Raw genomic sequence first — 228,503 nt, 5'->3', positions numbered from 1 at the left:
GAGCCAGTAGTTGTACAGCCGCGCCGAATGCGGCACGGTCCCATCCACTCCCGTGTGCGGCTGCTGGCTGGGCGGCAACGCCGATTCACCCATCCTGGCTCTCCTTCCCCGCGGCACGACAACACGCGATGCGAGCAAGATCGTACTCGCTCGGCGGTGTGGTGTCGCGGGGCTGATGCAGGGTTCGGTGACAGCTACTTACGCCGCCGGGCCGGCATAGGCGGCCAAGTGCCCGGCGGAGGCGAACCAGCTCGGATCTCCGGTGGCGGCGAGGAATTCGGCGCCGGGGCGGAAGCCTATGCCGGGCATGGTGGTGATCACTTCGGCCAGTCGGTGGCGGCGAAATCGGCTCTCGATGGCGATATCCAGTTCGGCGATGCGGTCATCGAGGCGCAGCATGTCCTCGGCCAGCCCCGCTACCAGCTGTGCGGTGACCTCCTCGCCGGACATCGTGGTGGTCTGTGTTTTTGCCGCTTCCACCGCGGCCTCGGCGATGGTCGTAGCGGTGGCCTCGCGGATTCCGCCCGTCCCGACTGCCTTGCGGCTCAGGCGCAGCCGCGATGACGGCTGGCTGCGCGCGTGGCAGTTCCGAGTTCTGCGCGGTTTCTGGTGTTGCCGCAGAACCGGCGACGGTGCTGCGGCGCTGTGGGCAGTGGGCCGCCGAGCCGGAAGAAACCACCGGCCCCGGCCCGCCGCCGACGGCTGCAGCAGCACTCGGCCGTGCTGGATGCCTTGTGGGAAGCCGCCGCGCAGCACGGCGACCAGGTGCATCCGTGCGCACGGTCGCCGCCTGCGCACGAGTCTCGGTGCCGACGCACCGAGGGCAGCGGTGGAAACAGCGCCGGAACCCGTGCCGGGTCAGTTGAGGCCGGCCTTGCCTGGTAGTGCGCGCCGCGGTGGGCAGACGTGCTCGGTGCCGCAGACGTCGAGGCAGTCCACGTGCACCCCGCTGTGCCAGGCCCCGGGTGGGCACGCCGCGCCGTGGCCGAGGCATTCCTCGGCGCCGGTGCGGTGTTCGATGACGTTGTGCTCGCAGCGCAGCGCGAGGCAGTAGCGGCACTGCTCGGGAGCGAAGACGCATTCCTCGGCCCGGGCGTGGTACCCACCGGTGCAGGTGGTTCCGCGGGAGCAGGGCCCTTCGGTGCCGTCGACGTGCTCGGTCACCGTGCCGGAACATTCCGGCGGCAACGCCGTGCCGAACGGGACGCGGGAGAGGCTGTTGACCTTCATAGCGGCATCCTGCCGGGATCGTGCCACCTCCGCACGCCGCTTCGGGGCTGCCGTGCCGCCGCCGCGGCACTCTCCTTCCATCGGATGATCGTCCTTTGCGACCGTCGGTGATCGGCGTGGCCGAGGAGATGCGTCGGTCTCGCCGAGGGCGGATACTTTTCCCGGGTGAAAGGAGTGCTGGGATGGCCGAGCGCCGTGACCGCGACCGCACCATCGAGGTGAACACCGCGGCCTACCTGCTCGAGCGGGGCGAGCTCGACGACGACGTGCCCGACTCCGGTCCCTCCGACTTCGCGGAGGGTCCACGGGGCCGGGGCTGTTCGCGGCCGGATTCCGGCGCGGCCGGAGACGGCACCGCGGCGGACTCCCGCGCCGGTGATCGGTGACCGAGTTCCGCCTTGCCACCCGTCATGCGACGACGCGGCGCGCGCCGGTCGCCGCGGAGCGGCACGCGTCCTACCAACGCATGATCACCCGGTGATGCGCATCAGCGCATCGGGCATGCGCATCACCGCGCATCCGCTTCAGTGGGGTCGGGTTTCCAGCGATGGTCAGGAACGCGTTCACCTCGTGGTTCTCGCAGTTCAGGACAGTCAGCGTTTTCGACCTGGCCCGGATCGCTGATCATGCTCAGGGCGATCGGGGCGTGATCGAGGTCGAAGGCGCGCGCAGCTGTGGCGTCTGTCTCACCTCGAGCCCGGTGCCTGGTTCACGTGTTCGTCGTGTCGGTGTGACGAGTGCGCCACTGCGGACGTGTCGACACCGTCCCGTGCGCCTGAATCGACGTGCTCTCCTCCGCCACGGAGCCACCGGTCTTGGCCTGGCCGCCACTGGTCTGGCCGTGTCCCCGACCGCCACTGCAGCTCCCGGGTTCGTCCGCGCCGATCGTCCGGTGCTCACGCACGGCGCGCAGCTCGGTGATCCCCGACAGGACGGCGCCGTGGTGTGGACCCGAGCGGACCGTCCGTCCCGGATGTTCGTCGAGGTCGCCCGCAACTCGGAGTTTCGCGCCGCCGTGCGGATTCCCGGCCCGATGCTCACCCCGAGGCCGACGGCACCGGCGAGCTGCTGCTGACCGGCCTGCCACCGGGACAGGAGATGCACTACCGCGTCATCGCCCAGGATGTCGAGGGTCGCGCCGACAGCGAACCACTGACCGGCAGGTTCCGCACCGCGGCCGTGGACCGGCGGGACGTACGTTTCCCGTGGTCGGGCGACGTCGCCGGACAGGGCTGGGGGATCAACCCGGATATCGGGGCATGCCGATCTACTCGGCGATGACCGCCCGCGATCCCGACTTCTTCCCGCACAGCGGCGACACCGTGTACGCGGGCGGACCGGTTTCGGAGTCCGTGACGCTGCCGGACGGCCGGGAGTGGCGCAACATCGTCACCCCGGGGAAGTCCAAGGTGGCGGAAACGCTAGCCGAGTTCCGCGGCCAGTTCGCCTCCAACCCACCCAGGACGGTTCAGTTGCAGCAGTACTGCTGCTGGTGTTCTTCGTCGGCCAAATTCTCCGCGCCGGGACTCGGCCGTGCTCGACTGCCCCGCGGAGTCCCCTTCTGGGGCGCCCGTTCCGAGCGCGGAGGATTCACGTTTCCTGGTCGTTTTGACCGCTTGAGGGTTGATCGCCCGCGGTGAGCTTCAAGAGGATCCACAGCGCTGCGAGGAGCCCGCCGAGCAGCGTCACGGGGTTGGCAAGAGTGTCGATATAGGCGTTTTCGTCGATTCTTCGGAATCCGGTGAGCGTCGATCGGCCGACCAGGACCAGCAGTGGGAGAAAGAACAGGAGAGTGAACAGCCCGAGGAGATTGGTGTATGTGTTGCGCATGATCCCTCAGTGCATTCTGTTGACGGTGCCGGGGCCTTTTCAGGGGCCGGTGTCACCGTAGCGGTGAATAGGCAGCGATGCGAATGCGACTGCACGCACCACGCCGCGCGGCCCCCGCGGCGGTTGGAGCTTCGCCGGCAGGCTCTGCTACCTCGTCGTCCGGCGGGCTGGTCATGAGTTGCGGGGATGTCCGAACTGCGGGAGCGGGGGCCAGGGAAGTCGGGCCCGTCCGGTGAGGGCGCGGCTGCCGGGGAGGTGGCGCAGGAGTTCGGTCAGCAGCACGGTGCCGGCGATGGTGGCCAGGTACAGCAGGGCGAGGCTGGCCAGGGGGCCGATCGTGGCGGCGAGGGCGCGGAAGGGGGCGAGCAAGGCATCGAGGACGAGCGGGTGGGCCAAGAAGATCCCGAAGGAGCGCTCGGAAGCGTAGGTGATCACGCGGGAGGCCCGGTCGCCCGGTCGCCGGTGCACGGCCCACCAGCTGCCGACGGCGTACAACGTGGCCAGCACGGTGAGGAAGTACGGCACCAGCCAGGGCTGGAACACGGTGCCGGCGCGCAGCGGCGACATGCCGTGGGCCACGACGGTCCAGTAGCAGGCCTGCGCCAGCAGTGCGGTACCGGCGAGCGCGGCCAGGACGATCCGGCCGTGCCGGCGCACCCAGGCGTGGATCGCGTCGAAGTGCCACGCGGTGAGCATGCCGACGAGGGCGTAGAGCTGGTAGGCCGGCAGCATCACGTCGATGTGCTCATCCAGTACGGGCGTCCACAGGCCTGTCCGCGGGGCGTAGCTGGCCAGTCCGGCCAGGGCCAGCTGTGCGGCGATGCTGGCCGCGAGCAACCATCGGTGCTGGCCGGCGGTGGCGCGCACCAGCCGCAGCAGTGCGGGGAAGACGAGGTACATCTGCAGGGTGACCAGCAGGAAGTACAGGTGGTACCAGTGTCCGCCGGTGACCAGGCCCAGCAGGAGGCCGTCGAGGGCGTCCTCGAGGGTGGTCTGCGGCCAGGCGCCCCAGGTGAACCGGATCCAGTACACCACGCTCCAGGTCAGGTAGGGCGCGGCAACCCAGGGGAAGCGTTTGCGCCAGAACTGCCGCGCCGGGAGGGGACGGCGCAGGGCCTGGTAGGTCAGGACGAACCCGGTCAGCGCGAAGAACGCCTCGCGGGTGAAGTGCAACAGCATCTGCACCGCGTGCGAGGGCATGCTCGGCAGCAGCGCCGCCCCGCTGAGCACGTGGATCAGGATCACGCTGGCGAAGCTGAGTACCCGGAACAGGTTGATCTGGTACAGATGCCCACCCTCGGATCGCGCCCGCTGAGCGGTCGACGGGTGGTGCGTGCTGGGTGTGTGGTGCGGTTCGTGCGAGGGCATGGGGCTACTCAGCGTCGTCTCACGAAAGTGACCAGGATGTTGACGAACCGGATCGAGTACTCGTCGGGCACCGGCAACGAACCTTTCTTCCCCGCCAGCGCGGCAGCCGGGGCTTGCTGGTTCCTGGACCGGCCGCGCCGTGATCGGACACGTGTGCGGAACAACTACAGCACACGCATGTCCGACACGAGGAACCGCCTGAGCAGGAAAGGGGGCGGTATTTCAGCCGACGTGCTCGGCGCGAGGCCCGGATCGTCACATTGGGCATTGAGTCATCACGAGCCGTGATATGTGAAACACCACTGCGCCCCTCCGTTGACGACAGACGCCGTTTCTGTGCCGCAATGCGCCCCACACAGGAGCGTGAACCTCTCGGTCAGCCATCAAGTGTCAGCCCACGACTATGCTCGGTGACATGGGGACCGGTGATCGGACTCGTTCGTCGGAGCGGTCGTGGTGGCGGAAGCTGTGGCCGTTGACTCTCGTGTGCGCAGGTATTGCGGTGGTCATGCTGCTGGTGTTTCTCGCCAGCTGAACGTTGCGCGCCAACGTTGTGCGTGAGAACGCGTCAGCCCCGGTGGGGCGTCCCGAAGGGGGGTGCCTTCGGGGCGCGGCAAGCGCCCAGCCAGGATGTTGGGCGCGATCAGCGTACTCGCTGGCCGGGACTTCCGGGTCATCGAGTCGTGACAGCGGCGTCGTGGTCTTGGGTGCGGTGGCGGCGACGTGTGACGACGACGGTGCCGAGTACCGCGAGAACCACGGCTCCGAGAACGAGCCAGCTGGCCTGGCCGAGGATGTCTTCGAGGTAGCGCACGGCGGCGCCGAGGGGCACGCTGGCGGTCAGCAGTGCGAACATGTCCGGCGTGGTCACTGTTGCCGCGGTCAGCAGTAGGCCGCTTTCGCCGGGGACGGCGAAGCCGAGGCCGAGGGTGCATTCGGCCAGGGCCAGGGCGGCGGTGGCGGCGATGAGCGCGGGCCGCGGCAGCGTGCCGAGCGCGGCGAGCAGGTCGCTGATGCCGGGCACGGGCCCTCCTCCGGTTCAGAGGTGTCGGCACATCGGGGGTAGCTGGCTTCGCCCAGACGGGTCTGACCCTACCGACATGTGGCCCCTCGTGGCACAGACTGGCTGAACGTGTGGACCATGGAACGAGGCCGACCGGGGGCAGCGGCGACCTGATGCAGCACGCGCGCCAGTGCACGGGAGGTGGATGTTGGCAGGCGCCGACGGCCCGCGCAGACGACCCCCGCAGGGGCGGGAGCCGCGCGGAGGCCACTCCCAACCCGGCCCGCCGGCGCAGCAACCTCCTCAGAGGCCGGCACAGCGGCCTTCCCAGGGACCGGCGCAGCAGCCTCCCCGGGAACAGGCACAGCGTCCTGGCCACGGTTCGCCGCAGAACCCCGCGTCCCGGCACGGTCCCGGCGCGCCCCCTCCGGATCAACGCGGTGGCAGGCCGCAGCGAGCTGCGCCACCCGCCCCGCCCCCGCGGCCGGCACGGCCTGACACCGCCCGGGGACGGCGTGAGCAGGAACCGGGCCCGGCGTTTCAGGGCTCGCTGACCGGGCCGGTGCAGCCACCACCCCACTCGGAGACGTCCGCCCGCGCTCGGAGCGGTGCGGAAGCACCACGGCGTGCGCCCCAGCGAGACCAACCGGTCGACGGTACGGGCTCTGGCCGACCGGCTGCTGGCACGGCCGGCGCCGAGCCCACGGTCCGGGTGCCGTCGTCCTCGGGCAGTGGCCGCTGGTTGTCGCCGCGGTGGCGTGCGGGGTTGCGCAGCGCGCTGGCGGTGGTCTCGGCCGTGGTGCTCGTGGTCACCGGATACGGCTGGGTGGCATTGCGGGATCTCGGGGCGGGGATGAACACCAGCGAGGTCACGGCTGGCGCCGGTGCGGACGGGGCGACCGACATCTTGTTGGTCGGCAAGGACAGCCGCACCGATGCGCAGGGCAACCCGTTGCCGCAGGAGGTGCTGGACAAGCTGCAGGCCGGTGACAATGACGCGAGCCTGACCGACACGTTGATCCTGCTGCACATTCCCAACGACCGCTCCCGTGCGGTGGCGTATTCGATTCCGCGGGACACGTACATGTCGTTGCCCGACGGCTACGGCGAACACAAGATCAACTCGGTCTACGGTCGAGCCAAGAGTGAGGCCGAGCAAGACCTGCAGCAGCAGGGTATGAGCAACCCCTCCGAGCTGCGCCGCCGGTCCGCGGAACAGGGGCGCGAGTTGTTGGTGGATTCGGTCGAAAAGCTCACCGGGGTGGGAGTGGATCACTACGCCGAAGTGAACCTGCTGGGCTTCTACCGGTTGACCCAGGCCGTCGGCGGGGTGCAGGTGTGCCTGAACGAGCCGGTCGACGACCCGTACTCGGGTGCGGACTTCTCCGCAGGGGTGCAGACGGTGTCCGGCTCGCAGGCGTTGGCGTTCGTGCGCCAACGGCACGGCCTGCCGATGGGGGATTTGGACCGGGTGCAGCGCCAGCAGGCGTTCCTGGCCGGGCTGGCCCGGTCGATGCTTTCCAGCGGCACGCTGGCCAACCCGGGCCGGTTGGGCGAGATCTTCGACTCGGTGCAGGACTCGCTCGTGCTCGACGACGGGTGGGACGTGCTCTCCTTCGCCCAGCAGATGCAGGGCCTGGCCGGCGGTGACCTCACCTTCGACACGATCCCGGTGGAAAACCCCGCCTACGACACACCCGAGGGCGAGGCCGTGAAAGTCGACCCGGACGAGGTGGCCGAGACGATCCAACGCGTCAACGACGGTCGCCCGCCCGAGCCACGGCCACCCCGGCAGTTGGCCCAGGCCACGGTGGACGTGCGCAACACCACCGACATCACCGGACTGGCCGGACGCGTCTCCGAGGACCTCGCCGCCGACGACGTGCCCGTCGGCGATACCGGCAACGCCGATCCGCGCGAGACCTCACAGGTGCGCTACGCGCCGGGCGAGAAGCAGGCGGCCGGGTTCGTCGCCGATCGCCTCGACGGGATCCCCACGCGAGAAGACCCCACCCTGACTCGGGGAGAGGTCCGCGTGCTGCTGGCCGATGACTACGACGGCCCCGCGCTGCAAACCAACGTCGCCGCACAAGGCCCGGTGCAGCTGGACGGCTCCGCCCACCAAGCCCCCGCCGCCCCTGCGGCGCCACCGGAGCCGAGCGACGACGCCATCACCGCCGACGACATCCCCTGCGTCAACTAGCACCCGTGGCAAGGCCACCGTGCGGCAGGCGCGACAGGTACGCGTGCGGGCGTGACCACCTTCTCCGCGGCCGACCGCACCGCCCCGCTCCCGCAACGCGCCGAGCGTGGCCCGACCACCTCCAGGCCAGCGGCGATGACGAGGCGGTGCACCCGCGAGGGTGGCGATCTCGCCGTCGTCTCGGGCGCACCAGTTCGCCGCCGGAATCGAGGTTGAGGCGGCCGCGGCCGCACGGGGGTTCCTGGGCTCCGGCTTCCAACGAAGCTGATTACCGTGCAAGCCCCTACCCTTGCCCATGTGGCCACAACACCTGTTCCTGCGTCGTCGAGGGTCCGCCGGGGGCGGCGTGCCGTGATCAGCTGGGCCTTGTGGGACTGGGGCTCGGCGGCGTTCAACACCATCATCGTGACCTTCGTCTTCACGGTCTACCTGACCGATACCGTGGCCCCGGACCCGGACAGCGGCTCGCAGGGCCTCGGCGCCGCCCTGGCCGTCGCGGGATTGCTCATCGCGGTACTCGCGCCGATCACCGGACAACGCAGCGACGCCGGCGGCCGACGCAAGCTGTGGCTCGGCATCCACACTGGCCTGGTCGTTGCGAGCATGGGCGGGCTGTTCTTCGTCCGGGACGAGCCTTCCTACTTGTTGCTGGGGCTGGTGCTCCTCGCGGTCGGCAGCGTCTTCTTCGAGTTCGCCCAGGTCAACTACAACGCGATGCTCGTGCAGATCTCCCGACGGGAAACTGTCGGGCGGGTCTCGGGTTTCGGCTGGGGGATGGGCTACTGCGGTGGCCTCATCGCGCTGGTGATCGTGCTGTTCGCCTTCATCCGACCTGAGGTCGGCCTGTTCGGCGTGACCAGCGAGGACGGTCTGAACATCCGGGCGGTCGCGGTGTTTTCGGCGCTGTGGTTCGCGATGTTCGCGCTGCCGGTCTTGCTCTTCGTACCGGAGAACCCGCCGTCGCAGGACGCGCGGCGGCTCAGCTTCCTCGCCAGCTACGTCGCGCTCGGCAAACGGCTCAGGGACATGTGGCGCACCGAACGCCGCACCCTGTGGTTCCTCGGAGCCAGTGCCCTCTACCGCGACGGACTGGCCGCCGTGTTCACCTTCGGCGGCGTGCTCGCCGCGGGGACCTTCGGTTTCAGCGCCGCAGAGGTGGTGCTCTTCGCGATCGCGGCCAACCTCGCTGCCGGTCTCGGTGCGATCACCGGCGGGTGGCTGGACGATCTGCTCGGGCCGAAACGACTGATCGTCAGTGGCTTGCTCGCGCTGATACTGATGGGCATCGTTCTGATGGTCCTCGAAGGAAAAACGGTGTTCTGGGTGTGCGGGCTGGCACTGGCCATCTTCGTGGGACCGACCCAGTCGGCCAGTCGCACCTTCCTGGCCCGGATCAGCACCTCGGCCCGTCAAGGAGAAGCGTTCGGCCTCTACGCGACGACCGGGCGGGCGGTGAGCTTTCTGGGGCCGTTGGCCTTCAGCGGTTTCATCGCCGTGTTCGGCGTCCAACGGGCGGGCATAGCTGGAATCGTGCTCGTCCTCGCACTCGGCCTCATCGCGCTCCTCCCCGTCCGCGCTCCGGAACACCAACGGGAGAGCTGACGAACGCGGCGGCGGAGACCCAGGTCGCGGCCGTCAACGGCGGCTCGGAGGACAAGGGCGGCATCGCGATGCGCAACGTCCAGTTCACCTTCCCGCAGGCCGGCGAGGTCCACCCGGAGGGATCCTCCGCCCCGGTGCAGGGCATGGTCATCAATTCGGGGGAGACCGCTGACCGCCTCGTCGGGGCCTCCAGTTCGTACGCGGCCTCGGTCGAGGTCAGCGGTGCGACCGAGCTGCCCGGTGACAGCGCCCTGCACGCCTACGGCGCGCCTGACCCTCCGTCGCGGTGCTCTTCCTGCGGTTACACCGATCGGCGATGGGCGGTGTCGCGGATTTCGCCGACGAGTTCTTCGAGCACGTCTTCCAGGGCGACGACGCCGAGGACGGTGCCGTGGGTGCCGGTGACTCGTGCCAGGTGGGTGCCTTGGCGGCGCATGGTGTGCAGGGCTTCGTGCAGCGGGGTGCGCGCCGGTACTGTGGGCAACGCGCGCAGTGCCCCGGCCAGTGGCGGCTGTCCCGGTTGCGGTGCGGTTCGGGCGGCGGAGAGCACGTCGCGCAGATGCACGTAGCCGGTCAGTTCACCCGCGGCGTCGGTGATGGGAAACCGCGAGAATCCGGTGCGCGTGGCCGTGGCCTGCACCGTCTGCGGGCTGGCCGCGGCCGGCAGGGTCACCAGTTCCCGCAGGGGCAGCAGCACCGAGCCCACCGTGTGCTGCGGGAACTGCAGTGCTCGTTCCAGCAGCTCGTGTTCTGCGCTGGGCAGCATGCCGTGTTGGTGGGACTCGTCGATCAACGCTGCCATGTCGTCGCGGCTGTAGCTGGCGGCGACCTCCTCGCGCGGGGTCACCCGCAGCAGCCGCACCAGACCGTTGGCCAGGGCGTTGAGCACGACCACGGCGGGTTTGACCACCCGCACGAGGCCGTACAGCGGCGGTCCGAGCAGCAACGCGGCTCGTTCCGGCGCGGCCAGGGCGAGGTTTTTCGGCACCATTTCGCCGAAGACCATGTGGAAGTAGGTCACCACCGCGAGGGCCAGCACGAACGCCGTCGGGTGCAGCAACCAGTCCGGCAGGCCCGCGGCGGTGAACGGGGCCTCGAGCCAGTGCGCCACGACCGGCTCGGCCACCGCACCCAGGCCCAGTGAGCACGCGGTGATGCCGAGCTGGGCGGCGGCCATCATCAGCGACACGCGTTCCATCGCGTGCAGCGTCACTCGCGCCATCCGTCCCCCGGAGGCGACGCGCGGCTCGATCTGACTGCGCCGCGCCGAGATCAGGGCGAACTCGGCACCGACGAAGAAGGCGTTGCCCCCCAACAGCACGACGGCCAGCAGGATCGATCCCATCAGGCGTGCTCCTCCTGCCCGGTATCGTTCGCCGGGTCCGCCGGTTGCCACTGCAGGTCGACGCGGTCGACGCGGAATCCGTCCATCCGCCGCACCGTGATCACCACGCTGCCGTCCGGCAGGGCAAGGGTGAGCACGTCCCCCGCGGTCGGGATCCGTCCCAGCGAGTACTGCACCAGGCCGCCGATCGTGTCGTACTCGCCGTGTTCCGGCAGCGCGACCCCGGTCAGCTCAGCGACTTCGTCGGGTCGGGCCAGCCCCGAAATCGTCCACACCCCGTCCGATCGTTGCCGGATCGGCGCGCCGCCCGGGTCGTGTTCGTCACTGATCTCGCCGACCAGTTCTTCGAGCAGATCCTCCAACGTGACGACCCCGGACGTGCCGCCGTATTCGTCGACCACGACGGCCAACTGCATGCCTTGGCGGCGCAGCAGTGACAGCAATCCGTCGAGGTCCTTGCTTTCGGGCACCAGTACTGGAGGGGACATGACCGTGTTCACCGGCTGGTGAGGCTGCTCGTGCTCCGGCACGGCGACGGCCTGTTTGAGGTGCACCACTCCGACCGGATCATCCGCGCTGTGCCCGACAACGGGGAACCGGGAATGCCCCGTGGTCTCGGACAATGCGACGACCTCGCCCACCGGCGCTGTTGCCGCCACGGTGCGCACCCGCCGCCGCGGCGTCATCACCTCGGCGGCGGTCTTCGCGCCCAGCGCCAGCGAGCGCGACACCAGCCGCACGGTTTCGGCGTCCAACGTGCCCTGCTCGCCGGAATGACGGGCCGTCCAGGCCAGTTCCTGCGGTGACCGGGCCGAGGCCAGCTCTTCCTGCGGGGAGACCCCCACCATCCGCAACGTCGCGTTGGCCGAGCCGTTCAACACGCGGATCAACGGCCCCGCCGCGGTCGTGAACCCCCGTTGCAGCGGCGCGGCCACGCGGGCGATGGGCCACGGACGCGCGATCGCGAGATTCTTCGGCACCAACTCGCCGAACACCATCTGCACGCCGGTCGCGACCACGAAAGCGAGGGTGAACGCCACCGGCGTGGCGGCCTCTCCCAGCCCCACCGCCTGCAGCGGGCCGCGCAGCAGCCTCCCCAGGGAGGGTTCGGCGACGTAGCCCACGACCAGGCTCGTGACCGTGATGCCCAACTGGGCACCCGACAACTGCGTCGACAACGACCGCAACGCGGACGCCACGCCTCGTGCGCGTCGATCGCCCGCTTCGGCAGCACGATCCACTCGCGCCCGGTCGACCGTGACCAACCCGAACTCGGCGGCCACGAACACCGCGTTCGCCCCGACCAACACCACCGCCAGCCCGAGCAAGACCCACTCAACGGCCACAGGCCCCACCCCGGTCACGAGCGCACATCCACATCACGGCCACACAACTCACCCTAAAAGGTCGAACACGCCGCAACGCGGGCAGGCGCACGACTGCCCGACGCGCGGGAACGGTCCAGGTGCATGGCACAGCTGCGCGAGCCGCAGTCTGATCAGGAACGGAGTCCGCCGGACGACGAGGGCGCGTGCAATGCTGTGGACGATCATCGGCGCCGCCACCCTTCGTGTGATCTGCGACAAGGTCACCGGGCGCAAGCGCCTCCGCGAGTGGCCGCACAGCAGTGTCTCCCCGTAGGACGGGGTCGGTTCCGCGACCCTCCGATGCGGCGAGTCCCGGGGACGCGTCCACTGGCTCGCCGTTCGATCGAACAAGCAGGCGGGCCCAGGTTCGTCGACGGTGCAAGCCGGTCGCGACCAAGCGTGCCACGTACACCGCACAGATGGGGCCGTCCTGCGTGACACGTCCGTCACGCGACCAGCGATTCCGAGCGGGCTCGAAGTGTCGCCGCAGCCGCGAAATGCGACAATTCAATTCCGGCGATCATGTCAAATCGTTCTTTTTCGTCCCGATGCGGGGTGCAATCCGAGCCTCTTTAGAATGCTTGCTCGTCCAGCGGGCCGCCGACATGCGCGCCCGAGTGCCGAGCAGGGGAGCAACCACCGCATGAGCGCTGAGACGACGCGCGAACGAAGTCCCCACCTGCCGCCGTCTGCGCCGCTCGATGAGCACGCAGCCGACACGGCCGCCCGGCCTGCGGACCACCCGGCAGCAGCGGGCCGGCGCCGGTGGTTCGCTGGTCGGTTCGACCCGGCCTACTGGGCGGTCGGGGCGTTGTCGGCGCTGCTGTCGACGTGCTTCATCCTGATCAGCCTCTCCTACAACGACTGGACGTTCGTCCCGCCGCTGGATGACGTCTACATCCACCTGCAGTACGCCGCGCAGTTCGGCTCCGGCCACCCGTTCGAGTACAACACCGGTGATCCGGTCAGCAAGGGCGCGAGCAGCCTGCTCTACGTGGTCGTGCTCGGAGGCTTCGCCGCGCTCGGAGTGCAGGGCCACGCCCTGCTGGCCACGGCCATGATCTTCGGGGCCGTGTGCATGGCGCTCACGGCGGTGTGCGTCTGCGCGATCGGCGGCCGGCTCGCGGGCCGCGCGGTCGGCATCTGGGCCGGCCTGCTCGTCGCGGTGAACGGAGCGCTGGTCTGGGGCGGTGCCAGCGGCATGGAGATCGGTGTCGTCGCCGTCCTGCTGGCGGCGACGACGTGGGCCGTGGTCGTCGAAGCGCCGCGCGGGCGGTTCGTCCTCGCCCCGGTCCTCGGGTTCGTCACCTCGCTGGCCCGCCCGGAGGCCTTCCTCTTCGTCGTCGTGCTGACGGTCGCGATGTCCTGGATCGCCCTGCGCCGCGCCCGCGCAGCGGGCGAGCGGTTCCGCGGGCTCGTGCGCCTGGCGCTGCTGCCGCTTCCGGTGCTCGCCTACGGCGGCCAGTCGCTGTTCTACCTCGCGGCGACCGGGAGTTCCTCGGCCAACGGGATGCTGGCGAAGTCCCTGCTGCACGAGCCGATCTTCTACCCGACGGAATTCGCCGGCGCCGCGCTGGCCCACTTCACCGAGTTCGTGCGGGTGTTCACCGGTCTGGAAGGCTTCGACTTCCTCTTTCCCGCGGCCCTGATCGCCGCGCTGGCGGGCGTGGTGCGGCTCGCCCGGCGGCAATCGGACCACTTCCCGATCGCGCTGGCCCTGTTCGCGGGTTTCCTGCTGGTGCTGTTGGCGATTTCGACGATGAGCACGCCCACGGTGCACCACCTGCGCTACGTCCAGCCGTTCCTGCCGATCCTGGTGCTGCTGGCCGCGGTCGGCCTGCACGGCCTCGCCTCCGCGCTCGACTCGCAGCGCGGCCGCGGGCGAGCGGGAGCGTTCGTGTTCACCGGCGCGCTGCTGTTCACCGTGGTGCACACGCCGGGATGGGGCATTCGACTCGGTCAGCAGGCGGCCGGCATCCGCGACCAGCAGGTCTCCATCACCACCTGGGCGAATCGCCACCTGCCCGCCGACGCCGTCGTGGCGGTCAACGACGTCGGCGCGCCGGCGTTCCTCGGCGAGCACCGGATCGTCGACCTGATCGGCCTGGCCACGAACGAGCTCACCGTGCCCAGCACCCACGGCGCCGGGAGCTTGTACGAGGCGCTGCACGACATGCCGGAGCAGCAGCGCCCGGACTACTTCGTGGTCTTTCCCAACTGGTCGGTCCACGACCTCGTCCACGGCGGCGTGTTCGCCGGCAAGCCGCTGGCGACCTTCCGGCTCGACTCGCCGACCTACTCCCACACCGCCCCCGGCGGGAGCAGCACCTGCCAGGCGGCCCGCTACTGCAACGTCGTGCACATCCACCGCGCCGACTGGGACGCGGCCGAACCCGACACCACCCCGCTCAAGGCGATGCGAGCCGGCACGGTCCGCGACCACGTCAACGTCGCCGACCTCGACGACGAACGGGCCCACGACTACCAGGTCGACCCGGCGCACACGGGATTCCAACCCACCACCGACCTGGACACCGAGCGCACACGACGGGGGCAGGTCGTCGACAGCGGTCGGAAAGTCCTCGGCGGGGAAACGATGACGGTCCGCCACCTCACCCCGGGGCTGCCGTTGACGATCACCGGGCGCATCGAGGCCGTCGACGACGAGACCTCGCCATACGGCATCGAGGTCTCCGTCGACGGACGCCGCGTCGGCTCCTGGCACCGCGCGGACGCCCGCGCCGGCTGGGCCGAACCCACCTTCACCATCCCCGCCCGGTTCGTCACCGACGAGAGCCTGCGCCTCCGGTTCGGCTCGCACGATGCGTTCCTCAGCCCCCTGCCCGACTACGTCTCCTACGGCTACTGGTTCAGCCAACACCCCGCCGACAGCGGAAACCGCGATGGGCGCACCGCCCAGGCCTCCGCACGAACCGCAGACCAGCCTGCCGCGCACACCAGTTGAGCACCCGTTCGGGTGTCTCACCGTTGCCGAGCGAGCCATCCGAACGTGATGGCGCTGCAAGTGGTGGGTGGTGTCGGGATCATCCCACGATGGGCCTTTCCTCCGGTCGTTCGTAGCGCCTGGGACGGGTCCGCAGTGCCAGGGCAGCGCCGAGTGTGATCGGTCCGAGGCGACCGATGAACATCAGCGCCGACATCAACATGTGCGCCGCTGGCGGCAGGTCCGGGGTGATACCGGTGGACAACCCCACGGTTGCGGCCGCGGAGATCGCTTCGAACAGCACCGCGTCCATGGCGAAGTCGGTCAGGGCCAACAACGTGGTGGTCGTCAGCACGACCAGGCCCACGGTCAGCAGGACGATGGTCAACGCCTGACGCTGCACGTCAACGGGCAGTTTGCGGCCCATGACGTGCACGCTCGGCTCCCCGCGCAGTTCCGCCGCGATGGCGAAGGCCAGCAGCGCGAACGTGGTGACCTTGATGCCGCCTGCGGTGCCACCGCTGCCGCCACCGATGAACATCAGTATGTCTTGCACCAGCAGGCTCACCGAGTTCATCTCGCCGATGTCGACGGTGTTCAATCCACCCGAGCGGGGCATCACCGCCGCGAAGAAGCCGGCGAGGAACTTCGTGGGAACGGTGAGGGGGCCGAAGGTGGCGTCGTTGCTCCATTCGCTGGCCGTGATGGCCACGAAGCCCACCAGTACCAGCATTCCGGTGGCCAGCAGTGTGATCTTGGTGTGGATCGTCCATCCCCGGTGGCCCTTCCGGAGCCTGCGGCCGAGTTCGAACCACACCGGAAATCCAAGACCCCCTGCGATGACCGCGAATGACACCGTCACCGAAATCCACGGATCCGCGACGAAGCGGGTCATTCCGTCGTCGTAGAGGGAGAATCCGGCGTTGTTGAACGCGGATATCCCGTGGAAGATCCCTGAGTGCAGCGCCTCCGTGAACGCGTAGCCGTGGCCGAGCAGGAGACGCAGGGTCAGCGCCAGCGAGATCATGACTTCGAAGACGAGACTGAGCTTGACCACCCCGACCACCACGGACCGCACTTCGCCCAGCGCGAGGCTTTTGGTCTCGCGTTGGGCGGAAAGTTCCATCTGCATCCCGAACCGTCGCGACACCAGCAGACCCAGCAGGGACGCCAGGGTCATGACACCGAGTCCGCCGGCCTGAATCAGCCCGAGGATGACGAGTTCTCCGAAGATCGACCAGGTGGTGCCGGTGTCGACGACCGCGAGGCCGGTGATGCACACCGCCGAGGTGGCCGTGAACAGCGCGCGCACGACATCGATGCGCGCACCGGGTTCCGTGGCCACCGGCAGCATCAACAAGACCGTGCCGAGCAGAGCTGCCAGGCCGAATCCGAAAAGCACCGTCCGGGCCGGTCGCGCAGCCGACGGCCGTGCCGTTCGGGGAACTGCCGTCATCTCGACATCGCTTTCGCCGTTCCGTCCGTCATCGGGGCAGGCGCAGCCTAACGCCCCGGCTGTCACCGCCGACGGTGTTGGTGACCGGCTCGCCTGACACCCTCCCCCTCGGCGGCCGCGAGGGTCTCCGGTCCGGTCATGTTCGGTTCAGGTCCGGCGGGCACCGGCCGGCGGGGACGAGGGTCCCCCGCATTTCACCGTGTGCGCTCCGGTCGGCCCCGCGCTGCGGCTCATCGCCGACCGTGCGACCGCTACCTGGACGAGCTTCGGCGCCGGCGTGGGGCTGCTCGTCCTCTGCTGGGCTCCCGGGGTGCCGACGGTGGGCAACGTCCACGAAGTCACCCACGCCCACAACGCCCAGGCGCGGGTGGCCTACGTGGGCTGGGAGGCCATCGCGCGTCACCACGCGCGGCACATCCTCGGCGACGAGGCTCGCGTGTGCGAGCCCGGGGCGGACGTGTGCGAGCCCGGGGCGGTGTTGGCCGCGCCGGGGTGGCGGGGCTGTGGGATTTCACGCGTCCGGTGGCGGTGATCGCCTTCGGCATCCTCGACATCAACCCGCTCCTCGACGAGCGCCTCGAAGACTGGCACGCCACGCTCGCGGTCAACACCACCGGTCCGCTGCTCGGCATCCAAGCGGCCGTGCCCCTGATGCGCCAGCACGGAGGCGGTTCCATCATCAACACCTCCTCGATCTTCGGCATGGCCGGCGCCGCCGGCCATGCCGCCTACACCGCCAGCAAGGGCGCGCTGATCGCGCTCACCAAGACCGCCGCGCTCGAACTCGCCGCCGCCGACATCCGGGTCAACGCCCTCTGCCCGGGCGGAGTCAGCACTCCCATGAACGAGAACGAGACCGAAGGCGGGGTCATCCCCCAGACCCCCATGGGCCGTCGAGCCGGGGTCGACGAAATCGCAGCAGCCGTGGCCTTCCTCGCCTCCGACGACTCCAGCTTCACCACCGGAACGGAGATGATCATCGATGGTGGCTTCCTCGCCCACTGACCCCGCACCGTCCCCTGACTCCGCTCGGCGAACGGTCGTCGTGACCGGCGCGGCCAGCGGCATGGGCCTGGCCGCGGCCGAACGCTTCCTCGCCGAAGGGTGGACCGTCCTCGGCGTCGACCAGGACGGAGACGCCCTGAACAAGGCGGCGACCTCGAAGGGCGCGGCATTCTCCCCGGTCGCCGCGGACATCACCGACCGCACGGCACTGTCAGCAGCGCTGGGCACTCTGCCGCCAGGGCTCGGCGCCGTGGTCAACGCCGCCGGGATCTACCCAACCACGACGTTGGCCGATTACGACGAGTCCGACTACCGCCGCATCTTCGACGTCAACGTACTCGGCACCGTCAACGTCATCGCCGAAACCGTACCTGCCCTGCGCGTCTCCGGTGGCGGTGCCGTCGTCAACTTCGCCTCCATCGACGCCTTCGCCGTTTCTCGGGGACAACTGCTCTACAGCGCCTCCAAAGCCGCCGTCGTGTCCCTGACCCGCTCGCTGGCCACCGAGCTCAGCGAGGACAACATCACCGTCAACGGCGTCGCCCCCGGCTGGGTCGACACGCCCGGCACCCGAGCGGGAGGACGCCTCGAACAGGCAGTGCAGACCATCCCACTGGGGCGCGCCGCACAACCCGAAGAGATCGCCGACTGGGTCTGGAAACTCAGCCACGGTACCTACATGACCGGCGAAACACTCGTACTCAGCGGCGGCCTCACGGTTCGCTGACCGAAGGAGCTGCCGTGACCTTTGGCGCCCGCGATGCGGGGGACGAAGATTCCACGCGGTGCCTAGCGCCGGTCCGCCGTCGGTTCCGAGATCAGCGGGAAGCCGTTCAGGATCTGCTGCAGGTGCATCACCTGGCGGGGGAGGAACTCCGCGATCGCGGATCCGACGACGTCTGCGGCTCCGGCGATGTCGGCCACGACGCGCCGCACCTCGGTGCTGGTGAGTCCGCCGGGTTCGGGGCCGAGGCCGAGCGTGATCTCGTTGCTGTCGACCGCGTCGACGTCGAAGTGCACGGCGACGCGTGAGCAGCAGGTACCCGCGATCCAGTCGAGCAGCGGTTGCGTGGTTTCGCGGAGGGCGCCGGGGCTGAACGGCGGGATGCCCCACTCGGCGATGTTGCCGACATCGTCGTCGGTCCACGAGTGCAGCCCTATCAGGGCGACCCGGTTCGGGGGGACGGTCGCCGGCAGCAAATCCTGCGCCTCGGGATGGCCGTGGCCGGTCAGCGCGGCCACGGCCATCGCGTGATAACCCGGGTACTCGCTGCGCGGGGTGCCGATGTCGGGGTGCGAATCGATCCAGACGACCGCCAGGTCGTCGCCGTAGCGGCGGGCGAGTTCGGCGAACGGGGCCACGCTCACGGAGCACTCGCCGCCGAGGGTCGTGATGCGTGCCGGGTCGTGGTGGCGCACGATCTCCACAGCACGTGCGAGCTGCTCGACGACGACCGTTTTGGCCTCGACGCCGTCGCGTTGCTCGAGACCGCGGTCGGACATCGTGACCGGCACGGTCGCGGTGGGGCCGTCGTGCGGCGGCAGCACCGCTTCGAGCACGGCCGTGCCCACGGCATAACCGCGGTGAGCGACGTCGGGGGAGAACTCGGAGGCGAAGGATTCGACGCTGGAGCTGCCAGCACCCTGCCACTGCGGCCAGACCAGGCGCAGGTGAACGTCGTCGTGCTCGGAACCGCCCGTGGGTGACGCGTTGGGACGTGCCGTGGAACGTTCCGCACCAGAGCCGTCGTTGTCGGACCAGTCAGTACCAGCGGGACAGCCCTGTTCCCACGAGGTGTTCGGCGTTGCTGCTGAGCAACTCGTAGGGGTCGACGTTGGTGGTGTCGATTTCGGCCACGTGCCAGTCAGCGTTTTCCGCACTTTTGAGGGCTGCCGGGATGTCGACGGTGCCGGTTCCGATGGGGGTTTGCGGTGCTCCGGGTTCGGCGGGTCCGTCTTTGACGTGCACCGAGACGGCTCGGGTGCCGAGCATCTCGAGGACTCCGGCGGGATCGACGCCGGCTGCTGCGGCCCAGTAGATGTCGAGCTCGGCGAGGAGGTCCTCGCTGGCGCGGGAGAAGAACCGTTCGTAGCCGCTCGTGCCATCGGGAAGTGCAGCCCATTCGAACCAGTGGTTGTGGTAGCCGACGTTGAGGCCGTGTGCGGCGGCTTCCTGCGCGAGGGCGCTGAGTGCGTCGGCGAAGGCGTCCACCCGGGCGACGTCGGCGAATGCCTGTTCATCGAATCCCGGAACCAGTTTCGGGTGCGGGACGAAGACAGTATCGGCCCCGATGTTCGCGCATTCCTCGGCCAGTTCCGTGATGCTGGGTGGTACGGCGGCGTGCACGGCCGAAACGGTCAGGCCGGTGGCGTCGAGTCCTGCGCGGAGGGAGCGGGCGGCGGCGAGGCGTTCGGTGAAGGGCCGGTCCGGTGAGCCGAGGCCGAAGGGTTCGACGTAGCGGAAACCGAGTCGTGCCAGGCGTTCCAACGTGGAGTGCTGGTCAGCGGCGAGCTGGTCTCGGAGGCTGTAGAGCTGGGCGGACAAGGTGCCTGTGCGGGTCATGCAGATCTCCTCGTTTCAGCCGATGATGAGCGGGCGCAGCGTGCGGTGGGCGATGCTCAAGCCTTGAGTGACGCGGTGGGCATCGCCGCTCCAGACGGGGTCTTCGTGCTCGACGGAGAGGGTTCCGGTGAAGCCGTGTTCGTAGAGCCGGTCGACCACGCGGGGCCAGTCGACCTGGCCCAGTCCGGGAACGCGGTAGCGCCACCAGCCCATGTCCCACGGGTCGTCGCCTTTGTTGACCTTGCCGAAGAATCCGTAGCGCTGCCGCGCACTCGGGTCGAGTTCGACGTCTTTCGCTTGGGCGTGCACGATCCGGTCGGCGTACGGGGCGATGGTCTCGACGGGATCGATGCCGATCCACGTGAGATGCGAGGGGTCCCAGTTCAGGTACAGGCCCAGCGAGAACATCCACTCCCACAGCTCCGGGGAATAGGCGAGGTTTCCCGGGTAGCCGTCGGGGTGCCAGCCCTCCATGACGCAGTTCTCGATGATGATCGCGACGTCGCGTTGCCCGGCGTAGTCCACCAGTTCCCGGAACACCGCCTCGGCCTCGGCGAGGTTGTCCGCAACCGGTTTGGTCCAGTCGCGGCCGATGAACGTGCCGACGTAGCCCACGCCGAGGGCGTGTGCGGCGTCGATGGTGTGGCGCAGGTGGGTGTGGATTTCCCCGCGCCGACCGGGGTCCGGGTGCAGGTTGTTCTCGTAGTAGGCCAGTGCGGACAGTTTCAACGAGTGCCGTTCGAACAGGGTGAGCGTGTCGTCGACGTGTTGCGGGCGGAAATCGGTGACCGGGAGATGGTTGGCTTCGAAGTCGCGGCTGCCGGTGCTGGGCCAGCAGGCGACTTCCAGCGCTTCGTATCCCGCGCTTTCGGCCCACTCCGCGATGCGGGGAAGTGGCCATTGGGGCAGGCAGGCGGTGAGCATTCCGAGTTGCATGGTTACACCTTCGTCCACGAGCCGGTGCGGGAGGAGTTCAGGACGGCCTCGACCAGGCGGGCCGAGCGGAGTCCGTCGGCAAAGGTGGGAAGCCCTTCCGGGGTCTCGCCGTCGATCGCGGCGTAGGTGTCGGCCACGAACGCCTCGAAGCACTGCGCATACCCCTGGGCGTGCCCGCCGGGCAGATGCGACAAGCGCCGCTGTTCGTCCGAGCCGGTGTCGATGTCGCGCACGAGGACGCGCGCTCCGCCCGGAGTTCCCAGCCACGCCCGTTCCGGGTCTTCCTGGTCGAAGACGGCGCTGGCACGGGAGCCGTCCAGTTCGAACCACAAGCGGTTCTTCCGCCCCGCCGCGACCTGCGAGATCGTGGTGGAAGCCAGGACGCCACCGCTGGTGCGCAACACCAGAGCCGCCGAGTCTTCCGTGGACACCGCCACGCGGTGGCCACTGGTCGCCTCCTGGTCAGGTGAGGTGAACGACGGTCCTCCGGTGGCGGGGCGGTGCGGCACGGCCACCGAGGTCGCGGCCAGCAATTCCGCGAACGGTTCGCCGGCGACCCATTCGACGAGGTCGCACCAGTGCGAGCCGATGTCGGCGAAGGCCCGCGACGGTCCACCGAGCTCGGGGTCCACGCGCCACCCCGACGCATCGGGCGAGAGCATCCAATCCTGCAAGTAGCTGCCGTGGATCAAGTTCCAGGACCCGAACTCCCCCGCCAGCCGTCGGGAGCGGAGCTCGCGCACGATCGGGTGGTAGCGGTAGACGAACGGCACGGTGGCCACGAGCCCGCTCTCCGCTGCGAGCCCGGCCATGCGCTCGGCTTCCTCGGCGGAAACGCCGAGCGGTTTCTCGCAGATGACGTGCTTTCCGGCCCGCAGCGCGGCTTCGGCGTACGGCGCGTGGGTCCTGTTGGGCGTGCAGATGTGGACGACATCAATGCGGTCATCGGCGAGCACGTCGTCGAGATCGTGGTAGGCGGTCGGCACCCGCCACTGCTCGGCGACCTGCCGCGACCGGTGCGGCGACGAGGCCAGCACACCGGTGACTTCAGCCCCGGCCAGCAGGGCGGCCCGCCGGTGCACCCCGGCGATCATGCCGGCACCGAGGACGGCGACTCGGCGACGCTCACCGCAGCGGCCGCCGCGTTCGGGGGGTTCGACAGCGGGTTCCGGGCTCACGGAGAGCCTCCTTCCGCAGGAATCGACAGGAGTACGGGTGTCTCACGCCCGATTTTCGTCGCGAATAAAGGTAGATCGCATTGTTTGCGACCACAAGAGACATCATTTATGTTCTTTTCAGTCATTAATCCGCTGCAAACGAACCAGGGGGACGGATGGTGAGCTGGGAGCCGATCAGGCTGGCAGTGCCGACGACGTCCGGACGAGCCCACGGCAGCCTGGTGCACAGCTCGTTGGCCCGTCTGATCGCCTCGGGCGCCGCCGTCAGCAGGGCGGAGCTCGTGCGGGCCACGGGCCTGGCGCGCTCGACGGTGAACACGCATCTCGAGGCGCTGCTCACCGCAGGGGCCGTGGTCGAATCCGGGATCGCGGGCAACGGTGGAAAGGGCCGCCCCGCTCACCGGCTGGGCCTCGCGCCCCGCGCAGGGGTGGTCCTGGTGGCCGACGTCGGTGTGCACACCACCCGGCTGGCCATCGTCGATCTCGCGCAGACCGTGCTGGCCGAACAGCAGGTGGCTCTCGACATCGCCGAGGGACCCGAATCGGGCCTGGACGTGCTGACCGAGCACTTCCACAACCTGCTCACCTCGTCCGAGGTGGCGCAGGCCGAAGTGCAGGCGCTGGTGATGGGCCTGCCCGGTCCGGTCGACTCGCAGGTGGGCACGCCCGTGCGCCCACCGATCATGCCCGGCTGGGACGGCTTCCCGGTCGGCCAGGTGATGGGCGAACGGTTCGGCTGCACCGCGCTCGTGGACAACGACGTCAACCTCATGGCCCTCGGCGAGGCCCGTGCCCTCCCGGCAGAGGCGGCTCCCCTGCTGTTCCTCAAGACCGGCACCGGCATCGGCGGTGGCGTCGTCTCCGCCGACGGCGAATTGCACCGCGGCAGCGACGGCTCTGCCGGCGACATCGGCCACATCCGCGTGGCCGGCGCCGATCACGTCGTCTGCCAGTGCGGCAACGTCGGGTGCGTCGAAGCCGTCGCCTCCGCCGGTGCTGTGCTGCGCCGCCTGCACGCGGAGCAGGGCGGCGAGGAGTCGTCCGTCGCGGATCTCGCACGGCTTCTGCGCGATGGTGATCCCGCGGCGGTGCACCTCGTCCGTTCCGCGGCCGAAACCCTCGGCGAGGTCGTGGCGATGCTGGTGCACTTCTACAACCCGAAAACGATCGTCCTCGGTGGACTCATCACCGTCGCCAGCGACGACGTGCTCGCCGGCATCCGCAGCGTCGTCTACCGAAGAGCACTACCGCTGGCCACCCGCCACCTCGCCCTGCAGCACAGCCTGCTCGGCCGCTCCGCCGGACTCGCCGGAGGCGCGGTCGCCGGGATCGAGAACGTCCTGTCCCCCTCGGGCATCTCCCGCCTGATGACCACGCCGGCACTTGACACGACCGCACCGCGGCGCTAATCATGTGCTCCGTCTCACAGCCCGGTTTTGTCGCCGCCGCAAGCAGCGACGTCCGCAGGGAGCTGCACCCCCTGCGCTGCCCGACAAACCGAGACGTGGAGACACCATGATCGACGCTCGTCAGTCCCTGCGCACAGGAATCCTCGGCACCGGCACCATCTTCCGGGCGTACGCCCGCGGACTCTCCCTGCACGAGAACCTGCCCCTCGTGCGCGTCGCCGACCTGGACCAAGACCGTGCCCGCGCAGCAGCCGAGGAATGGGGCATCCCGGCCTGGGGCACCACCGACGACCTCCTCGCCGACCCCGAGGTGGACCTCGTCGTCAACATCACCCCACCCGCAGCCCACGCCGCGCTGACCAACGCGGCGCTGCGCGCGGGCAAGCACGTCTACGTCGAAAAGCCGCTCGCCGCCACCGCGGACGAAGCGCGGGAGAACCTCGTCGTGGCGAAAGAAACCGGCAGGATCCTGGGCGGAGCGCCCGAGACGTTCCTCGGCACGGCCGGTCAAACCGCTCGCGCCGCCGTTGACGGTGGCCTCATCGGACGGCCCTTCGCCGCCACCTCGTTCGTCCGGTCCTCCCGGGCCGAAACCTGGCACCCCGACCCGTCGTTCCTGTACCAGGAAGGAGGCGGCCCGGTCATGGACTTCGGGCCGTATCACGTCGCGGCCCTGGTGAACCTGCTCGGGCCGGTGACGCAGGTCGTTGGGGCCACGAGCCGGGCACAGGACGAACTCGCGGTCACCGCCGCCAACCGGCGCGTGGAGCGCATCGACGTGTCCGTCGACACCCACGCCGCCGCCGTCTTGCAGTTCGCCTCCGGCGCGCTGGCCACCGCGATGTACAGCTTCGACGTCTGGGACACGACCCTGCCGCACCTGGAAATCTACGGCACCGACGGCACGCTGCAAGTCCCCGACCCCAACCGCTTCGACGAACCCGTGCTGCTCCGCCGACGCACCGACGACGATTGGTCCGAAGTTCCCCCGGTCATCGCACGGACCACCCCGGACCCACCACGTCCCTTCCGGGGCCTCGGTGTCGTCGACCTGGCCGCACACCTCGCCGGTGACGACCACCGCGCCACCGGCACCTTCGCCTACCACGTCCTCGACGTGCTCTCCGCGCTGCAAAGTCGCGCCATGTCCACCGGCGCCACGCCCATCACCAGCACCGTCGAACGCCCCGCCCCCGTGCGTGGCGCCCGCACGTCCGCCTGACACCGCTGACGGCGGCGAACCCCCTCCCCTCCACCGGCCGGCACCGGCTCCTCGACGGCTCTGCGCAGCTGGCGCCGGCTGGCAACTCCGCCGGTACTGACGAAGGAGTCACCCGTGGCCACGACTGCGCACCCACCCCTGCCGGAAAGTCCCGAACACAGACCCGACGCCTCGGAATCCCAGCCCGAACGCCTCATCCGCCTGACCGGTCAACCGGTGGGCATCGGATTCGTCGCCCTGTACATCCTGGCCATGTTCGGGCTGTGGGTGGCGCTGATGACCCCCGCTTCGGTCACGCTCTCGCTGCGAGTCGCCGCGCTCGACCCGGAGGGCAAGACCACCTCGCTGGCGTTGGTCACCGGCATCGGCGCGATCTTCGCCATGGTGACCAATCCCGTCTTCGGGCACCTGTCCGACCGGTCGACGTCGCGCTGGGGGCAGCGACGGCCCTTCATGCTCGGCGGAACCCTGTTCGGCACCGTCGCTCTGTTCGTGATCGGCGTGGCGCCGAACATCCTCGTCGTGACCATCGGGTGGTGTCTGACCCAGATCTGCCTCAACGCCGCCCTGGCCGCCATGATCGCCCTGCTGCCCGAACGGGTTCCGGACGAACGGCGCGGCAAGGTGTCCGGATTGATGGGTATGACTAGCCAGGTCGCCCAAGTTGTGGGGACGTTCCTCGTCCAGTTCACCGGCACCTCCGGCATCGGGATGTTCCTCGTGCCCGCCGCCATCGGACTGGTGTCGATGCTGGCCTTTACCTTCTACCTCAAGGAGATGCCGAAGAGCCGCGAAGAACTGCCGCGCAAGTCCTGGATGGACATTCCGCGCAGCCTGTGGATCAACCCCGTCAAACACCCGGACTTCGCCTGGGCCTTCCTCAGCCGGTTCCTGGTCTGGATCGCCGTCGCCCTGCTGACCACCTACAAGACCTACTTCCTCATGGACCGGCTCGGCCACACCAGCGCTGAAGCCGCCGAAATCCTGGTCTGGACGATGCTCACCCTCGCGATCACCGTCGTCCTCGCCAGCAGCGTCAGCGGCTGGTGGTCCGACCGAGCACAGCGCCGGAAAGCCTTCGTCGCGGTCGCCTCAGCGCTGTTCGGAGTCGGCATGATCGTGATCGCCTTCTCGCACTCGGTGGCGGGATTCATCCTCGGTGTGGCGATCGCCGGTATCGGCCAAGGAGTCTACGTGGGCGTGGACTACGCGCTCGTCGCCAGCGTGCTGCCCAACAGTGACACCGAAGCAGCCAAGGGCATGGGGGTGTTCAACATCGCCAACGCGCTCCCTCAGACGATCGGCCCCATGATCGCACCGATCTTCCTCGCCATCGGCGGAGGCGAGAACTACACCGCCCTCTACCTCGGCGCCGCCACATTCGCCGCCGTGGGGGCCACCGTGCTCCGGTTCATCAAGATCGCGCGATAGTGCCCGGATCAGAGCCGTGCAGCAGCAGGTCGCTGGCAGTTGTAGGTCTTCGCGCTCCGCGGGCACTTCATCGGAAGGGTCCTTTCGCGGTTGGGACGCTGTGACCAGCTACGTTGTTGATCGTCGGGCGTGGCGTCGGTACGCGCGGAACCGCCTGCGCCCGATTCCGGCGGAGAGACCGACGTGGCCGAGCCGGCGGTCTGCGCAACAGCCGCTTCACCCACCCGTGCTTCGCCGGGGTCAGACCGCGGCCACCTCGGCCCGCTGGGCTCCGGCTCCAGGCCGGGCGGTGGGAATTGTGCCCGTCTTCCTGGTGAACACGATGAGCAGCACGTCTCGCAACCGCCCACGACGAGGTCCTGAGCCAGAGCTCGGGGCCTGCACGAGCGTGGGGAGTCGGTTCGGCTCACCCTCCGACACGATCGTTGACCACACGCGTCGTGATAGGGCTTCCACGGTCCTCGCGTGTGGTTCGTGCTTGAGGCCCAGCTGGAGGCCCTCGAGGAGTGCGCGTCACGAAAGCTCCCAAGTTTCCCGGGGTAGTTCGGCGAGGTGATCGATCAGGTGGCGCAGGGCGGTTTCGCTCGATTCGGCGGTGGGTGCAGGTGGGCCGGAGGGGAGGCCTCCCAGGGAGGTGGGAAAGGGATCGGCGTTGTCGTAGGCGGCCATGAGGTCGGCGGCGCGCTGGATGACGCTGGGCGCCGCGGAGCTGGAGGAGCGTGAGAGGACGCTGGCGATGACCGTGGCGGCGACGGCCGGATCGATGAGACGGGTGTGGAAGACCGTCTGGTCGATGTCGCGCAGATCTTCGTCGTACTGGGCGCGGGCGACCGAGGCGTCGCTGGCGACGTCGATGATGCGTTCCATCGGCAGGGCGGCCGGGCCGGCGGTGACCCAGTGCTCGCCGTGCGCGTCGTGGTCGCGGGCGAGAGCGGCCAGCGCGGCCGCGACGGCGTCCCGGGGGACGAGGTCGATGCGTGTGCCGGGCGTGCAGGGCAGGAAGGGGAGCTGGCCGGACAGTGCGAACCCGAGCAGGTAGTGGAACGCCTGGAGCCGCGGGATGTCGCCGGTGCGGGAGTCGCCGATCACGGTGGAGATGCGGGCGATGCAGGTGGGCAGACCGGATTCGCGGACCAGGGTCTCACCGGCGGTCTTGGTGGCGGCGTACGCATCGAAGGGCGTGCCGTTGCCCGCTCGGGTGACGAACGCCGTGGAACCGTGCACGAGGCGGGCGCCCGCGTCCTCGGCGAACTGCAGCACGTGGCCGGTGCCGACGACGTTGACCCGGTGCAGGTGCTCGTGCGAGGCCGAGAAGTTCACGGCCGCCGCGCAGTGCACGACCACGTCGACCTCGGCCGCGAGCTCGCGGTACTCGGCCGGGTGGAGGCCGAGCCAGGGGCGGGTCACGTCGCCGCGCACGGACGTGGTCTCGACCGGTTTGTGGTGGGTGAGCGCGATGACCTCCTCGGTGCCGTCCAGCTCGCGCAGCAGGGCGGAGCCGACGGCCCCGGAGGCTCCGGTGATCAGAATCATGGGGTCCTCACGGTGGCGGAGTTCTCGTCCCAGCTGACGTCGTCGAGGGTGGTCACCTCGGCCGTGCTCGGGTGGACGCCGGTGGTTCGGGCGAGGTGGTCCTTGACGGCGATGTGGGCCAGCCAGTCGGCGGCGCGGGTGTCCGCGGGCAGGCCGTAGAGGGCGTTGACGGTGCCCGGCACCGTGTCGGCCCGCTCCACGTCGCGCCTGCGCAGCACTCCGTCCGAGCCGGTCAGCAGGAGGCGGGAGTCGGGTGCGGCGTCGCGCAGGTAGGCGCGCCGCTCCGGACCTGACACCGCGGTCAGGGCTCCGATCGGGATGTGCATGACCACGGTTTGGAAGGCGACCAGCACGTGCTGTCCGCGGCACATCTGGATGTCGATCGCGACGAGGTCGTCGGGCAGCGTGCCGGCGAAACGGGCCTCGACCTCGATCTGGCCGTGGTCGGGCAGGGGCTCGTACACGGTGAGGTGGTTGAGTCGGTGCGGGAACGCCAGCCGGTCGGAGCCGATCGCCGGGTCCCACCGGTGCAGCGCGTCGTGCGGGATGGTGTGCAGCGCGGCGTCCAGCAGCCCTTGGTGCAGCGCGCCGCGGGGCACCGACCCGCGTTCGGCCTCGAGGACGCCGCTGGCCCCGGTGGAGCCCATCCGCAGCCTCGTCACGTACTGGAAGCTCGGCCCGTGGAAGAGGTTCGCGTTCTCGTAGGGGTCCGGCGCGTCCGCGAGGTCCTCCAGCGGGGCGAAGCGAGTCGGCCGGGGTGGTGCTTCGAAGCCGACCGTCGCGGTGGCCACCGGGACGAAGCGGGAGAGTGCGCCGGCCTCGTGCCACACCGCGAGCCGGACTTGTTCGTCGGTGCAGGTGGCGCGGAGCCGGGTCGGGTTGGCCACGGGCAGCCAGCGCTGCACGTTCAGGTCGCGCAGCACCCGCACCGGGCGTCCGGCGCGGTCCCCGGCGGACCGGGCGAGGAGCTCGGCGGTCGACATCAGCGGCACGGCGGGGACCGTCCAGGTGGGGCAGTGGTCCGCCAGCCACGTGTCCGCCCGGGGGTCGAGCACGGTGTCGACCGTGGAGGGCGAGTCCGGCGCGCCGGGCACCACGCGCACCTGCAGGCGGGGCACGTGGTAGATCTTGCGGCCGTCCACCCACAGCCAGGCCTCGGCCGCTGCGTGCCCGCCGCCGGGGCCCAGTTCGACGTCCAGCACGTCCAGTTCGACGGTGACGAGCGCGTCGGAGGGTAGGACCTGGCCGCGGTACTTCCACGAGTCGGGCACGACGGGGTCGAAGCGGAAGCCGTCGTCGACGCCGCGCTGGATCAGGTAGCAGGACAGGAGCTGGCACATCGCTTCGACGCCGAGCGAGCCGGGTTGGACCGGGTCGTTGAAGAAGTGCGCTTTGAAGTACCAGGCATCTGCCCGCACGTCGCACTCGGCCCGCAGCCGTCCGAGACCGGCGGGGCCGCCGTCCGGCCAGTACCCTGTGAGCCGGTCGAGCATCAGCAGCATCGGGCCGGGCAGGCGGGCGGAGCGCCCGAAGAAGTGCGCGGGGCGGGATCGCAGGTCGACAACGGGGTGTTCGCAGGGCTGGGCGAGGCGGGAGCGGTCGTGGTCGGTCACCGGCAGACCGGTCTGGGCCACCAGCTGGTCCGCGGGCGCCATGGCGAAGACCGCCGTGCCCTCGAGCACGACGGCGCCGTCGGCTTCGCAGTGGATCCGGAACGTTTCGATCGTCGTGCCGTCCCAGTGCTCGACGTCGGTGAGCTCGACCGCGGTGCGCAACGAGCTGACCTCGGGGGGCACGTCGCGGACCGTCGAGAGTCGACCGTCGAGGTTGCGGATCCGCAGCTGCTCGTCGGCCGTGCCGCCGTTCATCAGGGCGGTCAGGAAGCCGCAGGGCTGCAGCGCGATCTCCATCAGTACGGCGACCGGCACCGTCCCGCTCTGCTCGCGGAACCACACGTGCCGGGGCACGTCGTACTCGGCGACCAGGCTGCTGCCAGGGCGGAAGTTCCCTTGGGTGGCGGACAGCTCGGTGACCCGGGTGAGGAACAGGTACGGCGGCCCCGGCAACCGCAACGCGTCGTCGCTGGCGCCGGGGAGGATCTCGGCGCGCGGCCCCCAGGCGGCGGTGAGCATCGTGGCGTGGTCGTAGCGGATTCGGCCCGTGCTCGCTGCGGCCGGATCCTCGTGACCGCGCAGGCCTGCCAGCGCGCTGAGGGGGACCGGATCGCCGGTGCGCTGGACCGCGGGTGGACCGAGGAGCTTCCAGTGCGGCAGGGGGGTGTCGGCGACGAGGTGAACGGCGAGCCCTTCGGCGCGCAGCACCACCTGCTGGTCGATCGTGACGACTACGTCGGCGTGCGCGGTCGTGCCGGTGAGCGAACGCAGGGTGAGGTGGTACCGGGGTGTGCCGCTCGGCGCGTTGAGCAGGATCCGCAGGCGGGTGGGCGACTCCGGCAGCGGTTCGAAGCGCCAGCCGTCGTGGTGGATCGTGCTCCCGGTCGCGGCGAGGTGGAACGCCATCGCTTGGAGCCCGCCTTCGAGCAGCGCGGCGGGCGAGTGCCACATGGTCGGCGGGGTGCGGCCGATCGCGGTGAGCCCGCGTTCGGGATCGAACGCAGTGACCTCGCGCAGCAGAAGGATGCGTCGCGACCCGATTCCGGGGGTTCGGACGTGGGCGCGCGTGAGTTCCCACTCGGGGCCGGCCCAGCAGTCGGCCGGGCGGCCCTCGGCGAACGCCGTGACCGCATCGGTGTCGAACGCGGCCCCGGGGTGCTCGGTCGGTGCGGGCAGGTCCAGGTGGTCCGCCAGGCTGCCGCGCAACGACAGGTGGCCGTCGACCTCGCCTCGCAGCGCCGCTTCGGTGACTGTCAGCGAGCTGAGCAGCTGATCGCCCGGTGCGGGCAGGGCGTGGTGGAAGGTGAGTTCGCCGTCGAGCGCGCCGTCGCGCTGCGGCCACAGCGCCAGCAGCTCGTCCAGCACGGCCCCGCCCGTCATGCGACCGGCGCGGTCGAGGTACCAGCCGTCCAGCTCCACGGTGGCCCGGGCCGTGCGGGCCGGTTCGGTGGCGGGCTCGGCGGCCGTTCCGGTGGCCGCCCCGGTGGTGGGCGGGTGAACGCTTGCCTGCGTGGCCAGGAAGCGTTCGTGGAGCTGGGTGGCCTGCCGCAACTGTTCGGAGATCGCCGCCGCGGCGCTGATCGGGGCCGGTGCCGGCTGGTGGGACCGCGGAGCGCGGGGCATGACCTCGAAGTCCTGGTCATCCATTGGTGGCCTCCCCGAGTCGCGTCAGCGCGCGGCCGGCGGTGATCAGCACGCGCGGGTCGTCGGCAGGGGCGGTCAGTTCCCGGGCGAAGACGCGCGCTCCGTCCTGCAGGGGGATCAGGTCGACGCCGCCGAGGCGGAACACCTCGGCCAGCTCGGGGGTGACCATGCCGCCTTCCCACGGTCCCCACAGCAGCGAGCGGACCACCGCGTTCGGCCGAGCATGCTGCTCGGTGGCGAGCACGTGGTTGAGGGTTTCGTTGGCCATCGCGTAGTCGCACTGCTCGGCGTTGCCGGTCGCGGCGACGACCGAGGAGAACACGCACAGCAGTCGCAGCGGGTCCTCACGGGTGGCGTCCAGCAGTGCCCGCAGCCCGTCGACCTTGGTGCTGAACACGGCCTCGAACTGGTCCTCGGTCTTGTCCTCCACCCGCTGGTCGTTCAGCACCCCGGCCGCGTGGATGAGGCCGGTGATCGGTCCCCACTGCTGCCGGACGTCGGCGAGCGCCGTCCGCACGGCTTCGCTGTCCCGGACGTCGACGCGCATGTAGCGGATCTGGTCCAGCCCGTCCACCTCGCGGTCGGAGCCGCGGCCGAGCAGGACGAAGCGTGCGCGGTGCCGGGAGCTGAGCTCGCGCAGGGCGGCGGCGGTGACGGCCCCGGTCCCGCCGGACACCACGATCACCGGGTCGGCTTCCCAGGCACCGTCCGCGGCCGGTTCCGGGGCCTCGGTGGTGTCGAGCGTCCACCGGGTGCCGTCCGCGGCGAGCGCGACGTCGAGGTCCGGGCCTCCGGTGAGCAGCTCGTCGACGAGGGCGGTGGCGGTCTCGGTCGCCGAGCGGTCCGCGCGGTGGCAGTCGATGGCCTTGACCGCGGCCAGTGGCCACTCCCAGCGGACGGTGCGGGCGAGTGCGGCCAGGCCGCCGAGCCAGGGCCGTTGCGCGTCGCGGTGGCCGAATCCGCCGCCGGTGTCCTGCACGGTGACGAAGACACCGCCCGCGGTGCGCAGCCGGGGCGCGATCGCCTGTGCGGCTCGGAAGGCGTCCCGTTGGGTGTCCAGGGCCTCGCCCGCGGACGCGGTCTCGGCCAGTCCGCCGAGCAGCACCAGGCCGTCGGCCTCCAGCGTGGTGATCTCGGCCGCGGTGCCGACCTGCGCGTGGACGCCGCGCTCGGTGAGCAGCCGTGCGGTCTCCTCGGCGACCCCGGTTCCGTCGTCGGTGACCAGGACGGTTCCGAGCCCTTGCATGGCGCTGCCCGGTGCGGGCGCGCGCCGCAGCGTCGGCACGTGCCGGTGGATCGTCTGGTCGGGGGTGGATGTGACGGGCTGGGCGGGTGCGTTCAGCAGCTCGCGCAAGCGGTCGGCGATCTCGCCGAGGGTGCGCAGCGTCAGCAGCGGGGTGAGCCGTTCCCGGTCCATTCCCTCCAGCTGCGGGAACATCGGGCGCAGGGCCGAGAGGACCTGGGCGCGGGTGATCGAGTCCAGGCCGAGGTCGGCCTCCAGCTCCATGTGCGGTTCCAGGATCTCCACCGGGTAGCCGGTCTTCTCGGCCACGGCGGCCAGCACCTGGGGTTCCAGTTCGTCGACGCTGCGTGACGGCACGGGTTCCGGGGCCGCGGCGGTCGCTGGGGCAGTGGGGGCCACCGGGGTGGCGGAGGCGGCGGGCGGTTCGGAGGTCACAGGGGGTTCGGGAGACGCGGGTGGCCCGGCCGGTGCGGGTGGTGGGGTGGTGGTCCGGAAGGTCGGCGAGGGGGTGGCGGTCTGCCCGAGGCCGTGGTCTGCGGCCGGGTCCAGCGAGGTCAGCGCGTCGATCGACTTCTCGGCCATGCTCAGGTACGCCGCGTGGGCGCGGGCGACCTCCTGCTGGGCTTCGGCGACCGCGCGCAGCGTGTCGCCGTCCTGGGGGACGTCCTCCTGGGCTGCGGAGCCGGACAGGACCGGTGCTGGCGCGGTCGGCTCGTACTGCGGGTTCGGCGGGTAGCGCCTGCCGTGGTTGCCTCCGTTGATCAGGACGGGCATCGCCGGGCGTGCGGGCTCGGGCTCCTCCGGGCCGTGCCACAGCCCGGCGAAGTCGAGCGGGACGCCGAGCGTGGCGAGCTGTCCGAGCGCGTCGAGCAGCCCGGTCACCCCGTTGGAGCTCGCGCGGTCCAGGGCGATCGCGTGGCCGTCGGAGAGGTTCTCCTTGACCAGGCTGGTCAACGCGCTTCCCGGGCCCACTTCCAGGAAGATCCGCACCCCGTCGGCGTGCATCGCCCGCACCATGTCGGCGAACCGGACCGGTGAGGCGACGTGGTCGGCGATCGCCTGCCGGATCTCGGCCGGCTGCACCGGGTGCACGGCTGCCGCGGCGTTGCCGTACACGTTCAGCAGCGGCGCGCGCACCGTCTCCGCGGACAGGAAGTCCCGCAGCGGTTCGGTCGCGGGGGCGACGAGGGGGCTGTGGAAGGCGGCCGCGGTGTCGAGCGTCCGTGCGGTCATCCCCGCCGCGGTGGCGTGCTTGCGCACCAGCGCGCCCGCCTCGGCGGTCGCGGCCACCACGACCTGGCGCGGACCGTTGTGGTTGGCGATCCAGGACTGACCGGGGTCGTGCTGCTCGAGGAGGTTGGTCACCTCGTCCACGCCCGCGTCCAGGGCGATCATGACGCCGGAGCCCTCCCGCATCAGCTCGCCCCGCCGGGCGGCCAGCCGCATCAACGTGTCCTCGTCGAACGCGCGTGCCGCGTGCAGCCCCACCAGCTCGCCGAAGCTGTGCCCGGCCACGCAGTCCGGCCGCACCCCCGCGGTCTCCAGCACGTTCAGCAGCGCGAGGCTGTGCGCGGCGATGGCGGGCTGGGCGACGCCGGTGTCGGTGACCGCGTGCTGCTGCGCCTGCCGCTCGGCCTCGGTGAACACCGGTGGGGGGAAGACCAGCGGCGAGATCTCGTGCCGGTCCCACACCGCGTGGGCCTGGGGGAAGTGCATCGCCAGGTCGGCCCCCATGTCGACGTACTGGGAGCCCTGGCCGGGGAAGAGGAACGCGATCCGGCCCGGAGTGCGGCCGACACCGTAGTGCAGGCCGGAGGGCGTCGAGAACGGCTTCGTGCCGACCAGCCCCCGGGCCTGCTCCAGCTTCTGCTCGAGGTCCTCCGTGGACGAGGCGACCACCGCCAGCCGGTGCTCCTGCGTGTGCTGGAAGGCGTTCTGGGAGCGCCGCGCGACCGCCGTGAGGCTTCCCGACAGGTCGAGCGAGAACAGCTCCTGCGGCGTCGCGGCGGACAGCACCACCAGTTCTCCGGGCCGTGCTTCGCAGCGCACCGCGGGGCGGGCTCCCGCCGTTTCGTCGGTGTACTCCTCCAGTGTGACGTGGAAGTTCGAGCCGCCGAAGCCGAAGCTGGACACCGAGGCCCGCCTGGGGTGCTCGGCCGTGTGGATCCACGGCCGTGCCTGCGTGTTGAGGTAGAGGGGGCTGTCCTCCAGGTTCAGCGCGGGGTTCGGGCGGCCGACCTTGATCGTCGGCGGCAGCACCTTGTGCCGCAGCGCCAGGGCGGTCTTGAGCAGGCCCGCGGCGCCGGCGGCGGCCTTGGTGTGTCCGATCTGGGATTTGACGGACCCGAGCGCGCACCACTGGCGGTCCGTCCGCCCGCTCGCCTCGAACACCGAGTGCAGGGCGGCTGTTTCGGTGGCGTCGCCGGGAGCGGTGCCGGTGCCGTGCGCCTCGACCAGACCGACCGTGTCCGGTCCGTAGCCGGCGGTCTCGTACGCCCGGCGCAGCGCCCGTGCCTGCCCGGTGTCCAGCGGCGCGTACACCGAGGTGCCGCTGCCGTCCGAGGAGGAGCCGATGCCGCGGATGACGGCGTGCACCCGGTCGCCGTCGCGTTCGGCGTCGGCGAGCCGTTTCAGGGCGAACAGGCCGAGGCCCTCGCCCAGCATGGTGCCGTCCGCGCGCTCGTCGAACGGGCGGCAGTCGCCGGTGGGAGACAGGGCCGGGGTCTTGCTGAAGCACTGGAAGGTCATCGCGTCGTTGAGCGTGTCGACCCCGCCGGTGATCACCATGTCGGAGCGGCCGAGCAGCAGGTCGTCGACCGAGACCGACAGGGCGGCCAGCGAGCTCGCGCAGGCGGAGTCGACGGTGAAGTTGGTGCCGTGCAGGTCGAAGCGGTTCGCGATCCGCCCGGCGACCACGTTGCTCAGCATGCCGGGGAACGTCGCTTCCTGCCACGGTGCCGAGTACTCGAGGATCCGGTCGCAGACGGCGTCGGCGTCGGCTTCGGACAGTCCGCTGTCCAGCAGCGTCCGGCGCCACTGCGGGCGTCCGGACCGCGTCGCCATCTCGCCGAGCAGCTGCAGGGAGGCGCAGCCGAGGAACACGCCGACCCGTTCGCCGTCGATCTGGCCGAGCCCGGCGTCGGAGAGCCCGGTCAACAGGCGTTCCGCGGCGACCAGTGCCAGCAGTTGGGCGGTGTCGGTGGCTGGCAGGTTGCGGGGCGGCACCCCCAGGGCCATGGGGTCGAACTCGACCTCGGGCAGGAAGGCCCCGCGGCGGGCGTAGGTCTTGTCCTGCGCGTCCGGGTCGGGGTCGTAGAAGTCCTCGATCAGCCAGCGGTCGGCCGGCACGTCGGTCATGAGGTCGCGTCCTTCGACGACGTTGCGCCAGAAGGCGTCCACGTCCGGCGCGCCCGGCATGATCGCGCTGACGCCGACGATCGCGATCCGGTGGTCCATGTTCGTTCTGCCGTTTCTCAAACCAGTGGGCGGGGGCGGAAGTCGAAGGCATCGGAGGGGAGGCGGGCCCCGAGCGCGCGCAGCTGGTGCACGCGGGTGAGCACGGCGGCTCCCTGGAGCAGGTTGCGGGCGATCTGCGTGACCGCGCGTCCGCCGGGTTCGGCCAGGAAGCTGCCCGCGGTCCAGGTGTTGAACGTTCCCGCGGCGGGGCCGCACCACAACTGGTAGTCGTTGCGGCGGCCGGGCGTGCCGTCGACCGCCCAGGTGACCGAATTGCCCAGGTACCAGCGGAAGATCAGCGCCATCTTGTGCCTGGGGTCCGCCTGGGCCCGGGTGAGCTCGCTCGGGCGGCGCTGCGCCCAGTACTCCTCGGTGCGTTGCCACACCTCGTCCAGACCGGCCCCGAGGACCTCGCGCTCCAACGAGTCCCTGGTCTCGGCGGGGAGCGATTCCAGCGACGGGTGTTCGAGGTACAGCTGGTGCAGCCGGGCCGCCCGACCGGCGAACATGGTGCCGCGGCGCAGCACCTGGACCTTGGCGCCGAGTTCGAACATGTCCGCCGCTGGCGCCATCGCCACGTCGGCCACCCCGGCCTGCGCGAGCATGGCCTTCGCCTCGTCGCCGACCGCGGCCTCGAGCGACATCTGGTTCACCGAGCCGGTGAGCACGTAGGCCGCGCCGAGGGCGAACGCCGCGGACACCGCGGCCGGATCGCCGAGTCCGCCGGCCGCACCCACCCGCACTCCCGGGCTCTTCCGCCGCGCCAGGGAAAGGACAGCGGGCAGGACCGACACCAGCGGTCGGCCGTCGGTGTGCCCACCGCTGTCCGCCTCGACGGTGATGTCGTCCGCCACCGGTATCCGGCTGACCAGGCGGCCCTCCTCCTCGGTGATCTCACCGGTGTCCACGAGCCGACGGACCAGCCCGGGAGGGGGTGGCGACATGAACAGCTCGGCCGTCTCAGGGCGTGAGACCTTGGCGAACAGCGCGGTCTTCCGAATGACCCGCCCCGTCGCGTCGGTCCGCAGTCCGGAGGCCGCGCAGCGCACCACCGCTGGGGTGATGTCCAGGAACGCCGACAGGGAGATCTTCGGTACTCCGGCGCGTAACAGACGCGTGGCGACCTCGTCCTCCATGGCCGCGTCGTCGGGGTGGTGGATGAGGTTTACTCCCCAGTTCCGCCGCTCGGCGAGACGTGTCCGCAGTCGTTCCAGTTCCCGGTCGAGCCGTTCAATACTGAGCCCAGCCGTCCCGAAGAACGCCAGCATCTCCGCCCGCGCCATCGCCTCGACCAGTTCGACCCCGGCGATGCCGTGCGCCATCTCGCCCGCGACGTAGGGAAACCGCACGTCGTGTGCCTCGGTGAAGCTCTGGTCGCCCAGCCACTCCGGGTACAAGGCCGGCACCGTGCCGACGCCCCCGGGTACCGGCCGCTCCGAGAGTCCCAGCGCGCCGTCCCGCTCGTGCGCCACCAGATGCGCCGGCTTCGTCACCCGCTGGGCGAGTTCGACGAGACCGGCGCCGTCGAACACTCCTGTCACGGCGTCAGATGCGTCCGAGCGCCAGGTTGCCCGGTGCCTGCGGATCGGTGCTGATGATGAAGTCGGTGACCGCCATCAGGATCTCGGGGTAGCCGAGGTAACCGTTCCCGTCGGAGTCCATCACCGACCACGCGTGCTCGGCGTGCTGCCGCTCCACGCGCAGCACCTCCGTGACGAGCCGGAGCCCGTCGTCCCGGGTGACCCGCCCGTCGTTGTCCTCGTCGGCCATCGCGAACGCCAGGTTCGTGACCACGCCGATGTACTGCAGCGTCTTGTCCGGCGTCTCCGCCACGCTGTTGGCCATGACCGTGACGAACTGCTCCCGGTCCAGCCGTTCCGGGTCCGGCACCCACGCGGGTTTGACCACCAGCGCGTGCCAGATCCGGTTCACCGTCGCTTCCAGCTGCTGGGCCCGTGGCGAGTCCTCGGCGTGACCGGTCAGCCGTGCGAGGCGGTGCGCGAACTGCAGCGTGTCGGCGGGCGTCACCGCGCCGTCGCCGTCGTCGTCCAGCACGTCGAACATCCACAGCTGCTTGCGCCGCAGGTACGGATCCTGGGACGCCGCCAGCCGCTCCGCCGCCGCGATGGTGGTCTCCGCGTCCGGTTTGGACGCGGCCGCGGCCTCACCCGCTAGCGCCGCAGCGGACACGGCCCCCGCTGCCAGGCCCGCAGTTCCACGCAGCACCGACCTGCGGGGAACATCCGTCGTTTCGTCGTCCTTCGGTGATTCAGCCACCACGAGCCCTTCGATTTCACAGCACGATCGCTGTTGAAACGGCGTTAACGATCTTGCGCCCGGAAGAGTAGCAGCGTTCCGCGTCATCAAAACCAAATAACACCCGATCCAGCTATTTTCAGAGCAACGAACCAGGATCATCGAGGCATTGGAGCCCCTCATGCATTCGGCTGGGGAGTCGGCGCCAGCGAATGGGGCCGGTGCCGCCGATGGGGGTCGCGGAATGTCGGTGCGAGTCCCCCTCGGGTGGTCAGGCGGAGGAACTGGTGCAGCAGCGCCGGAGTTCATCCGACTCCCCAGCGCGCGGGCTGGTTGTCGTTCCGGGTGCCGAGCCGGTTGATTAACGGATCTCGCGCTGACGCGGGAGATTCCGGTGACGATCGTCGTCGCGACCGCGGTCGACAACCAGCACATCGAAACTGGGTCCGGCAGGGGAGGCCGACTGAGGTGAGCGTTCGGACCGCCCGCCTGGGACGTGTTTTCGAAGGGCGGTTGCTCGTGTGATGCGATCACGGTGTGGTCCGTCGGCACGAGTTGAGCGATGAGCAGCGGCAGGACATCAAGCTGTTGTTGCCGGCTTCCGGAGCCCCCGGGCGGCCGCGCGTGGACGATCGTCGGGTGCTCAACGGGATGTTGTTCAAGGCGCATGCGGGAATTGCGTGACGGGACCTTCCCGAGCGGTGCGGCCCGTGGCGAACCGTCTGCACTCGGTTTTGGCGCTGGGGCGGGATGGCACCTTGGCCGATCTGGTCAACCGGGTGCAGGTCATCGCCGAGGCCTCTGGGGCGTTGGACTGGCAGGGCGCGGTGGATTCCACGATCGTGCGCGTCCGCCAGCACGCGGCCGGCGCACACCAGCACACAGGGGTCGCGGCGACGGCACCGGCAGAACACACCGAACCAGCTGATCAGGCTGTCGGCCGCTCCCGGCGGTCCCACCACCAAAACCATCCCGAACGCGGCGACCAGCAACGCCACCGACGTCGCCGAGGCTCTGCAGGCGGACGCCCACCGGCCTTCGCCCCCGCTGGCGAAGTGGCTGGCGGTTTTCGCCGAGCGCTCGGCCGGTGCGTCGCCGATACTCCAACGAGTGATTTCGGTGCGGCGTCGACGGGTTTCCCTGCTGGGACGCGTCTACACGGTCGTGGTGGTCCTCGTCCTGCTGCTGGGCGTGATGGCGGTGGGCACGGTCGTGCTCCAGCGGCGAGGTGAGAAGGCGACCACCGAACTGACTACCGAGGTGGTGCCCGCGCAGGTGGCGACCAGCGAGTTGGCCGCAGCCTACGTGGGGCAGGAAAGCGCGCTGCGCGGATTCGTGAACACCGGTGATCCCACCCACCTGGGGGTGTACCAGAACTACACGGGTGAGGCCGCGCAGTTGCAGGTCGGCATCGGTCGGCAGCTGGGCGATCATTCGGAGGTGACGGGGCTGCTGGGAAATGTTGACCAGTCCGCCCGGGTCTGGCGCGAGCAATCCGTCGAACCCGCGATCGCACGAACCCGAGCCCAGGGCCCGGACATGCTCTCACCAGCGGAGACGGTGGCCGAACGGCAGCGCTTCGGCGCCTTGCGGGCCGAGCTGACCGGGCTGCAGCATCGCGTCAACGCGATCGCCGGGGCGCAACGCGCCGACGCGGAGGCGGCGCGCTCCACGGCGAACGGGCTCGTCGTCGCCGTCGGGCTGAGCAGTCTCGTCCTCGCGGCCGCTGCTCTGTTCTTCCTGCGCAGGTCGCTGAACCGACCGCTGCGTACGCTCGTTTCCCAGGTCGACCAGGTGGCCACGGGCGATCTCGACCGCCCCGTGCATGACGTGCAGCCGCGCGAGTTGAGCTCGGTCGCGCAGGCGGTGGAGACCATGCGCCAGCGCGTCCTGGAGGAGACGCAGCGCAGGGAGCAGGTGCAGCAGAACTTGGCTCGCCACGAGGCGGCCGAGCGCAGGCGGACCGAACAGGACTTCGCCACTGTGGTCACTGCGCTCGACGAGGGCGTCATCGTGGTCAACCCCGCGGGGATGATCACCGCGGCCAATCCCTCCGCCCAGCGCATCTTCGGCGTGGCCGAGAGCGAGCTCGTCGGCTCCGCCATCGAAGGGTGGGCGGTGTTCGACGAGTCCGGCCAAGCCCTGCCGCCGGAGTCCCACCTGGCGACCCAGCACACCGGCCAGCCGCAGAACACCCGCGTGCTGCAGCTGGAGCGCCGCGACGGACAGACCGTGTGGTTGTCGGTCAGTTCCCGGGCGCTGGCCCAGCAGGAGCAGCCACCGCATACCGTGGTCCTCTCGTTCACCGACATCACCGAGAGCCGGGCCGCCCGGCAGCGTCTGGAGCACGAAGCCACCCACGACCCGCTGACCGGGTTGGCCAACCGGGCCCTCGTGCTGCGGCACTGCGACGAGCGTTCTCCCGAGCAGCCGTTGGCCGTGCTGTACCTGGACCTGGACAACTTCAAGCGCATCAACGACTCGCTGGGCCACGCCGCCGGCGACGAAGTGCTGCGCCTCATCGGCCGTCGCCTGGTCGAGGTGGTCTCCGCTGACACCGTGGTGGGTCGGCTCGGCGGCGACGAGTTCGTCCTGCTGGCGGCTGAAACCGCGCACGCGCGGCTGGCCGAGCTCAGCAGGCACCTGCTCGATGCCATCACCCGGCCGCTGCAGCTGCGGGACCGGCAGCTGCACGTCACGGCAAACCTCGGGATCGCGGTGTGCGAACTCGGAGATCCCCGCACGGGCGAGGACTTGCTGCGCGATGCCGACCTGGCCATGTACCGGGCCAAGAGCCGCAACAGCCGCTACGAGCTGTTCGACGTACCCCTGCGCGAACACGTGCAGCGGCACGTGGACCTGGAACAGGACCTGCGCCAAGCCGTGGACCGCGGCCAGCTCTGGGTGGCCTACCAACCCCTCGTGGATCTGGACAGCGGCCGCACCGTCGGCGTGGAAGGGCTGCTGCGATGGAGGCACCCGGAACACGGCACGGTCTCACCCGCCGAGTTCATCCCCATCGCCGAGGAAAGCGATCTGATCAACATCATCGGCGCGCACATGCTCCGCACCGCCACACGCGATCTCGCCGACCTGCGCCAGCGGCACGACCCGTCCCTCAGCCTCAACACCAACCTCTCACCGCGCCAACTCGACGACCCCGACTGGCAGGAGGAAATCCACCGCGCACTGCACGCCTCCGGACTGCCCGCCACGGCCCTGTGCCTGGAGATCACCGAAGAAGCCATCATGCACGACCCCGCCCAAGCAGCCCGCGCGCTGCGCAACCTGCGAGCGCTCGGGATCCGGCTGGCCCTCGACGACTTCGGCACCGGCTATTCCTCGTTGTCGCAGCTGCGGCACCTGCCCCTGGACATCCTCAAAATCGACCGCTCCTTCGTCACCGACCTCGGCACATCGGCCGATCTGCAGGCGCTCGTCACCAGCATCGTGACCATGGCCCACGCCCTCGGCCTCACCGTCATCGCCGAAGGCGTGGAAACGTCTTCCCAACGAGCTCTGCTCACCCAGCTCGGCTGCGACCAAGCCCAGGGCTACCACCTCGGCGAACCCGCCCCCTGCCACGAACTCGACGTCTAGCACCACAGGCCTCACCGCGGAGTGGACCATCCCAGGCACCGGCCGGTGCGGGTCCGTTCGCTCGGGGTGTTCGGGTGGGTGCTCTTGAGGCCACCGGCGTGCCGTTAGACTGAGCGTGCGGCATACGCACGCTGCGATGGGAGGTGCGAGCGTGGCTGATCCGGCGCCGGAGGCACGCGCTGGTGACGGGTACTTCGTGCAGTCCGTGGCGCGGGCTCTGTCCGTCATCCGGTCGTTCACCGCTGAGCGTCGGAGGCAGACGCTGGCCGAGGTGGCCCGGGAGACGGGGTTGGATCGAGCGACGGCCCGCCGGCTTCTGCTCACCCTGGTGCGGCTCGGCTACGTCACTTCGGAGGGCGGCCACTTCGAGCTCACGCCGCGGGTGCTGGAGCTGGGGTACGCCTACCTGGCCGGGATGTCGCTGCCGGAGATCGCCCAGCCGCACTTGCAGGCCTTGGCGCGCGAGCTCAACGAGACCGCTGCGCTGGCCGTCCTCGACGGCGATGAGATCGTCTACCTCGCGCTGGTGCCCAGCAGGCGGCTGGCCACGGTGAAGATCAACATCGGCACCCGGTTCGATGCGTGCACGACCTCGATGGGGCGCGTCCTGCTGGCCGGGCTCGCGGAAGCGGAGCTGGCGGAACGGCTCGAGTCTTCGCAGCTGCCGCGTCGGACCGAGCACACGGTGCGGGACGTGCAGAGCCTGCGCCCGGAGATCGACAAGGTCCGTGCTCAGGGGTGGGCCTTGGTCGACTCCGAACTGGAAGAAGGTCTGCGCGGCGCGGCCGTACCGGTGCGCGACCGCGCCGGTCGGGTGGTGGCTGCGGCCAACGTCTCGGTGCACGCCGGGCGCACCACGCCGGAACTGGTCGAGCGCGACTACGTCCCGGTGATCCTGCGAACCGCCCGCCTGATCGAGGCGGACCTCATCGGTGCAGGCAGTTGAGACCGGGACGGCCCGCTACGCCGCGCCGTTGTCGATGCTGATCCAGCACTTGCCCGGTGTTGCGGCTACTGCGGTGAACGCATCGGCGGCTGAGTCGAGTGAGAACCGGGCCTGCAGCACGTGGTGCGGCGCGAGGGCGCCCTCCTCCACCGCTGCGATCGTCTCGGCGAAATCTGCCGGGTGGTCGTAGATCAGCGAACCCGTGAGCGACCACTGCTGCGTGACGATCCTGTGCGAGGACAGCGCGATCGCATCCGGATTCATGCCGACGAGCGCGGCCCGGCCGCCCGGGGCCAGATGTCGCACAGCCGACTCCAGCGCTCCAGGGGCCCCGGAGGTTTCGAAGACGTGGTCCACGACCCGGCCCGGTTGCGCGGACGCGGCACCGAGGGAGAGCGCCAACTCGCGGCGCCCCTCATGGGGTTCCCGCACCGCCGGGGTGGTGCCGATTTCCAGCAGCGCCTGGCAGAGGAAAAGGCCCTGCGATCCCGTCCCGACGACGAGGCAGCGATCTCCAGGTCCCACCCCGGAGCGGCGTACGGCTGCACGCGCCACCGTCAGCGGTTCCACGCACACCGCGTCCGCGATGTTCACGTCATCGGCGATCGGGTGCGTGAAGTCCGCCGGAACCGCGACCCGTTCGGCGAGCACGCCCGCTGCGTCGAGTCCGACGGCGATGCGGTCCCCGCAACCGGAGGTGAAACCGGATCGGCACTGCTCGCAGCGCCGGCAGCAGTAGTTCGGCTCGATGACCACCCGCTGGCCCACGGCCCGGTCGTCGACGGCTTCGCCCGCAGCGATGATCTCGCCAACGCCTTCGTGCCCCAGCACCCACGGCAGTGCGGGGACCTTCCTACTGCCGCGCACGACGGCGGAATCCGTGCCGCACAGACCTGCTCCCAGCACGCGTACGAGGACGTCGCGCGGGCCGCAGGTCGGCTCCGGGGCGTCGATGATCTCGATGCGTTCTGGTGCGGTCAGGGCTGCTGCTTTCATCGAGCCTCCTGTGTGCGCTATACGCTCAACTGTGCGGATAGCGACCATATTCGCCTCCATGGGGATCTTCAAGGCCCTGCGTCCGAAGTGGCAGGGCGCGCGTGTGTTGGCCTGGGCGATCTTCCTGGGGATCGCGAGGGGCGCGGGCCCTGCGCGAGGGGGAGGCGTGGCGGGTGAGTGCATCCGGGTCTTGACGCTCTGTGGGTCACGTCGCACGATAGCGTGCAATTAGCGCACGATAGTTCGTACAACGCACAAGGAGGTGTCGAATGGCGGACGCAGAACCCAGACCCGTTCGGACCGCGGCTGCGAGTTTCATCGGTGCGGTCGTTGAGTGGTACGACTTCCTGCTGTACGGGATCGTCGCCGCGCTCGTCTTCAACAGCGCGTTCTTCCCCTCGTTCAGCCCCCTCGCCGGTACGCTGGCCGCCTTCGCCACGTTCGGTGTCGGCTTCGTCTTCCGCCCGCTCGGCGGGTTGGTCTTCGGGCACTTCGGCGACAAGCTCGGCCGGAAGACCATGCTCGTGTGGACGGTGTCCCTCATGGGTGTGGCGACGGCGTTGATCGGTCTGCTGCCCACCTACGCCAGCATCGGTTGGTGGGCGCCCTTGTTGCTCGTGGTGCTGCGCGCGGTGGAGGGCTTCGCCGTCGGCGGGGAGTGGGGTGGCGCTGCCCTGATGGCCGTCGAAAGCGCTCCGCCGAAGCTCAAGGCGCTGTTCAGCAGCGGCGTCCAGGTCGGCTACTCCGTCGGGCTGCTGCTGGCCACCGGCGCCGTGGGCGTGATGCAGGCCCTCACGAGCGATGCCGCGTTCCAGGCTTGGGGTTGGCGCATCCCCTTCCTCCTCAGCGTCGTGTTCGTGGCCGTCGCGCTGTGGATCCGCGCGGGCGTCCCGGAAAGCGACGTGTTCCGCAAGCAGGTCGCCGAACAGGCGCCGAAGCAGCGCAAGCTTCCGGTGCTCGATGCGCTCCGGCAGCACCCCGCAGCGTTCTTCCAGATCATCGGCCTGCGGTTGGGTGAACTGCTGACGATGTACATCGTCACGACCTTCGCCCTGTCCTACGCGACCGACCAGTACGACTTCAGCTCCGGCTTCATGCTCAACGTCGCCCTCCTGGTCGGCGGTCTCGGGATCGTGACGATCCCGTTCTTCGCCTGGCTGTCCGACCGCTACGGGCGCAAGACCGTGTTCACCGCCGGTGCCGTCGTCGGGGTCATCGGTACGGTGCCCTATTTCCTGTCCATGCAGGCGGGTTCGCAGATCATGATCGTGGTGACCTCGGTCGTGCTGGTCAACATCGCCCACGACATGATCGTCAGCGTCCAGCAGCCGCTGCTCACCGAGCTGTTCGGCGCCGAGTACCGCTACAGCGGGGCCGGGCTCGGCTACCAGGTCGCCGCGGCCGTCGGCGGTGGGTTCACCCCGGCCATCGCCACCGCGCTCGTCATGTTCGGCGACGGCGCCTGGCACTGGGTGGCGGCCTACCTCGGCCTCGGCTGCCTCGTCTCGGCTCTGGTCGCCCTGACCCTGCGTCCCGCGGTCGAACCCAGTGCCGTCCCCGAACCGGCGCGCGCATGACGGAACGGTTCATCGGGTGCTCTTCGTAGGACTCCTCCGGAGTGGAACAGTCCCGGTCAGAGCTCAGCGGCCTGCACGAGCCTCGCGATTCGGTTCGACTCCTCTTCGGCTCGAGTGCGCATCCGACTGAGCGCGCAGCGGTGCGGGGACCGCGGCCGGTCGACCGCCGGAGCGCGGCAGGGGGTGCGAAACGTTCGACCCGGCGCGGTGTTCAGACGGTCCCCGTCGTTCCGGCCGAAGGGGCGCGTGACCCGTCTGCCGCGGCGGACGGGCGATGGGCGCCCGACATCATCGCGGATGTTCGCGCGCTCGCCCCGTTCGGTGCTGGCGTGCCGACCTGCGCTCCGGTGACGTGTTGGGTCTGGTCCTCGGAGGAGTGGTCCTCGGCGGTGCTCAGGTGCGCGCTGACGGTGCGCTGCAATTGCCGGTGGGCGCTGCCCAGCTCTTGCTGGAGCTTGAAGACTTGCTGGGCCAGCGCGGTGTCGCCGGCCAAGGTGCCGGTCTCGGCGGCGCGCAACACCACTTCGATCTGACCGTGCAGGCGGTGGTGCACGTCCGCGAAGGTGATGATCTGGCTTTGCTGTTCCAGCGGTGGTGATGCCCGGGCCACGGCTTTGAAGGCCGTGTCCTGCCAGCGTTGGCACGCTTGCCGGTAGTGGCGGTCGGTGGACAACCGGTAGTGCGGCGCCACGTGCGGATCGAAGGCGATGCGGAGCAGCTCCTGGCTCGCCTCCACCAGCTCACCGCTCGCCTTCGTCAGGGCGTAGGCCCACTCCCACAGCTCCGCCCGGGCGCTCGCGCGGTGTTCCTGACGTGCCTGCTCGAGCTGCTCGTTGGCGAACTTGACCTGTTCCCAGGCCCGTTCCGCCTGGCTTTGCGCGCGTTGGACCGCCTTCGAGGACTGCTCGGCGTGGTCTTCCGCCGCTGTGGTCAACTGGGACACCCGACTTGCTTGCTGCGCCACCTGCTGGGCCTGCTTGTGCGCACGCCGCACGTGCCACCAGGCCAGGGTCACGGCAATGATCGCCACGCCGGCAGCACACCAAGTAATCAGATCCAGCGTTCGCATTGAGCTCAGAGTGGCACATGTGCGCGGCTCAGACACAGCGGGTGAACAAACTCTCGTCGGAAAGCCGCGCTTCGGGTGCGGACTGAGATCGTGCTGCTACGCAGCGCATCGCTCGTACGTCCGCGCACCGGGCGGATCGCAGCGAAGGCGACAAACCTCCGGTAGCCGGATGTTGGGCCGGCGCGGCTCGCTGGAGCCCTCGCGCCCTCGCGCCCGGGTGGCTGCCGGTTCGAACGGCCCCTCCGGGGCCGCTCGTGCCGTGCCGGTGATCACCGCGCTCGACGCGGTGGTTTTCGGTGCGGTCGGCCGGGACGCGCCGAGGCGACGGGGAAGCCGGGCGCGGACCTCGGCGAGGTCGGCAGCCGGTCGACTACACTTGGTCGCCGGCCTGCTCGGGATCACCTCGCTGCGCGGGGTGGTGGTAGATGGTGATCGGTGGGATGGTGCGGACTCTGGAAACCGTTGATCGGGCTCTGCAGTTGTTGCAGCTGTTCGATCGTCCTGATCAGCAGATGAGCGTGAGTGCGCTGGCGACGGGCCTGGGCATCCACCGCAGCAGCGCCTCCCGCTTCGCGGCGACCCTGGCCGAGCGGGGGTTCCTGGAGCGCTCCGAGAACGGGGAGGCGTTCCGGCTGGGCCCGGAGGTCGCGCGGTTGGGCATGTTGGTGATGCCGGGCCGGGACCTCCTCCGCGATGCGCACCCCGTGATGCAGTCGCTGACTGAGCAAACCGGGGAAACGGTGGTGCTTTCGGTGTACGATCGGGGCGAGTCGCTGGACGTGGCCCAGGCCGGCGGCGCCTACCTGGTCGGGGCCCGCCAGTGGTTGGGGCGTCGTTCTCCGCTGCACGCCTCCTCGGACGGGAAGGTGTTCCTGGCCTTCGCGGAACTCGATGTCGACGACGCGCTCGGACCACCGGCCACCGGCACCACCATCACCGATGCGGCGGCACTGCGTGCGGAGGTCGAGCAGGTGCGCCAACAGGGGTGGGCCGCGGCGCGAGGCGAGTTGGAACAGGGTCTCCACGGGGTCGCCGTGCCGGTGCGCGATCACCGCGGGCTGTGCGTGGCTGCGTTGAGCGTCTCCGGCCCCGAATACCGGATTCCCGAAAGCCGGCTGGCGGGCATGGCCGCGGAGGTGCAGGAGGCCGCCAGGCAGCTGAGCGCACGACTGGGATACGCGTCCACACCTGTCGATCGATAGACAGCGGCCCCGGGACCTGTGGTGGCGCGATCAATGGGGTGTTTCCTCCTCGAGGAAGATGGCGCCGGTGGGGCACGATCGTTCGGCCTGCCGCAGCTGTTCGCGGTCGACGGCGGAGAGGTCGCCCAGCTCGGCGACTTCCCGGGACGAATCGATCTGGAAGGCCCCCGGGGCCAGTCGCGTGCAGCTGCCCGCGCCGATGCAGATCGACTCGTCGATGCTGACCCGGACCGGGACGTCGGTGTGCTCAGAGGTGCTCATGCGGCTTCCTCCTGTTGGAGTGAGGCGAGTTCGGTGCGGGCGGCGGCGACGGCGCGTGGGTCGTTGGCGGCCAGAGCGGCGACGAATCGCCCTCCGTGGTGGTAGCGGGCCACGAAGCTGCCCGGCGCGGTACCGGGTTCGAGGTTCACGCTGTCCCACACCGGGGCGTGGCCGACCCACTGCAGTCGGGTGCCGTACTGGTGCGACCAGAAGAACGGGATCGGGGCGAAGGGCTCGTTCGCACCAAGAATCGTCCCCGCGGCCGCGGCTCCGTGCCGGCGCGCGGTGTCCCAGTGCTCGACCCGGAGGTAGTCGCGGTATCCGGGGTGGAACCAGCGGGCGCAGTCCCCGGCGGCAAGCACGTTCGGGGCGGCGGTGCGGCACCGGGCGTCGGTCGGGATTCCCGCTGTGCCCGAGTTCGGGCCGAGCCCGGCGATCGGAGTGCTGCCCGCGCCGAGCACGACGGTGTCGCCCGCGACCTCACTGCCGTCGGCCAGCGACACCGTCAGCTGGCCGCCCCGGTCTGCCCGGACCCCGACGGCGGCCCGCCCCGTGCGCAGGTGCACGCCGCGGGCGGTGTGCAGTTCGCCGATCAGTTGCGCGACCTGGGGGCCGACGAGCCGGGCCAGAGGCGCCTCGTCGGCCTCGACCAGCACCGTGTTGATCCCCGAGCTGCTGGCGGTGGCGGCGAGTTCGCAGCCGATGAACCCACCTCCGACGATCACGATTCGCCGGCAGGTCGCCAGCTGGCGTCGGATCCGCGCGGCGTCCTCCAGATCGCGGAGCACGTGCACGCCCGGGTGGTCCAACGCGGCCGGACGTGCTGCGCGGGACCCGGTGGCCAGCACCAGCCGGTCGTAGTCCAGTGCGGTGCCGTTGGTGAGCACGACCCGTTGGTGGCGCGGCTCAAGACTCGTCACCTCGGTGCCGATGCGTTGGTCGATGTCGTGGGCTGCGTAATCGGCTGGCGCGTGCAGCGCCAGCTGCTCGTGGGCGATTTCACCGCCGAGGAAGTCCTTGGACAACAAGGTGCGGTCGTAGGCGCTTCGCGGTTCAGCACCGAGCAGGGTGATCGAGCCGGTGTAGCCGCGCTCGCGAAGCGCGAAGGCGCACCGAGTACCCGAAACCCCAGCACCGACGATCACGACGCGGGACGGAGTCGGCAGCGGCGGCAGCGCGGGTGATCTGGACAAAGGACTGTGCCCTTCCTCGGGAGCGGTCAGGTGAACACCACGACGTGGCCGTCCTCGACGGTGGTGGGGTAGGTGCGCGCGCGCACCCGCGGATCGGCCAGGGCTCGACCGGTGGTGATGTCGAATTCCCAGCCGTGCCAGGCGCAACGCACGATCTGCCCGTCGCGGCCGTAGGTGAACTCTCGATCCTCGGTGGGGAGGGTCGTGCCGCAGATCGGGCCTTCGCACAGAGCTCCGCCTTTGTGCGGACAGCCGTTGTGCAGCGCGTAGTACCGGCCGTCGACGTTGAACACGCCGACGCTGCGTCCGCCGAGCTCGACGATGAGCCGCTGCCCGGGAGGGAGTTCCTCGACCGAGCAGACGACGTGTCGTCGCGACGGGCGCGCGGTGGAAGTCGTTCCCGACCGCATCACGCCACCGCCTCTCCGGTGCTTCCGGGACCCTGCTCGACCCGCCGGGGGAGTCGGTACACGTTCCGGGCGTTCTCGGTGAGCACACGATCGCGCCAGTTCTCCGGTATCCGCAGGAAGTTGGGGTCGTCGAAATCCCAGTGCGGGTAGTCCGAGGCGAACATCAGCATGTCCTCGGCACCGATGTCCTCCAGCGCTGGCCACAAGGCGCCCTTCGTGCGGGGCTGTTCCAACGGTTGCGTCGTGATCCGCACGTGGTCGTGGGCGTACTCGCTGGGAAGCCGCTTGACCCAGGGAGTTTCCTTGCGCAGCGCGCGGTAGTCCTCGTCCAGCCGCCACAGGATGCTCGGCACCCATGCGACACCGCATTCGATCATCACCATCCGGGCGGTGGGCCACTTTTCGAACACCCCGTGCGCGATCGTGCTCGCCAGGTGCGCCATGCCCGTCTCGCACAGCAGTGCGTGGGTCTCCCAGAAGAACGTGGTCGGGCCGCAGCCGATCGGGTTGGCGTTCAACCCGCCTTGTCCGCCCAGGTGCACTGCGAACGGGAGATCCAGCTCAGCGCAGGCCTGCCAGATGGGGTGGAAGAACGGGTCACCGTAGGGGCGCTGCGATCCGCTGGAGACCAGGACCTGCACGATGTCGGGGTGTTCGCCGACGCGCCGGATTTCGGCAGCGGCCTGGGCCGGGTCCTGCGGGGCGACCACGAGTGAACCCTTCAACCGCGCGTCCTGCGGCAGCCACTGCTCGATCAGCCAGTCGTTGTAGGCGCTGGCCAGCGCTTGCGCGTAGTACGGGTTGGCCAGCGTGGAAACCTCGATCGCTTCGTCTCCGGTGAGGATCGCGTACTCCAGGTCGTAGTGGTCGACGAGCTGCTCCCGCATCAGCTCGTAGCTCGACCCCGGCGCGGTCCCGTCGGCGGGGATGGCGTCGTACCGCATGAATCCCTCCGGATGCAGCCACGGCCGGTGCGCGTGCGGGAACGCCCCCGCCGGACCCGGTTTCTCCCCGCGCACCAGGTATTCCCGAAACGTCGGCGACAGGTGCGGCAACAACACCTCCGCAGAGGTCCAGGCGTTGTGCACATCGCAATCGATCACAGCCAGCTCCCAGCTTGTAGCCATATCGTCAACAGTGATGTCAAATGGCAACACAAGGATGATGCAGCGCCCGCGCGCCGTCAATGGCTCGGCACGACCCCGACGATCAGAGTGCGCCGCTGCCCGCGCACGGGGGCGCGCATCGATAGCGATGACACCGTGCTTGAACGCGTGGTGGCAGGCCCCGGCCTCGATGGCGTCCTGAAGTCGCCGCAGTTGCGCCCGGGCTTTCGGCGACCGACCTCATCCGCACGTTCCAGCGCTGCACCCGCACGTTGCGGGCGGAGACGAGACACGCGGGACAACAACGCCGGCAAGCGCGCACGCGGTATTGCGAAAGACGCCCCGTGGCGCACATATCCCCACCCCGAGGTCGACACTGGACGACGCGTCCCGCTGAATCCCCGATGCCGTGTCCACTGCGGACCGCCTGCGGAGCCCGCTGCTTCTGGCGCGGATTCGTGCCGGGCGCCCGGAGCGGATCACCCGCGTCGATGTCGCGCACCGGTGGTCGGTGTGGACGCCGTCAGGTCGTGCGGCTCACGCCAGGCCGGTCAGGTCGCGCAGGAACAGGCCGGGTGCGGGTTTCGGGGCGAACCACGTCGACTTCGGCGGCATCACGAGACCGGCGTCCGAGACCGCCATGATCTGCTCGATGCTCGGGGGGTGGGCGACGAACCGCACCGCCTCGTCGGCGGGGTGCCGGCAGTTCTCGGGCGCGCCGTTGCCGCACGAGATCGGCGTGATCCCGAGCTCGGGCAGCACTTCCTCGTCGAGGGTGACGACGTCCAGCGACGCGCGCACGTGCCCGTTCGCGCCGGACGGCCGCAGGACCATCCGGTAGCACTCGTCGGCGAAGCGCACCACCACGACACCCGGCTCCGGGGTCGTGACCGAGCAGTCCTCCCACCGCGCGATCACGGGTAGCGACACCAGCTTCTCGAACACCCCGGCCGCCGCCCCGCCGGGAACGGGGAGGCAGCGGTGGTAGCCGAAGACCCGCATCTCGTCGGCGGGGAACAGCGCGGCGAGCGTGAACGCGGCCGGGTGGTCCGAACCGAGGTGGTGGCGTCGCGCGGCGTAGTGCTCGGCCGCGGCCATCCGGTGGTGGCCGTCGGCGATGTAGAGGGCGTCCACCCCGCTGACGCCCAGCTCGACCGCCCGCGCGAGCCCGGGGTCCCGCTGGACCCACACGGTGTGCCGGGTTCCGTCCCCGGCCGCGAGGTCCACCTCGGGTTCGGTCGAGGTGATCCGCTCGGTCACCGACCGCAGCGCCTCGTCGGGGGAGTGGGCGAGCGTCACGGGCATCTGCTCGATCCCGGACAGCTCGGTGAACTCGTCGAGCAGCCGCTCCCGCTCGAGCTGCGTGGCCTCGTGCCGCCGGACCCGCCCGGCCCGGTAGTCGTCGACGGAGACCTCCACGACGACGCCGGTCTGCTCGTGCTCCCCTTCCGCGATGCGGTACACGACGACCGCCGGTTCGGGCAGGCGCGGGTACCGGCCCGAGTCGAAGGACTCCCGGATCCGCGCCGCGTCGCCCGGGTTCGCGTCCCACCGGTGGTCCAGCACCAGGCTGCGCGGCAACCGCGCGGTGACCCCCGCGGTCGGGGCCTCGGTGCGGGGGGCGCTCATGACGCCTCGCTCACGGACAGCGACGGCACGAACGAGCGGGCCGCCTCCGGGTTGACGCAGTGCAGCACTGTCCCCGCCGCGAACTCCTCGACCATGCGCACGATCTCGGCGGCCACCGCCTCCTGCGCCTGTTCGGTCGACGCTCCGATGTGGTGGGTGCCGTAGGTGTTGGGGTGCGCGGCCAGCCGGGAGTCGATGGTGCCGGTGCCGGTTCCGGGCTCGTCGGCGAAGACGTCGATCCCGGCCCGCACGCCCTTGGTGTCCATCGCCTCGATCAGCGCGTCCTCGTCGACCAGCTCGCTGCGCGCGGTGTTGAGGATGATCGCACCGGGGCCCACCTGCGCCAGCAGGTCCCGGTCGACGAGGTGCCGGGTGGCGTCAGCGGCGGGCACGTGCAGCGACAACACGTCGCACGTGCGTGCGAGCTCGGGGAGGTCGTCGACGAAGGTGATCCCGATGGCCTGGGCGCGCTCCAGCGTTTCGCGGTCGCGGCCGGGCTTGGTCACGGCATGCACGTGCGTGCCGAAGGCCGCTGCCCGTTCGGCGAACGCGAGTCCGATCTGGCCCAGGCCGATGACGCCGACGTTGCGGCCGAAGAGCCCGCGCGTCCGGGAGTAGCGCTTCTTGTCCCACCGCCCGGCGCGCAGGTCGGCGACGTTGTCGGGAACGTTGCGGTCGAGGGCCAGCAACAGCGCGAAGGCCAGCTCGGCGACCGCGATCGCGTTGCGTCCGGGCACGTTGGAAACGTGGACCCCCAGGCGGGAAGCGGCGTCGCGGTCGATGGTGTTGGTTCCCGATCCCGCCCGGATCACCAGGCGCAGGGAATCGGCGGACTCCAGGGCCTCGGCGGTGACGCGGGTGCTGCGCACGACCAGCACCTCGCACCCGGCGAGCCGGGCGGGCAACTCGTCCGCGGTCGTGTCCGGCTCGTAGGCGCAGTCGTGCGCCTCGGCGAGCCGGTTCCGGTACTGCTCGGGGAAGGCGTCGGCGACCAGGATCCTCATCAACCCTCCAGTGTCCTGCGAGTCCCCGCACCCGGTCGGACGAACGAGTGCCGGGTGATCCTCTTGAAACGATCAGCGCACCCTGCAGCCCGAGGTCGACGCCACACACGGGACCGGTGTTGCTCATTGTGCACCCGATTGCTGATGGCGCAATCGTGCGGGTGGCGCTCCGAGCGCGTCAACACCCCGTTCGGGGCGTGACGGGAGCGCCGCCTCGCGCTCCCGACCTGCGTTCGCCGCCGTTCGCCTCGGTGGGGGACTCGAACTGGAGCTCCTCCTGGGGCGCGCGGAGGCGGTGGAACAGGCCGGCCGGGTCGAGGGCCTCATGTCGAGCCTCGCCTCCCCGAAGGCGGCCTTCGCCGGTCGGGATGCGGAACTCGAATCACTGGTCGGGCAGATCTTCCTGGTCGCCCTCGTCGCGTGGCTGGTCTCGGCTTTCCGGAGACGGGGCAGCGATCCGGCAGCGCCGAGCAGTCCCACCACGGCGCGGTTCTCGACCGCGCGCATCGTGCTCGCGTGGCGGTCCGATCGGTAGGGGAACGCTTCGTGCCCGGGGCCGCCACCTCGGGAGACGCCACCGGCCGCTCTCGGGATCGGAGCGAACGGCCGGGCGTCCACCATCACGCCGAAGGCCACGAGCGGACCGGTCATACCACCACCTCGGTGCGGATGGCGTTGGCGACCGCCTCGGCGAACGCGGCGGTTCCGGTGGAGCCGCCCATGGCCGGTGTGCAGGTTCCGGTCGCGACCGTGCGCGCGACGCCCGAGTCCAGCAGCGCTGCCGCTCGGTGCAGGTCCTCGTCTTCGCGGCGGCCGGCCAGCCATTCCAGCAGCATGCCGCTGGAGAGCATCATCGCGATGGGATTGGCGACGTCCTGGCCGGCGATGTCGGGCGCGGACCTCGGTCCGGGACAGCACGGTGCGTACTGCTGCGCGTACCTCGTCGGCGGCTTCGGGGTGTTCCTCGGTGCGGTCGCGGCCCACGTTCCGCCTCCGGAGTACCACCGCAGTGGAAGGTGCGGTCCGCGGTGGTTCAGGAGAACTGGATGCCGCCGTCGATCATCACGGACTGGCCGGTCATGTAATCGGAGTCCGCGGAGGCGAGGTAGGAGACGAACTTGGCCACGTCTTCGGGCACTGAGACCCGGCCGAGATGGATCAGTTCCGAGTACTTCTCGATCGCCGCGCCCTTGCGCAGCCCTTCGTTCTCCGCCAGCTTCTCGTCGATGTGGTCCCACATCGCCGTGCCGACGATGCCCGGGCAATAGGCGTTCACGGTGATGCCGTGCTGCGCCCATTCCATCGCGGCCGCTTGGGTGAGGCCGCGAACACCCCACTTGGAGGCCGAGTAGGTCCCGAGCAGGGGGAACGGCCGGTAGGCCACGATCGAGGCCGCACCGATGATCTTGCCGCCGGTGCCTTGGCTGATCATCTGCCTCGCTGCCGCCGTGTAGCACAGGTACACCCCGCGGAGGTTGATCGACATCAGGTGGTCGAACTCCTCGGGGGTGATCTCCAGCAGCGGTTTCACGTTGGCGATGCCCGCGTTGGCCACCATGACGTTGAGCGGGCCCAGGTCGGTGGCCACGCGCTCGACCATGTTCCGGACCGCTTCCCGGTCGGAGACGTCGGCTGTCACCGTCATCGACCGCCTGCCCGTGGACGCGATCTCGTCCGCGACGCCCTGGAGCTGCTCCTCGTTGGCCTCGACGTCGTTGAGGGCCACGTCGAGACCGTCGGCGGCCAGTCGCAGGGCGATGCTCCGACCGATGCCCCTGGCAGCCCCCGTGACGAGCGCGGTCCGCGGGGGTCCTTCTTGGACGGCCATGATTCCTCCGAATTCGTTGAACGTGGTCATGCGTGGTCCTGCACGGACATCTCGCCCAGCGGGGGCCAGTCGTCCTGGTCGACCGCCGTGTTCACCACCCGCGGGGTCTCGGCCAGGTACGGCGGCAACGCCCGCTGGGCAGCCCTGAAGTGCGCGGACTGCACGTGTTCAACTCCGGCCTGCTGGTCGCGGTAGGACTCGAGCAGCGCGTACTCGGTGGGATCCTCGATGCTGCGGGACCAAGTGAACCACAGGAAGCCGGGTTCGGCACGGACGCTGACCCGGATCGGAACCGTCGAACGCGACGAGATCGCTCGCTGCCCCGCCACTCCGGGAACCACTGTCACCCGCGCCGCCGACGTCCTCGGCACGAGCCGAGCGACCATCTACCGCAAGATCGCGCGGTACGGCATCCACCCTCCTTCCTGAGAGCACCTCCCACGGGGCGCGATGTCATCGGGGGGCCTCGCCACCCGCGGCGACGTCGAGGGCCGTCCACGCGAGCGCGGTGGCGGCGTCCAGAAGGGCTTTCTCGGCGCCACCTCCGACGCAGTGGGCGGCGAACTCGGGTTGGTGGTTCAACGCCGGGAGCGAGCCGATCCCGACGTAGGGGTGGATCGCGGGCACCACCTGGGAGACGTTGCCCATGTCGGTGGATGCGCGGTTCATCCGCCCTCCCGGGGAGTTGCGGTCGGAAGTGCGGCCGAGCCGCCCGGCGTTGCGGATGTAGGCGTCGAGCGCCGGCCGGTAGTTGCTGAACTCGGCGTAGGGCTTGCTTTCCGGCGTGAACTCGAGGGAACTCCCGGTGGCCAGGGCGCCCGCCTCGAAGCAGCGCCGAACCTTCTGCTCGGTGGCGTCCAGCTGCTCCAGGCTCCCGGCCCGGACGTACCACCGGCCGTCGGTGCGGGCGGGGATCGCGTTCGGCGCCTCCCCGCCGTTGGTCATCACGCCGTGGACCCGGACCGAGGGTGGCAACTGCTGCCTCAGCAACCCGATCGCGACCTGGGCGATGGTGAAGGCGTCGGCGGCGTTCACGCCGTGCTCGGGGTAGGCCGCGGCGTGGGCCGCCCTGCCCTGGAAGGAAACGTGGGAGTGCGATACCGCGAACGGCTCCGCCTCCGCGACGTCGACGGGGGCGGGGTGCGCCATCATGGCCAGGTCCAGCCCGGCGAACGCCCCGCGCTCCAGCAGCTCGATCTTGCCGCCCCCGCCCTCCTCGGCGGGGGTGCCGTACACCTCGATCGTGAGCCCCGCGGTGTCCGCCAGCGGGGCCAGGGCCCGTGCCGCGCCCACGGCGATCGCCGCGATCAGGTTGTGCCCGCAGGCGTGCCCGAGGCCGGGCAGGGCGTCGTACTCCGCGCAGAGCCCGAGGCGGAAGGGACCGCTGCCGCAGGTCGCGAGGAACGCGGTGTCGAGCCCGAGGTAGGCCGGTGTGACCGCGAACCCGGCCTCCTCGAGGCCCTCCGCCACCCAGCGTGCCGAGCGGTGCTCCTGCCACGCCGTCTCCGGGTGGGCGTGGAGCTGCTCGGAGAGCCCGATGAGCCGTTCGGCGTCCGCGGCCACGGTGCGGGCCGCACGTTCCTTCGCCGCATCGAGGTGCTGCTCAGCCACGTCGTCGCCCATCACTCGTCCCCGGGGACGCCGTACGCCGGTGCGGAGGCGGGGTTGAGCGCGCGAGTCACGTAGTCGTCGCGCTGGGGCAGCCAGATGTCGAGGAGGGACCGCAGGTCGGCGATGGGCGCCTCGCCCCAGTCGATCCGCAGGTCGGTCTCGCACCACGGCACCTCGCGGGTGACGGCGAGCCCGGCGGAGTGCACCGGGCCGGCCTCCCCTCCGGCGGACAGCCCGGCGGAGAGGCCGGAGAGCAACCGTTCCTCGAGCTCGCCCGTCGAATCCTCGAAGGACTCCACGATCGCGTCGACGACCCCGGGCGAGGAGAGCATGTTCCCGGCGGCGACGACGCGCGTGCCGACGCGGTCGTGGTGCACGCCGAGGGACTCGGCTCCGGAGTACGCGGCGCCCTCGCCGCTCAGCCCGAGGGCGGTGAGCTGGCGGTGCTCGATCAGGTCGCGGTCCTGGACCACTGCGTCCAGCGCGCTGCGCGCGTCGCTGCCGCTCTCCAGCTCGTCCAGGAGCGCGGTGCCGAGTCGCGGATCGGTGACGTTCTGCGACGCCACGCCGCCCACCCCGGCGCGCAGGTGGATGCACCGGGCGGCCACGGCCGGGCTGGAGGAGGTCACGGCCATTCCCACGGCACCGTGGCCGTCGGTGGCCAGTACGGAGAAAGTCACTGCTCACCCTCCGGAACAACGGCGACGGCATCGATCTCGACGAGCCACTCGGGCCTGGCGAGCGCGGAGACCACGAGCCCGGTGGAAACGGGGTGCACTCCTCGGGTCCAGCGCCCGATGGTGCGGTATACGGTCTCGCGGTAACGCGGGTCGACGAGGTAAGTGGTCAGCTTGACCAGGTGCTCCATGCGAGCGCCTGCTTCTCCCAGCAGCAGGTCGATGTTCGCCATCGCCCGTTCCGCCTGGGCGCCTACGTCGCCGATGCCGACGGACTCGCTGGTGTCGAGGTCCTGCCCGATCTGGCCCCGCACGTAGACGGTGTTGCCCGCGACGACGGCCTGGCACAGGTCGTTGTCGAGGTTCTGCTCCGGGTAGGTGTCGCTGGTGTTGAAAGGCCTGATCCGCGTGTGCCCACCGGCGGTGATGGGTGCTTTCGCCTGGCGGCCCTCACTCGTGGAGGTCATCGTCTGCTCCTCAACTCCTCAGTTCTCGCGGGTGGCCGACCCGACGACGGCCCGCTCGGCGGCGTCGTGGGCGAGGTAGGCGCGCTGGGTCGAGATGTGGTCGGCGATGTGCCGCGCGTCGTGCCAGACGCCCCAGATGAAGCTCGATCCGCGGCGGGACAGCCAAGGCAGTCCCAGGAAGTAGACGCCGGGCTCGGAGGACACGCCGCGGCGGTGGTTCGGCTTGCCGTCCTCGTCGAACGCGTCGACCTGCAGCCAGCTGTAGTCGTTGGCGAAACCTGTCGCCCAGACGATCGAGGTGACGCCGGCCTCGGCCAGGTCGAGCTCGAGCAGGGGGTCGGTCACGCACTCCGGGTTCGGACCGAGCACGTGCGCTTCCGGCTCTTCGGGGAGGTCGAGTCCGTTGCGTTCGACGTATTCGTCCGCCGCCCGCAGGAGCTCGAGGTACTTGGCGTCCCCGAGCGCGATGTTCGTGCCGAGGTCCGGCGCGAAGCGCAGCGTGCCGTTGTCGTAGGACGCCGTCATGCCGACGAGTTCGATGCCCGCGTCGGCCAGGGCGCGGAAGTCCACGGTCTGTCCACCGCGGGCACCGCTGACGGCGATGGTCACGTGTTCGGCGCCCTGGGGAGGCGTTTCCGCGTCCCAGAGGCCGAGCACGCCGAGCCACCAGCAGAAGTCGCGTCCGCGGTACTCGCGCGGAGGGCGCTCGTGGGGGCCGACCGAGAGGAAGACGCGGCGACCGGACCGGCGCAGCTCGTCGGCTATCTGGACCCCCGAGGAGCCGGCACCGACGACGAGGACCGCGCCCTCCGGCAGCTGCTCGGGGTTGCGGTACCCGCTGGAGTGGATCTGCACGGCGGCGTCGCTGTCCGGGACGATCGGCGGGATCACCGGTCGCTGGAACGGTCCGGTCGCTGTCACGACGAAGCGCGCGTCGATGCTCCCCTCCGACGTTTCGACCCGGAATCCGGGACGACCGGCGTTCTTCCGCACCGAAGTCACCTCGACACCGCACCGGACGGGGGCGTCGATCTTCTCCGCGTACGCGGCGAAGTAGTCCGCGATCTCGTCCTTCGACGCGAAGGCGTCGGCTGCGACGCCGGAGAACTCCAGGCCGGGGAAGCGGTCGTGCCACGCGGGGCCGTTCGCGACCAGGGAGTCCCACCGCTCCGAACGCCACCGCTCGGCGATGCGGTGCCGCTCCAGGACGATGTGCGGTACGCCGCAGGATCCCAGGTGCTCGCTCATCGCCACCCCGGCCTGGCCGGCCCCGACGACGACCACTTCGGTCTCTTCGCTCGACATTCCAACCTCCACTCGTGCGGTAGCCCGTCTCGGTGCCGAGTCGGCTGTGCTTCCGCACTGGAAATCCTCGGGCACAGCTGCTTTTCCGTCCAACAGATGTTGTTGCTATTCCGGTTCGATTTTTTCGATGACCCCTCGCCTTCAGCGGGGAGGCGCGTCGGCGACGTCCTCGGGGTGCAGCAGGGCGCAGCCGGCGGTCTCCCGGAGCGACAGGGCGGCGACGAGGCCCACCGCGGCGAACACCATCACGTACGGGCCGGGCACCAACGTGCTTCCGGTCGCGGCGATGAGCACGGTCATCGCGTACAGGACCGTGCCGGCGAACAGGGCAGCGGTGAGGTTGTAGCCGAGGGACAGGCCGCTCTGGCGGGTGCGGGTGGGGAAGGCCTCCGCCGACCACACCGCGTGGGTGCCGAGGATCGCCGCGAGGAGCACGCCGAGCAGCAAGCTGGCGACCCAGGTTCCGAGCAGTCCGGTCCGCATGAGGAGGAACGCCGGAGTGGCGAGCACCAGCAGGGCCGCGTTGGTGCCGACGAAGACGGGTTTGCGCCCCACGCGGTCGGACAGGAGGCCGAAGACCGGAACCAGCACCAGTCCCAGCAGCGAGATCACAGTGGACAGAAGCGCTGCGTTGTCGGCCGAGTGCCCCAGGTGGTCGGTCTGGTAGGTGACCAGGTACGTCAGCACCATGTAGAAGGGCACGTGCATGGCCACCATGAGGCCCGAAGCCTGGAGCAGTTGCCGCTTGTTGGAGCGGAGCATGTCCCGCACGGGACTGCGCGGGACGGTGTCGTTGACTTCGAGCGCCCGGTACTCCGGCGTGTCCTCGATCTTGTTGCGGATCACGACGCCGATGACGCCGAGCGGTGCGGAGATGAGGAAGGGGATGCGCCAGCCCCAGGAGGTGAGCTGGCCGTCGTCGAGTCCCGCGGACAGCAGGAAGAAGACGAAGGAACCGGTGAGGAAGCCCAGCAGGGAGCCGACTTCCAGCCAGCTGACGCCGAATCCGCGACGGCGCCGCGGGGCGCTCTCGGCGAGGAAGCTCGCCGCACTGCCGAACTCGCCGCCCGCGGCGAAGCCCTGCACCAGCCGCAGGAGCACCAGGAGCGCAGGGGCGGCGACCCCGATCGACGCGTAGCCGGGAAGCAGGCCGATCGTGAGGGTCGCCCCGGACATCATGAAGATGACCAGCGAGAGGGTCCGCTTGCGGCCGATCCTGTCGCCGAGCGGTCCGAACACCATCGCACCGATCGGCCGGATGCCGAACGACACGGCGAAGACGCCGAACACGGCGAGCAATCCGGTCGTGCTGTTCCCGGCCGGGAAGAAGACGGTCGCGACGGTGCTGGCGAGGTAGGCGTACGCGGCCCAGTCGAACCAGTGGACGAACACGCCGACGGCTCCCGCAACGACGCTTCGGCGCAGTGCGACGACGTCGCTGGTCCGCTCGCCCCGCGTCGTCGTGACGCCGCTGTTGGTGGTGAGCATGCGCACCTCCTCGTGCGGATGGGTGGAGAAGCCGGGGTCTGCGGGAGCCCCGGCACCCGTGCCTCAGGGCGAGGACAGGCCGGTCAGGGCGGCGGGGCTGGTGAGCGTGCGGAGTTCCGCCTCGGTCAGCAGCTCGCGCTCGCGTATCAGGTCGAGCGCGCTCCTGCCGGTGTGATGCGCCTCCAGCGCGAGGGCGCAGGCCGTCTCGTGGCCGAGCGCGGGGCCGAGCGCGGTGACCAGCCCGGTGGAGGCGGCCACGGTCTCCGCGAGCCGGTGCCGGTTGGCGGTGATGCCGCGCACGCAGTGTTCGGTGAGGACGCCGATTCCGGCGGTGAGGTGGTCGAGGCCGGCGCCCAGGCTCCGGTAGATGATCGGTTCGAAGGCGTTGAGCTGGAGCTGGCCGCCTTCAGCGGCGAGCGTGACGGTCACGTCGTTGCCGATGACCTCGAAGGCGATCTGGTTGACCGCTTCGGGGATCACCGGGTTGACCTTGCCGGGCATGATGGACGATCCGGCCTGCCGCGCAGGCAGGTCGATCTCGCCCAGACCGGCCTGCGGGCCGGAGGACAGCAGACGCAGGTCGTTGCAGATCTTGGACAGTTTCACGGCGGCCCGCTTGAGCGCGCCGGACAGCTGCACGAAGACCCCGGCGTCCTGCGTGGACTCGACGAGGTCGGGTGCGGACACGAGCGTCGGAACGCCCGTCAGGAGCCGCAGGTGCTCCACCGCCCGTTCCCGGTAGCCCGCGCGGGCGTTGAGGCCGGTGCCGATCGCCGTGCCGCCGAGGTTGAGCTCGTGCAGCAGCGATCGGGCCTCGGCCAGCCGCTGCTCCTCCTCGGCGGTGGTGGCGGCGAACGCGCCGAACTCCTGCCCCAGCGTCACGGGGACGGCATCCTGCAACTGGGTGCGGCCCATCTTCAGCACGTCGGCGAAATCGGCGGATTTGGCCTCGAAGGCCGCGCGCAGACCGGCCAGGGCGGCGAGCAGTTCCGCGATGTGCGCGTCCAGTGCCAGCTTCACCGCGGTCGGGTAGACGTCGTTGGTGCTCTGGCCGAGGTTGACGTGGTCGAGGGGGTGCAGAGCGGAGTGTTCCCCGCGGGCGTGTCCGAGCAGCTCCAGCGCGCGGTTGGCGATCACCTCGTTGGCGTTCATGTTGGTCGACGTGCCGGCCCCGCCCTGGACGAGGTCGACCACGAACTGGTCGCGGAGCGCGCCGTCCTGGATTTCGGCGCAGGCGTCCGCGATCGCCCGGGCGAGCGCCTCGTCCAAGGCGCCGACTTCGGAATTGGCGCTGGCCGCGGCGCGCTTCACCGCCGCCAGGGCGCTGATGAGGTGGGGACGCGCGGCGAGCGTCTCCCCGGTGAGGGGGAAGTTGGCCAGCGCGCGAGCGGTGTGCGCCCCGTAGTAGGCGTCCGCCGGCACGTCGATGTCGCCGAGCATGTCGTGCTCCGTGCGGTGCCCGGCGTCGCTCGGAGCGGTGTGCCGGGGGCGGGAACTCAGGGGCATCGGCGTCCTCCGCGTTCATCGGGGCTCGGGGGAGCGGTGCACACCGGTTCGCGGGAGGGTTCTTCGGCGTTGCCGCGGGGTGGGGCGCCGCGGGGTGCGGCGCGGTGGTGTCGCTTCGCTGCGCTCGCGACTTCGACTCGGGCGGCGGGATCCATGCAGGTCAGCCTGTCCCGGGAGCCGGGGATTCGTCCAACAGATGTTTTCGTTGCGGCGGATCGGGAAAACTGATGAATTGTCGGCGCCCCCGTGCGGCCCGGTGCTCGTGAGCGGGCGAGCAGCGGACAGCTCAGCGGTTCCGGGACAGGGGCTGCCTCCGCGCGGGGCGGCGTCACGATCCGCGACGACGGGACGGGGAGTCAGCAGGAGCGCCCACCGGCCGGGAGCTCGTCCCCGCCGGCTCCGCCGCTGAGGCCTGCCGTGCGTCGCCTCAGCCCCGGAACCTCCCGCGCAGGAGCTCCATGACGGCCTGAGCGCGCGCGGTCTGGCGCACACCGTCCACGACGGTGATCGTCACCTCCAGCGGAGGGTGCTCGCCGTGCAGGTCGAGCGCCACGACCTCCCCGCCGCCGTAGGTCTGGCTGGTCCGCGGCCGCTGGTTGAGGACGGAGTAGCCGAGCCCCCGGGCGACCAGGGAGCGCACGGTCTCGTAGCTCTGGCTGCGGTAGCGCACGTCGGGGGCGGTGCCCGAGGCCGCCACGAGCGCGCGGAAGTAGTCCCGGCTGTGGGGAAGGTCGAGCAGCACCATCGGATCCGGCGCCAGGTCGGCGAGATCGACCGCGGTGCGGTCCGCCAGGCGGTGGTCTGCCGGGACGATGACGTGCGCCGGGGCGTGGTCGATCGCCTCGCGGTGCAGATCGGTGTCCGTTGACGTGCTCAGGTCGTAGGTGAGCGCGAAGTCGATGCCGCCGGTGCGCAGCGATTGGTGCAGGTGCTCGGCCTCGGCTTCCACCACGTCCAGCTCGATGTCCGGGTAGTGGTTGTTGCAGGCGGAGAACAGGGCGGGCAGGTAGTACGGCGCGAGCGTCACGAAGCACCCGAGCGTCACCGGTCCCGTCAGCGAACCGCCGCTGCCGCGGGCTTCTGCTTCAACGTCGCGAGCGCGGGTCAGGAGGTCGCGGGCCTGGTGCAGCAGGCGCTCACCGGCTGACGTGAGGGTCAAGCCCCGGGCCCGGTGCCGGATGAACAGTTGGACGCGCAGTTCGTGCTCGAGGTTGGTGGTGGCCGAGGAGACTGCCGACTGGGCGATGCGCAGCTTGTCCGCGGCCGCCGTCATCGAGCCGCACTCAGCGGCGACGACGAAGTAGCGCAGCTGGACGAGGGTGAAGTCGACGGACATGGTTGGAGCGACCTCCGCATCTGGATTCGAGTGGGGGAGTCCGCGGACGTGCTCGGTCAGTCCTCCACGAGCCGATCGCCGGTTGCTCCCGCGGGCAGCGCGCAACCGGTGGCCTGTCCGGCGTAGGCGGTCAGCAAGCCCCTAGCGTGCTCCAGGTCGACCGACGTGTTGTTGCTCAACAGGTGCAGCCCGAGCCCGTCCTCCAGCGCGACCAGGGTGTGCACCACCTCGCGCAGCGGTCGGGTGAGGACGAACTCCCCGCTGGCCCGCCCCGTTTCCAGCACCGTGGAGTACAGGGCCACCTCCCGGTCGTAGAGGCTGGTCATCAGCGCCGCGTGCGTCGAGCTGCGGTCGGCCAGGTCGTGCATCTCGTAGAGCACGCGGGTCACCTCGTCATCACGTCCGGCCGGCAGCCCCGAGTCGATGCTCGCCACCAGCTTGTGCCCCGCCGACTCCACCGATTCCACGATGGCCAGTCGCCGTTGGTAGAAGCGCTCGACCACGCTGCGGTGGACGTCGAACATGAGCTCGTCCAGCTCGGGGTAGTGGTAGAGCACCGAGCCCGGCGACACCCCCGCCTGCGCCGCGATGTCCCGGATGCGCAGGTTGTCCCGACCCCGCTCGGTGATGGCCCGCGAGGTGGCGCCGATGAGCTGCTCGCGACGCGTCCGGTGCTTCTTCGACCGTGTCATGCCCAACATTATTGATGCGCTGATTCAATTTTGGCAATCTCAATTCGCTCCGTTGACATGCGCGGGAGCTCAGGAGTTGAATCGCTGTTCAAACACGGCAAGTGATGCGGAGCACACTTGATCCGTCGTCAGGCGATCTTCACAAGGAGACCGATGTCCGCGCTGACTCATGAGCATTGGGTCGGGCTGGCCGCCCGGATACGCCCTCGCACCGACGCCGTCATCGACGGCGAACCCGTTCCCGCCGCATCCGGACGCACGTTCCCCTCGATCAACCCGGCCACGGGTGACGAGCTCGCCGACGTCGCCGCGTGCGGGCACGACGACGTCGACGCCGCGGTGGCCGCGGCGCGCCGCCGCTTCGACTCCGGCCGGTGGTCGCGAGCCGCCCCGGCCGAGCGCAAGCGCGTCCTGCTGCGCCTGGCCGAACTCATCACCGAGCACGGTGCAGAACTGGCGCTGCTCGACTCGTTGGACATGGGAAAACTCGTCACCGACGCGCACGGGATCGACGTCCCCTTCGCCGCCGAGCTGTTTCGGTGGTACGGCGAGGCGTTGGACAAGTCCTACGGCGAGATCGCGCCGACCGCACCGGGTGACCTGGCCCTGATCAACCGCGTGCCGCTCGGTGTCGTGGGCGCGGTCGTGCCCTGGAACTTCCCGTTGGACATGGCCGCTTGGAAACTCGCCCCGGCCCTGGCTGCGGGCAACTCGGTGGTGCTCAAGCCAGCCGAGCAGTCCCCGCTGTCCGCGCTGCGACTGGCCGAACTCGCCGCCGAAGCCGGGCTTCCCGACGGCGTCCTCAACGTCGTGCCCGGCCTCGGCGAGGCCACGGGCAAGGCCCTCGGACTGCACCCCGACGTCGACTGCATCGCCTTCACCGGCTCCACGCAGGTGGGCAAGCAGTTCCTGCAGTACGCCGCCCAGTCGAACCTCAAGCAGGTCTGGCCCGAGTGCGGCGGCAAGAGCCCGAACCTCGTCTTCGCCGATTGCGCCGACCTCGACGCGGCCGCCGAGGCCGCCTGCGCCGGCATCTTCACCAACCAGGGAGAGGTGTGCTCGGCGAACTCGCGCCTGCTCGTCGCACGCGAGATCGAAGACGACCTCCTCGCCCGGATCGTCGAACGAGCGGGGGAGTACAGCCCGGGCGACCCGCTCGACCCGGCGAGCCGGATGGGCGCGCTCGTCGACGAGAACCACACCCGCCGCGTCATCGACTTCCTCGACGAGGGCAAGCGCACCGCCCACCTGCTCACGGGAGGTGAGCGACTCGCCGGAGCGGGCTGCTTCGTGGAACCGACCGTGTTCGCCGATGTCGAGCCCGGCAGCCGCGTCGAACGCGAAGAGATCTTCGGGCCCGTGCTGTGCGCGACCGCGTTCGACAGCGAGCAGCAGGCCCTCGAGCTGGCCAACGACAGCCAGTACGGGCTGGCCGCCTCGGTGTGGACCGACGACCTGGGCCGCTCGCTGCGCGTCTCGGACGCGCTGCGGGCCGGAACCGTCTCCGTCAACACGGTCGACGCGCTCAGCGCGCAAACGCCGTTCGGCGGCTTCGGCCAGTCCGGATACGGCCGCGACCTCTCGCTGCACGCACTGGACAAGTTCACCGGTCTCAAGACCACCTGGATCAAGCACTGACCCCACGACGGAAGGGCTTCGACATGACCACTGCCGACACCGCCGCACCCGCGCGCCTCGACAGCAGCGAGCTGGTCGAGAGCGACCGGGCCCACCTCATCCACCCGTACCTGCCGGACGCCACGACCGAACGAGTCGTCATGACCAAGGGGAGCGGTTCGCAGCTCTGGGACTGCGACGGGCGCGAATACCTCGACGCCACCGGCGGTCTCTGGCTGGCCCAGATCGGCCACGGCCGCGAGGAGCTGGCCGAGGTCGCCGCCGCGCAGATGCGGGAGTTGGAGTACTTCACCAGCTTCTGGGAATTCTCCAACAACCGCGCCATCGAACTCGCCGAACGCCTCGCGGGGCTCGCGCCCGAGCCGCTCAACCACGTGTACTTCACCAGCGGGGGCTCCGAGGGGGTCGAAGCGGCTCTGAAGATGGCGCGGTTCCACCACCACCGCCGGGGGGAGACCGACCGCACGTGGATCCTGGGCCGGCACCGCGCCTACCACGGCGTCGCCTACGGCGGAGGTTCCGCGACCGGATTCCCGCTCTACCACGACGGTTTCGGACCGATGCTGCCGAACGTGGCGCACCTGAACCCGCCGTGGCCCTACCGCACCGACCTGTTCGGCGAGGACGACTGCACCGACGTGTGCATCCGCGAGCTCGAGAACACCATCGCGGAGATCGGCGCGGACAACATCGCAGCCATGATCGGCGAGCCGATCATGGGCGTGGCCGGCATGGTGGTCCCCCCGGACGACTACTGGCCACGGGTGCAGGAAGTGCTGCGGCGGCACGGGATCCTGCTGATCTTCGACGAGGTCGTCACCGCCTACGGCCGCACAGGCCACTGGTTCGCCGCGGAACACTTCGGGGTGCGGCCCGACATCATCATCACGGCCAAGGGCATCACATCCGGCTACCTCCCGCTCGGCGCCGTCCTCGTCGGCGACCACATCGCCGAAACACTCGGTCGGGAGGGCTTTCCCATGGGATACACCTACAACGGCCACCCGACGGCCTGCGCGGTCGCCCAGGCCAACCTCGACATCATCGAGCGCGAGCGGCTCCTCGCCCGCGCGAGCGAAATCGGCGCCTACCTCACGGGGAAGATCGCCGCGGAACTCGACGACGTGCCGGTCGTCGGCGAAGTGCGCGGCGTCGGCATGTTGCTCGGCATCGAACTGGTCACCGACACCACCAGTCGCGCCCCGCTGCCCGATCCGGGAGCCGTGGCCGACGCGGTGCGCCGCGAGCACGGCGTGATCGTGCGCGACTCCGCACGAGGGATCGTTCTGTCGCCGGCCCTGACACTGGACCGCGGCGAGGCCGACCGCATCGCGGCGGCCCTGCGCCACGTCCTCGAACGCACCGACGCGTCCGGAGCGGTGCACGTCTGAGCAGCACCCCGCGGGCGAGGCCGGCCGCCACGGCGGTCTCGCCCGCAGCACCGAGGTCATCCCCGGAGGGAACTCCGGGAACCAAGCACCAGGACTCGCCTGAAAGGTCGGCCGCCCATGAGCGCCCCCACCCTGCAGCGCACCCTCGGCTTCTGGAGCGCCCTGGTCACCGGCATCGGACTCGTCGTCGCTTCGACCACGCTCACCTCGCTGGGCAACGGCTTCGGGCTCGGCGGGCCGGCTTTCGCCCTGGCCGGCCTGGCCGCGCTGGTCATCACGACGCTGATCGCGTTCTCCTACTCCGAACTGGCCACCCTCATCCCCGGAGCGGGGATGATCGGTGACTACACCGCTCCGGCGCTGGGCCGCGGGCCGGCGATCTTCGGTGTGCTGGCCGGCTACATCGTGCTCGTGGCCACGGTCGAACCGGCCGAACTCATGGTTTCCGGCCTCGCCGCCCACCAACTCGCCACCGGCATCCCGCCGACGTCGTTCGCCGTGGCGCTCACCGCGCTGTTCACCGTCATCAACCTCGTCGGCGTGAAATCGTTCGGCCGCGCCCAGATGGTGGTCACCGGCGTCATGATCCTCGCGCTCATCGGCTTCGGCCTGGTGGGCCTGCTGGAGGCCGGGAACGCTCCCACCGCCGAACCGGTCCCGTTCAATCCCGCCGGCTGGTCCGGAGTCGTGCAGCTCGTCGCGATCGGGGCGTACCTGTTCATCGGGATCGAATTCGTCTGCCCCATGAGCGAGGAGATCCGCAATCCCGGGCGCATCATCCCGCGCGCCATGATCGGCGGAGTGGTCCTCGTCTACCTGGTGGACATGCTGTTCGGTTTCGCCGGGATGCGCTACGTGGGGCTGGGGGAGCTGGCGAACTCGGAGACCCCGCACCTGCTGATCGCCGAAGCCATCGCAGGACCTACCGGTCTGGTCGTGCTCACCGCTGCGACCATCCTGGCGTCGGCGAGTTCGGTCTCGGCGATCCTCGCCGCGGTGCCGCGGATGCTCTACGGCCTGGCCCGCAGGGGGATGCTGCCGCGAGCGTTCGCCTGGGTGCACCCCCGGTTCCACACCCCGTGGGTCTCGGTGCTCGCCGTGTCCGGCATCATCATCGCCTCGCTGGTGACCATCGCCGGCAACGACGCCGTCCTCACCCTCGTGCTGGTGGCCACCGTGATGTGGCTGGCCTCCTACATCCTCGCGCAGGTCGACGTCATCGTCCTCCGCCACCGCTATCCCGACGCCCACCGATCCTTCCGCGCACCGCTGTACCCCCTGCCGCAGATCATCGGCATCGCAGCGTGCCTCGGGATGATCGTTGGCATCCACCCCGACGCCGAGATGCGCGCGACCGTCTGGCTCGGGGCCGCCTGCTGCACCGCGGTGATCCTCGGCTACGCCTTCATCTGGCTCAAACTCGTCAAGAAGGTCCCGTTCTTCACGCCCACGCCGCTGGTGGGTTCGGATCCCGTCTCCCGGGACGCGCAGGAACCGGCACGTGGAGCGCGGTCATGACCCCGCCATCCGGGCGAGCGGCGGATGCGGCTTTCCTCCCCTCCGGGCCCCTCGACGCTCCCGCTGCGCACTCGCTGCACCAGCAGTCGCTCCCGTTCCGGAGATCCGGCATGTCCGTTGTGGACCGCAGCGGCAGCGGAGTGCGCATGACGGGGCGCGACGGGGACGTCCGGCTCGCCTACCGCACGCGCAAGCAGCTCCTGCTCCGGATCCACCAGCTGCACGTCGCCACCTCGGTTGACGGCGCGTCCGGACCCGGCGAGGACTGCACCCTCGAGCTGCGCGTCCGGGGCGCACGCCGGAAGGCGCACTGGTGGAAAGAGCTCGGGCGGGGAGGGGCGTTCCCGGACGAGATCGCCGACCGGCTGTCCGGTCCCGCCCTCGCCGAACTCGTCCGCACCGTCGACCTGGCGGCGTGCACCGCGTCCTGGACCGCTCGTACCCGCCGCTGGCGCGTGTGCATCGCGCCCTACGGGGGGCACCACCTGCGGCTCCTGCTTCCTCCCATGACCTACACCAACACGCTGACCGAGCTCGAAGCAACCACGATCACCGCAGCACTGCACGAGCTCGCCGATGCCCTGGCCGGGTGGGGAGCGTCCGGTTGACGAAGACCGCCTGCGGGGGAACGGAGCGGCGCACGACGGCCTCCGGAACCGCCTCCTCGACACCGGCGATCGCTGCGAAGGACCGGGTTCGTGGCGGTGCTGCCCCGGTCGTTCGCAGCGGCCACCTCACTGGCTCGCCGACCCGAGGCGCTGGGCGCTGTCGTCGCAGCCCAGTTCGCGGAGCACTTCTTCGTTGTGCTGTCCGAGGCTCGGCGGCGCGGTGCGCACGGTTGGTCGCTGCCCGCGGTAGTTCACGGGAAAGCCGACTTGTCGCAACGGGCCCGCGACGGGGTGCTCGACCGCTCGACCAGGGCGGACAGCACGCCGATCGTGCCGAACAGGGCTGCGCTGAGATCAGCCATCGCGTATCCGGCCTTGACGGGTGGACCGTCGGGCTCCCCGGTCAGCGACATGGTCACGTGCGGACCCGCCAGGATCTTGGAGAGGTCGACGACGCGGAGCCCCCGCAGCGGGGCGGCGGTGGTGGATGTTGGCGAGCTCATGTTCTCCTCACACCTCGGAGCTGATGTGCGTGGTTACCGGTCGGTGCATCATTCGGCCGGTGGAACATCGCTGCCGTCGACCAGCTCGTCCAGGTACGCGAGCGCCCGCTCGTGCGCCGGCGTCGTGGAGGCCCCGAGGAGCCGTTCGACGTAGGCGGCGGCGACGACTGCCGTGCGCTGACCGTGCCCGACCGCGGTGTCGTGGGCGGCCTGTTCCAGCAGCAGCGCGGCCATGACGGCCCGCGCCAGGGCCTCGGCGTAGTCAGCGATGCGCGCTTGCTGGTGCTGGCGGGGGTGCGCGAGCAGTTGCTCGCCCTCCAACCGCAGGTCTTCCCAGCGTTGGATCGCGGTGTGCACCGCAGTTTTGAGCTGCGCCGCATCGATGGCTCGGAGGCGTTGCAGGTAGGTGTCCGCGAGCAGGTGGTGGGCCGAGTCCTGGCGCACGCACCGCAGGACGTCCAGCGCGATGACGTTGGACGATCCTTCCCAGATCGAGCCCAGGTGCGCGTCGCGCACGAGCCTGGGGTTGACCCAGTCCTCGATGTAGCCGTTGCCACCGCGGATCTCCATGGCCTCGCCGGTCACCGAGCGGGCCTGCTTGCACACGGTGTACTTCGCCAGTGGCGTGAGCACGCGGACGAGCCGGCGGGCCTCGGCGTCACCGGCATCGGCCTCGTCCAGGCGCGCGGCGGATTCGAGCACCAGGCCCAGGGCCGCCTCGGCGTCGAGGAGCATGGGCAGCAGGGTCGCCCGCATCAGCGGCTGGTCGAACAACCTCGTGCCGAACACGACCCGCTGGCGGGTGTGCTCGACCGATTCGAGCACGGCGCGGCGCATGAGCGCCGCCGAACGCATCGCGTTGGACAGCCGCGACACGTTGAGCATCTCGGCCATCTGGTGGAAGCCCTGCGTCAGCGTGCCGACCGGGCGCGCGTAGGCGTCGTCGAGGGTGACCTCGCCGCTGGCCATCGACCGGGCCCCGAGCTTGTCCTTGAGCCGGTCGATGCGGTAGCTGTTGCGGCTGCCGTCCGGGCGGAGCCGCGGGACGAGGAACATCCCGAGTCCCCGTGTGCCCTCGCCTTGGCCGGGCACGCGCGCCAGGGTGAGAACGACGTCGGCCGACACGTTCGAGGCGAACCACTTGTGCCCGCGCAGCGTCCAGTGCGTCCCGTGGTCTGTGGCTTCGGTGCTGGTCCGGGCGATGTCGGTGCCACCTTGTTTTTCGGTCATGAACATCGCCCCCGTGGCGAGGTCGTCCACGTCCGGGGAGCTCAGCGCCGCGATCTCGGCCGCGAAGGTCTCCGGGTCGAACATGCGCAGGACCCGGGCGGCGGAGTCGGTCATCGACAGCGGACAGGCCAGCCCGAACTCGGCTTGGACGAAGACGTACGACAGCGCGTACTTCACCGTGTGCGGCACCGTCGTCGGCCACCCCAGCACGCCCGCGCGGTGCGACATCGCCGCAAGCCCGAACCGCTCGAACGCCATCCGCATCATCCGGGTGTAGGCGGGGTGGAAGTCGACCTCGTCGATGCGCTCCCCACCGGGGCCGTACTGGCGCAGCCGCGGCGGATTGGCGTCCGCGGTGGCGGCGAGCTCGTCCAGCTCACCGGCGGCCAGCGCCCCGATCTCGGTCAGCACCGGACCGATGCGCGCGCGATCTTCCCGGGAGAGCACGCGGTCGAGCAGGCGGGGCAGTGCGGGATCGCGCTCCGCGAAGTTCATGCGGTGTCCTCCGATCAACTCGACGAGGGGGGACCCGGCCGGAACCGGCCGCGCGGCAGGGGCCATCTGGTTCCAGCTGCTGCGGCGGATCAGCGCGAACACGCAGAGCACCGTCAGTGCGACGTAGCCCGCGCCGAGCGCCACGACCGGCCAGATCGAACCGGTGCGCGCGAGCAGGAACTGCGCGATGACGGGGGCGGTCCCGGCGAAGAGGGAGGTGCACAGCTGGTAGCACAGCGACATGCCGGTGTAGCGGACACCTACTGGGAACACCTGGGACAAGAGCCCCGCCATCGCCGAGTAGTACATCGCGTGCGGGAACGTGGCCACGGCCATCCCGATGCTCGCCCACAGCAGCGATCCTGTGTTGATCAGAACGAACATCACTGGCAGCAGCACGATTTCGGGAAGCAGCATGGCGAGGATCGCTCGCTTCAGGTTGATCCGACTGGCCAGGACGGCCCCGAGGGGCTGCACCAGCACTTGGACCACGAGGGCGATCGCGATGACCGCGAGGAAGCTCGAGCGGGTGAAGTCCAGCTCGGTCGTGGCCCACGACAAGGCGAACGTGGTCTTGACGTAGGTGATGGACACGCCGGCCACCCCGGCGCCGACACCGAGGGCGACCAGCAGGGGGTACCGCCCCAGCACCTCCTTGATCGGCAGTGTCGACTCGCGCTTGCTGTCGAGGACTTGCTGCATCTCCGGGGTTTCGTCCAGCCGCAGCCGGATGAACAGGCCGACGAACACGAGCACCGCCGAGGCGAGGAACGGCAGGCGCCAGCCCCACGACATGAACGCCTCGTCGGGCAGCCACGCGATGGCCACGAAGGCCAGCGTGGCCAGCAGGTTTCCGACGGGCGAGCCCTGCTGCGCGAACGCCCCGCAGAGGATCTTCTTGCCCGGCGGGGCGTACTCGGTGGCGATGAGGACAGCTCCGCCCCATTCCCCGCCCATGGCAATCCCCCGCGAGCGCGGACGCGGAACCGTAGATGTAGAAGTCGAACCACTCGACCGTGGTACCCACGAAGGCGGTGATCCCCGCTTTGCGGGCCTCGCGGCCTGGTGCGCGAGCTTCACCAGCTCTGATGGAGCTTCCCTGCGACACGAGGCACTCCTCTCGGGCGGGGCGGATTGTCCCGCCATGCGAGGAGCGGCGTGCCCAGCACCACGGGATGCGGATCACCGTGGCAGCGGAGACTATGAGCTGTCCAAGATGAATACCGCGCCTCGGCGATACCGGATCACTCATAATCCGCAGGTGTCGGCAGCGCGGTCTCCGCCACCTCCAGCACGGACCGCAACGCTGCCGACGGGTTGTCGGAACGCCACGCCAGTGCGATGGACATGGTCGGCACCTCCCCGCTGACCGGCCGGAAGACCACGTGCTCCATGCGGATGTTCTGCGCCGAGCTGACCACGAGCGCGACACCGACCCCGGCCCCGACGACGGTCAGCAGGTTGTACGCGTCCGGGGCTTCCTGCGTGATCAACGGGGTGAAACCGGCGTTGAAGCACGCCTGCATCGTCGCGTCGCGCACGGCCGAGCCGCGCGAGGCCGGGAAGGAGACGAAGCGCTCGTGCGCGAGTTCCGCCAAGCCGATGCTGGATCGGTCCGCGAGGGGATGCGTGTCGGGCAGGGCGATCACCAGCCGCTCCACCCGCACCACCCGCGAGGAGACCCCGCCCCGCGTCGGCAGCGCGACGAATCCCAGGTCCAGCGTTCCGTCGCCGATCCGGCTCAGCGCTTCACCTGAATACGTCTGCCCGCGGAGCACGAGTTCGACACCGGGCAGCTCGGAGCTGACAGCGCGGGTGAGGCGCGGCAGGGCGTCGTAGCTGCTCGCACCGGCGAAACCGACCGTCACCCGCCCGACTTCGCCGGTGCCGGCAGCCTGCGCGGTGCGCCGCGCGACCGCCGCTTCCGCGAGCACTCGCCGTGCCGGCTCGAGCAGTGAACTTCCTGCTGCGGTCAAGCGCACCGAGCGCGTGCTCCGTTCGAAGAGCGTGACGCCGAGATCCCGCTCGAGCAGACGGATGTACTGGCTCAACGGTGGCTGCGCCATGTGCAGCCGCGCGGCAGCACGGCCGAAGTGCAACTCCTCGGCGACCGCCACGAACCCCTCGAGATGCCGCAACTCCACCTGGGCAGGATTTCAGACCGGCAAAGCCCGGCGAGTCGATGAACGATTCGCCCCGCGCCCTGAACCACTCGCGGGCTGTCATATGACTACGGCCGGGGTGGTCTTGTTGGCGAGATCTCGACATTCGATCGCGGTGCGCCCGACTGGCACGTTAGGTTTGCCCGGGCGCCCCTCGTCGCGCCCCGCGCACAGCAGAGAGGTCCACGTGGATTACGGAATCGACATCAGCCACTACAACCAAGTCGACGATTGGCACGCGGTGCGGGGTAACAACATCACCTACGCGTGCATGAAGGTGACCGAAGGTCGGGCATGGGTCGATGAGCAGGCGGGTGCGCATGTGGCGGGGGCGCGGGGCGCCGGCATCGCCACGGGTGGCTACCACTTCGCCCGTCCCGGCGGGATCGACCCGCAGGTGGGGCACTTCGCGTGGTGGTTGGGTCAGCACGGGCTGAAGGAGCCGGGAAACCTGTGGCCGATGCTGGACATGGAGGACACCGACATCACCGACCCGAACGCGTTCATCCCCGAGTTCATCCGCCAATTGCGCGCGGCGACCGGTGTGCCCGGGGTGCTCGTCTACGCCAACCTGAACTGGTTCCGGAACATCATCGATCCGAACCTGTGGGCCGGGGACGATGTGCTCCTGTGGGTCGCTCGGTACAACGGGGACCCCGGAAATCCCGGGTGGAGCCACCCCCGACTGGCCCTGCACCAGCACAGCAATTCCGGCACCGTGCCGGGGATACCCGGTGACGTCGACCGGAACGCCACCGTGGGGGACTGGACCCTCGGCGCGTTCACGATCTGAACTGGCCGTGAAGCGACCGCACCGAGGCCGGCCTCGTGCTGGCGCAGCGAGACCCCGCGGCGGGGGGTCCGCGGGCGGAGCACGGGGAGGCGGGCGAGCTCGGACAGCTCGCCCGCGCGCTCTGACCGGCTGCGTCGGTCGCTGCGTTGAGCTGCACGCCCAGCTGCAGCGGATGCGCGTCGCGTGCACCGCCTGACGTGTTCCCGGCCGAGCGATACGCTCTGGACCATGGTCCGGGTGCTGGTCGACGAGGTGGTCGATGCTTCCGTGGAGCAGGTCCTGTCCCTGGTCATGGATATCGAACGCTACGCCCGGGTGGACAAGAAGATTCGACCCGTGCTGTGGCACCAGCGCGACGGGAACGTCGTCCGGTTCGCCTGCCGGCCGAAGCTCGTGGGACTGCGCCAGCCCAAAGTTGTGCAGTATGCGCAGCTCACCCCTGGTGAGCGGATCGACATCGGGCTGGTCCCCCTGCCCGCCAACCGACTCGCGCATGCCCTGGCCCGGTTCCAGGCCAGCTTCGAGTGCCACCAGGTCGAGGGCGGCACGCACCTCATCCGCACGCTCGAGTTCCAGTTCACCCCCGCGCTGCGCTGGCTGCTCGAACCGCTGTTCCGGCGTCGGCTCGAACCCGAAGTGCGCGCGGAGATCCAACTCGCCAAGCAGCACCTCGAACAGCAACAAGGATAGCGGTCCCGCTGCGCACGCTTCAGCTTGCGCTCAGTCCTGCGCGGCACCCCCGGGTTGGCAATGCTCCGCCCGTTGTGGCCCCGCCGCGTGCAGCGCCGCGAGGTAGCCGAAGGTCAACCCGGCCGGATCCACACCGATGGACAGCGCGAGTTCGCGCGGAGTCCGCCCGCGGTGCAGGTACCCGCTGCCGACGTAGCGCCGCAGCAGCACCGCGGGCAGGTGCTGCGCGCGCAGCTGCGGGCTCGCGGGGAATCCGCCGCAGGCCGGGACGATCCCGCGTCGGGCGCGGACGCGTTCGGTCCGACCGCGGTGGGCAACGACGTCTTCGACATCGATCGCCTCGTCGCGCTCGAAGGTGGCGTGCGCGGCGAAGACGTCCACCGCGCGGCCCATGTACCACTGGAGCAGGTCCAGGTGGTGCACCGCCTGGGTCATCAGGACCCCTCCGCCGCCGGTGGCCCACGCGCCGCGCCAGGCTTCGGCGGTGTAGCAGGACGTGTCGCGGTGCAGCAGGACCGAGACGTGCCGAGACGCGGGGCCCGGGGGTGCCGTCGTCGATCGCGCGGCGGATCTGCTGCGCGGCGGTGGCGTGCTGGGCGCGCGGCCTCGCCGGTGACCACCACGCCTGCCAGGTCGGCACGGGCCAGCAGCGCTGGCACCCGGGTGATCTCGTTGATGCCTCGGGCACCTGCACCTGGACGATCACGATCGCTCGGTGGTGCAGCACCACCGAGAACCACTGCACCTCGCCCCCTCGACGTCGGTCGGTGTTGCGCACCTCGGGAGCAACTCGGTCGCGCTGCCGCCCACCGCTGCACCCCCGGAAAGCCTCCTGGTTCGGCCTACCGCGGTGCTGATTCGGGTAGCGCTGGTCACAAAGCGCCGGGTACGACCAAAAACCCCCATGCGAAGAACGGTCCGACCGCGACGATGGTGCCGGTGTAGCCGAGAAGTTGCCGGTAGATTCGTGTTCTGTCCGAGCCGTTGGCGTTGCTCAGCACGAGTGCGCCGTTGCTGGAGAACGGGGAGGTGTCGACGATCGTGGCAGACACGGCCAGGGCGGCGACCAGGCCCGCAGTGCTGAGGTCGCTGGATAGCAGCAGCGGAACCGCGATCGGGATGATCGCGGTGAGGATGGCGGTCGATGAAGCGAAAGCGGAGACCACGGCCACCACGAGGCACAGCAGCAATGCCACCAGCAGGGGACTACCCAGGCGGGACGCACCGCGGGAGATCGCGTCGATGGTTCCCGCCTGTTCCAGGACCCCCACGTAGGTGATCATTCCGCCGATCAGCAGGATCGTGGACCAGCTGATTCCCTCGATCGCCCGGGACTGCCGGTTGATGTCGACCAGTGCGAGCAGGGCACCGGCGCTCAGCGCGAGGAAACCGATCTCCAGCTGGAACACCAAGGCGCCGAGCACCAGCAAGACCAGCGTCGCGAGAGTCAACACTTGCCGCCAGTCGACCGTCGTCGCCGTTTCGGTCTCCTCCTGGCGCTCCGAAGCGAAGTCCCGAGTTCCAGCCCGCCGGTGGCCGCCCAGGGCCAGAAAGCTCACGACCGCGATCAGAACGTTGAAGGCGAAGCTGGCCAAGAGCAGCGCGGACGGAGCGATGTGCAGCGGCGTCTGCTCGATCATGCCCAGCACGAGCGCACCGGAAACCGCGATCGGGGAGAACGAACCGGCGTGCGCGCCCGCCACGAGCACCGCGCCGATGAGCAGTTGGCTCATGCCGTGGCGTTGCGCGATCGTCAACCCGACGGGGACGAGCAGTGCGATGGCAGCGGTGGGGAAGGTGCCGAGCGCGGACAGCATCCCGCACACCGCGAAGAGCACCCACGGGATCAGGGCGACTTTGCCGCGCACGAGCGTCACCCCGGCCCGCACGAGCAGGTCGACGGTGCCGTTGCGCTGCGCCACCGCGAACAAGTAGGTGACGCCCACTATCGTGACGAACAGCGAGGCCGGGAATCCTGCGAGGATCTCATCCTCGGTCAGGTTCAGCGATGAGGTTCCGACGAGGAACGCGCCGATGAACGCGAGAATTCCGATGTTGATGGGCAGTAACGTCGCGACGACGAACATGACGCCGAGCGCGGCTAGCGGAAGGATTTCAGACATCGTTGTCCCAGCTCGGTTCTCAGTTGTGCGGGCCGGGAACGCCGGCCCTCGGGGAAGGATGCGCCGCGATGGCGCGCCGTGGCCGATCGAGGCTGCGCAGCCGGTCAAGCCAAGGAGCCGGCCCGGCGTCCGAACACGGCACCAGAGGTGAGGCCGGTGCCGCCGGGGTAGTTGCCGCTGAAGAGGCCGCCGAGCATTTCTCCGCAGACGAAGAGACCCGGCAGGTGCTCGCCGAGCCCGTTCAACGCCCGCCCGTGGGTGTCCGCGCGCAGGCCGCCGAAGGTGAACGTGATGCCGCAGGTCACCGGAAAGCCGTAGTACGGTGCGCTCCCCAGCGGGATCGCCCAGTTCGACTTCGGCGGCTCCACGCGTGCGGACCGCCCGTCGAGTGCTGCGATGTCCAGCGGGATCGAGCGGTCGATCGAGGCGTTGAAGTCGGCGACGGTGCTTTTCAGCGCGGCCGCGTCCACGTCCAGTCCCGCGGCGAGTTCTTCCACCGAGTCCGCCGCGACGACCGAGGCGCCGGTCATGTCGTACTCCTCGGTGCGCAGTTGCGGGCGGGTGGTGGCATCGAACAGCTGGAAGGCCACCCCGCCCGGCTGCTGCAGGATCTCGGCGCCGTACTTGGCGTAGGTGAGGTTGCGGAAATCGGCACCTTCGTCGAGGAACCGTTCGCCGCGCGAGTTCACCACGATGCCGAGCGGGTAACCACCGCGAGTGAGCTGGTTGGTGAACTCCCGATTGCTCTCATTGTCCGAACACCAGGCGTCCCACGCGACGCTGTGGCAGGTGGTCCAGTCACCGTAGGTGGCCGCACCCGCATCGACCGCTGCGATCAGCATGTCGCCGGTGTTGTGCGGCGTGCCGCGCACCTTGGCCTTGCGCCAGCTGTCGCCGAGGTGTTCCGCGCGGAGGTCGGCGTCGGCTTCGAACCCGCCTGCCGCGAGCACGACGGAATCCGCGCGCAGCACACCAGTCCGGCCAGCTCCGTCGGTCCACCGCAGACCAGTCACCGCGCCGCCGTCCAGCAACAGCTCTCGTGCGCGCACGCCGTAGCGGACGTCCACTCCGGCCTGTTCCGCGGCCCGCGAGTGCTGTTCGATCAATCCTTTGCCGCCGCCGGTGCTACCGACTGCGAGGCCGCCCCAGAACACCTGCCGCCCTTGCTCGTCCGGGTAGGCCTGACGCTCGTACATCAGCCGGAAGCGCAGTCCCTTGCCGTGCAGCCAGCGCAGCGCCTCCTGGCTGTCACCGACCAACGTGTCGGTCAGCGCCGGATCGTTGCGCCCACCGGTCACCTTCGCCATGTCGGTGGTGAACTCCTGCGCGGTGTAGGGATCCAGAATCGACACGGCGTGCCGATCATCGCCGTCGAGCAGATCGGCAAGTTCGCCGAAACCACGATGAGCGATGCGGAATGCTCCCGCGGTGTAGTAGCTGTTGCCGCCGGATGCACCGGGCCGTCCCTTCTCCACCAACAAAACTCGTCTGCCGCGTTCGGCCGCGGCGTGCGCGGCGCTGAAACCAGCGTTGCCGCCCCCCACGACCACAACGTCGAACGTCTCGCCGGACTGCATCGTTCCTCCAGGTTCTGCACGGATGCGGGTTGAAAAGTGGTTCAGAAGCGAGCGACCGGTTCCGGAACTCGGAGTTCGGCATCGCAGAGGATCCGGGCCGCGCGTTGCACGGTTACTCGATGCGGCAGGCGCTCGCGGAAATCCGCGCATGCGGCGCCGACGACACCGGCGGGTGTGCCGATCCGCAAGTGCGAAGCGCCGCAGGCGGTGGAGCGGGCCGCGACGATCGATCCGGGCAACGAGTTCGCGGTGGCGACTCCGACCGCCGAAGTCAGGCCGATCGCGGGATGCGGTGCGTTCATGGACAACATGCGGACGCAGATGTCGACCCCGCTCATCCCGGCCGGCGGACTGCCCACGATTCCGACCTTCGGAATCGCGTCACCGCCAGTGATCCCCATCCGTTCTGCGGCTGCTCGACGGACCCGGCGCAGTCGTTCGACAGGTTCGCGTGCGAGCGGCTCGCGTCCGGTCAGCCCGAGCGCGCCCGCGTCGACCAGCGCCATCGGCGCTCCGGCGTCGAGCATGCTCACCCGTACCGGCTCTTCGTCGACGAGCAGGTCCTCCACCGCTTTCCCGGTCGGGAGCGCGCGGCCGGTGGTGCTTCCCGCGGAGTTGAGGAAGGTCAGTCCCACTCCGACGCCACCTGCTCGCGCGCCCGGCACGGTTTCGGCACCGAACTCGTGGGCCTGTCCGCCGGTGGTGTCGACGCCGGCTTCCAGCACGGCTCCGGTGTTGCTGTTGCGCAGCACGACCGTGGTCCTGTCCCCGGCAGGTGCGACGAGACCGCGAGCGACCGCCCACAGCGCGATGGCGGTGGCGCAGTTGCCGCAATTGCTGCCCCATTCGACACCCGCAACGCCGATGCCGACCTGCCCGAAGAGATATTCGAGGTCGATTCCCGGTTGGTCGCTGGACTGCACGAACGCGGCCTTGGCAGTGGTGGGGGTGGCCCCGCCGACGCCGTCGACGTGCGCCGGATCGCCCGCGTCGTAGGCATTGACCAGCAATCGCTCCAGCCTCGGCAGGTCCAACTCGATGCGTCCGCGCAGCACGGCGGTGTCGAACAGCCAGCACTTACTCGTCCCGCCACGCACCAGGCTCGCCGGTACCCGCACGATGTTCCTTCCTTCCTCGTTCGAGCGGGCGCTCATCGCCGCGCTGGATGCCGCAGACCCTGACAACAGCGAGCTTTTACAGCAATGCTCAATTTCTTACACTGCATTAAGCAAAGCTAATGTCGAGGGGAGTGCGCATGGACGTGCGCCGCATGGGGTTGCTGACCGAAGCAGCCGATCGCGGATCGCTCAGCGCGGCAGCGGAGGCGTTCGGGATCACCGCCTCCGCCGCTTCGCAGCAGATCGCGCGACTGGAGGTCGAAGTCGGTCAGCCGCTGGTGGAGCGGTTGCCGCGCGGAGTACGGCTCACCGACGCGGGTGAGGCGCTGGCCGTGCGCGGCCGCCGCATCCGCAGCGAACTGCGGGGGGCGCAGGCGGACCTGGACTCGTTCGCGCGGTTGCACCGGGGCGCGCTGAAAATGGGCGCCTTCCCGACAGCTAGCGCCTCGATACTGCCGCTGGCGCTGACCCGGTTCTCCCGCAAACATCCCGGCGTGCGGGTCACCGTGCAGTCATCGCTGCTGGTGGGCCTGCTGGACTTGCTGCACTCAGGTGAGGCCGAACTGGCGATCCTCTGGGACTACGAGTGGAACCGGATCGAGGACGAGTCGCTGCGGATGACGCACCTGCTGGACGACCCGACGGTGCTGGTGGTCCCGGCGAATTCGGAACTGCTCGAACGACCGCGCGTGGAGCTGTCCGAGCTGGTCGACCAGCACTGGATCACGCGCGCGGACAACCACCCGGTCGCCGAGGTGTTGTACCGCAGCTGCCGCCTGGCGGGTTTCGAACCGACCATCTCCTACGAGTCGCACGACTACCAGGAAGCGCAGGCGATGGTGGCCGCAGGACTGGGCATCGCCATCGCGCCGCGGCTCGCGTTGACCAACCGCCGCCACGACGTCCGGCTGATCAGCTTCGACTCGGGCGTGCCCGCTCCGACCCGGAGGATTCTGCTGGCCCGGCCCGTCAATCGGACACCCACACCCGCCACCGAAGTCATGATCGAGACGTTGCAGGCGGTGGCGTCGAAGTTCGCCGACACCAACCTGCACCTGACCCAACTGGGCACCGTCCGCGTGCGGTGAATCGCGTCATCCGCGCCGCACGCGCCTGCTACAGCGTGGGCTGTCCTGCGTCGTAGACGAGGTAGCCGTCGTCGTTGATGCGCACGCCCTCGATCGGTTCGTGGTCGTCGCGCCCAGCTCGCTGCGTCAGGTGCTCCACCGGAACTCCGCGGAGGAGTTGCACGAAGTCGCTGAGCATCCGGCGGTGGCAGCGCCACCACAGGCTTTCGCTGCACATCACGGCCACCTGCGTGCGGGCGAGCTCGTCGAGGAGCTCGTCGATGCCGTCGGTGAACTCGCGGGTGCGCATGTGCGCCGCGTAAGCGCGGAACGCGTCGTTGCGCCACACCCAGTCCGGGGAGTCGTGGGGGAGGCTGCGGAAACCGCCGAGCCGCTTGTCCCAGCGGTAGGAGATCCCCGACTCCGGAAGCCACCGCTGCAGCTCCCCGCGCGCGAACTGCGGGTTGCGGCGGCTCCCTGGCGCGCTGCGCACATCGAGCACGGAGCGGACCCCTGCTGCGTGCAGCAATGCGGTGATCTCGTCCTCCGACGCGGTGCCGTGGCCGAACGTCAGCAGCTCCATCGGCGTCACCTCCGACTCCCGGGGTCGTACCGCCGGAACCTATCGAACCGGGCGGGGTCCCGCACCGAGCCGCCAGCACCGCCCGGCACCACGTCGCAGCACGGCCGGGCCGGAACGGGCTCGCGGTGCTCCGGCGCGGTTCCCTCCACCTCCTCGTTGACGGACCCGGAAGCCCTTTCGGCGCTGCTGCACCTGCACTCCGGCTACTTCCGTCGTGGAACAGCTCGCCACCGAGGGGCTGCCACCGCACGTCCTGGGGGTGCGTCGACAACGCGGTGAGCATCGCCAAGACGGCAGATCGCAGCGTGGTGGACTGCACGACTGATTTGGCCGTGCGCTGCGAACACGTCGTGGCCGACGCGGGCGGGCTCACCCGCGTGGATCTTGCCGAGCAGCACCGGGTGAGGCAGCGCAACATCACTTCCGCCCGGGACTGCATCTCCCCTGTCGAGCTCACCGCTGCCCGGGTCAGACGGCCGCAGACGGCCGGTTCGGGATTCCGGGTGCCGCTGCGTCACCGATCCGGGACGGTTACTGGCGCCGGCGCTGACGAGCACGGTGCCGGGCCCGGCTGACGAGAACGTCATGGATGTCACCGCCGGAGGCGTCAAACCGAGCCGGTGTAGCGGGCCAGGACGTGCCGGGCGGTGGCTGCCATGGCTTCGTCGACCATCTGCCCTTCGAACGCCACCGCGCCTTCGCCGCGGGCTTGGGCCTGCTCCACGGCGGCGACGAGGCGTTCCCAGCGCGCGAGCTCCTCGGAGCTGGGGGAGAAGACCTCGTTGATGATCGGCACGTGCGCAGGGTGGATGGCCATCATCCCGGCGTAACCCAGGGACCGGTTCTGCTCGGCGAAGGCGCGCAGGCCAGCGGGATCGTCGAGCTGCGTCCACAGCCCCGCGACCGGATGCTCGACGCCTGCGGCGCGTGCGTCGAGCAGCACACGGGAGCGCAGCGCCAGCGTTTCCGTGCCGCGCGGGCTCCAGCGGTACCCGACGGCCCGCGCGACATCTCCGCTGTCGGCGGTGAGCGCGCCGAGGTAGGCCACACGCCGCGCTGCCGCTCCGACGTCGTGGGCCTCGCGCAGGCCGCGCGCGGTTTCGAGCAGGGGCACCAGCGCCACCGATCCCACGGGCAGACCCCGTTCGCGCTCGCACCACGTCAGCAACCGATCGGCCACGCGGACATCTTCCGGACCCTCCACTTTCGGGAGAACGATGCCGTGCAGTCCGGGGCGTACCACAGCGCGGACATCATCGGCACCGTCCCACGTGTCCAGCGCGTTGACCCGGACGAACAGCGCCGGCGGCTGCTCGCGGGTCGACACGTGGTGCTGCCGCTGCAACGTGGCCACCACACCGCTCCGGGCATCGGTCTTTCCCGAGTCGGGCACGGCGTCTTCCAGGTCGATGACCGCGGCATCGGCCCCCGCCCGCGCCGCTTTGGCCAGCCACTCGGTTTTCGTGCCGGGAACGAACAACAGCGACCGCAGCGGAGCGCGGGACACCTCGTGGTGGGGTTCAGACGACACCGTTGTCCTCCAGGCGCGCGAGCTCCTCCTGGTCCAGACCGAGCCAGTACGCGTAGACGAGGTGGTTGTCCTGGCCCAACGCCGGTCCCGTGCGCCACACGTGCCCGGGACGCTGCCGGAAGTGCGGCAGTGCGGCCTGCATCCGCACCGGACCGAGCTCGGGGTCGTCGACGGTGACGATGTCGCCGCGTTCGGCGTAGGTGGGGTCGGTGGCGATGTCGTCAGCGGTGAACACGCGGGAGGCCACGACTTCCGCCTGCGCGAACGCCTCCAGGCAGTGCTCGGTGCTGCGCGCGCCGACCCACTTCCGCAGCGCGTCGTCGAGCTCGTGCCGGCGGGCCTGCTGCTGCTCCGCGGTGGCGAACTCGGCCGCGTCGAAGCCGAGCAACTCCGCCACGTTGATCACCGATCGCGGCGTGGCCGAGGTGACGGTGATCCAGTCGTCGTCACCGGACCGGTAGGTGTTGATCACCGCGGCCGGCGCGACGGCCAGCTGGTTGCCCGAACGCCCGGGCGTGGAGCCGAGCTGGTCGTGCAGCACGACCTGCCATTCCACGAGCCGGAACAGGGGCTCGAACAGGGCCAGGTCGATCCACTCCCCGTCGAAGCCGGGATCGGTCGCCCGCCGGTACAGCGCGGCCATCACTGCGTAGGCGCCCATGAGCCCGGTGACCGCATCGCCGTGGGAGAACCCCGTGTGCACCGGGGGGCCGTCGGGAAACCCGGTCAGGTGCACCACGCCGCTGCGCGCCTCGCCCATCTTGCCGAATCCGGGGGCGTCGGCCAGTGAGGTGTTCGCGCCGAACCCGGAGATCTGCAGCAGGACTGCCGTCGGATTGAGCCGGTGCACGGACTCCCAATCCAGGCCCCACTCGCGCAGGCGTCCCGTGCGGACGGTGACGATGACGACGTCGGCCCAGGCAACGAGCCGGTGGGCGACGTCGCGGCCGGATTCCTGGTGGAGATCCAGCGTCACCGACCGCTTGTTGCGTCCGGCCACGCTGAACCACAGGGGGGTGCCGTCGCGTTTCGGGCCCATCGTGCGGGCCGCGTCGCCGGTTCCCGGCGGTTCGACGTGCACGACGTCCGCGCCCTGGTCGGCGAGCATCGAGCCCGCCATCGGCCCGGCCACGACGTGGGCGAACTCGACGACTTTCAGCCCACCCAGCTGGCCCCGTCCGCCGGTGTCGGGATCCTGTTGCGACATCGCTGCATTCCCCTCGGTGCGTGGTCGGTCGACCGTTCCCGGTCGGGATCGCAGTGTGTCGAGCGGCGCGCATGCGCGTCCAGCAAGAGCCTCGGATCGATTCATGCGGATGATGCATCGGGCCGCGCGGGTCAGGACCAGGAAACACCCGCCGGCAGTGCGGCATCACTGCACCGGCACTGTTCGAGCACGTCCAGGAAACGCTGACCCGCCGCGGTCAGCGGCCGCCGCGCCCGCTGCACGAGTTCCAACCGCCGGTCGACGACCGGCTCGACCAGCGGGCGGTGCACGACGGCGTCGGCGGCCATCAGCGGCAGCACGAGCGCGGGCATCGCCGCGACTCCCAAACCGGCGGAGACCAAGCCGCCCACGGTGGCGATGCTGCCCGCCTCGGCAGCCGGAGTCGCCTGCGCATCGACCTGGGCGAACGCCGCATCGGCGAGTCGGCGCGCGCTCGAATCGCGCCCCACGGCGAGCAGCGGTTCGGCGGCCAGTTCCCGCCAGGTCACCTCCTCGCGTGCGGCGAGCGGATGTCCTTGCGGCAGCACGGCGACGAAGCGGTCCCGCACCCACGGCCTGCGCTCCAGGCGGGTCGCGGGCCCGCCGACCGTGGTGATCGCGAAATCCGCATCGCCCGAGGCGACTCGCTGCAGCACCGCGCGCTCCAGACCGTCCATGATCCGCACCGCCACCTGCGGGTGCTCACTGCGGAAGCGCGTGATGACCTCCGGCAACAGCACGGCCGCGATCGACGGCAGGGTGGATACCGCTACCGTCCCCGCTTCCCCGAGCACGAACCGCTCCAGCTCCTGCATCCCCGCTCGGTGGGCGTTGAGCACTTCGTCGGCGACCCGCAGCGTTTCCGCGCCGGCCGGAGTCAAGGCGACGTTGCGCGTGTCGCGTTCCACCAGCTGCGCACCGAGCGAGCGCTCCAGCTCCGCGACCGTGCGGCTCAGCGAGGACTGCGACACGTGCAACTGCGCTGCCGCCGCGGTGAAGCTCTCCGCCCGGGCGACGGCGGCGTACGCGGCGAGTTGGCGCACCGTGGCATCCATGGTCCGGGAGCATAAGCCGCGCGGCCGCGGTTGCGAACGGACGCCGCGGCTTCTCCCGCGCAGCGAGCCGATGCGCTGAGCGCATGGACATATGTCCCAACGATGCTGGACAAGCAAACGAATGCGACCAAGAATGACCGGCACTCGCCCCGCCTGCGGTGCACACCACGCGAGTGGATCCATCCGCCCTCGACCGAATGAGGCCGCATGCTCACCGCGCTCGGTTTCACCACGATCGCCGCGATCCTCCTGTTGCTGATCACCAGCCGCGTCGCCGCCGTCGCCGCGTTGATCGGCGTGCCGGTGCTGGCCGCACTGCTCGCGGGACACGGGCCGGCCGAGATCGGCGAGATGATCAGCTCCGGCATCGGCGACATCGTCGGCGTGGTCGCCATGTTCGTGTTCGCCATCCTCTTCTTCGGCGTGCTGCGCGACGCGGGGATGTTCGATCCGATCGTGCGGCGCATCCTGCAGTACGCCGGCAGCAATCCCGTCACGATCGCGGTGGGCACCGCCCTGCTGGCACTCGTGTGCCATCTCGACGGCGCCGGCGCCACCACGTTCGTCATCACGCTTTCGGCGCTGCTGCCGCTCTACGACGCGATGGGCATGAGCCGCTTGGTGCTGGCCACCGTCACCGGCCTGGCAGCCGGGACGATGAACATGCTCCCGTGGGCCGGCCCCACGGCCCGCGCCTCCAGCGTCGTCAACGTGGACGCGAACGCGTTGTGGACCCCGTTGCTGCCCGCACAGCTCACCGGAATCGCAGCGGTGCTCGGTGCGGCCGCCTGGCTGGGACGCAGGGAGAAGCTCCGCCTGACCACCGGCGCGGAATCAACCCTGCGGCTCAGCCGTGGCGACCGCCTGCGCGCCGCCACCGTCAGCGACGCCGCGGCGGGGACCGCGGCACGCAGCGCTGACGACAGGGCAGGCGTGGCCGTGCTCGAGGAGTCGGCGACGGCGACCGCCTCCAGCGACGCGCAGCTGACCCGGCCGCGGCTGTTCTGGCCGAACCTGGTGCTGACCGCGATGACCGTCGGGGTGCTCATCTCCGGCATCGCGCCGCCGGCAGCAGTGTTCATGGTGGCGCTCGTGCTCGCGCTGGTCGTCAACTACCCCGGTATGCGTCGCCAGAACGCGCGCATCGACGCCCACGCCCAATCGGCCGTTCTCATGGCCACGACACTGCTGGCAGCCGGGGCGTTCCTCGGCATCATGGGGGGAACCGGCATGATCCGGGCGATGGCCGCGGCACTCGCCGGCGGCGTTCCGCCCCAACTGGGGCCGTTGCTGCCGCTGCTCGTGGGAGTGCTCGCTGTGCCGATGTCGTTCCTGTTCGGACCCGACCCGTACTACTTCGGCGTGCTGCCCGTGCTCATCGGGGTGGGGGAGCAGTTCGGCATCGCTCCGGAGGACCTCGCGCAGGCCTCGATCCTCGGTGAGGAGACCGTCGGATTCCCGCTCACCCCGATGACCGGAGCTTTCTTCCTGCTCGTCGGCCTGGCCCGGGTCGACATCGGCCGCCACATCCGGCACATGGCTCCGTGGGCGTGGGGAATCAGCCTGCTCGCACTGGCCGTTGCCGTCGTCACCGGAGTCGTCCCGGTCTGGGCCGGGTGATGAGCGGGAAGTGATCCAGTGTGGACCACGCCCCGTCCCATCGGGCACGCACCGCGCCCCGGTCAAGGATCGTCCCGGATGGCGCACCAGAGGTTCCGACAAGGAAAACCCCGGTGCGCCACCCGCAGGAGCAGAACACGCGGGGGCAAGCGGCTGGCCGGGGCTTCACCGGCCACGGCAGCGGACGGCGGTGCTCGATGGCGACCGGAATGGTGGGGAGCGGTTCGCCACCCGCCCGCGCCGGCCGTCCGGCAGTGCCATCAGGAACGCGCTGCTCGGCACGCGCACCTCCGGCCGCAGCCCGACCGTGCGGATACCTGCCCGCAGCACGTCGGCTGTCGGTCGGCCGGGACGCTCCCGCCACGCAGCACTCGACAAGTCCGGCGCGCAGCGCCGCCGCGCCGAGCTGCACCGGATCGTTCTGCGCCGCGGTGCGGCGGTCATGCGTGCAGCCGCGGCAGCACGGCCGAAGTGCAACTCCTCGGCGACCGCCACGAACCCCTCGAGATGCCGCAACTCCACCGGACGGGACCTCAGGGCCGTCCCGCGACGAGCGCCCCGCCTTGCACCACCGCGCGCAGGTGCTGCTCCGGCCGCGCCAGGACCTCGGCATCGGTCAGCGGGTCCCCGTCGACGATCAGGACGTCGGCGGTGGCGCCCGGTGCGATGACGCCCAGCTCGCCCCGTCGACCCAGCAGCGCAGCGGCGTTCACCGTCGCCGCGCGCAGCACCTCGTGCGCGGGCTGGACCCGGTTGCGGATGCGGAACTCGTCGTTCTGGTGGACGTGCATGCTGCCGAGCAGGTCGGTGCCGAAGACCAGCTGGACTCCGCCCTTGTGGGCCGAATCCAGGGCGTGCAGGCCGGCTTCGAGCACGTCGGCCACCTTGGCCTGGCCGGCCGGGGGCAGACCCGCGGCGGCGCCCTCGCGGTGCAGGTACTCGTAGGTGGTCAGCGTGGGCACCAGGAACGCCTGGTGCTCGACGAAGAGCCGCACGCTGGAGTCGTCGATGAGGTTGCCGTGCTCGATGCAGCGCACGCCGAGCTCCAGCCCCCGGTTCACCGCACTGGCCGTGTAGGCGTGCCCCGTGACGTAGCGGTTGGCGTTGCGCGCCTCCTCCACGGCCGCCCGGACCTCCTCGGCCGAGAACTGCATCGAGTCCACCCGGTCCGTGGGGGAGGCGACTCCGCCGGAGAGCATGAGCTTGATGTGGTGGGCACCTGTCCGCAGCTGGTGCCGTGCGCCGCGGCGCACCTCGGTGGGGCCGTCGCAGACCAGGCCCATGGTGGGGCAGCAGGCGTGGTCGTCGAGGACCTGCCGGCCGGCGCTGCGCATGTCGGCGTGCCCGCCGGTCGGCGAGAGGGCCTTGCCGCCGAAGACCACGCGCGGGCCGGGCCAGAGCCCCTCGTCCACGGCCGCGGCCACGCCGTGGTCGGCGCCGCCGACGTCGCGCACCGTGGTGAAGCCGCGGTGCAGCATCGCCCGCAGGATCCCGCTCGCGTGGGCGGCCACGTAGTAGGGGGACTGCTCCGCGACGCTTCCGAGGTCGGCGCTCGCGGCGGTGGCGTGCACGTGCGCGTCGATGAGGCCGGGGACCAGGTACCGCCCGGTGGCGTCGATCTCCTCGGCCGAGCCGGGCGCTTGCAGCGCGCTTCCCACTTCCTGGATGCGGCCGTCGTGCACCAGCACGTCCGCCCGCTGCGCTTCGCCCGTCGCGGCGTCGCAGACGACTCCGCGGCGGAGGATGAGGGTGTTCGAGGTCATGAGTCCCTTCCCGCGGTGCGATCACCGGACTCCTGGCATTCCGGATCGTGCCAAGCGCCCCCCACGAGTGCAACAGTTGTTGCACAATGGTCGGGATGAGTTCTCCCGAGAACGCAGCGGAGCAACCCCGCGAGCAGGTGCTGCCCGGCTGGCTGGTCTCCCGCCTGGGCGACCGGAGGCCGGCCTCCGGCGCGCGGCGGGTGCTGGCGGTGATCGCCGCCCAGCCGCGGCAGATGTCCTACGCCAGCACCTCGTCAGCGGCGGCCGCGGCCGCGGTCAACGTCGCGACGGTGGTGCGCACGGCCCAGCAGCTGGGTTTCAGCGGCTGGCCAGCTCTGCGGGCGGAGATCCGCTCGCGCTACCTGTCGGGGCTGTCGGCCTCGGAGGTGCTCAGCGAGCACCACGAGGAATCGGACCGGGGACCGGCGTGGTCCACGCTGCGCCGGGACCTGCACAACCTGCACGACCTCGCCCGGCTGCTGGATGAACCGCAGGTGCGGCGGGTGGCCCGGACCATCCGCGCAGCGGGCACGACGCTGGTCCTCGGAGCGGGCAGCTTCGCCGCCCCCGGCCTGCAGCTCTCCCACCTGGCGCAAACCATCGGCCACGACGTGCGGCTGCACCGCGTCGGTGGGACCGCGCTGTTCAACGCGGTGTCGCTGCTGGGACCGGAGGACTGCCTCGTGGTCTTCCAGCTCTGGCGCACACCGCACGAGATCCTGCGCGCCGTGCACGTGGCCTCCGCGGCCGGGGTCTCGATCGTGCTGGTCAGCGACCAGGTCCGCGAGGACGTCCGCGGGCTGGCCGACGAGCTGGTGGTGATGCCCAGCGAGGGGGCCAGCATGTTCCCCTCGCTGGTGGCCGCGACCACGGTCGTGCAGGCGATCCTCGCCGCGCTCGTGGCCTGCGATCCGGCCGCCGCCGCGGCGTGGAGCGACGGGATCGAGCAGTTGTGGTCGCGCTACGGCCTGTTTCCCGATCAGCAAGAACGTCTGCAATGACCATTGCGTTCCGGTGGTCGGAACCGGTTCCATGGCCGCACCCCGGCGGAGGGGTCCCCCGATCTGACGTCCACGCGGCTGCCCCCGATCGTCCCGGAGGGTCCATGCAGACGACCCACGTGATCGTTCTCGTGCTGTACCTGCTGGTCATGACGGGCATCGGCGCGTGGTTCACCCGCCCCGGCAAGGTCGCGACGGGCGACGACTTCGTCTTCGCGAACCGGAACCTGCCGCGTCCGGTGATGATCGGCACGCTGCTGGTCACCTGGGTCGGATCGGGAACGATCATCGGAGGCGCCAGTTTCGCCTACGACTACGGCCCGTTGGCCTCGCTCTTCTTCCTCGGGGGTACGCCGGCGGGGATCCTCGTCCTCTACTGCCTGGCGCGCCGCATCCGCCGGGAGTCGACGTACACCGTTCCCGAGCTGTTGGAACGGCGCTACGGCATCGCGGTCCGCGTGATCGCTGCGCTCATCACCGTGCTGGCCTACACCGGCATCACCGCCTACCAGTTCACCGGAGGCGGCCACATCATCAGCGTGATCACCCCGCTCCCGCCCGAGCAGGGCTCCATCTTGGTGGCGCTGCTGGTCACCTTTCTCGCGGTGGGCGGCGGCTTGAAGTCGGTCGCCTGGAGCGACTTCCTGTCCGCCCTCGTGATCGTAACGATCCTCATCGCCGCGGTGCCGCTGGTGCTGGGGAGCGAGCTCGGCGGCATCGGCGAGTACTGGCAGAACCTGCCCCGGAGCCGCACGACGTTGAGCGGGGGACTCACCGCGCTGCAGCTGTCGGGCTACTTCCTGCCCTTGTTCCTGCTGATCCTGGCCGACCAGAACATGTACCAACGACTCGGCGCGGCCCGCGACGAGTCCGAAGCGCGCAGGTCGACCGGCGGATTCTTCCTGTCCAGCTTCCTGGTCACCGTGCCCGTGGTGCTGCTGGGCTCAGCAGCGATCATCCTGATGCCCGGAATCGACCCGGACGCGGCGGTCCTGTCCCTGGCGGGCGAGAGCTACCTGCCTGCCGTGATGGGCGGTCTGCTGCTGGCCGGTGCGCTGTCCTTCATCATCACCACGGGCTCCTCGTTCCTGCTCTCCTGTGCCGGGAACGTGGTCTACGACGGGACGCAACGGCTGTTCGGCGTGCGGATGAGCGGCCGCCGACGGCTGGTGGTGCACCGCCTGGCCGTGCTGATCATCGGAGTCGTGGCCTACGTGCTCGGCAGGTTCTTCCCGAGCGTGCTGGAACTGCAGATGTACTCCTACACCGTCTACGGCGTCGCACTCGCCCCGCCTGTCCTGGCCGTCTTCCTGTGGCGACGGGCCAGCAAGTGGGGTGCGCTGAGCTCCATGGGGCTGGGCGCCGTCGTGACCATCGTCTGGGAACAGCTGGACCAGCCGCACGACCTGAACTCGGTGCTGGTCTCGCTGCCGGTCTCGCTGGCCGCGCTGGTCGTCACCAGCCTCGTCCTGCCCGACCGCGGCGCGGGCCGGCACGACGCGGTCAGCCGCACCGACACCGTCCGCAGTGAGGAGTGACATGTCCATCGATCTGACGGCGTTCCGAGTCCTCAGCTTCGACTGCTACGGCACGCTCATCGACTGGGAGCGCGGGATCACCGCCGTCCTGGCGGCCTGGGCCCGCGAGCGGGGCCTCGACCACGACAGCGAGAACCTGCTGGAGACCTACGCCGGCCACGAGGCGGCGGTCATGCGCGAGCACCCGACGTGGCTCTACCCCGACGTGCTCGCCGAGGCGTTCGTCCGGACCGGCTCCTCCGCAGGGACGGAGGTCGACCGGGAACGGGCCGAGCAGCTCGGCGAGTCGGTCCCGGACTGGCCCGCCTTCCCGGATTCCGCGGACGCGCTCGCGCGGCTGCGCCGCCACTACGACCTGGTGATCGTGAGCAACGTGCACCGCGGCGGGTTCGCCGGCAGCAACGAGCACCTGCGCGGCGACTTCACCCGGATCATCACCGCGGAGGACGTCGGCGCCTACAAACCCGCCGACCCGCACTTCGAGGCGCTGGACGCAGCGCTCGGCGAGCTCGGCTGCGGGCGCGACGAGCTCCTGCACGTCGCGCAGAGCCTCTTCCACGACCACGTACCGGCCCACCGCCGCGGGTTGGCGTCGGCCTGGATCAACCGGCGCCACGACCGGCCCGGCTGGGGCGCCACTCCGGAACCGGCGGAGGACTGGCGCTACGACGCCGAGTTCCCCTCCATGGCCGCGTTCGCCGACGAAGCCGACCGCCAGTGGGCCGCTTCCGCGTGACGGAACGGCCGGGAGCAGTGCTCGCCCGCCCGCGGAAGACCTTCACCGCCGGACCCGCCGAAGACCACGTGACCTCCCCTCGGAAGCCGGACACGCCGCTGTGCGGCCGGAGGGAGTGGCCGGTCGTGCTCCCGCTGCCGTCCGCGGTCGCTGCGGAGGAACATCCCGGATCCGCGGCCGCCGCGGAGAAGGCCGGGGTGTTTCACGGTTCTTCCGTGGTCGGGGAGGCGGTGGCCTTCTCCTCGGCGTCCTCGGAGCTTTCCTCCGCGGTCCGCGCACGGCGTCGGCGGTGTGCGCGCAGGGCCCAGACGCCGGCGATCACCGCGGCGATCAGCACCAGGAGCAGCACGACCACCTGGTCGGAGACCAGGCTCGCGCCTTGCTGGACCCAGGCCTGCAGGGCGAATTGCGCGTCCATGCCGACAACACCGCCCAGCGAACCGGTGCCGTCGGTGAGGAGGAAGACGAGGCCCAGTGCGATGAACACCAGTCCGGCGATCAGCGTGGTGCTGTGCACCCGGAGAACGCCCAGGTTCAGTGCGCGTCCGCGCAGCCACGAGCGTCGCCCGAGGTCGAACCGGTCCCACAGGGCGGCGATGACGAACAGCGGCAGCGCCATCCCCAGCGCGTAGATCGCCAGCAGGATCCCGCCGTAAGCGGGGCTGGCCCCGGTCATCGCCATCGACAGCACGGCGCCCAGCAGCGGACCGGCGCAGAACCCCGCGAGCCCGTACACCGTGCCCAGCAAGTACACCGACACGCCGGAGGAGATGTTGATCCGCCCGCTGAGCCGTTGGGCGGCGTTCGACCCGAAACCGAACCCGACGATCTGCGCGATGCCCAGGCCGATCATGAGCAGGCCGCCGATCAGCACGACGACGTCGCGGTACTGGTTGAGCACCGCACCGATCGAGCCCGCGGCAGCACCCATCGGGACCAGCGTGGTCGCCAATCCGAGGTAGAAGAAGGCGGTGCGCATCAGCAGCCGCACCCGGTCGGCGAAGGCGTAGGCGAAGAACGCGGGCACCAGCAGTGCCGAGCAGGGACTCAGCAGGGACAGCACGCCGCCCAGGAACGCGCCCAGGTACCCGATGTTCATGCTTTTTCCTTCTCTTCTTCGATCACCTTGATGAACTGCTGCAGGGGTTGCGCGCCCAGGATCGCTTGCCCGTTGATCACGAACGTGGGCGTGCTCGACACGCCGATCTGCTCACCCTCGCGAAGATCGCGATCGATGGCCTGCATGACCTCGGGACTGTTGCGGGTGGCGTTGAACTGCTCCATGTTCGGGACTCCGGCCTCGCGGGCCACTTCCTGGATCCGCTCGTCGGGGAAGTCGGGGTGGCCCTGGCCCGCCTGCACGCCGATCTCGTAGGCCGCGTCGTGGAACTGCCAGAACTTGCCCTGTTCGGCAGCGGCGCGGCCGGCCTTGGCCATCGCGTAGGACTGCTGGCCGAAGATGGGGAAGTCGCGCCACTCGATGCGCAGCGTCCCGTTGTCGACGTAGCGCTTGATCAGCTCCGGTTCGATGTCGGTGGCGGCTTTCGCGCAGTACGGGCAGCGGAAGTCCTCGTACTTGATCATCACCACGGGTGCGTCGGCGCGGCCCCGTGCCATGGGATCGCCCGGTTCGCGCCGCTGCAGGGATTCGAGCCCCCCGGAGGATTCCGAGCTCTGGGACTGGGCTTGTTGCTGCGAGCCGGCCCGCTGGCCGGATTCCCCTCCAACAAAAGCGCCCCAGACCAGTGCCACGACGGCCACCACGCCCACCGCGGCGAACACCCGCGCGATCCAGGTCGATCGCTTTCCGCTCACCGACGCCATATCCCTCGCTCCTCACGGCTGCAGACGACTTCGCTGGAGGTTTCAGCGTAACTACTATGAACCGTAGTAGAATCCGTCGCGTCGCCGTGCGAGCCCCGCGGGAGAGATGGGCAACCATGCGCAGCGGGGGCGCACGCCGGTGGTCGGCCACGTTGCCACCCGCCGTCGACGCAGCCGACGCGGGAGCGTGACCGGTCTCACCCCGGATTCGGTCTTCGCGTGCCGGGCGAGGTTCCGCGGCAGGGCTCTCCGGGCGGGGCCGCGGAAGCGGTCCTGCCCGGAACGCTCATCGACCTGCGCCCGCACCGCACGGCCGAATCCGCGGATCAGGCCCGGTCCAGCTCGGTGCGAGCCGCGTGCCCGGTGACGGAGACGGGATCCCGACGGCGGGCGTAGCGGCCCGCGGTGAACAGCGCCAGCAGGCACGCCGCCAGCGCCGCCGCCGTGGTGACCCCGAAAGCCGCCGTCGCACCGTGCACATCGGACAACTGGCCGGACAGCGAGGAGCCGACCGCGTAGCCCGCGACGACACCGCTGTTGAGCACACCCATCGCCGTGGCCAGCCGTTCGGCGGGGACGACCCGCTCGGCCAGGCTGAACACCGTGATCATGTACGGACCGACGGCCGCGCCGAGGAGCGGCAGGAACCCTGCCAGCGAGCCCGTGCTGTTGGCGAGCAGCACCACCGGGATCGAGAGGACCAGCATCGCCGCGGTCGTGGCCCGCAACCGCGCCGGCAGGTCGAAACGCCCGGGCAGGGCGGCTGTTCCGAGCCCCGCGAGCGCGCTGGTCAATCCCATCGTCGCGTAGAGCGCACCGGCCAGTCCCGGGTGGCCGGCTTCTCCTGCCAGCGCGGTCGTTCCGGTCTGCACGCTGCTGAAGATCACGCCCTGCAGCACCATGGCCGCCAGCAGCGCCAACAGCAACGGGCCGACCGTTCGCCGCCTCTCGCCCCGTCCGATTCCGCCGGCGGGGCGAGCGTGGTCCACCCGGCCCCTCGGGGCCGTGCGGTGCAGCGCGAACATCGTGCCCGCCGCACCGCCCAGGACCGCGGCGAAGGGCAACGCGGCTTCCACGCCCGCGACGGCCCCGAACAGCCCCACCAGCGCCGGTCCGACGACGAAACCGAGCTCGTCGAGCGCTCCCTCCAAGGAGAACGCGGTGCTCGTGGCGGCGGCGGGACGTTCGTGCTGCCGCACGAGGTGGATCCAGCGGGTGCGGGACAGCGGTCCGACCGGGGGGATGGTCAGTCCGGCGAGCAATGCGGCAACGGCGCACAGCCACAGCGCGGCACCGTGCACCGCGAGGAGGGTGAGCACGACCAGCAGTGCGGCGTTGACCAGGGCTGCCGGGGTGACCACCGCGCGTTGTCCGTGCCGATCGGTGAGCCGTCCGATCAGCGCGCTGCCGACGGCCTGTCCGATCGCCAGCGCAGCCGAGGCCAGTCCGGCGGCGGCGAGACTGCCCTGGGTGGTGCTGATCAGCAGCAGCACCCCCATCGGTGCCATGGTTTGCGGCATCCGGGCCAGGAACGAGGCCAGCGGCAGCACGGGGCCGCACAAGGTGAACAAGTTTCGATACGAGACGCGCTCCGGCACGACGCCTCACTTTTCTCGCGTGCCCGCCCACCCCCGGCACGCTCGTGCCCGATGCAAGTGCTGTGCAGGAAACGGCGACCAGGACCGTCGAGGCCGGTCGCGCGGGCGGTCATCCCGCCCGATCACCGACCAGGGTACTCCAGCGCTGGCAGGGCTCGGAACCGGGGCGCACCGCAGGCCGGTGCCCGGCTCACCGAGGTGGCCTCGGCGAGATCGGCGGTGGCTGCGGCCGGCGGGGGACGGGAGCCCCGCGCGACGACGCGCCCGGACGCAGCTCAGCGCTCTGCACGACCGCGGGATGCGGCCCGACTCGCCCCTTCGGCGCAGTCGAAACCCTCAGCGATCCTGCGTGCCGGGTTTCGTGGTCGAGCTTCTCCGCGCTGGGTAGTTGCGGCGTTGTGCGGTGGTTTCGCCTGTCCGGATCCACGCGACCGGACACCACCCGGATTCCTGTGGTGTGCATCCGCACCGCTGGCTCGGAGCGGAGCTTCCGCCTCGATCAGGGCGCGGTGTCGTTGGGTGGCTTGTCGAGGAGTTGTTCGGCGGCGTCGACGATGTGTTCTCGGAGCGCGTCATCGGCGCGTGAGCGGTCCCCGCTGCGCAACTCGTCGAGCAGCTGTTCGTGCTCTTCGGCGATGGAGTGCAGGCGGTGCTGCGGTCGTCCGAGGATGTGGAACTGCATGCGGATGCGGGATTCGATGCCGGACCAGATGTGGGTGGCGTGCACCGAGTGCGCCTCGCTGATCAGCGTTCGGTGGAAGCGCACGTCGGTCTCGGTCACGGCGCGGAGGTCGCCGTGGTCGGCGGCTGAGCGCATGGCGTGCACGATCTCGGCGAGCCCGTCCCAGAAGGCGGTGGCGGCGTGCGCGATCGCGTGGCGGGCGGCGTGCTGTTCGAGTTGGAGGCGGACGGGGAGGAGGACTCCGCGGAGCTCGTGGGCGTCGACCTCCGTGACGAACGAGCCGCGGTTGGGGTAGTGGACGACCAAGCCTTCGCTCTCGAGCTGGCGGAGAGCTTCGCGGACCGGGGCGGCGCTGGTCGCGAACTCGGCGCGCAGCTGGTCCTGCCCGAGCCGCGATCCCGCCGGCAAGCGACCCTCGACGATCGCCTCCCGCAGGGAGTCGACGACGAAACCTCTGGTCGAACGGGCGGCGCTGGCCATGCTGTGCACCACGATCCTCCTCGGCTGCTTGTCGGTGAGTGTACGCGCTGGACCAGCGTATTGCCGATTATCGATAATCAGCATACAGTGGTGCCCTGTGCGTGACAGCTGAGGGAGGACGTGCTGTGCAGATCCGTGACATCCGGGCTGTGGGACTGCGCGGAGCCACGCCGCCGGGCGGGTGGTCCGCCGAGCTCGAGCCGGACGACGTCGTGCACACGCTGCTCGCTGTGCACGCGGACGAGGGGCTGGTGGGTGTGGGCAGCGTTTTCACCCACGATCAGCTGGTGAAGGCTTCCCTCGAGGTCTTGTGGCCGCTGCTCGAGGGGCAGAGCGTCCTCGAACCGGAGCGGCTGACCGAGCGGTTGCACCAGCACACCTTCTGGTCGGGTCGTGGGGGAGCGCTCACGCACGCGATCAGCGGGATCGATCTGGCGGTGTGGGACTTGTTCGGCCAGATCACGGGTCAGCCCGTGGGACGGTTGCTCGGAGGGCGCCACCGCGAGCGCGTGTTGCCGTACGCCTCGGTGCTCGCCGACGAGCCGGGCCCGCTGAAGCACACCCTGAGCGACTTGGTCGACCAGGGCTTTCGGGCCTTCAAGATCGGTTGGGGACCGATCGGCCGGGGAAGCGCTCGTCAGGACGAGCGGGTCGTCGCCGCGGCTCGGGAGGCGATCGGGGACCAGCGCCTGCTGGCCGTGGACGCGGGCGGCAGCGACGCCTTCTGGCGGGGGGATTACAAGTGGGCGCTGCGGACGGCGTCGATGCTCGATCACTACGAGGTGGCGTGGTTCGAGGAACCGCTGCGCCCGGACGCGGTCGAGGAGTTCGCGGCTCTGCGTCACCGCGCTCCGGTTCCGATCGCCGGCGGCGAGGTCCTCACGCGCCGTCAGGCGTTCCGCCCGTACCTGCAGGCCGGTTGCTTCGACATCGTCCAACCCGATGTCACCAAGGTGGGCGGTCTCAGCGAGAGCCGACGCGTGGGCTGGCTCGCCGAGGAGAACGGCTCTCGGCTGATTCCGCACGGTTGGAACACCGCGGTGGGGTTGGCGGCCGATCTCCAGCTGGCCTCGGCACTGGCCGACACCGACCTCGTGGAGTACAAGACAGGTTCGGCCTACGTGGACGGACTCACCACCGAACCGTTCCGGCTCGATGCCGAGGGGATGCTGCCGATCCCCGCGGGTCCGGGGATCGGCATCACGCTCGACCCGGACCAGGTCGCGCACCACACGCGAGGCGAGGTTCTGCTCGCGGCCTGATCGGGGGACAGCACGTGCCAGCGGCTGCCGGGTGAGGACGGACGGAGGGAGAGCGGGATGAACGAACCCTTCATCGTGATCACCGGTGGGGGATCGGGCATTGGTCGAGCTGTCGCTCTGCTGCTCGCGAGTTCGCAGGTGCCCGTTGCCGTCGTCGACGAGGACGAAGCAGCGGCTGCGGAGGTGGCTGCCTCGGCCCGGGAGGCTGGAGCGCCTGCGGCGACAGCCCGGCCCTGCGATGTGACTGATGAGAGCCAGCTCAACCAGGCGGTAGATATCGCGGTGGGGGAGAACGATGCACCTCCGCGCGGGTTGGTGGCAGCAGCGGGCTTGGACATCAGCGGTCGGGTGCACCGTTTGGACTCCGCGGACTGGCGACGCGTGCTCGAGGTCAACCTCACCGGGTCGTTCCTGGCGGCGCAGGCCGTTCTGCGGCACCTCGTCGCCACCGGGACACCAGGCTCTCTCGTGCTGTGCTCGTCCCCGGCCGCCCAAGTGGCCTTCGCCGCTGGCGGCGCGAACGCCTACGCCGCCAGCAAAGGCGGTGTCTCCGCCCTGGTCCGCACGCTCGCGGTCGACTACGCGGCGTACGGCATCCGCGCGAACGCGATCGTCCCCGGAGCCACGGAAACTCCCCTGATGTGGACGGGCACGCCCGAGGCTGAGCGCGAGCGGCTCCGCACTGCGATCCGCAGCGAGATCCCCCTCGGCCGGCTCGCCGATCCGGAGGAGCCCGCACGCGCGGCGGCGTGGCTCCTGGGCCCGGAGGCCTCCTATGTCACCGGTAGCCACCTGGTCTGCGACGGGGGCGTGCTGGCGAAGGGCTCGATCAGCTTCTGACCGCTGAGGTGATCCCGGCGCTGCTCCCGCGGTTCGGAGGCTCGGTGCAGGACATCGCGTTCGGCGGGCGAGGTGTCGGCAGCGCAGCGCTGCTGACCGAGCCGTTGTCGCGCACCGGGGCTTGATCGGAGAGCTCGGGACACAGGATGCTGGTGACACCGCAGCGCCGTCGGAGGAGGATCCCGTGCAGATCGGTTCCGTGGACGTGTTCGCCTACCCCGTCCGCTACGCCCACGGCGAGTACGTGATGTCCGGCGGGCGCGCGGCGTCCGCCCAGGACGGCACGTTGGTTCGCCTGCGCACCGAGGACGGTCTCGAGGGGTGGGGCGAGGCGACCCCGCTCGGGGCGACCTACCTGCCGATGTTCGCGGGCGGCGTGCGCGCCGCGTTGCAGCACCTGGCTCCGGTGCTGCTCGGTGCCGATCCGACGAACCTGGCCAGGGTCAACGCCGCGATGGACGAGGCCCTGGCGGGCCACGAGTCCGCGAAGAGCGCGGTGGACGTCGCCTGCTGGGACGTGCTGGGCCAGTCGGTGGGGCGGCCCGTGGTGGATCTGCTCGGCGGGCGCTTGCAGGAGGACTTCCCCCTCTACGAGGCCGTTCCGCTGGGCTCGCCCGAGTCCATGGCGGAGTTCGCGGCCGCCCGCACCTCCGCCGGGATCACGCGGTTCCAGCTCAAGGTGGGCAACGAGCCGACCGACGACGTCGCGCGCACCCGGGCGACCCGCGAAGCGGCCGGCGAGGACGCGGTCATCATCGCCGATGCGAACACGGGCTGGAGCCTGCTCGAGGCCCGGCGGGCGCTCCGCGGGTTGGGTGAGCTCGACGTGCTGGTGGAGCAGCCCTGCCGGACGACCGAGGACTGCGCCCTGGTGCACCGGGGCTCCGCGGTGCCGCTGGTCCTCGACGAGTCCGTGCTGGGGGTGCGCGATCTCCACGCGGCGAAGTTCGAGGCCGGTGCTGTCGCGGTCAACGTGAAGATCGGCAGGATCGGCGGGTTGACCAGGGCCGCGCGCCTCCGCGACGCGGCCGAGGAGCTCGGTCTGGCGCTGTGCCTGGAAGACACGTGGGGCGGTGACGTCGCCACCGCTGCGGTCAGCCACCTCGCCGCCGGCACCCGCACCGAGAACCTGCTGCACGCCTCCTTCTACAACGACTGGACCGACGGCCACGTCGCCGGCCACGAGCCCCGCTCCGACCGCGGCCGCGGAGCTGCCCCCACCGCGCCCGGGCTCGGCATCCAGGTGGATCCGGACCTGGCCGGCGAGCTCCTGTTCTCCGCCCGCGCGTGAGCACCGGTGTGCACACCGGACCCTGAGCCGCCGAAATCGGTGCGCGGAAAGCACTTCCGGATGAAATCGGCGCCGGTTCCGGCCCTCGCCGCACGCTCCCGGGTTACGGTCGTGCACCTGCGCAGCAATGCAGAACGCCTGCGGAGGGTGCTCGTATGTCGGTCGCGCGTCCGTTCCTCTTCCTCGCGCACAACCGCGGTGTGCGGGCGTGGGCGCTGATGGTCGCGTTGAGCGCGGTCATGATCGCGACGCTGGCCCTCACGGGCGACGACGTGCTGCAACCGGCGGCGTTCCTCATCGGTGCCGCCGCAGGCCCGGTCGGCCTCCTCGTGGCGACGCACCGCCGCACCGAGGTGCTCAACAGCGTTCCCGCCGGGACGATGCTGCTGACGATGGTGGTCGGTGGTGCATTCGCGCTGCTCGTCGGCGGGGTCTTCGACACCCTCCTCATCACTCGCGTGAACTCGTGGGAGATCCTCTACGTCGGGCCGATCGAGGAGATCGCCAAGCTGATCCTCCCCGTCGCGCTCGCGCTGACCGGCCGGTACCTGACCAAGCTCTCCGGAGTGGCGCTCGGCATGGCCGCGGCGACCGGATTCGCCGTGCTGGAGTCGATGGGATACGCCTACGGTGCGCTCAACGCACCCGGGGGCCTCGCGGGTGCCGAAACCGACCTCATCATGCGCGGGTTGACCGATCCGTTCACCCACCAGATCTGGACCGGCGCCGCCTGCGCGGTCATGTTCGCCGCCTGGCAACGACGTGGCCGAGTGTCGTTGAGCTGGTCCGTCGTGGCGATCCTCGCGGCGGTGATGGCCCTGCACTCGGTGTTCGACCTGATGCAGATGTCCCTGCCGCTTCCCCCGCTGGTCACGTTTCCGCTGACGCTCCTCGTCATGATTCCCGCGCTGGTGCTCTTCCTCCGGGTCACCCGCGACCTCACCGCCACCCGCCCCGGCCGTGTCCCGGAGCAGCGCAGCGCGCCGGGCGCAGGATCCGAACCGACCGAGGCCCCCACCGAATCGGCACCGAGGGGAGAACCGCAGTAGGCCGCTTCGGGAGAGCCTGCTCTGCGGCAGCCCGCGCGGGATCGTGCTCACCACAGGAGCCGCAACGTCCCACCGGTCGACGGTGCATCCGACCCGGTCTTGCGGTTTTTCTCCCAACGCTGAGTTGCGGAGCCGGAGCGAGCGGGAGTGCCGCGCCTTCCGAGGGGCGCGGCACTCCGCGCCGCGTTCGTGGTGTCACGCGGCGGCGTCACGGCAGCTGGTAGACGCGGCCCGTCTCCGCCCTTTCGATCGACCGGACGTAGGCGTTGGCGACGTTCCGGACGGGGATGGGCTCTTCACCGGGGAAGAGGTGCCCGACCTTCTCCATCGACTCGGCGAAGACGGTGGGGCTGACGGTGTTGACGCGCTGCGGGGCGATCTCGAGCGCGGCGGCGCGGACGAACGCTTCGACCGCGCCGTTGGCGGCGGACGCGGCCGAGCTCGTCACGACCGGTTCCTTGGCGAGCACCCCGGTGATCAGGGTGAAGGATCCCCGCTCCGGGAGGGCCGCGATGCCGCGCCGCACGAGTTCGATCTGGCCCAGCGCCTTGTCCATGAGGCTTTCGCGGTAGTCCTCGTGGCTGAGCGACCGGACGCGGTCGTAGACGACGTGGCCCGCGGCGCACGCCACGGCGTCGACGGGCCCGACGGTGTCGTAGAGCCGCGAGATCGACCCGGCGTCGCTGATGTCCACCGGGTGCGCCTGGTGCGAGCGGCTCGCCTCGACCACCTCGTGCCCGCGCTCCTGCAACACCGCTTGCACTGCGCTGCCGAGTCGGCCGGTGTTGCCGATGAGAAGGATCCGCATTGTCGAACCACCTGGTTTGTTGGACGTCTGTGTGACCACGGCGCGCACCACGGCCGGGTGCGGGCGCCGTGCGGGTTGTGCTTCGCGCTGTCCGCGGACAGCGGTGGGCTGGTCCGGTCTGGCGCGGCCGCGCGCACGGCTCGTGCGCACGAGCTCGCAGACCGATCGATGATCGCCGCATTGCGGCTTGATTGTCAAACAATCTGTGCGGGGTGGCACCCCGACGACGCGCGGGGGGCGCTGCGAACGGGGCGAGCGCGGCAGCAGGGGAGGCCGCACCGCGCGGTGCGGCCTCCGGAGAAACCGGCGTGCCGGTCCGGTGCGGGCTCAGTCGGCGGTGAAGACGAGGTCGTGCCAGCCCTTGCGGCTTTCGCCGGCGATGTCCGACATCACGTGCTTGACGTTGGTGTACTCCTCGAACGAGTAGGCGGACATGTCCTTGCCGAAGCCCGAGGACCGGTACCCGCCGTGGGGCATCTCGCTGATGATCGGGATGTGGTCGTTGATCCACACGCATCCCGCGCGGATCTCGCGGCTGGCCCGCTGGGTGCGGAACACGTCCCGGGACCACGCGGAGGCGGCGAGTCCGTAGGGCGTGTCGTTGGCCAGCGCGAGCCCTTCGTCGTCGGTGTCGAAGGGCAGGCACACCAGCACGGGGCCGAAGACTTCCCGCTGGACGATCTCGGAGTCCTGCGCGGCACCGGTGATCAGCGTCGGTTCGTAGTAAGCCCCGGACTCCGGCATGTCGGCCGGGACGTTCCCGCCGCGCACGACCTTGGCGCCGGCGCCGCGCGCGCGGTCGACCATGGCGGCGACCCGGTCGCGGTGCTCGAGCGAGATGAGCGAGCCCATGTCGGTGGCCGGGTCGTCCGCCGGTCCGAGCCGGACCTCGTCCATCAGCTCCGCGACGCGCTGCGCGAACGCGTCGAACAGCGGGCGCTGCACGTAGGCCCGGGTGGCCGCGGTGCAGTCCTGGCCGGTGTTGATGAGCGCGCCGGCCACGGCCCCCCGCGCGGCGGCTTCCAGGTTGGCGTCGTCGAAGACGAGGAACGGTGCCTTGCCACCGAGCTCGAGGTGGACGCGCTTCACGCCCCCCGCTGCTGCGGCGGCGACCTGGCGGCCCGCGGTCGTCGAACCGGTGAAGGAGACCATGGACACGTCGTCGTGCTCGACGAGCGCTCGCCCCGCGGTCTCGCCGCAGCCGGTGACGATGTTGACGACACCCGCGGGAATGCCCGCTTCGCAGGCGGTCTCGGCGAACACGAGCGCGCTCAGCGGCGTCAGCTCGGACGGCTTGAGCACGATCGCGTTGCCGGCGGCGACGGCGGGCAGCACCTTCCACGCGGCCATCTGCAGCGGGTAGTTCCACGGCGCGATCGCACCGACGACGCCGACCGGTTCCCGCCTGATGGTCGAGGTGTGCTCACCGGAGTACTCGGCGGCCGCCTTGCCCTCGAGGTTGCGGGCGGCGCCGGCGAAGAACGCGATGTTGTCGATCACGCCCGGTACGTCGAAGCCCTCGGCGAGCTTGATCGGCTTGCCGCCGTTGCGGCTCTCGGTGGCCGCGAGTTCGCCGCTGCGCTGCTGCATGAGCTCCGCCCAGCGCAGCATCGCGGCCGAGCGCTCACCGGGCGGCGTGGCGGCCCAGCCGGTGAACGCCCGGTGAGCGGCGGCGACCGCGTCGTCCACGTCGTCAGCGGTGGCGGCCGCTCCGGTGCTGACGACCTCGCCGGTCGACGGGTCGACGATGGACAGCGTGCCGCCGCGGCCTTCGCGGTGCTGTCCGGCGATGAACTGAAGCCCTCGTGGACTCATCCGTCCTCCAAGATTCGCTGTTCGGGCAGGTGGGCGGCGGTGGGAGCAGCGGTCCCGGGCCCCCACAGGTCCCCCAGGGTGTACCCCTCGGGGAAGGGGTCCTCGTCGTCGAGGACGTGCTGGGAGAACCCGGTGATCCAGCCCCGCCCGCTCACGCTCGGCGACACCGCCGCGTACGGCCCGACGTCGGTGGTGTCGAGCAGGGTTCCGGTGAACGTCGTGCCGAGCAGGCTCTCGTGGACGAAGGGGCTGCCCAGCGCGAGCTCCCCGCGCGCGTGCAGGGCCGCCATGCGGCCGCAGGTCCCCGTTCCGCACGGGGAGCGGTCCAGCGATCCGGTCCAGGTCCGCGGGTCGGTCACGTCGACCTCCCCGCTGGGCAGGACCACGGTGTTGCGGCCCGAGACACCGGGGGTCGGCGAGTCCCCGTGGATCATGGCCAGCGCGACGTGGTCGAGGTCGGGGTTGTGCGGGTGGCTGACCGGGAACTGCTGCTGCGCGGCGGCGCGCAGCACGGCGCCGACCCGCGTGAGCTCCTTGGCCGCGGCGGGAACGAGCTCCACCCCGAGGTCCGCCGCTCTGGCCTGCACGAAGAACTGCCCGCCGAAGACGATGTCCACCGGGACCTGCCCGTGCTCGGGGAGGTCGAGCACGTGGCCGAGCGCCACGGCGAAAGCGGGTGCGTTGCGGAAGGTGACGCGCGTGACCTTGCCGCGGGCGACCTCCGCGTGGATCCGGACGAGACCGACCGCGGTGTCCGCGACGAGCTCGGTGACCGGTTCCTCGACCGGGAGGGCCCCGGTCTCCAGCAGCGCCGTCACCGCGCAGATGAGGTTGCTGCCGGACATCGGCCGGAAACCGCCCTGCTCGAGCACGACCAGGCCGAAGTCCGCGGCGGGGTCGGCGGGCGGCAGGACCAGGACGCCGCACAGACCCGGGTAGCCGCGGGGTTCGCGCAGCAGGCGCAGGCGCAACGCGTCGAGGTGCTCGCGGCAGTACTGCAGCCGTTCGGCCGTGGTCGCGCCTTTGACGTGCAGGTGGCTGCCGATCACCACGCGTCCCGGCTCGCCTTCGGCGTGCACGTCGACGGTGTGGAGGATCTGCCTCGGGATCACGGTGCGCCTCCTAGTTCCCGGTCACGGTCGCACCGGCCTGGCGCAGGAGCCGCCGGAACTCCTCGCGGTACTGCGGTGCCAGCGGCAGCGCGGGGCGCCGCATCGGTCCCGCGTCCTGCCCGACGAGCTCGACGCCCGTCTTGACCGCGCAGGCGTAGTTGTGCGATTCGAGGAACTGGCAGATCGGGAAGATCCTGGACCACAGCGCACGAGCGGCCGCGAGGTCACCGCGCACCGCCAGCGCGTCGTAGAACTCCGCGCAGAGCTGGGGGATCACGCTCGCGGTTCCCCAGACGCTCGCCTTCGCACCGACGGCGAGTCCGTGGAACGACAGCGTGTCGAAGCCGTTGAGGGCGGTGATGTCGTCCGCGTGGTTGTGCAGGACGTCGGTGAACTTCGGCGCGTCGCCTCCGGTGTCCTTGAACGAGGTGACCCCGGTTCTGCGGCCCAGCTCGCCGAGCTGCTCCGCGCTGAGGTGGACGCCGGTGGCCGCGGGGATGTTGTAGTACATGATCGGCACGTCCACCGCGTCCGAAACGGCGCCGTAGTGCGCGAGGAGCTCCTCCCAGGACGGGGCGTCGTAGAACGGGGGGACGACCATCACGGCGTCCGCCCCGGCCCGGCTGGCGTGGCGGCTCAGCTCCACGGTCTCGGCCGTGCTCAGCGCGCCGGTGCCGGCGACCACGGGCACGCGGCCTCCGGCGGCGTCGACGTAGAGCTCGGTGACCTGCTTGCGCTCGTTCGTGCTCAACGTCGTGAACTCACCGGTGCTGCCTCCGGGGACGAGGCCGTTGATCCCCCCGGCGAGGACGTGCTCGGTCTGCTTCTCGACACCCTTGGCGTCCACTTCGGACGCGTCCGCGGTGAACGGGGTTACGACCGCGGCGAGGATTCCCGTGAATTCGGTGCTCATGGTCCTTCTCCTTCGGTGGTGGGATCGTCGGTGCTGCGCGTCATCTGCGGCCGCGTCGAGCGGTCGGGCGGCGCCGGGCGAAGCGCTCCGGGGAGACCGCCTCCGCGACCGGGGGCTGGCTCCGGTGCGTGATGGCCCCGGTGATGAGCTCCGCCGTCGTCGGTGCCAGGGTCAGCCCCAACATGCCGTGCCCGGAGGCGATGTAGGCGTTGGTGAGGCCGTCGAGTCGCCCGATGACCGGCAGGCCGTCCGGGGTCATCGGGCGCAGCCCGGCCCACGGCTCGGCCCTGCCGGGCGGGTCGTTCCAGTCGGCGAACGCCTCGGCCGCAGCGCGTTCGATGGCCCGCACGCGGGGGGTGCTGATCCGCTCGTCCAGCCCGCCGAACTCCATGGTCCCGGCGATCCGCAGCATCCCGTTCAGCGGCGTCACGGCCACGCGGGCGTCCTCCAGGGTCAGGGCGCTGCGCAACCGGATCGGGTTGGGGGAGTAGTCGATGCTGTAGCCCTTGCCCGGTCGGATGGGCACGGGGGAGCCCAGGCGCTTGGACAGCGGTCCGCTCCAGGCGCCGGCGGCGAGCAGCAGCGCCTCGCCGGTGACCTCGCCGGTATCGGTCACCACCCCGGTGACGGTGTCGCCGGTGCGCAGGAACCGCTGCACATCGGTGTTCTCGCGGATTTCGACCCCGAGCTCGCGGCAGCGCTTGACCAGTCCGCTCGTGAGCGAGTCGGGCTCGACCTGCCGGTCGTCGGGGAAGTGCAGCCCGTGGCGGATCCGGGACGACAGCGCGGGTTCCCGGTCCTGGACCTCGTCGCCGTCGAGCCGTTCCGGGTGCATGCCGAAGCTCTCGAAGACGTCCAGGGAACCGAGCTGCTCCCGGTAGCGCTGCTCGGTCTCGAACGCCAGCAGCACCCCGGCCCGGTGCATCTCGAAGTCGACCCCGTCGGCGGCGTAGTCGTCGAGCAGGTCGACCGCATCGGCGGCCAGCCGGAGGTGCGTGTGCAACCCGGTCCTGAAGTCGCGTTCGTTGCAGTGGCGCGCCATGGCCACCATGAACTTGACGAAGTCCGGTGCCGGCGACGGTCTGATCCACAGCGGACTGTCGGGTTTGAGCAACCAGCGCAGTGACTGCAGGATGACGCCCGGGGCCGGGACGGGGCCGCTCTCGGCCAGCGCGATCTTCGCGGCGTTGCCGTGCGACGCCGCGGATCCGGCGGTCCGCGCTTCGAGGACGACGGCTTCGCAGCCGGCTTTCGCCAGCCGGTAGGCGCTGGCGAGACCGACGACACCGCCCCCGACGACAACGATCCGCATGACGGTTCGACCTCCTGAGCTGGGTGGGGAAAGATCCGTTGCGGCAACGGGGTGAGCAATCCCCCGAGTCGGTGAAGATTGTCAAACAATCTGCACCGTGTGAGCGGTGACACTAGAGCTGTCGCATGGTCGTGTCAATGGGAACGGACGAACCCTCCGGCTGCATCCCGACTGCATCGATGCGGTCGGGAGCGGGGAGCGCATCGAGCAGCTCCACCGGTGCGGACGCGGACGGACCGCCCCGGCTCCGCGGGCACCGGGCTCCTGCCGCTCGAACCTCCGAGCCCGCGCACCGGCGGGCGAGCGGGGAACGGATCATTCCCCGGCGGCGCCGCCCCGCGCGCTCCGGAGCTCGCGCAGGAGCGCGGCGACGTGCAGGGACGCGCGGGATTCCGCATCCGAGAGGTCCACGCCGAGCACGGACTCGATCGTGGCGAGGCGGTTGTACAGCGCCGGTCGGCTGAGGTGCGAACGCCTCGCCAGCTCCGTCTTGTTGCCGCCGTGCCGCAGGAACTCCCCGAGAACGCCGACGAGGTCGGTGCGGTGCTCCGCGTCGTGCGCCAGCAGTGGGCCGAGCTCCGCCTCGGCGAACGCGACCAGCCGGGGGTCCTCGCGGAGCAGTGACAGCACACCGCGCAGGCGCACGTCAGCGCTGCGGTGGAACAACCGGTTGCCGGGGGTGCGCGGCTGCTGGACGGCCGCGACCTCGGCGGCGTGCGCGGACTCGTCGATCAGCGGACCGGTTCCGGCGAGCGCGGCGCCGGAACGCCCCACGCCGATCACCCAGGAGGACCCGTCGCCTTCCGCGGCGATCCCCTCGTGCACCGCCGGGGCGAACCGGTGCAGCACCTGGTCCTCGTCCTCGGCGGCGAGGCCGAGCACGGCCGTGACCGTTCCCGGCCGGGTGGAGGCGACCAGCCCCGGCTGGCCCGTCCTGCGCAGGTGGGCGGCAACGACGTCCCGCACGCGGGCGGCCGGGTCGCTGCCCGGCGCGCCGGCCTCGCCGCGGGGTTCGGCGGGCCGGCCACCGCTGGGGATGAGCGTGAGCGGGAGGTAGGGGCCGCGGGGCGTGAGACCGGCCGCGGAGGCGCGGGCGCGCAGGTCCGGACCGTCGATCGCGCGCCCGGCCAGCAGTTCCGCCAGCAGCCCGGCGTGCGTGCGGTGCTCCTCACCGCGCCGTTCCCGCTCGATCAGGCGGGCGACGGTCAACGCTTGGGCGGTTCGCTCGAGCACCGTCAGCGCCGCGTCGTCCTCCAGCGTTCCGCCGAGCATGACGAGCCTGCCCCACGGGCTGCGGCGGGGCCCCACCAGCGCAGCGGTCCAGCGCTCGTTGCCGAACGGCATGCTGGTGCCGTCACCGGCTGCGCGTGAGCGCCGTTCCCACTGGTCGAGGACCTGGGCGGCCGGTGCGGCGCCGAGCTCGTACGCGATCACGCGGTGCCCGAGGTCCTCCAGCACCAGCGGCGCCCCCGCCAGGAGCTGTCCCTGGTGGAGGATCTCCTCGGCGCCGGAGGCCTCGACGGCGAGTTCCGAGAAGGTCCGGTGCACCCGCTCGGAGAAGCTCAGCCGCTCGACCTGCTCGTCGACGATCCGCGCGTGCACCGCCTCGGTGAGCGCGACGAACCGCAGCGGGCGGTGGAGCACCACGAGCGGGAACCCCAGTCGGCGCGCGGTGCGGACGAGGCCGCGCGGGGGCTGCTCGAACCGCCGCCCGAGCTCGAGCACGAGCCCCGCCGCGCCCGCGCGGTCGAGGTTCTCCAGGTAGTCGTGCTGCTCCTTCTCGGTGCGGCCGATCCCGATGCCGGTGGTCAGGATCAGCTCGCCGCCCTTGAGCAGCGCCGACAGGTCGTCCAGCTCGCTGACGTGGACCCAGCGGACCGCGCGATCGGCGGTGGCGGGGGAGAGGAGCTCCGGCACCGCCTCCTGGACGAGGGGCAGGGCGAGGATGTCGCCCACGGTCAGCTGCCGCACCATGCGCGCGATCCTACTGACGAGTTGTCAGGAATCGCCAGTGAAGGGTGACGCTTCGTCAGTTGTCGGCCGGTCGTGGTGAACCCGACGATGAACCGCAATCGTCGACAGTGAGGAGCCCCATGACATCCGACAGCTCGAGCCTGCCCGCACTGCCGCACTGGGTGGACAACAAGCCGTGGGAGGGCGTCGGCCCCCGCAGCGGCGAGGTCTTCGACCCGGCGACCGGCACGGCGCGACGGCACGTGCGCCTGGCCGACCCCGCCGACGTGAACACCGTCGTCGATGCGGCGCGGGCCGCCTTCCCCGGGTGGCGCGACACCTCCCTCACCCGGCGCACGCAGGTCCTCTTCCGGTTCCGCGAGCTCCTCGCCGAGCGCAGGGGCGAACTGGCCGAGATCATCACCGCCGAGCACGGCAAGGTGCTCGACGACGCGCTCGGGGAGATCACCCGGGGGCTGGAGGTCGTGGAATTCGCCTGCGGGCTGGGGCACCTGCTCAAGGGCGAGATGACCGACAACGCCTCCACCGGTGTGGACGTGCACTCGCTGCGCCAGCCGCTGGGGCCGGTCGCCGTCATCAGCCCGTTCAACTTCCCGGCCATGGTGCCGATGTGGTTCTTCCCGCTCGCGATCGCGGCGGGCAACACCGTCGTGCTCAAGCCGAGCGAGAAGGACCCCACGGCCGCGAACTGGTTGGCCCAGCTGTGGGCCGAGGCCGGCCTTCCGCCTGGCGTGTTCAACGTGCTGCACGGCGACGGGGAGGCGGTCGACGGACTGCTGGAGCACGCCGACACCAAGGCCGTCTCGTTCGTCGGCTCCACGCCCGTCGCGCGGTACGTGTACGAGAAGGGGACCGCCCGCGGCAAGCGCGTCCAAGCTCTCGGCGGGGCGAAGAACCACATGCTCGTGCTCCCCGACGCCGACCTGGACCAGGCGGCCGACGCGGCGGTCAACGCCGGATTCGGCTCCGCGGGCGAGCGGTGCATGGCCGTCAGCGCCCTCGTGGCGGTCGACTCGATCGCCGATGACCTCGTGGCGAAGATCCGCGGGAAGATCAGCGACCTCCGGATCGGCGACGGCCGGCGCGGCACCGACATGGGCCCGCTCGTCACCGGTGCCCACCGCGACCGGGTCGCCGGCTACGTGCAGGCGGGCGCCGACGAGGGGGCCTCGCTCGTCGTCGACGGGCGCGAGGTCACCGCGGAAGGCGCGGGCGAGGGCTTCTGGCTGGGCCCCACCCTGTTCGACCACGTCGCACCGAGCATGTCGATCTACACCGACGAGATCTTCGGGCCGGTGCTGTCGGTGCTGCGGGTCCCCTCCTACGACGAGGCGCTGAAGCTGATCAACGACAACCCGTACGGCAACGGGGTCGCGCTGTTCACCGGCGACGGCCGCACGGCGCGGCACTTCCAGCGCGAGGTCGAGGTCGGGATGGTCGGCGTCAACGTGCCGATCCCGGTGCCCGTGGCCTACTACTCCTTCGGCGGCTGGAAGGACTCGCTGTTCGGCGACACGCACGCCTACGGCGCGGAGGGGGTGCACTTCTACACCCGCACCAAGGCCGTCACCACGCGCTGGCCCGAGTCCGGGCAGCAGCGGGTCGACCTCGGCTTCCCGCAGAACACCTGACCGTCCTCGCAGAGACAGGGATCCTCATGTCGCTCACGTCGCCACCGACCGCGCGAACCTACGAGCTCGACCGGGCCCACGTGATGCACTCGTGGTCGGCCCAGGCGGGGCTGGACCCGATGGTCGTCGAACGCGCGGAAGGCGTCCACGTCTGGGACGCCGACGGGCGCTGCTACCTCGACTTCACCAGCCAGCTGGTCAACACCAACATCGGGCACCAGCACCCCGCCGTGGTGCAGGCGATCCGCTCCCAGGCCGAGCAGTTGTGCACGATCTCCCCGGCCTGCGCCACCGAGCCCCGCAGCCAGGCCGCGCGGTTGATCGCCGAACGCACCCCCGAGGGCTTGGACAAGATCTTCTTCACCAACGGGGGAGCGGAAGCCGTCGAGAACGCCGTCCGGATGGCGCGCCTGCACACCGGGCGCCACAAGGTGCTCGCGCGCTACCGCTCGTACCACGGTGCCACCTCGACGGCGGTCAACCTGACCGGCGATCCGCGGCGCTGGCCCAACGAGCAGGCGGGTGCGGGCGCGGTCCACTTCTTCGGCCCCCACCCCTACCGGTCCCCGTTCCACGCGGACGACGAGGCCGCGGAGTGCCGGCGGGCGCTCGAACACCTCGAGCAGGTCATCGAACTCGAGGGGCCCTCGACCATCGCCGCGGTCGTGCTCGAGACGATCCCCGGCACGGCGGGGATCATGCCGCCACCACCCGGCTACCTGCAGGGCGTGCGCGAGCTGTGCGACCGGTACGGCATCGTCTACGTCGCCGACGAGGTCATGGCCGGATTCGGCCGCACCGGCGCCTGGTTCGCCGTCGACCACTACGGCGTCGTCCCGGACCTGGTCACCTTCGCGAAGGGGGTCAACTCCGGCTACGTGCCGCTCGGGGGCGTCGCCGTCAACGAACCGATCGCGTCCACTTTCGACGACCGCGTCTACCCCGGCGGGCTGACGTACTCGGGGCATCCGCTCGCCTGCGCCGCCGCCGTCGCCGCCATCACCGCGATGGACGACGAGGGCATCGTGGACAACGCCGCCGCCGTCGGGGAGGAGGTGCTCGGACCGGGGCTGCGCGCGCTCGCCGAACGCCACCCGTGCGTCGGGGACGTCCGCGGTCTCGGCGTGTTCTGGGCCCTCGAGCTCGTCACCGACCGCGCCACGAAGGAACCGGTGGCCCCGTACGGCGGCTCCAGCCCGGTCATGAAGCGGCTCGTCGCGGAGTGCGCCGAGGCCGGACTGCTGATCCCCACGACGCAGCACCGCGTCCACGTGGTACCGCCGTGCACCGTCACGGAACGGCAAGCGCGCGAGGGGCTCGCCGTCCTGGACGCGGCTCTCGACGCGGTCGACCGGAGCCTCGACGGCTGAACCTCCCCGCTGCCCCGCGTTCTCGCCACTCGACGCGGGACGGCCCGCGCCTGCGGCGGGTGCTGCCGGATGCGGCAGCACCCGCCGCAGGCGTGTTCCGGGCTGCGCGGGGCGATCCGGCGCGTGCCCGACGTTTCGCCCCGGACGGTTCCAGGATCCCGCGGAAATACCGCGTTTCGCACTGCGCGTCGAACGCGTCCCGTCGTGCCGCGGCCCGCGGCCCGGCGAGGGAACGCATTCTTTTCCGCCCGAGGGGTGGACGTGACCGGGGCCACGTGTTTCACTCTCCCGCAAGATTGTCTGACAGTTTGACTGCCAGGTGGAAACCGGTCCACTCGTCCGCGTGCACGTCCGGCGAGGTTCGGGATCTCATCTCACCCGGCCGCCGGGCCCGGTCGCTCGGGCGGAGCTGAGCCCCCGCGGACTGCGGAACACCTCCCCGGGGGCAGGCACCTCTCCAGAGGCAGGCACCTCTCCAGAAGCAGGGACGTCTCTTCGCGCAGCGGGAGTTTCACATGGAAGCCCTTCTCGACAGAACTTACGACATCATCTGGGAACCGCTGGTGTACGTCACGCTCATCAGCGGTCTCGCCTACAGCATCGCCACGCGCGCGGTGCAGGTGAGGCACCTGCCGGGCATGGTCAAGTGCCTGTTCCGGCGCGCCGAATCCGAGACCGGCACCTCCCCCTTCCAGGCATTCGCCATGGCTCTGGGCGGACGTGTCGGCGTGGGCAACATCGCCGGCGTGGCCATCGCGATCGCCTCCGGCGGCCCCGGCGCGCTGTTCTGGATGATCGCCACCTCCGTCCTCGCCGCGTCCAGCGCGTTCATCGAGGCCACGCTCGGCCAGATCTACAAGGTCAAGTCCCAGGGGGAGTACCGCGGCGGCATTCCCTGGTACCTCGACAAGGGGCTCGGCCTGCGGTGGCTGGCGGTCGCGGCCGCCGGCGTGGCGGTGCTGTGCTACGCGCTGCTGATCCCCGGTGTGCAGTCCTCGACCATCGTCACCTCGCTCGAGTCCGCGTTCGGCGTGCCGACGTGGATCTCCGGGCTGCTCCTGGTGACTTTCCTCGGGCTCGTCGTCTTCGGTGGCACACGGCGCATCGCCGCGTTCGCCGAGAAGGTCGTGCCCGTCATGGCCGCGTGCTACGTGGTGATCGCCCTCGCCATCGTGCTCGTGAATTTCCGGGTCGTTCCCGAGGTCGCGGGACTCGTGCTGTCCTCGGCGTTCGGAATCGACGCGGTCTTCGGCGGCTTGCTCGGCGCTGCGATCTCCTGGGGCGTTCGGCGCTCGTTGTACTCGAACGTCGCCGGTGTCGGCGAAGGCGGCTTCGCCGGTGCCTCCGCCTCGGTCTCCCACCCGGTCAAGCAGGGACTGGTCCAGTCGTTCTCCGTGTACGTCGACACCCTGGTGGTCTGCTCGGCGACCGGTGTGATGATCCTGTCGACCGGGGCGTACAACGTCCTGCCCGAGGGGCGGCCCCCGCTCGTCGAGAACCTGCCGGGGGTGGAGCCGGGGGCCGCGTTCACGCAGACCGCCGTCGGCACGCTCATCCCGGGCGTGAACATCGGCCCCGGTTTCGTGGCGATCGCGATCCTCTTCTTCGCGTTCACCTCGCTGCTGTCGTACTTCTACTACGGCGTGACGAACATCGTGTACCTCACCGGCAGCGACCGGGGGGTCCCGGCCCGCGTCCTGCAGGTCCTCGTCCTGCTGTCGGCGTACCTCGGCACGGTGCGCAGCACCGAGCTGGTGTGGAACCTCGGCGATATCGGCTACGGGCTCATCGCGTGGTTCAACATGATCGCCATCGCCCTGCTCGTGCCGACCGCGCTCCGAGCGCTGCGGGACTACGAACGCCAGAAGAAGGAGGGGCTCGACCCCGTCTTCGACCCCGAACGGGCCGGCATCAAGGGAGCCACCTTCTGGGAGTCCCGCAGCAGGCACGTACAGCAGAGCGCAGTTGAGTGACGAGCGGTTGGCATGCGGGCCCGCTCGACGGTGCCGAAATCTTCCGACGTGCCGATGGCGCGACCACGTGCTGATCAGGATGCGCCCGTGATCGGACGACCACCTGCGAACTTTCTTCCCGGGGCGTCCGAGGGAACCAGGAATCGTTCACGCGCAGTGAGAGCAGGAGGAAACGTGCGACGATTCGAACGTACGACTTCCATCGTGACCGGTGCGGCTCCATCGTGAACACGGCCTCGCAGTGGGGACTGTCCCCCGCACCGGGCCACATCGCGTACAACGTTTCCAAAGCAGCGGTCGTGGCGTTCACCAAGAGCTTGGCCCGCGACTACGCCCCCCACCACATCCGCGTCAACGCCGTCGCACCGGGGGAAATCCGCACACCCGTGCTCGAAGACAACCTGGCCCGCACCGGCAGGAGCACTGCCGATCTCGACGCGCGGGTTCCCTTCGGCCGAATCGGTCGACCGGAGAAAGTCGCTGCACTGGTGGCTTTCCTCGCTTCGGACGAGGCGCCCTTCATGTGCGGTTCGGTAGTGGAAATCACCGGCGCGCAAGCAGTGGGATGAGCAGGCCCGCGCGGAGCTGGCGATCTCGTTGCGAACTGCGCTGTTCCGACTGCGATCGAGGAGGACGACAAGTGGACTACGGCCTTGCGGGTCGCGGTGTCTTGATAGCCGGTGCGAGCGGTGGGATCGGTGCGGCGACGGCCGCAGCCTTCGCCGCTGAAGGAGCGCGAGTCGTCGTTCATTGCTTCCGGAACCGCGACCGCGCTGAGCGCCTCGCGGCCGCGACCGGTGGTCACGTGGTGCGGGGCGACCTCCGTCGCCCCGACGAGGCGGCGTCGGTCGTGGCCGATGCCGCCGCTGCGGTCGGAACCATCGACGTCTGCGTCGCCAACAGCGGTGGCTGGGAGGACGAGGACGTTCCCGTGTGGGAGATGTCCTTGGAGCGGTTCCACCGCGCGACCGAGGACAACTTGACGGCCCCGTTTCTGACGTGTCGCGAATACCTGCGCCACGTCGAAGGAACGGGGTGCGGGAACATCGTGCTGGTATCGTCCACCAGCGCGATCTTCGGGGAGGCGGGCAAAGCCGACTACGCGGCGGCGAAAGCGGCGCTGGCTTACGGCTTCGCCAGAACGCTCAAAAACGAAATCATCCGCATCGCGCCCGACGGCAGGGTCAACGTCGTCGCACCCGGCTGGACGTTGACCGATCAAGTGGGCACCTCCCTCGGTGACCGGGCGAGGCAACGCGCCACGGCCACGAGGCCCCTCAAGAAACTCGCGGCACCTGGGGATGTGGCCTCTGCGATCGTGTGGCTGGCATCTCCCACCGCATCCGCGATGTGCTCCGGTGAGGTGCTCACTGTCGCTGGCGGCATGGAAGGTCGTCTCGTCGTGGCGGGCCCGGAGGAGTTGTGAGCAGCTGCGAGGACGCCGTCGACGTTGCTTGCTGCGAACCCGCCGGTGCAGCGTCCGCTCAACCAGGAACGGCCGACCGGGCGCGCTCAGGCGCGGGGGCGGTGGGCCCGCACCGGCGTGCGGTGCGGATGACCGGGCCGCTCGCTGCTACTACGATGCGGTGAAGAGTGTCAAACAATCAGCCGTTCCGGCTGCTCGATGGGAAAGGACCGAGATGCCCCAGCCTTCGTCCGCGGCCGCCTCGGAGTCCGGCGCGGCGGACCAGCAGCTCTCCCCGGCACCGATCCTGTCCCGGCGGGACAGCGTCGCCCGGGAACTGCGCCGGGCCGTCGTCCGGGGACAGCTGCGGCCGGGGGACAAGCTGACCGAGGTCAACCTGTCGACGACGTTGGCCGTCAGCCGCCCCACCGTCCGCGAAGCGCTGAGCCAGCTGACGCAGGAGGGGCTGATCGTCCAGGAGCCCTACCGCGGTTTGCACGTGGCGAGCCTGGAACCCGCCGAGATCCTCGACATCGCCCGGGCCCGCCACGCGCTGGACATGCTCGCCGTGGACTGCGTCCTCGAGGACGACAGCGGTCGTCGCATGGCCGCTGTGCAGGAGTACTGGGCGGAGTTCTCCCGGTGGGAGGTCGATCCGGACCCCCTGACCCGGCACGAGGCGCACGTGGCGTTCCACCGCGGCATCTGGGTGGCGGCCGAGAACGCGATGCTGCTGCGGATGTGGCCGGTGACCGAAGCCCACCTGACCATCGCCCTGGCCCACGACCAGGCCATCCGCTCGGATCCTGCGCGGGCCAAGCGCGTGCACCACCGCCTGATCGACGCCTTGCTGTCGCGGGACCGCTCGCGGGCCGAGGCCGCTTTCGAGGAGCACACGATCGGCAGCGCGCGCGAACTCATCGCCATCATGGAGCAGGGGCAGCGGGAGTGAGCAACGGCGCGCTGGAACGGTCCAGCCGCGACGGTCGCGGGCAGTGGTGAACGGGCGGAACCGGCTGCCCTCGTACTCCGCGCGCAGGAGGAACCCGGGCCGCGAGCTGGGGTGAACAACCAGCGCAGACGGGCCCGTTCCGAGCGACCTGCGTTGAGGGCGGCATCCGTGATTGCCTACGCTGCGGGGCGGGTACCGGCGGGTTTCGCCGAGCGGGCGTCAGGGCAATTCCGCGACCGGCGGAACGACCGGCCCCGGCGAGCCCGGTGATCACCGGCAGCCGCGTCGCGCCGGTTCTGGTAAACAAACCAACGCCCCCGATGACACCTCCCGACTGGCGCAGGTGCGTCATCACCACGACAACACCGCAGGAGGAGCGCACATGCCGAGTGACGACATGCGGCTGGCAGCGCAGCAGATGGTGGCGCCCGGCAAGGGGATCCTCGCCGCCGACGAGAGCACCGGCACGATGAACAAGCGGCTCGAGGCCGAAGGCCTCGAGACCACCGAGGAGGTGCGCAGGCAGTACCGGGAGCTGATCGTGTCCACGCCGAAGCTCGGCGACTGGATCAGCAGCGTGATCCTCTTCGACGAGACGGTGCGGCAGACCTCCCAGGACGGCACCCCGCTGTACCGCATCGCGATCGACAACGGCGTGACCCCCGGCATCAAGGTCGACAGGGGCGCGAAGCCGCTCGCGGGCACCGAGGGCGAGAAGGTCACCGAGGGGCTGGACGGGCTGCGGGAGCGCCTCGAGGAGTACGCCCAGCTCGGGATGAAGTTCACCAAGTGGCGCGCCGTCCTCGACATCGGCGAGCAGCGCCCGAGTCCGCGGGCCATCCACGCCAACGCGCACGCGCTCGCCCGCTACGCCGCCCTGTCGCAGGAGGCGGGCCTGGTTCCGATGGTCGAGCCCGAGGTGCTCATGGACGGTGACCACTCCTTGGAGGCCGCCGAGGAGGCCACCACCAGCACGCTGCGGCGGGTGTTCGACGAGCTGGCCGTGCAGGGCGTCGAGCTCGAGGCGATGATCCTCAAGCCGAACATGGTCGTCGCGGGCAAGGGCCACCCCGTGCAGCCCAGCGAGGGCGAGATCGCCGACGCGACGGTGCGCGCGCTGCAGCGCACGGTGCCACCGGCGGTGCCGGGCATCGCGTTCCTCTCCGGTGGCCAGAGCGACGAGACGGCCACCGTCAACCTGAACGCGATCAACCAGCGCGGCCCGTTGCCGTGGCAGGCCACCTTCTCCTTCGGACGCGGGCTGCTCGCGCCCGCGCTGCACGAGTGGGCCGGCAAGAGCGACAACGTCCAGCCGGCGCAGGAGGCGCTGGCCCGTCGTGCGCAGCTCAACGCGGCAGCGCGGGACGGCCGCTACGAGCCCGGGCAGGAGCGGGGCTGAACCGCGGCCGGAAGCGGTCCTGGACCACCAGCCGCGCGGCGGTGATCCGCGCACCGCGCTCCGTCCGCAGGTGAGATCCGGGGTCGAGGCGTTTCCTGCGGCGCTGGTGGCTTCCGCGCTTCGGGCGGCGGAGGAGTGCAGGGCTTCGTGCGGTCCCGGGGCTCGTCCGGCGAGCCCCGGGAGGACCTCGCCGAGGCGGCGTTGCTCCGGCCCCGGCAGGCGCGGTGGCTACCCCCGGGGCGCGGCGGCGCAGCACCGTGGGGCCGGCTCGGCGGTGGGGAGTTCGGCATGAGCACGGCGACGGTCGTGGGTGCTGGGCCCAACGGGCTCGCTGCCGCCCTCGTTCTGGCGCGGGCGGGGGTGCGGGTCACGGTGCTCGAGGCCGCGGCCGAAGTGGGCGGTGGCACGCGCTCCGGCGAGGCGCTCCTGCCCGGGCTGGTCCACGACCACTGCTCGGCGTTCCACCCCCTGGCCGCGGGCTCGGGCTTCCTGCGGGAACTGGGGTTGGAGCGCTACGGCCTGCAGTGGCGGCTCGCCGAGGTGGACTGCGCCCACCCGCTGGACGACGGTACCGCGGGGGTGCTGCACCGCTCCGTCGCCGAGACCGCTGCTGGTCTCGGTGCGGACGGTGCCCGCTGGTCGCGGATGTTCGCCGGACCGGCCGGCGAGTACGAGGCGTTGGCGGAGGACGTCCTCGGGCCGCTGCTGCGGGTTCCGCACCACCCGCTGCGCCTCGCGCGCTTCGGGGCCCGGGCGGTGCTGCCGGCGTCGGTGCTGGCGGGGGTGTTCGAGGGGGAGGCGGCGCGGGCCCTGTTCGGCGGGGTGGCGGCGCACGCGTTGCACCCGTTGCACCGGCCGCTGAGCTCCAGCATCGGGCTGGGAATCCTCGCGGCCGGGCACCGGCACGGCTGGGCGGTCGCCGCCGGGGGGTCGCGGTCGATCACGGAGGCGATGGCGGGGTTGCTGCTCGACCTGGGCGGCAGGATCGAGACCGGTGTGCGTGTGCGCTCGGCCTCCGACCTGCCGGCGGGGGAGGTGACGGTGTTCGACCTCGCCCCCACGGCGGTGGCCGACATCCTGGGGGAGCGGTTGCCGCCGCGCGTGGCGCGGGCGTATCGGCGGTTCCGCTACGGCCCGGGAGCGTTCAAGGTGGACTTCGCGGTCGAGGGGGGTGTGCCGTGGACGGCCGAGCCGGCCCGGCGGGCGGGCACCGTGCACGTCGGTGGCACCTTCGCCGAGGTGGCCGCGGCGGAACGCGCCGTGCACGCGGGCAGGATGCCGCAGCGCCCGTTCGTGCTGGTCGGCCAGCAGTACCTGGCCGATCCGCAGCGGTCGGTGGGAACCGTGCATCCGGTGTGGAGCTACGCGCACGTCCCCAACGGCTACACCGGTGACGCGACCGGGGCGGTCATCGCGCAGATCGAGCGCTTCGCCCCCGGTTTCCGGGAGCGGATCGTGGGCAGCGTGGTGCGCACGCCGCGCGGGTTCGCCGCGGACAACCCGAACTACGTCGGCGGCAACATCATGACCGGGGCGAAGAACGCCCCCCAGCTCGTCTTCGGTCCCCGCACCACGCTCGCGCCCTACGACGTGGGGGTGCCGGGGCACTTCCTCTGCTCGGCGGCGACCCCGCCCGGCCCGGGCGCGCACGGCATGTGCGGTGCGCACGCCGCGGAGCGGGCCCTGCGCTACCTGCGCGGCGGCGGGCACCGCCCCTGAGGCTCCGCGGCCGCCGAGCAGCACCGCCCTGGGCACGCCCATCGCCCCACGACCAGCTGCGAGAACTCCGCCGCGGTTGGCCGCTGCGGACTCAGCTGCAGACGCGCACGGGGCGCACGGGCGCGGCAGGGGAGCGCTGACTGCGCTCACGTGAAGCGCCTCCGCGTCAGGGCTCACCTCGCCTCCGCGTCAGGGCTCACCTCGCCTCCGCGTCAGGTAGGCGATGCTGGCGTCTACCGAGGCGATGAGCTCCTGATTCTCGGCCAGGTCGTGATCGAGCGTGCTGAGCACTCGTCGCGTCGCGTCCGGTGACTGCGCCAGCGTCCGCAGCTCGGCGGCACGGGGATCCCGGACGTCCTCCGTGCGCAGGTGGATCAGCCAGCCCGCCAGGGCGGCGGTCGCGCCGTCCGGGAGCCGTCCTCGGTGCCGTTCGGCCCGCAACACCGGCAGGATCCGCGCCGGCAGCTTCTGCGAACCGTCGGCTGCGGATCTGCAGCAGGTTGTGCCGAATGCCGCGCGAGGCGAAGCGCTGCAGGAGCCGTTGCCGGTACTCGGCCAGGTCGGCGGTTGCGGGGGAGGCGTGCCGTGCGGCGGCCTGCCACCAGGACTCGAGCAGCTCAGCGAGCACGGGGTGCTGCACCGCCTCGTCGACGCTCGTGCCGCGTCGCGCGTCCGCTGAGGGGTGAGCAAGGCCGGTCGGGCCCCTCCGCCCCGCGGGGGAGTGCGTACGCGGTGGCCCGCTGACCGGGCTCCGGCGCCATCAGCCTCCCGAGAGCAGGTCGAGCTGCTCCGGGAGCCACAGGGACAGCCCCGGGACGAAGACGACCACCAGCAGCACGGCGGTCAGCACCGCGAAGAAGGGGGCGAGGCGCCGGATGACCGGTTCGATCCGCTGCTGCCCGACCCGGGAGGCGATGAACAGGACGTTGCCCACCGGGGTGTGATCGTCCCGAGGCTGAGGCTGAACACGATCACGGTGCCGAAGTGCACCGGGTCGATGCCGAATTCCTGGACGATCGGCAGGAAGATCGGCGTGAAGATGAGGATGGCCGGCGCAGGGTCACGCGTTCGGTCCCCTCGAGCCCGCTGCGGTTCCGGGAGTGCGCGAGCACGACGAGCATGCAGGCCAGCGCCCACAGCAACCCGGGACCGTATCCCGCCACGAAAAGCGCGGCGACCGAGCTTCCGCTGACGAGCGAGTACACGATGAACGTGTTGCTGGGCGGGAGCAGCATTCCTGCCGGTGCGGACGCCGCGTTCACCGCCGTGGAGAAGGCGGGGTCGTAGCCTTCCCTCTCCTGCCGCGGTCCCATCGCGCTGCCCACCGCCGCGGCAGAAGCCACCGCAGCGCCGCTGACCGATCCGAACATCGCATTGGCCACCACGTTGGTCTGCGCCAGCGACGCCGGCATCCGTCCGACGAGGACCTTGGCCGCGTCTATGAGACGGCCCGCGATGCCGCCGTTGTTCATCAGGACCCCGGCCAGCACGAAGAACGGGATCGCCAGCGGGGTGAACGAGCTGGTGCCCGAGGCGATCTGCTGGGAGGCCACGAGAACGGCGTGGTCGGCTCCGAGCACCGCGATCGCCGCCACGGTGCAGGACAGCCCGATCGCGACGGCGACCGGCACGCCGAGCAGGATCAGGCTGCTGATGCCGATGAGCAGGACGAACCCTGCGAGCATTGCTGGATCCATCACTGCTCCTCGACTTCTCCGGCCGCGTCCTCGGCCTCGAACGGCGCTTCTTCCCCCCGCAGGATCGCGAGCGCGTGGTGGAGGGCGTACGCCGCGATGATCACCCCGGTGATCGGCATGACGACGTAGACGATTCCCAGGTGCCCCGGCAGTGCTGTCAGGCGCTGGCCCCAGGCCACGCTCGTGAGGCGCGCTCCGCCCCACACCAGTGCCAGGGCGGAGAAGGCGAGGACGGCCAGCTGGACCAGCGCGGCGACGACGCGCCGGGGCCGGGCGGGGAACTTCCGGACGAACACGTCGACGGCGATGTGCCCGCGCTCGGAGAACACGAGGGCGGCGCCGAACATCCCGAGCCAGACGAACACGTACTTGGCGAGCTCCTCGGACCAACTGCTGGGCTCGCCGAGCACCTGACGGGTGAACACCTGCCAGCTCACCGTGACGACCAGCAGCGCGAACAGGGTCACGCAGACGGCGGCGAGGGCTCTGTCGGAGATCCTCTTCATCGCTCTCACCTCCGGTCCCGCGAGGTCGTTGCCCGTTGCCGGATCACGGCGCTGCCGCCCGGGTCTTCTCGTAGATCCGGCGCGCAGTGGAGCTGGCGGTGCTCAGCCGCCGCTCGGTCAGCGGTGCGAGGGCTTCGCGGAAGGCGGCCTCGTCGACCTCGTTGTTCTCCGCCCCGTCGAGCACCCCTGACTGCAGCGCCGTGTAGACCTCGCCGTAGGCCATCGGGGTGGCTGAGCCGCCCATCACGTCGATCATGTCGGAATGCACCTCGCTCTCCTGCACCCGGATCTTCTGACCTGCCAGGTCGGCGGGCTCCACGACGGGGCCGCGGGAGCTGTAGATGCTGCGCGCCCCCTGGGTGAATCCGCCGAGCACGGTCAGGTCCCTGCGTTCCAGCGAGGAGCGGAGACCGCCGACGATGTCCGGGTCGGTGATGACCTCCATCTGGTGCTCGATGGAGTCGAAGGTGTGGGGCAGGTTGAACACGGTGAAGTCGGGGTTGAGGTTCTCCAGCTGGGTACCGGAGACGATCGCCAGGTCGACGCTGCCGTCACTGGTCAACTGCAGGGATTCCTGCTGGTCGCCCAGGCTCTCGTTGGGGTGGACGTCGATGTTCCACCGCCCCCCGGTGCGTTCGCGGACCCGTTCGCCGAAGTTCTCCAGCGCGGCGGAGGAGGGGTGGTCCTCGGACTGGTTGAGGGCCAGGCGCAGCGTTCCGCCGCTCTTCCCGCCGGTGTGCTCGCCGCCGGCCTCGCCGCGGGACCCGCACCCGGCCAGCACCAGCAGGAGGACGCCGAGCGCGGCCGCGAACGGGGGCGGCTTGCCGGCCGGCCCCTCCGGACCCGGGTCGCGCCCGCGAGCAGTTCCCTACTACGGTAGGTAGTAATCAATTCGGTGCCGCAGCAGCGGCTGCGCCGCTCCCCGCCGCTTCCGAGGCGGAGGCCCGGGCATGCGGTCCGCGGACGGAGGAAGGCGGTGCGCGATGCGCATGTGGACGGTGCGGCAGTGGGTCGTCGCGGGCGTCTCGGCGACGGCGGTAGCTCTGCTCATGGGGCTCGCCACCGCGATCATCGAGAACCCGGTCTTCGTGCGGATGATTCCCACGCCGTGGTGGGCCTACCCGGTGTGGATCCTCACGTCGGTGCTGCTCGGGCTGCTCGTCGGGACGTACGTCGCTCCGCAGGGCCCGGGGGAGGGGGTGCGGCCGCGGCAGCACCAGCGCCGCGGCCTCGGAGCCGGGGTGCTGGCCTGGTTCGCCGTCGGGTGCCCCACGTGCAACGTGCCCGTGGTGCTGGCGGTGGGGGCCAGCGGAGCGGTGACCTGGTTCCAGCCGCTGCAGCCGGTGCTGGCGGTGCTGTCCCTGGCCCTGCTCGGCACCGCGCTGCGCAGCCGCTTGCGCAGCGCCCGGAGCTGCCCGGTACCTGCTCCTGCGGCGGGGTCTACTCCTGCGGCAGGGGAGCGTGGTTGATCGCCGACAGGGCCTCGTTGATCTCGAAGATCTTGCCGGTGACGCCGGTGATGCCGAACCCGTTCAAGCGCTCGGTGTGCTTGTTCAGGTAGCGCTGCGCGTCCTCGTGCGAGGCGAACAGGTAGATGCCGCCGGCTTCGGCCGCGTGCCGGTTTTCCGTCCAGATCTTCCAGAGGAAGCCGGGTTCGTCGTTGATGCTCTCGGCGAGTTCCGCGAACGCGTCGGTCATCGCCGCTCCGAACGGGCCCTGCGTGGGGAAGTCCACTTGCAGCAGGTGGGGCATGAGCTCTGCTCCTTCGCCGGTCGTCGCCCCGCGCCGGTGCCGCTCCCGCCGCTTTCCGCATCCGGGAGCGGCCGCCGGTGCGGGAAGTCTCAGGATTCGGCGTCGCGCCGGAGCTCGACGAGGACGTCGAGCGCGGGCCGGGGTTGCTCGGCGACGACCCGCTCGCGCATGCCGGCCGCCGTGGCCGTGAGGTCCTCCCGGTCGGCGAGGTCGGCGAGCACGTCGTGCTCGTCGTAGAGCACGGCCGGGTCCGGAGGCCCGCCGACTCCCCGGGTGAAGTTGTCGCTGTGGTGGCCGATCACCAGCAGCGTGCCGCCGGGGGCCAGGGCTGCTGCGGCGCGCTGCAGCGCGGTGCGCCGCTGGTCGGCGGGCAGGTGCAGGTAGACGACGAGGACCAGGTCGTACTGGCCGTCGGGGGTGTAGGACAGGAGGTCGGCGACCTCCCACCGCACCCGCTCGGCCGCAGCGGCGTCGCGCTCGTTCGCGAGTTCGCGGGCCTTGTCCACGCCCACGGGGGAGAAGTCGACGGCGGTCACCCGCCACCCGCGTTCGGCCAACCAGAGGGCGTTGCGCCCTTCGCCGGAGGCCAGGTCCAGGGCACGCCCGGGTGGGAGATCCGCGGTGTGCTGCTCGACCCACCGGTTGGGCCCGGAGGTCCACAGCAACGCCGTCTCGCGGTAGCGCTGGTCCCAGTCGTGGGCTTCCACGTCGTCACCTCTTTCGCGCGGGTTCCTGCTCCTGCCCCCTCCACTGCCGCGAACGTGCCCGCTTCCCGGAGCATTCCCCGGGCCCTTCGGAGCGTTCCCCGGGCCCTCCGGAGCATCCCCGGGCAGCCGCTCGGCGGCTCCCGCCGGTGCCGCTGGACCCCTCCCGGTGAGGAACACCTCCGGCGCTCACCGCGCCGCGGCGCCGGGCCCGCGACCGGCTCGGCAGTCCGCGGCCGCCGCGGGCCGGCCCAGCCGGCCTCACCGGCGCGAGACCCGTTCGCGATGGGCACGGCGGAGCCGAGCAGTCCGATGCCGGGGTCCGGCGGCCTCCTCGGCCCGTTCGACGGTCGGGGTGAGCTCTGGCAGGGGTTGGGCGCCCATGCCGCGCTCCGCCCCGCGGAGTTACTACGGATCATCGCAACTGCGGCGGAACGCAGTGCTCACCCGGGGGAGCCGAGACCCAGGCACAGCACCAGGACGAGACCCGCGATGGCCCCGACTCCGAGCACGGTCGGTGAGAGCGAGGCCAGCACCGCCACCGCGTAACCGGCGCGGTGGCGCACACCTCCCCGGTCCTGGCGGCGCTGCGGATCCAGCCAGTGCAACCGCAGCGCCACCGCCTCCCGGGACATGGCCAGCGATCCGGCGGGAACGAGGTCAGCGCTGACCGCGCGCAGCGCGGCCCGGACCCCGTCGCGGCCGCAGGCCCGAGCCGCCGCGGCATCGGCGGAGAGCTCCACCAGCACCCGCACCGCCGGGGGAGCGGCGCGGAACAGCGGTACGAACGGCAGCGACCGGGCCAGCACCTCCACCAGCAGCACCAGGCCGTGATGCCGTCCGCGCAGGTGTGCGCGTTCGTGCGCGAGGATCGCGCGCCGCGTCCCCGGAGCCAGCCGGGCGACGCCGGTGGTGGCCACGATCGCTCCCGCGCGCCCTCCGATGCTGTAAGCCGCGGGCGTGTCCTCGCGCAGCCAGAACAGCGGGTCGTGCTCGTCGGGATCGGTCTTGCCGAGCAACCGCAGCGCCGTCAGGTGCCGGTGCTGGTGCTCGGAGTTGCGCCTGCCCGCGCGGACGGCCACGAACGCGGTGCGCAGCACGGCGGCCAGCACCACCGCGATCCCGGTGAACCGCAGGATCGTCTCCCCCAGGTACTGCCCGGTGTTGACGCAGGCGGTGGCCATGCCGATGAGGCCGTCGGCGGTGGAGGAGTGCGGCACGGCCAGCAGGGCCGCCCCCGCCGCGGCGGAAGCGGCCACGGCCAGCACCGAGGCGATCCAGCCGGTCAGCGCCAGACCGGGGCGGATGCGGGGGGACACGGTCCCCCGCAGGTACACCGGTCCGAGCGCACCGACGAGCACTGCCGTGGCCAGCATCCCCAGCGCGAGGGTCATGCGTCACCGTCACCGTTCTGCTCGCTGTCCAGGGCACGGCGCAGCAGCTGCGACTCCCTGTCGGACGCCGATCGCGCGAAGTGCAGCAGCACGGACTCCGCGTCCCCGGAGGACTCGAGCACCTCGCGCAACAACCCGGCCCCGGCCTCCTCGCGGCTGCGCGCCGGGGTGTAGCTGTAGGCCCTGCCCGCCTTGGCGCGTTGCACCCACCCCTTGGTGTGCAGGTGGTCGAGCACGGTCATCACCGTGGTGTAGGCGAGTTGCCGGTCCTCGGCGAGCCGTTCCAGCACGTCCCGCACCCGCAGCGGCTCACCGGCCGCCCACAGCACGTCCATGACCTTCAGTTCCAGCTCACCCAACCCGAGCACGTGGACGAGTCTAACCGTCCCGGGCGGAGGTCCGGGCACGTGCGCGGAAGTGGTCCGCTGCGCTCGGCGGAGCCGCGGCCGCGCGGGGGTGGGCACCGTCACTCGCGGCGCCTCGCCGGGGCGCGGCCGCGGGCCGGCGAGGGGCCCGGGCGGGTCATCCCCGTGCTGATCGTTTGCGCGCGGCGTGGGCGAGGAGCATCTCAGCAGGTGGCCCGGGAGGGTGCTCGGCGTGCCACACCACGCGCATCGTCCGGCCGAGGTCCATGCCCGTCGTCGGCACCTCGACCAGCGCGCGGTTGGCGATGTCGTTGGCGACCACGAGCCTGCTGATCAGCGCCGGGCCGCCGCCCGAGATGACCGTGCTGCGGATCGCCGCGCTCGAGCCCAGTTCGAGCAGCGGTGGGACCAGCCGCTCGCCCGAGGCGGAGATCGCGCGCTCCGCGGTGTCCCGCGTGCCGGAACCTTCTTCGCGGCTGATCAGCGGCGTGCGCGCCAACTCGCCCACCGTGACCGGGCGTCGGCGCCTGCCCCACGGGTGGTCCGGTGCCACGACCAGCACCAACCGGTCTTTCGCCACCGCCCGGTGGCGCAGCCCGCCGAGCCCGCCCGGCGACTCGATGAAGCCGAGGTCCACCGACTTCGCGCGCACCAGGTCGCACACCTCCGCCGAGTTGGTGACCTGCAGCCCGACGTGCAGCTCCGGGTCCGCCCGGCGCAACTCGCCGAGCCAGATCGGCAGCAGGTGCTCGGCGACGGTCATGCTCGCCGCGATGGTGAGGTGCGCAGCGCTCTCGCGACGCAGCGCTTCCGCGCCGTCGGTCAGCACCTTGAGCTCGTCCAGCACGCGCTGCGCCCACCCGGTGACCAGCTCGCCGGCCTCGGTGAGCGTCGATCCGCGCTGGCTGCGGTCGAGCAGGCGGACCCCGAGCCTGCGTTCCAGCAGGCCGATCCGCTTGCTGACCGCGGGTTGGCTGATCCCGCCCTCCCGGGCGGCAGCGGTCAGGCTTCCGCAACTGCTGACCTGCACGAGCATCTGCAGCGATTCGAGGTCCGGCACCCTGCTCATAACGACAGGTTATGGCCTCGAACCGAATCGACGTCTGCCGAGGTTCGGCCCGCTCGGCGAGGGTCGGGTCCATGACCATCACTGGAAGGGAACCCGGCAGTGGACGACGGGCGGCCGCCGAGCTCCGCTCGCTGCTGCCCGGACTGGCAGTCGCGGCGATCGGCACCGCCATCGCCTTCGCGGTGAACACGCTGCTGCCCGCCCTGAGCGCGCTGACCACCGCGGTCGTCCTGGGCGTGCTGGTGGGCCGGTTCCTCCCGGAGCCGACTCGCAAGGGGCTGGACTGGACGACGAAGAAGCTCCTGCGGATCGGGGTCGTCCTGCTGGGGCTGCAGCTCGGGCTCGGCGACGTGCTCGGGCTGGGCCTCGGCACGTTCCTCGCCGTGTGCGCGACCGTGCTGATCGCCTTCTTCGGCACCCTCGCCCTGGGGAACCTGCTGGGCGTGTCGCGCGGGCTGACCTTGCTGGTTGCCACGGGCTTCTCGATCTGCGGGGCCTCGGCCATCGCCGCGGTGGACAGCGTCACCGAGACGGACAGGGAAGACGTGGCCACCGGGATCACCCTGGTCACCCTCTACGGCAGCGCGGCGATCGGGCTGGTGCCGCTGATCGGGTCCGGGCTCGGGCTCGTCCCGGAGCAGCTGGGGATCTGGGCGGGGCTGAGCGTGCACGAGGTGGCCCAGGTGGTCGCAGCGGTCTCACCGGCCGGGGCCGCCGCGGTGGGACTCGCGGTGGTCGTGAAGCTGACCCGCGTGGTGCTCCTCGCACCGGTGGTGGCGGGGGTGAGCGTGGTGGAACGCCGCCGGGGGCGCACCGGTGCGGGCGAGCGGCCCCCGCTGGTGCCGCTGTTCGTGGTCGGCTTCCTGCTGCTGATGGTGGTGCGCTCCACCGGCCTCGTTCCGGACGCGGTGGTGTCCGCGTCCTCGCTGCTCACCACGTGGCTGTTCGCCGCTGCGCTGTTCGGCCTGGGCAGCGGGGTCCGGTTGGGGGCGCTGCTGCGCACCGGGCGTCGAGGCCTCGCCCTCGGGGGGCTGTCGACGGTGCTGGTCGCCCTGGTGGGCCTCGGCGTTCTCGCGGTGACCGGTGCCTGAGCGGTTCCCGCGGCGGGGCGTGCGCGCACGGGCCGCCGGTCTCGGCGGTGTGCGGGGGCGACGAGCGGGGCAGGGGTGGGGCTGGGTGGCTCGCTGTAGCATCGGTCCGATGCGTGCGGGTACGTTCTCGATCGTCGCCTGCGACATCGCGGCCGGGATGTGCGGTGTTGCGATGAGCACGCGGATGCCGGCGATCGGCGGCTTGGCGGTGTTCGCCCACGCCGCTGCGGGGGCGATCGCGACGCAGGCGCTGGTCAACCCGCTGGCAGGTGCGGACGGTCTGGAACTGCTCCGGGAGCACTCGGCGGAGGAGGCGCTGGCGCGCGTCCGCGGTGCGGACCCCGCTGCGGAAGCGCGGCAGGTGGCCGTGGTGGACAGCTCGGGCCGTGCCGCCGTCCACACCGGATCGGAGACCCAGCCGTGGAGCGGTCACCGCTCGGGCGACGGCTACGCGGTGGCGGGCAACACCCTCGTCGACGGGGGCACCGTGGATTCCATGGCCGACCGGTTCGAGGGGTCTGCGGGGGACTCGCTGGCGGAACGGCTGCTCACCTCGCTGGAGGCGGGGCAGGAGGCCGGTGGGGACCGGCGGGGCAAGCAGAGCGCCGCGTTGTACGTCCACAGTGGTCACCCGTATCCGTACCTGGACCTGCGGGTGGACGAGCACCCCGATCCGGTCGCCGAGCTCCGCCGGGTCTACGAGGTCGCGAAGCGGGAGCTGCTGCCGTTCGTGGAGGCGCTGCCGACGCGCGCTCGTCCCGCGGGCGCGTTCGAGCGGCTGCTCGGCGGCGAGCCGTGATCACTGCTGCGCTGCTCGCGGGTCGGCCGGGAGCGCGAAGAAGCGCGAGCGCGGACGGCAGCGCCGATCACGCGGTCTCGGCGTCGACGGCGAGTGCGATCAGCATGGCCAGCCGCTCGTCCGGGTCGTCGAGGTGCAGAGTGGTGATCTCGTGCATCTTGCGGATGCGGTAGCGCACGGTGTTGGGATGCACCTCGAGACGTCTGGCGGCGACGGCGAGGTCTGCTTGGGCCTGCAGCCACACGCGCAACGTGGGCAGGTAGGAGGTGGCGTGCGCGGTGTCGTGCCGGGCGAGGTCGGCGAGGGGGCCGCGCGCGGGGACGCGCCCGGACGCGGCAGCGGTGCGCAACCGCTGCAGCAGGATCTGGTCCCACGACTCGTCGTAGCTGACCACCGGAGCGGAGTCCGCCCGGTCCGCGTGCAGCGCCATGCTCTCCTCGGCTTCGTTCTTGCTGGTCGGCAGCTGGCTGGGCGCGGCAGGCGCGCCGATGCCGGCGGCGATCGTGACGTGCTCGGGCAGGCTCGCGGTGGTGGTCCGCACCCACTCCCGCGCTGGGGCGGGGTCGTCACCGCAGGGCAGGACCGTGTAGACGGTGTTGCCGAACAGCGCGCTGCGCCCCGGGCGCGACCAGCCGAAGCCGGTGGTCGCGCGCTCGAAGGCGAGCAGGACCGCCGCGTGCCGCTCGCCGCGGGCGTGCGCCTGCAGAGCCACCACGCGGAACGGACCGGAACCGAGGCCGAGCTTCCCGAGCGCCGTGGTCGTGTCCGGGTCGGCTTCGAGCAGTTGGATGACCAGTTCGGACTCGACCTGCCTCTCCAGGTCGGCGCTGACGCGCGAACGCAGCAGGTGCAGCGCCACGGTGCGGGCGCTGTCCCGCAGGATCCGAGCGCCCTGGTCGGACAGCGGAGCCGCGCAGGCGACCCACAGCGATCCCAGGAGCTCGCGCCCCGCCCGGACGGCGATGACCGTGCGTCCGCCCAGTCCGTGGCGGGGTGAGGCGGGCACGAACAGCGGCTCGTCGGAGGTGGACAGGTGGGTGAACACCCCGCGCTCGGTGAACAGCCGGCAGATGGCCTCGGGAACGCGCCGGCCGAGGATCGTCTCGTGCCGCGCGGAATCGACCTCCTGCTGCAGGCTCGAGTAGGCCATCACGCGCGAGAGCCGGTCCTCGACCGTGACCGACCCCTCCACCGCGGCGGCGATGGTGTCCGCGAGGGCGAACAGGTCGCTGGGGCCCCGTCCCGCCTCCGTTTCCCGGCCTTCGAACACCAGGCCGTAGACGATCTCGGCGAGCTGGTTCCACGACACCGCGGTGTCGACGACCAGGGTGATGACCCCGTGCTGTTCGCCGCTCCGGTGGAGTTCGTCGACGACGTCGGACTCGCCGCGCAGCAGCACCACGAGGGCGTGCGCCGCGGCGGCGAGCTCCACGGCGCGACGCGGCGACTCCACTCCGACTGCGAGGAACACGTCCCCGGCCGGAGGCGCGGCCTCGGTCGGGTCGTGCATGGCGATGCTGCGCAGCTCGGCCTCGCGCGCCGCACCCGGCCCGACCAGGCGGACACCGCAACCGCCGAGAACGGTGATCAGCCGATCCAACTTGACCACGTGTACACGCCTCCTGCACGTTGCGCGGCACCCGGACTCACCGGCGTCCCCTGCCGGGACTGTACGCACGCGGTTCGGTGCCCGGCCGGCGGACCGCGCCCCCGGTGGACCGCCCGCCGCGGTCACCTCCGCCCGGGCGCCGAACCGCCGCTGTTTGACGCGAACGAACAAGCTCCTCGGTACCGATTGTTCGCCCGGTACAACCCGCGCGGGCGCTTCCTCGGACATCCTCGGCGGGGAGGAAGCCGTGTCCGGACGTGGAGGGTGAGCATGGAGTGGGATGGCGCGCGCACGAGCGGAGGTCCGCGCACCGCCGTGGTGGTCGGTGCCGGGGCTGTCGGGCTCTCGACGGCGTGGTTCCTGCAGGAGCGCGGTGTCGAGGTGACCGTTCTCGATCGTCGCGGAGTCGCCGCCGGGGCCTCCTGGGGCAACGCGGGACTGCTCTCCCCCGGGTTGGCGGTGCCGCTGAACGAGCCGGCCGTCCTGCGGTACGGGTTGCGCTCGCTGCTGGATCCAGGTGCCCCGCTGCACGTTCCGCTCTCGTGGAACCCCGGCTTGTGGCGGTTCCTGCTGCAGTTCGCGGCCCGCTGCACCTGGGGCGGCTGGAACCGGGCGATGCGCGCCAACCTGCCGCTGAACGCCGAGTGCCTGGAAGCCTTCGACGTGCTCACGGCCAACGGCGTGCAGGCGCCGACGGTCGAAGCGCCGATCACCGCCCTGTTCGAGACGCGCCGGCAGGCCACCGGTCTGCTGCACGAGTTCCGGCGGTTGTCGCAGGCCGGCCAGGAAGTCGAGCACGCAGCGCTGACCGCCGACGAGGTGCGCGCGCGGATGCCGCAGGTCTCCGAGCGCATCGGTGCCGGGATCCGGCTGGACGGGCAGCGTTTCGTCGATCCCGGCGCGTTCGTCGCAGCGCTGGCGGAATCGGTGCGGGAGCGGGGCGGCACGATCCGCGCGGGATTCGACGTGGCCGACGTGCACCGCCGCGACCGCGGCGTGACCGCCACGTCGCACGCGGGGGAGGGCCTCACCGCGGAGGTGGCCGTGCTGGCCACCGGCTCGTGGTTGGGCCAGCTCGTCCAACCCCGGCGGCTGCGGGCACCGGTGCGGGCCGGACGGGGGTACTCGTTCACGGTCCCGACCGATGAGCCGGTTCCCGGCCCGATGTACCTGCCCGGGGTGCGCGTGGCCTGCACCCCCTACCGCGGCGGTCTCCGGGTCGCGGGCACGATGGAGTTCCGCGACTCCGACGACGCGCTCGACCCGGCGCGGATCGAGGCGATCATCGCCTCCGCACGCCCGTACCTCACCGGGGTCAGGTGGGACGAGCGCACCGACGAATGGGTGGGCCCCCGCCCGGTGACCCCGGACGGCTACCCGCTGATCGGGTCGTTGACCTCCGACGCGAGCATCTACGTGGCCGGGGGGCACGGCATGTGGGGACTCACCCACGGGCCGGTCACGGGACGGATGCTCGCCGAGGCCGTCACCACGGGCAAGCGCAGCGAGGCGCTCCGCGCGTTCACCCCCGTCCGCTGAACCCCGCCGCGCCCGAAGGGAGCTGCCATGTGCGGAGCAGAGCGCTCCGAGCGGCGCGACCCGCCCGCCGCGGACGAGCGGGCGGAACTGGACTGGCTGCGGACCGAGAACGCGCTCCTGCGCACCGAGCGGGACGTGCTGCTGCGGATCGCCACCGAATTCGCCGAGGACGCCGGGTTCCTCCCGGCCGGCTGGGGCGGGGGCGGCTGACACCTCGGCGGGGGTTCAACCACTGCTGCGCTGCGAAGCGTGCGCGGGCAGGGGGACGACGACCTGGCCCGTGCTGTGCCCGGAGGGGTCGAGGATCCAGCCCATCCGCTTCGGCGTGCGGAGCCCGAACACGCTCTCGACCAGGGTCATCCAGGGCAGCTTCTCGTTCATCCGCCGTTCCAGCGCGAGGAGATCACCGGGGGAACCCGCCCAGACCGTGAACATCAGGTTGGCTTCGCCGCTGACCGACGCGCACAGCCGGAGTTCCGGCAGCGTCGTCAGCGACTGCACGGTCCGCTCCAGCTCCTGCTGCGGCACCCGGGCGAACCAGGTGCAGATCACCGGCCACCGCGACCGCAGCTGGGCGATCTCGCAGCGGAAGGACACCAGCCCGGAGAAGATCAACCGAGCGAGCTGCCGCCGGACGGTTGCCGGTTTGCGCCCGGTGAGCCGCGCCAGGTCGGCGGCGCTGCACCGCCCGTCGCGGGTCAGCGCCTCCACGAGGGGCCAGTAGTCCCTGGGCGGGAGCGCCGGCTCCGAGTCGTTGTCCCGCGCGGACCTCAGCCTCGACTGCTGGTTCCGGTCGAGCGCGTCCAGCCGCCACTGGCTGCCCTCCCAGTGGATCCGAGTGGCCACGCGGGTGTCGATCCGACGCACGCCGGGCAGGCTCGCCAGGTCCTCCAGCGCGAAGCGCGCGAGCGCGTCCTGGTCCGCGACGAACACCGTCACCAGCAAGTCCCGGCCGGAGGCGGCTTCCTCGATCGTCGCCGCGCGGGGGTCGCGGCACAGCGCGCGGACGACCTCGTCGCGTTCGGTGGGCGCGACGTCGATGTCGATGAAGGCGACGGTCACGCCGGTCAAGCTGCGTCCCGGGTGCACCGTCACCCACGCCGCCCCCTCGGAGCGCAGCCGGTGCCAGCGGCCGGCGAGCGTGCTCGCCGTCGAACCGAGCACGCGCGCCGCCTCCGCCCAGCTGATCCGCGGTGAGAGCTGCAGGGCGTGCAGCAGCGCCAGGTCCCGCTCGTCCAAGTGCGTGTTCACGAACCACCTCCCACAGGACCGGGATCTGCACGAATCCGCCAATCTCGCCCAGCGATCCCCGTGACGATCCCACACTCTCCGCCGATCACGTCACGGATGGCGCACGTCACAGGGAGGACTCGGCGGATGGCGGTGCACGAGGACGCGCAGGCGATGCACGGCGAGCTCGCCGCGCTGCGGCACGAGCTCCACAGCGAACCGGAGGTCGGCCTGGAACTGCCGCGCACGCAGGAGAAGGTGCTGGCCGCGCTGGACGGTCTCGGGCTGGAGATCACGACCGGTTCCGGCGCCAGCTCGGTGACGGGGGTGCTGCGCGGCGACGGCGATGGCCCGGCCGTCCTGCTGCGCGGCGACATGGACGCGCTCCCGGTCCAGGAGAGCACCGGGCTCGACTTCCGGTCGCGGATCGACGGCAGGATGCACGCCTGCGGGCACGACCTGCACACGACGATGCTGGTCGGGGCGGCCCGGCTGCTCGCGCAGCACCGCGACCGGCTGCGCGGCGACGTCGTGTTCATGTTCCAGCCGGGCGAAGAAGGTTGGGACGGCGCGAACGTCATGCTCGCCGAGGGCGTCCTCGAGGCGGCGGGCGAGCGGGTCGACGCGGCCTACGGCATGCACGTCTTCTCCGCGCACGTGCCGCAGGGGCGGTTCGTCACCCGGCCCGGGACGATGCTCTCGGCCTCGGACGAACTGCACGTCGCGGTGCGCGGCGCGGGCGGGCACGGCTCCAGCCCGCAGAACGCGCGGGACCCGGTGGCAGCGGTGAGCGAGATGGTCACCGCGCTGCAGACCATGGTCACGCGCCGCTTCGACGTCTTCGATCCGGTCGTCCTCTCCGTCGGCTCGCTGCACGCGGGCACGGCGGCCAACGTCATCCCGGAGACGGCCACCTTCGAAGCCACCGTGCGCACGTTCTCCGACCCGGCGCGGGAGCGGGTCCTGGAGTCCGCCCCCGCCCTCCTGCGCGGCATCGCCGCCGCGCACGACGTCGAAGTCGAGGTCGAGTGGTCGGCGGGGTACCCGCCGAGCGTCACCGACGCCGCGGAGACCGAGTTCGTGGCGGAGACGATCGGCGAGCTCTTCGGCCCCGAGCGGCACGAGACGCTGCCGAACCCGCTCTCCGGATCCGAGGACTTCTCCCGCGTGCTCGGCGCGGTTCCCGGCAGTTTCGTCGGGCTCGGTGCCGTGCCGACCGGGCGCGATCCCGGGCGGGCGCCGTTCAACCACGCGCCGAGCGCGCAGTACGACGACGCGGTGCTCGCCGACGGGGCGACGCTCTACGCGGAACTCGCCCTCGCGCGCACCCGCGGCACGCACCGCCGGGAGGTGCGGTGACTCGACGTCCACCGCCCGGGTGCGGGCGGCGGAGGCGGTCGGGGCACGACGACGGTTCCACCTCTCCCACCGGAACACCAGCCCGAGAACTTCCCGAACTCCCCAAGGCAGCACGATGACCTCAACAACCCGGGACGCGGGGACCGCACCGGCCGTTCCCACCGCCACGCGCAGGAAGGCCGTCCTCGCCGCGTCGATCGGCAACTTCATCGAGTGGTTCGAGTACACCCTCTTCGGATTCTTCGCGGCGGCCATCGCCACGAACTTCTTCCCGGCCGGGAGCGCGTCGCTCATCTCGACCTTCGCGGTCTTCGGGGTCGCGTTCGTGCTGCGCCCGCTGGGGGCGCTGACGTTCGGCCACCTCGGGGACAGGATGGGGCGGCGCGGCATCCTCGCCGCGGTGATCGTCGGCATGTCGGCTGCGACGTTCGTCATCGGAGCGCTGCCGACCTACGACTCGGTCGGCGTGCTCGCTCCGGCCCTGCTGCTGAGCGCCCGCGTCGTGCAGGGGTTCTCCGCGGGAGGCGAGTTCGGCGGAGCGACCGCGTTCATGGTGGAGTACGCGCCGGAGGGCCGGCGCGCGCTCTACGGCAGCTGGCAGTTCTTCACCCAGTTCCTCGGCGCGCTGCTCGCCTCCGCCGTCGGGACCGCCCTGAGCATCGGGATGTCCGAGCAGGCCCTCACCGCCTGGGGGTGGCGCATCCCGTTCCTGCTGACGCTGCCGCTCGGACTGCTCGGGCTGTACTTGCGCCTGCGGCTCGACGAGACGCCCCAGTTCAAGGAGGCCGACCACGAGCGCGATGCCGAGCGGGCACCCCTCCTCGCGGCGCTGCAGGAGCACTGGCGCAGCGTGCTCGCCATCGTCTGCATGATCATCTCGGGGACGACGGCCACCTACATGATCGAGGCCTTCTTCCCCGCCTACCTCGTGAACAACGTCGGAATCCCCCAGCGGCACATGTTCACGGCCATGCTGCTCGGCGTGTCGCTGCTGGTGGTGCTGATTCCGCTGTGGGGGCTGCTCTCCGATCGCATCGGGCGGCGCAGGCCGCTGCTCATCGCCTCCCCGCTGGGGCTGGCCGTCTTCGCCGTTCCGATCTACGCGCTGCTGCTGCAGGCGACGTTCGCCACGACCGTCATCGCCTACGTCGCGCTCGCGCTGGCGCTCTCGCCCGCCATGGGGGCGCTGGCGACCGTGATGTCGGAGCTGTTCCCCACGGAGGTGCGCTACAGCGGCCTGTCGATGGCCTACAGCACGGCGGTGTCCGTCTTCGGCGGATTCACCCCGCTGGTTCTCACCTCTCTCATCGGGGTGACGGGAAGCCAGCTGTCCCCCGGGATCTACCTCGCCGGCACCGCGGTGATCTCCCTGGTCGCCGCCGTCCTCGTGCGCGAAACCGGGCCGGGGCGCTGAGGCGTTGACAGCGGTGATCGCGCGTGCTTGACTGCGCGCACCGAAATACTGACCGATCGGTCGGTAGGCGCTCGGCGGCCGTGCATCGGTGGTCCACCGTGGACTCCCGATCGCGGCCGCTGATCGAGGGCGCGCTTGCGGGATGGGAGGAGCGGTATGGATCCGGGTGGAGTGAGCCGCCGCAGCACGCTGGCTGCCGCCGCCGCGCTGGGTGCTTCCGCGGTCGCTGCTCCGGTGGCCGGTGCGGCCGGCCGGTCGCTGGGCGCCGGAGTCACGGTGGTCCGAGACACCTGGGGAACTCCGCACATCTACGCGGCGAGCCGGCACGGCTTGTTCTACGGTTACGGGTACAGCATCGCCGAGGACAGGCTGTTCCAGCTCGACATGGCACGGCGCTCGTTCACGGGCCGCGTGGCCGAAGTGCTGGGGCCGGACTGGATCGAGCACGACCGCTCGCTGCGCTCCGACGTGGACGCGGATTCGGTGCGCGAGCAGTACGGCGGGCTGTCCCAACGGGACCGGGAGATCTTCGAGGGGTACGCCGACGGGGTCAACGCCCGCATCGACGAGGTCCTGGCGGACACCGGTTCGCTGCTGCCCGAGGAGTACGCCCTGAGCGGTTTCCGACCGGACCGGTTCACCGGCCTGGACGTGGTGATGATCTTCGTGGCCACGATGGCGCACCGCTATTCGGACGCCACCTCGCAGCCCGAGAACCTCGCCGTGCTGCGGGAACTGGTCCAGCACCACGGCGAGGCCAAGGGCGAGCGACTGTTCCAGCAGATCGTCTGGCGCGACGACCCGGATGCCCCGACGACGGTTCCCCCCAGCGACGCGCAACGGCGGGAATCACCGCGGGGCAGCGCAGGGCTCGATGCCCGGCAGAGGCGCCTCCCGAGCATCGACGTTCCCCCCGCCGCCGCACCGCGCGCGGGCGCGGACGCGTCCCCGGCCCACACCGCGGCCGCGGGACTGGCCGGGGGTGGTTCGCCGGCAGATCGCGCGCGCTTCAGCAACGCGTGGCTGATCGGCGGGGCCAAGACCGCCTCCGGCGGAGCGATCCTGGTCAACGGGCCGCAGTTCGGGTTTTTCCAGCCCGCCTACACCTACTCGGTCGGACTGCACGGCGCCGGGTTCGACGTGGTGGGCAACACGCCCTTCGGGTACCCGGCGATCCTGTTCGGGCACAACGGCGACATCGCTTGGGGAGCGACCGCGGGCATGGGGGCGACCGTCGACGTCTACGCCGAGCAGCTCAACCCGGAGGACCCGCGCGAGTACCTGTTCGACGGTTCCTACCGGCGGATGGGTGAGCGCACCGAGACCATCGCCGTGCGCGGGAGGGAACCGGTGGAGGTGACCGTGCGCTCCACGGTGCACGGACCGGTCGTCGCCAGCGATCCCGACCGGGGCGTGGCCTACAGCAAGAAGCGCTCCTGGGCCGGGCTCGAGGTCGAGTCCCTGCTCGGCTGGATCGACTCCACACGCGCCCGCTCGTGGTCGCAGTGGTTGCGGCAGGCCTCCCGGAACGCGACCACGATCAACTGGTACTACGCCGATCGCCGCGGCAACATCGGCTACGTCCACACGGGTGCGTACCCCAGGCGGCATCCCGACGCCGACCCCCGGCTTCCCGCTTCGGGAACCGGCGACATGGAGTGGCGCGGGCTGCAGCCGTTCTCCTGGAACCCGAAGGTGCTCAACCCGGAGCAGGGATTCCTGACCAACTGGAACAACAAACCCGCCCCGGGCTACGAGGGCTCGGGCCTGTGGGGAGCGGCCGACCGGGTTCGCGAGATCGACGAGCAGCTCGCGGGGCGTTCCGGGATCACCCCGCAGCAGGCGTGGCAGGTCATCCGGGACACCTCGTTCGTCGACGTCAACGCGCGTTACTTCGTCGAGCACCTGGTCCGGGCCGTTGCCGACCTGCCGCCCGGATCGGAGCAGCGTCGCGCCGTGGAACTGGTGCGCTCCTGGGACCGCACCAACGTCGACCGCGACGGCGACGGGCACTACGACCACCCCGGCGGAGCGATCATGCGGCGGTGGTTGGAGCGCATGCTCGAGCACGTCCTCGCCGGCGAGCTGCCGCCGCGCACGTACCAGCGCTACGCCGACGCCGGCTACCTCGACCCCAGCGGGGGCGTGGCCTCGGTCAACGTCCAACCGGGTGCGCAACTGCTGCACAACGCCCTGCGTGGAGCCGACTCCGGGGTCGAGCAGCAGGTCGACCTCTTCGCCGGGCGCGACCCGCGCGCCGCGGTCCGCGCGGCGCTGGCAACGGCCCTGCGCGACCTGCGCGAGCAGCACGGTCCGGACATGCGGGCGTGGCGCGCCCCGGTCGTGCCGGCCACGTTCGGCACGGCCAACTTCACCGGGGTGCCGCAAGCCGGGGAACGGGAAGCCGTCGAGCAGGGCGTCTTCGCCAACCGCGGCAGCGAGAACAACATGGTCAGTCTCGAACCGGTCCGCGTCGAGGCCGTCGAGGTGGTCGCGCCCGGCCAGAGCGGATTCGTCGCCCCGGACGGGGCGACGGGCCCGCACTACCGCGACCAGCTCGGACTGTTCTTCGACTTCGCCCACAAACCGGTGTGGTTGCGCCGCAGCGACGTGCTCGCCCACCGCGAATCGGTCCGCACCCTGCGGGAGTGAGCACCGGAGCGCCGCGGTCCGCGCGACGCCGAGCAATTCGTGCCCGGCGCCCCGCGAAACCGCTCGGGTGGGGATGGGCGCTGCTGCGCCGCGGGCCGGGCTCGCTCGCGGCGGTCTCCCCGAGCCCTCGCGGGAACCGGGCGGCACGCGATCACGTCGGAAGCGAGTCCCGCTCGGGGAGCCCGGACGAACGACCCTGCTGCGTCGACGTGGCGCGCTCGAGGAGGCCCCGCCAGCGCTCCCACGTGCTCCGCAGCGCCTCGTCGGCGCTGTGGGCGTCCCGCGCGAGCTCCCGGGCGAGGGAACCGGGTCCGGCGAGGGGCGTTTCCGGCGGGGAGATCGGCTCGGGCGGGCAGGTGCCGAGCAGCGCGACCGTGGCGAGGACGCGGGATGACCCGAGGATCCCGGGGGACGCCCGCAGCTCGGACGAGCGCAGGTCGAGTTCCTCGACCAGCAGCTCGTGCCGGGCTCGGGTGGCTCGCAGCGTCGAGTGCAGTTTTCCGCCGTCTTCGCCGCTGCGGCCGAGCACCAGGGTTTCGGACACGAGGGCCAGCGCGTCCTCGTCGAGGGCGAGTTCGGTGCGGCGCTGCACGTCGGCGCCCTCGGCGACGACGAAGGGAGCGGCGCGCCAGGTGAGCGAGCCACCGGCGCCGACGTGCACGCTGGCCGCCCAGCGAGCGCTGCCGCCTCGAGCGTCGTAGGCGACCACGCCGGAGGGCTCGACGAGCTCGAGGTGCACGCCGCTGCCCACCTCGATGCGGAGCTGCACGTCGTCGCCGGCGAGCAGCGTGGCGCACACGCCGACGAGAGCGATGCGCGCGCACGGGCCGTCGGTGCCGAGCAGGAGGGGGCGCAGGTAGCCCCCTCCCCGCAGGACCGCGGTGCGCGCAGCGCCGTCGACGAGGTCGATCGACACCGTCGTCATCGCGGGATCACCCGTGCTGGTGGACGTGGGGGGCCATCGGACCCGGGTCCGCGGCGGTGCGCGCACCCCTGCGGTGCTCGGAGACGAGGCGCTGCACCCAGTCGCGCAGTTCGGCGACGGCCGCCGAATCGGTGCGGGACAGCGCCAGGGTCGGCAGGCCGGAGCGCACCGCTCGGGCGTCGGCGACCATGCGGGGCACGTCCACTCCCACGTGCTCCGCGAGATCGGTCTTGTTGACCACCAGCAGGTCGGCGCGCTCGATGCCGGGGCCGCCCTTGCGGGCGACGTCACCACCACCGGCCACGTCGATGCAGAAGATCTGGGCGTCGACGAGGGCGGGGCTGAAGGTCGCCGTGAGGTTGTCCCCGCCGCTTTCGACGAGGACGACGTCCAGCGGTGCGAACGCGCGCTCGAGGTCTTCCGCGGCGATGAGGTTGGCGGTGACGTCGTCGCGGATCGCCGTGTGCGGGCAGGCGCCGGTTTCCACGGCGCGGATCCGCTCGACGGGCAGGACGCCGGCGGCGCGGAGCATGCGCGCGTCCTCGTCGGTGTAGATGTCGTTGGTCACCACCGCCAGCTCGAGCTCGGTCGAGAGCTGCTGGCACAGCGTCCCGATCAGCGTGCTCTTGCCGGTGCCGACCGGGCCGGCGATTCCCAGCCGCAGCGGCCGGGACGGTGCGGTGCCCTCGCGGTGTTCGTGATCAAGCAACGAAGATCCTCCTCGTGCGCGTGTCGTGCTGCAGCGCCCAGCGCTCGACCAGCGGGGCGCTGACGGCGGGGAGTTCGGTGGGGCGGGTGACGGCGACGGCTCGCTCGACCGATTCCTGGACGACCTCGGCGGACTCCCAGACCCAGCGTGCGGTTTCGGCGGGGTCGGCGGGGAGCAGTTTGAGCGCGGCCGCCGCCACGGTTTGGGCGTCCTCGTACAAGCAGGCCCGCGCGACGTGCCGCTCGTCCAGTCCCATCGCTGCTGCCACGACCCCCAGCGCCACGGGGCGCTGCGGCCTCGGACCGATCTCGTCCAGCGCGGCCACGGCCGGGTGCTCGGGCCACAGCCGTGCGGCCAACCGCACCAGGCCCCGTCCGAGCAGCCCGGAGGACTCGCGCACCGGCGCGGTCGGCGTGCGCGCGAGCAGCGCGTCGTGGACGGCGGAGAGCCGGACCGGCCGTTCGCGGGACGCCCGCAGGGCCAGGACCGAGGCAGCGGCGTCGACCAGGGCCACCGAGCGCAACCGGCCGCGGAGGTATTCGGGCACCTCCCCGCTGCCCAGACCTGCGGCCAGCGCTGGTTCGAGACCTGCCGAGTGCGCGTGCCCGCCCGTGGGCAGGCGGGCGTCGGCGAGGAGCATGGCTCCCAGGTTCGGGTCCACTGACGTCCCCCCTCAGAAGAACGAGTAGCGCTGGCCCAGCGGCACCTCCTCGACGGGGTTCGGGCGGACGCGCTCGCCGTCGATGCTGATGGCGAAGGTCTCCGGGTCCACGTCGAGTCGGGGCAGCGCGGTGTTGTTCGGCATGTCCTGCTTGGTGACCCCGCGAGTGGGGCGCACCGCGGCGAGCCTGCGCTGCAGGCCGATCTTTTCGGCGATCCCGTCGTCCAATGCGGACTGGGCGACGAAGTTCACCGACAGGTGCGGCGCGGACGACGGGCCCTGGGGCAGCGCCGGGCGCATGACGACCGGCTGGGGCGTGGGGATCGTCGCGTTGGGGTCGCCGAGCGCACCCCACACCGCGGCGCCGCCCTTGATCACCGTGAAGGGGCGGATGCCGAAGAAGGCCGGGTCCCACAGGACGAGGTCGGCCAGCTTCCCGGGCTCGACCGAGCCGACCTCGTGGTCGATGCCGTGCGCGACCGCGGGGCAGATCGTGTACTTGGCGACGTAGCGGCGGGCGCGCTCGTTGTCCGCGGGCAGCGACGCGCCCAGGGCGCCGCGCTGCGCTTTCATCACGTGCGCGACCTGCCACGTGCGGCACACCAGTTCACCGATGCGGCCCATGGCCTGCGCGTCGGAGGAGGTGATCGACATCGCTCCGATGTCCTGCAGGATGTCCTCGGCGGCCATCGTCGTCGGCCGGATGCGCGATTCGGCGAACGCGAGGTCCTCGGGGACCTGGGGGTTCAGGTGGTGGCACACCATCAACATGTCCAGGTGCTCGGTGGCGGTGTTGACCGTGTGCGGCAGGGTCGGGTTCGTCGACGCCGGCAGCACGTTGGGCTCCCCGGCGACGAGGATGATGTCCGGCGCGTGCCCGCCGCCGGCGCCTTCGGAGTGGAACGCGTGGATGCCCCGGCCGTCGATCGCGTCGATCGTGTGCTGCACGTAGCCCGTCTCGTTGAGGCTGTCCGCGTGCAGGGCCACTTGCAGTCCGAACTCGTCGGCGGCGCGCAGCGACGCGTCGACGGCCGCCGGGGTCGCGCCCCAGTCCTCGTGCACCTTGTACCCGCCGGCACCGGCCAGCGCCTGCTCGGCGAGCCCGTCCGCGCTGACGGTGCTGCCCTTGCCGAAGAGGATGACGTTCAGCGGCAGGTGGTCGAGGGCCCGGTGCATCATGGCCAGCGACCACGCCCCCGGCGTGACGGTCGTGGCCTTCGAACCCTCGGTGGGGCCGGTGCCGCCGCCGGCGACGCTCGTGATTCCCGTGGCCAGGGCCTCGGCCATCTCGGCCTCGGTGAGCAGGTGCACGTGGGTGTCGATCGCGCCGGCGGTCAGGATCTTGCGGTCACCGGCGATGACGTCGGTGCTCGGGCCGATGCGCAGGTCCGGGTGCACGCCATCCATGATGTCCGGGTTGCCCGACTTGCCCACGGCGACGACGCGCCCGTCGCGGACGCCGACGTCGCCGCGCACGACGCCCCAGTGGTCGAGCACGATCACGTTGGTGATGACCAGGTCGAGGGCGCCTTCCGAGCGCGTGGTCGTGCCCTGCGCCCCCGACTCGCGGATGCTCTTGCCGCCACCGAAGACGGACTCGTCACCGCCGACGCAGAAGTCCTGCTCGACTTCGATCCACAGGTCGGTGTCGCCCAGCCGCACCTGGTCGCCGGTCGTCGGTCCGTACAGCTTGGCGTACTCGCGGCGGTTGATCTGGCTCACTGGCCCTCCTCGGACTGCTGCTGGTGAGGTTCTCCGTCGCGCTCGTCGCGCGCGGCCTCCTCGGCGACCCGGGCCCGCGCCGGTGGCGAGGCGGTGGTGGGCGTCGCGGGTTCGGATCCCGGCGTCCCGAACGGGACGACCTTCTTCGGTTCCCTCGCGTGCGTCGGAAGCTCCCGCTCGCGGACCTGCAGGCCCGGCACGTGCCGGCTCCCGCCGAGCGCTACCAGCTCCACCGTCCTGCTCACGCCGGGTTCGAAGCGCACCGATGTCCCGGCGGGGGAGTCGAGCCGGTACCCCTGGGCCGCGTCCCGGTCGAAGTTCAGGGCCGGGTTGGCATCGGGGAAGTGCAGGTGGGCCCCCACCTGGATCGGTCGGTCCCCGTCGTTGACGACGAGGAGGGTGCACCGCGCGCGCTCGGAGTTGAGCGTGATCGGGCTCTCGCGGACGCGTACCTCTCCGGGGATCATGAGATCGGCTCCGTGATCGTGACGAGCTTGCGACCGTCCGGGAAGGTCGCCTCCACCTGCACGTCCGAGAGCATCTCGGGGACTCCCTCCATCACGTCGTCGCGCACGAGGACGCGCCGGCCCTCGTTCATGAGTTCGTCCACAGTGGACCCTTCGCGTGCGCGCTCCATCGCCCAGCACGACAGCAGGGCCACCGCCTCCGGGTGGTTGAGGCGGACGCCGCGGTCCCGCCGGTCCCGGGCGATCATGCCGGCCACGCTCAACAGCAACTTCTCCGCGTCGGACGGAGTGAGATTCATGAGAACACCTCACATCGCTGAGTCGTTCGCGATCGACTGTAAGGCTGCCCCCGACTGCTCGCACATCGAGGTCAGGAATCGGAAAAACGCCTCCGGAAACCGGTGAATTCGCTGTTCGCGGCGCCTTCCGGGGGTGCTGCGGGGCGGTTTTCGCGCATGTTCGCGCACCGCGGGCGGGGATGTCCGCCCGCGGAAAAATTGGTGGTTCTCGACACACGCGCGCAGCGCGGAGAGGCGGAAGGGGGCTCCGGATCCGTTCGCCTCCGCCGGTCGGGGAAATCGATCTCCCCGGGAGGCGGAGCAATTCTTTCCGGTTGGTCGCCACGCCCCAGGAAATTTTCATTCCCGCTGCCGGATCCGCAGTTCCTTCGGCACCCCTCCCGGCTCGTTCCGCACGCGGTGGCCGTCCGCCGTCGCGTTCGCCGGGCTGCTCGCACGGCGAGCCGGACGTGCGGGGAACGCGTCCCGCTCCGGCGCGGTCGGGCGCGGCCGTTCACCCGCCCTCGTGTCCGCTGAGGACGTTCCGGAGCCGGACCGCCACCTGCAGATCGGCGAGCTTCTCGGGGTCGGTGACGTCGCGGCCCAGGCAGGCGGACAGCTTGTCGAGCCGTTGGTACAGGGTCTGCCTGCGCACGTGCAGGCGCTGCGCGGTCCGGGTCTTGTTCGCCGCGCAGTCGAAGAAGATCTGCAGGGTGCGCAGCAATCGCTGCCTGGTCTCGAGCGGTTCGTGGAGCAGCGCTCCGAGCTGCTCGCGGACGAACCGGTGCAAGGCCTCGTCGGCGTCGAGCTGGTGCACGAGCCTGTGCAGGGACCAGGCGGCGGCGTCGATGATCCCGGTGCTCCCCGGCCCGGCGAGGTCCAACCGCAGGCAGCGGCGCGCTTCGGACACGGCGTGCGGGAGCTCACCGCTGCCGGTGACGAGCGGGCCGATGCCGATGGTCGAACGCTCGGCCGCGAGATCGCCGAGCTGGCGCACGTCGTCGACGAGGCACTGCCGGGAGCGCTCGGGGTGGTGCGGTTCGAGGGCCACCAGGGCGAGGAGCTCGTGCTCCTCGATGCGGGTGAGCGCCTTCCGCCCGTTGCGCTGCAGGACCTGCTCCAGGGTTCCGTGCACCCCCGGCTCGGCGTGGGCGGCCACGACGGCGACGAACGAGTCGGTGCCGTCCAGCCCCGCCTTCGCGAGCAAGGTGTCGAGGTCGGCGCTGCGGGCGGTGGGGTCGAGCAGGTGCTGGAACAGGGCACGAGCCGCACGCGCGCCGGGCGTGGGCGGCTGCGCGCGCAGCAGGGCGAGCCCGAAGGCCTGGGGAGCGCGGTCGAGGGCGGCTTCGAGCGCGGCCGGGTCGGCGCCGGGAGGGGACAGCACGTCGAGGTGGGCGGTGGTGACGCCGTGCACCGTGATGGGTGCGCGTCGCTGCTCGACCTCCGCCCCGAGCTCCGGATCGGGGTGCGCTGCCGTCGCGAGCACCTGTCCGGCCCTGTCGCGGACCGCGACCCCGGCCCCGGTGCTCTCCGCGAGCGTGTCGGTGAGCTGCTGCAGATCCGCTCCCGAGGTCAGCTGCGCCGACAGCGCGTCGGAGAGCGAGTCGGCGAGGCGGAGCCGCTGCACGGACTCGTTGACCAGGAGGCCGTTGATGCTCTCGGCGATCTCCACGAACGGGACCGTGCGGGTGAGCTGGATCAGGGGAAAGTCCTGCTGCCGGCACTCGTCGAGCAGGGCCTCGGGTAGGCCGACGCCGGTGCTGGCCGTCTCGACGACGAGTGCGCAGACCCCCCGAGCGGTCAACTCGCGGACGTAGGAGCGCTGACGGGACGGGTCGATCCCGGAGAGCACGACTCCGCCGGCGAGCAGCAGCTCACCACCCCGGAGCAGCGGGGCGATGTCGACGACTTCGCTGGAGTGGACCCACCGCACGGCGCGCGCGCCGTGGGCCGCTCCGGTCAGCAGCGCCGGCTCCCCGCGCAGCACGCTGGGGTGGCGCAGCACCTCGTCGAGTGTCGTCGGCATGACGGAATGTCCAATGGAAGGCGAACGAAGGTTGACGGAATGTACCTTGTCTCGTTCCTCCCCGGCCAGAAGCATGGGCGGACAACAGTGACCGGCCTGGAGGCGAGCACAGATGACGAGCGCGACGACGGACGACCCCGCGGCGGGTGATCTCGAAGAGTCCCTTCAGCCGATACCGGAGAGAGCCAGAACGAGGAGAGTCTCAGGACAGTTCTGGATCTGGGCGGGAGCGAACATCGCACCCATCAACTGGGTGCTGGGCGCCCTCGGCATCCAACTGGGGCTGGGCCTGTCCGACACGCTGGTCGTGCTCATCGCCGGCAACTTCGTCGGGATGTCCCTGTTCGGGTTGTTCGTGCTGCTCGGCCAGCGCACCGGTGTGACCGGGATGGTGCTGGCGCGGGCCGCGTTCGGCCGCCGCGGCGGGTACCTGCCCGCAGCGATCCAGGCGCTGCTCGCCGTGGGGTGGTGCGCGGTCAACACGTGGATCATCCTGGACCTGGTCATGGCCTTGTTCGGCGAGCTCGGGCTGGTCGACCCGGCTGCCGGGAACTACACCGCCAAGATCGCCGTGGCAGCGGGGATCATGGCCGTGCAAGTGGTGATCTCCTGGATCGGCTACCGGGCCATCTCCGGTTTCGAGCGCTGGACCGTGCCGCCGACGATCGTGGTGCTGGTGCTCATGTCGCTGGTGGCGTGGACGCAGCTGGAGATCGACTGGAGCTACGCCGGCCCGCCGGGCGAGGTGCTGACCGGGCTCGAGCGGATCAGCGCGATGACCGCCGTCATGACCGCCATCGGCATCGGGTGGGGCATCACGTGGTTCACCTACGCCGCGGACTACTCGCGGTTCGTCAGCACCGCGGTGCCGCGCCGCAGGCTCTACCTCGCCAGCACGCTGGGGCAGTTCCTCCCCGTGGTCTGGCTCGGGGTCCTCGGCGCGTCGCTGGCGACGGAGAACGGCCAGGCCGATCCCGGGCGCCTGATCGTCGACAACTACGGCTCGCTGGCGGTTCCGGTGCTGTTCCTCGTGGTGCACGGACCGATCGCCACGAACATCCTCAACATCTACACCTTCGGCGTCGCCACGCAAGCCCTGGACATCAGGGCCTCCCGACGCACGCTGAGCCTGCTGGTGGGCGTGTTCTCGATGCTGTGCGTGGTGCTGTTCGTCTTCCACGGCGACTTCGCGGCGGTGCTGGACTCCTGGCTCGTCTCCCTGGTGGCCTGGGTCGCGTCGTGGGCCGGCATCATGCTCGTCCACTTCTTCCGGCTCGAGCGCGACGGCCGGTACGCGGAGCGGTTGTTCGCCCCCGTCGGCAGCGAGCGCCTCCCCGACGTCAACTGGGCCGCCGTGGTGTCCTTCGGCGCGGGCGTGGGGACCACCTGGCTGTTCATGCACGGTGTGCTGGACGTCTTCCAGGGTCCTATCGCCGGCGCGATGGGAGGGATCGACCTGTCCTGGTTGGCGGGAGGCCTGGTCTCGGCTGCCCTCTACGCCTCGCTGGGGCCGCGGGTGCACCGCCGCTACCTCCCCGAGCGCGAACCCGGGGAAGCCGCCGGAACGCGCAGCCCCTCCCTTTCCTGAACCGTCCCTGAACTGCGTTGCTCCGATGTGGAACGAGGTCGAACATGTCCGCGAACCCCGGTGAGTTCCCCTGGCAGGACGACGTGCGGGCAGCAGCGGCGCTGACCTTCGACGTGGACGGCGAGTCCTGCGTCCTGGTGCAGGACCCGACGGCGGTGGACCGCATGTCGCTGATGGGGCACCAGTCCTACGGCCCCCGCGTGGGGGTGCCGCGCCTGCTGCGCGTGCTGCGGCGCCAGGACGTGCGCGCGACCTTCTTCGTCCCCGGTTACACGGCCGAGTGCTACCCCGGGACCGTGCGGTCCATCGTCGACGAGGGCCACGAGGTGGCGCACCACGGTTACGTGCACGAGGCCATGCGGGGGCTCGACGAGGCCGCGGAGGCGGAGTACTTGGACCGGGGGCTCGATGCGCTGGAGCGGGTCGCCGGCGTGCGGCCGATCGGGTACCGGGCGCCCTGGTGGGAGATGAACTGGCACACCCCGCGGCTGCTGGCGGAGCGCGGCTTCGTCTACGACTCCAGCCTGCTCGACGACGACGTCCCGTACCTGATGGCCACGTCGGGACCGGGCTCGGCCAGCTTGCTCGAGATCCCGGTGGACTGGGCGCTCGACGACTGGGAGCAGTTCGCGTTCTATCCGGGGTGGACGGGCAGCGGTGTCATCGAAAGCCCGGAGAAGTCCCTGGAGATGTGGTCGTTGGAGGCGAGGGCGCGCCACGCCGAGGGCGGCTGCTTCGTCCTGACCACGCACCCGTTCCTGTCCGGGCGTCCCGCGAAGGCGGACATGCTCGAGCGGTTGCTGGAGCTGCTCCGCTCCCTCGACGGGATGTGGGTGGCCTCGCTGGCCGAGATCGCCGCGCACGCGCAACCGGTGTGCGGCCCCCGCGGGTGCACGAGCGGCTCGTCGACGTGCCGGTGTGATCGAGCGGCGCGGGTCAGGGCCGCGGCGTGTCGGTGTCGCCGCCCCCGCTCGTGCTCGCGCCGAGCCGCGCCGACACCTCGGCGGCGGTCTCGCGCACGGTTCCGGCCAGCTGGGTGCGCAGCTCGGATGAGACGCGGAAGCTGGGGGCGGACAGCAGCAGCGCGGCGACGAGGTGACCGCGGTGGTCGCGCACCGGTGCGCTGATGCCGACTTCCTCCACGTGGGTTTCACCCGCGTTGACGGCCACGCCCGAGCGGCGGACGGCGGCGAGCCGTTCGAGGCAGGCGCCCATCTCGGACTCGTCGGGGTGCGCGGAGCGCAGCAGCCCCCGCTCCAGCAGTTCCCGGGCACGACCCTCCGGGAGCTCGGAGAGGAACACCTGCACCGAAGCGCTGGCCGCGGTGGTGTAGCGGGTCCCGATGGGGGTGGTGTGCTTGACCTGCTTCGGGCTGGCGACCTGCTCGACCGAGAGCGACTCGTGGCCGCTCCACACGACCAGGGCGCTGGTCTCGCCGGTGCGTTCGGTGAGGCGCTCCAAGGAGGGGTAGGCCAGTCGGCGCACGTCGAGGTTGGCCAGCAGGGGACCGGCGATGCCGATCAGGCCCAGACCGAGCCGGAAGCGCCCGCTCTCCGGGTCGCGCAGGACCAGGTCCATCTGCTCGAGCTGGTGCAGCAACCGGGAGACCGTGCTCTTGTGCAGGTCCACCCTGCGGGCGATCTCGGTGACCCCGAGGGCCGGTTCGTCCACGGAGAAGGCGTGCAGGATGCTGATGCCGTTGCGCAGCATCGAGGACGCGTTCCTGGGCTCCTGCCGGTCGAGCTCGTCGCTGTCGGTCATGCTCGCTGCTCCTGTGCCCCCGCGCACCGCTCCGGCCGCGAGGATGCCGGCCCCCGGCGAGGGCCGAGGACCGGCATCGCCCGCGGAGCACCGTCAGGCGGGGAGGATGTTGTGGTCGGGTCCGTAGGGGAAGCGCGTGATGTTCTCGGCGCCGTTTTCGGTGACCACGAGGATGTCATGCTCGCGGTACCCACCGGCTCCGGGCTGTCCCTCCGGGATGGTGATCATCGGCTCCATGGACACCACCATTCCCGGCTCGAGAGCGGTGGTGATGTCCTCGCGCAGCTCCAGACCGGCTTCGCGGCCGTAGTAGTGCGACAGCACCCCGAAGGAGTGGCCGTACCCGAAGGTCCGGTACCCGAGCAGCCCCTCCTCCGCGTAGAGCTTGTTCAGCTCGGCGGCGATGTCGGCGCAGACCGCACCGGGCCGGATGAGTTCCAGCCCCCGTTCGTGCACGGCCGTGTTGACCTTCCAGTACCGCAGCTGCGCCTCGGTGGGCTCGCCGTACACGAGGGTGCGCTCCAGGGCGGTGTAGTACCCGGCGATCATGGGGAAGCAGTTCAGGCTGAGCACGTCGCCGCGCTGGACCCGCCGGGAGGTGGGCCAGTTGTGGGCCCCGTCGGTGTTGACCCCGGACTGGAACCACACCCAGGTGTCGCGCAGCTCGGCATCGGGGAAGGTCCGTGCGATCTCCCGGACCATGGCCTGGGTTCCCGCGAGGGCGACCTCGTACTCGGGGGCGCCCTCGGTGACGGCCTCGGTCACGGCGGCACCGCCCACGTCGGCGATGCGCGCCCCTTCCTTGATCAGGGCGATCTCCTCGCCGGACTTGATCATGCGCTGGGCCGCGGTGGCCGCGGAGACGTCGACGAGCTCGAAACCGGGCAAGGCCTCGGCGAGCTGCGCGCGCAGCACCGGCGAGACCTCGTCGTCCTCGACGCCGAGGCGCCCGCGGGTGACTCCGGCGTCGGCCAGCACCGTGGCGATGGCGTGCTGGAAGTTGTCGCGCTGCCAGTCGGTGTAGACGATGTTGTCGCCGAAGCTGCGCCGCCACGGCTGGCCCGCGTCGATGTTGGCCGAGACCGTCACGTGACTGCTGTGCGTGACCACCAGGGCGTAGTTGCGCCCGAATGCGGTGTAGAGGAAGTCGCTGTAGTAGTTGATGTTGTGGTAGCTGGTGAACACCACAGCGTCCACACCGGACTCGGACATGTGCGCGCGCAGCGCGTCCACCCGCCGCTGCATCTCCGCATCGGAGAACGTCGGGACGGCAGACTGTCCGTTGTGGATGGTCTTGAGGCGTTCCATGCTCATCGAACGGATCCTTTCTCGTGCTCGGTGTTGTGCTGTGCGCTGCCCGGAACGGCCCCGACGGGGGCGTTTCCGGGAGAACTGCGTGCTGCGGCGCGCATGACCAGCGCCGCGGCGAGCCCGGCGGCTGCGAGGTACCACGCGGGGGCGGCGGGGCTTCCGCTCGCGTGGATCAGGGACGTGGCCACGAACGGCGCAGTCCCGCCGAAGAGCGCGTTGGCCGTGTTGAAGCTGAACGCGAAACCGCTGTAGCGGACCTGCGTCGGGAACAGCTCGGCCAGGAAGGAGGGGAGGGTGCCGTCGTTCGTGCTGAGCAGGATCCCCAGTGCCGTGTGGACCAGCACGACGCCGAGCAGGCCGCTGACCCCGAGGAGCAGGAACACCGGGACCGCCAGCACCGCGAACAGCGCTCCGGCGGTGGTGAGCATCCTCGCGCGGCCGACCCGGTCGGACAGGCGCCCCATCGCGAACACGGCGGCGATGTAGACGACGAGGGTGACGGTGGTCGACGCGAACGAGCTCGTCTCGCCCATGCCGAGCTCGGTGGACAGGTAGGTCGGCATGTAGCTGAGGAGCATGTAGAACCCGACCGCGTTGAGGCTGGTCGCGCCGAACGCGATCAGGAGGCGGCGCTTGTTGCGCGCGAAGGTCTGCTGCAGCGGAGCCTGCTCCGCCGACTGCCGGTCCTCCAGCTCCCTGTACTCGGGGGTGTCCTCGAGCTTGAGCCGGATGTAGCGGCCCACCAGCCCCAGCGGTGCGGCGAGCAGGAACGGGACGCGCCATCCCCACGAGGACATCGCCTCGTCCGAGAGCGCCGTGGTCAGCAGGGTGACGACGACCGAACCCAGCAGGAGCCCCGCGGCGGTGCTGGCCGGCACGACGCTGGTGTAGGAGCCCTTGCGGTTCCGCGGCGCGTACTCGAACAGGAACGCCGAAGCTCCGGCGTATTCGCCCGCTGCCGAGAACCCCTGCACGAGCCTGGTGACCAGAAGCAACAGCGGGGCTGCGAGGCCCGCGTGGGCGTATCCGGGCAGCAGCGCGATCACGAAGGTGGCGGCGGACATGATCAGGATGGACAGCGACAGCGCGGTGCGCCTGCCGACCCGGTCGCCGAAGTGCCCCCAGAAGAGGCCGCCGACGGGGCGGATGACGAACGACAGCGCGAAAACGCTGAACGTGGCCAGCAGTCCGGCGGTGGGGGAGGTTTCGGGGAAGAAGACGCCGGCGATCGTCGTGGCGAGGTAGCCGTAGACGGCGTAGTCGAACCACTCGACGAGGTTGCCGATGAAGCTCGCGCTGACGACGCGGCGCATCGTCGCCGGTGCTGGAGTCCCCGACGCCGGGGGCTCCGACTCCGGGGACCGGGGGTGGTGATCGGGGTCAGAGGGGTCTGGAGGCATGGTGCCCGCTCCCGAGTGGGTCGAGCCGACCGCGCAGGAGCGCGCCGGCGGGTTCGTTTTCCTCGAAGCCGCACTGAAAAGTACAACTATGTTGCATTGAACGAAACTTAAGCAGCGTCTTGCTTCGTGTCAACATCCGGTGGGGTTCGCGGTTCGCTCTGCTGATTGCTCGCTTTGATGCGGAATTGTCCGTCGAATCGGTCGTTCCTGGTCGGCTACGAGCTCTGCTCCTGGGTATTTATTGTGCAACTCAGTTGTATTGAAAGCAACATGGAGCATGTCCTGGATCACGAACCCTCGCTCGTTCGGCTCCGGGTCCCGCCGGGGAGCGCGGGGGGCCGCCGGGGTCCGGGGTCGGCCTGTGGTGGACCCGTCGCCGGAGGCGGAATACCCTGAGGGGTATACGCTGTTGGAGGAGCTGGAGGTGGTTGTGATGGAGATGAAGTCGGAGCGGGTCGGCGATGCGCTGACGCGCCTGCGCCGGGCGCAGGGCCAGTTGTCCGGCGTGATCGAGTCGATCGAGGAGGGCGAGGACTGCGCTCAGGTGCTGACGCAGCTGGCTGCTGTCTCTCGAGCGCTGGACCGGGCCGGATTCAAGATCGTGGCCAGCGGTATGCGGTACTGCCAGCAGGCGCGCGAGGACGGTGAGGAACCGCCGATGACGGAGCAGGAGCTCGAACGGCTGTTCCTCTCGCTGGCCTGATCCGCGCCTCGCCCGCTGCTCCCTGCCAGCGGCGGGCGTGCCCGCGCGGAAGTAATACCCCGGGGGGTTTATGACGAGTCCTGCGCCCGGGAGGGACGAACTGAGAGCGAAGGAGCGAGGCACGATGAGCGCTGCCCGAGACGCCGAACCCGACCACCAGCTCGCCGGCGGGTTGGCGGTGGAGGTGATCGCCACCTCGTCGTTGGGCGATCGCAGTTACCTGGCCGCGGACGGGGACGTGGCCGTCGTGGTGGATCCGCAGCGCGATGTGGACCGGTTCCTCGCCGCCGCCGGGCGGTGGGGCGTGCGCATCGCGCTGGTGCTGGAGACGCACGTGCACAACGACTACGTCTCCGGTGGGCTCGAGCTGGCCCGCCTGACCGGGGCCGACTACGGGGTCGCGGCGGCGGACGAGGTCCCGTTCGCGCGTACGCCGCTGTCCGAGGGCGATGTCGTGGACGTGTCGCCCCGGATGCGGGTGCGGGCGGTGGCCACTCCTGGGCACACCTACCACCACCTGTCCTACGTGCTGGAGGGCGAGCACGGCCCGGTCGGGGTCTTCACCGGCGGGTCGCTGCTGTTCGGCACCACCGGCCGCACCGATCTGCTCGGGCAGGAGCACAGCCACGAGCTGGCCCGGCACCAGCACGCCTCGGCGCGCAAGCTGGTGGAGATGCTGCCGGACGGGGCGCAGATCTGGCCCACGCACGGTTTCGGCAGTTTCTGCTCGGCGAGCCAGGCCTCGGGCGATTCGGCCACGATCGGTGAGCAGAAGCAGTTCAACCCGGCGCTGACGCTGGCGCAGGGCGAGTTCGTCGAGCAGATGCTGTCCGGGCTGGACGCCTATCCCGCCTACTACGCGCACATGGGCGTGCGCAACACCGCCGGACCCGAGCCGCTGGACCTGCGGACCCCCGACCGGGCGAGCCCGGAGGAGTTGCGGCGGCGGCTCGCGGCCGGCGAGTGGGTGGTGGACCTGCGCTCGCGCACCGCCTACGTCGACTCGCACCTGGCGGGCACGGTCAGCCTGGGCCTGGACGGCCCGATGGCGACCTGGCTCGGGTGGATGCTCGACTGGGGCGCGCCGATCACGCTGCTCGGGCGGAGCCGGCAGCAGGTGTCCGAGGCGCAGCGCGAGCTGGCCCGCATCGGCATCGACACCTTCGCCGCGGCGGCCGCGGGCCAACCGCACGAGCTCGCCGCCGATCCCGCGCAGCTGCGCAGCACCACCGCGGCCACCTTCGCCGAACTCGCCGCCGCCCGCGACGGCCGCGGCGACGGGCTGCCGGCGGCGGACGTGGTGCTGGACGTGCGCACGAACAACGAGTGGACGGCCGCGCACGTGGAAGGGGCGGTGCACGTCCCGCTGTACGAGCTCAAGGACCGCACCGGCGAGGTGCCCGCGGGCACGGTGTGGGTGCACTGCGGCAGCGGCTACCGGGCCGCGGCCGCGGCTTCGCTGCTGGAAGGTGCCGGACGCGACGTCGTGCTCGTCGACGACTCCTTCGGCAACGCCGAGCAGGCGGGGCTCGCCCTGGAGGCCGCCTGAGCACCACCGACCCGCGATCCGGAGCGAAGACACGAGGAAAGGAGACCGATGTCCACCACGACACCGGTGAGCATGGACACCCCGCAGGTGCGCGGCCTGCTGGAGAGCAACCCGCGCACCCGGTTGATCGACGTGCGCACCCCCGGCGAGTTCGTCGCCGCGCACATCCCCGGCTCGCACAACGTGCCGCTGGACCTGCTGCGCGAGCACCGCGACGAGCTCACCACCGCGCACGAGGACCCGATCGTGCTCGTGTGCGCCTCCGGCGGCCGGGCCGAGCAGGCCCGCGGCGTGCTGGCAGCAGCCGGTCTGGGGCACCTCTCCGTGCTGGAGGGCGGGATGACCGGGTGGCAGCAGCACGACGCGCCGGTCAACCGCGGCTCGGGCACGTGGGGCATGGAGCGCCAGGTGCGGCTCACCGCCGGGCTGCTGGTGCTGTCCGGGGTGCTCGCCAGCACCGCCTACGCACCGCTGAAATGGGTGGCCGGATTCGTCGGTGCGGGGCTGACCTTCGCCGCGGTGACCGACACCTGCGCCATGTCCCGGGTTCTGGGCCTGCTGCCGCACAACCGCACCCGCGAGGCGGACGCGGCGAGCGCGCTCCGCGCCCTGACCAGCGGGCGGGACTCGGCGGGCACCCCCTCCCGCTGACCCGCCCCGCCGGCGGGCGTGTCCCGATCCCCTCCCGCGGCACGCCCGCCTCCCCTCACCCCGGTTGGCTTCCGCGGCGCACCGCGCCGTCGGGAACAGGAGACGATGATGGTCCTGGCAGGCGTCTTCGGCGCGGTCATCGGACTGGCCCTGGGCCTGCTCGGTGCCGGCGGTTCGATCCTGGCCGTGCCCGCGCTGGTCTACGGTGTGGGACAACCGCTGCACACGGCGATCCCCACGTCGCTGGCCGTGGTCGCGGTCTCGTCCCTGGGCGGCCTCGCCTCCCGAGCTCGCCGCGCTCACGTGCAGTGGCCGGTGGCGCTGGTCTTCGGCGTCGCCGGTGTCCCGGCCGCCTTCGCCGGAACCGCCCTGGGACGCCTGGTCCCGCAGCGCTGGCTGCTGCTGGCCTTCGCCGCGCTCATGGTCGTCGTGGCGGTGCGCATGCTCCGCGGCGGTGCGAACCGCGCCGGGGCCTGCCGCACCGGCGCGGGCGGTGTCAACTGGCGCAGCTGCCTGCCCAAGGCCCTCGGCGCCGGTGCCGGTGTCGGCGTGCTCACCGGCCTGTTCGGAGTCGGGGGCGGCTTCGTCATCGTCCCGGCCCTGAGCGTGCTGCTCGGCCTCGAAGCCCAGGCGGCCGTCGCGACCTCGCTGGTGATCGTGCTCATCAACGCCGCGGGCGGACTGTCCGCCCACGCCAGCGCGGCGGCGAACCTCGACTACGCGGTCTTGTTCGCGTTCGCCGGCGCCGCGCTGGTGGTTTCCGCCGCCGCCGGCCGCTTGGCCCCGGAGCTGCCCGCCGATGCCCTGCGCCGCTGGTTCGCCCACGTCGTCCTCGCAGTCGCCGCCGGAGTCGCGTTGGCAGCCGTGCTCGCGCCCGCGGCGCTGAGCTGAAGCGGTGCCCGGCCCGCCGTGCGGTGCACCTGCCGCACGGCTGCCGGGCACGCGTCCGCTCGTCGGAGGAGGCCCGTCGCGGATCCGCCCGAGCGCGCTCGCGGGCGGGTCACAGGAACGGGATGAGGAGCGTGACGAGCAGGAGGGTGATGATTCCGCCCAGGCGGGTGGCCAGTTGCGCGAAGGGCATGAGGGGGAGCCGGTCGGCAGCGCTGAGCACGGAGACGTCGCCACTGCCTCCCGTGTCGGCCATGGTCAACCCGGGAGTGATGGATGCTTCGACGAAGTTCATCTTGAGCAGCCAGCCGACGAGGCCCGCGACCGCGCTCGAGAGCAGCACTGCGCTGGCGGTCAGGATGAGGAAGACGGGGCCCTGCAGCGCGGTGAGGACCGCGCTGATGTCGATGTAGGAGATGCTGACCCCGACGAGCAGGGTGGGCAACCAGGCGGTGGTGACCAGGTCGTTCCACGCGGAGGCCGCTTCTTCGAGCGGTGCGGGGAGCAGCCCCAGCAGCTTGATCAGGGCGGCCAGGATGATCGTCCACGCGAGTTCGTGCACGGGTGGTACGAGATCGGTGAGCACGTTCCCGGCGACGAACAGGACGCAGGTGATGAGCACACCGCGGGCGAGCGCGGCGAAGTCCGCGAGGCCGCGCTTGTCGGGCAGTGCGGTGTCGCGGTCGTTGCGGAAGCGCAGCAGCTGGCCGTGACCGTTGAAGCCCGCGAAGGGCTGCCGCCGGTTGCCGAGCCCGTTGTACGTGCCGGCGATGAGGATGCAGACGATGTTGGCGAGCACGACGGCGGACATGAGCGTGGACATGTAGTCCCCGGGACTGCCGCCGAAGTGGTGCGCGTACATCTCCGACATGGGGATAGCGCCGATGCCGATCCCGCCGCCCATCGTCGGGGCGGCCACGTGCAGCAGTGCCTCGCGGAGGCCGTAGCCCAGCAGCGCACCGAGCACCCCTGTCCCGGCCAGCGCGAGGGCGATGCAGCTGACCAGCGGCAGGACGAACCGCGGACCGGCCTTGATCAGCAGTTGCCGCGGCATCCCCAGCACACTTCCGGTCACGAGCGAGGCGACGAAGAAATCCAGGAATCCGGTGTCGGTGGTGAACGTCGTCACGCCGCTGACGACCGGCTGCGGAAGCACGTGCAGGAACACCAGCACGGCGGGGACGAAGGTGCACAGGATGGTCGCGAGGCCGAAGTCCCGCACTGCGGGGACGAGGTTGCCCAGCCACATCAGCAGCCCACCGAGCAGCATCGCCGTGGCGAAGCCGGCGATCACGGGTGCGGCCAGGTTGTCGGTGAGCGCGCCGACGAGGACGATCGCGAACGCGCCCAGGAACAGCGGTCCGGGCAGTCCCGCGATGCTTCCCCGGCGTGCGGGGCTCTCCGCGGGCGGTCTCGGTGGTTGGTCGTCGGTGGTCCGGCTTCGGGGGCGGGAGGAATCAGAAGTGACCATGGCACGTCCTCGAGCAGTGGAGGGCCTCGGATTGGTGCGCCACGAGCCGTTCCGGGAGCGAGGAACCGGGCTGTGGGAAGGACGGGCTGTGGGAAGGACGGGAGGTAAGGAGCGGGGAAGGACAGCTGCCGCTCCGCCGGGTCAGCTGCTCAGCCGGGGCGGCAGTTCGGTCAGTTCAGCGGCCGGGCGCGGCTGAGGGCTCGGTCGACCAGCTCGGCCGCCTGCTCCAGGGCTTTTTCGTCGATGCCCGTGGGGATGCCGCGCTGGTGCAGGTGAGCCACCAGGTTCTCGGTGGACAGGTTTCCGTGCGCGCCGGGAGCGAAGGGGCAACCGCCGTAGCCGCCGACGGCGCTGTCGAAGCGCTGCACGCCCCGTTCGATCGCTGCGTCCACCGTCTGCAGGGCCTGTCCGCGCGCGTTGTGCAGGTGCAGGGAGAACTCGGTTGCGGGCAGTTCCGCGCGGAGGACGTCGAGGGAGCGCACGACGTGCTCCGGGGGTGCGGTGCCGAGCGTGTCGGCCAGGCCGATGCGGGACACCCCGATTTCGGAGAAGCGCCGTGCCAGGGCGAGCAGGTCTTCCGGGGGGATCTCCCCGTCGAAGGGGCAGACGAAGGCGGTCGAGATGCCGGCGGTGAACCTCGTCGACGGGTGCTGGGCGATCGCACCGGTGATGTCGGCGAGCGCTTCGTCCGTGCTGCGCCCGGAGTTGGCCCGGCTGTGCCCTTGGCCGGCCGAGACCACCACGTTGATCTCCTCGGCACCGGCGGCCGCCGCGCGGGCGATGCCGCGGCCGTTGAGCGCCAGTGCGCTGTAGCGCACCGGGTGCGCGCGCGGGAGCGCGGCGATGAGCTCCTCGGCCCCGGACATCTGCGGGACCCGCTCAGGGTTGACGAAGGAGGCCGCTTCGATCGAGCGGACCCCGGCCGCGACCAGCGCCTCGGCGATGGCGATGCGGTCGGGAACCGGGACCACGGCGGGTTCGTCCTGCAGCCCGTCGCGAAGCACCACGTCGGTGAGAACGGCAGTTGAGCTCGCCACGTCAGATCACCCCCTGCGCGCGCAGCTCGTCGAGCTGGCCGGTGCTGTAGCCGAGCAGGCCGCTGAGGACCTCCTCGGTGTGGGCACCGAGCTCGGGACCGGCCCAGCGGAGTTGGCCGGGACTGCCGGGCAGGCGCGGCACGATGCCGGGGAACCGCACTTCTTCCGGCTCGCCGTCGATGGCGATCTTCATGGGATGGAGCATGCCGCGGTCGCGGTAGTGCTGGTCCTCGGCGATCGCACGGGCGTCGTGGACGGGGCCGGCCGGGACTCCTGCGGCGCTGAGCAGTTCCACCGCCTCAGCGGTGGTGCGCTGCGAGGTCCACGCGGAGACGGCCCCGTCCAGCTCGGCCGCGCGGGCGTCGCGCGCCTCGCCCCCGGCCAACTCGGGATCCTCGCCGAGGTCGGGGCGTTCCACCGCGCTCATGAGCCTGCCGAACACGCCGCTGGAGTTCCCGGCGATCATCACCGAGCTGCCGTCGCTGGTGGGGTAGCACCCGCTGGGGACCACACCGGGCAGGTTCCCCGCGGTGCGTTCGCGGACCACGCCGTAGGCGTCGTAGTCGGGAACCAGCGACTCCATGGCCATGAAAACCGACTCGTACAGCGCCACGTCGGCGACGCGCGAGTTCGGGGGAGGAAGGCCCCGCTCCTTGGCCAGCAGCATCACTAGCGCTCCGATGGCACCGTAGAGCCCGGCGAAAGCATCCCCGACGGGTGCGGCCGGCCGCACCGGTTCACGGTCCGGGTGACCGGTCACCTCGCGCAGCCCGCCGAAGGCTTCGGCGACACCGCCGAACCCCGCGCGATCCCTGTACGGCCCGGTCTGGCCGTACCCGGAGATGCGGACGAGCACGATGCCGGGGTTCACGGCGGTGAGGTCCTCGGGGCCGAGTCCCCAGCGCTCCAGCGTGCCGGCGCGGAAGTTCTCCACCACGACATCGCTGTGCCGGGCCAGTTCCAGGGCGATGCTCCGCCCCCGCTCCGTGCGCAGGTCCACTGTGACGGAGTGCTTGTTGCGAGCGATGGTGCGAAACATCATCGAGGTGTCCCCGCGATGACGTCGCCAACCGCGCAATTCGTCGCCGGTGCCCGGACGTTCCACCTTGACGACCTCCGCGCCGAAGTCGGCGAAGATCCTGGTGGCGAACGGTGCTGCGATGAAGTTGCCGAGTTCGAGGACCCGGTATCCGGCGAGCGGCGCGTGGTTCGTTCCGTCCTGCCCGGTCATGGGCGCACCCTCTCGTTATCAAATAATGAAAGTTAATATTCATTTAACGAGAAGTACGGTAAGGGTGTCGGCGGAGCGGAACAAGAGGACGCGCATGATCCAGCGCGACGCGGGGGCCTGCATCGCTCCAGCTGTTCCTCAGCCGGCCTGCAGGACCGCTTCGAGGCGGTCGACCGCGGCGAGGACGGCACCGCCGAACTGGGCGCCCGGTCCCTCGGCCTGCACGCGCGAAACGGGCGCGGAGACCCCCACCGCGGCCACCACGTCGCCGTGCAGCCGGACAGGAGCGCTCACCGAGCACAGACCGGGAGTCCGCTGCGAGACGCTTTCGAACCACTGGGGCTCCTCCGGGGCGGACTCGGTGAGGGCGCGCGCGGCCGAGCCGCCCGCCGAGAGCGCCAACATCGATCCCACCGGCAGCGAAGCGCGCAACTCCGCGTCCGACTCGACGCTGACCAGGCACAGCCGCTGTTCGCCGCGCTGCACCCAGACCTGGGCGCTCTCGCCGGTCTCTTCGCGCAGGTCCTCCATGACGGGGCCTGCCGCGGCAGCCAGCGCGGACGAGACGAACCGCCATCCGGTGTGGTGGCGTCCGCTGCCGTCCCGGCGCAGGAGTCCGTGCGTGACCATCGCCGCGACCAGCCGGTGCGTGGTCGGCACGGACAGTCCCAAGTGGCGGGCCAGTTCGCTGGCTCCCATCGGCGTGCGCTCGACCGCGTCGAGGATCGCGACCGTCCGGTCGAGCACGCCGACACCCGTCGTCACCGATATCGCCGAATTCTCATCTGCCATGGCAGCGAAGATAGCCGCCGCGCCCGGGCGGGCTCGCCGCGGTCGGGCGGTTGGTCAGGACCTGTTCGCGGGTGTCGTTGCGTCCCGGTCGACGGCCCGCTTTGCCCATGCGTCGAGGCTAGCCGAAACCGGCGGCGCCGGTGCGCGGACCTTCCCGGCGGTGTTCGGCGGTTCGCACGCGGTGCGGTGGTATCTTGCCTTAGCAACGTTAGTCTTAGCGGAAAGATGCTTAATCGTTCGGGAAGCAGGAGGTCTCTCGTGGCACGACGCAGCCGTTCCCGGCCCGACGCGGTCGACTACATGCTCGCGGAGTGGGAACGGGAACGTCCCGACATGGACCCCTCCGGGTTGGCGGTGTTCGGGCGGCTGCACCGCGCCTACCAGCGTTACCAGGACCAGTTGACGCGGATCTTCGGCGCGTTCGACCTGACGGTCGCCGGGTTCAGCATCCTGGCCTCGCTGCGCCGGGCGGGGCCGCCGTACCGCCGCACCGCGGGTGAACTGGCCGACGCCCTCCTCGTCACCACCGGCGGCATCAGCCAGCGCGTGGACAAGCTGGAGCAGGCGGGCCTGGTGACGCGGGTGCGGGACCCCGAGGACCGGAGGGTGGTCTACGTGCAGCTCACCGAGCAGGGGGTGCATTTCGTCGGCGAGGTCGCCACCGCTCACTTCGACAACGAGAAGCGGATGCTCAGCGGCTTGACCGCGACCGAGCGCGACCGGTTGGCCGACCTGCTCAGCAGGCTCGAGATCTCCCTGGACCACTCCGCCACCCAGCTGGAGCCGGAAGGCTGAGGGCTCCCGGGGGCCGGGACGTCGGGTCCGCAGCGGCCTCCCGGCGTTCAGAGCCGCCAGAGGCGTTCCTGCTCGTCGAGGCCCCAGTAGATGCTCTTCTGCCGGGTGTACTGCAGGATCCCGTCGCGTCCCTTGTCCGTGCCGAGACCGCTGTGCTTGGTGCCGCCGAACGGTGTGGCGATGCTGAGGCGCTTGTACGTGTTGATCCACACCGTGCCCGCCTCGACGCGGCGGGCCACGCGCCAGGCGCGGCGGTAGTCGGTGGTCCAGAGGCCGCAGGCCAGGCCGTAGACGGTGTCGTTGGCCTGGGACACGAGGTCGTCCTCGTCGCGGAAGGGCAGCACCGCACCGACGGGGCCGAAGATCTCCTCCTGGCAGGTCGCGCTGTGGTTGGCCAGGCCGTCGAGCAGCGTCGGCAGGTAGTACGCGCCGCGCGCGAGCTCCGGGTCGTCGGGCACGCGGCCGCCGCAGAGCACGCGGCCGCCCTCCGCGCGGGCTCGGTCGACGAGCGAAGCCACCCGGTCGCGGTGCGCGAAGGTGGCCAGCGGGCCGACCTGGGTGCCCGGCGCGGTCCCCGGACCGACGCGCAGGGACCGCGCCGCCGCCACCAGGCGATCCACGAAGTCGGTGTAGATCGACTCGTGCACGAAGATGCGGGAACCGGCGATGCAGCTCTGCCCGGTCGAGGAGAAGATCCCGAACAGGACCCCCGCCAGCGCTTGCTCCAGGTCGGCGTCGGGGAAGACCACCGTGGGCGACTTGCCGCCCAGCTCGCTGGTGAGCGGCATGATCTTGTCCGCGGCCGCGCGGCCGATCGCGCGGCCGGTCCGCGTGCCACCGGTGAAGGAGACGCGTCCGACGAGGGGGTGGCGCACGACCGCGTCGCCCACCACCGGTCCCGTTCCCGGCAGCACCGACAGCAGGGCCGGCGGCACCCCGGCCTCCACCACCCGCCGGGCGAGGCCGAGGGAGACCAGCGGCGTGGCCTCGGCCGGTTTGAGCAGGACCGCGTTGCCGGCGGCCAGCGCGGGCGCGATCTTCTGCGCGTCGCTGGCGATGGGGGAGTTCCACGGGGTGATGGCCCCGACGACTCCGACGGGTTCGTGCACGCTCATCGCGAGGTACGGGCCGCGCTGCGGGGTCAGCGGGGTCTCCGCGGTTTCCAGCGCTGCGGCGTAGAAGCGGAACGTGCCGGCGGCGCTGGCCACCAGCGCGCGGGTCTCGGCGAGCGCTTTGCCGGTGTCGCGCGTTTGCAGCAGCGCCAACTCCTCGGCGTCGCGCTCGATGAGGTCACCGACCCGGTGCAGCAGCCGGGCGCGTTCGTGCGGGAGCAGGTCGCGCCAGGACTCCCGTGCCGCGGCCTCGGCGCCGGCGCGCGCGGCCTCGTCGACGTCCTCGGCAGAAGCCGCGGTCAGCTCGGCGACCACTTCGCCGGTGGCCGGGTCCGCGGACTCCAGCGGGGCGCCGCCGCCGCGCCGCCAGCGGCCGGCGGCGTGGATCTCGTCGGGGATCTCCGCAACGGTCACGGTGCACCTCCAGGTGTGCATGGTCGACTCAAATAGCTTACTAATAAGTCAATAGCGGGTCCCGTGGTGCGCATCTTCTGCGGTTGAGCAAGCCTGTACGCAGTCGATTTGAAAAAATTCTCCCGCTGAATCCTTGCAGGGGTTGTCCGCATCACAGGTGGTTGGTCATAGTCCTTACCGCTAGCTCGTTTAATGCTAAGCGTTTTGGAGGGACAGATGACCGCATCGCAAACCCGGCACGCGCACCTGGAGGAGCTGATCGACGGGTGCATCGCCTCGCGGGAGTCCCGCAACGAGGACTGGGACACGCTGGCGTTCCAGGCCAAGGCGGGGGAGGAGTTCCGGCGGGCGCAGGTCCGCTACATCGGCTCCGGTGCCACCGGCAACCACGAAGGCGACGGCCGCGCCCTGCCCTCGGAGCACTTCACGTTCTCCAACATGCGGCTGCCCGCGGGCGCGGTGGGTCCCGAGCACACCCACCACGACGTCGAGGAGGTCTTCTTCGTGCTGGAAGGGCAGTTGGAGGTCAACGTCCACGACGTGGACGACGGTACGAAGACCGCCACGCGCACGCTCGGCTACCGCGACCTCATCCGGGTTCCCGCGGGGGTGCCGCGCAGCCTGCGGACGGTCGGTGACCGGGACGCGCTGTTCTGCGTGGTCATCGGAGCGCAGAAGCCGCAGATCCCGACCTACCCGCCGACCTCCCCGATGCACGGCGTGACGCGGGACTGACGGCTGATCGGGGTGAGGAGCATGGCGCGCACGGTCAGGGTGCACCGCACGACGTGGCTGGCCGAGGGAGTGGTCCAGGTCGACTTCCGCGATCCGGCCGGCGACGAGCTCCCGCGCTGGGAACCGGGAGCGCACCTCTCGCTGCACCTGGGGAACGGCCTGGTTCGGCAGTACTCGTTGTGCGGAGACCCCGCGGACGGTCACCAGTGGACGGTGGCGGTGCTGCGGGAGCCGGAGTCCCGGGGCGGGAGCGCGTGGGTGCACGAGCGGTTGACCGCGGGAACCCTCCTGGAGGTCGACGGTCCGCAGAACAACTTCGCGCTGGAGACCGCCGAGCGCCATCTCCTCATCGCCGGCGGGATCGGCGTGACACCGCTGCGGGCGATGGCGGAGGAGCTCGACCGGAAGGGCGCGGACTGGCGAGTGCTCTACTGCGGGCGATCGCGGTCGAGCATGGCCTTCCTCGACGACCTGGTCGGCCTCTGCGGCGAGCGGATCCGGGTGCACGCCGACGACGAGCACGGCGGCCCGCCCGAGCTGGCCGCCGAGCTCGCCGATCTCCCCCCGGCAACGCTGGTGCACTGCTGCGGACCCGAACCGCTGATCAGCGCGGTGGAGGCGGCCCTGCCCGACCCGTCGATGCTGCGCGTCGAGCGCTTCCACGCGCCGGAGACCTTGCAGAGCGCGGCGGACGGGGAATCGTTCGAGGTGGTGTGCGCGTCTTCCGGGGCCCGCGTGCCCGTCGGGGCGGGCAGGTCGGTGCTGGACGCGGTCGGCGAGGCCGGGGTCGCGGTGCCGAGCTCGTGCCGGGAGGGCGTGTGCGGCACCTGCGAGACCAAGGTGCTCAGCGGTCGGCCCGACCACCGCGATTTCGTGCTGAGCCCTGCTGAGCAGGAATCCGGGAACACGATGATGATCTGCGTGTCCCGCTGCAGCTCGGCGGAGCTGGTGCTGGACCTGTGAAGGTGCGGGGTCGGGCCGGCCCGCGCTCGGAGGCTGACAACCCACCAGGAGAAGAACTGACATGCCACTGAACCTCGAACCGGTGCAGAGCCGGACGGGACCGTCCACCAGCTACGAGGAGGCCTTCGCCGACGAGCTCGAGGACATCTACGGGCGCGGCATCCACGACCTCGGCGGAGTCGTGGCCGCGCTCAACGAGACCGGCGTCCGACCGCCGGACGGTGCGGAGTGGACGGAGGAGACGTTCACCCGCGAGCTCGCCCGGTTCGGCGCGAAGGAGGAACGCTGATGAGGACGTCACTGCGCACTGAGGACGGGCTGCTCCAGCTGGGTTTGCGCGACCGCTGGTACGCGGTGTGCCCCTCCCGGTACGTGCGGCCGGGTGAACTGGTGCGGCTCGACCGCGCCGGGGAGGAACTGCTGCTGTGGCGGGACAGCGCCGGCCGGGTCCACGTCCAGGAGGACAGGTGCCCGCACCGCGCGGCGCGGTTGTCGCGCGGTGTCCACATGGGAGACCGCATCGCCTGCAACTACCACGGCCTGCAACTGGACTCCGACGGCGTCGTGGCCTCCGTGCCCGGCAGTCCGGGTTGCGCGCTGGAAGGCCGCCGGGCGCTGCGGGTGTTCCCGGTCGAGGAGCGCGCAGGTGCGATCTTCGCGTGGTTCGGGCTCGACGAGGAAGCCGACCCCGCGCCGCTTCAGCTGCCGGCAGCGCTGTCCGGCGGCGAGTGGGAGGAGTTCCTCTGCTACGTCGAGTGGGACTGCTCCCGCCTGCTGTCGCTGGACAACCTGATGGACCCGATGCACGGCGCTTTCCTGCACCGCAAGAGCCACACCATGGGAACGGGCAAGCGCGCGGCCGAGTTCCAGGTCCGGGACACCGACACCGGTTTCGTCTTCGAGAAGACGGACCAGCGCGGCGTCAACTTCGACTGGTCCGAGTGGGTCGACCACGGCGGATTCCAGTGCGTCACCCTGGACATCCCCTACCCGGACACGGCCGGTCCGGGCGGCCCGTTCACGATCGTCGCCTGCGTGACCGCGATCAACGAGCAGCAGCACGCCGGGTTCTTCTGGCGCTGCCGCGAGGTCACCGGTTGGGAGCGGGACAGCTGGCGCTTCCTGTACAAGAACCGGTTGGAGGAGCGGCACTGGCAGGTGCTGGAACAGGACCGGGAGATGGCCGAGGCGATGCCCGGCGACGCCTGGTCCCGGGAGAACCTCTACCAGCACGACATCGCCCTCGTCCGCCTGCGCCGGGTTCTGCGCCGCGAAGCCGGTCGGCAGGCCGCCGCGCTGACCGAGCACGAGCACGCCCGCGTCCCGGCAACCCGTTGACCGATGGAGGTCGTCATGCACGCACGCCCCGCTGAACCGATCGGCAGGCTCCGCGCGCTGCGCTCGGTGAGCCTCCGTACCGAGAACTTCGCCGAGTCCGCCGACTTCTACCGCGAGATCTGGGGCCTCACCCCGGTCGAGGCCGAACGCGACGCGGCCTGGCTGCGCGGCACCGGACCCGAGCACCACATCGTCGAGCTGCAGCAGGCCGAGCGCAACGGCCTGGGCAAGATCGCCTTCGCCGTGGGCACGCCCGCCGAGATCGACGAGGCCGGTCGGCGGTTGGACGCGCTGGGAGTCCCGATGCTGACCGAGCCGGGCAGGCTCGACCAGATCGGCGGCGGTTACGGTCTCCGGCTCGTCGACCCGGAAGGACGCCTCGTCGAGCTGTCCTGCAACGTCGAGGCCGTCGTGCCGCAGGACCCGGACGGGTTCTCCGCAGTGCCCCGCAAGGTCGCCCACGTCGTGCTCAACACGACCGACATCGACGCCGCCTGCGACTTCTACACGGGGATTCTCGGCATGCGGATCTCCGACTGGTCCGAGCACCAGATGGCCTTCCTGCGGTGCAACTCCGATCACCACGTCATCGCGTTCAACCAGGCCGAGTGGACCTCGGTGAACCACGTGGCCTACGAGATGCCCACTGTGGACCACTTCATGCGGGGGATCGGACGGCTGCGCCACAACGGCATCACCCCGCTGTGGGGACCGGGGCGGCACGGACCGGGATCGAACACCTTCTCCTACTTCGCCGACCCCGCCGGGCTGGTCTGCGAGTACACCTCGGAGGTCGAGCAGGTCGACGAGGACGCGTGGCTGTGCCGCGTGTGGCGGCGCACCCCGGAGCTGTCCGACCAGTGGGGCACCGCCGGGCCGCCCTCCAAGGACGCCCGCGAGCACATGGCGGGCAAGCCCGATCCCGGCTACCTGGAGGTGGTGCGGTCGTGAAGGTGGCGACTCTCGGCTGCGGCGCGATCGGCGGAGTGGTGGCGCGCGCGGTCCGCGACGGTGCGGTCCCCGGGGCCGAGCTGGTCGGGGTCGTGCACACCGAACCGGTCGATCCACCCGACCTGCCGGTGGTCGGCAGTCGATCCGCGATCGAGGACGCCGAGCTGGTCGTCGAATGCGCGGGGCAGAGCGCGCTGGCGGAGCTCGGTCCGTCCGCCGTCGCGTCGGGCGCCGACCTGCTGGTGGTCTCGGTCGGCGCGCTGACCGACGACGGCCTGCTGGCCGAGTTGCGCGACGCCGGACCGGGCAGGCTGCACCTGTGCACCGGTGCGATCGGCGGTCTCGACCTGCTGGCCGCCACCGCGCGCGGCGGCGGTCTCGATGCGGTGCGGATCGCGACCACGAAGAAGGCTTCCGCCCTGGTCCAGCAGTGGATGGGTGCCGAGCAGCAGGAGCGCCTCCGCGCCGCCACCGAGCCGGTCGAGCTGATGCGCGGTCCTGCGCGCGAAGTCACCGCCGCGTTCCCGGCCTCGGCGAACGTGGCCGCCTCGGTGGCGCTGGCGGTGGGCAGCTGGGACCGGGTGGAGGCCACCGTGGTCGCCGACCCGCGCGCGCCGATGACCAGCCACGTGATCAGCGCCGCGGGCAGCGCCGGCGAGTACCGGTTCGAGATCGGCAACCACCCGTCACCGGACAACCCGGCCACCAGCGGTGTCGTTCCGCACGCCGTCCTCGCCGCCGTCGCCAGACTGGCCCGACCGACCGGGGTGTTCGCATGAGCAGGGTGCGGCTCTCCGGCACGGAGGTCCTGGACGAGGGCTCGGGCGTCCCGGTGCTGATGCTGCACGGGATCGGCGGGGCTGCCGAGGCGTTCACCGCTCAGATGTCCGGCCTGCCCGGTCGTCGGACCCTCGCCTGGGATGCCCCCGGTTACGGCGGTTCTGCGGACTTGCCGGGCGAGCCTGCGCTCGACGACTACGTCGGGACCGCCGTCGCCGTCCTCCGCGGTCTCGGCGCGGTTCCGGCCCACGTGCTCGGCGTGTCGTGGGGCGGGGTCATCGCCACGCGGATGGCGCTCACGGCCCCGGACCTGCTGCGCTCGCTGGTCCTCGCGGACTCCTCGCGCGGTTCCGGCCGCACGGCCGAGGCTCGCGCGGCGATGGCGAACCGCGTCGAGGAGCTGACCCGGCTGGGTGCGGGCGCGTTCGCCGAGCGGCGGGGGCCGCGCCTGACCGCTCGGGACGCGGATGCGGGTGTGGCCGAGCAGGTGCTGGTGCAGATGTCGCGCGTGCGGTTGACCGGCTACCGCAACGCCGCGCGCGCCATGGCCGCCACGGACCACTCCGACCAGCTCGCCGCGATCACCACGCCGACGTTGGTGGTGGTCGGCGCCGAGGACGTGGTGACCGGGGTGGCGGAGAGCCGTGCTCTGGCCGGCGGGGTCCCGGGCGCGCGGTTCGAAGTGGTCCCCGGCGCGGGACACGCGGCCAACCAGGAGCGGCCGGACGAGTTCAACGCAGCGGTCCGCCGGTTTCTGGACGATGTGGACGGAGGTGCGCGATGAACCTGCAGGGGCGGACGGTGGTGGTCACCGGTGCCGGGCGCGGACTGGGGCGGGCGATCGCCCGCGATCTCGCCGCGGCGGGCGCGCAGGTGGTGGTGGCCGAGCGGAACCCGGAATCGGCCGCCGCGGTGGTCGCCGACCTGGGCGCGCGCGGTTGCGCGGTGCACCGGGTGGACACCGACGTGTCCGATGTGGAATCCGTGGAGAACCTGTCCACCCGGGTGGCGGAGATCGGCGGTGCCCACGGTGTGGTGAACAACGCCGCCCTCGCCGACGGCGTCGGCGGGAAGGCCTTCCACGAGATCGACCCCGGCGAGTTCGACCGCGTCATGTCGGTGAACCTGCGGGGGACGTGGCTGGTCTCGCGGGCGCTGTACCCGCAGCTGCGCGCCCGGGGCGGGGGGCGGATCCTCAACGTCGCCTCGGACGTGGCCTTCTACGGCCCGCCCCGGTTGGCGCACTACGTGGCCTCGAAGGGGGCCCTGGTCGCGCTGACCCGGACGATGGCCCGCGACGCGGGGCCGGACGGGGTCACCGTCAACGCCGTCGCACCGGGCATCACCGAGTGCGAGGCGACCCGGGACATCCCGGCGGAGCGCCACGACCTCTACCGGCGCAACCGCGCCCTGGACCGCCCCCAGCAGCCCGAGGACCTCGTCGGCGCGGTGCGGTTCCTGCTGTCCGACGCCGCCGCCTACGTCACCGGGCAGACGCTCCCGGTCGACGGTGGTTTTGTTTGCAGATAGGAGGAGGAGCACGTGGATCTCGGATTCACCGGCCGCGCGGTGGTGGTGACCGGAGCGAGTTCGGGCGTGGGACTCGCCACGGCGCGGATGCTGCTCGCCGAGGGCGCCCGCGTCGCCGCCTGCGCCAGGGACGGCGACCGGCTCGAGCGGGCTCTCGGCGGTGCGGACGGCACGCTGCACACCGCCGCCTGCGACGTCACCGACGAGGCCGCGGTGCGGGCGTTCGTCGAGCAGGTGGCGGAGCGGTTCGGCGGTGTGGACGGCGTGGTCAACAACGCCGGGCGCTCGCTGATGGCGAGAGCGGAGGAGACCGGCGCGCAGCAGTGGCGGGACGAGTTCGACCTGAAGATCTGCGGCGTCCTGCACCTGGTCCGGGCCGCACTGCCGTGGCTGCGGCGCTCGGACGCCGGCGCGGTGGTCAACGTCAACGCGATCCTCGCCCGCCAGCCGGAGCCGCGGTTGGCGGCGACCTCGGCGGCGCGCGCCGCACTGCTGAACCTCACCAAGACGCTTGCCTCGGACCTGGCCGCTGACGCGGTCCGGGTGAACTCGGTGTGCCTGGGCCTGATCGACACCGGCCAGTGGCGGCGCCGCCACGAGGAATCGGACTCCGCCCTGGACTTCACCGACTGGAGCGCGGAACTGGCCGCGGACCGCGGCATTCCGCTCGGGAGGCTGGGCACCGCCGAGGAGGTCGCCTACGCCGTCGCGTCGCTGCTGTCCCCCCGCGCCTCCTACATCACCGGCTCTTCCCTCGACGTCGGCGGCGGCATCGCCCGCCACGTCTGACCCGCGAAGGACTGCACATGCATCGAGGAAACGGCGGTGACCTGCTCGTCCAGGTCATGCGCGACAACGGGGCCGACACGGCCTTCGGTGTGGTCAGCGTGCACAACCTCCCCCTGGTGGAGGCCGTGTCCCGCGAACTGCGGTTCGTCCCCGTCCGCCACGAGGCCGCCGCGGTCAACGCGGCCGACGGCCACGCCCGTGCGCGCGGTGGTACGGGCGTGGCGATCACCAGCACCGGCACCGGTGCGGGCAACGCAGCGGGGGCGATGGTGGAGGCGCTGACCGCCGGCAGCCGCGTGCTGCACGTGACCGGGCAGATCGACTCCCCGTACCTCGGCCAGGGCCGCGGTGTCATCCACGAGACCCGCGATCAGCTGGGAATGCTCACCGCGGTGTCCAAGCACGCCACCACGATCACCTCCGCCGCGGACGCGGAGTCCGCGCTGCGCGGAGCGGTCCGCACGGCCCGCACGCTTCCCGCGGGGCCGACCAGCGTGGAGTGGCCGATCGACCTGCAGCACGCGCAGCAGCGGATCGAACCCGGCGCGGCCGAGAGCGGCGAGCCGGCGGAACCGGCGGCGGAGGAGCAGGTGCACCGCGCCGCGGAGCTCCTGCGGAAGGCGCGGAATCCGCTGCTGTGGGTCGGTGGCGGGGGCGCGCGGGCCCGCGAACCGCTCCGCGAGCTCGCCGAGCGGCTCGACGCCGGTGTGCTGACGAGCAACTCCGGTCGCGGGGCCGTGCCGGAGGACCACGAGCTGGTGATCGGCAACTTCGCGACCAGCCCGAAGGCCGCCGAGCTGCTGGCCGAGGCCGACCTCCTGGTGAGCATCGGCACCCACTTCCGCTCCAACGAGACCGGGCACTACGGCCTGGAACTGCCCGAACGCCACGTGCAGATCGACGTCGACCCGGCGGCCGTCGGGCGGGTGCATCCCGCGACGGTCGGGCTGGTGGGCGAGGCCGCGGAGGTGCTCCGCCGGCTGCTCACCGAGATCGGCGACACCGGAGCGGAGGCGGCCTGGCGGGATCGCGTCCGCGAGACCCGCGCTGCGGTGCGCCACCACCTGCGGGAGGCCATCGGCCCGTACGTCCGGATCTGCGACGCCCTGCGCAGCACCCTGCCGGCGGACTCGGTCGTGGCCAGGGACGTGACGATCCCGTCCAGCCAGTGGGGCAACCGGTTGCTGGAGATCCGGCATCCGAGCACCAACGTCTTCCCGGTCGGCGGGGGGATCGGCCAGGGCCTGGCCACCGGCATCGGTGCTGCGCTGGGCAGTCCGGAGGCGCCAGCGGTGCTGCTCGTCGGTGACGGAGGACTGGCGGTGCACCTCGGCGAGCTGGCAACGCTCGCGCAGGAACGGCCGTGGCTGGTCGTGGTCGTGTTCAACGACGGCGGTTACGGCGTGCTGCGCAACATGCAGGACGAACACGTCGGCCGGCGCAGCGGCGTCGACCTGTTCACACCGGACTTCGCCCGCCTGGCGCACTCGCTGGACGTGCCGCACGCGCTGGTGAACCGGTCCGGTTCCTTCGCCGAGGTGTTCGCGAAGGCGGTCGACCACGGCGGGCCGTACCTGGTCGAAGTCGACGTGACAGCACTCGAACCGACGCCGGTGCCGTTCGTGCCGCCGGTGCACGTGCCGAGCTGAAGGAGCGGCCTGATGCCCACCGAACTGATCGAACACCACCACCGCGCGCACGGCCCGGCCAACCGGAGGCGCCGCGTGCTGCGCACCGCCGCACCGCTGTTCGTGCGGTTCCCGGAGGGGACACCGCGCGCGGGAGCGATCGTCCTGCACGACGTCTGCGGGCTGACCGAGTCCGTCGAGGAGCACTGCCGCTCCCTGGCCCGGCTCGGCTGCGTCGTGGTCGCACCGTTCCTCTACTACGAGACGGGCGGGAAGGAGTTCCGCCCCGAGAACACCGAGACCGCGCGGGCCGCCATGGAGCTGCTGGCCGCCGAGGACCTCGCCGCCGACCTCACCGCGGCGGCCGATCACCTGCGCGAGCGCGTGGGCGTGCCGGTCGGGGCCACCGCTGTGCTGGGGTTCGGCATGGGCGGGCACCTGGCGACGTGGGCAGCGGCGGTGCACGAGTTCGCCGCGGCCGTCGCCCACGAGCCCCTCGGCGTGGAGACCGCACCGTGGCGCGGTGCGCCGTCGGTGGCCGAGGCGCTCAGCGAGCTGCGCTCCCCGTGGCTCGGGTTCGCCCCGCCTGAGAACCCCCGCCCGCTGCTCGCGCTCACCACCGAGGACGTCGTCGTGCCCGCCCGCGAGGCCGAGCACGGCTGGTGGGACGAGACCGTCCGCTTCCTGGACGCCCACCTCCGCTGACGCCGGTCCTCGGGGAGGACCGGCCCGCACTCGTGCGGAAGGCGCAGAACGGTCGGGCACGGCCCACCGGAAACCCGGCGAACACCCCTCCATGCCAACCGTTCCCACCACGTGGCATGGCCGTCCCTGGAAGGAGGGACGCATGACAACCGCGGCCTCATCGGATCCCACGCTCCAACAGGAGATCGTCGCACGACTCGAAAGACTGCCGATGTCGCGCTGGCACGTCACCGTGCGCCTCGTCATCGGCGTGGTCACCTTCTTCGAAGCGTTCGACCAGTTGTTGATCGCCTACTCGATGCCGCAGATCTCGCGCGAGTGGGACCTGTCAGCGGCCGGTGTCACCACCACGTTCACCGTCGGTTCCGTCGGCATGCTCCTGGGCGCCCTGGCGGCCGGGTGGGTGGCCGACCGCGTCGGCCGCGTCCGGGTGATCGCGCTGTGCGTCGCGGTCACCGCGCTGTGCAGCGCCGGGATGACGCTGAGCACCTCACTGGCGCCGTTCCTGGTCCTGCGGTTCGTCCAGGGGCTGGCGATCGGTGGCGAGGTGCCCACCGCGGCGTCCTACATCAGCGAGCTCAGCCGGACGAAGGGCCGCGGCCGGTTCGTGCTGCTCTACGAGATCGTCTTCCCGGCCGGTCTGGCCGTGGGCGCGTTGGCCTCGGCGTGGGTCGTTCCGCACTGGGGCTGGCGCACGCTGTTCCTGCTCGCCGCGATCCCGGGGCTGGCCGCGGTCGCGGTGCAGCGGGGTGTTCCGGAGTCGCCGCGGTGGCTGGCCGCCCGGGGCCGCACCGACGAGGCGGTGCGGTCCCTCGAGCACATCGAGGGGAAAGTGCGCCGCTCGACCGGGCAGGTGCTGGCCGCACCAGCACCTGCGGCCTCCGTGCCGGCCGCGCAGCACAGCACCAGCTCGCTCCGCGAGCTGTTCACCGGGCGCTACCGCCGGCGCACCCTCGTGGTCTGGGTGGTCTGGTTCGTCGGCTACCTGGCCAACTACGGCATCACGTCCTGGCTTCCGACCTTGTACAGGGACGTCTACCACCTACCGATCGGCACGGCGCTGTGGTTCAGCACCTCGGCGTCGGTCGCCGGGCTGTTCGGCTGCCTCGCCGCCGCGCTCACCGTCGACAAGCTGGGACGCCGCCTCGTGCTCGGACTCGGGCTGGGGCTGACGACGCTGCCGTTGCTGGTCCTCGCCGCGTTGGGGGCCGCCGCGGCTCCGCAGCTGGCGGTGCTCTCGGCGGTCGCGGCCGTGTTCAACTTCGCCGTGAACGTCACCCTCTACCTGTACACGCCGGAGCTGTACCCGACGCGGAGTCGAGCGCTGGGCTGCAGCATGGGCGGCATGATGAACCGCCTCGGCCTGATCACCGGCCCGATCCTGGTCGGCGCCATCTACGCCGGGGGCACGAACCTCTCCGGCGTCTTCTTCGTCATCGGCGGGATCACGCTGATCGGCACGCTGGTGACGCTGCTGTTCGCGGAGGAGACCAAGGGCCGCACGTTGGAGGAGCTCTCGCCGTGACCGGTTCGCCGCGCGCGCATCCGCGGGCCGCCGGCGCGACACCGGTGCCCGCGGATGCCGCCGAACGTGGAGAACGAGCAGGACCTCGGCAAGCAGGTCGGTCCCCGCCCCGGGCCGCGGTGCTCGAACCGGCTGCCGGGGCGCGGGGACTCAGCCCTCGTCGGAGGGGCCCGGCCGGTCATCTCCCGGTTCACCGGGTTCGCCGCTCTCCGGTCCGCTCTCGCCGGTTCGGGACGGGCTCATCGGTCCCGCGCCGATCCGGCCGGCCAGGAACCGGTTGAGCAGCAGCATCACCACGGCCACCAGTCCCCACTGCAGCAGCAGCGTCCCGAGGCTGAACTCCTGGAACGGGTTCCACCACTGGGGCTCGCCAACGGCCTGCAGGATCCACCAGCCGAACAGCAGCGCGAACATCACCGGGAAGGCGTAGAGGCACGCGTTCCACCACCGGCCGACCCGGATGTCGCTGACGGAGTCGATCTCCTGCCGCGCGCGCTGCACGCCGTACTTGAGCACGGCCAACGCCGCGCACAACCCGCCCAGCAGCAGTCCGATGCCCCACACGTTGTCCTGGTTGGTCAGGAATCCGACGCTGTAGGCCGAGGGGATGCCGGCGAGGAACGCCGCGCCCACGATCCACGGCACCGCGCTGCGGCGGGACAGTCCCATGTCCACGACGTTGCGGGTGGCGAGCTCCATCATCGCGATCAGGCTCGAGATGCCGGCCAGGAACAGCGCGAGGAAGAACAGCACGGCGAAGAACGGTCCGCCGGGCATCTGGGTGAGCAGTTCGGCGAAGTAGATGAACGCCAGGCCCTGGTTGCCCGCTTCGGCGGCCTCGGCGGCGAACTCGGCACCGCGGAGCGCGAAGACCGAGCACAGCACGGCGATTCCCGCCATGAGCGAGGCGATGAGGTTGGACCCGCACACGACGAACGCGTTGAGCCCGATGTCCTCGCGGCGGCGCATGTAGACCGCGTAGGTCAGGTACAGCCCCCAGCCGGCTCCCGTGGAGAAGGCCATCTGGGTGAACGCCTGCAGCCACACCTCGGCCTCGCCGAGGCGGCCCCACTCCGGCACGAAGATGTGGCGCAGGCCCTCGACGGCTCCGGGCAGGGTGACCGCGCGGACGACGAGGACGGCGAGGATGACGAACAGCGCGGGGATCACGACCTGCAGCAGCGACTCGAAGCCCTTCCGGAGTCCGCGGTAGACGATCAACCCCACCAGCAGGATCGACAGGGCGTGGAAACCGATGGTCTGCAGCGGGCTCGAACTGAAATCGTCCCACAGCGCCTGCGTGTCCACGCCCGACCGCAGCGTTCCGGTGATCGCGTAAACGAGGTAGCGCAGCGCCCATCCGCACACCACGGAGTAGTAGAAGAGGATCCCCACGCCGATGAAGCCCATGAAGCCGCCCAGCCAGGCGAACTTCCGCCCCATGAAATCGCGGAAGGCGCCGACGGTGCCGAATCGGGACCGGGAGCCGAGCAGGGACTCCGCCATCAGGAGGGGGACCGCCCACACCAGGTTCGCGATGATGAGTGCGATGAGGAACGAGCCGCCGCCCCACTCGCCGACGACGCGGGGGAACCTCCAGACGTTGCCCGTTCCCACGGCCATGCCCACCGCGGCGGCGATGAAGGCGAACCTGTTTTTGAACATCTCTCGTGCCACGACACGTCCCTACCTTCCGCTCAGAAGGCAACACCGGTCGGTGCCGCGGGACCGGGCCCCGGGACGACCGAGGCCGAGTTCTCCGCTGCGGTCACCGATCGCGTGTCCTCCCCGGTCGCAAGCCCCGCGCTGCGGATCAGGGGCCGTCATTGCGCGGATCGTCATTCATCGCCGCGAATGCGGTCAAGGCCCCGCGCGGAGGAGGAACCTCTCGATACTGCATCGACATCGTTTCAGGGTCCGGTCCCCGCGGCGGGCCCTCGTCCGGCGTTGTCACTTCCCGCGGAGGAACGCCCCCACCGTGTCCTCGGTGACGACCCGGACCGGGATCCTCGTCGGCTCTCCCGGGCCGGAGCGACCGCCGCGGGCGGCGCGGACGGCCTGTTCCACGGCGGCCTCGCCCAGCTTCCGCGGCTGCTGGGCGACGTCCGCGCTGACGGTGCCGGCCTGCACCGCTGCCAGCCCTTCGGGCGTGCCGTCGAAGCCGACGACCTGCACCTGCGAGCCGGCCCGCCCGCCGAGCGCCTTGGTGGCGCCCAGCGCCATCTCGTCGTTAGCCGCGAACACGCCCCGGACCTCCGGGTGCGCCTGCATGATGTTCTGCATCACGTCCAGCGCCTTGGCGCGCTCGAAATCCGCCGGCTGCGAGGCGACGACCCGGACGTCCGGGTGCTCGCGGATCTCCCGGGCGAAGCCCTCGCCGCGTTCCCGCGCCGCCGACGTCCCCGGTTGGCCCTCCAGCACCGCGACCGGTCCGGATCCGACGAGCTCGGCGAGCTGCTGCGCGGCGAGCCGCCCACCGGTGACGTTGTCCGAAGCGACGGTGGTGACGACGGTGCCGTCGCTGGGTGCGCGGTCCACACCGATGACCGGGATCTCCGCGTCGTTCGCGGCCTGCACCGACGGCACCACGGCATCGGAGTCGACGGGGTTGACGACGATCGCGTCCGCGTTCCGCGCGATCGCGTTCTGCACCGCGTTGGCCTGCTGCGAGGCGTCCTCCCCGGCATCGTTGACCACGAGCTCGACCCCGAGGCGCTCCGCCTCGGCCCGAGCCCCGGCGCGGACGTCGACGAAGAAGGGGTTGTTCAGGGTGGACAGCGACAGCGCGATCGTCGGCCGCTCGTCGTCCGCCGCGTTCTGCCGCTCGAGCACGGCCCAGCCGGCCCCCGCGACGAGCAACGCGGTCACCACCGCCACGCCCCGGCGCAACGCCGGGGTGCGCAGCGCGGGACGCCGGCCGCCCGAGCGGCGCCGCTGGCGCAGCGTGTCGAACAGCACCGCGGCAGCGATGACGGCGCCGATCGCGACCTGCTGCCAGAACGCCGAAACGTCCAGCAGGTTCAACCCGTTCCGCAGCACCGCGAGGATCAGCGCCCCGACGAACGTGCCCAGCGCCGAGCCGACGCCACCGGCGAGGCTCGCCCCACCGATGACCACCGCGGCGATCGCGTCCAGCTCGTAGCCGGTTCCCGCCTCGGGTTGCGCCGAGGCCAGCCGCGCGGTCAGCAGGATGCCGGCCACCGCGGCGAAGAGCCCGGACAGCGCGTAGATCAGCAACCGCTGGCGCGTCACCTTGATGCCGGAGAGCCGCGCCGCCTCGGCGTTGCCGCCGATCGCGTACATCGCGCGCCCCGCGTACGTGCGGCGCAGCACGAACGCGGTGATCACCCCGATCGCCAGCATCACCAGCACCGGGTACGGCACGACCCCGAACAGCTCGCCGCTGCCCAGGTCGGCCAACCAGCCGTCCATCGTGATCGGACGGCCGTCGGCGATCACCAGCGCCAGCCCCCGCGCCATGGTCAGCATCGCCAGCGTGGCGATGAACGGAGGAACGCGACCGGCGGTCACCAGCACGCCGCTGATCAACCCGGCCGCTCCGCCCGCCGCCAGGCCGCAGGGGATCGCCAACCACAGCGGCAGGCCCAGGCCGCTCATCGCCCACCCTGCGACGATCCCGGCCAGGCCGGCGACGCTGCCCACGGACAGGTCGATGCCCCCGCTGACGATCACGAACGTCAGCCCGAAGGCGAGCACCGCGACCACCGACGCCTGCACGCCGACGTTGAGCAGGTTGTTCGCCGTGAGGAAGTCCGGCGACAACAGCGCCAGCAGCACCACCAGCGCGAGCAGGCCCCCGAGCGGTCCGCCGGCGCGCCCGAGCGCCACCGGCCGGCGCGACCGTGCGCCGACCTCGTTGTCAGCCATCGCTTCCCCCTCGTGCGTTCCCGGCCGAGACGGCCAGCGCCAGGACGCGCTCCTGGGTCGCCTCGGCACCGTCCAGTTCCCCGCGCAGCCGTCCGTCCGCCAGCACCAGCACCCGGTCGCTGAGCCCGAGCAGCTCGGGCAGGTCGCTGGAGACGACGAGCACGGTGGTGCCCTCGCGGGTGAGTTCGCCGATCAGCTGGTAGATCTCGGCCCGCGCGCCGACGTCGATGCCGCGGGTGGGTTCGTCGAGGATGAGCACCTGCGGTCGCGCCAGCAGCCACTTGCCGATGACGATCTTCTGCTGGTTGCCGCCGGAGAGCGTGGCCGCCGGCTGCTCCGGGTCGGCGGTCCGGATCCGCAGCTGCCGCACCGACTCCTCGGCCCGGCGCCGCTGTTCGTCCAGGTCCACCAGGCCGAACCGGGTGCGTTCGGAGAGCGTTGCGAGTCCGAGGTTCTCGGCCACCGAGGCCCCCAGGACCAACCCCTGCCCGGCGCGGTCCTCCGGCACCAGCGCGAGCCCGGCGGCCCGGGCGGCGGCGACGTCCCCCGGAGGGACCCGCCTGCCGCCGACCAGCACCTCGCCGCGGTCGTAGCGATCGGCGCCGAACAACGCGCGGACCAGCTCGGTGCGTCCGGCACCGACCATCCCGCCGATGCCGAGGACCTCCCCGGAGCGCGCGGTGAAGCTGATGCCCTCCAGCACGCCGTCCGCGGCCAGGTCCCGCACCTCCAGCCGCACCTCGCCGATCTCCGCCTCCCGCGGCGGGTACTGCTGGTCGACGGAGCGGCCGACCATCAGCCGCACCAGTTCGTCCGGGTCGGTCCCGGCGGGTGCCTCGTCCACCTTGGCCCCGTCGCGCAGCACCGTGACCCTGTCGCCGATCTCGGCGACCTCGTGCAGCAGGTGCGAGATGAACACGACGCCGACCCCGCTGCCGGTGAGGTTCCGGACGATGCCGAACAGCCGCTCCACCTCGCCGCGGCTGAGCACGGCGGTCGGCTCGTCCATGATCAGGAACCGCGCGTCCAGGCTCAGCGCCTTGGCGATCTCCACGGTCTGGCGCTGCGCCACTCCGAGATCGCCGACCACCGCGTCGACGTCGAGGTCCAGACCCGTGCGCTCGACGAGCTCGCGGGCTTGCCGCCGCATCCGGGCGCGGTCGACGCCCCAGAACCGGCGCGGGGGTCGGCCGAGGTAGATGTTCTCCGCGACGGTCAGCTGCGGGACCAGGGCCATCTCCTGGTGGATGGTGGAGATCCCGAGCCGCTCGGCGTCGCGGGGCCCGTGCAGCCGCACCGCTCGGCCGTCGACGCGCACGTCGCCGGTGTCCGGTTGGTGCACCCCCGCCATGATCTTGATCAGCGTGCTCTTGCCCGCGCCGTTCTCGCCGAGCAGCACGTGCACTTCGCCGGGGCGCAGGTCGAAGTCGACCGCGTCCAGCGCGCGCACGCCCGGGTAGGCCTTGGAGACCCCGGTCAGCTCCAGGTGCCCCGGGGGCGCGTCGTCGGCCATGTGCGCTCCACTCGTCGTCAATCCGGCGGGAACGAAGGTGTAATCGTTTTCCGCAACGAGTGACGATGACCGACGAAAATGGGAGCGTCAAGAGCTTTTCCCGTAAGAAATCGATTACGGTGGTGGAAGCGGGAAGCCGACGAGGGGAGTGGAGTGACCGTCAACATCCACGATGTCGCGGCGCGGGCCGGGGTGTCCGTGGCGACGGCCTCGCGCGCGTTGTCCGGTCAGCGCGGCGTGCGCGCCGAGAACCGGGAGAAGGTCCGCGCGGCCGCGCGCGAGCTCGACTACGAGCCGGACGTCGTCGCCGCCGCCTTGCGCAGCAGGACCACGCACACCATCGGCATGGTCGTGCCGGGCATCGCCAACCCCTTCTTCGCCACGCTCGTCGAGTCCGTGGAGGAGCAACTGCACGGTGGGCGGCGCAGCCTGCTGCTGGCGAACTCGCACTACGAACCGGAGACGGAGCAGCGCCAGGTCCGCGCCCTGCTGGACCGCCGGGTCGACGCGCTGATCATGATCCCGTGCCACCGGCAGCGCAGCGCCGAGGCCGTGCGGACCGCCGCCGCGCGGGTCCCCGTCGTGCAGCTCGACCTGCGGGTGGACGGCTTCAGCGGCAGCTGGGTCGGCGTGGACAGCGAGGCGGGCATCGTCCAGGTCCTGCAGCACCTCACCGCGGTCGGCGCCGAGCGGCTCGTGTTCGTCGGCGCGCAACCCACCGACTCGGCCGCGCAGGCCCGGCTCGACGGGTACCGGCGCGCGGCCGGGGACTCCGGTGACGCCGTCCTGCTGGGAGACTTCAGCAAGGAGTGGGGCGAGCGGGCCGCGGAACAGCTCCTGGCCGAGGGGCTCGCCGACGCGATCGTCTGCGGCAACGACACCATCGCGCTCGGCGTGCTGGGCGCCCTGAACCGGCGCGGGGTGCGGGTGCCGGACGACGTCCGCGTGACCGGCTTCGACGACATCCCGTACGCGGAGCTGGCGCAGCCGCAGCTGACCACGGTGCGCCAACCGCAGGCGCAGATCGCCGCCGAGGCGGTCCGGATGCTCTCCGAGGGGCGAGCCGACCGGCGCATCGCGGTGTCCCCGGAGCTGGTCGTGCGCACCTCGGCCTGATCGCGGCGAGCGCGGCCGGCGGCGCTCCGGGCGGAGCCCCCGCGGGCAGCTCCCCCGCGGGGGAGATCACCGCTCGGGCGGCACCGCGTCATCGCCGTGCGCGCGCCCCAGCCCCGCCGCGAACCGGCTCGTGATCCAGGTGGGGTCGGTGATGGCCGTGCCGACGACGACGGCGGTCGCTCCGGCTGACACGGCCGCGGCCGCATCGCGCGGGTGGTAGTACCGTCCTTCGGCGACGACGGGGATGTCGGGAAGGGTTCTGCGCAGGTGCGCGACCAGGTCGAGATCAGGTGCGCGCGGCCGGGGCTGCGGTGCGATGTTCCCGGACAGGGTGGTCGCGATCAGGTCGGCCCCGGCCTCGGCGGCCGCGATCCCCTCGTCCAACGTGGACACATCGGCCATCACCAGTCGCCCGGCACCGTGCACTGCCCGGACGGTGTCACCGAAGACCGCACCGTCGGGACGGGGGCGGTCGGTGGCATCGGCGGCGACCACGTCGGCTCCGCTCTCGACGACGGACAGCGCAGCCCGCACGGTCGGGGTGATGTAGACGCCGTCGGTGCCGTCCTTGGTCAGCCCGATCACCGGGACGCGCACGGCCTGCGCGATCGCAGCGACGTCCGCGGCTCCGCCGACCCCTCCGCAGCGGATCGCGGCCGCACCCCCGTCCTCCGCGGCGCGGGCCATCCGCACCACGGTGCTCGTGTCGCGCAGCGCGTGATCGCTGCCCGCTTGGCAGGAGACGACCAAGCGCTGGTCGATGTGCTGCAGAAGACGCCGCAGCGTCCTCCCCCGGTCTGGTGTGGACGAGTCCATCATGTCCTCTCCGCGGGTGTTTCGCGTGCGAGCAGGGCGGCACCGATGATCGGAGCGTCCGTGCCGAGCTGCGCGGGATGCACCGGTATCGCTCGGCCGGGCGGGCGGACCTCGGCCCGCAGGGCGTTCGACAGCGGGTGCAGGAACTCCGCGCCGATCTGGGCGGCACCCCCGCCGAGGATCACGGCGTCGAGGTCGAACGCGGTGGCCATCCCCGCGAGGCATCGCCCCAGCAGGGTGGCCGCACTGGTGATCGCGGTGCGCGCGTCCTCGTCACCGGCGCGCATCCTGCTGGCCACCTCCGGCAGGCCGGGGACGTCGGCAGCGCCGCAACGGGCCGCGTAGTCGGCGGCGATGGCGGGCCCGGCCACCACCGCTTCGAGGTGGTCCCGGCGCCCGCAACCGCACGGGATCCGCCCCCGGGCCGGGACCAGCACGTGCGCGACTTCCCCCGCGCTGCCGTGACCGCCGCGCACCAGCCGGCCGTTGCGCAGCAGGGCCCCGCCGATCCCGGTGCCGACCGACAGGTGCAGGGCTTCGGCGCGGTCCCGACCGGCTCCGGCGGCGGCTTCTCCGAGAGCCATCACGCGCACGTCGTTGTCCACGGCGGCAGGAAGACCGGTGCGCCGTTGCAGGCCGGCGCGCACTGCTACCCCGGCCCAGCCGGGGACGGTGTCGGTGGCCGAGCTCACCACGCCCTCGACGGGGTCGATGATCCCCGGCGCGCCGACACCGACCCCGCTGATGCCACCACCAGCGGCCAGGTCGCCGATCAGGGTCGCGGCGGTGTCCAGCACCGCCTGCCCACCCGCGGTCGGCGTCGCCGCGCGCACGCTGCGGACCACCTTTCCTGGCGGTTCCACGAGACCTGCCGCGATCTTGGTGCCGCCGATGTCGACGCCGATCGCGGGCGCGCGTTCCGCGTCGGTCCGTTCCGCGCGGGTCACAGCAATCCCGCCGCTTCCAGTCGGGACCGCACGCACCGGGTCTCGGCCTCGTCGAGCGGGAACTGCGGTGGCGCCGTCGTCGCGTGGTCGATGATCCCCCGCAACTGCAGGGCTGCTTTGAACGCCCCGAGGGCGGAGGACCCCCGTCCCATCCGCGCTGCCTCGCCGGCGTCGACGAGTCCGAAGAGGGCGATCAACCGCTCCTGCTCCGCGGCCGCGGCGTCCCACTCGCCCGCTGCGCAGTACTCGTACAACCGCGCGTACCCGCGGGGGTCCACGTTGGCGAGGCCGGGCACGGCACCGCGCGCTCCCATCCGGAGCGCCGCGTCGGTGGTCAGCTCGGATCCGGTCAGCACGCTGAAGGGGGCGGGAGCCGTCTGCCGCGCGGAGAGGACGAGACGCCGGAGGGCACCGTCGTCGCCGCTGGAGTCCTTCACCCCGGCCAGCACGCCCTCGGCTGCCAGCCGCACGAGCATGTCGGTGTCGAGTTTGGTGTGCACCGACACCGGTAGGTCATAGGCGTAGACGGGGAGGTCGGTGCCCTCGGCGACCGTGCGGAAGTGCCGCTCGATCTCGGCGGGGTGGGTGCGGGTGTAGAACGGGGCGGTGACGACCAGCCCGTCGCAGCCGACCTTCGCCGCGGCACGCGCGTGGTCGAGCACGCGGAGGGAGGTCATGTCGATGGCGCCTGCCAGCACCGGCACTTCGCCCGCGGTGCGGGCCACCACGGTCTCGAGGACCTGTTGGCGGTGGTCGTCGGGCAGGAAGGCGACCTCGCTGGTCGAGCCGAGCGCGAACAGGCCGTCCACTCCCCCCTCGAGGAGGAAGTCGACGAGGCGCTCCAGGGAAGGGACGTCCACCGTCCAGTCGGGATTCAGCGGTGTGCACACCGGGGGTACGACTCCGTGCAGTGCTTCGGCGTTCACTGTGGATTCCTCGTTCTTCTCGTTCGTGCCGCGCGGTTCAGTCCCGCGCGCTGGCAGTTGTGCGGGATGCGGTCATCGCGCTGGCGTCGATCGCATCACGGCTTCGCACGGCGTCCGGCCGCAGCAGGCGCTGCAGCCGCGTCGGGGCGTCGATCCCGATGAGCACGATCACCACGAGGGTCAGGGTGAACGAGATCACCGCCAGTGCGGTGCCCAGGCTCATCGTCGAGGCCAGGCCAGCTCCGAGCACGGGGGCGACGGCCCCGCCCAGAGCCCCCACGTTGTAGGTGAAGCCGAGTCCGGCCGCCCGTGAGTGCACGTCGAAGTAGCCGCCGATCCACTTCGGAAGCAGACCGGCGATGCCCTGTCCGAACATCTGCTGGGCGAACAGCAGCGCACCGAGTGCGACGAGGCTGCGCCCGCCGATCAGGAACACGGGGAAGATCAGCAGTTGCGAGATCAGCAAGCTGCCCCAGTAGGCGCGCGCGGTGCCGAAGCGGTCCCCGGTGAAGCCGGCGACCCAGCAGCCCGCGGCCGCGCCGAGCCCCGAGAAGGACAGCACCGCACTGGCCTCCGCCGCGCTGTAGTCGAGGCCGGACTTCAGGTAGGTCGGCAGCAGTGACTGGATCGGCCAGGAGTACAGGAAGGCCGCGAACACGATGATCATCACCATCACGCCCACCGGCCACCGTGGACCGTTGAACTGCACCATGTAGGCCACGAACACCGCGGCGGCCATCACGCCGAGCGCGCCGGTCAGCACCGGCTCGGTGACCGTTCGCGTGAAGATCAGGGTCAGCGCCGCGAAAGCCGCGGCGGCCAGCAGGAGGTTGGTCGGTGCGCGGCGCCCGCGGAAGAGCACGCTCAACATCGTCGGCTGCTTGGAGTGCGCGGTGTTCTGCGCCCAGTCGTGCGACTCCGGCAAGCTGCGCCGCAACCAGAGCGCGACGGCGATCGGCGCGAGTCCGATGTAGAAGAGGGAACGCCAGCCCAGCGCCGGGACGACGACCTGGTACGCGCCCGCGGCGACCACGGTGCCGAACGAGTAGCCGGAGATCAGGAAGCCGCTGGCCTTGTTGCGCATGTGGCGGGGCCAGGACTCGATCACGTACGTGGAGCTGGCCCCGTACTCGCCGGCCATGCCCAGCCCGATCATCAGGCGCGCGGCGAAAAGCACCCCGTAGGAGGGAGCGAGTCCGCAGAAGAGCGTGCCCACCGAGAACAGCCCGATGCTGAGGACCATCGCCATCCGCCGGCCGAAGCGGTCACCGAGCGCCCCGAGCGCCATGCCGCCGGCCCACCGGGAGATGAACGCTGCGGAGATCAGGCTGGCCGCCTGCACGGTGCTCAGGTCGAAGGTCTCGCTGATCTCGGTCAGCACGAGAGTGATCAGCACGAAGTCGAAGCCGTCGAGCAGGTAACCGAGCCAGGCTGCCAGGAACGACTTCCACTGCGCACCGGTGATCTGGCGGTACCAGCGCACGTGCGCGCTCGCGTCCTCGCTCACAGCTCCTCCTCCCGCTCGCCGGCCACGAGCCTCGCGATCGGGGACGTTGGACGTGGGACGTCCTATGTTGGGCGGTACACTAGAGCGCAGCCGAGGAGCTGTAAAGAGCCGCGAGCGGATCGACGACGGGAGCTTTCGAAGATGACGAGCACGATCGGTGAACATCCCCGCCGGGCAGCCCTGGACCCGCTGGCCGAGCAGATCCTCACCCTGATCCACGAACGGGGACTGCGCGTCGGCGACTCCATGCCCACCGAGCTGGAGCTCATCGAGGAGCTGTCCGTCTCCCGCAACAGCGTCCGCGAGGCCGTCCGGGCCCTCCGCGCCCTCGGCATCGTCGACATCCGCCACGGGCACGGCACCTTCGTCGGCGAGGCGCCCCTCCACGCCCTCTCACCCGCGCTGACCTTCCGCGCTCTCGCCGACCGGTCTTCCGAGGACCTGGGCGGGCTGCGCGACCTCGTCGACATCCGCGAACTGGTCGAGGTCGGCGTGGTCGAGCGGCTCGTCGGCGCGCTGCCTGACGAGACCCTCGACCACCTGGCAGCCCTGTGCGACGAGATGGAGCGCACCGACCTGGACCCCGACGTCGACCGGGAGTTCCACCGGACGCTCCACGCCCGCCTGGACAACCCCCTGGTGGGGCAGCTCGTCGACGTGTTCTGGGACTCCTACCACGCAGCGGAGGACGCTCTCACCCTGCCCGCGGCCGCCGACAGCGCCCGCACGGTCGCCCAGCACCGCGCGATCGTCGAGGCGCTCCGCGCCGGCGACTCCCGCCAGCTGCGCACCGCCATGCTGGAGCACTTCGCCGACATCAAGGACCGCCTCGACCTCGGTGCTCGCAGGCGCTGAGGGCCCGCGCGGGCGCCGGCCCGGCGCCGCGCGTTCGCTATCGGCTTCCGCCGCCGGGCGCGCCCACCTGGAACTCGGCGCCGAACGGGTCGGTGATGTCGGCGAGCCGCCCGTAGATCATGTCGAAGGGCGCCTCGGCGGCGCCGCCCGCGTCGACCGCCCGGCGGGCCGCGGCGTCGGCGTCGTCCACCTGGAACAGCGTCCCCCAGCGGGAACGCCCGGCGGCCGGGTCGCCGAGGATGCCGCCGATCTCGTGGCCGTCGGGCCGTCGCAGGAACGCGAAGTCGGTGTCCGGCATGTCCGGGTTGGCGTCCAGCGTGAAACCGAACGTCGCGGCGTAGAAATCACGTGCGGTCGCGGCGTGGGGCGTGACGAGGTCGTTGCGCAGCAGGGCGTTCGGTTCGTTGACGATCTGGCTGCCGATGTGCGCCGCGGCCTGCCACAGCCCGAACTGGGCACCGGTGGGGTCCGCGATCACGGCCATGCGGCCCTGGTCCATCACGTCCATCGGGCTGACCAGCACCGTGCCGCCCGCGTCCTCCGCCCGCGCGGTGGTGGCGTCGCAGTCCTCGGTGGCGAAGTAGACGTTCCACCAGAACTGCTCGGCTCCCTCGTCGGGGTTCGGCATGATCGCCGCGACGGGTTTGCCGCGCAGCAGGCACAGCGTGTACTGCCCCACCTCCTCGGAGCCCACGGCGAACTGCCAGCCGAACAGCGCCCCGTAGAAGTCCATCGCCCGGTTGAGGTCCGGGATGCCGAGGTCGATCCAGGTGGGAGTGCCCGGCGGTTGTGCGGTGGTCAGCTCGCTCATCGTCGTCCTTTCGCCGCGGTCGCGTGCCGACGACGATAGGTGCGCGCCCCCGCGGCCGCAGCTTCGGTCGGACCGCACCTCGAGAACATCGGCCGTGCGCACACCGCTGCCGCCGAGCGGCGGTGCGCCCCGCCGGGGCGACGCCACCGGGGCGGTGCGCCCGCGGCAGCGCGTCAGCGGATGTGCACGGACACCGCGTAGGCGCCGTCGGCGAACGGCGCGCCCTCCCAGGTGGCGAAGCGTTCCGCGGGGGTGAGTCCCGCGGCCTTCGCGTGCGCGTCGTAATCCGCCAGCGAGTAGCCGCGGTCGAGGCTGAACCCGGCGACGAGCCGACCACCCGGTGCCACGTGGCGCGCCGCCCCGGCGACCAGGGCCTCCTCGGTGCCCGGCGTGGTGAACAGCGGGACGTTGCCCGCCAGGACGACGAGGTCGAAGGTGCGCTCCAGGGCGAGCTCGGCCAGGTCGGACTGCACCCAGGTGATGTGCGGTGCCTTGCTGCGCGCGGTGGCCAACATGGACGCGTCGACGTCCGTGCCCACGACCTCGACGCCGCGGCGGGCCAGTTCGACGGCGACCCGTCCGGTGCCGCAGCCGGCGTCGAGGACGCTCGCGGGCCGGTAGGACAGGACGAAGTCGGCTTCTCCGTGCACGTGGTGGCCCGCCGCCGCCAGGTCGTCGAACCGGCTCTGGTACTCGTCTCCGTTCCAGGACATGGAGCTCCCCTCGCTGCTCGTCGCCCTGAGCCTACCGAGTGGCAGGGCCGCGGGCGGCAGGGAGGTGCTGGGGCTCGCGCGCCGCGCCGGCCCAGTAGCGGGCGCTGGCCTCGCTCGTCGGTTCGATGTCGGCGGAACCGCGCCGTTTGCGCCCCGGCGGGTGTTCCGGTGCACTGTCCGGCACCCGCAGGGGAGGAGTGGTGCACGTGCTGCTGGCGGCGGGGGAGAGCCCCACGTACCTGGGGCCGGTCGTGGCGCTGCTCGTCGCCGCGGGCGTGATCGGCTACCTCAGCGTCCGGCTGCGGATCGTGCCGATCGTCGGCTTCCTGCTGGCCGGTGTGCTCATCGGCCCGCACCAGCTGGGCCTGGTCTCCGACACCGCCACGGTCACCGCCGCGGCCGACATCGGGGTCATGCTGCTGCTGTTCACGATCGGGGTGGAGTTCTCGCTGGAGCGGCTCGCCGCGATCAAGGCCATGGTGCTGCTCGGCGGCGGCGTGCAGGTGGTGGCCACCACCGCGCTGACCGCGGCCGCGGTCGCCGCGTTCGGCGTCGACGTGCGCACCGCGCTGTTCACCGGATTCCTGGTGGCGCTGTCCTCGACCGCGATCGTGCTCAAGGTGCTGTCGGCCTCGGGGCGCACGACGCGACCGGTGGGCCGTTCGGCGATCGGTGCGCTCATCTTCCAGGACCTCGCCGTGGTGCTCATGGTGCTCGTCGTGCCGCTGCTCGGAACCGGTGGCTCCGGCGGTGGGCCGTGGGAACTGCTGCGCGCCCTCGGCACGGCCGCCGCGGTGCTGGCGGTGGTGCTGCTGGTGGCGCGGAAGGTGATGCCGCCGCTGCTGGAGCGCGTGGCGCGCACCTGCTCGCCCGAGGTCTTCCTGCTCACGGTCGTCGCCATCGGCCTGGGGACCGCGTACCTCACCTCGCTGGCCGGGGTCAGCGTGGCGCTGGGCGCGTTCCTGGCGGGACTGGTGGTCAGCGAGTCCCGGCACAGCATCCACGCGTTGAGCGAGGTGCTGCCGCTGCAGATCGTCTTCAGCGCGACGTTCTTCGCGTCCATCGGCATGCTGCTGGACCTCGCCGCGCTGGCGCGGATGTGGTGGCTGGTGCTGCTGCTGGCGCTGGCCGTGGTCGTGCTCAAGGCGGTCGGTGCGCTGGCTGCGCTGCTGGCCGTGCGCATGCGGTTCCCGACCGCGCTGGCCGGGTCGCTGCTGCTGGCGCAGATCGGGGAGTTCTCGTTCGTGCTGCAGCGCTCCGGCAGCGAGGCGGGGCTGAGCCCGGCCGGGCTCGGTGCCGCGGGTGAGCAGGTGCTCATCGCGGTTACCGTGGTGCTCATGATCGCCACTCCGGCACTGGCCTGGGGCGGCGACCGGCTGGGCCGCGCCGTGTCCGCCCGCGGTGCGGGGGAGGCCGCGGCCGCACCGGAACCGGGCGGTGGGGACACCGCTGCCGGGGTGCTCATCTCCGGTTGGGGCCCGGTGGCCGAGAGGCTGGCGCGCACCCTGGCCTACCGCGGCGTGCCGGTCCGGGTGACCACCCTCGGCCCGGACCTGGCCGCGGCGGCGGAAGCGGCCGGGCACACCGTGGTGCGGGGCGATCCGGTCAAGGAGCACGTGCTGCGCGACGCGGGCCTGCACACCGCGCAGCTGGTGGTGATCTGCGAGAACGACGCGGAGGACGCGGCGCACATCGCCACGGTGATCCGCCAGTTGGCACCGTCGGTGCCGATCGTGCTGCGCCCGCGCGACGAGGCGGACGCGCCGACGCTGGCCCCGGCCGGGGTCGATCGCGTCGTCGACACCCCGCGTGCCGTGGCCGAGCCGTTGACTTCGGCGGTGCTGCGGCACCTGGGACTGGCAGAGGCCGGGCGGGGCCATCCCGACCCCGGGGTGATCCTCGACTTCGCCCCGCGAAGCGGTGCGGAGTGCCCGCACACCGGTGAGATCCGACCGGTGCTGCCGAGCAGCGCCGGCTGCCTCGACTGCCTGCGCGCGGGCAGGAGCGACTGGGTGCACCTGCGCACGTGCCTGCGTTGCGGGCACGTCGGCTGCTGCGATTCCTCGCCCGGTAGGCACGCCTCCGGGCACAGCGCGGCGGCCGGCCATCCGGTCGCCGCCTCGGCCGAACCGGGGGAGACGTGGGCGTGGTGCTTCTTCGACCGCACCGAGATACCCCGGCAGGAGCCCTGATCCGGAGCCCGGGGAGGTGCGGGCCCCGCCGCCCCGGGAGCCCCGCCGCACCGGGATCGCCGTGCTCGCGGTGCGGTGGCCGCGCAGGCGCGCGGATCGGTGTGCGCGTGCTGCGACCGAGTACCATGGACGCGTCAACAGCTGTTGGCGCGTGGTAAGACCGGTCAGGCGCGGTGCCGAGGGGTACCGAGGAAAAGGAAGCAGGACGGAGTGTCTGAGCGGAGTTTCGCCGAGAAACTGACCCATCTGATCCAGACCGTGCACCCTCCGGACCGGCGGCCGTACTCGTACCGGGAGATCGAAACCGCGATCAAGGACCACCCCGGAGCGATGACGGCCGCCTACGTGCAGCAGCTCGCCAACGGCAAGCAGCCGAACCCCCGCAAGAACTACATCGAGGCGCTGGCGTGGTTCTTCGGCGTTCCGGTCGGCTACTTCTTCGACGACGAGGCGGCCCGCCAGGACGGCGCGGGGAGCGAGGGGGCGACCGGCCGGCGCGAGACCGAGGAGGGGCGGCTCGTGCGGCGCCTCCACGCGCTCAGCCCCGAGCACCGCAACGCCGTGTCCACCGTGATCGACCAGCTCGCCGAGCACGAGCGGCAGCACCGCGGACGGGGGCGCCGGGGCAGGCGCTCCACCGCCGGTGACGAGGTGTGAACGAGCCCGCGAGCGCGGGAGGGCGGGGCTGACCGGTCGTTCGCCGCCGTTCTGCGCGGTGCGCCCCGCGTGCAGGTCCACTGAGGACTTCCGGTGCCGGTGGTGCCGGATCGGCCGCGGCGGGCTTGCCCAGCGTCCGCGACAGCCTCAGCGCGTCTCGTCGTCGCGCAGTTCGGTGAGGCTGTGCACCAGCTGCGGCAGGGTGCGCATGATGGTGGCGCGCGCGGTCCGCTCCGGATCGTCCGCACCGGACAGCACCGCGTCCTGCATCGTCGCTTCGAACTGGTCGAGCAGGATCTGGGTCAGCTGCTCCGCCCCCACGGAGAACCGCAGTCCGATGGAGGCCATCGCCGTGTCGATGAGTTCGGCGAGCTGCTGCTGGAAGGCGTGCTTGACCTCGAGGAAGCGCGCGGCCACCTGCGGTTCGCGCATCGCCAGCAGCCGGAACTCGGTGTTGAGCAGGCACCACTGGCGGGCCTCGGGCTGGCTGGCGAGCAGGTCGGCGATGACCTCCTCGATGAGTTCGGGCTCGGGTTTGCCCTCGGCGCGCCGCAGCGGGGCGATCGCCTCGTGGAACTCCTCCCGCAGCGCCTGCAGGCGGGCGTGGTGCTCGCGTTCGACGAGCGCCAGGAACAGCTCTTCCTTGCTGCCGAAGTTCGAGTAGAAGGCGCCGCGCGTGAAGTCGGCATCGTCGGTGATCGCCTCGATGGAGGTGCCGTTGATGCCGTGCGCGCAGAACTGCCGGTAGGCGGCGTCCAGCAGCCGCTCGCGCGTCCGGGCCCGGCGCGCGGTCTCGCGCGTCCGGGCGGCGCTCGTGCCGGTCTCGGGCGCGGCCGGCCTGCTCTTGCTCAAACCCGCGTGTCCTTTCCTGCGGCGGTGCTCGGGCGTCGTGCCCCGCCTCTCTGCGTGGCGCCCATGGTATCCGATACGGCCCTGCATCAGATACAAATATGTATCGGATACGATTCCGTATCGAGGTGGAAGATCGTACCTCGCCCGGGGGCGCCGACGGCGTTCCGGGAGTTCGGGATCGTCCGGCGTGACCGGCGGTAGGAGTCTGGCGTGTCGTCTTTCTTGTACTCACTGGGCCGCAGGGCCTTCGCGGCCCGCAGGACCGTGCTCGTGGTGTGGTTGCTCGTGCTCGCCATCACGGGCAGTGCGGCGGGACTGTTCAGCGAGGAGATGGACAACAACGTCACCATCCCCGGCACCGAGGCGCAGCAGGCGCTCGACCGGCTGTCGGTGACGTTCCCGTCCACCAGCGGTGCCGCCGGGCAGCTCGTGGTCGTCGCGCCGGAAGGCGAGAACGTGCGCGAGCCCGCCGTGCGCCAGCAGGTCGAAACGGCCGTCGACGAGCTCGAACAGCTCGACCACGCAGCGCAGGTCGTCTCGCCCTACCAGGAGGACCTCGGAGGGGCGATCAGCGAGGACGGTCGCGCCGGGTTGATCAACGTCCAGCTCGACGTCCAGACCACCGCCGTCAGCGACGCCACCAAGGACAGGATCGCCGACATCGCCGGCGATCTGCAGCAACGACTGCCCGCGGGGGCGCAGGCCTCGCACGGCGGGGAGATGTTCGCGCAGGAGTTCCCCGGCCTGAGCATCGTCGAAGTGATCGGCCTGATCGTCGCCGTCGTCGTGCTGGTGATCACGCTCGGTTCGTTCGTGGCCGCGGGGATGCCGCTGGTCAACGCCCTGATCGGCGTAGGCATCTCCACCACGTTGATCCTGCTGGCCACGCTGTTCGGCTCGATCAACGCGACCACCCCCATGCTGGCGCTGATGCTCGGCCTGGCCGTGGGCATCGACTACGCGCTGTTCATCCTCTCCCGCCATCAGCAAGAGCTCGCCGAAGGCGTACCGCCGCAGGAAGCGGCCGCCCGAGCGGTGGCCACCGCCGGCTCGGCGGTGATCTTCGCCGGACTGACGGTGATGATCGCGCTCCTCGGCCTCGGCGTGGCCGGGATCCCGTTCCTGACCACGATGGGTGTGGCCGCCGCCGGCGGTGTGGGGATCGCCGTGCTCGTCACGCTCACGCTCGTGCCGGCGCTGCTCGGCTTCGCCGGCGGTCGGATACGCCCGCGTGCCCGCGCGGGGCGGCGCAGCTCCGGGAAGCAGCCGGTGGGCACGCGCTTCTTCTCCGGCTGGGTGCGGGCCGTGACCCGGTTCCCCGTCGTGACGGTGGTGGCCGTCGTCGCCGTTCTCGGCCTGGCCGCGGTGCCGGCCGCCGGGCTGCGGCTGGCCCTGCCGGACGCCGGTGCGATGCCGGAGGACGACCCGGCGCGGGTGACTTACGACCTCGTCTCCGAGCACTTCCCGGAAGGCTTCAACGGCCCGCTGATCGTCAGCGCCAACATCGTCACCAGCAACGATCCGCTGGGGCTGATGAACGACCTGAAAGCCGAGATCGAGCAGCTGCCCGGGGTGGCCGACGTGCCGCTGGCCACGCCGAACCCCACCGCGGACACCGGAATCGTGCAGGTGATGCCGGAAGGCGCGCCGGACTCGCAGCAGACGAAGCAGCTCGTCGAGGAGATCCGCTCGCTGCGCGGCCACTTCCAGGACGCCTACGGCGTCACGATCTCCGTCACCGGCTTCACCGCCGTCGGCATCGACGTCTCCGAGAAACTGGGGCAGGCCCTGCTGCCGTTCGGCATCGTCGTGGTCGGCTTGTCGCTGATCCTGCTGACCATGGTGTTCCGCTCCGTGGCCGTGCCGATCAAGGCGACGCTGGGCTACCTGCTCAGCATCGGCGCGTCGATGGGCCTGCTCAAGCTCGTCTTCCAGGACGGCTGGTTGGCCGACGCACTGGGTGTGAACAGCACCGGCCCGGTGATCAGCTTCATGCCGATCGTGCTCATGGGCGTGCTGTTCGGCCTGGCCATGGACTACGAGGTGTTCCTCGTCTCCCGCATGCGCGAGCAGTACGTGCGCACCGGCGACGCGCGCGGCGCGATCAACACCGGCTTCGTCTCCTCCGGCAAGGTCGTCACCGCAGCGGCGGTGATCATGTTCGCGGTCTTCGCCGCGTTCGTGCCCAGCGGGGACGCCAACCTCAAACCGATCGCGTTCGGCCTGGCCGCAGGCGTGTTCATCGACGCCTTCATCGTGCGCATGACGCTCGTCCCGGCGGTGCTGGCGCTGCTCGGCCGCCGCGCCTGGTGGATCCCGCGCCGCCTCGACCGGATGCTGCCCTCGTTCGACGTCGAAGGTGAGAACCTGCGCGAGGAGCTGGAACTGGCCGACTGGCCGCACCCGGGCGCGGACGACGCCGTGGCCTGCGCAGGGCTCGGACTGTCCGATCCCGCCTCGGAGGCTCCCGTGTACCGCGACGTGTCCTTCCGCCTGGCCCGGCAGGGCGCGCACGTGGTGCGCGGCCCCGGTGAAGTCGCCGTCACCGCGGTCCTGCTCACCGCTGCGGGGCGGATCAAGCCGGACGCCGGCAAGCTCAAGGTGCTCGGGCTGGCACTGCCGGCGCGGGCCTCGGCCGTGCGCTCCCGCGCGGCCTACGTCGACGTGGGCGAGTCCGGCCCCGAGGGAGTCGCCGAGGCGCTGGGGGAGAACCCGCAGCTGCTCGTGCTCGACCGCACCGACCGGCTCGCCGACGCCGCAGCGCGGCGGCGCGTCCAACAGCTCGTCACCGGCTCCCGCGCCGCCGTCCTGCTGGGCACGACGGGCACCGCGGACGCCCGCGACATGCTGCCCGCCCACGTGCCGACCGGTCTCACCGAGCTGCCCGAAGAGCAGGCGGCACCGACCCGTGCCCTCTCCGACGCGATCCGCTAGAAAGCTGAGGTCCTCGCTGTGCGTGCGCTACGAAACGGCCGCTCCCGGCTGTCGGTCTCGCTGACCCTCGTGGGCCTGCTGCTGGTCCCGGTGGCCATCACGGGTGTGCTGACCTGGGCACTGGGCCAGCCGCAAGACCGGATGGGTGGCGTGAAAGCGGCCATCGTCAACAACGACGACCCCGTCGAGGTCGACGGCAAGCCCACCCCGCTGGGGCGGCAGCTGTCGGCCACACTCGTCGGCGACGACATCGACGGCAACTACGACTGGGAACTCGCCAACCCCGAAACAGCCCGGGAGGGGCTGGACGACGGCACCTACGCCGCGGTGGTGACCATCCCGGAGAACTTCTCCGCAGCGGCGACCTCGTTCTCTGGTGACCCGGGCCAGGCCGAGAAGGCCACGATCGACGTGACCACCGGCGACCGCGGCAAACCGGCGGACGAGGCGATCAGCGGCGAAGTCACGCGGACCGCCACCCAGCTGCTCGGCGACCAGCTGACCACCACCTACCTGGACAACCTCTACATCGGGTTCAACACCCTGGGCGATCGGCTCGGAGACGCCGCGGACGGCGCCACGTCCCTGGCCGACGGCGCCCGGCAGCTGTCCGACGGAACGGAGCAGCTCGCGACCGGCGCCGACGAACTGGCCGGCGGCACGCGCCAGCTGTCCAACGGCCTGGGACAGCTCGACGACGGCGCCGCCCAGCTGTCGCAGGGCACGAGCGGACTCGCCGACGGTCTGGAGCAGATGCAGGAGCAGACCGCGCAGCTGCCGCAGCAGGTCGGCACGCTGGCCGACGTCTCGGCGCAGGAGAACCGAGGCGTGCAGCAGCTCAACACCCAGCTGCGGACCATGTCGCAGGACCTGTCCGAGATGTCGAAGGAATGTCCACCCGGGACCCTGCCGATCTGCAACAAGATCGCCGTGCAGGCCGCCAAGGCCGAGGCGCTCAGCGAGGGTGCCGGACAGGTCCAGCAGGCCAGTGACGGCATCTCCACCGGACTCGACGGGCTCGCCGGCCGCAGCTCCGACTCCGGGGGCGGCCTGCCCACCCTCGCCGGCGGCATCGACCGGCTCGCCGCGGGCGCGCAGCAGCTCGACGGCGGCGCCGGCCAGCTGTCCGACGGGCTCTCCCGGACCACCGGCGGTGCCGACCAGCTCGCCGACGGCGCCGACCAGCTCGCCGGCGGCATCCGGGAGCTCGACGGCGGCGCCGAGCAGCTCGGCAACGGTTCGGAGCAGCTGAGCCAGGGGTTGCACACCGCCGTCGAGGAGATGCCGAGCTATCCCGACGGTGAGCGCGATCAGCTCGCCCGCACCGTGGCCGACCCGGTCACGACCACCGGGGACAGCGGCGGTCTCGGCATCGGCACCTCCGGCGCGCCGCTGTACGCCGTGCTGGCGCTGTGGATCGGCGCGCTGGCCACGTTCCTCGTGCTGCGCGCGCTGCCCTCGGACGTGCTGCGCAGCACCCGCTCGGCCCCGCGGCTGCTGCTGGGCCGGTTCGGTCCGTCCGCCGGCCTGGCCGTCGTGCAAGGACTGCTGGTCACCGCGGTGCTGGGCCTCGTGCAGGACCTGTCGGTGGGCCAGTGGTTCAGCGCCGCGGGCCTGCTCACCCTCGCCGCCGTGGCGTTCACCGCGGTCAACCAGGCGCTGGCGGCCGCGTTCGGCGGGGCCGGGCGGTTCCTGTCGATGCTCGTGGCGCTGGCCGCCGTGGCCACCGGCGTGATCGCCGCCGTGCCGCGGGCTCTCGGCAGCATCGCCGCGGTGCTGCCGACGGGACCGGCCACCCGGGGACTGCGCGCGATCGTGGAAGGTTCGACCGTTTCGGCGGGCGGTGTCGTGGTCCTGGTGCTGTGGCTGCTGGCGGGACTGGTGATCAGCTTCCTGGTCGTGGAGCGCAGCCGCACCGTCCGGACGGCGGATCTGCGCTCCGGCGGCAGGCTCCGCGGCGCGACCGGAGCCGCCTAGGACGCGGGGGCGCGCCGGTGGTTCCGGGCGGATCCGCGTCCGCTCGGAACCGCCCGCTGCGACCGGCCGGCGGCGGTGCGGCCGCGCCCGGGTGGGCCGGTCGGGACCGCCGCGCCAGCCGGGTGCGCGTGCCGCAGGGCGCCGAGGGTCACCGGTCCCGCTCGGGGCGGGCGCGCAGGTGCGCGCGTTCGCCCTGCTTGCCGAACAGGCTGAGGAACTCCGCGGGTTCGGCGCCGGCCGCGTCGAACCAGTGCGGTTCGCGGGTGTCGAACTCGGCGGCTTCGCCGGGGGTGAGCACGAGGTCGTGCGCACCGAGCACCAACCGCAACCGTCCGTTGAGGACGTAGAGCCACTCGTAGCCCTCGTGGGTCTGCGGATCGGGCTGCTGCGGCTGGTCCCTCCCCGGGATGACGAGCTTGTACGCCTGGATGCCGCCGGGGCGGCGGGTCAGCGGGAGCAGGGTCATGCCGTGACGGGTGACCGGGCGCAGGTGGATGCGCGGGTCCCCGGTGGGCGGGGCGCCGACGAGATCGTCGAGCGTCACGCCGTGCGCTTTGGCCAGCGGGAGCAGCTGTTCGAGCGCCGGCCGCCGCTCCCCGGATTCCAGCCGCGACAGCGTGCTCACCGAGATGCCCGTCGTCTCCGACAGATCGGCCAGGGTGGTGCCGCGCTGCTGCCGCAGCGCGCGCAGTCGCGGTCCCACCGAGCCGAGAGTCCGGTCGAGGTCTTCCTCCATCCCATCAGTTTGCCATTCCGGCAAAGAACTTTGCCTCCCTTCTGCTCGCGGGAGCAGGGTGGTCGCGGAGGTGGTCGACATGACGGATCGATTGGCAGGAGACCACGAGGTGGTGGTCATCGGTGGTGGTGCCGCGGGACTGAGCGGTGCGCTGACGCTCAGCCGCGCCCGCCGCTCCGTCGCCGTGATCGACGCGGGCGTTCCGCGCAACGCACCGGCCGAAGGCGTGCACGCGCTCCTCGGCCGGGAAGGGACGCCGCCGGGGGAACTGCTCGCACGCGGGCGCGCGGAGGTGCGCGGCTACGGCGGGCACGTCGTCGACGGTGAGGTCACGGGAGCAACCCGTGAGGGCGACGGGTTCGCGGTGGTGCTCGGCGACGGGCGCACCCTCCGCGCACGCCGGTTGCTCGTGACCACCGGGGTGGTCGACGAGCTGCCCGACATCCCGGGACTGCCGGAGCGGTGGGGGCGCGACGTGCTGCACTGCCCCTACTGCCACGGCTGGGAGGTCCGCGACCAGCGCATCGGCGTGCTGGCCACCGGGCCGATGTCGGTGCACCAGGCACTGCTGCTGCGGCAGTGGAGCGCCGACGTCGTCTTCTTCCCGCACACCGGAGCGGACCCGACCGAGGAGGAGGCCGCGCGCTTCACCGCCCGCGGCATCCGCGTGCAACCCGGCGAGGTGGCAGCGTTGGAGGGCGGCGAGGACCGGCTGACCGGCGTGCGGCTGCGCGACGGCACCGTGGTGGCCCGCGACGCGCTGGCGATCGCGCCGCGCATGGTCGCGCGGGCCGGGTTCCTGGCCGAGCTCGGGCTGCACCCGGTCGAACACCCCGCCGGTGCCGGTGAGCACGTCCCCGCCGACGCGGCGGGACGCACCGACGTCCCCGGAGTGCGCGTGGCCGGCAACGTCACCGATCCTGCCGCGCAGGTCGGAACCGCCGCAGCGGCGGGCGCCGCTGCGGCGGCGCAGATCAACGCCGAACTGGTCACCGAGGACACCGACCGCGCGATGCGGGCCGACCGGGGCGTGTTCTCGCGAGCGAACGAGGCCCGCACGTGCGCGGTGGCGATGGGCCAGCGCCGCCACGGGGTGTGACCGGAGATCGTCGCAGGAGGTGCTGCGCGCTACCGACGGGACGCGGGCTCCGCCCGATCAGATGCGCGAGGTGGGCGAGGTCTTCGACGTGGACCCGGGGTCGTCCACCGCTCGCAGCTGCGCGCGGAGGAGCACGAATCCGTCGCCCACCGGAACGCGCGAAGATCCGGGCCGCGGTCGGCATCAAGCGGCGATTCCGTCCGAAGTGGACGAACCTGCGGCAGCCGGTGCGGGCGAGTTCTCCCCCCGTGCCGCGGCGGTGACCGCGGGGGTGGTGACGTTCGGCGCGTGGCGCGGTTCCACCTGCGCGGAGGGGTCGTTCTCGCCCGCGGCGTTGATCGAGATCTGGTAGGGTGAGCGTTCCCGCCGCTGATCGAGGTCGGCTGGCCGTGGGCCGCATCCGCGCGTGACAGGTGCGGATCTCCCGCGCACGTTCGGACAACCGGCACGGGGCGGTGGTGACCGCGTCGAGATCCGGCCGCGAGGCCGCCGGCCCGCCTCCGGGACAGCGGCCCGCGGACCCGTGCTGCCCGAGCTGGTCCTCGGCTGCGCGTGCTCGCCTGCGGTTCTGCTCGGAACTGCGTTGAGCGGCTTCAGCTGACGTCCCGGCGGGCGCTCGCGACCGTTGCCCGCCCTCGTCACGCGGTCGAGGTGCAGCAGGAACGGACGATCAGCCCGCCCGGTGCGCGGATGCGGGCGGAAGCGGAGAGGACAGGCATGGCGGCAGCGGATTACGACACCGTGGTGATCGGCGGCGGTGCGGCCGGGTTGAGCGCGGCCACGGTGCTCGGGCGGTCCCGTCGGCGGGTTCTGCTCGTCGACGACGGCGCACCGCGCAACGCGCCGGCCGAGCACCTGCACGGGTTCCTCTCGCGGGACGGCGAGTCCCCGCGGGAGCTGGGTGCGGTCGGCCGCGAGGAGGTGCGCCGCTACGGCGGCGAGTTGTGCGGCGAGCGCGTGGACACCGTCGAGCAGGGCGCGGAGAGCGGATTCGTCGTCCACCTCGCCGGAGGGCGCGCGGTGACGAGCCGGACGGTGCTCGTGGCGACGGGCTTGGTCGATGAACTTCCGGACGTCCCCGGTGTTCGCGAGCGGTGGGGGCTGGACGTGCTGCACTGCCCCTACTGCCACGGCCACGAGGTGCGCGACAGCGCCTTCGCCGTGCTCGGCGGGGAGAACCGGCCGTTCACGCTGCACCAGGCGCACCTGGTGCGGCAGTGGTCCGAGGACGTCGTGTTCTTCCCGGGCGGGATCGCGCTGGAGGAGAGCGAACGCGAGCGCCTGCAGGCCCGCGGGGTGCGGATCGTCGACGGCGAGGTCGCGCGAGTGCGCGCCGGGGGCAGCGGAGTGTCCGGTGTGGAGCTCGCCGATGGGCAGGTGTTCGCTCGTGAGGTCGTGTTCGTCGGCCCCCGGTTCGTCCCGCGCGACGACCTGCTCCGCAAGCTCGGGTGCGCGCTCGGCGACGACGGCTGGGTCTCCGCCGACCCCGCGGGGCGCACGAACGTGCCGGGGGTGTGGGCGGCCGGCAACGTCGTCGACAATCCGGCCCAGCTCATCAACGCCGCGAGCGCGGGCACGACCGCGGGGATCGGCCTCAACCACGAGCTGCTCGCCGCGGACGTGGACCGGGCGGTCGCTGCGCAGCGCTCGGCGGGGGCGTCGGTCCCGGACGGGGGGTGACGATCGGCGGCCCCGTCCCGGCCCGCTTCCACCCGGATCCGCTTCCGCGCCGGGCGCGGTCAGCTCGCTTCTGCGCGCAGCGGGCGCGGGGCGGGCCTCGCCCCAGCCCGTGGCGGTTCCCGCCGGCCGCCGGAGTCCTGCGATCAGCCGTTCCGGGGCCGACCATGGTGCGGGAGCGCGCCGCCCTCCCCGCCGGTGGGAAGGGCTGCACCTTCACCCAGGCGAACAGGGAGGCAGCGGGGATGACGACGTGGGACCCGGACGAGTTCACCAGGATCGCGCACGCCGACGAGGTGGAGATCGCCCCGCAGAACAGCGACGGCAGCGCGCGGGAACCGGTGCCGATCTGGGTGGTGCCGCACGGTGACGACCTCTACGTGCGTTCGTACCGCGGTCAGGACGGCGCGTGGTTCCGCGCGGCGCACGCCAGCGGCAAGGCGCACATCCGCGCCGGCGGGGTGGCTGCGGAGGTCGCGGTCGCCGAGGTGACCGACGACGGCATCAACGACGCGATCGACGAGGCCTACCGCAGCAAGTACCGAGCGCACCTCGACACCTACGTGCCGCCGATGCTCACCCCGCAGGCGCGCGGCACGACGCTGAAGCTCCTGCCGCGCTGAGCGGAGCGGCGAGACGGTGCGTCCCCGCGCGACGGGCGTTGTCGACGTGTCGTCGGTCGGTGGGCAGGTGTGCGAGGCTGCGGTGCAGGATCCGGGGGCGAGGCGTCGGCAGGAGCACGTCCGCCCGCCGGCGCACCGCGTCAACCCCAGTGAACACGGAACTCGCCGGAACGGGGGAGAGGTCACCGCATGCCACGCATCGCCACCGCCGAGCGCGTCGACTTCGACGCGCTGCTGGAGTTCCTGCGGCCGCGCCACCGCGCTCTGCTCAGCACCGCGCGCTCCGATGGCCGCCCTCAGATGTCCCCGGTCACCTGCGGGGTGGACAACGGAGGGCGCATCGTGATCGCGACCTACCCGGAGCGGGCGAAGGCGGGCAACGCGCGCCGCGATCCGCGGGTGTCGGCGTGCGTGCTCTCCGACGAGTGGGACGGCCCGTACGTCCAGGTCGACGGACGCGCCGAGGTGCTGGACATGCCGGAGGCGCTCGACGGGCTGGTCGAGTACTTCCGCTGCATCTCCGGCGAGCACCCCGATTGGGCGGAGTACCGCGAGGCGATGGCGCGGCAGAACAAGTCGCTCATCCGCGTCCACATCGACCGGTGGGGGCCGATCGCCACCGGGGGGTTCCCCGCGCGCTTGGCCGAGGAGTGAACCTCGTCCGCCGCGTCACTGCCGCGGCGCGCCGCTGAGCAGTGGTTCGAGGATGCCGTCGAGAACGGCCTCGAGGCGCTCCGGCGCGCTGATACCGGGCGCCATGGTGGCGTTCACCTGGGCTCCCATCAGCGCGGCGAGCAATGCGTCGGCCACGCGTTCGGCGGTGGTCCCCTCGGGGATCTCGCCGCTGTCGCGGCTTTCGCGCAGCCACCGCAGCATCCGCGCGCGCCAGTCGTCGAGCACCCGCCCGTGCAGGGCCGACATGTCCGGGTTGTGCAGCGCGCGGCCCCAGAAGCTCACGGCCACGCGGGCTTCGACGACGCGCTCCTCGTCCAGCGGCAGGATCTCCAGGCACAGCCGCCGCAGCGCGGTCAGCCCGCTCACCCCGTCGGTGGCGGTCTCGGCGCGCTGGTTGGTCCGGTCGTAGATGTGCTGGTAGGCGGCGATGAGCAGCTCGTCCTTGTTGCGGAAGTAGTGGGTGAGGGCGCCGTTGGCGAAGCCGGCTTCGGCGGCCACGTCGCGCATGGTCACGGCGTCGAGGCCGCCGCGGGCCGCGAGCCGCAGCACGGCGCTGATGATCGCGTGGCGGCGGGTCTGGTGGTCGACGAGTTTCGGCATCGTGGTCCGTTCCGGAGCGGTTGGGAGCAGGGTAGCGCGGCGGGAGTGCGGCACCCTTGTTTTTTCAACGGACGTTCGTAGAATAAAACTCGCACCGCGGTGATGTGCACCACACCCAGTCGGATATTCCGTTCCCGCCGGAGCTCCGCAGCGCGGGGACGTCGTGCACCGCCTCAGAGGAGACCAGCGATGGAATCCAGCACCACCACGCCCGCGAGCGCACCCGCCCACCCCCTCGACCGCCTGCGCGCCGCGGAGATCGACACCGCCCGGCGGATTCTCGACCGGGCCGGCCTGCTCGGTCCCGACACCCGGTTCGCCTACCTCGGCCTCGTCGAACCGTCCAAGCAGGAGATCGCCGAGCACGCGCCCGGCGACTCCGCGCAGCGCCGCGTGCAGGCGGTGCTGCTGGACACGGCTTCCGGTGCCGCGCGGGAAGCCACCGTCTCGCTCGCCCGCTCCGCCGTCGAGGCGGTGCGCGACATCGCGGTGGCGGAGGAGGGCCAACCCGCGATCCTCGGCGAGGAGTTCGCCGGCGTCGGCGACATCGTCGGGGCCGACCAGCGGTGGGCCGACGCCCTCGCGCGACGCGGCATCGAGGACCCCGCGCAGGTGTGCGCCTGCCCGCTCTCCGCCGGGGTGTTCGAGATCCCCGGCGAGCGGGGCAGGCGCATGATGCGCGTGCTCGGCTTCCTCCAGCACAGGCCCGCGGACCACCCCTGGGCGCACCCGATCGACGGGCTCGTCGCCTACGTCGACCTCGTCGACCGCCGGGTCGTCGAGGTCATCGACCACGCGGTGATGCCGATCCCGTCCGAGGAGGGCAACTTCGACGATCCCGCGGCGGTCGGCCCGCCGCGGGAGGACCTCCGGCCGATCGAGGTCGTCCAGCCCGAGGGGGCGAGCTTCCGCGTGGACGGTGATGTGGTGCGCTGGCACGACTGGAGCCTGCGCGTCGGCTTCGACGCCCGGGAAGGCCTGGTGCTGCACCGGATCTCCTACCGCGACGGCGACCGCGAGCGCCCGATCGTCCACCGCGCGTCCATCGCCGAGATGGTCGTGCCCTACGGCGATCCCAGCCCGGTGCGTTTCTGGCAGAACTACTTCGACGCCGGTGAGTACCTGCTCGGCAAGCAGGCGAACTCGCTGCGGCTCGGCTGCGACTGCCTCGGCGAGATCCACTACTTCGACGCCGTCGTCGCCGACGACCACGGCGAACCGCTGACCCTGGACAACGCGATCTGCATGCACGAGGAGGACTGCGGCGTGCTGTGGAAGCACTCCGACGTCTTCACCGGATCCCGCCAGGTGCGGCGGCAGCGCCGGCTCGTGATCTCCTTCTTCGTCACCGTCGGCAACTACGACTACGGCTTCTACTGGTACTTCTACCTGGACGGGAGGATCGAGCTGGAGTGCAAGGCCACCGGGGTGGTCTTCACCGGCAGCCATCCCGGCGGTGAGCACCAGTGGGCCGGCGAGGTCGCGCCGGGTCTGGCAGCGCCGTACCACCAGCACCTGTTCTGCGCGCGCCTGGACATGGCCGTCGACGGGCAGCGCAACGCCGTCGACGAGGTCGAGGTCCAGCGCGTCCCCGCGGGCGAGGGCAACCCGTACGGCAACGCGTTCACCCGCCGGGCGACGCGGTTGACCTCCGAGGGCGAGGCCGCGCGCCTGGCCGACACCGCGGCGGGGCGCAGCTGGCACGTGGTCAACGAGGCCGCCACCAACCGCCTCGGCCGTCCCGTGGGGTACCAGCTGCGGGTGCAGGGCTCGCCGCCGCTGCTCGCGGACGAGGACTCCGCGATCGCGCGCCGCGCGCAGTTCGCGACCAGGCACGTGTGGGTCACGCGCGCGGAGCCCGGGCGGCGGTGGCCCGCCGGCGAGTACGTGAACCAGAACCCGGGCGGCGCGGGCCTTCCCGCTTGCGCCGCCGAGGACCGGCCGATCGACGGCGAGGACATCGTCGTCTGGCACACGTTCGGCATGACCCACTTCCCGCGCCCCGAGGACTGGCCGGTCATGCCGGTCGACCGCTGCGGCTTCGCCCTCGAACCGGTCGGCTTCTTCGACCGCAACCCGACGCTCGACGTGCCCGAACCGGCCGCGGTGCGCTCCGTCGACAGCCGCGCGCGGGGCTCGTGCTGCTGAGCGGTCCGCGGCGGTACTCCGGTGGAGTGGTGCACCGGGAGCACCGGCGCGGCACCCGGTTCCCGCTGTTGTGCCCGCGGTCACACTGCGCCAGGCTGGGGCCGCACATCGCATGAACGGGTCCGAATGCGTCGGGACCCCGCGCCGCACGGCCGTGCGGCGCGGGGTCCCGGTCTGACGTGCGGTGTCCGTCAGCTCCCCGAGTGAAGGGACAGGCCCCATGAAGACCAAAGCTGCAGTGCTCACCGACGTGCACCAGCCTTTCGAGATCATGGAGTTGGACCTCGACGGCCCCGGCGCGGGAGAGGTCCTGATCCGCTACGTCGCCGCCGGGCTGTGCCACTCCGACCTGCACCTGGCCGACGGGGACCTGCCCCCGCGGTTCCCGGTCGTGGGCGGGCACGAAGGCGCGGGCGTCATCGAGGACGTCGGCCCGGGCGTGACGAAGGTGGAACCCGGTGATCACGTCGTGTGCAGCTTCATCCCGAACTGCGGCACCTGCCGCTACTGCTCCACGGGACGGCAGAACCTCTGCGACATGGGAGCCACCATCCTCGACGGGAGCATGCCCGACGGCACGTTCCGCTTCCACAGCGGCGGCACGGACTACGGTGCGATGTGCATGCTGGGCACGTTCTCGGAGCACGCCACGATCTCCCAGCACTCGGTGGTCAAGGTCGACGACTGGCTGCCGCTGGAGACCGCTGTGCTCGTCGGCTGCGGCGTGCCGTCGGGGTGGGGGACCTCGGTCTACGCCGGTGATGTCCGCGCCGGCGACACCGCGGTGATCTACGGGGCCGGCGGGCTCGGGGTCAACGCGGTGCAGGGGGCGGTCCACGCGGGTGCCAAGCACGTCGTCGTGGTCGATCCGGTCGAGTTCAAACGCACCACGGCGCTGAAGTTCGGCGCCACGCACGCTTTCGCCGACCCGGCCGAAGCCCGCGCCAAGGTCACCGAGCTGACCTGGGGGCAGGGCGCCGACACCGCGCTCATCCTGGTGGGGACCGTCGACGAAGCCGTGGTCTCGGAAGCGTTCAGCACCATCGGCAAGGGCGGCACCGTGGTCATCACCGGCCTGGCCGACCCGGCCAAGCTGACCGTGCACCTCTCCGGTGGCGAGATGACCCTGTTCGGCAAGACCGTCAAGGGCACGCTGTTCGGCTCCGCCAATCCGCAGTACGACATCGTCAAGCTGCTGCGGCTCTACGACGCCGGTCAGCTCAAGCTCGACGAGCTGGTCACGAACACCTACCGGCTCGAAGACGTCAACCAGGGCTACCAGGACCTGCGCGACGGCAAGAACATCCGCGGTGTGATCAGGTTCGACTGACCCGGGAGCGGATCAGCGGAACACCGCGCCGTGCGGGAGAGCCCGCCGCCCGCGGTCGCCGCCGCGCACGGCGCTGACGGCGGGCGGCGGTGCCGCTGCTCGCCGAGCTCCGCTCCGGCGCCGGCGGGAGCGCGGGTGGGGGCGCTCCACCGAGCCGCGTGCGCGCGGAGGCGACGTCCGCCTCGGAAACGGGGGTGCTCGTGCGTGCCGCAGCGGTCCGGCAGGCCGCGGTCGAGGAGTCAGCCGTCGTGGCGCGACTGCTGCACGACTTCAACACCGAGTTCGACGCACCCACGCCCGGGGTGGAGGTGCTCACCGCGCGATTGCGGCGGTTGCTCGCCGGCGAGGCGACCACGGCGCTGCTCGCCGGGGACCCGGCCGTGGCGCTCGCTCTGCTCACACGGCGGCCGAACGTCTGGTTCGCCGGTCCGGTCGCCCTGCTCGACGAGCTCTACGTGGTTCCGCACCTGCGGGGGCGCGGCATCGGATCGGCGCTCGTGGAGCGGATCCTCGCCGACGCGGTCGCCGAAGGGGTCGGCCTCGTCGAGATCAACGTGGATGAGGGCGACGTCGCCGCGCGGCGCTTCTACGAGCGCCACGGCTTCCGCACGACCGAACCGGGCTCGGACGAGCGCGCCCTCTACTACTGGCGCGTGCTCGACGGGTGATCGTGGTGCGCACCGTGCTGGAGGCCGTCACCGCACGTCGCAGGCCGGGACGGTCTCGTCTTCTCCCGCCGCCGCGGTGTTGCTGACCACGGAGCGCGGTCCCGCGGTGTTCCGCCCGCGATCCAGCCGGCCGGAGAGCACCGCCACGGCCAGGCCCACGACCGCGAGCACCGCGCCGATCACCGCCGGTGAGGCGTACCCGAGCCCGGCGCTGATGCCCGCACCGCCGAGCCAGGCCCCACCCGCGTTGGCGAGGTTGAACGCCGAGTGGTTCGACGCGGCCGCCAACGTCGGCGCCCGGCCCGCCTTCTGCATCACGAGCACCTGCAGCGGCGCGGTGCGACTACAGCATCGCGCTCAGCGCGATGCTGCCGAGCCGCGGGGTGCAGCCAGGCCGTCGACGAACTGCTCGGGCTGCGGTGCGAGGCCGTGATCCTCATCGGACTCTCCGGTGAGGCCCCCGCCTACCTCGCGCAGGTGGCGCAGCGGGTCCCGGTCGTGGAGATCGGCCAGCACACGGGCGCGGCCGGCATCGACAGCGTGCGCCCCGCCGACGTCGACGGGGCGAGGTTGGCCGCGGACCACCTCGTCGAGCACGGACACCGGGCGATCGCCCACGTCGACGGGGGCTCCCTGCCCGGTGCGGAGGAGCGGTGCGAGGGCTACCGCCGGGCCATGCGCTGCCACGGCCTCGATGCGCGCATCGACATCCTGCCCGGTGACTACGCGGAGGAGTCCGGGGCGCGGGCGGCGCGGCAACTGCTGTCCCGCCGCGGCCGGCCCACGGGCGTGCTCGCGGGCAACGACCTGTGCACCGCCGGGCTGCTGGAAACGCTCGTGCGGGCGGGTGTGCACGCCCCGGAGGACATCTCGGTCGTCGGCTACGACGACAGCCGCACCGCCAGCCTGTCCTACATGGACTTGACGAGCGTGCACCAGGAGGCGGTGGAGATGGGTGAGCTCGCCGTCCGCGCTGCGGCCGAACGCCTCGACGAGAAGCGCGCCGCCGAGCAGGAACTGGTGCTCACGCCGAGGCTCGCCGCGCGCGGGAGCACGGGCCGCCGCCCGGGGCGTGAAGCTGGCAGTCCACTGCGGACACGCGATCGCCTCCTGCGCGGGCGGGGAGGGCACCTCTCCGGAAGAACCGGGGGCGGTGCGCGGCCGCGACGAACTCGTGCCACGACGGCGGCCCCGGCCCCGGTCTCGGGACCGGGGCCGGGGCCGCCGTCGTGGTGGAGCACGGAGACCGCGCAGGGTGCGGAAGCACCCCGGAGCGTGGAGCTCGCCGCGCGCACGAGGAGGATCAAACGTTCCAGGCGTGCTCCTGGAACGCTTCGTCGACCGGGGTTTCGGCGAAGTGGTTGGTGTAGTTGGACAGGGTCTTCATCGTCACGCCGAGCACGACGTCGAGGATCTGCCGGCGGGTGAATCCCGCGGCGAGGAAGTGCGCGGTGTCGTCCTCGGGCACGAGGCCGCGGTGGGTCACCACGGCCTGGGTGAACCGGCGGACGGCTTCCGCGGACTCGTCCGGAACGGGCTTGTCCCCCCGGATCGCGTCGATGATCGCCTCGTCCGCCCCCGCCTGCTTGGCCAGTGCGGTGTGCGCGGCCATGCAGTAGTGGCAGGAGTTCTGGCGGCTGGCGGTCAGCAGCACCACGTGCTGGGCCGTCGTGGACAGCGAGGTGTTGTGGAACTGCTCGGTCAGCGCCTGGTAGGCGTGGTAGGCCTGGGGCGATTCGGCGAAGATCCCGTGCAGGTTCGGGATCATGCCCAGGTTCTTCCTCGTGTCGGCGAGTGCGGAGGCGACCTCCTGCGGCGCGGTGCTCTCGTTGTGGATGGGGAAGTCCACCATGGGGGACGGGAGTCCTTTCTGCGGGGAAGATGTGCGGACCGTCGGGGACGTTCCCGGGTCAACGACGCTCCCGGGTCAACGGGGACGGACGTCGGCGTGGCCGTCCGGGTGGCGCAGCGCGCCGAGTGCGGCCGCCACGGCCGAACGCAGGCTGCGGGGGTCGGCTCCCGCGCGGGAGCGCAGGTTCACCCCCTGGGCGAGCAGAGCGAGGTGCTCGGCGCAGGCGTCGAGTTCGGCGTCCGCGCGCAGTTGGGCGTGCCGTGCCGCGGCGGTGAGCGCGGTGCGCATCGCCGCGTGCAACCGCTGCTGGTGCCCGGTGAGCACCTCCCGTACGCCAGGTTCCGCGGCTTCGGCGCTGACCTGCAGGTTAGTGGCCAGGCAGCCCCAGCGGGCGCGCGGACCGCAGCAGCGTGCCGTGATCAGGGCGCCGAAGAACGCCGCGATGCCCGGCAGTCCGCGATCATCGGTTTCGAGCTGCCGGAACGCCGGGTCGACGTGCTCGCTCAGGTAGCGGCGCAGCGCGGACAGGCACAGCTCGTCCTTGGTGCCGAACGTCGCGTACAGGCTGGAGCGGCTCACTCCCGTGGCGGTGACGATCTCCTGCACCCCCGTGCGTGCCCATCCGCGCTGCCACAGCAGCGGCACGACCCGGGTGATCACCGCGTCGGAGTCGAAGTGCTTGACGTCGGGCACCGCTCGCCTCCACCGGAGATCGCCAACCAACTTGGAACGTCCGTTCCAACTTAACGCGGCCCGCGCTCGCGGGGCAACCGCCGGCCCGCGCGTCGAGCGGCTCCGCGGTGCCCGGCCGCCGCGAAGCGGTTGGTGCTCCGATCACCGCTCTGTATTATGGATCCAATTTTCGTCGCGGAGCGGCCGCGACGTGCGCACGGGCCCTGGAGCCGTTGTCCGGGAGTCGTTGTCGACGGGAGAGCGTGATGCCGCAGCCGACGGTGGCGGGACGGATCCTCGACGCGCTGGCCGCCCACGGGGTGGAGCAGGCCTTCGGCCTGCCCGGTGTGCACAACCTCGCCTTCTGGCGCGAGCTGCGCGGAGGCCGACCGGACATCACCGGGGTGCGCCACGAGCAGGCCGCGGTCTACGCCGCGGACGGCACCGCCCGCGCCACCGGTCGCCTCGGCGCCGCGCTGACCACGACCGGGCCGGGGGCGGCGAACACGCTCGGCGCGTTCGGCGAGGCGGCCGCCTCGTCCAGCCCGGTGCTGGTCGTCGCCAGCGAAGTACCCGAACGCCTGCGCGCGCCCGGCGCGGTGCGCGGGATGCTGCACGAGTCCCGCGACCAGGCGGGCCTGTTCGAACCACTGGCGAAGGCGGTGTTCCGGCCGCGCTCGGCAGAACACGCGGCCGCGGCGGTCGGAGAGGCGATCACCACCGCGTTGGCGTGGCCGCGCGGTCCCGTCTACCTCGACGTGCCCACCGACCTGCTCGACGCACCGGCACCGGAGATCACCCCGAGCGCACCGGAACGGCCGGTGCCCGCCCCCGCGGAGATCTCCGCCGCGGCGCGGCTGCTCGACGACGCGGGCACAGCGGTGCTCTGGGTCGGCGGCGGCGCCGTCCAGTCGGAGGCGGCGCAGCAGGTCGACGCCCTCGCGCGCCGGCTGCGCGCACCGGTGGTGACGACCTACAGCGGCCGCGGGATCCTGCCCTCCGACCACCCGTGGATGATCGGACTCCCGCCGCACGAGCCGGAGGTCGCCGAGCTCATCGGTGGTGCCGACGTGCTGGTGGGCATCGGCACCGACTTCGACGGCGTGCACACGCGGAACTGGTCCATGCCGCTGCCGCCGCGGCTGGTCTCGATCAACGTCGACAGCGGTGAACTGGGCAAGAACTACACCCCCGACGTCGCCGTGCTCGGCGACGCCGCGGCCGGCATCGACGCGCTGCTCCCCGCGCTGACCGGCTCCGCGGGCACGGGCGGTCCGGACGTCCAGCAGCTGCGGCAGGCCACGCGCGAGCGGCTGCACCAGGACCCGCGCACTACCGGCGCGATGGCGCTGGTCGACGCGATCGACCGGGCGTGGCCGCAGCGCGGCACGCTGGTCACGGACATGGCCGTGGCCGGGTACTGGGCCTGCGGATACACCGCCCTGTCCCGTCCGCGGCAGCTGCAGTGCCCCTACGGCTGGGGCACGCTGGGCTACGCCCTGCCGGCAGCGCTCGGCCCGGCCGCTGCGGGACGCGGTCCGGTGCTCGCCGTCTGCGGCGACGGCGGACTGCTGTTCGGCGTCGGCGAGCTCGCGACGATCGTCCAGGAGCAGCTGCCGGTCACGGTGCTCGTGGTCGACGACGGGGGGTACGGCATGCTGCGCTACGACCAGCAGCACGCCGGCGACGCCGAGCGCGGTGTCGACCTGGTCGGCCCCGATCTCGCGGTGCTCGCGGAGAGCTTCGGCATCGAGTCCCGCGTCGTGGCCGAGTCCGGAGACGACCTCGTCGGAGCTCTCGCCGAGGCGGCCGGCAGCCGGAAGCCCCGGCTGATCACCCTGCGGGCGGCGTTCCTGCCGCCGCGCACCACCTCGCCGCGCTGGCACGACTGAGCGGGCCCCGCCGCCGATCGGCGCCCAGCCAGCGACGACGTTGGTAGTCTCCGGAGTGTGTGCGCGGTGATGGATCATGACGGCTGACACGGCGGGCCCCGCGCGTGGCAGGCCACCCACGAAGCAGGAATACGTCCTGTCCGCACTGCGCCAGGCGATCGTCTCCCGCGAACTGCGCCCCGGCCAGCCGGTGCGGCAGGACCTGCTCGCCGAGAAGCTCGACGTGAGCCGGGTTCCGCTGCGGGAGGCGCTCAAGATCCTGGAAGGCGAGGGGCAGGTCGTCTACCGCGCGCACCGGGGCTACTTCGTCGCCGAGCTCTCGCTCGACGACCTGCTCGAGGTCTACCGGATCCGCGCGCTGCTCGAGGACGAAGCCGCGCGGGTGGCGGTGGACCGCGTCACCGCCGAGGACCTCGAGCGGATCGCCGAGGCGCAGCACGAGGTGGAACGCGCCGGTGCTGCGGGGGACGTCCGGGCCATGACCGCGGCGAACCGGCGGTTCCACTTCACGCTGCTGGACGCGTGCGGCATGCCGCGGTTGCTGCGGTTCGTGCGGCAGCTGTGGGACTCCACGGACGCCTACCGCGCCGTGTACTACGGCGACACGGCCAACCGGACCCGGGTCGACCGGGAGCACCGGGCCATCGTCGAGGCGCTGCGCGCGAAGGACGCCGACCGCCTGGTGCGATTGCTCGACGAGCACCGGGCGCACGCCGTGGAATCGCTGCGCGCCGTCATCGACGAGAGCTCCGGCTGAGTCGTCGACGAGGTTCGGGCCCAGCGCCACCGACCGCGGGCCGCCGCTCACGCCAGGGTGCCCAGCCAGGTGGTCACCGCGTACAGCGCCCCGTAGGTCGCCGCGGCCACGGCGAGCACCCCGGCCAGCCGCCAGCGCCAGCGGCGCACCCCGGCGATGCTGCACTGCTCGCGGCGCCGCAGCGAACGCCACACCAGCAGCGCGATGACCGCCAGCCCGCCGAGCCGGAACCACCAGGCGTAGCCGTCGTAGAGCTCGGTGGCCCAGGTGAAGGCGGTGCCGGCGCTGATGACGCCGAGCAGGGCCAGCGCGGTGGGGACCGCGCAGCACAGGATGCCGACGGCCCCGCCGGTCAGCCCGATCCGCCACACCGGCAGCGCACCGGTGCGGGGGTCGTCGGCCCGTGCTTCGTCGTGGTGCGCGGCGCGGATCATGGCGGTGGACCTCCTTCGTACCTCCACCTCCAGTGCACCGCACGTCGTCACGCGCCGGGCAGGGGAGTGTCAGCGCGGTGACACGGTCGGTGGGGACTGTCCGCCACCTGACACGGCGATGTCCGCGGCCTCCCGGGAGTGTTGGGGTGCGGGTGTGCGCGACAGCGGTGTTCGACCTGCGCGAAGCACCCCGGTCGATGGCCGTGCTCGGCGCGGGGGCGGTCGGGTGCGAACTCGCCCAGGCCTTCGCGCGGCTCGGCACCGCCGTCGCCCTCGTCGAGACGCAGCCGCGCGTGCTCCCGTCCGGCGATCCCGCGGCCTCCGCGGTGCTGGGCGAGGCCCTGAGCGCCGACGGGGTGCGCGTGCGCACCGGCGCCGCCGTCCTGTCCGCGCGCGAGGAGCACGGCCAGGTCCTGCTGGACCTCGGAGGCGGTGCACCGGTGCGTGCCGACCGGCTGCTGCTCGCCACCGGCCGTGAAGCCGACACGCGCGGTCTCGGGTTTGACGTGATCGGCATCTACCCCGGTGAGCACGGCGTCATCCCCGTCGACCGGCACATGGGCACGGCCGCCGCCGGGGTGTCCGCGGCCGGTGACGTGACCGGGCTCTTCCCGCACACCCACGGTGCCTACGCCATGGGTCGCATCGCCGGGACCGCGTGGCTGCGCCGCCGACGGCGTCCTGCGTTCGACCCGGGACCGATCCCGCAGGTGGTGTTCACCGACCCCGAGGTCGCCGCCGTCGGCGCGACCGAGGACGAGCTGCTCGGCAGTCCCGCGCGCGTCGCCCACCTGCCGATGAGCGAGGTGGACCGGGCCCTCACCGCCGGCGACACGCGCGGGTTCACCACCCTGCTCGCCGCACCGCGGCGACTCACCGGTCACCTCGGCGGGGGCCGCGTGGTCGGCGCGACGAGCGCGGCGGCGCGCGCCGGCGAGATGATCCACGAACCGGCGCTGGCCATGCGCACCGGCATGTTCGCCGGCCGTCTGGCACAGGCGGTGCACGCCTACCCGAGCTGGTCCCTGGCCGTCCAGCAGGCGGCTGCCCAGTTCGTCGGCGGTCACGGCGGGCGCACCGCCCGCCGGGTAGGCACCGCGCGCGGCTGAACGGGGGAGAACTAACGGGGGAGAACTGTTGCCTCGCGGACAGTGCGACTGCGACCCGGCCGCACCGGTGGTGAGCTGGCGGCGTGACGGAACAACACGACGGAGCGCACCCGACCCCGCCCGCCAAACGCGATCGCGACGAGGTGTTCGTCGAGTACACCAAGAGCGTCTGCCCGGTCTGCAAGGTCGTGGTCGACGGCCAGGTCAACATCCGCGACAACAAGGTCTACCTGCGCAAGCGCTGCGCCGAGCACGGCTCGTTCGAGGCCCTGGTCTACGGCGATGCGCAGGCGTACGTGGACTCCGCGCGGTTCAACAAGCCGGGCACGATCCCGCTGAGCTTCCAGACCGAGGTCAACCACGGCTGCCCGTCGGACTGCGGGCTGTGCCCGGAGCACCAGCAGCACGCGTGCCTGGGCGTCATCGAGGTGAACACGAACTGCAACCTGGACTGCCCGATCTGCTTCGCCGACTCCGGGCACCAGCCCGACGGCTACTCGATCACGCAGGAGCAGTGCGCGCGGATGCTGGACGTGTTCGTCGAGGCCGAGGGCGAACCGGAGGTCGTGATGTTCTCCGGCGGCGAGCCGACGATCCACAAGAACATCCTCGACTTCGTCGACCTCGCGCAGCAGCGCCCGATCAAGGCGGTCAACCTCAACACCAACGGCATCCGCCTGGCCACGGACGAGCGGTTCGTCCACGAGCTCGGCCGGCGCAACCGCCCCGGTCGGCGGGTGAACGTCTACCTGCAGTTCGATGGTTTCGACGAGCGCACGCACAAGGAGATCCGCGGCAAGGACCTGCGCGAGCGCAAGAAGCGGGCGCTGGACAACTGCGCCGAGGCCGGGCTGACCGTGACCCTGGTCGCCGCGCTCGAGCGCGGGCTCAACGAGCACGAAGCGGGCGACATCGTCCGCTTCGGCGTGCAGCACCCGGCCGTGCGCTCGGTGGCGTTCCAACCGGTGACCCACTCGGGCCGGCACGTCGAGTTCGATCCGCTGAACCGGTTGACCAATTCGGACGTGATCGAGCTCGTCGCCGGGCAGTGCCCGGACTGGTTGCGCGCCAGCGACTTCTTCCCCGTGCCGTGCTGCTTTCCCACCTGCCGGTCGGTGACCTACCTGCTCGTCGACGACAAGCCCGAACGCACCGACGTCGTGCCGGTCCCGCGGCTGCTCGACGTGGGCGAGCACCTCGACCACGTCAGCAACCGGGTGCTGCCCGACCGGGGCGTGCGGGAGGCGTTGGAGAAGCTGTGGAGCGCCTCGGCTTTCATGGGCACCGACACCACCGCGTCCAACCTGGAGACCACCGCGGCGCAGGTGGAGTGCGAGGCCTGCGGCATCGACCTGCCCGAAGCCGCGCAGGACCTCGGCGACAAGGCGTTCATGATCGTCGTCCAGGACTTCCGGGATCCCTACACCCTCAACGTGAAGCAGCTGATGAAGTGTTGCGTCGAGGAGATCACCCCGGACGGGCGGATGATCCCGTTCTGCGCCTACAACTCCGTGGGTTACCGCGAGCAGGTCCGCGCGCAGCAGTCCGGTGTGGACGTCGCCGGGGTGGTGCCCAACGCCACCGAGCTGCGAGGGCTCGTCGCCGACTCCCCCTACGGTTCGAAGATCGCCCGCAACGGCACCGAGGACGGGCACCGGGACGAGCTCCCCGTCGCCCCGGACACCACGAACGTCGGCCGCAAGGCGGTGGAATGATGACCCCGCACGGCACCCCGGACCCCGCGGAGATCAAGAGCTGCTGCGCGGCGGCGTACGGTCAGGACGCGCTCGCCCTGCTGCTCGGCGAGCACTACCACCCCGGTGGCCGCGCCCTGACCGAACGCCTCGCCGACGCCCTCGACCTGCGCTCCGGACAGCGCGTGGTCGACGTGGCCGCAGGCCCCGGAGCCACCGCCCGCCTGCTGGCCGAACAGCGCGGCGTGCAGGTCACCGGGGTCGAGCTCAACGCGGACACCGTGGACCGGGCGCGGCGGTCCGCGGCCCGCGGGGGTCTGGACGGTTCGGTGTGCTTCGAGGTCGGTGACGGCGAACGCCTCCCGCTGCCGGACGCGGCGGGCGACGCGGTGGTCTGCGAGTGCGCCTTCTGCACCTTTCCCGACAAGCGCGCCGCCGCGGCCGAGTTCGCCCGCGTGCTCGCACCGGGCGGGCGCGCCGGCATCACCGACATCACCGCCCGCACCGACGAGCTGCCCGAGGAGCTCACCGGCCTGTCCGCGTGGATCGCCTGCATCGCCGACGCGCGCCCGCTCGAGGAGTACGCGGCGCTGCTGCACGCGGCCGGGCTGCGCACCGTGCGCGCGCAGCGCCACGACGAAGCCCTGCGCGGGATGGTCGACACCATCGAGGCCCGGATCAAGCTGCTGCGCATGACCGCACCGGAGCAGTTGACCGCGGCGGGGGTCGATGTCGGGACCGTGCTGCACCACACCCGCATCGCCGCCGGGGCCGTCGAACGGGGAGCGCTCGGTTACGCCCTGATCGTCGCCGAGAAACCCGCGGAGTGAGGGGCTCCGCAGCACCCGGTGCCCTGCCCGACCGACGCGGCCCGCGGCCCGCGGGAGGGCCGCGCGCTGCCACCATGAGGAGCATGGCCTCGGCGAAGTTCCCGTCCGGCGTGCGGCAGCAGGCGATGCGGCTGTTCGGCGGCCGCGACTCCGGCGACTCCGCGGAAACGGCGCTGCTGCAGGCCGCGTGGGTGGCGCGCCGCGTCGGGCGCGGTGCGATGTCCCCGCTCGGGCGGGAGGACGTGACGGCCCTGGCGGTCTTCCTGCACGCCCGGCGTTTCGCCGAGGGCCAGCCCGTGTTCGGCGCGGGGACGTCCGAGGAGCACGGGGGCGTGTGGATCCTCCAGAGCGGCCGGGTGGAACTCGCCACCGGCAGCGGCCCGCGCCGCTCCGTGGTGCACGTGCTGCACCCCGGTGACGTCGACGGCGACGTCCAGCACCTGCTCGACATGCCCTTCCCCTACGGGGCGCGGGCGCTGGACGAGGTCACGGCGCTGTTCCTCGACGCGGAGGCGTTCGAGGGGCTGCTGACCGAACGTCCCGCGATCTCCCGCCGGTGGCTCTCCAGCGTCGCCCAGCGCCTGGCCACGAGCCAGCAGCGGGTGATCGGTCTGCTCGGGCGGACCCTGCAGGCGCAGGTGGCCCGGCTGCTGCTGGACGAAGCCGTCGACGGGGAGGTGCTGCTGCCGCAGCGGACCCTCGCGGCGATGATCGGCGTGCAGCGACCCTCGCTGAACAAGGTGCTCAAGGACTTCGAGCGGCGCGGGTTCGTCGAACTCGGCTACGGCAGCGTGACCCTCCGAGACCCCGACGCGCTCGCCGCGTCCTGCGAGTGAGCGGCCTCGCGGACTCCGCTGCACGCCTCCGCACGCCGGGCGACCACCGGCAACTCCGCCGCACCGCCGCGTCGGGCCCGTCCTGCCGGCGGGGACGCCCGAGCGGACGTCCCGGGGCTTTCGCCTCCTCGCGCATGCCGCGTTCGTGTGCTGCGCTGGAGGGGACGAGGGACGACCATGGGCGAGCCGGTGTTCACGCAGGAGCAGGATGTCTGGGACTGGTTGGACGCCCTGCGCCGGCACCGGTCGCTCATCGGCGGGGAGGACGCGGAGCAGGCCTGGGACCTCATGGCCGCGGCGCTGCGGCGCGTGGCCGCGCTGCGCTTCGACGGCCGACAGCTCGACCGCGGTCTGATCGCCCAGCACGCGGGCGTCTCGCCCGAGGACTTGGCGGAGGTCCTGGGCGAGGGGCCGTAGCGGGTGGAGCAGCAGCGAGCGACCACCGCGGGCCCCGACCGCGCGTTGAGCGCGGTTCGGGGGCTCGAGCCGCTGAGCGCGCCGCTCGAGGTGCGGTGCACCAGCTGCTCCCCGCTGCCCGGGCCGGCCGCGATCAGCGCACGGGCAGCCGACCGGGCACCAGCAGTTCCGCGTTCCGGTCGCCGAGTTCGCCGAGCTCGGCGGGATCGGTGTGCGGGTCGTTGAACGCCAGCTCCCGGTACAGCGCGGCCAAGGCGTCGGGGGAGCGGTCGTCGTGGTCGGCCCGGTAGGGGCTGTCGGCTTCGACGAGCGTGACGTGGATCGACAGCGTGCCGTCCCGGTTGTCGACCAGTTCGACGACGCGCGCCAGCTGCGGGAAATCGACGTGCGAGGCCGTGTTGATCTCCCAGAAGCCGCAGGCGGCGTCCTCAGCGGCGTGCGCGGTGATCTCGTTGCGGTGGCTGTGCCCGTTCACCCACGCCAGCACGTTCGGGAAGCGCTGCAGCAGGCGCACCACGTCGTCCCCGGACCTGCGGGGTTCCCCGGGACGCCGGAAGTCCGGCAGCAGCGCGTTCATGGTGCCGCTGGTGTGGTGGCTGAACAGGACGAACAACTCCTCGGTCACCGGTTGGCGCTGCTCGCGGCCGAGCTCGTCGTAGTGGCGCGAGCTCGCCGCGGCGAGCGTGCGCTCCAACCACCGGTACTGCGCGAGCCCGAGCGAGCCCTCGGCGAAACCGGCCGTGTTCGTGCTGTCCAGGACGATGCCGGTGACACCGGCGGCGATGCGGAAGGTGTAGTGGGCGGTGTCGGCCGCAGCGCTCTCCGGCCCGAAGCCGTGCCCCACCGGGCCGGGGCCGGCGTTGGCCGGATCGAGGTGGGCCTCGAGGAACTCCTGGGTGCTGAACGGTGCGCGGTGCTGGTCCGGGGTCACTTCGCGCACGGCACCGCCGTTGCGGTCCAGTGCGCGACCTGCCTCTTCGCGGCGGCGCGGGTCCTGCAGCAGTTCCGCGACGCGCTGCGCGTCGCGCCGGTCCCGTCCGATGATCTTGTGCGAGCCGGTGTAGTGCTCCTCCAGGCCGGGGATGAGCGGGTCGGGCAGGGTGCCGACGACGGTGTTGTCGTGGTTGCCGAACGCGGCGTACCAGGGCAGCTGCAGCCCGGGGCTGTCGAAGGGGCGCAGCGCGTCGTCGAGCAGGCCGGGGAGGACGGGGAAGCCGCGCTCCCGGAAGCGGTCGGCCACGCCGCCGCCGGGGTGCCAGTACAGCGGGTCCCCGGAGTCCTGCACGCCTTCGTAGGTGTCCGCACCGGTGTTCTGGGCCGTCCGACCGCCGTTGAGGACGGTGAAGTACCAGTCGAGCTCGGCGCGTTCGTGGTTGTCCGTGCTGTCGCCCGTGGTGATCGCGAAGTCCAGCGGGCGGCCGGTGACCGGGGCGCCGCGCAGCCGGTTGACCTGCCGCACGAGGCGGGTGGCGGCCAGCGCGCCGAGCGTTTCCTGCGGCCGGAACGCGCCGGACATGAGCGGGTGCAGGTACTCGAACCGGACCGGGCTCTGGGCGTCGGTGATGTGCAGGTCGGTGAACTGGGTGAACGCGGCGACGGGCTCGCGGCGCTCCTCCCGCGCGGCGTCGGCCTCGACGAGGTCGGTGCGCACCACCACCGGCCACCCCGGCCCCGCGGTCAGTCTGCGGTAACCCTCACCGGTCTCCGCGGCCGCGGCGGTGCGCAGGGTGGTCCCCTCCGGTGCGGCAGGGGGGACCGGCCGCGGGGAGGTGCTCGCGGCCGGCGCGCCACCGAGCACCCCGCTGCCCAGCGCGGTCGCGGTGACGCTTGCAGTCAGCAGGAAACGGCGCCTGTTCAACGCTGCCATCTCGGATCCTCGCTCGTGCGTGCGGTCGTGCAACCGAAGCGAGAATCTTTCATTTTTGGTCGGCTCGGGGCACCACCGGGCAGGTGATCGTTGCGCGAACACCTCGAGAACGGCGCGGGGCCGCTCCGGCGAGGGTCCGGTTGCCGCGGGGCGGAGGGTGCTGCGGCCGCCGGCGGGCCCCTGATCGGCACGCCGAGCTTCGCTCCGAGCTCCCACTGGACAACGGTGCACGCGTTGTTAAACTGAGTAGGGCGAGCCAGCCACGGGAAGTTCACCCGGGGCTGGCACCGTCCCCAGCCGGGGCGGCTGGGGATCATTTGCAAAGATCGCCGGCGCCTCGTTACGGTGCTGGTGAGTCGCCGAGACGGCATGTTCATATCGAGAACTCGCACCTTGAGAACTCGACAGTGTGCCGAATGCGGGCCCACTGCCCGCGGCAGTGGGCAGTGCCGGACGCGTCCCCGCAACATTCATTGTTGGAGAGTTTGATCCTGGCTCAGGACGAACGCTAGCGGCGCGCTTGACACATGCAAGTCGAGCGAGGTGTCTCCTCCGGGAGACAACCGAGCGGCGTACGGGTGAGTAACACGTGAGCAATCTACCCCGGACTCCGGGATAACCCTGGGAAACCGGGGCTAATACCGGATACACGTCCCGCCGGGCATCCGGCGGAACGGAAAGGTTCCGGACCGCGAGGTCCGGTTCCGATCCGGAATGAGCTCGCGGCCCATCAGCTGGTTGGTGGGGTAACGGCCCACCAAGGCGGCGACGGGTAGCCGGCCTGAGAGGGTGATCGGCCACACTGGGACTGAGACACGGCCCAGACTCCTACGGGAGGCAGCAGTGAGGAATCTTGCGCAATGGGCGAAAGCCTGACGCAGCGACGCCGCGTGGGGGAGGAAGGCCTTCGGGTTGTAAACCTCTTTCGGCCCCGACAAAATTGATGGTAGGGGCAGAAGAAGCACCGGCTAACTACGTGCCAGCAGCCGCGGTAATACGTAGGGTGCGAGCGTTGTCCGGAGTTACTGGGCGTAAAGGGCTCGTAGGCGGTCTGTCACGTCGGCCGTGAAATCCCGCGGCTCAACCGCGGGCTGGCGGCCGATACGGGCAGACTTGAGGGCGGTAGAGGCAAGCGGAATTCCCGGTGTAGCGGTGAAATGCGCAGATATCGGGAGGAACACCGACGGCGAAGGCAGCTTGCTGGGCCGTTCCTGACGCTGAGGAGCGAAAGCGTGGGGAGCGAACAGGATTAGATACCCTGGTAGTCCACGCCGTAAACACTGGGCGCTAGGTGTGGGGACCAGATTGGTTTCCGTGCCACAGCTAACGCGTTAAGCGCCCCGCCTGGGGAGTACGGCCGCAAGGCTAAAACTCAAAGGAATTGACGGGGGCCCGAACAAGCGGCGGAGCATGTGGATTAATTCGATGCAACGCGAAGAACCTTACCTGGGTTTGACATCCACCAGATCGCCCCAGAGATGGGGTTTCCCTCCGTGGCTGGTGGACAGGTGGTGCATGGCTGTCGTCAGCTCGTGTCGTGAGATGTTGGGTTAAGTCCCGCAACGAGCGCAACCCTTGTCCCGTGTTACCAGCAATCCGGTTGGGGACTCACGGGAGACTGCCGAGGCAACTCGGAGGAAGGTGGGGACGACGTCAAGTCATCATGCCCCTGATGCCCAGGGCTTCACACATGCTACAATGGCCGGTACAAAGGGTGGCGATCCCGCGAGGGTGGGCGAATCTCCCAAAGCCGGTCGTAGTTCGGATCGGGGTCTGCAACCCGACCCCGTGAAGGCGGAGTCGCTAGTAATCGCAGATCAGCAATGCTGCGGTGAATACGTTCCCGGGCCTTGTACACACTGCCCGTCACGTCATGAAAGTCGGTAACACCCGAAGCCCATGGCCCAACCGGTGCGCCCGGGGGGAGTGGTCGAAGGTGGGACTGGCGATTGGGACGAAGTCGTAACAAGGTAGCCGTACCGGAAGGTGCGGCTGGATCACCTCCTTTCTAAGGAGCACCGACCCGCTCACGGGTCGAAGCTGAGCAACATGTACCCGAACGTGGGACGACGTCCGGCCCGCAGCACCGCGCGAAACGCGCGGATCGGTGGCACTGTCGGGCTCTGGAGGTGCGAGCAGAGCACCTCGGAGCACCTTGAGAACTGCACAGTGGGCGTCGCGATGGTCTTGTCGTGAGCAAGTTGATAAGGGCGCACGGTGGATGCCTTGGCACCAGGAGACGAAGAAGGACGCGGGTGGCTGCGATAAGCCTGGGCGAGCTGCCGACCGAGCTGTGACCCCAGGATTTCCGAACGGGGAAACCCGGCCGGAGTGATGTCCGGTCGCCGCTGCCTGAATGTATAGGGCAGCGGGCGGTAACGCGGGGAACTGAAACATCTCAGTACCCGGCGGAAGAGAAAGCAACAGCGATTCCCCGAGTAGCGGCGAGCGAAAAGGGAACAGGCCAAACCGGGTGCGTGGGAAGCCGGCAGGCGTTGCGCATCCGGGGTAGCGGGACGGTTCGTGCCGGGGCTGCCGACCCGGCGGGACGGAAGCACGGTTAGCCGAAGGCGCTGGAACGCGTCGGCGAAGCGGGTGACACCCCCGTAGGCGAAAACCGTCGTGGAAGTCCGAACCGCACCCGAGTAGCACGGTACCCGAGAAATTCCGTGCGAATCTGCCAGGACCACCTGGTAAGCCTAAATACTCCCTGGTGACCGATAGTGGATCAGTACCGTGAGGGAAAGGTGAAAAGTACCCCGCGAGGGGAGTGAAACAGTCCCTGAAACCGTGCGCCTACAAACCGTCAGAGCTCCGTTCGCGGGGTGATGGCGTGCCTTTTGAAGAATGAGCCTGCGAGTCAGTGGTGCGTGGCGAGGTTAACCCGTGAGAGGGGGAGCCGGAGCGAAAGCGAGTCCGAAGAGGGCGTCGGAGTCGCGTGCCCTGGACCCGAAACCGAGTGATCTTCCCGTGGCCAGGGTGAAGCCCGGGTAATACCGGGTGGAGGCCCGAACCCACCAGGGTTGCAAACCTGGGGGATGAGCTGCGGGCAGGGGTGAAAGGCCAATCAAACTCGGTGATAGCTGGTTCTCCCCGAAATGCATTTAGGTGCAGCGTCGCGTGGTTCCCGGGCGGGGTAGTGCGCTGGTTGGTCGAGGGGCCTTTTCGGTTACCGAGATCAGCTAAACGGTGAATACGTCCGGGTGCAGCGCGGCAGTGAGTCCGTGGGGGAAAAGCTCCATGGTCGAAAGGGAAACAGCCCAGACCACCGGCTAAGGCCCCGAAGTGTGTGCTGAGTGGGAAAGGATGTGGAGTCGCTGTGACAGCCAGGAGGTTGGCTTAGAAGCAGCCATCCTTGAAAGAGTGCGTAATAGCTCACTGGTTAAGCGACTCCGCGCCGAAAATTCAGCGGGGCTTGCAAGCACACCGCCGAAGCCGTGGCGGCGAGTCCACGACTCGCCGGGTAGGGGAGCTTTCTGGGTGCTGTGAAGCGTTCGGGAAACCGGGCGTGGAGCGCCTGGAAGTGAGAATGCAGGCATGAGTAGTGATTGAGGAGTGGGAATCTCCTCCGCCGAATGGCCAAGGGTTCCAGGGGAAGGTTGATCCGCCCTGGGTGAGTCGGATCCTAAGGCGAGGCCGACAGGCGTAGTCGAAGGGTAACGGGTTGATATTCCCGTACCCGCCGGCGCTGACCCGCCCGGCATCGCCGGCGCTGCTGCCATCGTCCTTCCGCACGTGCGGCCTCGTGCCGCGCGTCGGAAACGGACCGTGGCGGGGCGCCTGATGTTCGGGCCCGCGATGGGGGGACGCAGAAGGGTAGCCCAACCCGGCCGGTGGTTGTGCCGGGGTAATGGTGTAGGGCGGTGCACAGGAAAATCCGTGCACCACGTGCCTGAGACCTGATGCCGAGCCTTCGTGGCGAAGTGGGTGAGCCCATGCTGCCTCGAAAAACCTCTAGCGGACGCGTCGGCGGTCCGTACCCGAAACCAACACTGGTGGCCAGGTAGAGCATACCGAGGCGAGCGAGCGAACCGTGGTTAAGGAATTCGGCAAAATATCCCCGTAACTTCGGGAGATGGGGAGCCGGTTGGCGTGTACGCCCCAGGCGGCGGAAGCGCCGGTCGGCCGCAGTGAAGAGGCCCGATCGACTGTTTACTAAAAACACAGGTCCATGCGAAGCGTGTTTGCGAAGTATATGGACTGACGCCTGCCCGGTGCCGGAACGTTAAGGGGAGGAGTTAGCCCTGCGCGGGCGAAGCTCTGAACCTAAGCGCCGGTAAACGGCGGTGGTAACTATAACCATCCTAAGGTAGCGAAATTCCTTGTCGGGTAAGTTCCGACCCGCACGAATGGCGTAACGAATCGGGCGCTGTCTCAACCGCGGACTCGACGAAATTGCAAGACGAGTTAAGATGCTCGTTTCGCGCGGCAGGACGGAAAGACCCCGGGACCTTTACTACAGCTTGGCATTGGTGTTTGGTGCGGCTTGTGTAGGATAGGTGGGAGACTGCGAAGCGGGCACGCCAGTGTCCGCGGAGTCATTGGTGAAATACCACTCTGGCCGTTCCGGGCATCTAACCTTGGTCCGTGATCCGGATTGGGGACAGTGCCTGGTGGGTAGTTTAACTGGGGCGGTTGCCTCCCAAATAGTAACGGAGGCGTACAAAGGTCCCCTCAGCTTGGTTGGGAATCAAGCGCTGAGTACAAGGGCAGAAGGGGGCTTGACTGTGAGACTGACGGGTCGAGCAGGTGCGAAAGCAGGTCCTAGTGATCCGGCACTACCAGGTGGATGGGGTGTCGCTCAACGGATAAAAGGTACCCCGGGGATAACAGGCTAATCATGCCCGAGAGTCCGCATCGACGGCATGGTTTGGCACCTCGATGTCGGCTCGTCGCATCCTGGGGCTGCAGTTGGTCCCAAGGGTTGGGCTGTTCGCCCATTAAAGCGGCACGCGAGCTGGGTTTAGAACGTCGTGAGACAGTTCGGTCCCTATCCGCCGCGCGCGGAGGACACTTGCGAGGAGCTGTCCCTAGTACGAGAGGACCGGGACGGACGAACCTCTGGTGTGCCAGTTGTTGCGCCAGCAGCACGGCTGGTTAGCCACGTTCGGCACGGATAACCGCTGAAAGCATCTAAGCGGGAAGCCAGCCTCAAGATGAGGTGTCCCTCCCCACGTGGGTTAAGGCCCCCAGAAGAAGACTGGGTTGATAGGCCGGCGGTGAAAGCTCGGCAACGGGTTCAGCTGACCGGTACTAATCGGCCGAGCGGCTTGCTCCACCATCGCGGCGTCCGCTGTGGAGTTCTCGAGATGCCCCTGCGTCAGCTGTGCACGCCCCGTCGTGCGCGTCGTGCCGGAACCCGGTGCGAGGTGCACGGCGGGGCGTTTCGCGTGTCCGGCCGGACGAGCCGAGCAGCGGGCCCCGCGGTGGCCGTCGCCGGGCTGCGCGTCGGCACGGCAGCGGGTGGGCGCCTCACGCGCCGAGCACCCGCGTGAGGTGCGGGTTGGTGAACCGGCGCTGCGGGTCGACCGCGTCGCGCACGCGGCGGAAGTCGTCGAAGCGCGGGTAGAGCTCGCGCAACCCCTCGGCGTCCAGGCTGTGCATCTTGCCCCAGTGCGGTCGCCCGCCGACCGCGCCGGCGATCGACTCGAAGACCTCGAACCAGTGCCGGTAGGGCATGCCGTGGAACTGGTGCACCGCGATGTAGGCGGTGTCGCGCCCGTGCGCGGTGGAGAGCCAGATGTCGTCGGCCGCTGCCAGGCGGATCTCCACCGGGAACATGACCGGATGCTCCAACCGGGGCAGCGCCGCGCGCAGTTCGCGCAGCACCTCGCCGAGGGCCTCGGCGGGGACGGCGTACTCGGATTCGACGAAGCGCACCGAGCGGGTGCTGGTGAACACCCGGTGGGAGCGGTCGCTGTAGGAGCGGCGGGACAGCACCGCCGAGGACAGCCGGTTCAGCTGGGCAACGGAGGCGGGGACGGCTCGTCCGAGCCGGCACAGCAGGCCGAACGCGGCGTTTTCCACGACCTGGTACTCGAGGAAGTGCCGCAGCGGTGGCAGCGGGCGTGGGCTCGCCTCCGGCGGCAACCGGTTGTTGCGCTTGACGAGGGCGTTCTTGCCGTAGGGGAACCAGTAGAACTCGACGTGGTCGTTGCCGGCGGCGAGTTCGTCGAACCGCTCGAGCACGGAGTCCAGCGGTTCGGGGTGTTCCTCGGCCTCGAGCACGAACGCGGGTTCGCACTGCAGCGTGACGCTGGTGATGACGCCGAGCGCGCCGAGGCCCACCCGGGCCGCGGCGAAGAGCTCGGCGTTCTCCTCCGGCGCGCAGCGGTGCGCGGTCCCGTCCGCGAGCAGCAGCTGCAGGGCGCGGACCTGGGTGGCCAACCCGCCGAACCGCGCTCCGGTGCCGTGCGTGCCGGTGGCGAGCGCTCCGGCGATCGTTTGGCGGTCGATGTCGCCGAGGTTGGGCATGGCCAGCCCGATGCGGTCGAGCTCGGCGTTGAGCCGGTGCAGCGGTGTGCCCGCGCTGACGGTGACCAGTCCGGTGCCCGGGTCGGCGTGTTCGATCCCGCTGAACGCCGACAGGTCCAGGGCGAGGCCTGTGGGGGCGGCGACGGGGCTGAACGAGTGACCGCTGCCGAGCGCGCGCACCGGCAGGCCGCGGCGTTCGGCGGTGGCGAGCACGTCGGCGGCCTCGGCGAGGTTCCGCGGCCGGTGCACGGCTGCCGGCCTCGCGCTGGCCGTGGCGGCCCAGTTCGTCCAGGTGTCCTGCATGGAATCTCCTTCCGCGGGGCAGCAACTTAAGTGAATTTCTTTCACTTAGCAAGATCGACCGGATACAGTCCGCACATGTTCACCGCTCGCCCGGCACGCCGCGCCCACCGGGGCGCGCACGCATCGGCACCGCAGCACGCCACGCGCTTCGACGCGGCCACGGCGGACGCGGAGGCACCGCTGGCCGTCGTCGACCTGGAGGCGTTCGAGGCCAACGCCGCCGAACTGGTCCGCCGCGCCGCCGGCACGCCGATCCGCGTGGCGACGAAGTCCCTGCGCTGCCGCGAGCTCGTGCACCGCGCGCTGCAGGTTCCCGGGTTCGCGGGGGCGATGTGCTACTCGCTGGCCGAGGCGCTGTGGCTGCACCGCGCCGGGACCTCCGCGGACATCCTCGTGGCCTACCCGAGCGTGGAGCGCGCGGCGCTGCGCGAACTCGCCACCGACCCGGACGCCCGCCGGGCGATCACGATCACCGCGGATTCGGTCGAACACCTCGACGTCGTCGACGCCGCGCTGGGTGGTGCCGCGCACGCACCCGTCCGGGTCTGCCTGGAGCTCGACGCCTCGTGGCGGCCGCTGGGAGTGCCCGCGCTGCACGTGGGCGCGCGGCGCTCCCCGGTGCGCACCCCGCGGCAGCTGGCCGCGCTCGCCCGCGCGGTGCTCGCACGCCCCGGTTTCCAGCTCACCGGGGTGCTCGCCTACGAGGGGCAGGTCGCCGGTGTGCCGGATGATCCCGGCGGCGCGCGCGGCGCGGCCGTGCGGTGGGTGCGCCGCCGTTCAGCCGCCGACCTGGCACGCCGCCGCACGGACGCGGTCGCCGCGGTGCGCGAGCTGGCGCAGCTGGAGTTCGTCAACGGCGGCGGCACCGGCAGCCTCGAGCTCACCGGTGCGGAAGCGGGCGTGACCGAACTCGCCGCCGGGTCCGGACTGGTCGGACCCGGACTGTTCGACTCCTACCGCGCCTTCCGCCCCCGGCCGGCCCTGCTGTTCGGGCTGCCGGTGGTGCACCGCCCCGCCCGCGGCATCGCCACGCTCTACAGCGGTGGCTACGTCGCCTCCGGGCCTCCGGGACCCGACCGGGTGCCGCGGCCGCACCTGCCGCGCGGGCTGCGGCTGATCCGCGCCGAAGGGGCCGGGGAAGTGCAAACCCCGGTGCGCGGCCGCGCGGCAGGTGCGCTGCGCCTCGGCGACCGCGTGTGGCTGCGGCACGCCAAGGCCGGCGAGCCCGCTGAACGCTTCGACACCTACCACCTCGTCCGCGGTGGCGAACGCGTCGCCAGCGTGCCCACCTACCGCGGTGAGGACCGCAACTTCGGGTGAGACGCGCCGGGCAGGCACGGGACCTCCGCGGCAGGGGCGTGCACAATGGACGTTCGCAGCGTCCACGACGTCACGAGGTGGCCATGAACCCAGCGGCCCCGTCCCTGCACCCGATGCCGGAGGACTGGTCGACGGCGGTGTGCGTGGTGGCGCACCCCGACGACATGGAGTACGGCCCGGCCACCGCGGTGGCGCGCTGGACCGCCCAGGGCAAGACCGTCAGCTACGTGACCGCCTCCGACGGCGAGCAGGGCATCGAAGGCACGCCGGCCGCCGAAGCGGGACCGCTGCGGGAGCGGGAGGAACGCGCGGCCGCAGCGCACGTGGGCGTGCACGACCTCGCGTTCCTGCGTCACCCGGACTCGGCGTTGGAGAACACCGCCTCGCTCCGGCAGGACATCGCCTGGGAGGTGGGCAGCCGCGCCCCTGAGCTGGTGGTGGTGCTCAACCACCGCGCCCGCTGGGCCTACGGCGGCAGCAACTCCGCCGATCACCGCAACTCCGGCGAGGCGGTGCTGCAGGCGCTGCGCGAGACCCCGGTGCCGACGCTGCGCTGGGTCGCCGTTGCCGACTCGCCCGGGATCGACCACGCCGCGGACGTCACCGACTGGATGGAGACGGGCCTGCGGGCGCTGCGCGAGCACCGCGCCTACCTCGCCGCGCTCGGCGGGGAGGAGTGGTCCGTCGAGCACGTCCGCGGCAACGCCCGCGAGGCCGGACGCCGCTACGGCACCGACTACGCGGCGGCGTTCGAGCTGCTCGCCTGGCAGTGACCCCGTCGGCCAGGGACCCCGTCGGCCAGGCGGTGGGCCGTTGAGCAGGGTGGGCCCGTTCCGGGCGCGGGCTGCGCGCGGCCCGCTCGTCGCGCTCAGTCGCGCGGCTTAAACTGGGCCCGTCGGCGACCGCACCGCGAGGAGGTGAGCATGGCGGGCAGCACGCGGCTGGAGCGGATCAGCACCACGCGCGAACGCATCCTGAGCACCGCCGAACGCCTCTTCGCCGAGCACGGCGTGTTCGCGGTGTCCAACCGGCAGATCAGCGAGTCCGCCGGGCAGGGCAACAACGCCGCCGTCGGGTACCACTTCGGCACGAAGGTCGACCTGGTGCGGGCGATCGTGCGCCAGCACACCGAGCACATCGAACAGCTGCGCGTGCGGATGCTCGACGAGCTGGACGAACGCGCCGGGGCGCGGGAGTGGGTGGCGTGCCTGGTGCGGCCGAGCACGGAGCACCTGGCCTCGCTGGGCAGCCCGACCTGGTTCTCGCGGTTCGGCGCGCAGGTGATGACCGATCCGGCCATGCGCCCGATCATGGTCGAGGAATCGCTCAACTCGTCCGCGCTGCACCGCATCCTCGACGGGCTGCACACCTGCCTGCCCGAGTTGCCCGCCGAGGTGCGCGCCGAGCGCGCCGACATGGCTCGCCAGCTCATGGTGCACATGTGCGCGGAACGGGAACGCGCCCTCGCCGAGGGGGCGGAAACCCCGCGCAGCAGTTGGCGCGACGCCGGTACCGGACTGATCGACGCGATCACGGCCATCTGGCTCGCCCCGGTCAACGAGTGAGGCGGGTGCGCCCGCAGCGCCCGAGCCCCGCTCGCGCCGGCGCGGGTTCCCGGGCGTTTCGCCGGCGGCCGCGCGGGGTACGTCGCCGTCGACCGGAATCGAAGTGATGCGACGGGGTCGAGGAGGTTCCGTGCGCTACGAGGACATGGTGCACCGGCTGAGCCAGGACGCCTCGCTCGACTGGCAGCAGGCCGAGGCCACGCTGGCCGCGACCGTGCAGGCGCTCGGGGAGACCGCGCAAGCGGCGACGGAGGACCTGCGTTCCCAACTGCCGGGGGAGATCGCCGGTGTGGAACCGGCGGGGCTGGCCCCGGAGCGGTCGTGGGACGAGTTCGTCGTGCGCGTCGGGGAAATCTCCGGGCTCGCGGAACCGGAAGGCGCGAGTGACCGCGTGCAGGCGGCGTTCGCCGGGCTGGCCGAGGCCGTGACCGCCGGGCAGCTGCGGGAACTGGTCGAAGCCTTGCCCGCGGAGTTCCGCGACGCAGTTCCCGGCAGCATCGGGCTCTCCGGATCGGCCGAGGCCCTGCTCGCGGAGGTGCGCAAGCGCAGCGGCGCGGAGACGCTCGAGCAGGCGCGGGACCTGACCGAGGCGGTGTTGGGAGTGCTCGCCGAGCACAGCAGCGCGGGCCAGGCCGGGGACCTGGCGGCGCGCCTGCCGGCCGACTTCGGCGATGCGCTCGACGCGCGGCGCTCGGCACCGCGCACGGAGGCCGACGAGTTCCTCGAGGAGGTGGCGATCCGCACGAGTGCGACCACCGCGAAGCGGGTGCGCGAGGACACCGCGGCGGTGTTCACCGTGCTCGAGCAGTGGGCACCGGACGAAGTGGACGCGACGTTGAGCCAGCTGCCGAAGGAGGTGAACGCGCTGGCCCGCTGACCCGAGCCCCGCCCGGTGCGCAGCGGGCGGGGACGCGAGCGGAGCAGTGACCACGAGGGACGATCCGAGGAGGACGTCGTGACCGACGCCGATCAACGCCGGGTCCGCAAAATCCTGCAAGGACTGGAGTTCCCGGTGAACAAGGAGTCCTTGCTCGAGTACGCCGAAACCCGCGAGGCCGACCCGAAGACGATGCGGGCGCTGCAGGGCTTGGACGACCGCGAGTACACCAGCACCGAGGACGTGGTCGCGTCCGTTCCGCAGCGGCCCGAGCAGGAGATCTCCTGAACCGTCCTGAACCGCACGCCCACCGCGCGTGCCGGACCCCGGCGTGCGCGGGTGGTCCTGCCACGCGACCGGCACCGCGTGTCGCGGGGCGGCGCGCGGGCGCCGCCGCAGCGACCGCGGCGGTGCCCGCGCGTTCTCAGAGCTTCCGCCCCGCCCGGCGACCGCGGTGCGCGCGGCGGGCCGTCACGTCGTCCCGCAGGCGGGTGCTGCCTGTGCGGCCGCCTGCTGCCACTGCGGCGGGACGTTGTCCGCCTCCTCGGCCTGCTCCCGGGCTCGTTGCAGCGCCTGGGTGAGCAGGCGGGAGACGTGCATCTGCGAGATGCCGAGCTCCTGCGCGATGTTCGACTGCGTCATCCCGTGCAGGAAGCGCAGGGCGATGAGACGCCGCTCCCGCTCGGGCAGGCTGCGCAGCAGCGGCCGCAGCTCGGCCCGGTCTTCCACATCGGACATCTCGCGGTGCTCGATGCCCAGCGTGTGCGACACGGTCAGCGAGTCCGATCCTTGCAGCACCGCCTCGAGCGAGCTGCTGCGGTAGGCGTGCCCGGCCTGCATGCCCTCGTGCACGTCGTCGAGCTCGACACCGAGGTGCTCGGCGATCTCGCTCGGTGCCGGAGCGCGGCCGAGCTGCTGGGACAGCGCGGAGATCGCCTTCGACACCTGCTGGTACCGCTCCTGCAGCCGCCGGGGCATCCGCACGGACCAGCCGGTGTCGCGGAAGTGGCGGCGCAGCTCGCCCATGATGGTCGGCACCGCGAAGCTCACGAAATCGCTGCTCCGGTCCGGTTCGTACCGGTCGACGGCCTTGACCAGGGCCAGGTTGGCGACCTGCACCAGGTCGTCGTGGGACTCCCCGCGGTCGCGGAACCGCCGAGCGAGGTGTTCGGCAAGCGGCAGGTGCTCGGTGATCAGCTCGTCGCGCAGCTTGCTGCGCGCGCTGTCGCTGTCCAATGTGCGCAGTTCGTCGAAGAAGGGCAGCAGCGCGTCGTACGTGGTGTTCTCCCGCGCAGTCGTGGTCGCGGCATCGGTCATGCTGATCCCCCGGTTTCGCGTCGAGGGCGCGCTCCGCGCGGTGCGGAGGTCGTCGGCCGCGCGGATGCGGCGCGGTGCGGCCCGCCCGCGGTCCCGCGGGCGCAGGCCTGCTGGTTTCGCCGGTCGTGCACGACCGGCGCGGTGTCACGGGCGGGGGTGCGAGGGCGGCAGCAGTGCGCACGCCTCGTCGGCGGCGGTGCGGAGGTCGACGACGGCGCCGCCGGGGACGTCCCGTCCGGCGGTGAAGGTGCGCACCGCGGGCCGGGCGGCGCACGTGCCTGCCTGGGGAGGGAGCGGTTGCGGTGTGGTCAGAGCT

At 71.2% G+C, this 228,503-nt stretch carries 196 protein-coding genes, 2 rRNA genes and 5 pseudogenes (2 of these 203 only partly in view); 97 read left to right on the top strand and 106 right to left on the bottom strand.

Annotated elements, in window-relative coordinates:
• The 3 genes from ACYVJE_RS04835 to ACYVJE_RS04825 form a co-directional block, all read right to left on the bottom strand.
• Positions 1-93: the start of an SAM-dependent methyltransferase gene (locus tag ACYVJE_RS04835; RefSeq protein WP_461143461.1), read on the bottom strand. The gene continues 780 nt to the left of window position 1, outside the view; the window shows 93 of its 873 coding nt (coding positions 1-93); its start codon is at positions 91-93; its stop codon lies off the left edge, out of view.
• A 105-nt stretch (positions 94-198) separates the two neighbouring features.
• Positions 199-771 (bottom strand): transposase, encoded by a 573-nt coding sequence (locus ACYVJE_RS04830; RefSeq protein ID WP_461143460.1) that lies wholly within the window; start codon positions 769-771, stop codon positions 199-201.
• 87 nt (positions 772-858) lie between these two features.
• A complete protein-coding gene (locus tag ACYVJE_RS04825) occupies positions 859-1,230 on the bottom strand; it encodes a hypothetical protein (RefSeq protein WP_459159527.1) in 372 nt (123 codons plus the stop codon).
• Between the two features lie 182 nt (positions 1,231-1,412).
• On the opposite strand from ACYVJE_RS04825, the gene ACYVJE_RS04820 reads away from it, so the two are divergent.
• Positions 1,413-1,616, top strand: coding sequence for a hypothetical protein (locus tag ACYVJE_RS04820; protein ID WP_461143459.1), 204 nt, complete (start codon positions 1,413-1,415; stop codon positions 1,614-1,616).
• Positions 1,617-1,999: 383 nt separating this feature from the next.
• A pseudogene (locus ACYVJE_RS04815) lies at positions 2,000-2,684 on the top strand (alkaline phosphatase D family protein); the annotation flags it as partial.
• Positions 2,685-2,820: 136 nt separating this feature from the next.
• Here the strand turns inward: ACYVJE_RS04815 and ACYVJE_RS04810 are convergent.
• From ACYVJE_RS04810 to ACYVJE_RS04800, 3 genes are all read right to left on the bottom strand, one after another.
• Positions 2,821-3,060, bottom strand: a complete 240-nt coding sequence (locus tag ACYVJE_RS04810; RefSeq protein ID WP_461143458.1) for a hypothetical protein — start codon at positions 3,058-3,060, stop codon at positions 2,821-2,823.
• Positions 3,061-3,231: 171 nt separating this feature from the next.
• A complete protein-coding gene (locus tag ACYVJE_RS04805) occupies positions 3,232-4,428 on the bottom strand; it encodes an acyltransferase (RefSeq protein ID WP_461143457.1) in 1,197 nt (398 codons plus the stop codon).
• 673 nt (positions 4,429-5,101) lie between these two features.
• Positions 5,102-5,452, bottom strand: coding sequence for a hypothetical protein (locus tag ACYVJE_RS04800; protein WP_461143456.1), 351 nt, complete (start codon positions 5,450-5,452; stop codon positions 5,102-5,104).
• 745 nt (positions 5,453-6,197) lie between these two features.
• Here ACYVJE_RS04800 and ACYVJE_RS04795 point away from each other — a divergent pair.
• Together ACYVJE_RS04795 and ACYVJE_RS04790 are read left to right on the top strand one after the other, a co-directional pair.
• Positions 6,198-7,634, top strand: coding sequence for an LCP family protein (locus ACYVJE_RS04795; RefSeq protein WP_461143455.1), 1,437 nt, complete (start codon positions 6,198-6,200; stop codon positions 7,632-7,634).
• Between the two features lie 351 nt (positions 7,635-7,985).
• Entirely contained in the window at positions 7,986-9,236 is a 1,251-nt protein-coding gene (locus ACYVJE_RS04790) for an MFS transporter (RefSeq protein WP_461143454.1), read from the top strand.
• A gap of 301 nt (positions 9,237-9,537) precedes the next feature.
• Here the strand turns inward: ACYVJE_RS04790 and ACYVJE_RS04785 are convergent, their stop codons facing one another.
• Both ACYVJE_RS04785 and ACYVJE_RS04780 read right to left on the bottom strand, forming a co-directional pair.
• Positions 9,538-10,581, bottom strand: a complete 1,044-nt coding sequence (locus ACYVJE_RS04785; RefSeq protein ID WP_461143453.1) for a hemolysin family protein — start codon at positions 10,579-10,581, stop codon at positions 9,538-9,540.
• The gene (locus tag ACYVJE_RS04780; protein ID WP_461143452.1) at positions 10,581-11,927 is read right to left on the bottom strand and encodes a hemolysin family protein; all 1,347 of its coding nucleotides are present in this window, start codon (positions 11,925-11,927) and stop codon (positions 10,581-10,583) included. Before ACYVJE_RS04780 ends, ACYVJE_RS04785 begins: the two co-directional genes overlap by 1 nt.
• Before the next feature lie 664 nt (positions 11,928-12,591).
• Here ACYVJE_RS04780 and ACYVJE_RS04775 point away from each other — a divergent pair.
• A complete protein-coding gene (locus tag ACYVJE_RS04775) occupies positions 12,592-14,913 on the top strand; it encodes a hypothetical protein (RefSeq protein WP_461143451.1) in 2,322 nt (773 codons plus the stop codon).
• Between the two features lie 79 nt (positions 14,914-14,992).
• Here ACYVJE_RS04775 and ACYVJE_RS04770 read toward each other — a convergent pair whose 3' ends face one another.
• The gene (locus ACYVJE_RS04770; RefSeq protein WP_461143450.1) at positions 14,993-16,414 is read right to left on the bottom strand and encodes a TrkH family potassium uptake protein; all 1,422 of its coding nucleotides are present in this window, start codon (positions 16,412-16,414) and stop codon (positions 14,993-14,995) included.
• Between the two features lie 133 nt (positions 16,415-16,547).
• On the opposite strand from ACYVJE_RS04770, the gene ACYVJE_RS04765 reads away from it, so the two are divergent.
• Genes ACYVJE_RS04765 through ACYVJE_RS04755 form a run of 3 tightly spaced genes read left to right on the top strand, consistent with a single transcriptional unit; the run spans position 16,548 to position 18,080 of the window.
• Complete coding sequence (locus tag ACYVJE_RS04765; RefSeq protein ID WP_461143449.1) at positions 16,548-16,880, top strand: SAM-dependent methyltransferase; 333 nt, start codon at positions 16,548-16,550, stop codon at positions 16,878-16,880.
• Positions 16,871-17,353: an SDR family NAD(P)-dependent oxidoreductase gene (locus ACYVJE_RS04760; RefSeq protein ID WP_461143448.1), complete on the top strand. Its 483-nt coding sequence runs from the start codon at positions 16,871-16,873 to the stop codon at positions 17,351-17,353. Before ACYVJE_RS04765 ends, ACYVJE_RS04760 begins: the two co-directional genes overlap by 10 nt.
• Before the next feature lie 40 nt (positions 17,354-17,393).
• Positions 17,394-18,080, top strand: a complete 687-nt coding sequence (locus ACYVJE_RS04755; RefSeq protein ID WP_461143447.1) for an SDR family NAD(P)-dependent oxidoreductase — start codon at positions 17,394-17,396, stop codon at positions 18,078-18,080.
• A gap of 62 nt (positions 18,081-18,142) precedes the next feature.
• On the opposite strand, the gene ACYVJE_RS04750 is transcribed toward ACYVJE_RS04755, so the two are convergent.
• The 4 genes from ACYVJE_RS04750 to ACYVJE_RS04735 form a co-directional block, all read right to left on the bottom strand.
• Positions 18,143-18,925, bottom strand: a complete 783-nt coding sequence (locus ACYVJE_RS04750; RefSeq protein WP_461143446.1) for an arginase family protein — start codon at positions 18,923-18,925, stop codon at positions 18,143-18,145.
• Between the two features lie 190 nt (positions 18,926-19,115).
• Complete coding sequence (locus ACYVJE_RS04745; RefSeq protein WP_461143445.1) at positions 19,116-19,916, bottom strand: sugar phosphate isomerase/epimerase family protein; 801 nt, start codon at positions 19,914-19,916, stop codon at positions 19,116-19,118.
• 15 nt (positions 19,917-19,931) lie between these two features.
• Positions 19,932-20,852, bottom strand: a complete 921-nt coding sequence (locus ACYVJE_RS04740; RefSeq protein ID WP_461143444.1) for a sugar phosphate isomerase/epimerase family protein — start codon at positions 20,850-20,852, stop codon at positions 19,932-19,934.
• Between the two features lie 2 nt (positions 20,853-20,854).
• Complete coding sequence (locus ACYVJE_RS04735; protein ID WP_461143443.1) at positions 20,855-22,030, bottom strand: Gfo/Idh/MocA family protein; 1,176 nt, start codon at positions 22,028-22,030, stop codon at positions 20,855-20,857.
• A 185-nt stretch (positions 22,031-22,215) separates the two neighbouring features.
• On the opposite strand from ACYVJE_RS04735, the gene ACYVJE_RS04730 reads away from it, so the two are divergent.
• The 3 genes from ACYVJE_RS04730 (at position 22,216) to ACYVJE_RS04720 (ending at position 26,092) form a co-directional block, all read left to right on the top strand.
• On the top strand, positions 22,216-23,439 hold the full coding sequence (locus ACYVJE_RS04730; protein ID WP_461143442.1) for an ROK family protein: 1,224 nt from the start codon (positions 22,216-22,218) through the stop codon (positions 23,437-23,439).
• A 106-nt stretch (positions 23,440-23,545) separates the two neighbouring features.
• A complete protein-coding gene (locus tag ACYVJE_RS04725) occupies positions 23,546-24,661 on the top strand; it encodes a Gfo/Idh/MocA family protein (protein ID WP_461143441.1) in 1,116 nt (371 codons plus the stop codon).
• A 114-nt stretch (positions 24,662-24,775) separates the two neighbouring features.
• Entirely contained in the window at positions 24,776-26,092 is a 1,317-nt protein-coding gene (locus ACYVJE_RS04720; RefSeq protein ID WP_461143440.1) for an MFS transporter, read from the top strand.
• A gap of 513 nt (positions 26,093-26,605) precedes the next feature.
• On the opposite strand, the gene ACYVJE_RS04715 is transcribed toward ACYVJE_RS04720, so the two are convergent.
• From ACYVJE_RS04715 to ACYVJE_RS04695, 5 genes are read right to left on the bottom strand one after another with little or no spacing between them, the layout of a single operon-like run.
• Positions 26,606-27,625 (bottom strand): SDR family oxidoreductase, encoded by a 1,020-nt coding sequence (locus ACYVJE_RS04715; protein ID WP_461143439.1) that lies wholly within the window; start codon positions 27,623-27,625, stop codon positions 26,606-26,608.
• Positions 27,622-30,885 (bottom strand): polyketide synthase dehydratase domain-containing protein, encoded by a 3,264-nt coding sequence (locus tag ACYVJE_RS04710; RefSeq protein WP_461143438.1) that lies wholly within the window; start codon positions 30,883-30,885, stop codon positions 27,622-27,624. Before ACYVJE_RS04710 ends, ACYVJE_RS04715 begins: the two co-directional genes overlap by 4 nt.
• Positions 30,878-35,581, bottom strand: coding sequence for an SDR family oxidoreductase (locus ACYVJE_RS04705; RefSeq protein WP_461143437.1), 4,704 nt, complete (start codon positions 35,579-35,581; stop codon positions 30,878-30,880). Before ACYVJE_RS04705 ends, ACYVJE_RS04710 begins: the two co-directional genes overlap by 8 nt.
• 17 nt (positions 35,582-35,598) lie before the next feature.
• Entirely contained in the window at positions 35,599-37,122 is a 1,524-nt protein-coding gene (locus tag ACYVJE_RS04700) for a PfaD family polyunsaturated fatty acid/polyketide biosynthesis protein (RefSeq protein ID WP_461143436.1), read from the bottom strand.
• 4 nt (positions 37,123-37,126) lie between these two features.
• On the bottom strand, positions 37,127-37,858 hold the full coding sequence (locus tag ACYVJE_RS04695) for an EF-hand domain-containing protein (protein ID WP_461143435.1): 732 nt from the start codon (positions 37,856-37,858) through the stop codon (positions 37,127-37,129).
• A 1,098-nt stretch (positions 37,859-38,956) separates the two neighbouring features.
• Between ACYVJE_RS04695 and ACYVJE_RS04690 the strand changes: the two genes are divergently transcribed.
• Positions 38,957-41,437 carry an EAL domain-containing protein gene (locus ACYVJE_RS04690; protein WP_461143434.1) on the top strand — a complete coding sequence of 827 codons (2,481 nt, stop codon included), beginning with the start codon at positions 38,957-38,959 and terminating at the stop codon, positions 41,435-41,437.
• A 151-nt stretch (positions 41,438-41,588) separates the two neighbouring features.
• Entirely contained in the window at positions 41,589-42,383 is a 795-nt protein-coding gene (locus ACYVJE_RS04685) for an IclR family transcriptional regulator domain-containing protein (protein WP_461143433.1), read from the top strand.
• Positions 42,384-42,398: 15 nt separating this feature from the next.
• On the opposite strand, the gene ACYVJE_RS04680 is transcribed toward ACYVJE_RS04685, so the two are convergent.
• Positions 42,399-43,379 carry a zinc-dependent alcohol dehydrogenase gene (locus ACYVJE_RS04680; protein WP_461143432.1) on the bottom strand — a complete coding sequence of 327 codons (981 nt, stop codon included), beginning with the start codon at positions 43,377-43,379 and terminating at the stop codon, positions 42,399-42,401.
• Positions 43,380-43,648: 269 nt separating this feature from the next.
• On the opposite strand from ACYVJE_RS04680, the gene shiA reads away from it, so the two are divergent.
• Positions 43,649-44,956 carry a shikimate transporter gene (gene shiA, locus ACYVJE_RS04675; protein WP_461143431.1) on the top strand — a complete coding sequence of 436 codons (1,308 nt, stop codon included), beginning with the start codon at positions 43,649-43,651 and terminating at the stop codon, positions 44,954-44,956.
• Positions 44,957-45,167: 211 nt separating this feature from the next.
• Here the strand turns inward: shiA and ACYVJE_RS04670 are convergent, their stop codons facing one another.
• Positions 45,168-46,025 carry a hypothetical protein gene (locus ACYVJE_RS04670; protein ID WP_461143430.1) on the bottom strand — a complete coding sequence of 286 codons (858 nt, stop codon included), beginning with the start codon at positions 46,023-46,025 and terminating at the stop codon, positions 45,168-45,170.
• A gap of 425 nt (positions 46,026-46,450) precedes the next feature.
• Here ACYVJE_RS04670 and ACYVJE_RS04665 point away from each other — a divergent pair, with 425 nt between their 5' ends.
• Complete coding sequence (locus tag ACYVJE_RS04665; RefSeq protein ID WP_461143429.1) at positions 46,451-47,227, top strand: IclR family transcriptional regulator; 777 nt, start codon at positions 46,451-46,453, stop codon at positions 47,225-47,227.
• Between the two features lie 30 nt (positions 47,228-47,257).
• On the opposite strand, the gene ACYVJE_RS04660 is transcribed toward ACYVJE_RS04665, so the two are convergent.
• From ACYVJE_RS04660 to ACYVJE_RS04635, 6 genes are all read right to left on the bottom strand, one after another.
• A complete protein-coding gene (locus tag ACYVJE_RS04660; protein ID WP_461143428.1) occupies positions 47,258-47,488 on the bottom strand; it encodes a ferredoxin in 231 nt (76 codons plus the stop codon).
• Positions 47,485-48,681, bottom strand: coding sequence for an NAD(P)/FAD-dependent oxidoreductase (locus ACYVJE_RS04655; protein ID WP_461143427.1), 1,197 nt, complete (start codon positions 48,679-48,681; stop codon positions 47,485-47,487). The genes ACYVJE_RS04660 and ACYVJE_RS04655 overlap by 4 nt, the downstream gene beginning before the upstream one ends.
• Positions 48,682-48,707: 26 nt before the next feature.
• The gene (locus tag ACYVJE_RS04650) at positions 48,708-49,091 is read right to left on the bottom strand and encodes a Rieske (2Fe-2S) protein (protein ID WP_461143426.1); all 384 of its coding nucleotides are present in this window, start codon (positions 49,089-49,091) and stop codon (positions 48,708-48,710) included.
• Positions 49,091-50,218: an amidohydrolase family protein gene (locus ACYVJE_RS04645; RefSeq protein WP_461143425.1), complete on the bottom strand. Its 1,128-nt coding sequence runs from the start codon at positions 50,216-50,218 to the stop codon at positions 49,091-49,093. The genes ACYVJE_RS04650 and ACYVJE_RS04645 overlap by 1 nt, the downstream gene beginning before the upstream one ends.
• 516 nt (positions 50,219-50,734) lie before the next feature.
• Positions 50,735-51,826, bottom strand: a complete 1,092-nt coding sequence (locus ACYVJE_RS04640) for a DUF1015 family protein (RefSeq protein ID WP_461143424.1) — start codon at positions 51,824-51,826, stop codon at positions 50,735-50,737.
• Positions 51,823-52,830, bottom strand: coding sequence for an NAD(P)-dependent oxidoreductase (locus tag ACYVJE_RS04635; RefSeq protein ID WP_461143423.1), 1,008 nt, complete (start codon positions 52,828-52,830; stop codon positions 51,823-51,825). The genes ACYVJE_RS04640 and ACYVJE_RS04635 overlap by 4 nt, the downstream gene beginning before the upstream one ends.
• A 295-nt stretch (positions 52,831-53,125) precedes the next feature.
• Here ACYVJE_RS04635 and ACYVJE_RS04630 point away from each other — a divergent pair, with 295 nt between their 5' ends.
• Positions 53,126-53,365 carry a hypothetical protein gene (locus tag ACYVJE_RS04630; RefSeq protein WP_461143422.1) on the top strand — a complete coding sequence of 80 codons (240 nt, stop codon included), beginning with the start codon at positions 53,126-53,128 and terminating at the stop codon, positions 53,363-53,365.
• Between the two features lie 112 nt (positions 53,366-53,477).
• Here the strand turns inward: ACYVJE_RS04630 and ACYVJE_RS04625 are convergent, their stop codons facing one another.
• The 3 genes from ACYVJE_RS04625 to ACYVJE_RS04615 form a co-directional block, all read right to left on the bottom strand.
• Positions 53,478-53,717 (bottom strand): isocitrate/isopropylmalate family dehydrogenase, encoded by a 240-nt coding sequence (locus ACYVJE_RS04625; protein WP_461143536.1) that lies wholly within the window; start codon positions 53,715-53,717, stop codon positions 53,478-53,480.
• Positions 53,718-53,863: 146 nt separating this feature from the next.
• On the bottom strand, positions 53,864-54,688 hold the full coding sequence (locus ACYVJE_RS04620) for an acetoin reductase (RefSeq protein WP_461143421.1): 825 nt from the start codon (positions 54,686-54,688) through the stop codon (positions 53,864-53,866).
• Positions 54,685-54,987 carry a putative quinol monooxygenase gene (locus ACYVJE_RS04615; protein ID WP_461143420.1) on the bottom strand — a complete coding sequence of 101 codons (303 nt, stop codon included), beginning with the start codon at positions 54,985-54,987 and terminating at the stop codon, positions 54,685-54,687. The genes ACYVJE_RS04620 and ACYVJE_RS04615 overlap by 4 nt, the downstream gene beginning before the upstream one ends.
• On the opposite strand from ACYVJE_RS04615, the gene ACYVJE_RS04610 reads away from it, so the two are divergent.
• The gene (locus ACYVJE_RS04610; RefSeq protein ID WP_461143419.1) at positions 54,902-55,087 is read left to right on the top strand and encodes a helix-turn-helix domain-containing protein; all 186 of its coding nucleotides are present in this window, start codon (positions 54,902-54,904) and stop codon (positions 55,085-55,087) included. The genes ACYVJE_RS04615 and ACYVJE_RS04610 overlap by 86 nt on opposite strands.
• Before the next feature lie 24 nt (positions 55,088-55,111).
• Here ACYVJE_RS04610 and ACYVJE_RS04605 read toward each other — a convergent pair whose 3' ends face one another.
• From ACYVJE_RS04605 to ACYVJE_RS04570, 8 genes are all read right to left on the bottom strand, one after another.
• On the bottom strand, positions 55,112-56,281 hold the full coding sequence (locus tag ACYVJE_RS04605; RefSeq protein ID WP_461143418.1) for an amidohydrolase: 1,170 nt from the start codon (positions 56,279-56,281) through the stop codon (positions 55,112-55,114).
• Positions 56,281-56,949, bottom strand: a complete 669-nt coding sequence (locus tag ACYVJE_RS04600; RefSeq protein ID WP_461143417.1) for a DUF1028 domain-containing protein — start codon at positions 56,947-56,949, stop codon at positions 56,281-56,283. Before ACYVJE_RS04600 ends, ACYVJE_RS04605 begins: the two co-directional genes overlap by 1 nt.
• Complete coding sequence (locus tag ACYVJE_RS04595) at positions 56,946-57,413, bottom strand: RidA family protein (protein WP_459159582.1); 468 nt, start codon at positions 57,411-57,413, stop codon at positions 56,946-56,948. The genes ACYVJE_RS04600 and ACYVJE_RS04595 overlap by 4 nt, the downstream gene beginning before the upstream one ends.
• Positions 57,414-57,431: 18 nt before the next feature.
• A complete protein-coding gene (locus ACYVJE_RS04590; protein WP_461143416.1) occupies positions 57,432-58,718 on the bottom strand; it encodes a flavin-containing monooxygenase in 1,287 nt (428 codons plus the stop codon).
• A 141-nt stretch (positions 58,719-58,859) separates the two neighbouring features.
• Positions 58,860-60,206 (bottom strand): MFS transporter, encoded by a 1,347-nt coding sequence (locus ACYVJE_RS04585; RefSeq protein ID WP_461143415.1) that lies wholly within the window; start codon positions 60,204-60,206, stop codon positions 58,860-58,862.
• Positions 60,207-60,269: 63 nt separating this feature from the next.
• The gene (locus ACYVJE_RS04580; RefSeq protein WP_461143414.1) at positions 60,270-61,712 is read right to left on the bottom strand and encodes an aspartate ammonia-lyase; all 1,443 of its coding nucleotides are present in this window, start codon (positions 61,710-61,712) and stop codon (positions 60,270-60,272) included.
• Between the two features lie 427 nt (positions 61,713-62,139).
• Complete coding sequence (locus ACYVJE_RS04575) at positions 62,140-63,048, bottom strand: LysR family transcriptional regulator (RefSeq protein WP_461143413.1); 909 nt, start codon at positions 63,046-63,048, stop codon at positions 62,140-62,142.
• Positions 63,049-63,104: 56 nt separating this feature from the next.
• Entirely contained in the window at positions 63,105-63,740 is a 636-nt protein-coding gene (locus ACYVJE_RS04570) for a TetR/AcrR family transcriptional regulator (RefSeq protein WP_461143412.1), read from the bottom strand.
• A gap of 153 nt (positions 63,741-63,893) precedes the next feature.
• Here ACYVJE_RS04570 and ACYVJE_RS04565 point away from each other — a divergent pair, with 153 nt between their 5' ends.
• The 4 genes from ACYVJE_RS04565 (at position 63,894) to ACYVJE_RS04550 (ending at position 68,895) form a co-directional block, all read left to right on the top strand.
• The gene (locus ACYVJE_RS04565; protein ID WP_461143411.1) at positions 63,894-65,378 is read left to right on the top strand and encodes an aldehyde dehydrogenase; all 1,485 of its coding nucleotides are present in this window, start codon (positions 63,894-63,896) and stop codon (positions 65,376-65,378) included.
• Between the two features lie 23 nt (positions 65,379-65,401).
• Complete coding sequence (locus tag ACYVJE_RS04560) at positions 65,402-66,769, top strand: aminotransferase family protein (protein ID WP_461143410.1); 1,368 nt, start codon at positions 65,402-65,404, stop codon at positions 66,767-66,769.
• Positions 66,770-66,886: 117 nt separating this feature from the next.
• A complete protein-coding gene (locus tag ACYVJE_RS04555) occupies positions 66,887-68,287 on the top strand; it encodes an APC family permease (RefSeq protein WP_461143409.1) in 1,401 nt (466 codons plus the stop codon).
• A gap of 110 nt (positions 68,288-68,397) precedes the next feature.
• On the top strand, positions 68,398-68,895 hold the full coding sequence (locus ACYVJE_RS04550) for a DUF3156 family protein (protein ID WP_461143408.1): 498 nt from the start codon (positions 68,398-68,400) through the stop codon (positions 68,893-68,895).
• Between the two features lie 251 nt (positions 68,896-69,146).
• Here ACYVJE_RS04550 and ACYVJE_RS04545 read toward each other — a convergent pair whose 3' ends face one another.
• The 3 genes from ACYVJE_RS04545 to ACYVJE_RS04535 all read right to left on the bottom strand — a co-directional run bounded on the left by ACYVJE_RS04545 (position 69,147) and on the right by ACYVJE_RS04535 (position 73,267).
• Positions 69,147-69,398, bottom strand: coding sequence for a CoA transferase (locus tag ACYVJE_RS04545; protein WP_461143407.1), 252 nt, complete (start codon positions 69,396-69,398; stop codon positions 69,147-69,149).
• 48 nt (positions 69,399-69,446) lie between these two features.
• Positions 69,447-72,080, bottom strand: a complete 2,634-nt coding sequence (locus tag ACYVJE_RS04540; RefSeq protein ID WP_461143406.1) for an MFS transporter — start codon at positions 72,078-72,080, stop codon at positions 69,447-69,449.
• 287 nt (positions 72,081-72,367) lie between these two features.
• Positions 72,368-73,267, bottom strand: a complete 900-nt coding sequence (locus ACYVJE_RS04535; RefSeq protein WP_461143405.1) for a LysR family transcriptional regulator — start codon at positions 73,265-73,267, stop codon at positions 72,368-72,370.
• 205 nt (positions 73,268-73,472) lie between these two features.
• Here ACYVJE_RS04535 and ACYVJE_RS04530 point away from each other — a divergent pair, with 205 nt between their 5' ends.
• Positions 73,473-74,078: a glycoside hydrolase family 25 protein gene (locus ACYVJE_RS04530; protein ID WP_461143404.1), complete on the top strand. Its 606-nt coding sequence runs from the start codon at positions 73,473-73,475 to the stop codon at positions 74,076-74,078.
• A gap of 228 nt (positions 74,079-74,306) precedes the next feature.
• Positions 74,307-74,768, top strand: coding sequence for an SRPBCC family protein (locus ACYVJE_RS04525; RefSeq protein WP_459159593.1), 462 nt, complete (start codon positions 74,307-74,309; stop codon positions 74,766-74,768).
• A gap of 30 nt (positions 74,769-74,798) precedes the next feature.
• On the opposite strand, the gene ACYVJE_RS04520 is transcribed toward ACYVJE_RS04525, so the two are convergent.
• The 4 genes from ACYVJE_RS04520 to ACYVJE_RS04505 all read right to left on the bottom strand — a co-directional run bounded on the left by ACYVJE_RS04520 (position 74,799) and on the right by ACYVJE_RS04505 (position 79,622).
• The gene (locus ACYVJE_RS04520) at positions 74,799-75,278 is read right to left on the bottom strand and encodes a Gfo/Idh/MocA family protein (RefSeq protein WP_461143535.1); all 480 of its coding nucleotides are present in this window, start codon (positions 75,276-75,278) and stop codon (positions 74,799-74,801) included.
• A gap of 362 nt (positions 75,279-75,640) precedes the next feature.
• A complete protein-coding gene (locus tag ACYVJE_RS04515; protein ID WP_461143534.1) occupies positions 75,641-76,891 on the bottom strand; it encodes an SLC13 family permease in 1,251 nt (416 codons plus the stop codon).
• A 104-nt stretch (positions 76,892-76,995) separates the two neighbouring features.
• A complete protein-coding gene (gene tcuA / locus ACYVJE_RS04510; protein ID WP_461143403.1) occupies positions 76,996-78,618 on the bottom strand; it encodes an FAD-dependent tricarballylate dehydrogenase TcuA in 1,623 nt (540 codons plus the stop codon).
• Positions 78,510-79,622 carry a PrpF domain-containing protein gene (locus tag ACYVJE_RS04505; protein ID WP_461143402.1) on the bottom strand — a complete coding sequence of 371 codons (1,113 nt, stop codon included), beginning with the start codon at positions 79,620-79,622 and terminating at the stop codon, positions 78,510-78,512. Before ACYVJE_RS04505 ends, tcuA begins: the two co-directional genes overlap by 109 nt.
• A 101-nt stretch (positions 79,623-79,723) precedes the next feature.
• Here ACYVJE_RS04505 and ACYVJE_RS04500 point away from each other — a divergent pair, with 101 nt between their 5' ends.
• Complete coding sequence (locus tag ACYVJE_RS04500) at positions 79,724-80,674, top strand: LysR family transcriptional regulator (protein ID WP_461143401.1); 951 nt, start codon at positions 79,724-79,726, stop codon at positions 80,672-80,674.
• A gap of 28 nt (positions 80,675-80,702) precedes the next feature.
• Here the strand turns inward: ACYVJE_RS04500 and ACYVJE_RS04495 are convergent, their stop codons facing one another.
• A complete protein-coding gene (locus tag ACYVJE_RS04495) occupies positions 80,703-81,236 on the bottom strand; it encodes a DUF488 domain-containing protein (RefSeq protein ID WP_461143400.1) in 534 nt (177 codons plus the stop codon).
• Between the two features lie 275 nt (positions 81,237-81,511).
• Here ACYVJE_RS04495 and ACYVJE_RS04490 point away from each other — a divergent pair, with 275 nt between their 5' ends.
• Positions 81,512-81,811 (top strand): hypothetical protein, encoded by a 300-nt coding sequence (locus tag ACYVJE_RS04490; RefSeq protein ID WP_461143399.1) that lies wholly within the window; start codon positions 81,512-81,514, stop codon positions 81,809-81,811.
• Between the two features lie 32 nt (positions 81,812-81,843).
• Here the strand turns inward: ACYVJE_RS04490 and ACYVJE_RS04485 are convergent, their stop codons facing one another.
• From ACYVJE_RS04485 to ACYVJE_RS04475, 3 genes are all read right to left on the bottom strand, one after another.
• A complete protein-coding gene (locus ACYVJE_RS04485) occupies positions 81,844-82,767 on the bottom strand; it encodes an HpcH/HpaI aldolase/citrate lyase family protein (protein WP_461143398.1) in 924 nt (307 codons plus the stop codon).
• On the bottom strand, positions 82,757-83,974 hold the full coding sequence (locus ACYVJE_RS04480; protein WP_461143397.1) for a CaiB/BaiF CoA transferase family protein: 1,218 nt from the start codon (positions 83,972-83,974) through the stop codon (positions 82,757-82,759). The genes ACYVJE_RS04485 and ACYVJE_RS04480 overlap by 11 nt, the downstream gene beginning before the upstream one ends.
• A gap of 131 nt (positions 83,975-84,105) precedes the next feature.
• A complete protein-coding gene (locus ACYVJE_RS04475) occupies positions 84,106-85,029 on the bottom strand; it encodes a LysR substrate-binding domain-containing protein (protein ID WP_461143396.1) in 924 nt (307 codons plus the stop codon).
• Positions 85,030-85,236: 207 nt separating this feature from the next.
• Between ACYVJE_RS04475 and ACYVJE_RS04470 the strand changes: the two genes are divergently transcribed.
• Positions 85,237-86,649 carry a CitMHS family transporter gene (locus ACYVJE_RS04470; protein WP_461143395.1) on the top strand — a complete coding sequence of 471 codons (1,413 nt, stop codon included), beginning with the start codon at positions 85,237-85,239 and terminating at the stop codon, positions 86,647-86,649.
• Positions 86,650-87,182: 533 nt separating this feature from the next.
• On the opposite strand, the gene ACYVJE_RS04465 is transcribed toward ACYVJE_RS04470, so the two are convergent.
• A complete protein-coding gene (locus ACYVJE_RS04465) occupies positions 87,183-88,412 on the bottom strand; it encodes a metal-dependent hydrolase family protein (RefSeq protein ID WP_461143394.1) in 1,230 nt (409 codons plus the stop codon).
• Between the two features lie 95 nt (positions 88,413-88,507).
• Here ACYVJE_RS04465 and ACYVJE_RS04460 point away from each other — a divergent pair, with 95 nt between their 5' ends.
• From ACYVJE_RS04460 to ACYVJE_RS04450, 3 genes are all read left to right on the top strand, one after another.
• Entirely contained in the window at positions 88,508-89,413 is a 906-nt protein-coding gene (locus tag ACYVJE_RS04460; RefSeq protein WP_461143393.1) for a MurR/RpiR family transcriptional regulator, read from the top strand.
• A 104-nt stretch (positions 89,414-89,517) separates the two neighbouring features.
• Positions 89,518-90,951: a sodium:solute symporter family protein gene (locus ACYVJE_RS04455; RefSeq protein ID WP_461143392.1), complete on the top strand. Its 1,434-nt coding sequence runs from the start codon at positions 89,518-89,520 to the stop codon at positions 90,949-90,951.
• A 1-nt stretch (position 90,952) separates the two neighbouring features.
• Positions 90,953-91,687: a haloacid dehalogenase type II gene (locus ACYVJE_RS04450; RefSeq protein ID WP_461143391.1), complete on the top strand. Its 735-nt coding sequence runs from the start codon at positions 90,953-90,955 to the stop codon at positions 91,685-91,687.
• 202 nt (positions 91,688-91,889) lie between these two features.
• Here ACYVJE_RS04450 and ACYVJE_RS04445 read toward each other — a convergent pair whose 3' ends face one another.
• The 4 genes from ACYVJE_RS04445 to ACYVJE_RS04430 form a co-directional block, all read right to left on the bottom strand.
• On the bottom strand, positions 91,890-92,786 hold the full coding sequence (locus ACYVJE_RS04445) for a cytochrome c biogenesis CcdA family protein (protein WP_461143390.1): 897 nt from the start codon (positions 92,784-92,786) through the stop codon (positions 91,890-91,892).
• Positions 92,783-93,511, bottom strand: a complete 729-nt coding sequence (locus ACYVJE_RS04440) for a DsbA family protein (RefSeq protein ID WP_461143389.1) — start codon at positions 93,509-93,511, stop codon at positions 92,783-92,785. The genes ACYVJE_RS04445 and ACYVJE_RS04440 overlap by 4 nt, the downstream gene beginning before the upstream one ends.
• Positions 93,512-93,837: 326 nt before the next feature.
• Entirely contained in the window at positions 93,838-95,082 is a 1,245-nt protein-coding gene (locus tag ACYVJE_RS04435) for an MFS transporter (RefSeq protein WP_461143388.1), read from the bottom strand.
• Positions 95,083-95,608: 526 nt separating this feature from the next.
• Positions 95,609-96,283 carry a GntR family transcriptional regulator gene (locus ACYVJE_RS04430; RefSeq protein ID WP_461143387.1) on the bottom strand — a complete coding sequence of 225 codons (675 nt, stop codon included), beginning with the start codon at positions 96,281-96,283 and terminating at the stop codon, positions 95,609-95,611.
• A 137-nt stretch (positions 96,284-96,420) separates the two neighbouring features.
• Between ACYVJE_RS04430 and ACYVJE_RS04425 the strand changes: the two genes are divergently transcribed.
• The 4 genes from ACYVJE_RS04425 to ACYVJE_RS04410 all read left to right on the top strand — a co-directional run bounded on the left by ACYVJE_RS04425 (position 96,421) and on the right by ACYVJE_RS04410 (position 100,713).
• A complete protein-coding gene (locus tag ACYVJE_RS04425; protein ID WP_461143386.1) occupies positions 96,421-97,533 on the top strand; it encodes a mandelate racemase/muconate lactonizing enzyme family protein in 1,113 nt (370 codons plus the stop codon).
• Between the two features lie 57 nt (positions 97,534-97,590).
• Positions 97,591-98,373, top strand: a complete 783-nt coding sequence (locus tag ACYVJE_RS04420) for an SDR family NAD(P)-dependent oxidoreductase (protein WP_461143385.1) — start codon at positions 97,591-97,593, stop codon at positions 98,371-98,373.
• 184 nt (positions 98,374-98,557) lie between these two features.
• Positions 98,558-99,664, top strand: coding sequence for a mandelate racemase/muconate lactonizing enzyme family protein (locus ACYVJE_RS04415; protein WP_461143384.1), 1,107 nt, complete (start codon positions 98,558-98,560; stop codon positions 99,662-99,664).
• A 155-nt stretch (positions 99,665-99,819) separates the two neighbouring features.
• The gene (locus ACYVJE_RS04410) at positions 99,820-100,713 is read left to right on the top strand and encodes a PrsW family intramembrane metalloprotease (RefSeq protein WP_461143383.1); all 894 of its coding nucleotides are present in this window, start codon (positions 99,820-99,822) and stop codon (positions 100,711-100,713) included.
• A 208-nt stretch (positions 100,714-100,921) separates the two neighbouring features.
• Here ACYVJE_RS04410 and ACYVJE_RS04405 read toward each other — a convergent pair whose 3' ends face one another.
• From ACYVJE_RS04405 to ACYVJE_RS04380, 6 genes are all read right to left on the bottom strand, one after another.
• Positions 100,922-101,521, bottom strand: coding sequence for a short chain dehydrogenase (locus ACYVJE_RS04405; RefSeq protein ID WP_461143382.1), 600 nt, complete (start codon positions 101,519-101,521; stop codon positions 100,922-100,924).
• Between the two features lie 327 nt (positions 101,522-101,848).
• Positions 101,849-103,336, bottom strand: coding sequence for a gamma-aminobutyraldehyde dehydrogenase (locus ACYVJE_RS04400; protein WP_461143381.1), 1,488 nt, complete (start codon positions 103,334-103,336; stop codon positions 101,849-101,851).
• Positions 103,333-104,448 (bottom strand): proline racemase family protein, encoded by a 1,116-nt coding sequence (locus ACYVJE_RS04395; protein WP_461143380.1) that lies wholly within the window; start codon positions 104,446-104,448, stop codon positions 103,333-103,335. Before ACYVJE_RS04395 ends, ACYVJE_RS04400 begins: the two co-directional genes overlap by 4 nt.
• Before the next feature lie 10 nt (positions 104,449-104,458).
• A complete protein-coding gene (locus ACYVJE_RS04390; RefSeq protein WP_461143379.1) occupies positions 104,459-105,361 on the bottom strand; it encodes a dihydrodipicolinate synthase family protein in 903 nt (300 codons plus the stop codon).
• A 40-nt stretch (positions 105,362-105,401) separates the two neighbouring features.
• Complete coding sequence (locus tag ACYVJE_RS04385; protein ID WP_461143378.1) at positions 105,402-106,673, bottom strand: NAD(P)/FAD-dependent oxidoreductase; 1,272 nt, start codon at positions 106,671-106,673, stop codon at positions 105,402-105,404.
• A gap of 315 nt (positions 106,674-106,988) precedes the next feature.
• Positions 106,989-108,647 (bottom strand): PucR family transcriptional regulator, encoded by a 1,659-nt coding sequence (locus ACYVJE_RS04380; RefSeq protein WP_461143377.1) that lies wholly within the window; start codon positions 108,645-108,647, stop codon positions 106,989-106,991.
• Between the two features lie 119 nt (positions 108,648-108,766).
• Between ACYVJE_RS04380 and ACYVJE_RS04375 the strand changes: the two genes are divergently transcribed.
• The 8 genes from ACYVJE_RS04375 to ACYVJE_RS04340 all read left to right on the top strand — a co-directional run bounded on the left by ACYVJE_RS04375 (position 108,767) and on the right by ACYVJE_RS04340 (position 119,096).
• Positions 108,767-110,278, top strand: a complete 1,512-nt coding sequence (locus ACYVJE_RS04375) for a CoA-acylating methylmalonate-semialdehyde dehydrogenase (RefSeq protein WP_461143376.1) — start codon at positions 108,767-108,769, stop codon at positions 110,276-110,278.
• Positions 110,279-110,304: 26 nt separating this feature from the next.
• Positions 110,305-111,648: an aminotransferase class III-fold pyridoxal phosphate-dependent enzyme gene (locus ACYVJE_RS04370; protein ID WP_461143375.1), complete on the top strand. Its 1,344-nt coding sequence runs from the start codon at positions 110,305-110,307 to the stop codon at positions 111,646-111,648.
• 515 nt (positions 111,649-112,163) lie between these two features.
• Positions 112,164-113,621 carry an alanine/glycine:cation symporter family protein gene (locus tag ACYVJE_RS04365; RefSeq protein WP_461143374.1) on the top strand — a complete coding sequence of 486 codons (1,458 nt, stop codon included), beginning with the start codon at positions 112,164-112,166 and terminating at the stop codon, positions 113,619-113,621.
• Positions 113,622-113,803: 182 nt separating this feature from the next.
• The gene (locus ACYVJE_RS04360) at positions 113,804-114,190 is read left to right on the top strand and encodes an SDR family NAD(P)-dependent oxidoreductase (RefSeq protein ID WP_461143533.1); all 387 of its coding nucleotides are present in this window, start codon (positions 113,804-113,806) and stop codon (positions 114,188-114,190) included.
• A 71-nt stretch (positions 114,191-114,261) separates the two neighbouring features.
• Positions 114,262-115,047 carry an SDR family NAD(P)-dependent oxidoreductase gene (locus ACYVJE_RS04355; RefSeq protein ID WP_461143373.1) on the top strand — a complete coding sequence of 262 codons (786 nt, stop codon included), beginning with the start codon at positions 114,262-114,264 and terminating at the stop codon, positions 115,045-115,047.
• 214 nt (positions 115,048-115,261) lie between these two features.
• Complete coding sequence (locus ACYVJE_RS04350) at positions 115,262-115,978, top strand: GntR family transcriptional regulator (protein ID WP_461143372.1); 717 nt, start codon at positions 115,262-115,264, stop codon at positions 115,976-115,978.
• A 382-nt stretch (positions 115,979-116,360) separates the two neighbouring features.
• Positions 116,361-117,377 (top strand): class I fructose-bisphosphate aldolase, encoded by a 1,017-nt coding sequence (locus tag ACYVJE_RS04345; protein WP_459159625.1) that lies wholly within the window; start codon positions 116,361-116,363, stop codon positions 117,375-117,377.
• Positions 117,378-117,665: 288 nt separating this feature from the next.
• Positions 117,666-119,096: a phytoene desaturase family protein gene (locus ACYVJE_RS04340; RefSeq protein ID WP_461143371.1), complete on the top strand. Its 1,431-nt coding sequence runs from the start codon at positions 117,666-117,668 to the stop codon at positions 119,094-119,096.
• A gap of 189 nt (positions 119,097-119,285) precedes the next feature.
• On the opposite strand, the gene ACYVJE_RS04335 is transcribed toward ACYVJE_RS04340, so the two are convergent.
• The 5 genes and pseudogenes from ACYVJE_RS04335 to dctP all read right to left on the bottom strand — a co-directional run bounded on the left by ACYVJE_RS04335 (position 119,286) and on the right by dctP (position 122,080).
• Entirely contained in the window at positions 119,286-119,537 is a 252-nt protein-coding gene (locus tag ACYVJE_RS04335; protein WP_461143370.1) for a hypothetical protein, read from the bottom strand.
• A gap of 319 nt (positions 119,538-119,856) precedes the next feature.
• A pseudogene (locus ACYVJE_RS04330) lies at positions 119,857-120,113 on the bottom strand (TRAP transporter large permease subunit).
• Positions 120,068-120,793, bottom strand: a complete 726-nt coding sequence (locus tag ACYVJE_RS04325) for a TRAP transporter large permease subunit (protein ID WP_461143369.1) — start codon at positions 120,791-120,793, stop codon at positions 120,068-120,070. Before ACYVJE_RS04325 ends, ACYVJE_RS04330 begins: the two are co-directional and overlap by 46 nt.
• The gene (locus tag ACYVJE_RS04320) at positions 120,793-121,299 is read right to left on the bottom strand and encodes a TRAP transporter small permease (protein ID WP_461143368.1); all 507 of its coding nucleotides are present in this window, start codon (positions 121,297-121,299) and stop codon (positions 120,793-120,795) included. The genes ACYVJE_RS04325 and ACYVJE_RS04320 overlap by 1 nt, the downstream gene beginning before the upstream one ends.
• A gap of 43 nt (positions 121,300-121,342) precedes the next feature.
• Entirely contained in the window at positions 121,343-122,080 is a 738-nt protein-coding gene (dctP, locus tag ACYVJE_RS04315; RefSeq protein ID WP_461143367.1) for a TRAP transporter substrate-binding protein DctP, read from the bottom strand.
• Positions 122,081-122,282: 202 nt separating this feature from the next.
• On the opposite strand from dctP, the gene ACYVJE_RS04310 reads away from it, so the two are divergent.
• Positions 122,283-122,768, top strand: a complete 486-nt coding sequence (locus ACYVJE_RS04310; RefSeq protein WP_461143366.1) for a hypothetical protein — start codon at positions 122,283-122,285, stop codon at positions 122,766-122,768.
• Here ACYVJE_RS04310 and ACYVJE_RS04305 read toward each other — a convergent pair.
• The 5 genes from ACYVJE_RS04305 to ACYVJE_RS04285 form a co-directional block, all read right to left on the bottom strand.
• The gene (locus tag ACYVJE_RS04305; RefSeq protein WP_461143365.1) at positions 122,740-123,051 is read right to left on the bottom strand and encodes a monooxygenase; all 312 of its coding nucleotides are present in this window, start codon (positions 123,049-123,051) and stop codon (positions 122,740-122,742) included. The genes ACYVJE_RS04310 and ACYVJE_RS04305 overlap by 29 nt on opposite strands.
• An 89-nt stretch (positions 123,052-123,140) precedes the next feature.
• The gene (locus ACYVJE_RS04300) at positions 123,141-123,758 is read right to left on the bottom strand and encodes a class I SAM-dependent methyltransferase (RefSeq protein WP_461143364.1); all 618 of its coding nucleotides are present in this window, start codon (positions 123,756-123,758) and stop codon (positions 123,141-123,143) included.
• Positions 123,759-124,198: 440 nt separating this feature from the next.
• The gene (locus ACYVJE_RS04295) at positions 124,199-125,149 is read right to left on the bottom strand and encodes a M56 family metallopeptidase (protein ID WP_461143363.1); all 951 of its coding nucleotides are present in this window, start codon (positions 125,147-125,149) and stop codon (positions 124,199-124,201) included.
• Positions 125,146-125,517 (bottom strand): BlaI/MecI/CopY family transcriptional regulator, encoded by a 372-nt coding sequence (locus ACYVJE_RS04290; protein WP_459159633.1) that lies wholly within the window; start codon positions 125,515-125,517, stop codon positions 125,146-125,148. The genes ACYVJE_RS04295 and ACYVJE_RS04290 overlap by 4 nt, the downstream gene beginning before the upstream one ends.
• Before the next feature lie 154 nt (positions 125,518-125,671).
• Positions 125,672-126,583 carry a LysR family transcriptional regulator gene (locus ACYVJE_RS04285; protein ID WP_459159634.1) on the bottom strand — a complete coding sequence of 304 codons (912 nt, stop codon included), beginning with the start codon at positions 126,581-126,583 and terminating at the stop codon, positions 125,672-125,674.
• A gap of 71 nt (positions 126,584-126,654) precedes the next feature.
• Here ACYVJE_RS04285 and ACYVJE_RS04280 point away from each other — a divergent pair, with 71 nt between their 5' ends.
• Together ACYVJE_RS04280 and ACYVJE_RS04275 are read left to right on the top strand one after the other, a co-directional pair.
• Positions 126,655-127,674, top strand: coding sequence for a YeiH family protein (locus tag ACYVJE_RS04280; RefSeq protein WP_461143362.1), 1,020 nt, complete (start codon positions 126,655-126,657; stop codon positions 127,672-127,674).
• Positions 127,675-127,783: 109 nt separating this feature from the next.
• Positions 127,784-128,473, top strand: a complete 690-nt coding sequence (locus ACYVJE_RS04275) for a DUF1028 domain-containing protein (protein WP_461143361.1) — start codon at positions 127,784-127,786, stop codon at positions 128,471-128,473.
• Between the two features lie 67 nt (positions 128,474-128,540).
• Here the strand turns inward: ACYVJE_RS04275 and ACYVJE_RS04270 are convergent, their stop codons facing one another.
• Complete coding sequence (locus ACYVJE_RS04270) at positions 128,541-130,082, bottom strand: PucR family transcriptional regulator (protein WP_461143360.1); 1,542 nt, start codon at positions 130,080-130,082, stop codon at positions 128,541-128,543.
• 270 nt (positions 130,083-130,352) lie between these two features.
• On the opposite strand from ACYVJE_RS04270, the gene ACYVJE_RS04265 reads away from it, so the two are divergent.
• Together ACYVJE_RS04265 and ACYVJE_RS04260 are read left to right on the top strand one after the other, a co-directional pair.
• Positions 130,353-131,621 carry an NAD(P)/FAD-dependent oxidoreductase gene (locus tag ACYVJE_RS04265; protein ID WP_461143359.1) on the top strand — a complete coding sequence of 423 codons (1,269 nt, stop codon included), beginning with the start codon at positions 130,353-130,355 and terminating at the stop codon, positions 131,619-131,621.
• A gap of 27 nt (positions 131,622-131,648) precedes the next feature.
• Positions 131,649-131,831, top strand: coding sequence for a hypothetical protein (locus ACYVJE_RS04260; protein WP_461143358.1), 183 nt, complete (start codon positions 131,649-131,651; stop codon positions 131,829-131,831).
• 15 nt (positions 131,832-131,846) lie between these two features.
• On the opposite strand, the gene ACYVJE_RS04255 is transcribed toward ACYVJE_RS04260, so the two are convergent.
• Entirely contained in the window at positions 131,847-132,872 is a 1,026-nt protein-coding gene (locus tag ACYVJE_RS04255) for an Lrp/AsnC family transcriptional regulator (protein ID WP_461143357.1), read from the bottom strand.
• A 126-nt stretch (positions 132,873-132,998) separates the two neighbouring features.
• On the opposite strand from ACYVJE_RS04255, the gene ACYVJE_RS04250 reads away from it, so the two are divergent.
• From ACYVJE_RS04250 to ACYVJE_RS04240, 3 genes are all read left to right on the top strand, one after another.
• Positions 132,999-134,210, top strand: coding sequence for a M20 metallopeptidase family protein (locus ACYVJE_RS04250; RefSeq protein WP_461143356.1), 1,212 nt, complete (start codon positions 132,999-133,001; stop codon positions 134,208-134,210).
• Positions 134,211-134,325: 115 nt separating this feature from the next.
• Entirely contained in the window at positions 134,326-135,624 is a 1,299-nt protein-coding gene (locus ACYVJE_RS04245) for an MFS transporter (protein WP_459159642.1), read from the top strand.
• 156 nt (positions 135,625-135,780) lie between these two features.
• Positions 135,781-138,276 (top strand): penicillin acylase family protein, encoded by a 2,496-nt coding sequence (locus ACYVJE_RS04240; RefSeq protein ID WP_461143355.1) that lies wholly within the window; start codon positions 135,781-135,783, stop codon positions 138,274-138,276.
• Between the two features lie 151 nt (positions 138,277-138,427).
• Here ACYVJE_RS04240 and ACYVJE_RS04235 read toward each other — a convergent pair whose 3' ends face one another.
• From ACYVJE_RS04235 to ACYVJE_RS04205, 7 genes and pseudogenes are all read right to left on the bottom strand, one after another.
• On the bottom strand, positions 138,428-139,201 hold the full coding sequence (locus tag ACYVJE_RS04235; protein WP_461143354.1) for an urease accessory protein UreD: 774 nt from the start codon (positions 139,199-139,201) through the stop codon (positions 138,428-138,430).
• 7 nt (positions 139,202-139,208) lie between these two features.
• Positions 139,209-139,910: an urease accessory protein UreG gene (gene ureG / locus ACYVJE_RS04230; RefSeq protein WP_459159645.1), complete on the bottom strand. Its 702-nt coding sequence runs from the start codon at positions 139,908-139,910 to the stop codon at positions 139,209-139,211.
• Complete coding sequence (locus ACYVJE_RS04225; protein WP_461143353.1) at positions 139,903-140,571, bottom strand: urease accessory protein UreF; 669 nt, start codon at positions 140,569-140,571, stop codon at positions 139,903-139,905. Before ACYVJE_RS04225 ends, ureG begins: the two co-directional genes overlap by 8 nt.
• 12 nt (positions 140,572-140,583) lie before the next feature.
• Positions 140,584-142,293 (bottom strand): urease subunit alpha, encoded by a 1,710-nt coding sequence (locus ACYVJE_RS04220; RefSeq protein ID WP_461143352.1) that lies wholly within the window; start codon positions 142,291-142,293, stop codon positions 140,584-140,586.
• A gap of 185 nt (positions 142,294-142,478) precedes the next feature.
• Positions 142,479-142,760: pseudogene (locus tag ACYVJE_RS04215) on the bottom strand (urease subunit beta); the annotation flags it as partial.
• Complete coding sequence (locus ACYVJE_RS04210; RefSeq protein ID WP_459159648.1) at positions 142,757-143,059, bottom strand: urease subunit gamma; 303 nt, start codon at positions 143,057-143,059, stop codon at positions 142,757-142,759. The pseudogene ACYVJE_RS04215 and the gene ACYVJE_RS04210, both read right to left, overlap by 4 nt.
• Positions 143,060-143,552: 493 nt before the next feature.
• Positions 143,553-145,064, bottom strand: coding sequence for a PucR family transcriptional regulator (locus ACYVJE_RS04205; protein ID WP_461143351.1), 1,512 nt, complete (start codon positions 145,062-145,064; stop codon positions 143,553-143,555).
• Positions 145,065-145,176: 112 nt separating this feature from the next.
• Between ACYVJE_RS04205 and ACYVJE_RS04200 the strand changes: the two genes are divergently transcribed.
• Complete coding sequence (locus ACYVJE_RS04200) at positions 145,177-146,652, top strand: purine-cytosine permease family protein (protein ID WP_461143350.1); 1,476 nt, start codon at positions 145,177-145,179, stop codon at positions 146,650-146,652.
• Between the two features lie 44 nt (positions 146,653-146,696).
• Positions 146,697-147,389 (top strand): annotated as a pseudogene (locus tag ACYVJE_RS04195) (polysaccharide deacetylase family protein); the annotation flags it as partial.
• A gap of 199 nt (positions 147,390-147,588) precedes the next feature.
• Here ACYVJE_RS04195 and ACYVJE_RS04190 read toward each other — a convergent pair.
• The 3 genes from ACYVJE_RS04190 to ACYVJE_RS04180 form a co-directional block, all read right to left on the bottom strand.
• Positions 147,589-148,413 carry an IclR family transcriptional regulator gene (locus tag ACYVJE_RS04190; protein ID WP_461143349.1) on the bottom strand — a complete coding sequence of 275 codons (825 nt, stop codon included), beginning with the start codon at positions 148,411-148,413 and terminating at the stop codon, positions 147,589-147,591.
• 93 nt (positions 148,414-148,506) lie between these two features.
• Positions 148,507-149,727, bottom strand: a complete 1,221-nt coding sequence (locus tag ACYVJE_RS04185; RefSeq protein ID WP_461143348.1) for a M24 family metallopeptidase — start codon at positions 149,725-149,727, stop codon at positions 148,507-148,509.
• On the bottom strand, positions 149,724-151,037 hold the full coding sequence (locus tag ACYVJE_RS04180; protein WP_461143347.1) for an MFS transporter: 1,314 nt from the start codon (positions 151,035-151,037) through the stop codon (positions 149,724-149,726). Before ACYVJE_RS04180 ends, ACYVJE_RS04185 begins: the two co-directional genes overlap by 4 nt.
• Before the next feature lie 520 nt (positions 151,038-151,557).
• Here ACYVJE_RS04180 and ACYVJE_RS04175 point away from each other — a divergent pair.
• From ACYVJE_RS04175 to ACYVJE_RS04160, 4 genes are all read left to right on the top strand, one after another.
• Complete coding sequence (locus tag ACYVJE_RS04175; RefSeq protein WP_461143346.1) at positions 151,558-151,827, top strand: metal-sensitive transcriptional regulator; 270 nt, start codon at positions 151,558-151,560, stop codon at positions 151,825-151,827.
• 124 nt (positions 151,828-151,951) lie between these two features.
• Entirely contained in the window at positions 151,952-153,376 is a 1,425-nt protein-coding gene (locus ACYVJE_RS04170; protein ID WP_461143345.1) for an MBL fold metallo-hydrolase, read from the top strand.
• 48 nt (positions 153,377-153,424) lie between these two features.
• Positions 153,425-154,027, top strand: a complete 603-nt coding sequence (locus ACYVJE_RS04165) for a rhodanese-like domain-containing protein (RefSeq protein WP_461143344.1) — start codon at positions 153,425-153,427, stop codon at positions 154,025-154,027.
• A 108-nt stretch (positions 154,028-154,135) separates the two neighbouring features.
• Positions 154,136-154,918 carry a sulfite exporter TauE/SafE family protein gene (locus tag ACYVJE_RS04160; protein ID WP_461143532.1) on the top strand — a complete coding sequence of 261 codons (783 nt, stop codon included), beginning with the start codon at positions 154,136-154,138 and terminating at the stop codon, positions 154,916-154,918.
• 109 nt (positions 154,919-155,027) lie between these two features.
• Here ACYVJE_RS04160 and ACYVJE_RS04155 read toward each other — a convergent pair whose 3' ends face one another.
• From ACYVJE_RS04155 to ACYVJE_RS04140, 4 genes are all read right to left on the bottom strand, one after another.
• Positions 155,028-156,386, bottom strand: a complete 1,359-nt coding sequence (locus tag ACYVJE_RS04155; RefSeq protein WP_461143343.1) for a 2-hydroxycarboxylate transporter family protein — start codon at positions 156,384-156,386, stop codon at positions 155,028-155,030.
• Between the two features lie 170 nt (positions 156,387-156,556).
• Positions 156,557-157,423, bottom strand: coding sequence for a hydroxymethylglutaryl-CoA lyase (locus tag ACYVJE_RS04150; RefSeq protein ID WP_461143342.1), 867 nt, complete (start codon positions 157,421-157,423; stop codon positions 156,557-156,559).
• Position 157,424: 1 nt separating this feature from the next.
• Positions 157,425-158,654: a CaiB/BaiF CoA transferase family protein gene (locus ACYVJE_RS04145; RefSeq protein WP_461143341.1), complete on the bottom strand. Its 1,230-nt coding sequence runs from the start codon at positions 158,652-158,654 to the stop codon at positions 157,425-157,427.
• A 138-nt stretch (positions 158,655-158,792) separates the two neighbouring features.
• On the bottom strand, positions 158,793-159,446 hold the full coding sequence (locus tag ACYVJE_RS04140) for an IclR family transcriptional regulator (RefSeq protein ID WP_461143340.1): 654 nt from the start codon (positions 159,444-159,446) through the stop codon (positions 158,793-158,795).
• Positions 159,447-159,704: 258 nt separating this feature from the next.
• Here ACYVJE_RS04140 and ACYVJE_RS04135 point away from each other — a divergent pair, with 258 nt between their 5' ends.
• On the top strand, positions 159,705-160,241 hold the full coding sequence (locus ACYVJE_RS04135) for a MarR family winged helix-turn-helix transcriptional regulator (protein ID WP_461143339.1): 537 nt from the start codon (positions 159,705-159,707) through the stop codon (positions 160,239-160,241).
• Positions 160,242-160,288: 47 nt separating this feature from the next.
• Here the strand turns inward: ACYVJE_RS04135 and ACYVJE_RS04130 are convergent, their stop codons facing one another.
• Positions 160,289-161,767, bottom strand: coding sequence for an aldehyde dehydrogenase (locus tag ACYVJE_RS04130; RefSeq protein ID WP_461143338.1), 1,479 nt, complete (start codon positions 161,765-161,767; stop codon positions 160,289-160,291).
• A gap of 216 nt (positions 161,768-161,983) precedes the next feature.
• Here ACYVJE_RS04130 and ACYVJE_RS04125 point away from each other — a divergent pair, with 216 nt between their 5' ends.
• The 12 genes from ACYVJE_RS04125 (at position 161,984) to ACYVJE_RS04070 (ending at position 172,711) form a co-directional block, all read left to right on the top strand.
• On the top strand, positions 161,984-162,502 hold the full coding sequence (locus ACYVJE_RS04125) for a cupin domain-containing protein (protein ID WP_461143337.1): 519 nt from the start codon (positions 161,984-161,986) through the stop codon (positions 162,500-162,502).
• 21 nt (positions 162,503-162,523) lie between these two features.
• Positions 162,524-163,465 carry a PDR/VanB family oxidoreductase gene (locus ACYVJE_RS04120; RefSeq protein WP_461143336.1) on the top strand — a complete coding sequence of 314 codons (942 nt, stop codon included), beginning with the start codon at positions 162,524-162,526 and terminating at the stop codon, positions 163,463-163,465.
• Positions 163,466-163,526: 61 nt separating this feature from the next.
• A complete protein-coding gene (locus ACYVJE_RS04115; protein ID WP_461143335.1) occupies positions 163,527-163,754 on the top strand; it encodes a recombinase-like helix-turn-helix domain-containing protein in 228 nt (75 codons plus the stop codon).
• Entirely contained in the window at positions 163,754-164,803 is a 1,050-nt protein-coding gene (locus ACYVJE_RS04110; RefSeq protein WP_461143334.1) for a Rieske 2Fe-2S domain-containing protein, read from the top strand. Before ACYVJE_RS04115 ends, ACYVJE_RS04110 begins: the two co-directional genes overlap by 1 nt.
• A 15-nt stretch (positions 164,804-164,818) precedes the next feature.
• A complete protein-coding gene (locus ACYVJE_RS04105) occupies positions 164,819-165,754 on the top strand; it encodes a VOC family protein (RefSeq protein WP_461143333.1) in 936 nt (311 codons plus the stop codon).
• A complete protein-coding gene (locus tag ACYVJE_RS04100; protein WP_461143332.1) occupies positions 165,751-166,533 on the top strand; it encodes an aspartate dehydrogenase domain-containing protein in 783 nt (260 codons plus the stop codon). Before ACYVJE_RS04105 ends, ACYVJE_RS04100 begins: the two co-directional genes overlap by 4 nt.
• Entirely contained in the window at positions 166,530-167,318 is a 789-nt protein-coding gene (locus ACYVJE_RS04095) for an alpha/beta fold hydrolase (RefSeq protein WP_461143331.1), read from the top strand. Before ACYVJE_RS04100 ends, ACYVJE_RS04095 begins: the two co-directional genes overlap by 4 nt.
• On the top strand, positions 167,315-168,064 hold the full coding sequence (locus tag ACYVJE_RS04090; RefSeq protein ID WP_461143330.1) for a 3-oxoacyl-ACP reductase family protein: 750 nt from the start codon (positions 167,315-167,317) through the stop codon (positions 168,062-168,064). The genes ACYVJE_RS04095 and ACYVJE_RS04090 overlap by 4 nt, the downstream gene beginning before the upstream one ends.
• Before the next feature lie 12 nt (positions 168,065-168,076).
• Complete coding sequence (locus tag ACYVJE_RS04085) at positions 168,077-168,853, top strand: SDR family oxidoreductase (protein WP_461143329.1); 777 nt, start codon at positions 168,077-168,079, stop codon at positions 168,851-168,853.
• A gap of 17 nt (positions 168,854-168,870) precedes the next feature.
• Entirely contained in the window at positions 168,871-170,502 is a 1,632-nt protein-coding gene (locus ACYVJE_RS04080) for a thiamine pyrophosphate-binding protein (RefSeq protein WP_461143328.1), read from the top strand.
• Positions 170,503-170,514: 12 nt separating this feature from the next.
• Entirely contained in the window at positions 170,515-171,186 is a 672-nt protein-coding gene (locus tag ACYVJE_RS04075) for a dienelactone hydrolase family protein (RefSeq protein WP_461143327.1), read from the top strand.
• A gap of 142 nt (positions 171,187-171,328) precedes the next feature.
• Positions 171,329-172,711 (top strand): MFS transporter, encoded by a 1,383-nt coding sequence (locus tag ACYVJE_RS04070; RefSeq protein ID WP_461143326.1) that lies wholly within the window; start codon positions 171,329-171,331, stop codon positions 172,709-172,711.
• A gap of 150 nt (positions 172,712-172,861) precedes the next feature.
• Here the strand turns inward: ACYVJE_RS04070 and ACYVJE_RS04065 are convergent, their stop codons facing one another.
• The 3 genes from ACYVJE_RS04065 to ACYVJE_RS04055 all read right to left on the bottom strand — a co-directional run bounded on the left by ACYVJE_RS04065 (position 172,862) and on the right by ACYVJE_RS04055 (position 178,112).
• Positions 172,862-174,388 (bottom strand): sodium-dependent transporter, encoded by a 1,527-nt coding sequence (locus tag ACYVJE_RS04065; protein WP_461143325.1) that lies wholly within the window; start codon positions 174,386-174,388, stop codon positions 172,862-172,864.
• Between the two features lie 273 nt (positions 174,389-174,661).
• Positions 174,662-176,599, bottom strand: a complete 1,938-nt coding sequence (locus tag ACYVJE_RS04060; protein ID WP_461143324.1) for an ABC transporter permease/substrate-binding protein — start codon at positions 176,597-176,599, stop codon at positions 174,662-174,664.
• On the bottom strand, positions 176,592-178,112 hold the full coding sequence (locus ACYVJE_RS04055) for a sugar ABC transporter ATP-binding protein (RefSeq protein WP_461143323.1): 1,521 nt from the start codon (positions 178,110-178,112) through the stop codon (positions 176,592-176,594). Before ACYVJE_RS04055 ends, ACYVJE_RS04060 begins: the two co-directional genes overlap by 8 nt.
• 153 nt (positions 178,113-178,265) lie before the next feature.
• Here ACYVJE_RS04055 and ACYVJE_RS04050 point away from each other — a divergent pair, with 153 nt between their 5' ends.
• A complete protein-coding gene (locus tag ACYVJE_RS04050) occupies positions 178,266-179,228 on the top strand; it encodes a LacI family DNA-binding transcriptional regulator (RefSeq protein WP_461143322.1) in 963 nt (320 codons plus the stop codon).
• 66 nt (positions 179,229-179,294) lie between these two features.
• Here ACYVJE_RS04050 and ACYVJE_RS04045 read toward each other — a convergent pair whose 3' ends face one another.
• Genes ACYVJE_RS04045 through ACYVJE_RS04030 form a run of 4 tightly spaced genes read right to left on the bottom strand, consistent with a single transcriptional unit; the run spans position 179,295 to position 183,424 of the window.
• Complete coding sequence (locus tag ACYVJE_RS04045) at positions 179,295-180,047, bottom strand: N-acetylmannosamine-6-phosphate 2-epimerase (RefSeq protein WP_461143321.1); 753 nt, start codon at positions 180,045-180,047, stop codon at positions 179,295-179,297.
• Positions 180,044-180,991 carry an ROK family protein gene (locus ACYVJE_RS04040; RefSeq protein WP_461143320.1) on the bottom strand — a complete coding sequence of 316 codons (948 nt, stop codon included), beginning with the start codon at positions 180,989-180,991 and terminating at the stop codon, positions 180,044-180,046. The genes ACYVJE_RS04045 and ACYVJE_RS04040 overlap by 4 nt, the downstream gene beginning before the upstream one ends.
• Entirely contained in the window at positions 180,988-181,917 is a 930-nt protein-coding gene (locus ACYVJE_RS04035; protein WP_459159681.1) for a dihydrodipicolinate synthase family protein, read from the bottom strand. Before ACYVJE_RS04035 ends, ACYVJE_RS04040 begins: the two co-directional genes overlap by 4 nt.
• 37 nt (positions 181,918-181,954) lie before the next feature.
• The gene (locus ACYVJE_RS04030) at positions 181,955-183,424 is read right to left on the bottom strand and encodes a sialate:H+ symport family MFS transporter (protein WP_461143319.1); all 1,470 of its coding nucleotides are present in this window, start codon (positions 183,422-183,424) and stop codon (positions 181,955-181,957) included.
• Between the two features lie 141 nt (positions 183,425-183,565).
• Between ACYVJE_RS04030 and ACYVJE_RS04025 the strand changes: the two genes are divergently transcribed.
• Positions 183,566-184,279 (top strand): FadR/GntR family transcriptional regulator, encoded by a 714-nt coding sequence (locus ACYVJE_RS04025; RefSeq protein WP_459159683.1) that lies wholly within the window; start codon positions 183,566-183,568, stop codon positions 184,277-184,279.
• A gap of 37 nt (positions 184,280-184,316) precedes the next feature.
• Here the strand turns inward: ACYVJE_RS04025 and ACYVJE_RS04020 are convergent, their stop codons facing one another.
• The gene (locus ACYVJE_RS04020; RefSeq protein ID WP_461143318.1) at positions 184,317-185,090 is read right to left on the bottom strand and encodes a VOC family protein; all 774 of its coding nucleotides are present in this window, start codon (positions 185,088-185,090) and stop codon (positions 184,317-184,319) included.
• 173 nt (positions 185,091-185,263) lie between these two features.
• The gene (locus ACYVJE_RS04015) at positions 185,264-185,803 is read right to left on the bottom strand and encodes a class I SAM-dependent methyltransferase (protein ID WP_461143317.1); all 540 of its coding nucleotides are present in this window, start codon (positions 185,801-185,803) and stop codon (positions 185,264-185,266) included.
• A 200-nt stretch (positions 185,804-186,003) separates the two neighbouring features.
• On the opposite strand from ACYVJE_RS04015, the gene ACYVJE_RS04010 reads away from it, so the two are divergent.
• Positions 186,004-187,995: a cation:proton antiporter domain-containing protein gene (locus ACYVJE_RS04010; RefSeq protein ID WP_461143316.1), complete on the top strand. Its 1,992-nt coding sequence runs from the start codon at positions 186,004-186,006 to the stop codon at positions 187,993-187,995.
• Positions 187,996-188,205: 210 nt separating this feature from the next.
• Positions 188,206-188,652: an XRE family transcriptional regulator gene (locus ACYVJE_RS04005; RefSeq protein WP_459159687.1), complete on the top strand. Its 447-nt coding sequence runs from the start codon at positions 188,206-188,208 to the stop codon at positions 188,650-188,652.
• A 147-nt stretch (positions 188,653-188,799) separates the two neighbouring features.
• Here the strand turns inward: ACYVJE_RS04005 and ACYVJE_RS04000 are convergent, their stop codons facing one another.
• Positions 188,800-189,504 (bottom strand): TetR/AcrR family transcriptional regulator, encoded by a 705-nt coding sequence (locus ACYVJE_RS04000; RefSeq protein WP_461143315.1) that lies wholly within the window; start codon positions 189,502-189,504, stop codon positions 188,800-188,802.
• Between the two features lie 210 nt (positions 189,505-189,714).
• On the opposite strand from ACYVJE_RS04000, the gene ACYVJE_RS03995 reads away from it, so the two are divergent.
• Positions 189,715-192,438, top strand: coding sequence for an MMPL family transporter (locus ACYVJE_RS03995; RefSeq protein WP_461143314.1), 2,724 nt, complete (start codon positions 189,715-189,717; stop codon positions 192,436-192,438).
• Between the two features lie 18 nt (positions 192,439-192,456).
• On the top strand, positions 192,457-194,415 hold the full coding sequence (locus ACYVJE_RS03990; RefSeq protein WP_461143313.1) for a YhgE/Pip family protein: 1,959 nt from the start codon (positions 192,457-192,459) through the stop codon (positions 194,413-194,415).
• 148 nt (positions 194,416-194,563) lie between these two features.
• On the opposite strand, the gene ACYVJE_RS03985 is transcribed toward ACYVJE_RS03990, so the two are convergent.
• On the bottom strand, positions 194,564-195,151 hold the full coding sequence (locus ACYVJE_RS03985; protein ID WP_461143312.1) for a helix-turn-helix domain-containing protein: 588 nt from the start codon (positions 195,149-195,151) through the stop codon (positions 194,564-194,566).
• Positions 195,152-195,230: 79 nt separating this feature from the next.
• Here ACYVJE_RS03985 and ACYVJE_RS03980 point away from each other — a divergent pair, with 79 nt between their 5' ends.
• The 5 genes from ACYVJE_RS03980 (at position 195,231) to ACYVJE_RS03960 (ending at position 199,204) form a co-directional block, all read left to right on the top strand.
• Entirely contained in the window at positions 195,231-196,250 is a 1,020-nt protein-coding gene (locus ACYVJE_RS03980) for an NAD(P)/FAD-dependent oxidoreductase (protein WP_461143311.1), read from the top strand.
• Between the two features lie 205 nt (positions 196,251-196,455).
• The gene (locus tag ACYVJE_RS03975) at positions 196,456-196,602 is read left to right on the top strand and encodes a hypothetical protein (protein WP_461143310.1); all 147 of its coding nucleotides are present in this window, start codon (positions 196,456-196,458) and stop codon (positions 196,600-196,602) included.
• Positions 196,603-196,967: 365 nt separating this feature from the next.
• On the top strand, positions 196,968-197,930 hold the full coding sequence (locus ACYVJE_RS03970) for an NAD(P)/FAD-dependent oxidoreductase (RefSeq protein WP_461143309.1): 963 nt from the start codon (positions 196,968-196,970) through the stop codon (positions 197,928-197,930).
• Between the two features lie 242 nt (positions 197,931-198,172).
• Entirely contained in the window at positions 198,173-198,550 is a 378-nt protein-coding gene (locus tag ACYVJE_RS03965; protein ID WP_461143308.1) for a DUF2255 family protein, read from the top strand.
• Positions 198,551-198,739: 189 nt separating this feature from the next.
• Positions 198,740-199,204 (top strand): PPOX class F420-dependent oxidoreductase, encoded by a 465-nt coding sequence (locus tag ACYVJE_RS03960; RefSeq protein WP_461143307.1) that lies wholly within the window; start codon positions 198,740-198,742, stop codon positions 199,202-199,204.
• A 15-nt stretch (positions 199,205-199,219) separates the two neighbouring features.
• Here the strand turns inward: ACYVJE_RS03960 and ACYVJE_RS03955 are convergent, their stop codons facing one another.
• On the bottom strand, positions 199,220-199,825 hold the full coding sequence (locus ACYVJE_RS03955) for a TetR/AcrR family transcriptional regulator (RefSeq protein WP_461143306.1): 606 nt from the start codon (positions 199,823-199,825) through the stop codon (positions 199,220-199,222).
• Positions 199,826-200,014: 189 nt separating this feature from the next.
• On the opposite strand from ACYVJE_RS03955, the gene ACYVJE_RS03950 reads away from it, so the two are divergent.
• The 3 genes from ACYVJE_RS03950 to ACYVJE_RS03940 all read left to right on the top strand — a co-directional run bounded on the left by ACYVJE_RS03950 (position 200,015) and on the right by ACYVJE_RS03940 (position 203,971).
• A complete protein-coding gene (locus tag ACYVJE_RS03950; protein ID WP_461143305.1) occupies positions 200,015-201,973 on the top strand; it encodes a primary-amine oxidase in 1,959 nt (652 codons plus the stop codon).
• A gap of 220 nt (positions 201,974-202,193) precedes the next feature.
• Positions 202,194-203,303: an NDMA-dependent alcohol dehydrogenase gene (locus ACYVJE_RS03945; RefSeq protein ID WP_461143304.1), complete on the top strand. Its 1,110-nt coding sequence runs from the start codon at positions 202,194-202,196 to the stop codon at positions 203,301-203,303.
• Between the two features lie 200 nt (positions 203,304-203,503).
• Positions 203,504-203,971 carry a GNAT family N-acetyltransferase gene (locus ACYVJE_RS03940; RefSeq protein WP_461143303.1) on the top strand — a complete coding sequence of 156 codons (468 nt, stop codon included), beginning with the start codon at positions 203,504-203,506 and terminating at the stop codon, positions 203,969-203,971.
• A 27-nt stretch (positions 203,972-203,998) separates the two neighbouring features.
• Here ACYVJE_RS03940 and ACYVJE_RS03935 read toward each other — a convergent pair whose 3' ends face one another.
• The gene (locus ACYVJE_RS03935; protein WP_461143302.1) at positions 203,999-204,286 is read right to left on the bottom strand and encodes a hypothetical protein; all 288 of its coding nucleotides are present in this window, start codon (positions 204,284-204,286) and stop codon (positions 203,999-204,001) included.
• On the opposite strand from ACYVJE_RS03935, the pseudogene ACYVJE_RS03930 reads away from it, so the two are divergent.
• Positions 204,239-204,967, top strand: a pseudogene (locus ACYVJE_RS03930) (substrate-binding domain-containing protein); the annotation flags it as partial. The gene ACYVJE_RS03935 and the pseudogene ACYVJE_RS03930 sit on opposite strands and share 48 nt — an antisense overlap.
• Positions 204,968-205,274: 307 nt before the next feature.
• Here the strand turns inward: ACYVJE_RS03930 and ACYVJE_RS03925 are convergent.
• A complete protein-coding gene (locus ACYVJE_RS03925) occupies positions 205,275-205,823 on the bottom strand; it encodes a carboxymuconolactone decarboxylase family protein (protein ID WP_461143301.1) in 549 nt (182 codons plus the stop codon).
• Between the two features lie 75 nt (positions 205,824-205,898).
• The gene (locus tag ACYVJE_RS03920; RefSeq protein WP_461143300.1) at positions 205,899-206,516 is read right to left on the bottom strand and encodes a TetR/AcrR family transcriptional regulator; all 618 of its coding nucleotides are present in this window, start codon (positions 206,514-206,516) and stop codon (positions 205,899-205,901) included.
• 245 nt (positions 206,517-206,761) lie between these two features.
• On the opposite strand from ACYVJE_RS03920, the gene ACYVJE_RS03915 reads away from it, so the two are divergent.
• Both ACYVJE_RS03915 and ACYVJE_RS03910 read left to right on the top strand, forming a co-directional pair.
• The gene (locus ACYVJE_RS03915; RefSeq protein ID WP_461143299.1) at positions 206,762-208,387 is read left to right on the top strand and encodes a thiamine pyrophosphate-binding protein; all 1,626 of its coding nucleotides are present in this window, start codon (positions 206,762-206,764) and stop codon (positions 208,385-208,387) included.
• 76 nt (positions 208,388-208,463) lie between these two features.
• Complete coding sequence (locus tag ACYVJE_RS03910; RefSeq protein ID WP_459159705.1) at positions 208,464-209,144, top strand: GntR family transcriptional regulator; 681 nt, start codon at positions 208,464-208,466, stop codon at positions 209,142-209,144.
• A 47-nt stretch (positions 209,145-209,191) separates the two neighbouring features.
• Here ACYVJE_RS03910 and ACYVJE_RS03905 read toward each other — a convergent pair whose 3' ends face one another.
• Entirely contained in the window at positions 209,192-209,578 is a 387-nt protein-coding gene (locus ACYVJE_RS03905) for a hypothetical protein (protein WP_461143298.1), read from the bottom strand.
• A gap of 152 nt (positions 209,579-209,730) precedes the next feature.
• Here ACYVJE_RS03905 and ACYVJE_RS03900 point away from each other — a divergent pair, with 152 nt between their 5' ends.
• The 5 genes from ACYVJE_RS03900 to ACYVJE_RS03880 all read left to right on the top strand — a co-directional run bounded on the left by ACYVJE_RS03900 (position 209,731) and on the right by ACYVJE_RS03880 (position 214,464).
• A complete protein-coding gene (locus ACYVJE_RS03900) occupies positions 209,731-210,687 on the top strand; it encodes an FAD-dependent oxidoreductase (RefSeq protein ID WP_461143297.1) in 957 nt (318 codons plus the stop codon).
• Between the two features lie 83 nt (positions 210,688-210,770).
• Complete coding sequence (locus tag ACYVJE_RS03895) at positions 210,771-212,402, top strand: radical SAM protein (RefSeq protein ID WP_461143296.1); 1,632 nt, start codon at positions 210,771-210,773, stop codon at positions 212,400-212,402.
• Positions 212,399-213,211 (top strand): class I SAM-dependent methyltransferase, encoded by an 813-nt coding sequence (locus ACYVJE_RS03890; protein WP_461143295.1) that lies wholly within the window; start codon positions 212,399-212,401, stop codon positions 213,209-213,211. The genes ACYVJE_RS03895 and ACYVJE_RS03890 overlap by 4 nt, the downstream gene beginning before the upstream one ends.
• 83 nt (positions 213,212-213,294) lie before the next feature.
• Positions 213,295-214,047, top strand: a complete 753-nt coding sequence (locus ACYVJE_RS03885; protein ID WP_461143294.1) for a Crp/Fnr family transcriptional regulator — start codon at positions 213,295-213,297, stop codon at positions 214,045-214,047.
• Positions 214,048-214,224: 177 nt separating this feature from the next.
• Positions 214,225-214,464: a hypothetical protein gene (locus tag ACYVJE_RS03880; protein WP_459159711.1), complete on the top strand. Its 240-nt coding sequence runs from the start codon at positions 214,225-214,227 to the stop codon at positions 214,462-214,464.
• Positions 214,465-214,597: 133 nt separating this feature from the next.
• On the opposite strand, the gene ACYVJE_RS03875 is transcribed toward ACYVJE_RS03880, so the two are convergent.
• Complete coding sequence (locus tag ACYVJE_RS03875) at positions 214,598-216,331, bottom strand: TIGR03767 family metallophosphoesterase (protein WP_461143293.1); 1,734 nt, start codon at positions 216,329-216,331, stop codon at positions 214,598-214,600.
• Between the two features lie 473 nt (positions 216,332-216,804).
• On the opposite strand from ACYVJE_RS03875, the gene ACYVJE_RS03870 reads away from it, so the two are divergent.
• Both ACYVJE_RS03870 and ACYVJE_RS03865 read left to right on the top strand, forming a co-directional pair.
• Positions 216,805-218,339: ribosomal RNA gene (locus ACYVJE_RS03870) — 16S ribosomal RNA — on the top strand.
• 186 nt (positions 218,340-218,525) lie between these two features.
• A 23S ribosomal RNA gene (locus tag ACYVJE_RS03865) occupies positions 218,526-221,609 on the top strand.
• Together the 16S and 23S rRNA genes form the textbook arrangement of a ribosomal RNA operon.
• 194 nt (positions 221,610-221,803) lie before the next feature.
• On the opposite strand, the gene ACYVJE_RS03860 is transcribed toward ACYVJE_RS03865, so the two are convergent.
• Positions 221,804-223,108 (bottom strand): D-arabinono-1,4-lactone oxidase, encoded by a 1,305-nt coding sequence (locus tag ACYVJE_RS03860; RefSeq protein ID WP_459159713.1) that lies wholly within the window; start codon positions 223,106-223,108, stop codon positions 221,804-221,806.
• Between the two features lie 75 nt (positions 223,109-223,183).
• Between ACYVJE_RS03860 and ACYVJE_RS03855 the strand changes: the two genes are divergently transcribed.
• The 5 genes from ACYVJE_RS03855 to ACYVJE_RS03835 all read left to right on the top strand — a co-directional run bounded on the left by ACYVJE_RS03855 (position 223,184) and on the right by ACYVJE_RS03835 (position 227,158).
• Positions 223,184-224,428 carry an alanine racemase gene (locus ACYVJE_RS03855; protein WP_461143292.1) on the top strand — a complete coding sequence of 415 codons (1,245 nt, stop codon included), beginning with the start codon at positions 223,184-223,186 and terminating at the stop codon, positions 224,426-224,428.
• An 83-nt stretch (positions 224,429-224,511) separates the two neighbouring features.
• Positions 224,512-225,201 (top strand): PIG-L deacetylase family protein, encoded by a 690-nt coding sequence (locus ACYVJE_RS03850; RefSeq protein WP_461143291.1) that lies wholly within the window; start codon positions 224,512-224,514, stop codon positions 225,199-225,201.
• 150 nt (positions 225,202-225,351) lie between these two features.
• A complete protein-coding gene (locus ACYVJE_RS03845; RefSeq protein WP_461143290.1) occupies positions 225,352-225,993 on the top strand; it encodes a TetR/AcrR family transcriptional regulator in 642 nt (213 codons plus the stop codon).
• Positions 225,994-226,123: 130 nt separating this feature from the next.
• A complete protein-coding gene (locus ACYVJE_RS03840) occupies positions 226,124-226,870 on the top strand; it encodes a DUF2267 domain-containing protein (protein WP_461143289.1) in 747 nt (248 codons plus the stop codon).
• A 78-nt stretch (positions 226,871-226,948) separates the two neighbouring features.
• Positions 226,949-227,158 (top strand): DUF2795 domain-containing protein, encoded by a 210-nt coding sequence (locus tag ACYVJE_RS03835; protein WP_459159719.1) that lies wholly within the window; start codon positions 226,949-226,951, stop codon positions 227,156-227,158.
• A 183-nt stretch (positions 227,159-227,341) separates the two neighbouring features.
• Here ACYVJE_RS03835 and ACYVJE_RS03830 read toward each other — a convergent pair whose 3' ends face one another.
• Entirely contained in the window at positions 227,342-228,187 is an 846-nt protein-coding gene (locus ACYVJE_RS03830) for a SigB/SigF/SigG family RNA polymerase sigma factor (RefSeq protein WP_461143288.1), read from the bottom strand.
• A 144-nt stretch (positions 228,188-228,331) separates the two neighbouring features.
• Positions 228,332-228,503, bottom strand: partial view of a hypothetical protein gene (locus ACYVJE_RS03825; protein WP_459159721.1) — the 3' portion only. It continues 5 nt past the right edge of the window; only the last 172 of its 177 coding nucleotides appear in the window; its start codon lies off the right edge, out of view — the gene reads right to left on this strand; the stop codon is at positions 228,332-228,334.

Source organism: Salinifilum aidingensis (assembly GCF_054782015.1).
Note: the sequence above shows the minus strand (reverse complement) of the source record. Positions and strands in the feature narration are given on the sequence as shown.

Coding starts and splice junctions, on each gene's coding strand:
- ACYVJE_RS03960 (WP_461143307.1), top strand. CDS start 198,740: ATGCCACGCATCGCCACCGCCGAGCGCGTCGACTTCGACGCGCTGCTG.
- ACYVJE_RS04410 (WP_461143383.1), top strand. CDS start 99,820: ATGTCGGTCGCGCGTCCGTTCCTCTTCCTCGCGCACAACCGCGGTGTG.
- ACYVJE_RS03925 (WP_461143301.1), bottom strand. CDS start 205,823: ATGGTGGACTTCCCCATCCACAACGAGAGCACCGCGCCGCAGGAGGTC.
- ACYVJE_RS04075 (WP_461143327.1), top strand. CDS start 170,515: ATGCCCACCGAACTGATCGAACACCACCACCGCGCGCACGGCCCGGCC.
- ACYVJE_RS04370 (WP_461143375.1), top strand. CDS start 110,305: ATGTCGCTCACGTCGCCACCGACCGCGCGAACCTACGAGCTCGACCGG.
- ACYVJE_RS04715 (WP_461143439.1), bottom strand. CDS start 27,625: ATGATTCTGATCACCGGAGCCTCCGGGGCCGTCGGCTCCGCCCTGCTG.
- ACYVJE_RS04110 (WP_461143334.1), top strand. CDS start 163,754: ATGAGGACGTCACTGCGCACTGAGGACGGGCTGCTCCAGCTGGGTTTG.
- ACYVJE_RS03915 (WP_461143299.1), top strand. CDS start 206,762: ATGCCGCAGCCGACGGTGGCGGGACGGATCCTCGACGCGCTGGCCGCC.
- ACYVJE_RS03875 (WP_461143293.1), bottom strand. CDS start 216,331: ATGGCAGCGTTGAACAGGCGCCGTTTCCTGCTGACTGCAAGCGTCACC.
- ACYVJE_RS04555 (WP_461143409.1), top strand. CDS start 66,887: ATGAGCGCCCCCACCCTGCAGCGCACCCTCGGCTTCTGGAGCGCCCTG.
- ACYVJE_RS04020 (WP_461143318.1), bottom strand. CDS start 185,090: ATGAGCGAGCTGACCACCGCACAACCGCCGGGCACTCCCACCTGGATC.
- ACYVJE_RS04205 (WP_461143351.1), bottom strand. CDS start 145,064: ATGCCGACGACACTCGACGAGGTGCTGCGCCACCCCAGCGTGCTGCGC.
- ACYVJE_RS03955 (WP_461143306.1), bottom strand. CDS start 199,825: ATGCCGAAACTCGTCGACCACCAGACCCGCCGCCACGCGATCATCAGC.
- ACYVJE_RS04055 (WP_461143323.1), bottom strand. CDS start 178,112: ATGGCCGACGACGCGCCCCCGGGGCACCTGGAGCTGACCGGGGTCTCC.
- ACYVJE_RS04340 (WP_461143371.1), top strand. CDS start 117,666: ATGAGCACGGCGACGGTCGTGGGTGCTGGGCCCAACGGGCTCGCTGCC.
- ACYVJE_RS04045 (WP_461143321.1), bottom strand. CDS start 180,047: ATGATGGACTCGTCCACACCAGACCGGGGGAGGACGCTGCGGCGTCTT.
- ACYVJE_RS04590 (WP_461143416.1), bottom strand. CDS start 58,718: ATGTCGAGCGAAGAGACCGAAGTGGTCGTCGTCGGGGCCGGCCAGGCC.
- ACYVJE_RS04665 (WP_461143429.1), top strand. CDS start 46,451: ATGGTGATCGGTGGGATGGTGCGGACTCTGGAAACCGTTGATCGGGCT.
- ACYVJE_RS04400 (WP_461143381.1), bottom strand. CDS start 103,336: ATGAGTCCACGAGGGCTTCAGTTCATCGCCGGACAGCACCGCGAAGGC.
- ACYVJE_RS04390 (WP_461143379.1), bottom strand. CDS start 105,361: ATGAGCACCGAATTCACGGGAATCCTCGCCGCGGTCGTAACCCCGTTC.
- ACYVJE_RS04565 (WP_461143411.1), top strand. CDS start 63,894: ATGTCCGCGCTGACTCATGAGCATTGGGTCGGGCTGGCCGCCCGGATA.
- ACYVJE_RS04505 (WP_461143402.1), bottom strand. CDS start 79,622: ATGAGCGCCCGCTCGAACGAGGAAGGAAGGAACATCGTGCGGGTACCG.
- ACYVJE_RS04025 (WP_459159683.1), top strand. CDS start 183,566: ATGACGAGCACGATCGGTGAACATCCCCGCCGGGCAGCCCTGGACCCG.
- ACYVJE_RS04350 (WP_461143372.1), top strand. CDS start 115,262: ATGCCCCAGCCTTCGTCCGCGGCCGCCTCGGAGTCCGGCGCGGCGGAC.
- ACYVJE_RS04455 (WP_461143392.1), top strand. CDS start 89,518: ATGCAGACGACCCACGTGATCGTTCTCGTGCTGTACCTGCTGGTCATG.
- ACYVJE_RS04705 (WP_461143437.1), bottom strand. CDS start 35,581: ATGGACCACCGGATCGCGATCGTCGGCGTCAGCGCGATCATGCCGGGC.
- ACYVJE_RS04305 (WP_461143365.1), bottom strand. CDS start 123,051: ATGCCCCACCTGCTGCAAGTGGACTTCCCCACGCAGGGCCCGTTCGGA.
- ACYVJE_RS04210 (WP_459159648.1), bottom strand. CDS start 143,059: ATGAATCTCACTCCGTCCGACGCGGAGAAGTTGCTGTTGAGCGTGGCC.
- ACYVJE_RS03855 (WP_461143292.1), top strand. CDS start 223,184: ATGTTCACCGCTCGCCCGGCACGCCGCGCCCACCGGGGCGCGCACGCA.
- ACYVJE_RS04375 (WP_461143376.1), top strand. CDS start 108,767: ATGACATCCGACAGCTCGAGCCTGCCCGCACTGCCGCACTGGGTGGAC.
- ACYVJE_RS04660 (WP_461143428.1), bottom strand. CDS start 47,488: ATGAGCACCTCTGAGCACACCGACGTCCCGGTCCGGGTCAGCATCGAC.
- ACYVJE_RS04460 (WP_461143393.1), top strand. CDS start 88,508: ATGAGTTCTCCCGAGAACGCAGCGGAGCAACCCCGCGAGCAGGTGCTG.
- ACYVJE_RS04650 (WP_461143426.1), bottom strand. CDS start 49,091: ATGCGGTCGGGAACGACTTCCACCGCGCGCCCGTCGCGACGACACGTC.
- ACYVJE_RS04265 (WP_461143359.1), top strand. CDS start 130,353: ATGGAGTGGGATGGCGCGCGCACGAGCGGAGGTCCGCGCACCGCCGTG.
- ACYVJE_RS04275 (WP_461143361.1), top strand. CDS start 127,784: ATGCGTGCGGGTACGTTCTCGATCGTCGCCTGCGACATCGCGGCCGGG.
- ACYVJE_RS03880 (WP_459159711.1), top strand. CDS start 214,225: ATGGGCGAGCCGGTGTTCACGCAGGAGCAGGATGTCTGGGACTGGTTG.
- ACYVJE_RS03950 (WP_461143305.1), top strand. CDS start 200,015: ATGGAATCCAGCACCACCACGCCCGCGAGCGCACCCGCCCACCCCCTC.
- ACYVJE_RS04540 (WP_461143406.1), bottom strand. CDS start 72,080: ATGGGCGGGGAATGGGGCGGAGCTGTCCTCATCGCCACCGAGTACGCC.
- ACYVJE_RS04420 (WP_461143385.1), top strand. CDS start 97,591: ATGAACGAACCCTTCATCGTGATCACCGGTGGGGGATCGGGCATTGGT.
- ACYVJE_RS04175 (WP_461143346.1), top strand. CDS start 151,558: ATGGAGATGAAGTCGGAGCGGGTCGGCGATGCGCTGACGCGCCTGCGC.
- ACYVJE_RS04570 (WP_461143412.1), bottom strand. CDS start 63,740: ATGACACGGTCGAAGAAGCACCGGACGCGTCGCGAGCAGCTCATCGGC.
- ACYVJE_RS04060 (WP_461143324.1), bottom strand. CDS start 176,599: ATGGCTGACAACGAGGTCGGCGCACGGTCGCGCCGGCCGGTGGCGCTC.
- ACYVJE_RS04160 (WP_461143532.1), top strand. CDS start 154,136: ATGGTCCTGGCAGGCGTCTTCGGCGCGGTCATCGGACTGGCCCTGGGC.
- ACYVJE_RS03970 (WP_461143309.1), top strand. CDS start 196,968: ATGGCGGCAGCGGATTACGACACCGTGGTGATCGGCGGCGGTGCGGCC.
- ACYVJE_RS04470 (WP_461143395.1), top strand. CDS start 85,237: ATGCTCACCGCGCTCGGTTTCACCACGATCGCCGCGATCCTCCTGTTG.
- ACYVJE_RS04325 (WP_461143369.1), bottom strand. CDS start 120,793: ATGGATCCAGCAATGCTCGCAGGGTTCGTCCTGCTCATCGGCATCAGC.
- ACYVJE_RS04525 (WP_459159593.1), top strand. CDS start 74,307: ATGGTCCGGGTGCTGGTCGACGAGGTGGTCGATGCTTCCGTGGAGCAG.
- ACYVJE_RS04465 (WP_461143394.1), bottom strand. CDS start 88,412: ATGACCTCGAACACCCTCATCCTCCGCCGCGGAGTCGTCTGCGACGCC.
- ACYVJE_RS04095 (WP_461143331.1), top strand. CDS start 166,530: ATGAGCAGGGTGCGGCTCTCCGGCACGGAGGTCCTGGACGAGGGCTCG.
- ACYVJE_RS04605 (WP_461143418.1), bottom strand. CDS start 56,281: ATGGGCGACGACGTGGCTGAGCAGCACCTCGATGCGGCGAAGGAACGT.
- ACYVJE_RS04165 (WP_461143344.1), top strand. CDS start 153,425: ATGTCCACCACGACACCGGTGAGCATGGACACCCCGCAGGTGCGCGGC.
- ACYVJE_RS04440 (WP_461143389.1), bottom strand. CDS start 93,511: ATGGCGTCGGTGAGCGGAAAGCGATCGACCTGGATCGCGCGGGTGTTC.
- ACYVJE_RS04125 (WP_461143337.1), top strand. CDS start 161,984: ATGACCGCATCGCAAACCCGGCACGCGCACCTGGAGGAGCTGATCGAC.
- ACYVJE_RS04710 (WP_461143438.1), bottom strand. CDS start 30,885: ATGGATGACCAGGACTTCGAGGTCATGCCCCGCGCTCCGCGGTCCCAC.
- ACYVJE_RS04240 (WP_461143355.1), top strand. CDS start 135,781: ATGGATCCGGGTGGAGTGAGCCGCCGCAGCACGCTGGCTGCCGCCGCC.
- ACYVJE_RS04640 (WP_461143424.1), bottom strand. CDS start 51,826: ATGAGCGCCCCCCGCACCGAGGCCCCGACCGCGGGGGTCACCGCGCGG.
- ACYVJE_RS04365 (WP_461143374.1), top strand. CDS start 112,164: ATGGAAGCCCTTCTCGACAGAACTTACGACATCATCTGGGAACCGCTG.
- ACYVJE_RS04090 (WP_461143330.1), top strand. CDS start 167,315: ATGAACCTGCAGGGGCGGACGGTGGTGGTCACCGGTGCCGGGCGCGGA.
- ACYVJE_RS04515 (WP_461143534.1), bottom strand. CDS start 76,891: ATGTCTGAAATCCTTCCGCTAGCCGCGCTCGGCGTCATGTTCGTCGTC.
- ACYVJE_RS04235 (WP_461143354.1), bottom strand. CDS start 139,201: ATGACGACGGTGTCGATCGACCTCGTCGACGGCGCTGCGCGCACCGCG.
- ACYVJE_RS04070 (WP_461143326.1), top strand. CDS start 171,329: ATGACAACCGCGGCCTCATCGGATCCCACGCTCCAACAGGAGATCGTC.
- ACYVJE_RS03890 (WP_461143295.1), top strand. CDS start 212,399: ATGATGACCCCGCACGGCACCCCGGACCCCGCGGAGATCAAGAGCTGC.
- shiA (WP_461143431.1), top strand. CDS start 43,649: ATGGCGGACGCAGAACCCAGACCCGTTCGGACCGCGGCTGCGAGTTTC.
- ACYVJE_RS04635 (WP_461143423.1), bottom strand. CDS start 52,830: ATGAGGATCCTGGTCGCCGACGCCTTCCCCGAGCAGTACCGGAACCGG.
- ACYVJE_RS04595 (WP_459159582.1), bottom strand. CDS start 57,413: ATGACCTCCACGAGTGAGGGCCGCCAGGCGAAAGCACCCATCACCGCC.
- ACYVJE_RS04080 (WP_461143328.1), top strand. CDS start 168,871: ATGCATCGAGGAAACGGCGGTGACCTGCTCGTCCAGGTCATGCGCGAC.
- ACYVJE_RS03985 (WP_461143312.1), bottom strand. CDS start 195,151: ATGGAGGAAGACCTCGACCGGACTCTCGGCTCGGTGGGACCGCGACTG.
- ACYVJE_RS04145 (WP_461143341.1), bottom strand. CDS start 158,654: ATGACCGGGCAGGACGGAACGAACCACGCGCCGCTCGCCGGATACCGG.
- ACYVJE_RS03965 (WP_461143308.1), top strand. CDS start 198,173: ATGACGACGTGGGACCCGGACGAGTTCACCAGGATCGCGCACGCCGAC.
- ACYVJE_RS04260 (WP_461143358.1), top strand. CDS start 131,649: ATGTGCGGAGCAGAGCGCTCCGAGCGGCGCGACCCGCCCGCCGCGGAC.
- ACYVJE_RS04785 (WP_461143453.1), bottom strand. CDS start 10,581: ATGGGATCGATCCTGCTGGCCGTCGTGCTGTTGGGGGGCAACGCCTTC.
- ACYVJE_RS04120 (WP_461143336.1), top strand. CDS start 162,524: ATGGCGCGCACGGTCAGGGTGCACCGCACGACGTGGCTGGCCGAGGGA.
- ACYVJE_RS04575 (WP_461143413.1), bottom strand. CDS start 63,048: ATGTCCGTCGACTTCACCCTCGTCCAGCTGCGCTACTTCGTCGTCGCC.
- ACYVJE_RS04475 (WP_461143396.1), bottom strand. CDS start 85,029: ATGGATGCCACGGTGCGCCAACTCGCCGCGTACGCCGCCGTCGCCCGG.
- ACYVJE_RS04200 (WP_461143350.1), top strand. CDS start 145,177: ATGACGAGCGCGACGACGGACGACCCCGCGGCGGGTGATCTCGAAGAG.
- ACYVJE_RS04140 (WP_461143340.1), bottom strand. CDS start 159,446: ATGGCAGATGAGAATTCGGCGATATCGGTGACGACGGGTGTCGGCGTG.
- ACYVJE_RS04345 (WP_459159625.1), top strand. CDS start 116,361: ATGCCGAGTGACGACATGCGGCTGGCAGCGCAGCAGATGGTGGCGCCC.
- ACYVJE_RS04450 (WP_461143391.1), top strand. CDS start 90,953: ATGTCCATCGATCTGACGGCGTTCCGAGTCCTCAGCTTCGACTGCTAC.
- ACYVJE_RS03935 (WP_461143302.1), bottom strand. CDS start 204,286: ATGCAGAAGGCGGGCCGGGCGCCGACGTTGGCGGCCGCGTCGAACCAC.
- ACYVJE_RS04550 (WP_461143408.1), top strand. CDS start 68,398: ATGTCCGTTGTGGACCGCAGCGGCAGCGGAGTGCGCATGACGGGGCGC.
- ACYVJE_RS03910 (WP_459159705.1), top strand. CDS start 208,464: ATGACGGCTGACACGGCGGGCCCCGCGCGTGGCAGGCCACCCACGAAG.
- ACYVJE_RS04250 (WP_461143356.1), top strand. CDS start 132,999: ATGGCGGTGCACGAGGACGCGCAGGCGATGCACGGCGAGCTCGCCGCG.
- ACYVJE_RS04180 (WP_461143347.1), bottom strand. CDS start 151,037: ATGCGCCGCGTCGTCAGCGCGAGCTTCATCGGCAACCTCGTCGAGTGG.
- ACYVJE_RS04830 (WP_461143460.1), bottom strand. CDS start 771: ATGCACCTGGTCGCCGTGCTGCGCGGCGGCTTCCCACAAGGCATCCAG.
- ACYVJE_RS04620 (WP_461143421.1), bottom strand. CDS start 54,688: ATGACCACGTTCAACGAATTCGGAGGAATCATGGCCGTCCAAGAAGGA.
- ACYVJE_RS03850 (WP_461143291.1), top strand. CDS start 224,512: ATGAACCCAGCGGCCCCGTCCCTGCACCCGATGCCGGAGGACTGGTCG.
- ACYVJE_RS03860 (WP_459159713.1), bottom strand. CDS start 223,108: ATGCAGGACACCTGGACGAACTGGGCCGCCACGGCCAGCGCGAGGCCG.
- ACYVJE_RS04645 (WP_461143425.1), bottom strand. CDS start 50,218: ATGGCTACAAGCTGGGAGCTGGCTGTGATCGATTGCGATGTGCACAAC.
- ACYVJE_RS04280 (WP_461143362.1), top strand. CDS start 126,655: ATGACCATCACTGGAAGGGAACCCGGCAGTGGACGACGGGCGGCCGCC.
- ACYVJE_RS04245 (WP_459159642.1), top strand. CDS start 134,326: ATGACCTCAACAACCCGGGACGCGGGGACCGCACCGGCCGTTCCCACC.
- ACYVJE_RS03980 (WP_461143311.1), top strand. CDS start 195,231: ATGACGGATCGATTGGCAGGAGACCACGAGGTGGTGGTCATCGGTGGT.
- ACYVJE_RS03905 (WP_461143298.1), bottom strand. CDS start 209,578: ATGATCCGCGCCGCGCACCACGACGAAGCACGGGCCGACGACCCCCGC.
- ACYVJE_RS04155 (WP_461143343.1), bottom strand. CDS start 156,386: ATGGTCACTTCTGATTCCTCCCGCCCCCGAAGCCGGACCACCGACGAC.
- ACYVJE_RS04405 (WP_461143382.1), bottom strand. CDS start 101,521: ATGCGGATCCTTCTCATCGGCAACACCGGCCGACTCGGCAGCGCAGTG.
- ACYVJE_RS04745 (WP_461143445.1), bottom strand. CDS start 19,916: ATGACCCGCACAGGCACCTTGTCCGCCCAGCTCTACAGCCTCCGAGAC.
- ACYVJE_RS03845 (WP_461143290.1), top strand. CDS start 225,352: ATGGCGGGCAGCACGCGGCTGGAGCGGATCAGCACCACGCGCGAACGC.
- ACYVJE_RS04295 (WP_461143363.1), bottom strand. CDS start 125,149: ATGACCCTCGCGCTGGGGATGCTGGCCACGGCAGTGCTCGTCGGTGCG.
- ACYVJE_RS04445 (WP_461143390.1), bottom strand. CDS start 92,786: ATGAACATCGGGTACCTGGGCGCGTTCCTGGGCGGCGTGCTGTCCCTG.
- ACYVJE_RS04545 (WP_461143407.1), bottom strand. CDS start 69,398: ATGAGCTCGCCAACATCCACCACCGCCGCCCCGCTGCGGGGGCTCCGC.
- ACYVJE_RS04820 (WP_461143459.1), top strand. CDS start 1,413: ATGGCCGAGCGCCGTGACCGCGACCGCACCATCGAGGTGAACACCGCG.
- ACYVJE_RS04480 (WP_461143397.1), bottom strand. CDS start 83,974: ATGTCGCAACAGGATCCCGACACCGGCGGACGGGGCCAGCTGGGTGGG.
- ACYVJE_RS04015 (WP_461143317.1), bottom strand. CDS start 185,803: ATGTCCTGGAACGGAGACGAGTACCAGAGCCGGTTCGACGACCTGGCG.
- ACYVJE_RS04580 (WP_461143414.1), bottom strand. CDS start 61,712: ATGCCCCTGAGTTCCCGCCCCCGGCACACCGCTCCGAGCGACGCCGGG.
- ACYVJE_RS04725 (WP_461143441.1), top strand. CDS start 23,546: ATGATCGACGCTCGTCAGTCCCTGCGCACAGGAATCCTCGGCACCGGC.
- ACYVJE_RS04805 (WP_461143457.1), bottom strand. CDS start 4,428: ATGCCCTCGCACGAACCGCACCACACACCCAGCACGCACCACCCGTCG.
- tcuA (WP_461143403.1), bottom strand. CDS start 78,618: ATGCGCGGATTTCCGCGAGCGCCTGCCGCATCGAGTAACCGTGCAACG.
- ACYVJE_RS04680 (WP_461143432.1), bottom strand. CDS start 43,379: ATGAAAGCAGCAGCCCTGACCGCACCAGAACGCATCGAGATCATCGAC.
- ACYVJE_RS04190 (WP_461143349.1), bottom strand. CDS start 148,413: ATGACCGACAGCGACGAGCTCGACCGGCAGGAGCCCAGGAACGCGTCC.
- ACYVJE_RS04380 (WP_461143377.1), bottom strand. CDS start 108,647: ATGGTGCGGCAGCTGACCGTGGGCGACATCCTCGCCCTGCCCCTCGTC.
- ACYVJE_RS04185 (WP_461143348.1), bottom strand. CDS start 149,727: ATGAGCATGGAACGCCTCAAGACCATCCACAACGGACAGTCTGCCGTC.
- ACYVJE_RS04500 (WP_461143401.1), top strand. CDS start 79,724: ATGGACGTGCGCCGCATGGGGTTGCTGACCGAAGCAGCCGATCGCGGA.
- ACYVJE_RS03885 (WP_461143294.1), top strand. CDS start 213,295: ATGGCCTCGGCGAAGTTCCCGTCCGGCGTGCGGCAGCAGGCGATGCGG.
- ACYVJE_RS04310 (WP_461143366.1), top strand. CDS start 122,283: ATGCGCATGTGGACGGTGCGGCAGTGGGTCGTCGCGGGCGTCTCGGCG.
- ACYVJE_RS04775 (WP_461143451.1), top strand. CDS start 12,592: ATGAGCGCTGAGACGACGCGCGAACGAAGTCCCCACCTGCCGCCGTCT.
- ACYVJE_RS04495 (WP_461143400.1), bottom strand. CDS start 81,236: ATGGAGCTGCTGACGTTCGGCCACGGCACCGCGTCGGAGGACGAGATC.
- ACYVJE_RS03945 (WP_461143304.1), top strand. CDS start 202,194: ATGAAGACCAAAGCTGCAGTGCTCACCGACGTGCACCAGCCTTTCGAG.
- ACYVJE_RS04285 (WP_459159634.1), bottom strand. CDS start 126,583: ATGAGCAGGGTGCCGGACCTCGAATCGCTGCAGATGCTCGTGCAGGTC.
- ACYVJE_RS04560 (WP_461143410.1), top strand. CDS start 65,402: ATGACCACTGCCGACACCGCCGCACCCGCGCGCCTCGACAGCAGCGAG.
- ACYVJE_RS04810 (WP_461143458.1), bottom strand. CDS start 3,060: ATGCGCAACACATACACCAATCTCCTCGGGCTGTTCACTCTCCTGTTC.
- ACYVJE_RS04105 (WP_461143333.1), top strand. CDS start 164,819: ATGCACGCACGCCCCGCTGAACCGATCGGCAGGCTCCGCGCGCTGCGC.
- ACYVJE_RS04170 (WP_461143345.1), top strand. CDS start 151,952: ATGAGCGCTGCCCGAGACGCCGAACCCGACCACCAGCTCGCCGGCGGG.
- ACYVJE_RS04385 (WP_461143378.1), bottom strand. CDS start 106,673: ATGCGGATCGTTGTCGTCGGGGGCGGTGTCGTCGGTCTCGCCAGCGCC.
- ACYVJE_RS04740 (WP_461143444.1), bottom strand. CDS start 20,852: ATGCAACTCGGAATGCTCACCGCCTGCCTGCCCCAATGGCCACTTCCC.
- ACYVJE_RS04585 (WP_461143415.1), bottom strand. CDS start 60,206: ATGCTCACCACCAACAGCGGCGTCACGACGACGCGGGGCGAGCGGACC.
- ACYVJE_RS04825 (WP_459159527.1), bottom strand. CDS start 1,230: ATGAAGGTCAACAGCCTCTCCCGCGTCCCGTTCGGCACGGCGTTGCCG.
- ACYVJE_RS04320 (WP_461143368.1), bottom strand. CDS start 121,299: ATGAAGAGGATCTCCGACAGAGCCCTCGCCGCCGTCTGCGTGACCCTG.
- ACYVJE_RS04115 (WP_461143335.1), top strand. CDS start 163,527: ATGCCACTGAACCTCGAACCGGTGCAGAGCCGGACGGGACCGTCCACC.
- ACYVJE_RS03830 (WP_461143288.1), bottom strand. CDS start 228,187: ATGACCGATGCCGCGACCACGACTGCGCGGGAGAACACCACGTACGAC.
- ACYVJE_RS04670 (WP_461143430.1), bottom strand. CDS start 46,025: ATGCGAACGCTGGATCTGATTACTTGGTGTGCTGCCGGCGTGGCGATC.